The organism is Martelella limonii (genome assembly GCF_013344475.1).
Classification (GTDB): Bacteria; Pseudomonadota; Alphaproteobacteria; order Rhizobiales; family Rhizobiaceae; genus Martelella; species Martelella limonii.
The window spans coordinates 1-230,686 of the sequence record NZ_JABUOU010000007.1; the positions used below are offsets into that span (position 1 = coordinate 1).

The following is a 230,686-nucleotide window of genomic DNA, read 5'->3' on the forward strand; positions in this document are numbered from 1 at the left end:
CATCGAGCACCAGTGCCAGCGGCAATTCGCGCTTCGGCAGGGTGTGGAGGTTGTCGGTTTCCGCGGCGCTGCCGCTCGCTTCTGTCTTTTCTCCAAAGCCGTATTCAGATTCAAATTGGGATTCTGGGTTTGAATTCTGTTTGTGGCGCGCAGAATGAGACTCATTGGCGTTCATATTTTCCGAATTGACGTGGAATTCCAATGTGTCGCGCACCTCTTCATGCAGAAGCGAAAGCGCATCGCAGATATCCTCTGCCGTCGTCAGGTCAGGCATCCTCGGAAGCCGGTCGATGATGGCGCGGTAAACCTGGCTCATCTTCGCCCAGTCGCCAGCAACCCCCTCGTCAAGCGCTGCCTCGATCATCTTGACGATGTCGCGGCGCAGAAGCGTCAGCCGCTCGCGCGCGCATTTGAGCGCCTGCCGTTCGGCAGCAATTGTCTCGGCGAGCGCCGCAAACTCTTGCGCCCGCGCGACAAGCGGCGACAGATCAAAACCATAGGCCTGCTCCACCTGCCCTCCCCTGCCCTTTCTGGCAAAGCGCTTGCCGTTCGGGCTGTCGCGGCGGATGATCAGCCCGCAATCGACCAGGACCGCCAGATGGCGCCTGAGCGTTGCCGGCGAAATGCCGTTGGCGCGCGCGATCAGCTGCTCGTTCGACGGCCAGACGACAAAGCCCGTCTCGGCCGAGAGCTCGTTTTCGGGATAGAAGGTCAAAAGCGCATTCAGGATCGCAAGGCCGCGATCGCTGGCGCCAAGCGCTGCCCGCGCCGCGCGCACATTGTGGAACAGTTTCCACTTGTTCGCCCGCGCGCCTTCCGGTACCGCCCGCGCCGCCTTCTGGGCAGAAAGCATCGCAAGCGTCATCGGCCGCCGCCCGAAGGGCGTCGTCGTCATCGCATGTTCCATGGGTTCACCTTTCAAAAAGGCAAAAGAATCCACCCCTCCCCCACACCAAATGCGAGGAAGCCTCTTGACGGATACGAACGGAAATGCGAATCAGTAGGTGCTAAGAACTTATCGGCTTCCGGACGCTTGTCGTTTGGGGGCCTTTTCTTTTGTCTGTTTCTCTCCTTTTGCTGCCTCGGTTTTCAGGTCGTTCCGATCTCAATTCTTGCGATCGGAGCCGGCCCTTGATGAAAAATACTCCGCAGCCAGATCATCCATCCGGTCGGTAAGCCAGGCGGCGAAATCCCGCTCTGCTCCCGCAATCGAAATGGTCGTCCCGGATGCGGATGTGGAAATACGGCCGAGCGCGCGGCCATTGCTGACGAGCTCGCGCACAGAAGCCTCCGCCCGCGTTTCTTCTCCGCCGCGCGCGATACGCGCTGCAAAATCGATACGCCTCGATGGATCCGCTGCCTTGAAAGCCGGACTTTCGAGACCGCCACGGATCCGCGCCACGGTTTCATCCCCACCCTTGAGGCAGAGATCGGCAAGCGTCATCCACTTCGGCCGACCGACGCCCTTGGCGCGCCCGATGGCAAAGATGATATCGTGCGGGATGGCATTCGCCACCTTCAGCATCAGCGAGATCGGCGTCTTGGACAGCCCAAGCACGGGCTCGATGGCAACGCTGGAGAAGCCGGCTTGCCTGAGCTGTGCGGCCCACAAGGCCTGCTCGATCCATGTCAGGTTCTCGCGCACGCCATTTTCGAGAGACTGCTCGACAAGCAGCTCCCGGTCGTCGAGCGGTCGCACGAAGGCACGGATCGTGACCTCGGCCGGCGTCTTGCTTTCTGCGGCAAGAAGGCGGACAGCGGCAAGCCTGCGATGGCCATAGGCCAGCTGATAGCGGCCCTCGGCCTTCGGATGGGGCCGCACCAGGACCGGCATCTTCTGCCCTTCGGCCCGGATCGATGCGGCAAGGTTTTCGATTTCCTCGGTGGTTTCGCCGTCACCGGCAAAGCGATCCTGGTAGGGCGAGGCATCGATTTTTGACGGATCGAGCACGATACTGCTTGATTCCGACAGTGAATTCAGTGCCTTGCCGACATTGTTGACCACGGATGAACCACGCCTCGCGCGCGAAAGCGGCGAGACCGGCGGCTGCTCGGACGGTTTCTCGTCGGCGCTCGCCTCTGCCATCATCTTCAGAATGTTCTTTTTCATGGCGCCCTCCCCCACACGGTCTGCAGCAGAGCCAGAATTTCACCATTCACATTGTCGGCGCTTTCGATCGCCCGTTTCAGGGTTTCCCGGCCGACCTCGCCGCTTTCAAGCTCGTAAAGCGACTTCTTGGCAACGCCGGCGCCGGCGATGGCCGTCGATTCGATCGCCTCGTAGACCAGCACGTCATTCTCGAACAGGCGGCGCATCACGCTTGCCATGTATTTCTGCGGACCGTCATTCGGATTGACCCGGGTCATCAGGAATTTCAGGAAATCATGGTCGAACCGCGCGCCGAACTGGGCCAGCGTGTCGGCAAGATCCGAAATCATGATGAGAAACTGGTTGCAGGAGGCAACATCAAGCATCGCCGGATGAACGGTGACGATGAGGCCGGTGGCCGCATAAAGGGCGGCAAGCGTGGAATAGCCGAGCGAGGGCGGCGTATCGAGCACGACGAAATCATACTGATCTTCAACGGATGCGATCGCATTCTTCAGCCGCTCGAAGAACAGGCCAAGCGCATCACGTTCGCGCTGGGAGAGGTAGGCTGGCGTATCGAACTCGAAATCCATCAGCTCCAGGTTGCCGGGAACGAGATCGATGCCGGGGAAATAGCTTTCGCGGATCACCTCGGAAAGCGGCCGGCGCTCATTGTCATAGCGCAGGGCTGCATAAACGGTTTCGTTCTCGCCGACATCGAATTCCGGCTGCAAGCCGAAGATCGACGTCATCGAGGCCTGGGGATCAAGATCGATGCAGAGCACGCGATAGCCCTGAAGTGCCAGATAATGCGACAGATGGATCGACGTGGTGGTCTTGGAACTGCCGCCCTTGAAATTCGCGGTGGCAACGACCTGCAGCTTCTCCCCTGCCCGACGCCGCGGCCAGAGACGGATCGCGTCGTCCGGGCGCCGGTCGGCCAGAAACTGGCGCAGCTCGCCGAGCTGTTCGACCTGATAGATGCGGCGGTTGTTGTCCGCGCGTGTCGGCTGAGGGCCCTTGCCATCAATCGTCATTGCCCGCAATGTGCTTTCCGGCACATCGAGCAGCTTGACCAGATCGAGCGTCGAAAAGGTGCGCGTGAACTGCTTGCGCGCCTCCGGCGGATAGATGCGATGGCGCATTGACTGCAGCTCCGCCGACAGCCTTTCGGTGTAATCCTCGATCTTTGCCGCGGTGTCGCCGATCGGGCTATATGCGGCTGTTTCGTTCATCTGACGGTTTCCTGTCCGAAATCACTTCATTTGCGTCAACGCTGCATGACTCGTTCCGATTCTGCAAGGTATTTTTCGTTAATGAAAGGTTAATGTCAGATGCTCACAGAGATGAAAAGGCCCGTATTTGCAGTATTTCCGCGCGACCGGGTCGCACTTTGTTTCGGCACGAGCCGCAGCAATGGGCTTCTGCATACTATACTGTCTCACGCTTCTGACGGAGCCGGCACTGCCAGAAGATAGCCTACGATGCGCGTTGGTCCGTGCATACGCCCATCGCGGCGCGGGCCTGAAGCGGTCCTACGGCGGGTGTTTCACGTTCAGGCCCCTATCAAGGATACAGGCGGCCGCGCAAGCCGGGCAAAGCAAGTGTGTAAAAGTAGGCCCCTCGCCCCGCGCGAACGCAATCATGAAAGAGGCGATTGTGCGCCTTGCGGACCGCGACGCCTGCTGAAGCGGATGAAAGCTGCCACGGTGAAAAAGTTTTCAATTGAAAACACGCCGATTGCCGTTGGGTCACCTTCGCTCGGTGTCGAAAGCCGAACGCTTGAATATTTGTCGCGGGTGACCGCTACCCATCCGCCTCTACCGACCTCCGCAGTACGTTGCACGCCACCGTCTTTCGCTTTCCTCTGCGGGAGTTTTCAATTGAAAACTTTTGCGCGTTTTCACACTGGGCACACGCCGTTCAAGCGGGCTTCTTGCCACGCATGCTCGCGGCCCGGAAAAAGGAAAGGGGCCGATGCAGATGTTCATCCACAAGCTGGCGAAGGGCGTCTCGATCTTCGGCAGCGATCGCTTTGATCATCGCATCATGCTGTGCCGTCTCTGCCTCCCGAAGACCGCTGTCGTTGAAAGCAGCGCGATGGACGGCGTGACCCGGTCGGGCGTATCGAAGGATGGCATCAACCAGTTGGCGGCTGCCTGCGGCACGATAGAGCGTCTCATGAAACAGCATGTCGAGCCGAAAGGCCGCCACCGAATCCAGGTCGCGCGACGCCCCCCGATGGCGGCCGGCAATCTGTCTGAGGGTCGCTAGCTTGCCGGCGCTCACTGGGAAGGGGAGCCGAGCGATTGCCTGCCGCTCGAGACACAAGCGGATCTCGACGATCTCGGAAAGCGCATCCGGCTGCAGGCTGAACACCCGCATGCCCTTGCGGGGCTCGAGATTGGTGAGGCCGTCACGCTCCAGCGCAGCAAAGGCGCGGCGGACGGCATGCCGGGTTGATGCTGTCTGCGCCATGACATCGTCTTCCACGAGACGAGCACCAGGGAGCCGATGCCCCGACAATATGTCCGCCTCCAGAACATCATAGACATGCTGCCAGTTTGGCGACCTCGTCATTGCATCTCGCCTTTTTGGCTTCGAACCGGAGTTGGCTGGGTCCGCATAGATCGTTGAACCCGATTATCGATAATATGAAGCTCAAGAAAAAGCAATTTTAATCAATGCCGTGCGTGGGGCGAAGCGTTACCGGGCAGCGGATTTCGATAGAGAAGGCGACTGCGCCAACTGAAGGGGGAGGGGAGGGGACAATTCGCGGCCTGATGCCCAGCACGTTCAAGCTTGCGCGATGCATCCCAAAAGAAACAATGCCTTTCGGCCGAAGCTCTGCAATTGAGCTTGGGGGAGGGGAGGGGCGGACAGGATGGCGATTTCGCGGCATGACGCCTCGGGATTTCTTCGGACGAGTATAGCTGAAGGCTCATTCCCGGGAGGAGAACCCTGCTTGCCAACATTCCAGGGCAAACCCTCCTTTCGTTCTACCAGCAATTCCCTCGCGCAATTTCCGCCGGCGCCAAGTCGGCGCTCTCGCCAGCGGCCCGCCAACGAAACCGGCCCCGAGAAGATTGCGAATGGATTTTCCCTCCACTTTATGCTTAAATCAATTCCAGACGGCCTTGAACGCCTTAGCCTCGATTGCGCAGCATGCGCTTGGCGAACATGGCCTCAATTCGACATCCGAGGGAAAACCGTCGATGATCGATGCGCCTGCAATACCCCTCAAGGATCACGGCCTGGTCGATACCCGCGCCGTCGATGAGGCGCGCGATGCGATCGGACGCATCTTCTGCCCGCATTTTCTCAGCGTTCAGGACCAGGACGGGGGCGCGTTTCATGCCGTCCATAACGCTGTCGAACAGCCTGGCTATTCCGTTAACTTCGTTTCCTACGGCGCCAAGGTCGAGATCGATCCAGGCGAGCTTTCCAACTTTTTCCTGCTGCAGCTTCCGACGGCCGGGAAGGCCAATGTCCGCTGCGGCAGCAGGATTGCGGAAGTAGAGGCGGGGAGGGGCGGCTCGCTGCTCTCCCCCACGCTTGCCTCGCGGATGGTCTGGGGCGAGGGCTGCGAAAAGCTGATCGTGCTGATGCGCCGCCGCGCCGTGGAGGACTTCTTCGAGAGCATGACCCACCGCGTTACCGCACCCATCGAGTTCGTCCCCGCAGTCGATCTCACCACCCCGATCGGCAAAAGCATCCTGTCGCATGTCAGGCTGATGTTCGAAGCGGCCGAAGGCGGCGGGGCCGTGCCGGATCCCTACCGGGTGATGCTGCGCGATGGCCTGATATCGCTGATGCTGACCGGGCTATCGAGCAACCGTTCCGCCTTGCTGCAGGGCCCTGTCGCAGCCGCCGGCCCGCTTTCGGTGCAGAAGGCGGAGGAGTTCATCAACGCGCATGCCGCAGACAATATTGCGATGGCCGATGTCGCGGCTGCGGCCGGAACACCCCTGCGCACGCTGCAGGAAGCCTATCGCAAGGCGCTCGGCCACACCCTCTCCGAGGGCGTCCAGAAGGCAAGGCTTGCTCTGCTGCGCTCGCTCCTGACAAAGCCGTCATCGTCTCTCACGGTTGCAGATGCCGTGCTGGCATCGGGTTTCGGCCATCTGGGTCGCGCGGCCTCTGCCTATCGCACCGCCTACGGCGAAACGCCTTCAGAAACGCTCCGCAGGGTGCGTTGAGGCTGATAGCCTTGCCTTTTGGCGGAATAACTCCTATATGTCGCCATATGACAGACGGAGCGAGATATGCCGCACCTTCAGATGATCGAAAAAACCGCCTTTCGTTCAGCCGCGCCCGAAATCACGGATGCGGAGGGCGAAGCCATGGCGCGGGCGGTGGTCAATCTCTTCTCCCGATGGGGGGTGAGCGATCACGAGGCTTGCATTCTGCTCGGGGGCCTTTCGGCCCGTACCTTTGCACGCTGGAAGACCGGAGAAATCGGCCGCGTTCCGCGTGACCTGAAGGCCCGGCTTTCGAACCTGATGGGCATCCACAAGGCGCTGAGGATCATCTTCACCCAGCCACAGCGGGCTTATGACTGGGTGCGCCGACCGAACGAGGCCTTTGGCGGCTCCTCGGCGCTTGCTGTCATGCTTGCCGGGGAACTGACCGACATCATGCGCATCAGGCGTTATCTTGACAGTGTTCGGGGCGGCTAGGCTTGGCGCATCCAGAAAAACGCAAGGTAAGGTGGGCGAAGGCCCACCGGATCGTCCGGTCGCGCTTCCCGCCCATCGATCTGTTCGAGGATATCGCCGACCCGGCCGACTGGGATGCGATCCTTTCCGCCGAGGCGAAGACCAATCCGCGCATCAGCGAAAGCGTCGGCATGCTTGATCTGGTGCCGCCGGCACGGCGGGTCGCGGGCGAGGGCGCCTCGTGGGCCATGGCGCCCTTCGTGCACACCTCGCCGGATCGCCCGAGCCGTTTCAGCGATGGCACGTTCGGCGTCTACTATGCAGGCGACCGGATCGAGGTCGCACTGTTCGAGACCATGCATCACCATGCCGTTTTCATGGCCGCAACCCGCGAGCCGCCCGGCTGGACATCCGATTTCCGCGAGCTTGTCGGAACGCTCGATGCCGATCTTCACGATGTCAGCAATGCCGAGCGTTTTGCCGATCTCTACCATCCCGATGACTACGCCGCGCCGCAGGCGCTCGGCGCAGCCCTTCACGCGCAATCGGCAGACGGCATTCTCTACCGCAGTGTCCGTTATCCCGAGGGACTTGCCGTTGCGCTGTTCTTTCCGGATGTGGCCGGCATTCCGGTCCAGGGCCAGCATTTTTCCTATTACTGGGATGGCCAGACGGTAAGCCAGGTCCGGAACCTGAACTCGCGCGACGTCTTTTCGGTTGTGCTTTGAACGACGGACGCCTTCTCAACGCGCCGCGTTGATTTCCGCCCAGAGCTTGTCCTGAACAGCCGTGTGCGCGCCTGCAAGCCGCACTGCCGCCACCGCCAGCGTGGTATGCGGCAGCACCTCGCTGAGATTGAAGATCAGACCCGCACGGATCGCATCCGTGGCAATGCTTTCAGGCACCCAGGCAACCCCGACACCCCTGATTGCAAACTGGAGTGCGGCAAGCGTCAACGCGGTCTCGACCTTGCGATGCACGAATTCGCCGCTCTTGATCTGCGGCATCACCTCTTCATTGAAGATCCTGCCGAGAAAGGCGTCGCCCGGATAGGCGATCACCGGCAACTCGCCGCGGGCATAGCTGTCGTTCAAGAGCCCCAGGCCATGGGTGGCAAACACCGGGATGAAGGCCTCGGGGCCAAGATTGACCCGCTCGAGATAGTCTTCCGTTTCTTCCGCGGCTTCGGCCTGCGACTGGTAATTCAGCAGAAGATCGGCCTGCTTGGTCATCAGCAGCGCCAGGCATTCATCGCGGTTGGCCGAGCGCAGGCGCACGCTGACATCGAGATTGCTTGAAAACCCCTCGATGATCTTCGGCGCGCGCGAGGTGGTGATGGCGTGCTGGCTGGCGATGATGATGCGGTTGCTGGCCTCGCGTCCCTGCCGCCGCAGTTCGTAGAGCAGATCCTTCATGCCGTTGACGAGCCGCTTGATCTCATCCTGCTGCGCGGAGATCGACGGCTTCAGCCCAACCGGCTTGCGCTCGCGGTCGAACAGTTCCGCGCCGACGAAATCCTCGATCGCGCGGATCCGGCGCGAGAAGGCCGGCTGGGTGACATTGCGGCGGGTCGCGGCGGCATTGAAGGAACCTGTCTCCACCACCGCCAGAATATCCTCAAGCCATTCCAGACGCATCGCGAAACCTCTTAACATGCAGTTTGTGCATATTATCCCGCGTAATCGGCATTTGATCAAGCAAAAGAAATGCGCAAGATTTGATAACAGGCAATTTTATCAAGGTTGGTTTTCCATGCATCTCGCTCGTTTCCCTCGCGTTCACCTCGCCCACCTTCCGACGCCGCTGGAGCGGCTCGATCGTCTGACGGCGGAGCTTGGCGGCCCGGAAATCTGGATCAAGCGCGATGATTGCACCGGGCTTTCGACCGGCGGCAACAAGACCCGGAAGCTGGAATTCCTGATGGCCGAGGCGCAGGCGATGAAGGCAGACGTCGTGATGACGCAGGGCGCCACCCAGTCCAACCACGCGCGCCAGACGGCTGCTGCTGCTGCACGGCTCGGGATGGAGTGCCACGTTCTTCTGGAAGACCGTACCGGATCGAACGACCCGAATTATAACGCAAATGGCAATGTCTTCCTCGATTACCTCCATGGCGCGACGGCCGAAAAGCGCCATGGCGGTATGGACATGAATGCCGAAATGGAAACCGTTGCCGACGCGATGCGCAAAACCGGCAAGACCGTCTACACCATTCCGGGCGGCGGCTCGAATGCCACCGGGGCGCTCGGCTATGCGAATTGTGCACTGGAACTCGTCTACCAGGCCAATGAGCGTGATCTCGTCATCGACCACCTCATCCACGCCACCGGCAGCGCCGGCACCCAGGCCGGGCTGATCGTCGGCCTCAAGGCGATCAATGCGCAGATCCCGCTGCTTGGCATCGGCGTGCGCGCGCCGAAGCCGAAGCAGGAGGAAAACGTCTACAAGCTTGCGCTCGCCACCGCAGAAAAGCTCGGCTGCCCCGGCGTCGTCAGCCGCGAGGATGTGGTCGCCAATACCGATTATGTCGGCGACGGTTACGGCATCCCGGCGCCCTCGACCATCGAGGCGATCGAAATTTTCGCGCAGCTCGAGGGCATTCTTCTTGATCCGGTCTATTCGGGCAAGGGCGCCGCCGGCCTGATCGATCTTTGCCGCAAGGGCACATTCCGGAAGGGTGAAAAAATCGTTTTTCTCCACACCGGCGGCTCGGCAGGATTGTTTGGCTATACAAGCGCTTTTACCTTTGATCATACTGCCGCCGTAGCCTGAGAACAGAAAGCTTTCATCTCCATGGCACCGAAACCATTTGCAGGCGCATTTACCCAGCAGGAGCCGATCGCCCCCGAAGCGATCGCCGCTGCCCTGCGGGTGCTCGAAAGCGGGCGGCTGCATCGCTACAACACGGTTGCGGGCGAGACTTCGGAAGCCGCCCTGCTGGAAGCCGAATATGCCGCCTTTCAGGGCGCCGATTACTGTCTGGCCTGTGCCTCCGGCGGCTATGCCATGGATATTGCGCTGATGGCGGCGGGCTTGAAGCATGGCGAGCCCGTGCTGACCAACGCCTTCACGCTCTCGCCCGTGCCGGGTGCGATCGTGAATGCCGGCGGAAGGCCGGTGCTGGTCGAATGCACCCGCGATCTGGTGATCGATCTTAACGATCTCGCGCGCAAGGCCGATGGCGCCCGCTTCCTGCTCATATCCCACATGCGCGGCCATCTTGCCGACATGGATGCGGTGATGGCGATTGCCGAAAGACATGGACTGACGGTCATCGAGGATTGCGCCCACACGATGGGAGCAAGCTGGAATGGCACGAAAAGCGGCAATTTCGGGCACGCAGCCTGCTTCAGCACGCAGACTTACAAGCACATGAACGCAGGCGAGGGCGGTCTCCTGACCTCGAACGATCCGGATTTCATGGCGCGCGCCATCATTCTTTCCGGCTCCTACATGCTCTACGAACGCCACGGCGCAGCGCCGGAAAAGCACTATTTCGAAGCGGCACGGCTTGAGACGCCCAACTGCTCGGGCCGGATGGACAATCTGCGCGCCGCGATCCTCAGGCCGCAGCTCGCGGTCCTTGGCCGCAACATCGCCCGCTGGAACGACCGATACAGGACCATCGAGACGGCGCTGAAGGCGTCCGGCCTGTTCCATCTGCCCGAACGCCCCGCCGCCGAAGACCCGGTCGGAAGCTCCATCCAGTTTCTTGCCGAGGGCATCACCGCGGACGAGGCCTGCGCCTTCATGGCCGAGGCGAAGGCGCTCGGCGTCGAGCTGAAATGGTTCGGCGATGCCGACCCCGTGGCGTTTACCAGCAATCATCACAGCTGGCGCTTCATCGCGGATCAGGCGCTGCCGGAGACTGACCGGGTTCTGTCCGGCCTGTTCGACATGCGCATTCCGCTGACCTTCAGCATCGAGGACTGCGCGCACATAGCCGAGATCATCATTCACTGCGGAACGTCGCTTCGTCTGAAAGGGGCGGCCTGAGATGCGGCGGATCGGGATTATCGGCGGCATGGGGCCAGAGGCAACAGTGCTTCTGATGCGCCGCATCATCGCCGCAACGCCGGTGGAGGACGATGCAGGCCATGTGCCGATGTTCGTCGACAACAACCCGCAGGTTCCATCGCGGATCCGGGCGCTGATCGAGGGGCGGGGCGAAGACCCCGGCCCCGTGATTGCCGGCATGGCGCAAAAGCTGGAAGCTTTCGGCGCGGAAGCGCTTGCCATGCCCTGCAATACGGCACACCATTATGCCGATCAGGTGCGCGCAGCCGTGTCGATCCCCTTTATCGACATGGTGCAGCTATCGATCACGAGCGTCTCGTCCGAAACCCGGCCTGGTGCGCGCATCGGCATGCTTGCCTCGCCTGCGGTACGCCTTACCGGCGTGTTCGACAAGGCGTTCGCGGGCACGGCGCGCACGCCGCTTTATCTGTCGGATGATGCAGCGCTCCTGTCGCTGATCCGCCACATCAAGATGTACGGCGCGGATGAGACGGCGAGATGCCGGATGGCGGCGCTCTCGCGCGCACTTCTGGGCGAGGGCGCGGACTTGTTGCTGATCGCCTGTTCGGAATTGTCGCTGGTCTGCGAGGCTGTCGATCCGGACGCCGTCGCGATCGACACGATCGATCTTCTGGCTGAGGCCTGCGTCGCGTTTTCGGCCGGGCGGATGACTTGAGAGAATACAAGCTGAACACGCAATGCGGGGAGCAGTGTCAGCATCAAGAACAACAATAACCCCGCCTGAAACCAAATCTGGAGAGTGGAATGTTGAAGACCCTTATGACTGGTGCCATCGCAGGCACATTGACGATCCTGATGAGCGGAGCGGCTTTTGCCGAAACGATCATTATCGGCCATTTCGGCAACCCGACGCCGATGCAGCTTCTGGCCTCCTCGGATGCCGTTGAAAAGGCGACCGGCTGGGATGTGGAATGGCGCAAATTCGCCTCCGGCACGGATGTGATCGCCGCCATGGCCTCCGGCGACGTCGTGCTGTCGGAACTCGGCTCCTCGCCGCTTGCGATCGCGGCAAGCCAGGGCGTGGATCTGCAGATGATCGCCTTCTCCGATGTGATCGGCAAGGCGGAATCCCTGATCGTGTCCAATGATTCCGGCATCAAGACGCTCGCAGACCTGAAGGGCAAGCGGATCGCCGTGCCGGTGGGCTCCACCGCACATTTCTCGCTGATGGGTGCGTTGAAGCATGAAGGCATCGCCGAGGGCGACGTCACCATCATGAACATGCCGCCGGACCAGATCGCTGCCGCCTGGGAACAGAACGCCATTGATGCAGCCTGGATCTGGCAGCCCGTTCAGTCCGAAATCCTGAAGACCGGCACGCTCCTGATCGGTGCGGACGAAACGGCAGCCTGGGGCTACCCGACCTTCGACGCTTGGGTGGTCAACACCGAATTCGGCGAGGAGAACAAGGACAAGATGGTAGCCTTCCTGAAGGAAGTCGACAGCGTCAACAAGGCCTATCTTGCCGACCCTGCCAAGTGGACAGCCGACAGCGAAGAGGTCCAGACGCTGGCGAAGGCCACCGGCGCCGATCCGGAACAGGTGCCCGGCATTCTGGAAGGCTTCGCCTTCCTGCCGCTTTCCGAACAGGTCAGCGCAACCTGGCTCGGCGGCTCGGCAGAGACCGTGAAGGGCACGGCCGAGTTCCTGAAATCCGCCGGACGTATCGATTCCGTTGCCGACGATTATACGCCGTTCGTCAACGCCGATTACGCCGAAGCCGCCAAGTAAGCCCGGCACTTTCCACGCAACGCCCCCGGTTCTGCACAATCCGGGGGCAGATGGGATTACGATCATGGTGTTGGAAATCAACAGTGCGTCCGTCGTCTATCCATCCGCCAGCGGCAACGCGCCGGTGGAGGCGCTCCGAAAGGTCGAACTGTCGCTCGGCGAAGGCGATTTCGTCGTCGCCCTCGGCGCTTCGGGCTGCGGAAAATCGACGCTCCTCAACCTCATCGCCGGGTTTCTCTCGCCCACGAGCGGGGAAATACTGCTGGACGGCCACAAGGTCGAAGGCCCCGGCGCCGACCGCTCGGTGGTGTTTCAAAAACACGCGCTGATGCCCTGGCTGACAGTGCGGGAAAACGTCGCATTCGGTCTGAAGCTGCAGGGCCGCCCGAAGGCGGAACGCGACGCGATCGCCGAGAAGTTCATCGCGCTCCTTGGCCTCACGGGCTTCGAACAATCGCCGATCTATGCGCTGTCTGGCGGCATGCAGCAGCGCATCGGCATTGCGCGGGCGCTGACATGCGATCCACGGGTGCTCCTGATGGACGAACCGCTCGGCGCGCTCGACGCGCTGACGCGCGAGAAAGCCCAGGAACTCATTCTCAAGATCTGGGACAACACCAGAAAGACTGTGTTCTTCATTACCCACAGCGTCGAGGAAGCGCTCTTCATGGGCACGAAGCTGATCGTGATGTCGCCGCGTCCCGGCCGCATCACCCACCGCTTCGACCTGCCCTTTTCACGCCAGTTCATCGAGGGTGCAAAAGCGCGCGAGGTCAAGGCTTCGCCCGAGTTCATCAAACTGCGCGAGGAGGTGCTTTCCATCATCTTCGCCGATGAGGAAGACGCGGCATGACCGACATCACCAAAACCAAGTCTGAAGCGGGCGCCGCGGCCCGGCCCGCCAAGAAAAACACCAGCCTGTTCGCGCGCCTTTCCAAGGGAAGGGCGACACGGCCCGGCGAAACCTATGGCGTCCCGGGTTACGGCGACACCATGATCCTCAGCATCGTCACCATGGTGATCCTGATTGCAATCTGGTGGGCCGTCACCGCGCTCGGTCTGGTCAAGCCGCTGTTCGTGCCGTCGCCTGTCGCAATCGTCGGCAAGTTCTTCGACACCATGCAGAACGGGTTTACCGGCACGCCGCTCTACGTCCATATCCTCATTTCCGCAGCCCGCGTCTTCGGCGCGTTTCTGCTGGCCTGCCTGATCGGCATTCCGCTTGGTCTTGCCATGGGCATGAGCCCGATGATCCGGGGCATATTCGACCCGCCGATCGAGTTCTACCGCCCGATCCCGCCGCTCGCCTATCTCCCGCTGATGATCATCTGGTTCGGCATCGGCGAAACCTCGAAGGTGCTGCTGATCTTCCTGTCGGTGTTTGCGCCCGTGGCGCTCGGCGCCCGCTCCGGCGTGAAATCGGCCGCGATCGAACAGATCCACGCCGCCTATTCCTTCGGCGCCAGCCGCTGGAAGGTGATGCGCTACGTGATCCTGCCCGCAGCCCTGCCGGAAATCCTGACCGCCATGCGCATCGGCATCGGTTTCGGCTGGACCACGCTCGTCGCCGCAGAGATGGTCGCCGCCACCAAGGGCATCGGCTACATGGTGCTGTCGGCCTCGCAATTCCTGCAGACGCCGACCGTGATCATGGGCATCATCGTGATTGCCGCCATTGCCTACGGCTTCGACATGCTGATGCGCTTTCTCGAACGCAGGCTGGTGCCTTGGAAGGGCAAGGCCTGACAGCCCTGCCGCCATGCCATGCCATATTCCGCAATGAAGGGGGTCACCCGTGCCGCGTACCTATCTGAAGAAGGCTGACAAGACCGCTGAAAGCGACGCAGCCTCCGTCACCGGTCTTGTCCAGACCATTCTCAATGAGATCGAGGCGGGCGGCGAGACCGTTGCCGAAGCCTATGCAGCGAAATTCGACCGTTATGGCGGCAATATCGTCGTCACCCGCGACGAGATCGAGGCTGCGGCGGCAAGCCTGCCGCAGAAGCTGAAGGATGATATCCGCTTCGCCCATGACAATATCCGCCGCTTTGCCGAGGCCCAGAAGGCGACGCTGAGCGAAACGGAAATCGAGATCGCACCCGGCTTCTTCGCCGGCCAGAAGATCATCCCATGCCAGGCGGCCGGCTGCTATGTGCCCGGCGGGCGCTACAGCCATGTCGCCTCGGCGATCATGACGGTCACCACCGCCAAGGTCGCAGGCTGCGGCCATATCACTGTCGCCTCGCCCCCGCGTCCGGAAACAGGCGTTCATCCGGCCATTCTCTATACCGCCGATCTCTGCGGCGCAGACAGTATCCTCGCCATGGGCGGGGTGCAGGGGGTTGCTTCCATGGCCTTCGGCCTGTTCGGCCAGCCGAAAGCCGATATCCTCGTGGGCCCCGGCAACCAGTTCGTGGCCGAGGCCAAGCGCATCCTGTTCGGGCGTGTCGGCATCGACATGTTCGCGGGTCCCACCGACAGCCTGGTGATCGCCGATCAGAGCGCCGATCCGGAAATCGTCGCCGCCGATCTCGTGGGCCAGGCCGAGCATGGCTACAATTCCCCGGTCTGGCTCGTCACCGACAGCGCGGTGCTCGCCGAGCAGGTGATGGCGATCGTGCCGCGCCTGATCGACGCCCTGCCGGAGCCCAACCGGGCAAGCGCCGAGGCAGCTTGGCGCGACTATGCCGAAGTCATCGTCTGCGACACCCGCGAGGAGGTGGCAGCGACCGCCGACGACTACGCGCCCGAGCATCTGAGCGTCCAGGCAGAAGACCTCGACTGGTGGCTTTCGCGGCTCACCTGCTACGGCTCGCTGTTCCTCGGCGAGGAAACCACGGTGGCCTACGGCGACAAGGCCGCCGGCACCAATCACGTCCTGCCGACATCGGGAGCGGCGCGCTATACCGGCGGCCTTTCGGTTCACAAGTTCCTGAAGATCGTGACCTGGCAGCGCGCCAGCCGCGAGGGCGCAAAGCCGGTGGCACGCGCCACGGCCCGGATCTCCCGGCTTGAAGGCATGGAAGGCCATGCCCGCACCGCCGATATCCGGCTTGCGAAATATTTCCCCGGCGAGAATTTCGACCTCACGGCTGTCGAGTAGGCATCATGGATCCCCTTGTCTGTCGCACGGAGGGAGACGGCGCGCCTCTGGTGCTGGTTCACGGCTATCTCGGCGGGGCGGGAATGTGGGAGGGCCAGTTCTCGGCCCTTTCCGGCCACTTTCACTGCATCGCGCCAAACCTTGCCGGGTTCGGGGCAAGCGGCCATATCGAGGCGCCCGAGAGCATAGAAGGCCATGCCCGGATGGTGCTTGAAACGCTCAATGCGCTTCGCGTCGAGCATTTCCATCTGCTCGGCCACTCCATGGGCGGCATGGTGGTTCAACAGATGGCGACCATGGCGCCGGAGCGGATCGACAGGCTGATCCTCTACGGGACGGGTCCCGTCGGCGTTCTGCCCGATCGGTTCGAAACGATCGAGACCTCGCGCCGGCGTATCGCAAGCGATGGCCTAGACGCCACCGCCGCCCGCATCGCCGCGACGTGGTTCGTGAAGGGTTCGGCAGCCGAGGGCTATGCGGTCTGCCTTGCCGAAGGCCGCCGCGCCAGCCTGCAGGCAGCCCTTGCAAGCCTTACCGCCTGGGAAAACTGGGATGCAACGGCCGCGCTGCCGCAATTTCGCATGCCGACGCTGGTGCTCTGGGGCGACGGTGACCGCTCCTATAGCTGGCGCCAGCCGGAAATGCTGTGGCACAGCATTCCCGGATGCCGGCTCGCGGTGGTGCCGGGCTCAGCGCACAACGTGCACATGGAAAAGCCGGAAATCTTCAACCTCATTGTCAATGACTTCCTGAGGGCAGAGGACTGACCTGCCATCTGGATGGCGCCTGCCATCTTGCCATCACGCGCGTCCTTCCCTACATTGATCGCAAGAGAAATGCTCGTCCCTTTCAAAGGCGGCTTGATCAGGAAACCGCCGGATCGCAATCGCCTGGAGCCCCCCTCTCGGGTGTCATGCTCGGGCTTGACCCGAGCATCCAGGCGACACTGGAGGCGGCGGCCTGGACCCTCGGGTCAAGCCCCAGGGTGACGCGGGCGGAGGGGACTGAAGAAGACTAACCAGTTTGCTGGAGTTGGCTGTGAGCCGTGAGCGGGTGCCGAACGCCAATAGAACCGCCTTAAGCCAACGCCGAAGCATGGGCTTCCCACCTGCGCGCCCCAGGGCGCCGCATAAGCCTGCGCAACACCAAAGGAGAACGCCAATGGCAGAACCGCAACTCTCCGTCCGAAGCCGCCGCGCCCGCGATCTGGCGCATCATCTGGCGCAGCGGGAAAAGCGCTCGATCGCCGATATCGTCGAACGCGCGCTGGAAATCTATGCCGAGCGGGAAGCGGGGCGCGAGCCGGCGCGGCAGTTCTACACCCGCCTTGCCAGCGACCACGGCACGGATATCGATGTCGACGCGGTGATTGCAGAAAACCGCACGCCACATGACGGGCCGGCGCTGTGATCTTCGTCGACACCAATGTGGTTTCCGAGACGCTGCGGCGCGAACCCGACGCCCGCGTGCTCGACTGGCTCATCCGCCATGACGGAGAGTTGGCGCTACCGAGCGTGGTGATTGCCGAAATTGCCTATGGCATCGCCAAGATCCGCCCCGACCAGCGCGCAAACCGGCTGGAGGAGGGGCTTGCCGCATGGCGTCAGCGCTTTGCCGACCGCATTTTCGGACTCACCGAAACCGCGGCCCTTGCCTATGGCGAGATCATGGGCGCGGCGGCGCGCGCCCGGCGGCCGATGACGGCCCCGGATGGCATGATCGCGGCGATTGCCCGCGTCCATGGCGGCACGCTCGCGACCCGCAACATCAAGGATTTTCAAGAGACCGGCATCGACCTGATCTCGCCCTGGGAGTAGGCCCGTTCTACGATTGCGACAGTGCCACCGACGCGCACGGCGCATCCAGAAGCTCCGCGAGTTCGTCATCGAGATGCATCAGGGATACCGAAACCCCCGCCATGTCGAGCGAGGTGTAATAGCGCCCGACCAGCGAGCGGGTGACCGCGATGCCGTGGGCCTTCAGCCTGCGGCGGATCCGGCCATTGAGGATATAGAGCTCCATATCCGGCGTAGCGCCGAGCGAATTGACCAGCAGCGCCACGCGGTCGCCTTCCTTCGGCAGCATCTCGTCGAGCAGCCGGTCGACCAGGAGATCGGCGGCCTGATCGGCCGTACCGATCGCGGCGCGGGCAATCCCCGGCTCGCCATGGACGCCGACACCGATTTCCATCTCGTCCGGCCCGAGCAGGAAGGTCGGCCTGCGGGTCTCGATCGATGCGCCCGGCTCCAGCGCAAGCCCCATGGTAAAGGTGCGCTGGTTGGCGCGGCGCGTTACCGCCACGCAGGCCTCCAGCGGCAGCATCCGCTCGCAGGCAGCCCCCGCAACCTTGAAGATGAACACATTGCCCGCGACCCCGCGCCGGGTCGCGCGCATCTCGCGCGGGGCAGAGGCGATATCATCGGTCGTCACCACGGCATCGACATCGATGCCCTCGGCGGCGGCCATTTCGGCGGCGATCTCGAAATTCATCACATCGCCGGAGAAATTGCCGAAGATATGCATCACGCCCGCGCCGGCATTGACGGCCCGGGTGCAGGCCAGGATCGGATCGGGGGGAGGGGCGGCAAACACATTGCCGACCACGACGGCATCGGCAAGGCCGGGGCCGACATAGCCGAAAAATCCGGGTTCATGTCCCGCGCCGCCACCGATCACAAGGCCGACCTTGCCGGGGCGCGGGGCATTCACGGAGCGCAGCGCGCGCGGCGCGCCGGGAACCGGCGCCAGGATTTCCGGATGTGCCAGAAGCGCGCTTGAAAGCGTCTCGTCAACGGCATCCTGCGGACGGTTTATGAATTTCTTGGTGTGGACCCGCTCGGGCAGTTGAGGCGCCTTGGCACCCTCCATGCGCTGCGGGCGGATATCGACATTCTCCGAGCGCAATATGCCCCAGGCCGTGTCCACATCGGTCACCAGCACGCTGACATAGCCGCCGCGCAGCGCCGCCAGGATCGCCTGCACCTTGTCGATGCCGCCGGCAACCGCAATGCGCTGCGGAATGGCGCGAAGCGCCGAAAGCTCAATGCCCACCGTGCGGCCATCGAGCGGTCCCGCCACGGGCTCTCCACGGGCATTGATCAGCCGCCCGGCAATGCTGCCGACCGCGGCGTGATAGTGCTCGTTGACATCGACCTTGTCGAAGAAGCCGCTGGTATGGATCGTGCTCTCGGCCCGGAGCGAGGAAATGCCGAGAAGAATCCGGTTTGCCGCGGAGAGAACGGCGAGTTGCTCGGCCAGCACCGGCTCCTCGAACAGCACGTCGCGCACCGCCTGCGACGACAGGATGGCGGGGGAGGAGAGGGGGATGCAGCGCGCATCGAGCGCCTCGGCAAGCCTGGTGGCGCAAGCCTCGGGCGTCCATGGGATCTTTGCCGTGGTGCCGCCGGTTGCCTGCACCACGCGCATGTCCCTGAGATTGACCCGTTCGACCGCATTGGCGATCGACAGCATCGTCCGCCCCCAGGTGACCGCGATCGTATCGCCGGACTGGGCATGAAGCGCCAGCACCTGCGCGCCGGCAGCACCGAGCCGCTCCGTCAGCGTCCGTTCGCCGCCCGAAGAGGGGATCACCAGACAGTCGGCGAGGCCGAAATGTTCCTTGAGGCTCTGGGCAAGCGACAATTGCCGGAATTTTTCCGGCGCGATCTCGATCGACACGATGCCAAGGGTACGGGCATCCGCGAGATAGGCGTTGACTGTCGGCCGCGAAATGCCCATCGCAACCGCGATGTCACCCTGCGTCATGCCTTCTTCGTAATAGAGCCAGGCAGCCCACAACAGCGGATCGCCACCGAACCGCAAGGGAAGCTGGGAACCGGACTGCCTTTCGAGTGCGGTCGCGACGCGCGGTTTTCTGGCCATCAACGGTTCTCTCGCCCGGCTGCCGCAAGAACCCATTCGCGCATTGCATCAATGAGCGCTGCTGCCGAGACTGCACCGGGATCGAGATGGCCGATGGTGCGCGCGCCAAGCCGCGCAGCCCGGCCCTTGGCCGCAACCATGCCCCGGGTGGCTTCCGCGCCTTCCTGTGCTGCAGTCGCCGCACGCTCCATGACGGCGGCAAGCGGCTCGCCCGCCTGCCGCGCATCCCGGATGGCATGGGCCGCGGGAAGCCAGGCATCGAGCATGGTCTTGTCGCCGGGAGAAGCCTTGCCGCGTTCCTCGATCCCTTCGGAAATCCCGAGCAGGATATCGGCAATCCGGTCGAATTCCACGCGCGGCTCGTCGGGCATCGCAAGACCGGCGCGCGTCAGCCCGCTTGCGTAAAGCGGACCGGTGGTGGCACCGACGGCATTGAGGAAGGAGCGCGCCGCACCCGTCAGCGCAATACGCAGCGACGGATGGTCGGCCACATCATGGGTGAGGGCGACGGCTGCTGCGGAAAATCCCTCCGCCATCGCCGTTCCATGGTCGGCATCGCCGATCGCCCCATCGAGCTCTGCAAGGTAATCGCGCTCGTCATTCATGCGCCGCGCAAGGGCGCGAAAAAGGTCGGCGAGGGCATGGCAATCGAGATACATCATAACCGCCATTATGCGGTGAGCATGCGGGCGAGCACAAGCGATTCCTGTGCTCGCCCGCATGGTCCTCTCATCAATCCTGAAGCCGGCGGGAGAAACCGTTTCCAAGCTCGGAGAGGATCATGCAGCAGGAGGTGGCACCGGCGTCAAGCACGCCGCGCGAGCGCTCGCCGAGCCTGCTGGCCCGGCCGATCCGCGCAACGAGATCGACGGTCGAGTCGCGGCCTTTCTCGGCGGCTTCCGCCATCTTCGAAAGGGCAGGGGAGAACCCTTCCGCCTTTGCCGCATCGAAGGCTTCAACGGCCGGCACCAGGGTGTCGATCAGCGTCTTGTCGCCAACCTTCGCCGAACCGGTCGAGCGGACGCCTGCGAGCCCGGCATTCAGCATCACCGAAAACGCATCCGCGTCGATCGCCGTGCGGCCCTCGATCGAGGCCGCCATCTCCTGGAACATCAGACCGTAAAGCGGGCCCATCGAGCCGCCGATTTCGGACATCAGCACGTCGGACAGCACGTTCATCGCAGCATCGATCGTCATGTCAGCAGCGGCAATGCGCTCGGCGGCCCGGCCAAAGCCCTTGGCCATGTTGATGCCGTGGTCGCCATCGCCGATCTTGCCGTCGATTTCCGAAAGCCATGCCTTGTTCTCGACGATGACCGCGGCAACTTCCTCGATGATCGCGGCATTGCCGGCATTTTTCACCGAGGGGCCTTTGATGGTTTCGGCGGCACGCGGCATGGCGGTTTCCGTCTCGGTCACCTCTTCACGCACCGTTGCCGATGTCTTGACGGCGGCGGCCCTGTGCAGTTCTGGCGCGGCATCACCTGTCTGGCTGAAGCCTGGAGCTGTGGCTTCCATGTCGAGCAGCGCCTTCATCTCGTCATCAAGCACCATCACCGAGAGCGTGGCGCCGATCATTTCGAGCGAGGTGAAGTAATTGCCGACATAGGCGCGGTAGACATTGGCCCCGCGCGCTTCGATCTCCTGCTCCATACGATCATAGAGCACATAGAGTTCGTTGACCGGCGTCGCACCGAGACCGGAAACCAGCACTGCGACCTCGCTGCCCTCCGGCAGATCATGATCGTCCATCACGATCTTGACCATGTCGGCGGCAACGGCATTCGCCTGCTTCAGGGGTTCGACGCGGGTGCCCGGCTCGCCGTGATGGCCGATACCGACCTCCATTGTGCCAGCCTCGATCTGAAAATTCGGATGGCCGACGGCGGGCAGCGTGCAGGGGCCGAGACCGACGCCGACGGAGCGCACGCTGTCGATCGCCTTCTGGGCAGCGGCCTGCACCTCTTTCAACGAACCACCCTTGGCTGCAACCGCGCCGGCGATCTTCCACATGAAGATTTCGCCCGCAACGCCGCGGCGCTTTTCGCGCTCGGAAAGGGGCGCCGAGCAGACATCGTCATTGGCGACCACGGTCGCCACTTCGATCCCATCCTTTTCCACCATTGCGGCGGCCATTTTGACGTTCATGTTGTCGCCGGCATAATTGCCATAGAGCACCGCAACACCCGCGCCGCCATTGGCGGCCCGCATCGCATCGGCAAAGCTCTTGGCAGTCGGCGAGGAGAACAGTTCGCCCACGGCAACGGCATCGACCATGTTGCGGCCGGTATAACCGATGAAGGCCGGCTCATGGCCGGAGCCACCGCCGGTGACGATGCCGACCTTGCCGGAAACCGGCGCTGCCTGCGATACGATCACGCGCGGATTTTCGGGGTCGACGCGGACCAGATCACGATGGGCTTTGACGAAACCGGCAACGGTTTCATCGACCAGATCGTCCGGGTTGTTGATAAATCTCTGCATGGAAGCGACCCTATCGTTCATCATTCACCGCACGGTATATCCGCCGTCGACCAGAAGGTCGGCGCCGTTGATCATGGCTGCCTCATCGGAGGCGAGGAAGACGGCAGCGGCGGCAATTTCTTCCGGCTCGGCAAAACGCCCACTCGGGATCTGCGCCTTCATGGCCTCGCCCTTTTCGCCTTCCCAGGCCTTGCGGCCAAGATCGGTCATCACGACCGTGGGCGAAATCGAATTGGCGGTAATGCCGTGCTTGCCCCATTCAAGCGCCAGTGTCTTGGTGACGCCGATGACGGCAAACTTGGTGGCGCAATAGGCCACATGGCCTTCGATGGCGACGGAACCCGCCTGGCTTGCCAGGTTGACGATCCGTCCGCCTTTGCCTGCGGCGATCATCGCGCGGCCAACGCTCTGGCACATCAGATAGGTGCCGGTGAGATTGACGGCGATGGTGCGGTCCCAGGCAGCGCGCGAAAGATCCTCGGCCGGCGCCAGATCGACGATGCCGGCGGAATTCACCAGAATGTCGATGTCGCCAAGCTCAGCCTTCACATCGGCAATCGCCTTTTCGATGCTGTCGCTGTCGGTGACGTTGCACGCATAGGCCTTGGCGCCGGAAAGTTCCCCGGCCATGGCGCTCGCCGCATCGCGGTTCATGTCGAGAATGGCGACGCGCGCGCCCTTCGCGGCAAAGGCTGTGGCAATCGCCGCGCCGATGCCGGATGCCGCACCGGTGACGACGGCAACCTTGCCGGCAAGTGAAAATTCAGGGGAAGACGCCATGGACACGTCCTTTCTTATGGCTGCTGTGGCGGCCGGGCCGCGACGGGTGCGCCTGCGGCCGGCAAGGGCCGCAGGCAAGTCTCAATGCTTACTGACGCTCTTTCAGGAGTTCGTCGACATTGTCAGCCGTGACCGGCGTCCACGGAACGTTGTACTGCTTGGATTCGCCGTTGTTCCACTGCATCTGCGGATACTTTTCCCAGATACCGGAGGTCGGCTCGTAATCAGGATTGACGGCCTTGATGGCAACGTCGATCGCGCCGAGCGCCTGGGCCTGGCCGTCCTGCAGGATCGAGTGCATGTCGCCGCGCTTGACGGCTTCGAGCGCATCGGTCACGCCGTCGACGCCGGCAATCGAGAAGTCGCTGACATTGAGGCCGGCGGCCTTGATGGCTTCGATCGCGCCAAGGGCCATCTCATCGTTCTGGGCGATCACGCCCTTGATGTCGCTGCCATGGGCGGTCAGCCAGTTTTCCATCAGCGACTGAGCTTCGGCGCGGCTCCAGTTGGCGGTCTGCTGTTCCAGAACCTTCACGCCGTCGCCGCATTCGGCGAGCGCCTTCTCATTGCCTTCGCCGCGCTGGATCTGCGCGGACTGGCCGATCGGGCCTTCGATGACGACCACATCGCCCGAGCAGCTGATGTCGTCGAGAACGGCCTTGGCTTCGAGATAACCGGCTTCCACGTCGTCGGAGCCGACATAGGAGGTCAGCAGATCGGAGTTGACCTGGGTGTTGGAGCCAACGACCGGAATGCCTTCATCGGCGGCGGCCTGAACGGCGGTGGCACCGGCTTCGATGTCGATCGGGACGAAAACGATGGCGTCAAAACCCTGGGTGATCATGGTTTCGAACTGTTCCTGCTGGACCAGCGCATCGTAGCGGCCGTCGAAGATGGTGAGGTCGACCGTGCCGTCCTTTACCGACGGATGGTTCTCGGCGGCGTTCGCCCAGAGCTGCATGAACTCGGCATTGAGGCCGTAAACGGCCGCGCCGATCTTCAGCGGATCCTGCGCGCTTGCGGTGGTGGCGGCAAATGCCGCGCCGACGAGGGCGGTGGTTGCGAGGATATTACGCAGTTTCATGTCGGGTTTCCTCCCTTAGGTGACATGTGGATTGCCTATGCCGCGACTTTTCTAAGATCGGGGATGCGGCATCATTAACCGGCAAAGCCGGATCTCTTGGCGAGGCCTCAGGCCTCGCTCTTGCGGGAACGGTCCAGCATCACGGCGGCGACGATCAGCGCGCCCTTGATGACCTGCTGGTAGTAGGATTCGACGCCAAGCAGATCGAGACCATTGTTCATCACGCCGATCAGCAGCGCGCCAATGACCGTACCGCTGACGCGGCCGATACCGCCGGAGAGGCTGGTGCCGCCGATGACGACTGCTGCGATCGCATCCAGCTCATAGGCAACGCCTGCCTGCGGCAGCGCAGAACCGGTGCGGGCGGCGAGTACCATGCCGGCAAGGCCTGCAAGCGCGCCGGAAATGACATAGACCAGGAAGCGGATGCGGTTGACACTGAGGCCGGAGACCTTGGCAGCGTGCGGATTGCCGCCGACGGCATAGATATGGCGGCCGAACTTGGTGCTGGTCAGCACGAAATGGGCGATCAGGAAGACGGCAGCAAACAGGATGATCGGAACCGGAAGACCGAACACGTCGCCGGTACCGATCCAGCGATAGCCATCGGTCAGCGCCGGGATCGGCCGACCGCCGGAATAGATCAGGGTCAGCCCGCGCGCTGCCGAAAGCATGCCGAGCGTGGCAACGAAGGCGGGTACCGAAAACCGCGCAACGGCCGTACCCGAGATCGCGCCCATGGCAATGCCCGCGCCGAGACCGACGAGGATCGCGAGCGGCGCGATATAGGGCGTTCCGGGAATGAAGGCCGCCGATGATGTGGTGGCGAACGAGGCGGAGACCACGCCGGCAAGGGCGACCACCGAGCCGACCGACAGATCGATGCCGCGCGTCAGGATGACAAAGGTCATGCCGATGGCGAGAATGCCGTTGATCGAGGTCTGGCGCAGCACGTTGACGATATTGCGCGGGCTGAGGAAGTTCTCGCTGACAACGGAAAGCACGATGCAGACGAGGATCAGCGCAATCAGGATGCCGTAGCGCTGCGCGATGGGGCCCAGCCGCTCGGTAATCGTGCGCTGCTGTTCCGTTCCGGCGCCGGCCGGGGTTTTGGCATTCTGGGTCTCTGTCAACGTCTGGTCCTCCCCGCTTGACGGGTCATCCGCGGGTGCGAGGTCGGCACATCGAGCGCCGTCCCCGTCCCGCGACACTTTTTCTAGGCTGCGAGATGCAGCAGTTTCTCGGCGGAAAGTTCCGCCCTGTCGAGCGCGCCGGCAACCCGGCCATCACGCATCACGATCGCGCGATCGGCCATGCCGAGCACCTCGTCGGTTTCGGAAGAAATCATGATCACGGTTCCGCCGGCCTTGGCGAAATCGGACATGACGCGGTAGATTTCCCGCTTGGCGCCGACATCGACGCCGCGGGTGGGTTCATCGAGAAGCAGCACGCTCGGCTCCGTCAGGAACCATTTTCCGAGCACGACCTTCTGCTGGTTGCCGCCCGAAAGGCTCGACACGCCAAGCTTCAGCGATGCGGTCTTGATGTTGAGCGTATCGACCATGCGGTCGGCGGCTTCCGTTTCAGCCTTCGCCTTCATCATCAGCGGCGTCGACATCCGGTCGAGCGTGGCAAGGCACAGGTTTTCACGGACATCCCCGGTCAGAACCAGGCCCGAACCCTTGCGGTCTTCGGTCACGTAAGCGAGCCCTGCGGCAATCGCCTCGGACGGTCGCGTGATGGTCTTCTTCTCGCCATTAACCTCGATCGTGCCCTCGGTTTCATCGGAGAGACCGAAGAGCCGGTCGAAGATCTCGCTGCGCCCGGATCCCATCAGCCCGTAAAGCGCCAGGATCTCGCCGCGATGGGCCTTGAAGGAAACGTCGCGCACGCCATGGGCTGCTGACAGGCCCGTTACCGAAAGCGTCGCCTCGGCGCCCGGCGCGTTGTCCTTGACGAATTCTTCCGACAGCGGCCGTCCGACGATCAGGCTGATCAGCTTGTCCTTGTCGATATCGGCAAGCGCGCCATCCTCGATGAAGCGGCCATCGCGGAAAACGGTATAGCTGTCGCAGATGGTGAAGATTTCCGAGAGCCGGTGGCTGACATAGATAACGCCCTTGCCGCGCGCCTTCAGCGTCTTGACCGCCGCGAACAGCTGGTCGGCTTCGGCCTCGCCGAGCGCCGATGTCGGCTCGTCCATGATGATGACTTCGGCATCATAGGAAAGCGCCTTGGCGATTTCGACGAGCTGGGTCTGGGCGACCGTCAGATCCATCATCATGTCGGTGGCGCGGATGGTGAATTTCAGCCCGTCAAGCAGCTCCTGCGCACGGGCGTTCATGGTCTTGAAATCGATGCGCCCGAAGGCACCGCTCGGCTCGCGGCCGAGGAAAATGTTTTCAGCAACCGTCATTGCCGGAACCGGGCTCAGCTCCTGCTCGATGATGGAAATGCCATTGGCGAGCGCCTCGCCGGGGGATGAGAACTGGACGGGCTTGCCATTGCGCTTGATCGTGCCGCGATCGCGCGGCTGGATTCCCATGACGATTTTGAGGAAAGTGGACTTGCCGGCGCCGTTGCCGCCGCAAAGCGCATGCACCGATCCCGGCATCAGCCGGAATGCGCCATCGATGAGCGCGGGCACCCCGGAAAACGACTTTCCGAGACCATGCACCTCAAGCAAAGCCTGCACGACAATTCCTCCCATTCACGCCTGTCGAACTAATGTAAAACCAAGTTCGACAATTGTCTTTTAGCGGGAGTCGCAACCAGATGTCAAACGTCTTCTGACATTTTTAAAGCGGCCCTTTGCAATTGTTGTATTGCAAAGGGCCGCTGCCTGAGGGAGGCTAGTTCTGAGAACGAAAAAACCCCGGCAGGGCCGGGGTTTTCCATGGTCAAGACTGGCTTTTGCAAGCGGCTACTGACGGTCGGGCAGGGGCATCCAGTCCGGCGTGGCGACATCGGCATGGGCGAAGGCGGGCAGCTTTTCGCTGAGCTGCTGCATGTTCTCGATATCGCCATCGAGCAGCGCCTGCTGGGTAATCAGGGTCGGCGGCACGACCACGTTGTGGCCGGGATCCTCACCGGCAATCATCATGGCGAGCGCACGCACCGAGACCTCGCCGACGACGGCGGGATTGGTGGCAGCGGTCGCCATCCAGGCACTGCCCGGCTCGCGCATGGCGGCGATATCGGAGGTCGACACGTCGGCGGAATAGATCTTGATCGAATCCGACATGCCGGCCTCATCAACGGCGATCTTCACGCCCTTGGCGAATTCGTCATAGGGCGCGAACATGACGGTGATGGTCGGGTTTGCCGACAGAACCGACCGGGCCTGGTTGGCAACCGAGTTTGCAATCGGGTTGTCGAGCGTGCCAAAGGTCGCGACCTCGTCGATGCCCGGATATTTTTCCTTGAATTCCTGCCAGACCTCGTCGCGGCGGTCGAGCGGCGCGATGCCGGGAACATAGACATAGCCGGCCGTGAACGAATCGCCATTGTCCTTGATCGCCTGCTCGAGCGCGAGGCGAGCCAGATCGTGGTCCGACTGCTCGATCTGCGGGATCGCATCGTTTTCGACGTTCACGTCGAAGGCAACCACATCAATGCCGGCATCGACGGCGCGCTGGGCGGCTTCGCGCATGCTTTCCGTCAGCCCGTGCTGGATGATGATGCCGTCAACGCCAAGTGCGATCGCCTGATCGACCATATCCGCCTGAAGGGCAGCATCCTGACGGCTGTCGAGAACGCGCAGGTCGATGCCGAGCGCCTTCGACTGGGCCTCGACACCTGCCAGATAGGACTGGAAGAAGTCGCCCGTGGAGAGGTAGCGCACCAGCGCGATGGTGACATCCTCCGGCTTGTCGAAGGGTGCCGGCATGTCGGCGGCAAACGCTGCCGGTACAGCGGTGGCGGAGATAAGGGCGCCAGCCGCCATCATGTTGAACAGTCTGCGTGTGATTTTCATATTCTCATTCCTCCAAGTCTGAGATCCAGATCATGTGCGCCTCCTCCCGAGGGCCTGATACCGGCGCCAGTATCAGCTCCCGACGCGGGCGGTTGCCCGCGCTTATTCAATGCTTGTGCCGGGTCGACAGCGCGAAGGTGAAGACCAGCGCGATCACCAGCACCGCACCCTTGACGAAATCCTGCGTGTAATAGGGTGCATTCATCATCGTCAGCCCCTGCAACAGGATGCCGACGAACAGCGCGCCGATGGCCGTGCCGAAGGCATTCGGCTTGGCGGCGCCGAGAACTGCAAAGCCGATCAGCGCGGCGGCGACCGCATCGAGCAGGAGATTGTTGCCGGAAGCGATATCGCCGCGTCCGAGCCGGGCCGCCAGCAGAATGCCGCCGATCGAGGCAAACTCGGCCGAGATCACATAGGCGAGGATCTTGTACCCATTGACCGGGGCGCCAGCGAGAGCGGCAGCGCGCTCGTTGGAGCCGACCGCATACATCATCCGCCCGAACCGGGTGAACTCCAGGAAAAACCAGATCAGGATCGCAAGCACGATCAGGACAACCACCGAAACCGGCACCAGATTGGGCAGAATGAGGTCGAAGCGATGACGGCCGAGCGCCAGAAAGGCCGCGCTGAAAGCGCCTTCCGCCTGCGAACCGTCCGGCAGGGTCATGCCGGTCGCAATCGAGCGGCCTTCGGTCGGAATGCGCTGCAGCCCGAGCAGCAGGAACATCATGCCGAGCGTGGCCAACAGATCGGGCACGCGGCCATAGACGATGAGAATCCCGTTGATCAGGCCGATCAGGCCGCCGATCACCAGGCAGACGGCGACGGCCTCGAAGGCATTGCCGCCCATCACCACCATCACATAGGACGACGCCATCAGCGCCGTGGTCGCAACCGAGCCGATCGAGAGGTCAAATCCGCCGACGACGAGGGTGGCGGTGACGCCGAGCGCCAGAATGCCGGTGATGGAGACCGACTGCAGGATAAAGACCGCGCTCTGCGGCGAGGCAAAGCCCTTGGCGGAGATCGAGAACACGAGAATCAGCGCGAACAGAAGCGCCAGAAAGCCGTATTTGATGGCAAGCGCGCGTGCGCCGCCGCTGGTCTTTTTCGGCTTGGCCGCAGCGGCTGCAGGGGCGGTGTCGTTATGGGTCATTGGCTCACCATTTCCAGACGCCCGGCGATCTGGGCGAGAAGTGTATCGAGGTCGATTTCAAGGTTGCGATGCTCGCCGACGATCGTGTGTTCCGACATCACCAGAATGCGGTCGGCGATCTCGAAGGCTTCGTCGAGTTCGGTCAGGAAGACGATGGTTGCCCGGCCGGCCGCCGACTGACGCAGCGTCGAGGCGATATCGCGCCGGGCAGCAATGTCCACGCCCTGGAACGGCTCGTCGAGCACGAGCAGGCGGGCATCCTGGCTGAGCCAGCGCCCGACCATCACCTTCTGCTGGTTGCCGCCGGAAAGCGTCTGCATCTGGTCGCGCTCGGTGCGGCAGACGACATTCAGACCGGCAATCTGGTCGCGGGCTTGCGCCTTTTCGCGCGACCGGCTCATCACGCCGAACGATGACAGACGCTTCAGGAACGGCAGGCTGATATTCTCGTAAATGTTGAAGTCGGGCACGATACCGCTGACCGCGCGATCCTTGGCAACCAGGAAGACGCCATCGGCGATCGCGGCACCCGGATTCTTGGGCGCATAGGGACGCCCTTCGAGCGTCATGCTGCCGCCATGGGGGCGGCGCGCGCCGAACAGCGTTTCGGCAAGCACCGTCTTGCCGACGCCGACCAGACCGGTGACAGCCACCACCTCGCCCTCGAGGAGCGCCAGCGAGAACGGCTTGCGGTTGGGCGCGATCACGAGGTTTTCGGCCGAAAACACCTCCGGCCCGCCGTCGCGGACATCGACATGGCCCTGGCCGATGGTGCGGCCCAGCATGGCATCGACGGCGCCCTTGTAATCGAGCTCCGGCCCCTCGAACACGCCGGAAATCCGCCCGTCGCGCAGCGCGACGATGGTATCGGCGAGCCGGCGGATGTCGGACATGCGGTGGGAAATATAGAGGATCGCGACGCCATCGGCGCGCAGCCGGTCGAGCAGCGCAAACAGTCGGTCAGCCTCGGCACTCGACAGCGACGATGTCGGCTCGTCGAGAATCAGCACGCGCGGCTTGTGCGCCATGGCGCGGGCAATCGCGACCATCTGCCGGTCGGCAAGCGAGAGATCCGAGACCTTGGCGGAAAGATCGAGCGAGAGCCCCATGGCCTCGGCGACGCGACGCGCCTGCCGGCGTACCTTGTAGGGATTGAAGAACATCGAAGCGCCGCGACCCGACAGGCGGTCGAGCACGAGATTGGTCGCGACATCGAGATCGGCGGCCACGCCGTCATTGATGTTCTGGTGAACGGTGACGACACCGGCGGCAATCGCCTCGGCGGGTGTTGCCGGAGTAAAGGGCTTGCCTGCAAGCGAAATGGTGCCGCTGTCGGGCCGGTAAAGCCCGGTGACGGTGCGCACGAGCGTCGACTTGCCGGCGCCATTGGCGCCCATCAGCACGGTCACGGCGCCAGCGCAAAGGTCGAGATCGACCCCATCCAGCACCTGGATAGGCCCGAACGCCTTGCGCAGCCCGTTGATACGGAACACTGCGGTCATGAATTTCAACTCCTCCCGCCATCATCCTAGGAGCGGAAATCATCAAATGTCAACAGCAATGACATTTGACAGAAAAACGAAATAGCAAATGTCATTAGTGTTGACAAATGACAGCGTGCGACGCTAGCGTGATCGAAAGCCCTGCGGAAGCGCGACATCGCAAGGGCGCATTTGGGAGGATGTTCTATGGCGCTGGAAGAGGCCTTTGAGGCACTGGAACCCGCAACCCTGCCGTCGCGGTTGGGCGGGCTGAAGGTGTTGACCGAAAAGCTGGGAGAGCCGTCAGGCTGGCAGGTTCGCGAGGTCGGCGACGGCAATCTGAACCTCGTGTTCATCGTCGAGGGCGGCGGCAGCGCCATGATCGTCAAGCAGGCGCTGCCCTATGTGCGCCTTGTCGGCGAGGGCTGGCCGCTGCCGCTGAAGCGCTCCTTCTTCGAATATAATGCGCTGATCCGCCAGGCCGCGCGCGCGCCCGGTTCCGTGCCGGAGGTTTTTCACTTCGACGAGGCGCAGGCGATCATCGTTCAGGAATTCCTGACGCCCCATATCATCCTGCGCCGGGCGCTGATCGAAGGCGAGAACCTGCCGAAGATCGGCCCCGATCTCGGCCTGTTCATGGCCCGCACGCTGTTCAGGGGCTCGGACCTTTCGATGAAGGCGGTCGCGCGCAAGAAGGACATGGCGCTGTTTTCCGAGAATGACGCGCTCTGCGACATTACCGAATCCCTCGTGTTCACCGATCCCTATTACGATGCCGACATGAACAGCCACACCACGCCCGAACTTGACGGCGTCGTGGCAAGGCTGCGCGCCGACCGGGACCTGAAGGTGGCGGCACAGGACATGAAGCTTGCTTTCGTGACCCGCGCGGAAACCATGCTCCACGGCGACCTGCACACCGGCTCGATCATGGTGACGGCAGACGAGACAAGGGTGATCGATCCCGAATTCGCCTTCTACGGCCCCATGGCCTTCGATGTCGGCATGCTGCTTGCCAATTTCTGGATGAGCTATTTCTCCCAGCGTGGCCATGAGCAGGAAGGATCGCGCGACGCCATGCGCGCCTTCCTGCTCGACACGATCTCGACCACATGGGCCGTGTTCCGCGACGAGTTTGCCCGCCTGTGGCGCGAGGAGCGCACCGGCATTCTCTATCAGCGCAGCCTTTACGAGGACCAGGGCGACAGCCTGGGCGCGGAACAGGCGCTGGACGCCTTCCTGCATGCGCTGTTCGAAGACATGCTCGGCTTTGCCGGCGTCGAGATCCATCGCCGCATTCTGGGTCTTGCCCACAACGCCGACTTCGAAACCATCGCCGATCGCGCGCAGAAGGCCCGTTCGGAGACGGCGGCGCTCGAATTCGGCCGCCACATCGCCGTCAACCGCCGCCACATCAGCAGCCTTGACGCTTTGGAAAGACTGGCCATGCGGCTTGAAGAGGAGAGCGCCCGATGAAGGTTGGCGACAAGCATTACCGCACGATCTGGCTGAACGAGGATGGCCGCTCCGTTGATATCATCGACCAGCGCTGGTTGCCCCATGATTTCCGGATCGTTACGCTTTCAACGGTCGAGGCGGTCGCGACCGCGATTTCCGACATGTGGGTGCGCGGCGCCCCTCTGATCGGCGTCACCGCGGCCTATGGCGTGGCAATCGCCATGCTCGATGATCCGTCGGACGACAATCTCGACGCCACCTGGGACAGGCTGCACGAAACCCGGCCCACCGCCATCAACCTCAAATGGGCGCTGGACGAGATGCGCAAGACGCTCCGTCCTGTTGCGCCCGAAAAGCGCGCCGAGGCGGCTTACGCCCGCGCGGCCGAAATTGCGGACGAAGACGTGGCGCTCAACCGCGCCATCGGCGGTCACGGACTTGAGATTATCAAGAAGATCGCAGCCGGCAAGAAGCCCGGCGAGCCGGTGAACATCCTGACCCATTGCAATGCCGGCTGGCTTGCAACCGTCGACTACGGCACGGCGACCGCGCCGGTCTATCTCGCGATGGAAGCAGGCATTCCGGTCCATGTCTTCGTCGACGAAACCCGCCCGCGCAACCAGGGCGCCCAGCTGACCGCGTGGGAGATGAACGGCCACGGCGTGCCGCACGATCTGATCGTCGACAATGCCGGCGGCCATCTGATGCAGCATGGCGAGATCGACATGGTGATCGTCGGCACGGACCGCACCACCGCGTCGGGCGATGTCTGCAACAAGATCGGCACCTATCTGAAGGCGCTGGCGGCAAAGGACAACGGGGTGCCGTTCTACGTCGCCCTGCCGTCACCGACCATCGACTGGACCGTCAATGACGGCGTTTCCGAGATCCCGATCGAGGAGCGGAGCGGCGACGAGGTCAGCTTCGTTCAGGGTGAAAATGCCGAGGGCGCGATCATTTCCGTCCGGATTTCGCCCAAGGGCACGCCCGCGCGCAATCCGGCCTTCGACGTCACGCCTGCCAGGCTCGTGACCGGCCTGATCACCGAGCGCGGCGTTGCCGAGGCGTCTGCCGAAGGTCTTGCCCGGCTGTTTGAGAAAGAGAATTGAGACCCATGCCCCTGACCAACCAGAAATCGACCGAGGACGTCGCGCACGGTATCCGCAAGCGCGTGTTCCTGCACACGATGCGCAACAATGGCGGCTATCTGAGCCAGGCCTGTTCGGCCGCCGAAAGCCTTGCCTTTCTCTATAACGAGGCGCTCAATCTCGGAGCGCCGACGCTGCCGCCCGTGCCGAAGCCCTTTGCCGGCGTGCCTTCGGCCGATAATCCGGATGCCTTTACCGGCGCCGGTTATCACGGCCCCTTCGGCCCGGATTACGACCGCTTCTTCGTCTCGCCCGCCCATTATGCGCTGGTGATCTATTCCGCGCTGATCGAGATGGGGCGCATGGACGAGAACGCGCTCGACCATTTCAACAAGGATGGCGGCTCGGTGGAAATGATCGGGGCCGAGCACTCTCCCGGCATGGAAGTCACCACCGGCTCGCTGGCGCAGGGCCTTTCCATGGCCTCCGGTGTTGCCTTTGCCCGCAAGCGCGCGGGCGAAAAGGGCAAGGTCTGGGTCTACATGTCGGACGGCGAGTTCCAGGAGGGCCAGACCTGGGAGTGCATTTCCAACATGCGCCACCACGGCATCGACAACATCCGCGTCATCGTCGACGTCAACAACCAGCAATGCGACGGCGCCATGGCCTCGGTGCAGGAACTGGTCAATCTGCCGGAGCGCATCACGGCCTTCGGCGCCACCTGCCGCTCGATCAACGGTCATGATCTCGAGGCCATGCGAGACGCGGCGGCAAGCGCCGAGCCCGGCAAGCCGCTGATCATCCTTGCCAATACCTCGCCCTATCAGGGCATGGATTTTCTCAAGAAGCGCTTCCCGCGCCTTCATTACGTCCGCTTCAAGAGCGAGGCCGAGCGCGTCGAGATGCGCGATGCGCTGGCCGCCGAACTTGGCGTCGACATGCAAGAAATCGAAAAGGCCTGATCATGGTGGAAATCGTCAACCGACCGTATGCTGCGGCATTCGAAACCTTCGCTACAGCCCGGCCCGAAGTGATGTGCCTTTCGGCGGATCTCACCTCGTCCTGCGAGGTCGATGGCTTCCGCGACCGCCATCCCGACCAGTTCCTCTCGCTCGGCATGGCCGAGCAGAACATGCTGTCCTTTGCCGGCGGACTTGCGATGCAGGGCTACCGCCCCTTCATCCACACCTTCGCAGTGTTTCTGTACCGCAGGCCCTACGACCAGCTGATCAATTCGATCGCCTATTCCAACCGCAAGGTGCGGATGATGGGTTTCCTGCCCGGCATTACCACGCCCGGTGGCATCACCCATCAGGCGATCGAGGATATCGCCGTGATGCGCGCGATCCCCAACATGACGGTGCTGGAAACCGGTGACGCGACCGAGGTCGAGACCGTGCTCGAGGTTGCCGACAGCATTGACGGCCCGGTCTATGTGCGGGTGCTGCGCGGCCAGGTGCCGCGGCTGTTCTCGACGCCTTTCGAATTCAACAAGCTGAGGACGCTGAGCTCCGGCGACGACATTCTGGTGCTGACCTCGGGCGTCTGCACCGAAGAGGCCCTGCGCGCGACCGCAGCGCTTTCGGAAAAGGGCGTCGGCGTCCACCACCTCCACGCCTCGACGCTGAAACCCTTCGACCGCGCTACCTTCCTTGAAGCTGCGCGCGGCAAGAAGGGCGTGATCACGCTCGAAAACCACATCATCACCGGCGGGCTCGGCACGATTGCGGCTGAGATCATCGCGGAGGAGGGGCTTGGCGTGAAGCTTCGCCGTCTCGGCCTCAACGACACCTTCGCGCACGGCGCATCCAAGCCGTATCTGATGAAGAAATACGGTCTCGATGCCGGTGCGCTGGTGGCGGCCATCGAGGATGTGCTCGGCGCCAAGCTCGGCATCACCGACGATGCCCTGCAGGCCGTGCGTCTTGATGCCGTCCATTCGGCGGAAAAGGCGGAGGCGCTGTGATGGCGGAACGCTTCATCGCATCCTATCTGATCGGCGAGACCGATTACGAGACCGCCAAACAGCGCGCGCTCAACATCACCGTCGAACAGACCGTCGAGATCCCCCGCGACATCGTTCCGGCAGGCTATGTCGAGGATGAGATCCTCGGGAGGCTGGAGGGCCTTGAGGCGCGCGATGGCGGCCATGTCGCCGCGATCTCCTACAGCATGGACGATGCCGGCGGCGACTTCCTGCAATTCCTGAATGTGCTGTTCGGCAATTCCTCGATCCTGCAGCAGACGCGGCTGATCGGCTTGAAGCCGTCTCCGGCGCTCGCAGAGATCACGCCCGGTCCGCGTTTCGGGCGGGCAGGGCTCCTGGAGCTTGCCGGCGCCGCGGACGGACCGCTTCTGATGTCGGCGATCAAGCCGGTCGGGCTTTCTACGGCTGATCTTGCGCGCCTCGCCGGTGACTTCGCGCTCGGCGGCATGGATTTCGTCAAGGACGATCATGGCCTTGCCGACCAGAAGACCGCGCCCTTTTCCGAACGGCTTTCCGCTTGCGTTGCAGCAATCGAGGAGGCCAACGGCAAGACCGGCTTCAGGACGCGGTTCATCCCCAACATCACCGCGCATCGCGGCGGCACGATCGAGCGCGCCTATGAGGCGAAGGAGGAGGGGGCCGGCGGCGTGATGCTGGCACCGGCGCTTGCCGGTTACGATGTTGCCCGCCAGCTTGCGGCCGACCCCGATTTCGGTCTGCCGATCATCTCTCACCCGGCTTTCTCCGGCGCCAATGTGGTGGGCGCGGGCTGCGGCTTTTCGCATGCCTTCTATTACGGCACGCTGCAGCGATTGATGGGTGTCGATGCCGCCGTCTACCCGAATTTCGGTGGCCGCTTCAGCTTCTCGCGCGCCGAATGCCTGTCGATCGTCGATGCCTGCCTGGAAGAATTCGCTGGGCTCAAGCCGATCCTGCCGGCGCCGGGCGGCGGCATGACATTCGAGCGGGTCCCGGAGATGCAGGACGCTTACGGCAAGGACGTGATCTACCTCATCGGCGGCGCGCTGATCCGCGAACGCGAAACGCTGGTGGCTGCATGCCGCAGGCTATGTGAAACGGTGCGGGCAGGGTAGGGCAGATGCTTGCGGGCGGGTGGCGAAAGGGGCAAGTTCACTTTTTTCACCCGACCTGGATAATGTCCATTGCACAACGAGAGCACGATGCTGATCCGACCGAGCGACCGCATTCTTCATAAAGCTGCCTGGCTTTACTACACCCACGGGCTGCGCCAGGACGAGGTTGCCAGACAGCTCGACATTTCGCGGGCCTCGGTCGCGATGTATCTGCGCCGCGCCCGCGAGATGGGCATCGTCACGATCTCCACCTCGACTGAGCTCTTTGCCGACGACGTGCTGGCCCGCGAGATGGAAGACCTGATCGGGCTCGAGGCGGTCTGGATCGTGCCCGAGGATCGCCAGGCGCTCGACCCCGACACCGAAATGCCGGTGGTGGCCGCCGCCGTGTTCCAGGGCCTGATCAACAAGGGCGACAAGGTCGGCGTCGCCTGGGGGCGGACGGTCTATCACATCGCCGATGCCATGCCCTTTGCAGACCTGCAGGGCGTGACCGTGATCCAGCTCTGCGGCAATCTCGGCGCGCCCTATAATTATCGCCCCGACCAGTGCACCACGGAAATCGCGCGGCGGCTGAATGCCGAGGGCATCAATTTCTATGCGCCACTTGTGCTGAGCACGGAGGCGCTCTGCACCGCGCTGCGCAACGAGGACATCATCCACCAGCAGATGGCTATGATCGGCGAATGCGATTTGGTGCTCTATTCCGTCGGCGGCATCGCACCCGACAGCCACCTCGTCACCTGCGGCGCGCTGTCGGCGGAGGCGATCGAGGCGCTCGGCGAAGAGGGCGCGGCCGGCGTGATCGCCGGCCAGGTGATCGATGAAAGCGGCGCGATCATGGACTGCGAACACAATCGCCGCTGCATTTCCGCCGATCTCGACACGCTGCGCAACATCCCGAAGCGGCTGATGGTGGTGCAGGAGCGTGAGAAGTTCGAGGCGTTGAAAGCGGCGCTCAGAGGCGGCTTCGTGTCCCATCTGGTGGTGACCCGCAGCATGGCCGAACAGCTCATGGAAGCCTGGAAGGCCTGAGCCGGGCCTTGCGGAACTGAAGGTTTTGAAAGACCGGGACCCGAGGGTCTCAGGGAGGATGATCGATGGAAAATCTCTGGAACGATGCCGCGGCAAAGGCGGCTGTCGAGCGCTACGGCAAGGACGGCGTCAACGCGGATCTCGCGCTTTGCACCTACACCACCCGCCTTCTGGGCGGCGAGCCGCGCCTGGTGCTCCATGGCGGCGGAAACACATCGGTCAAGACGAGCGCCCGTGACCTCGTCGGTGAAGACTTCGACGTGCTCTGCGTCAAGGGCAGCGGCTGGGACATGGCAACGATCGAGCCTGCGGGCCTTCCGGCGGTCAAGCTGAAGCCGCTGTTGAAGGCGCGCGCCTTCGATGCGCTTTCGGATGAGGACATGGTAACGCTGCAGCGCGCCAATCTGATCGACCCTTCGTCACCCAACCCCTCGGTCGAAACGCTGCTCCACGCTTTCCTGCCGCAGAAATTCGTCAACCACACCCATTCGACCGCGGTGCTGGCGATCGTCGATCAGGCCGAGAGCCTGAGGCTCTCCGAAGCCGCGTTCGGCGACCGCTTCGCCTTCGTCCCCTATATCATGCCGGGTTTCGCGCTCGCCAAGGCCGCCGCCGAAGCCTACGACGCCAAACCCGATGCCGAGGCGCTGATCCTCGACAAGCACGGCATCTTCACCTTCGCGGAAACCGCGAAGGACGCCTATGACCTGATGATCGACTATGTCAGCCGCGCGGAAGACTATGTCCGGCGCGAGGGCCGTCCGGCCTTCCACGCCGTCAGCCTGCCCGAAGGTCTTGCAGGGCCGGAAGCGATCGCACCGATCCTGCGCGGCGCAGTCGCGATCCGCCGCGAGGGCAAGCGCTTCGGGCGCATGGTCAATGATTTCCGCGCCTCGCCTGAGATCATGGACTTCGTCAATGCCGCCGAGCTTTCCGACATGGCCGAGCGCGGCGTCTCGACGCCCGACCTTTCGATCCGGATCAAGACCGGCCCGATGGTACTGCCGGCGCCGGTTGCGACCGATCTCGCAGGCTTCGCGGAGGCGACCGCCGATGCCGTTTCGCGCTACAGCGCCGCCTACACGGACTATTTCAATGAGAACAATAATCGCGACGACGTCCAGCGGACCATGCTCGACACCATGCCCCGGCTGACGCTGGTGCCGGGCGTCGGCCTGTTCGGTCATGGCCGCACGGCAAAGGAAGCCAAGATCGCCGCCGATCTCGGCGAGATGTGGATCGAGGCGGCGCGCGATGCCGAAATGGTCGGACGGTTCGAGCCTGTCAGCCGCCCGGACCTGTTCGATCTCGAATACTGGTCGCTGGAGCAGGCGAAGCTTGCCGGCAACAAGGAAAAGCCGCTGACCGGCCAGGTGGCGCTCGTCACCGGCGGCGGCGGCGCGATCGGGGCGGCCGTTGCCCGCCTGTTTGCGACAGAAGGGGCGCATGTCGTCGTCGCTGACCTTGATGGTGACCGTGCGAAAGAGGTCGCGAAAGAAGCCGGCAATGGCGCGATCGGCGTCGCGATGGATGTCACCGATCCGGTTTCGGTCAGGGCCGGGTTCGACGCAGCGGTCAAGCGCTTCGGTGGCGTCGATGTCGTGGTGTCCAACGCAGGCGCGGCCTTCCAGGGGCCGATTGCGACGCTCGATGACGCCTTGCTGCGCAAGAGTTTCGAACTGAACTTCTTCGCTCATCAGAGCGTGGCGCAGCAGGCGGTCCGGATCATGAAGGCGCAGGCGACCGGCGGCGCGCTTCTGTTCAATGCCAGCAAGCAGGCGGTCAATCCCGGCGCCGATTTCGGCGCCTACGGTCTTCCCAAGGCCGCAACCCTGTTCCTGTCGCGCCAATATGCGCTGGAGCACGGCAAGGACGGGATCCGCTCCAACGCCGTCAATGCCGATCGCATCCGCTCCGGCCTTCTCGACGATCAGATGATCGCTAGCCGCGCGGCCGCTCGCGGTCTGACCGTTGCCGAATATATGGGTGGCAATCTGCTCAACCGCGAGGTCACCGCCGACGATGTCGCCCACGCCTTTCTCGATCTCGCGCTCGCCGAAAGCACCACGGCAAGCGTCACCACAGTCGATGGCGGCAATATCGCCGCAGCGTTGAGATAGGATTGAATTCCTGCACGCCATAGACAGGACGCGGCCTCCATTACAGGGAACCGTGTGATAAGGTCAGAGGGTGTCGGAGACCCTCCCCGCCACAACCGTTTTTGTGAAAGGAACTGCCATGCTGAAAGGGATCGATCCGCTTCTGGGGCCCGACCTCCTGCACGTGCTTGCCATGATGGGCCACGGCGACGAGATCGTGATTGTCGACGCCAATTTCCCGGCCGCGTCGGTCGGCGAGCAGACCGTTTACGGTTCGCCGCTTGCCATTGGATGCGATGCGATCAAGGCGCTCGCCGCGATCCTGACCGTCCTGCCTCTCGACGCATTCGAGCCCGACCCTGTCGTCACCATGCAGGTCGTCGGCGAGCCGGATACCGTGCCGCCCGCCATTGCCGATGCGCTGCCGATCATCAAGGCCGAAGGCTATGAGCCGGCCTCGCTCGAACGTTTCGACTTCTATCAGCGCGCCAGTGAAGCCTTCGCCATCGTCGCCACCAGCGAGATGCGCCCCTATGGCAATTTCATCCTGCGCAAGGGCGTGATCTTCAGCTGAGGTGCCGCGCCGGGATCGCGCTCAATAGCCGAGCGCGATCCCGTCCTTGCGGTGGTCGGAGGCACCCCACAGCACGCCGCGTGCGTGGTCGATCATGATCGCCTGGCATCCGCCAAGCGGCTCGTCGGCGATCCGGGTCTTGTGCCCGCGCCGCTCCAGCTCGCGCCGCACATCTTCCGGGATTGTCGGCTCCAGGCTGATTGCGCCTTCGGTGAAGAAACTGCGCGGCTGGTCGGAGGCCATCTGCACATCGAAACCGCGATCGACGACCTGCGAGATGAAATGGGCATGGCCGTTTGCCTGGTACTGCCCGCCCATGACGCCGAACGAGATCACCGGCTTTTCGTCCTGAAACAGCATCGCCGGGATAATGGTGTGGAACGGCCGTTTCGAGGGACCGATGACGTTTGCATGGCCTTCCTGAAGCGAGAAGCCGCTTCCGCGGTTTTGCAGCAGAACGCCCGAGCCTTCCGCGTAGATGCCGCTTCCGAAGGCCGCGAAGATAGAGTTGATCAGCGAGATCGCATTGCCGTCGCGATCGACGACGCTGACATAGACCGTGTCCTTGTGAACCGGCATGTCGAGCGCGGTCGGATCGGATGCCCGATCAAGCGATATCTTCGATCGGATCGCGGCGATCCGGTGTTCGTCGAGAAGTTCTTCAACGGAAACGCACATCGTGTCGGGGTCGGATATATAGAGATCGCGCTGGCGGTAGGCCGACTTTGCGGCCTCGGCCAGAAGATGGATGCGATCGGCATCCGACAGACGGCCTTCGCCAAGATCGAAGCCTTCGAGGATGCGCGTCATGATCAGCGCGGCAAGCCCCTGACCGTTGGGCGGGCACTCCATCAGCTTGAAGCCGCGATAATCGGCGGCGATCGGCTCTGCCATGTCCGGGCGCGCATTTTCGAAATCTTCAAGCGTGTGAAGCCCGCCAAGCGCCTTGAGGGTGTTCACGATATCCTCGGCAACCTCTCCCTCGTAAAACGCCTTTCGGCCCTCGCGCGCTATCTTTTCAAGCGTTGCCGCAAGGGCCTCGTTGCCGAGCCGGTCGCCAACCGAAGGCGCGCGCCCTCCCGGCAGGAATTGCCGGACGGAGGCTTCATGCGCCTTCAGCCTGCCGGCATAACGCGACCAGTCGCGGGCAACGCGCGGGGCAACCGTAAAGCCCTCGCGCGCCGCACGGATCGCCGGCTGAAGAATGGCGTCGAGCCCAATGCGGCCATAGGTGCTGCTGAGATGGTCCCATGCGCCGACCGCACCCGGGACGGTGACCGAATGCACCGAGAGATCGGAAATCGCCGTCATGCCCTGACTTCGGAGCAGGGCGGCATCGGCGGCGGCTGGCGCGCGCCCCGAACCGTTGAGCGCAACCGGCTTGCCGCCTGCCGGCGTATAAAGCGCGAAACAATCACCGCCGATGCCGGTCATATGCGGATCGACCACGCCCTGCAGGGCGACCGCTGCAATCGCCGCATCCACCGCATTGCCGCCGGCACGCAGGATATCGAGCGCGGCGAGCGTTGCCTGCGGATGCGATGTCGCGGCCATCGCATTTTCGGCGATGGCAACGGACTTGCCGGGTTTCATGAAGTCGCGTTCCCGCATAAGTTCTCTCCCAAATGCGCCAGATGGAGCCGGCCAGAACCGTATATCGATGGTGCAATCTTCTCCAGACCGCTTTATAGCGTTCGCTGATACGGGATCAAAGGCCGATGCGACGGCTGGTGAAGATGAAAGAGGTGCCGGGATGGCCGAGATGCAGCAGGTTTTCCTCGATGCGGCGCTGGAAGCCGGCATCGCGATCATGGCGATCTACGACAAAGGAATCGAGGTTGCTTATAAAGCCGATTGCTCGCCGGTGACCGAGGCCGACAACCAGGCGGAAGTCATCATCCTCCGGCATCTGACGAATGCCTTTCCGGACATTCCCGTGATCGCCGAAGAAAGCGTTGCCGCGGGCCGGGTGCCTGATATCGCCGGCGGGCGCTTCTTTCTGGTCGATCCGGTGGACGGCACCAGAGAATTCATCAACCGCCGCGCGGATTTCACCGTCAATATCGCGCTCATCGAAGACGGCAAGCCGGTCGCCGGCATTGTCTATGCTCCTGCGCGCAATGTGGCCTATCGCACCAACGGAAATGGCGCCGAGAAGCTGACGATTGCAAACGGCGCGGTAGTCAAGGCAGAGCCGATCAGCTGCCGCTCCATGCCTGACGCGCCGGTCGCCGTTGCCAGCCGATCGCACAACACGCCGGAGACGGACGCGTTCATGCAGAAGATCGGCGTCGCCGGCATTGAATCGGTCGGATCATCGCTGAAATTCTGCCTCGTTGCCGAGGGGGTTGCCGATGTCTACCCGCGTTTCGGCAGGACGATGGAGTGGGATGTCGCAGCAGGCGACGCCATCGTGAGGGCTGCAGGCGGCATGACCGAATGCGCCACCAGAAAGACAGCCTTCGCCTATGGCAAGACCAACCAGAACACCGACAGCGATTTTGCCAATGGCAATTTCATTGTCTGGGGCCGGCGGGATTAGGCGCTCAATCAGAACGCCCTCCGGCAATAGTTGCGATCTGGACCGGGGGGTCGCCCACTCAGGCGGGGCTTGAAGGTGTTCGCGTCTTCAGCCAGCGCAATGCCCGGATTTCTTCTTCATCGAGCCATTCCAGCAGGCGCTCGCTTCTGGTTCTGAGTTTCAGCACATCGCTGAGCACGCCCGCCTCGAAATCCTCGAATACGGCCGGATGAATATAGGAAGAGCGGCAGACCGCGCGCGTATTGACGAGCCGTGCCGCCACGCTGTCGATCGCCTCGTTGAGCTGCAGCGCAAGACCGCGCCGGGTGTCAGCCACCTCGAGCGGAGCCAGCGCATCGAGCGCCATGCAGGTCGCGCCCCAGGTCCTGAACTGTTTCGAGCTGAACTGGTTGCCGGTCACTTCGCGGATATAGCTGTTGACGTCGTGTGAGGTGACCGGACGGCATCCCTCATCGTCGCAGACATATTGAAAGAGGTGCTGGCCGGGCAGTTCCTGCAGCTTGCGCACGACATTGGCGATGCGGCGGTCGCTGTGCTTCAGGTTCCATTCCTTGCCGGACTTGCCCTTGAAGCGGAACTTCACGCTTCCGCCCTCGACCTTGACATGGCGCGCGCGCAAAGTGGTCAATCCATAGGATTTGTTGGTTTCGGCATAGGTTGCGTTACCGACGCGGATATAGAGATTGTCGAGCATCCACACCACGGTTGCCAGCGCCTTCTCCATCCGCATGCCGCGGGTGCGCAGATCGCGCTCGACGCGTTCACGCAGATCTGGAAGCCGGTCGGCAAAATCCACCAGGCTTTCGAATTTCGCCTTGCCGCGCGCGGCATGCCAGTCCGGATGATATCGGTATTGCCTGCGTCCGCGCGCGTCCCGTCCGATCGCCTGGAGATGCGAAAACGGGTTGGTCGAGATCACCACGTCGGTATAGGCGGGCGGAATGGCAAGCGCATCGAGCCGGGCGATCTCCTCGCGATCCGTGATCCGCTTGCCGTCAGGCGCGTAATAGAGAAAGCCGCGCTTGCCGGTCCTGCGCGTGATACCGGTCTCAAGCCCCGGAATGTATACCAGTCCGGAGTTAAGCTTGGCTTCTGCTGCAACGCTGTCGAGTTCCGTAATACTCATTGTGCCATAACGCACACCCGGGAAAGCGGTTCCGAAAGCCCGGCGACCGGGCATCAGATTTCACGGCCCTCCCTCCAAAAGCCCTGCGCTAGGCCGGCACCCAGGCGCCATGAAGGCCCTGGGGCACGCGTTGGGGCATGCGCAGCCGCAGCACCGGTCCATCCTCGATGCCTTCGGAATCAAGCAGCACCAGTTCGCTCGTTTCGGTTTCGGGGTCGTAGAGATAGGTGGCGAGGAAACCGGCATTCGCGGGCTCTCCCTTCGGAATGAACACCGCTTCACCGGCAATGTGATTGCCGAAATCATGGTGGACGACATCGCCGGTTTCGGTGTCGACGCGCATGAGACAGTTGAAGGTTCCGGACGCGCCATGGGCGCTGACAAGCGTTTCCGTCAGCGTCGGGGCATAGACGTAGCGTGAGGCAAGCGCGGTCAGGCGGTCATCGATCCGCGGAAACTCCGCAACCCTGTCAAACCATGTCTGCGCCCTGACGCTGCCCGAATGGGTGTCGAGCACAAGCCGGCGCAGCATCGGGGGCTCGGTGTTGCGTGCGCCATAGCCGAGATAGAGTTTCTGGTGCTGGACATAGTCGATCACGATATCGCCGCCGCGCTCGAAGCCATTGGCGAAGTGATAGACGAAGAAGGCATCGGCCTCGAACCAGCGAACGGTTCCGCCATCAAGCGGCATCACGGCAATGCGGGTTCCAAGCTCCGGGCGCCATTGCAGGAAGGCTTGGCCCTGCATCATCGCCTCCATGTCAAACACGGCCGGTCCGATCAGGAGCACGATGTGGCGTTCGGTAAGGACGAAATCGTGGATCATGCTGGGCGCAGCGAGCGCAATGTCGAAAGAGCGGCGCAGCTTGCCGTCAGCGCCGATATGGTGGATCAGCACGGTCGGGCGTTCGATGTCATAGCTCAGCGCGAACATGTCGCCCGTCGCCGGATGCACCCGGTTATGGGCGCCGAGCATGATCGGCTGGTCCGTTCCGGCGGTCCAGGGACCGAGGGTTTCGAGGTTCGGGCCAATCTCCCAGGCAGGCTCGCCCTCGCCGAGCGCCAGCAAATGGTCGCCATGGTGCATCACGCTGATGAAGGCGGAAGCCTTGAACGGATTGTCCGGATCGTCATGAGGGCCAAGCAGGCCGGGTTCGATCGGCCGCGGCGCCATCAGGCCGCCGAAGACCCCGCGCCCGGCATTGTCCTCGATTTCGAAACTGCGGGTGCGCACATAGCGGTTGTGGTAGCTTGCCTTGCCGCTCGCAAACCGGACGGCATGCAGCATGCCGTCGCCTTCCAGCGGATAATTGTAGGAGACAGGCTCGTAGCGCGGGTTGGGGCCGTTGCGAATATAGGCGCCGTTCAGTTCCTCGGGGATCCGGCCTGAAATGACCTCCAGCCCGTCCCGGTCGATTTCACGGCCGATCGGTGCAAAATTTCCGCTGAGGTGCGGATTGTCCGAACGCCATGCGATAGTCTCATCAATGCGATCTCTCATGCGCACACCCTCCGATATCCGCGCCCTCCAGAGCGCGATATGAGCATGTTTGCGCATTTATGCCTTTTCTGGCAACTGCAAGCTTTTCCGGCGCATGGAAAGCGCGCCGGAAGCAAGGTCCAAGCGTTACTGTGCGCCGCCTTCGGCCAGGCGCCGACGCAAAACACCCTGCCTGAGGGTGCGGGCGAGCGCCATGCCTGCGACCATCGACAGCACGAAGGCCACCACGTCGACATCCATCAGCCCCAGCGCCGGTATGGCCCCGCCGGGGCAGAACCCGGCAATCCCCCAGCCCAGGCCGAACGTGGCCGCTCCAGCCACCAGGGCGACGTCGATCTTGCGGGTGCCCGGCAGATGAAACGCGCGATCGAAGAGCGGCGCCTTGCGCTTCAGCACGAACCGGTATCCGATCGCGGTCACGATCAGCGCGCCTCCCATCACGAAGGCGAGCGACGGATCGAAACTGCCCGCGAGATCGAAAAAGTTCAGGACCTTGGCCGGATTGATCATGCCCGAGACAGCAATGCCCGTGCCGAAGAGAAGACCGGAGAGAAAGACAAGAACCAATGCGGGCATCAGAAACCTCCAAGCACGTGGCGGATGACGAATACGGTCACAAAGGTCGTGGCCATGAAGACGAGCGTCGCCGCAAGTGAGCGTCTGGAGAAGCGGGCAAGGCCGCAAACGCCGTGACCCGAGGTGCATCCGGCGCCGAGATTGACGCCGATACCGACGATCAGCCCGCCAATGATCAGCCAGGGCAGCGGAACCGTGTTCTGGAACGGGATCGCGATGCCCGCAGCGTGGACCAGGATCGCCGGCGCCACGATCGCGCCGAGCAGAAAGGCGATCCGCCAGCTTCGATCGGTCGACCCGGGTAGGAGCGCGCCCGAGACAATGCCGGAGAGCCCTGCTACGCGGCCGCTGACCGCCATCAAAAGCACAGCGGCAACGCCGATCAGCGCGCCCCCGAACAGCGAGAGCCATGGTGTGAATTCGGTCATCTTGGACCTCCGGTGGGTTGCGGCTTGCAGAACAGCTGATGCATCGTGGTTATGAAGGTCTGGACGCGGGGATCGGCGAGACGGTAGAATACCTGCTTGCCTTCCTTGCGGCCTGAGATCAGACCGGCATCGCGCAGGCCGGCAATCTGCTGCGACAGGCCTGGCTGACGGATGCCGAGCGTATCCTCGAGCGCACGCACCGAGCGTTCGCCATCCACCAGCGCGCAGGCAATCAGCAAGCGGTCGGGATTGGACAGCGTCTTCAGGAAGGCGGAGGCATCACCGACCTTCGCCTTCATCTCAGCCATCTCGGAAGAAAGCGTCTCCATCCATCACCCCCACGCGGTTTCAGCAAACAGGTTGAGCGGTATCTTCAGATAGCGCGTGCCGTTTTCCTCCGGCTCGGGAAGCCTGCCACCATTGGTGTTGACCTGCAACGCATGCAGGATCAGCTTCGGCATGGGCAGCGTGCGGTCGCGGGCCTTGCGGGCTTCGACAAAGGCGCTTTCATCCTTGTAGACAGAGATGTGGGCGTTGCTGGCTCTCTGCTCGGCAACGGTGGATTCATAGCGCGGCTCTCGCCCGCCGGGCTGATAGTCATGGCCGGTAAAGATGCGGGTTTGATCCGGCAGGGATAGAATGTCCTGGATCGAATGCCACAGGGCGCTTGCGCTGCCGCCCGGAAAATCGGCCCGGGCGGTTCCCGAATCCGGCATGAACAGCGTGTCATGCACAAAGGCGGCGTCGCCGATCACATAGGTAATGGAGGCGAGCGTGTGGCCCGGTGAAAACATCACGCGTCCGGAGATCGTGCCGACCGTGAACGTTTCACCCTCTGCAAAGAGCTTGTCCCACTGCGAACCATCGGTGGGAAAGTCCGGCCAGTTGTAGAAATCCTTCCAGAGCTTTTGAACCTCGGTCACCTTCTCGCCGATCGCGGTCGGCGCGCCGGTCTTTTCCTTCAGGTAGCTGGCAGCCGAAAAATGATCGGCATGGGGATGGGTGTCGAGAATCCACTCGATGTCATAGCCCTTGTCGGCAATGAACCGCAAAATCGCGTCGGCATGGGTGGTCGCCGTCGAGCCGGACTTCTCGTCGTAATCGAGAACAGGGTCGATGATCGCGCATTTCTTCGCTGCCGTATCGGCAACGACATACTGGATGGAGCCGGTGCGCTTGTCGTAAAAGCCGGTGACTTCGGGTTGCGGCAACATGGAAGAACTCCTGTAAATCTGGTGTTGTTTATTACGTAATATCTATTGCATTTTATTGCAATCATTATTTCGCAAATTTTGATTTTCTGGCGCTGTAGCCGGGCGGACGATTTCGGCCCCTCACACTGCCGGAAGGCAGAACGAGAGGCCGGAGGTTGTCAGAGTGCTTGTGATTTCAGCGTCACGAAGCCGCAAGCGCTGCCGCGCCGGCGGAACGAACCCGAAGGCAGGTGGCCGTCAGGGGCAGGTATTGACCGGCGCTGCCTTGACGATCGGGAAGCATGCTTCCCATTCCTTTGTGCGCGCCGGCCACGGGGTCAGCGTTTCAGGGCTCTCGGTCAATTCCAGCACGCCGAGGCTCTGGAGATCCTTTACGCGCCCATCGAGATATTCCTTTATCACCGAAATCTTCCCATCGCTGACATGGGCGACCCAGACATCGTTGACCACCTGGCGGGCGCCGCGCTGAAAGGTGCGGAACTGGAGTTCGGCGGCAATCCTGCCGGTCTCGGTGTCGATGAAGAAGGCGTCTGCCGGAAGATAGATACTGGTATCCTTGGCCGCCTTGCAGAAGGCTTCGAGATCGCCCAGCATCGCCTCCTTGCCGGTGATCGCATTGGTCGGGTAGGAAAACGCAACATCATCCGTAACCACGCCGTCCATCAGGTCCGGGTTGCAGGATGCCCAGGCCGAGGCCAGATCGAAGATCAGGTTTTCCATAGCAGCCCGATCCGGATCTTCAGAGGGCGTGCCGGCATAGGTCACGCCGGGGCGGATTTCGTCTGCGGCATGAGCAGCCGGTAGCGCCGCGACCAGCGCAAGCGATGTCAACACAGTCATACGGACGGCATTCATCATGGTTTTTCCCTTTTCGATCATGGTCGAGCTTGCAGTGATTCCACGCCATGGAAAGGCAAAACCTGCTGCGATGCAATATGATTGATGCGCGCGCTCAACGCGCCGCTTCGACAATGTTGCGCATCATGCAGGCCGTGGTCACAGGGCCGACGCCATCCGGCACATGGGTGATGGTGATCGGCCTTTCAGAAATCGCCGAAAGATCGACATCGCCGACAAGGCCGTCTGCCCCGCGATTGATCGCGACATCGAGCACGATCGCCCCGTCGCGGAGATGATCAGCGCCCATCAATCCGGCAACGCCCGCAGCCGTGACGACGATGTCGGCCCGTAGCGTATGGGAAGCAAGGTCGCGGGTTGCGGCATGGGTCAGCGTCACGGTCGCCTCCGCATCGAGCAGCAGGTTTGCAAGAGGCCGGCCGACAATGCGGGAGGCGCCGACCAGCACGATGTCCCGGCCCCTGAGGTCGCCCGCAAGCGCTTCCGCCAAAAGCTTGCAGGCCAAGGCCGTGGCCGGTGGGCGGTTTGGCATGCCGAGGGCAAGCCTGCCGGCATTTTCGGGATGAAGTCCGTCGACATCATGACCTGCACCAAGCAGCACGGCCGCATCTTCTGCCGCAAGGCCCGGAGGCAGAGGATAAAGCGTGATCACCGCGTCGATATCGCGTGCAGCGCCGAGCCTTCGAAGCCGTTCCAGGGTATCGCCGGGATCGTCGGCGTAAGCCTCTGTTTGAAGTTCGATCCCGAGCGCGGCCGCCGCAGTGCCGAGACGCGCCGCATAGGCTGCCTGGCCCGGATTTTCCGGTTCGATCAGCACGTGACAGCGGGGCGCGCGGCCAAGGGCGGCTATCTGCGCGGCAGTCTCGCAATCGATGCGACGCGCAAGCTCGAACCCTTTTACGATCTCAACCATGCTCTCCCCCTCAGAATGCGGCTGCGATATGCGCCGCGCATGTGCGCAGCCGCAACGCCATCTCCGCAAGCTCCGCTTCGTTGTATCGGCCGCATTCGAAGATGATCGATGTCGCGCCGATCACCTCGCCACGGGCAGGATCGAGCACAGGTACGGCAATCGAGCCGACGCCGACGATGTATTCGCTGTCCGTAATGGCATATCCTGCGGCGCGAATGACCGCGAGCAACTCGGAGAAGGCCGACTGGTCCGTGCCGGCGGCATTGGCGTAAACGGCGAATTCCGGGGTTTTCAACAGCGGATCGCCGCGTTCGGCATTCAGAAAGGCAAGGATGGCACGGCCCGCTGCCGTCGGCCAGAGCGGTACGCGGGTGCCGACCGAAATCCGGTTCAGCGTGAATTTCGCCGGCAGGAAGGCATGGGCGACATAGACCGCGTCGGTATCATCCAGCATGGCGAAGGAGACCGCCTCGCCGATGTCATCTGCAGCCGCGCGCAACACCGGCTGGATCAGTTGCGGGATCCCCCTGCCCTCGATGAAGCCCTGGCTCAATCTCAGCACATGCGGCGTCAACGCATACCGGCCGCGATCGCTTGTGACATAACCAAGCTGTTCCAGCGTGCGCACCAGCCGGCGCGCCACTGCGCGGTTGAGGCCGACCTTCTGCGCGATCTCCGAGACCGTGATGGATCGGTCTCGGGCATCGAAGGCAAGCAGGACTGAAAGACCCTTGGCGAAGGTCAGTGAAATTTCCCGGTCCTGCTCATCCAGCATGGCGGCATCTCCTCAACGAAGGCAATGTTGCAGTGCGCAATTTTCGACTTGACCCGGGAGCACGTTCGTTTACGCTTTAACGAACATTTGCTCGATAAGCGAACAATACATGGCTTACTATCATTGGCAAGACCTGAAGACCACTGATTTCAGCGCCATCGATCCCGATCGTGCGCTGGCGCTGCTGCCGGTTGGCGCCACCGAGCAGCACGGCCCCCATTTGCCGCTTGCCACCGATAGCCTGCTCGCAGGCCACATGGCGCGGGAGGCTGCGCGGCGGGCTCTCAAGGCCGAGGTCTACATCCTGCCCACCGTGACCTACGCCAAGTCCGACGAACACCTTTCCTTTCCGGGCACGCTGACGCTTGACGGGCCGACGCTCTTCGCCACCCTGATGCAGATCGGACGAAGCGTCGCCCGCGCCGGATTTTCAAAACTCGTTTTCCTGAATGCCCATGGCGGAAACGTGCCGGTGCTGCAGATGGCGGCCCGCGCGCTGCGGGTGGAGCAGAACATGCTGGTCGTTTCGGCCGGATGGATGGCGATGGGATTTCCGGATGGTCTCATCAGCGCGCGCGAACAGCGCGACGGCATCCATGGCGGGCTCGTGGAAACGGCCGTGATGCTGCATGTCAGGCCGGACCTCGTTGACATGACAAGGGCGGAGAACTTTGTGCCCGCCTCGGCACAAATGGCAGAGGAAAACGCGGTGCTGCGCATGGCGGGGCCGGTCGGCATGGGGTGGGTTGCAGAGGACCTGCACCCCGCAGGCGTTGCCGGTGATGCCGCCTCGGCGACGGCGGCAACCGGCGCGGCAATCGCAGAACATGCAGCAGGCCGCTATGCGCGCCTGCTTGATGAAACCGCCGCTTGCGCCGGTCCCGGAGGGCGCGCATGAAGCCGTCAGTCGAGACCCGATCGCTGACGCTGCGCAATCTGAGCGCGCCTGCAACCCTGGTCTCCGGCTTCGATCATGGCGCGCCGGATCCGCAGACAGGCCTGGTGCGCCTCGACCTTGCGATCCGCAACGGCAAGCTCGCCATCGCCGACCCGGCTGAGCCCGGGCAGGATGCCGGCGGACGGATCATTCTGCCCGGCTTCGTCGATGCGCATGTCCATCTCGACAAGGCCTTCACCGTCCACCGCACCGGTTTTTCGACCGAAGGCCTCGGCAGCGCCGTCGCGCTTTCCATGGCCGATGCAGGCCACAGGACGGAAGAAGATATCGCAGGGCGAATGCAGCGAGCGCTGGCCGCCGCCGAGCGCAACAATACGGTAGCGATGCGCACCCATCTCGATACCTTCGATGCGCCGCTTTCAAGCCCCGCCTGGGCGGCCTTTCGTGCAATGCGCACGGAATGGAAAGACAGGATCAGGCTGCAGGCGGTGGCGCTGATGGCACTGTTCCGCGTCGAGGGCGAAGACTTCGACACACGCTGCCGTCAGCTTGCCGAGATCGGCGGCGTTCTAGGCGCCTTCATCGCCCCCGGCGCGACGTCAAAACCGCGGCTCGAACGGCTGCTGGCAGCCGCCGATGCCCATGGGCTCGATCTTGACCTTCATGTCGACGAAACGCTCGCTGCTGATGCCGACGGTCTTCGTCTGCTTGCCGATATCGCCCTGCAGCGCGGACACAAGGGGCGGATTACGGCCGGCCATTGCTGCGCACTTTCCGCGATGGAAGACAATTCCCGTCTCATCGATCGGGTCGCCGAGGCCGGGATCAGCGTGATCGCGCTTCCGCTGACCAATGGCTTCCTGCAGGATCGAAGAGCGGGCCACACGCCGCGCTGGCGCGGCATTGCCCCGGTGCACGAACTCGACGCCGCCGGCATCGCCACCTGTTTTGCCTCCGACAATGTCCGCGATGCGTTTTATCCCTATGGCGATTTCGACATGGTGGATGTTCTGCGTCAGGCCCATATCCTCGCCCACCTCGAAAACGCGCCCGCGCACTGGGCGCCATCGGTCCACTGGCGCGCCGCAAAGATCATCGGGCTCGCCGATTGCGGCTGGATCAGGCCCGGAGACGATGCCGATTGCGCAATCTTCGAGGCACGGGACTGGGCAGACCTGTTTACGCCATCCGGCATGCGGCGCACTGTGTTGCGCACGGGACGGCCGCTCTCGGGCGGCCTGTTCGACATCGCCATGCATGGGTCCGAGTGGAGGGCAAGCGCATGAAGGAGAACATCGAAGCCTGCCGCAAGGCGCTCTCCTGCTACGATCTGGACGACAATGCCCGAACGGTGCAGCAAAAAAGCCGGGACTTCTACTGGTACAGTCCGGTCCTGAAGGAACTGCTCGACGCAGTCTGCGGCGATTTTGTCGTCGCCCCGCGCAACGAGGCTGAGATTGTCGATATCCTCGCGACCTGCCATCGCCATGACGTGCCGGTCACGGTGCGCGGGGCGGGAACCGGCAATTACGGCCAGGCCATGCCGCTTGCAGGCGGCGCGGTCCTGCATATGAAACACATGAAAAACGTGATCGCGGTCGCCGACGATCATCTGATCGCAGAACCCGGCGCCGTGCTTGCCCGCGTGGAGGAAGCAGCGCGGGAGAAAGGCCGCGAAATCCGCCTGTTTCCCTCGACCGTCGCCACAGCCACCATTGGCGGCTTCATTGCCGGCGGCTCCAGCGGCATCGGCGCCGTGCGCTGGGGCGGGCTTCGCAATCCCGCCAACATCCGTCGCCTCCGCCTCGTCACGATGGAAGCCGAGCCGCGCATCCTCGAACTGACCGGAGACGATATCGCCAAGGCCGCCCATGCCTATGGCGTCAACGGCGTCATCACCGAAGTCGAAATCCCCATCGATCCGGCTGGCGATTGGGTCGATGTGCTGATCGGCGCGGAGGACTTCAACGCCGCGAACCGGCTCGCCTTCCTTCTCGGCGATCATCCGCAGATTGCGCTGCGGATGCTTTCCACCTTCCAGGCGCCGATCCCGGAGCGATATTTCGGCCGCTACCAGCATTTTACGCGGCCTGGCGATGCGGCGATCGCGCTGATCGTCGCGCGCGACTGCCTGCCGGCACTCGAAGAGATCGTTGCCGGGAGCGGCAATGCCGCGATCCGCTTTCCGGTCGACGGGCACGCGAAAGGCCAGCGCTTGCCGCCGATCCATGAGATCGCATGGAACCACACGACGCTGCGCGCGCTCAAGGTCGACGACGAGATCACCTATCTGCAGATGCTGCTGCCGCAGGACGATCTCGAAGGCAGCCTCCGGCGGATCGAGGAAACATTCGGCGAAGACCTGCTGATGCATTTTGAGTTCACGCGCTTTGCCGGCCGCCTGAGCGCGGTTGCCATGCCGCTTGTGCGCTACCAATCCACCGAACACATCGAACTGATCGTCGAAACGCTCGAAAACGGTCTCGGCCTGACCGTCTTCAACCCTCACCGCGTGACGCTCGAGGAGGGGGGCATGAAACGCACCGATGAGGCTCAGCTTCAGTTCAAGCGCGAAAACGATCCCAAGGGCCTGCTCAATCCGGGAAAGATGATTGCCTTCACCGACCCGGACTGGCGCTGGGAAAAGGATCGCATCTTTCTGTTCAACTCCGAGAAGAAATAGCCCTCCCATGAAGGTTCACGTCATATATGCCCATCCGCTGAAAGACAGCCTCGCCGCACGGTTGCACGAAACCGTGGTCGAAAGCCTGAAGACGGCCGGCCACGAGGTGGACGACCTCGACCTTTATGCGGAGGGTTTCGATCCGGTGCTTTCTGCTGAGGACCGCAGCGAGTACCACGACATTGCGATCAACCGCAGCCGGGTCCAGCCTTATGTCGAGCGCCTGATGGCCGCCGACGCGGTGGTGCTGTGCCACCCTGTCTGGAATTTCGGCTGGCCGGCGATCATGAAGGGCTATTTCGATCGCGTCTTCCTGCCGGACGTGTCCTTCAAGCTCCAGGATGGAAAATTGTCGCCGGGGCTTACCAACATCCGCAAGCTCGCGACCGTTACTACCTATGGGTCGAAACGCTGGCGGGCGATGATGCTGGGCGATCCGCCGCGCCGCAATGCCACGCGGTTTTTGCGCGTCGTTTGCCATCCGCGCGTCAAGGTGGAATATCATGCTCTTGACGACATCAACAATATGACGCAGAAACGCTCAGCCGCCTTCATCGAAGATGTGCGGCAAGCCATGCTGAACTTCTGAGCCGCTGAGGACATTGCGCCCGATGATCGAAAGCCAGATGAAACCGGCTCTGAAGAACGGCCCTGAAACCGACGCTGGATCGGGCCTGACCGGCAGCAATGCCATCGTGTTTTCCAACGTCTCGATGACGTTTCCCGATGGCACGGAAGCGTTGAAGGATATCGATCTTTCCGTCAGATCCGGTGAATTCGTCTCGATCGTCGGCCCTTCCGGCTGCGGAAAGTCGACGCTGTTGCGCATCGCGAGCGGCCTTTCCACGCATACCGCCGGCGACATCTGGGTTGACCGGCAGAGGCTCGGCTACACCTTTCAGGATCCCACCCTCCTGCCCTGGCGGCCGGTCAGCGAAAATGTCGAACTGCTGATGGAGCTGAGAGACTACCCCGTTAGCGCGCGAAAGCAGATCGCTGCGGAAAAGATCGCGCTGGTAGGCCTGACCGGTTTCGAGAACCATTATCCGAAGCGGCTTTCCGGCGGCATGCGCATGCGCGCCTCGCTTGCCCGGTCGCTCTCGCTCAATCCGAAGGTCTTCATGTTCGACGAGCCCTTTGGCGCGCTGGACGAGATTACCCGCGAACGCCTGAACGACGAGGTGCGCGCCCACTACCGGCGTGAAGGGTTCACCGGCCTGTTCGTGACCCATTCGATTGCGGAGGCCGTTTACATGTCGACGCGGGTTGTCGTGATGTCGCGCAGGCCGGGCCGCATCATCGAGACAGTCGACATCGATCTCGGCGATGAGCGCAGCGCCGAGCTGCGCTACGAGCCGGAATTCGCGCGCCTTTGCGGCCTGGTATCAAGGGCGCTTCGCCATGCGATCGAGGACTGAGCGATGGAAAAGCCCGTGACCGCCGAGATCGAGCGCTATCAGCCAAAACCGCTGAAACGGCCGCCGGGTTTTGCCCGAAGGCTCGCCCACAGCCTGATACCGCCGCTTGCAATGGGGATTGCGGTTGTCATCCTCTATGCGGCGGTGCGCAGCGGATTGCCCGAACACCGGCAATTCCTGCTGCCGGGTGCGAACGGCATGTGGCAAAACGCCATTTCCAACCGGGAATTCATGGCCGAACTCGGCCTCAGGGCGCTGACGACGGTCGCGATCGCGCTTTCGGGCCTCGCCATCTCGATCCCTGTCGGCATTCTGCTCGGCATCCTGATGTTTCGGTACTATGTCGCGGAAAAGGCGGTGTTCCCTTATCTGGTGGCGCTGCAGTCGATCCCGATCATGGCGATCATTCCGCTGATCCAGAGCGCGCTCGGCTTCGGTTTCCTGCCGAAAGTGCTGATCGTGGCGCTGTTCACCTTCTTCGCCATTCCCACGACGCTTTTGCTCGGGCTGAAGAGCGTCGACCGCAACATCATCGACCTGTTCCGTCTCCAGAACGCCGGCTGGTGGGTAATCCTGAAGAAGGCAGGCCTGCCATCGGCAACGCCGACCCTGTTTGCAGGACTGAGGATTGCCGGCAGCATGGCGGTGATCGCCGCGATCGTTTCCGAACTTTTCTTTCTCTCGGGAAAGGGCGGGCTCGGCCAATTGCTGATGAACGCGAAAATAGACTTCAAATACGAGCAGATGTATGCCGCGCTTCTGGCCGCCTCGGCCCTGTCGATCGGCGTCTATCTGGGCTTCAACTGGCTCGGCAACCGGCTCTTTGCCCACTGGCACGATTCGGGCGCGGGGCAGGAATGACATTTCCGTGGACGCCTAACTGAAGGGGAATACCATGAAGACCAAGACCGCAAACACGCTCTTGACCGCGCTTTTCGCCGGTTTTGCCGCCCTGCCCGCCCATGCCGAAGAACCCGGTTCCTTCGCCAAGGCGCATTACGCCACGCCGCTTGCCGATGTCTGCCCGAACCCGCTGATCATCCAGAAGGACTGGCTGATGCAGGCCGAGCAGGCACCGCTCTACCAGCTGATCGGCGGCGGCGGCGAGATGTCGCCGGGACAGTATACCGGACCGCTCGGCGCGACCGGCATCGACCTCACCATTCTCGAGGGCGGCGGCGGACTTGGCCTCGGCGATGGCGAAACCGCCTATTCCGCGCTCTACATGGGCAATTCGAAGGCCGGCGTCGTGCCGCATCTCGGCTATCAGGAACTCGACAACGCCTTCATCTTTTCCAAGCGCTTTCCCGTGGTCGGCGTGTTCGCGCCGCTCGATATCTCGCCGACCGTGCTGTTGTGGGACAAGGCAACCTACCCCGACGGCTTCCACTCGATCGATGATCTGAAGGCGTTTGCTGACAGCGATGAAGGCAAGATCTACGTCTCGACGATCAAGCGCACCTTCGGCCGCTATCTGGTCGAAGAGGGCGTGCCGGAAGAGGTGTTCATCGAGGGCTATCGCGGTGACGGCGAGAACTTCGTCACCCATAACGGCACTTGGCTGAACCAGGGCTTTCTGACGAGCGAGGCCTACAAGTTCGAGCATGGCAACAATTGGGGCAAGCCGATCGACTATCTGCTGATCGACGATCTCGGCTACCGCAATTACACGGGCATGGTTTCGGTTGCCAAGAGCCGGATGGACGAGCTTGCGCCCTGCCTCGAAAAATTGGTGCCGCTGCTGCAGCAGGCAACGGTCGACTATGCCGCCGACCCTGCCGAGATCAACGCGCTGATCGTCGCCTTCAACGAGGCCGGCAATGGCGTCGGCTGGTGGAAGACCGATGCAGACGTCACCGATTTCGCGGCAAAAACCATGGTGGCAAACGGCATTATCGGCAACGGCCCGAACGAGACGGTCGGCGACTTCGACATGGACCGCGTCGCCGAGATGCTGGCAATCACCAAGCCTCATCTGGACGAGCGTTCCGATCCGGATGTGAGCCCGGACGATGTTGTCACCAACCGCTTCATCGATCCCTCCATCGGTCTCAAATGACGGTCGCGGACCGGCAGCACGGGGCGGCAATATGCCTCGATGGCGAGGCGCTTGCCGCCAGGCTGCGCGCAGAAATTTCGCTTGAGGTTCGAGACCTTGCAGCACGCGGCATAACGCCCTTGCTCGCGACGGTTCTTGTCGGCGACGATCCGGCAAGCGCGTCCTATATTGCGCGCAAGCATCAGGACTGCGCCGAGACCGGCATTGCGGCGCGCGATATTCGCCTTGGCAGCGACATATCGACGGAGATGCTTTCGAAAACCATCGACACGCTGAACCGCGACCCCACCGTTCACGGCCTGATGGTTCAGCTGCCCCTGCCCGGCCACCTCGATGGCGATGACTCAATCGAGGCGGTTTTGCCGGTCAAGGATATCGACGGGCTGCATCCGTTCAATCTCGGACGCCTGGTCTCCGGCAAGCCGCGCCTACCGCCCTGCACGCCGGCGGGCATCCTGGCACTGCTCCAGCATCATCAGGTGCCGCTCACCGGCCGCCGTGTCGCCATTCTGGGACGCGGGGCCCTGGTCGGAAGGCCGCTTGCGATGCTGCTGTCGCAGCGAGGCATCGACGCCACCGTAACGCTTCTCCATTCGAAAAGCGTCGATGTCGCGGCCGAACTCAGGCGGGCGGATATCGTGATCGCAGCGCTTGGCGCCGCAGGCTTCGTCACTCCCGACATGGTGAAACCGGGTGCGGCCCTTGTCGGCGTCGGCATCAGCTACACTGAAGACGGACGGATGGTCTCGGATATCGACGAGGCATGCCGCACCATTGCGGGTTGGATGACCCCGCCCCACGGGTCCGTCGGTGCGCTGACACGGGCCATGCTTTTGAAGAACCTGGTGACATGCGCACGCGCTGGAGCGCGCTGAGGAATAAAGCATTTGGAAAAGGCACGGACGCCCCGCCCCTTTCACGTCACCCACAGGCAGGTGCTGACCATTGCACTGCCGATGATGGTGGCGCATTTCTCGACGCCGCTGGTCGGCCTTGCCGCAACCGGCGTGATCGGACAACTACGCAACGAGGTACTGATCGGCGGCGTGGCGCTTGCCGCGGTGATCTTCGATGTGCTGTTCGTCACTTTCAATTTTCTGCGCGGCGCGACCACCGGCTTTACCGCGCAGGCGGTTGGTGCGGGCGACCGGCGGCTTGAACAGCGCATGCTCTTGGGCGGCATCATGATTGCGCTTTTTTCCGGCCTCCTGATCGTGCTCCTGCATGTGCCGATCGGCAGGCTCGGACTTCTGGCGCTCGATGCCGACGGCCCCGTCGGCGAAGCGGCCTGGACCTATTATTCCTGGCGGGTCTGGTCGGCGCCGTTTGCGCTGTTCAACTTCGTCGTCTTCGGCTGGGTGATCGGGCGCGGCGAGGCCGTGACGGCGCTTCTCCTGCAGGTGGCGCTCAACGGGCTCACGCTGTTTTTCGCCTTCCTCTGGGTGCTCTGGTCTGACCATGGGCTTGCAGGCGCAGGCGCGGCCAGCCTTGTGGCCGAAGGGCTGACAGCCTTTGCCGGCGCGATCCTGATCCTCAGGCGGACCGACCTGAGGCTTTGGGAAAAGCCGGATCTTGCGACCATGAGGCGGATGTTTTCTGTCAACCGCGACATGATGATCCGCTCCTTCGCGCTTCTGATCGGCCTGTCCTTCTTCACCCGCCAGTCCGGCGTTCTGGGCACGGATATCCTCGCCGCCAACACCGTGCTGCTGCGCTACTATTTCTTCGGCGTGGCCTTTCTCGACGGATTTGCCACGGCCGCCGAGCAGCTTGCCGGTCGCGCCATCGGCGCCTTTTACCGTCCCTCCTTCGACCGTGTGATCCGGTTGACGACGCTCTGGGGGATCGTGATGGCGGTGATCGTTTCGGCGACCTTCTTTTTTACCGGACCGGCCGTGGTCGCGCTGATCGCTCCGATCCCCGAAACGCAGGCGCTCGCTCAGGCATACCTGCCCTATGCCGCGATCATGCCGCTTGTCGGCGTCATCGCCTTCCAGATGGACGGCGTCTTCATCGGGGCCACCTGGTCGCGCGAAATGCGCAATCTGATGCTGGTCTCGCTTGCCTGTTATTTTGCGATCTGGGCCGTGCTTCAGCCGCTCTTCGGCAATCACGGCCTGTGGATTGCGATGCTCGCCTTCCAGGGCGTGCGATCGATCGTCTTCCGCCTGATGCTGCCGAAACTTGCAGACCGCACCTTCGCCACCCAGGGATAGAACCTATCGCATGGCGGCGATCAGATCCGATCGCCGTTCACCCCGCCGGCGCCTCGATCCTCTTGCCATCCTTGTCGTATAGATGCAGCGCAGCTTCCGGCGCGCCGATGGTCACCGTGCTGCCGATCGGCATGCGGCTTCGGCCGGCCACGCGGAAGAGGACCGCCAGGCCATCGTCCGTTCTGGCGTAGACATAGCTTTCGGCGCCAACGAGTTCGATCGCCTCCACGGCCGCCTGCAGGCTGATGGCGGGCGTCAGGTCGCCCTCGTCGACCGGCACGAGATCCTCGGGTCGCACGCCCACCGTCGCAACCTCGCCCCGGTCCATCGCCGGACTGTTGTATACGATCGCGGCATCGCCGGGCACGGCGAACAGGTTCATCGAGGGCGAACCGATGAAGGTTGCAACAAAGGTCGTGGCCGGACGTTCATAGAGCTCGATCGGCGTACCCATCTGCTCGATCCGCCCGCCGTTCAGCACCACCAGCCGGTCGGCGAGCGTCATCGCCTCCATCTGGTCATGGGTGACATAGACGCTGGTGGTGGCGAGCGAGCGCTGCAGTCGCTTGATCTCGACCCGCATCTGGGTGCGCAATTTCGCATCGAGATTGGAGAGCGGCTCGTCGAACAGGAAGGCGGATGGTTCACGCACGATCGCGCGGCCCATGGCGACACGCTGGCGCTGGCCGCCGGAAAGCTGGCGGGGCTTGCGGTCCAGATATTGCGCGATCTCGAGCGCGGCTGCAGCCTTGCCGATCCGCTGCTCGATCTCGGCCTTGGGCATGCCGCGATTCTTCAGCCCATAGGCAAGGTTCTGGCGCACCGTCATGTGCGGGTAGAGCGCATAGTTCTGGAATACCATGGCGATATCGCGTTCCGCCGGCTCCAGCGTGTTGACCACGCGGTCGGCAATCACGATATCGCCTGACGTGATGCTCTCAAGCCCCGCGATCATGCGCAGCAGAGTCGACTTGCCGCAGCCGGAGGGCCCGACGAGAACCACGAGTTCGCCATCCGCAATGTCGAGCGTGACACCCTTGATGGCTTCGATATCGCCCGCATAGACCTTGCGGACATCCTTCAGATGAATTCCGGACATTATTTCTCTGTCTCCACAAGGCCCTTGACGAACCAGCGCTGCATCAGGACGACGACGACGATCGGCGGGATGATGGCGAGGATCGCGGTCACCATCACATAGTTCCACGGCGTCGAGGCATCGGTGAAATCGACCATTTTCCTGAGCCCGATGATGATCGTGGTCATCTGTGCGTCATTGGTGATCAGAAGCGGCCAAAGATATTGGGTCCAGCCATAGATGAACAGGATCACGAACAGGGCCGCGATATTGGTGCGCGACAGCGGCAGCAGGATGTCGCGCATGAACCGGAGCGGACCGGCATTGTCGATCCGCGCCGCCTCGACGAGCTCCCCCGGGATCGTCAGGAAGAACTGGCGAAACAGGAAAGTGGCGGTGGCAGACGCCATCAGCGGCAGCGTCAGCCCGGCATAGGTGTCGATCATGCCGAGTTCGACGATCACCCGGTAGGTCGGCAGGATGCGCACTTCGACGGGCAGCATCAGGGTGATGAAGATCATCCAGAAGAACACCATCCGGAAGGGAAAGCGGAAGAACACGATCGCGAAGGCCGACAGGAACGAGATCACGATCTTGCCGATGGCGATTGCCAGCGACACCAGCAAGGTATTGAGGAGCATCCGCCCGAGGCTGACGCCGACGACGCGTTCGACCCCGCCGGACAGCGCTTCCGCATAGTTCTCGACGAGATGCCCGCCCGGAAGCAGAGAGATTGGCGGGCGGATGATCTCGCTCGACGTCATGGTCGAGGCGACGAAGGTATAATAGATCGGAAAGGCGACAATGATGATGCCGAGCACCAGATAGAGGTGGCCAAGCGCTGTCGCGAAGGGACGTTTTTCAATCATCTGCCGGCCTCACGCATAATGCACCCGCTTTTCGATGAAACGGAACTGGAAGGCTGTGAGCGCGATGACGATGATCATCAGCACCACGGACTGCGCCGCGGACGAGCCGAGATTGAGGTTCACGAAGCCATCATTATAGACCTTGTAGACCAGGATCTCGGTCGCCCGCGCCGGCCCGCCGCCGGTTACAGCATGGATGATGCCGAACGTATCGAAGAAGGCGTAGACCGTGTTGACCACCAGCAGGAAGAAGGTGGTGGGCGCAAGCAGCGGAAACACAATGGTCCAGAACCGCCGTGCGCCACGGGCGCCATCGATCGCCGCAGCCTCGATCAGCGATTTCGGGATCGCCTGCAGGCCCGCGACGAAGAACAGGAAATTGTAGCTGATCTGCTTCCAGGCTGCCGCCACGATCACCATCGTCATCGCCTGGGAGCCATTGAGCAGCGGGTCCCAGTCGAACCCGTTGCGGCGCATGATGTAGGCAAGCGTGCCCATGGCCGGGTTGAACATGAACAGGAACAGCATGCCGGCAACGGCTGGCGCCACCGCATAGGGCCAGATCATCAGCGTGCGGTAGAAGGTCTTCCCCCGGACCACCTTGTCGGCAGCGGTCGCAAGCAGCAGCGCCACCGCCATCGACAAAAGCGCAGTCGCGACTGTGAAGATCACCGTCACCTTGACCGAGTGCAGATAGCCCGGATCCTCAAACAGCATGCGAAAATTGTCGAGGCCGACAAAGGTCGAGCGCAGCCCGAAGGCGTCTTCGCGCAGCGCGGACTGATAGAGCGCCTGGCTTGCAGGCAGGATGAAGAAGATCACCGTCAGGATGATCTGCGGCGCCACCAGGACGTAGGGCAGGACCTTGTTTGGAAACACGACGCGTTGCACGGCACTCTCCGCAAACAAAAAGGAACCGCCCGCCATCAGCGGCGGGCGGAGTGCGGCTGGCCTCTTTACCGGCCGTTCGCCTCTTTGATCGATGCGTTTGCGCGTTCGACGGCTGAATCAAGCGCTGCCTTCGCATCCTGTTCGCCGGCGAGCATCTTCTCGAACTCCTCGTTCAGGATATCGCGCACCTGCGGCAGGTTGACGAGGCGCACGCCCTTGGAGTTTTCGGTGGGCGCCTTGCCCATCATCTGCTGGATCGGCGTTTCGCGGCCCGGGTTCTTGTCGTAGAAACCGGATTCCTTGGTCGCCTCATAGGCCGCCATCGTCACCGGCAGATAACCGGAAACCTGGTGCAGGCGGGCCTGGATATCGGTCTGCGACAGGAAGTTGAAGAACTCGGCAATGCCCTTTTCCTCGTCGTCGCTCTTGCCTGCAAACACCCAGAGGCTGGCGCCGCCCGGGATCGTGTTCTGCGGTCCGTGACCTTCATAATAAGGCAGCTGGCCGATGCCGTAATTCATGCCGCTCTTGACGATATCGCCCAGCCCGCCGGAGGATTCCGTCAGGATGCCGCATTCGCCGGAAAGAAACAGCTGCTTGGCCTCCGAGGTGCGTCCGCCATAGCGGAACACGCCATCCTTGGCGAGGTCGGCGATCGCCTGAAAATGCTCGACATAGATCGGCGCATTGATTTCCAGCTCGACATCGGTGCCCGCAAGTCCGTTCTCATTGGTGCCATAGGGCACATTGTTCCACGCGGCGAAATTCTCGGTCTGGATCCAGGTGAGCCAGGTCGAGGTCAGGCCGCAATTGGCCGCACCGCTGGTCTTGATCTTGCGTGCGGCATCGAAGACTTCCGGCCAGGTCTTGGGCGGCGCGTTCGGATCGAGGCCGGCCTTTTCGAAGATATCCTTGTTGTAATAGAGGATCGGCGACGACGAGTTGTAGGGGAAGGACAGCATGGTGCCATCCGGCTTCGAATAATAGGCGACGATGCCCGGCAGATAGTTCGACTTGTCGAAGGTATAGCCGCCCTTTTCCAGCACCTCGGCAACCGGCACCACGGCACCTTCGGCAGACATCATCACGCCGGAGCCTGCATCGAAGACCTGGATGATCGCCGGCGGCTGGCGCGAGCGGAATGCGGCGATGCCGGCATTCAGCGTTTCGGGATAGGTGCCCTTGAACACCGGCACGATCTTGTAATCGTCCTGGCTGTCGTTGAATTCCTTCGCCAGTTGATCGACCACCTCGTTATTGGCGCCGGTCATGGCGTGCCACCATTGCAATTCGGTCTCTGCGAATGCCTGGCTGCCGATGGCAAAGGCCACGGCGAACAGAGCCGTCGATGCGGCTTTTAAACGAATAGACATGTTTCCTCCCAACCAATGACGGGCAGCCATCGGCCACCCTTGACACCGCCGCCAGCCCTCCCCGGCCGGAGGCGGAAACTTTACCTTCTCAGACTTCCACGAACTGCGCAATCTTTGCAAGCGCGTCCAAGCTTCCAGGACCGGCCGCCAGCACCGGCGCGCCGCCCGTCAGGCCTTTGCCCTCCACGGGAAAGGGCAGGTGCGATCCACCTGCTTCCACAACAAGACAATAGCCCGCCAGGCAGTCCCAGGCATGCATGGACGGCTCGATATAGCCTGCCAGACGGCCTGCCGCGACATAGGCGATCATCAGAGCGCCGGAACCGTTGCGGATGAAATTGCCGTTTTCCATGAGCAGACGCTCGACCATGGCGGCAACCGATTGCGGCGAGACCTCGCTGTTGGCGCCGATCCCGGTCAGGGCATTGCGGGGCGTGATTGCACCCGTGAGCAACAGCCTTTCGCCGTTCAGGAAGGCACCCTTTCCGGCCGCAGCGGCGTAATGCTCATCAAGGCAGGGCGCATTGATCACCCCGACCACCGCCTTGCCCTCATGAAGCAGCCCGATCGAAACGCACCATGTCGGCATGCCGGCCAGAAACGCGCTGGTGCCGTCGATCGGGTCGATGACCCAGGTGAAGCCGGATGTGCCGGCTTCCAGGCCATATTCCTCGCCCAGCACGCCGTCTTCCGGAAATTCTTTTGCAATCGCCTTGCGGATCAGCTGCTCGACGCCGCGATCGGCGATCGAGACGACATCCTGCGGATCGCGCTTGGTCTCGATCGCGAGACTTCCGCGGTCGCGGAAATATTGATGCGCCACCGCCCCACCCTCGCGGGCCATCCGTTCGGCAAGCGCGTATCGGTTTTCGAGGGCTGCTGCATTTTCAACGTCCATGACTATGCTCCCTCAGCTGTCTGCAATCAGCGCGACGCCGCGCCGGGCAAGCGACAGAACGACATCGCTGCCCGCCGGCAGGGGCTGGCTTTCCGCAGCGTCCACCACGAACAGGGAGCCGATCTCGCTGTCGATTTCATATTCGATGTGATCGCCGAGATAGGCCGCATGCAGGACCTTGCCCTTGATCCCGCCTTCTGTGCCGGGCCTGATGTTGATCGCATTGGGGCGGATGGCGAGCTTTGCCGCCCCTTCCCTGGCATTGCGCGCAGGCACGGAATGTTCGGTATCACCGAGGGTGACCTGCGCCATGTCGCCATTGATCGCCACGATTTCGCAGGCGACCACGTTCGCCTCGCCCATGAAGTCTGCGATGAAGGAGGAGGCGGGATTTTCGTAGAGCTCGCGCGGCGGCCCCTCCTGCGCGATCCGGCCCTGCTGCATCACGATAATGCGGTCCGACACGGCAAGCGCTTCGTCCTGATCATGGGTGACGTAGACCGCGGTGAAGCCCAGACGCTGCTGGAGATCGCGGATATCGGTGCGCACCTTGCGGCGCAGGCGCGCGTCGAGATTAGAGAGCGGTTCATCCAGCAACAGCACCTGCGGCTCCAGAACCAGCGCGCGGGCAACCGCCACACGTTGCTGCTGACCGCCGGAAAGCTCGGCCGGCAGGCGCGCGCCGTAATCATGAAGCCCGACCAGCGCCATGCCCTCCTCGGCCCGTTCGCGCGCCTCGCGCTTCTTGAGACCCGACGCTTCGAGCCCGTAGGCGACATTGTCGAGCACGCTCATATGCGGAAACAGGGCATAGGACTGGAACACCATCGACACGTCCCGCTCATTGGCGGGCAGCATGGTGACATCCTTGCCGCCGATCAGGATGCGCCCTTCGGTCGGGTGTTCGAGGCCCGCCAGCATCCGCAGCGTCGTTGTCTTGCCGCAGCCGGAGGGACCGAGCAGTGTCACCAGCGTTCCGGGCTCGATCTCGATCGAAAGATCGGGAATGGCTGTGAAGGATCCGAACATCTTCTTCACATTCTCGAAGACGACGGAGCCGGTCTTGTCGCGGTTCATGCTGTCTGCTCCTGATTGATTTTCGCGCGTCCGGCCTTGCCGCCGATACGGTTTTCCCGCCTGAGCTTCCGTTCGCCGACCAGAAGCTGGAACCCGCCGATAATGGTGACCATCACCACGATCAGGGCCGAGGAATAGGCGATTGCAATGCCATATTCGCCGTTTTCGACAAGCCCGACGATATAGGACGTCGCCATGTTGTATTCGGCACTGACGAGGAAGATGACGGCGCTGATCGAGGTAATGGCCCGCACGAAGGAATAGACCAGGGCCGCAGTGATTGCCGGCCGCAACAGCGGCAGGATGACCTTGCGGATGGTGCGGAAACTGCTGGACCTCAGCGTCAGGGACGCCTCGTCCAGGCTCTGGTCGAGCTGCGTCATCGCCGCCACGCCCCCGCGCACGCCAACCGGCATGTTGCGGAACACGAAGCAGGTGATCAGGATCAGCGCCGTGCCGGTCATTTCCAGCGGCGGCAGGTTGAAGGCCATGATGTAGCTGATGCCGATGACCGTGCCTGGAATGGCAAAGCTCATCATCAGCGCGAACTCGAAAAGTCCTCGCCCGGCAAATTTCTGACGCACGATGATATAGGCCGTCAGAAGCCCGACGGCGGCCGTCAGCGGCGCGGCGATCAGCGCAATCTCCATCGTGGTCCAGAAGGAATTCCAGGCAACGCCCGTCCAGGCGATCCCGCCATCGCGGAAGGAGATCGAAAAGGCGCGAATATAGTGTTCAAGCGTAAGGCTGTTATCGAGCCCCCAGATCTTCACGAACCCGCCGAACAGGATCATGGCGTAAACCACCAGCGTGAACACCGCCCAGGGGATCACGACCGCATGGACGGCGATCGAAAGCCCTTTCGGCAGCGCGATATGGGCCCCGGAATCGCCCTTGCCCGTGACGGTCGCGTAATTGCGGCCGGAAAGCCAGAGGCGCTGGATCAGGAAGGCGGAAAGGGTGAAACATAGCAGGATCATGGCGAGAACGGCGGCGCGCGAAGGATCGTTCTGGGCGCCGACCACGGCGAAGAAGATTTCGGTCGACAGCACCCCATGGCTGCCGCCAAGCACCAGCGGATTTCCGAAATCGGCCATGCTCTCGATGAAGCCGATCAGGAAGGCGTTGGCGAGGCCGGGCTTCATCAGCGGCAGCGATACCTTGAGGAAGGTGCGCCAGCGCCCGGCGCGCAGCGTCTGCGACGCCTCCTCCATCGACGGGCTGACGCCTTCGACGACGCCGATCAGAACGAGGAAGGAAATCGGGGTGAACGACAGCACCTGCGCAATCCAGATGCCGGTCAATCCGTAAAGCCAGCGTCCGGGCTCGACGCCGAACACGTCGGCCATCATCTGGGTCACGACGCCGGAGCGACCGAGCAGCAGCGTCAGCGCGAGGCCGACGACGAAGGGCGGGGTGATGATCGGCAGGATGGTGAGGAGCCGCAGCCCCTTCTTGAAGGGAAAGCGCGTCCTTGTCGCGACCAGCGCGAAGGCGAGGCCCAGCAGCGTGGACCCGGCGGCGGTCATGATCGCGAGAAACAGGGTGCGCCAGGCAACGCCGCAGCGGGCACCGCCGATCAGGCAGTCGAGGCTCCAGATCGAGGGATCCTGCATGTTGTTGATGAAGCCGTCCGGCTGGAACGAGCCATCAAAATCCTGGAACGCGCCGACGAACATCGACCCGATCGGATAGAACACGAAGATCGCGACCAGAAACACCAGCATGCTGATCGACGAGACGATGAAGGCATCGCCCTTCATCACGCCGCGCTCGGCAAGCCCCATCGAAAAGATCAGCACGAAGGCGATGCCCAGAACGATGGCGCCGCCGCCCATGGCAAGCTGGCCGTCCACCTCCGGCATCAGGCGTTCAAGGACGCTCCAGTTCCAGCCCATATAGCCGATCGAAAGCCCCTCGACGGCAAGATAGGCGACACCCACCGCCCCGCACCAGACGAGCAACCTCCCCCGGGCCTCGCCGAGCGGCATGAGCCGGGCGGAAAGGCTTGACAGAAGCAGCAGCATCGGTACGGCGAGCCAGATCCGGTCAAAGCCGAAGACCTGCACGATGCCGGGGGCGAGGTCGGCATCGCCGTAATAGCCGGTGAGCCATTCAAAGGCGAAGAAGCCGCCTTCCACCCGGTACCACGGCAGCAGCACGAAGCTTAGAACCGCGGCAGCCAGAATGATATCCAGTCTGCGATTTTGTGGGGTCATCATCCTGCCCGGAGCGTATGCGAAGACAATTCCGGCGCACCGCGCATGCGATGCGCCGAAGGCTCGTCAATTGGCGTTGGCGCCGATTTCCTTGTCCCAGCGCTCCAGCAGCGCCTTGCGCTTTTCCGGATCACCATAGATGACGAAGTCATAATCGATGAGCTTGATGTCCTCGAATTTGGGCGCTTCCTCCGGCACCTGGGCGTTCTTGTTGGAGGGAAGCTGGAAGGATTTGGCGTCCTTCATCGACGACTGAACGTCGGCCGTCAGCGCCCAGTCATACCATGTCTTGGCGCTGTCCATGTTGCGCGCGCCCTTGACGATCGACATCGAGCCGATCTCGTAGCCGGTGCCTTCGCATGGGGCCACGACCTTCACCGGGAAGCCTTCGACGGTCTGGGCAACAGCATCATGCATGAACACGATGCCGAGACCGGTCTCGCCGCGCGCTGCCGACTTCACCGGCGCAGAGCCTGACTTGGTATATTGCGAGACGTTCTTGTTGAGATTTGCGAGGTACGCGAAAGCCTCGTCCTCGCCCATCAGCTGCACCAGCGTGGCAAGGGCGGTATAGGCGGTGCCCGACGAGTTCGGGTTTGCGATCTGGATTTCGCCCTTGTAGCTTTCATCCGTCAGATCGGCCCAGCATTTGGGCTCGGAAAGCCCCTTCTTCGCGAAGATATCGGTGTTGTAACCCCAGCCGAGCGCGCCGGCATAGACGCCGACGGTGCGGTAGTCGGCGCTCTTGGCCTGCGCCACCGCCCAGTCATTGAGCTCCGGGAGCATCGGCGATTCATAGGCTTCGGTCAGACCTTCCGACGCGGCCTGCAGATGGGGATCGCCCGTGCCGGCCCACCAGATATCCGTCTTCGGATTGCGCGATTCTGCCCTGATCTTGGCATAGGCCTCGCCGGAAGACAGCCGCACCATGTTCACATCGATTCCGGTTTCCTTTTCAAACCGGTTTGTCATCATTTCGCAGATCACGACATCTGCCGAGCAGATCAGATTGAGGCTTTCCGCAGCCTGGGCCGAATATCCCATGCCGGTAACCGTCGCAGCCAGGGCGGCTGCGGCCAAACGTACTGAACCCATGATTTCCTCCTCTTTTGCCGGCGCCTCCACGCCGTTCGCTTTGCAAGCGTGTGCAGAGGGTGCATGACCGATATTGCACTGTCAACGATCTGTCACAAAAAATTCACGAACCGCCGGTTGCACAACAGTGCATTCCAAAGCAGAATGAGGAGGTTGAGGGGGAAATATGGCCGAAAAAGAATTTGTGAGCGCGCAGGAAGTCGCGCGTCGCGCCGGCGTTTCCCGCTCGGCCGTCTCCCGCACCTTCACCCCCGGCGCCAGCGTTTCTGCCGAAACCCGCCGTAAAGTCTTGGCTGCCGCCGAAGAGCTTGGCTACCATGTCAACCATCTGGCGCGCGGGCTGATGCGCAATGAGAGCGGCATCGTCTGCCTGATCGCCTCCGAGGTCGCCACGCCCTACCGTTCGGCGCTCGTCAGCGCCATGACCCAGAAATTGCAGGATGCGGGCAAGATCGCGATGCTGGTCAATACCGACCGCTCGGACGGCAGCGTGGACGCGGCACTGCGCCAGGCGATCAGCTATCGCGCCGATGCCTCGATCATCCTCTCGGGCCTGCCGGACAAGTCGATCGTCAAGCTCTGCCTGAAGAACGGATTGCGGCTGGTCCTCATCAACCGCGACGACGATCAGGAAGGGCCGTTCCGCATCAGTTTCGACAATGACGAGGCCGCCCGGCGGATCCTGACGGCGTTCCTGCGCGCAGGCTGCCGCCGGCTTGCCTTTGCCAATTCCGCTGCAATGACGCCGAGCCTGATGGCGCGCGAAACCGGCTTCATAAAGGCGGCCGAGGCGGAAGGCATCGAGGTGATCGTCGAGCGCTACGGCAACACGTCCTACAGCACCGGGCGCATGCTCGCCCAGCGGCTGCTTACCCGCGCAGACCGGCCCGACGGCGTGTTCTGCGCCAATGATCTGATTGCCTGCGGCTTCATGGACGCGGCGCGCCAGCAGTTCTCGCTCTCCATCCCGGACCAGCTCTCCGTCGCCGGCTTCGACAATATCGAGCAGGCCGGATGGGGGTCCTATGATCTCACCACTTTTTCCCAGCCCGTCGACGCGATCGCCGATTGCGCCGTCGACTGGCTCGGCGTGACGCAACAGGTGGCGCTTGCCGATCCGTCGGTCACCTTGCATGCCGATCTCGTCTGGCGCTCGTCGATCCGCGGCGGCTGACGAACGCTGCCGCCCGCAGGCGGGCGTTCAGCGCCGCCGGAAGCAGTCAGGACAGAAATCTTCACTCAGCCGCCGAAAGTCCGGCTCCCTGAAGCGCGTGCGATATGGCAGGTTTCCGTGCCTGCCGGGCGTAATGGCCGAGCATGGCGAAAAAGGTGTTGAGGAATGTCGCCTCGTCACTGATGGCGGCGGGGCTGAGCGTCAGCGCGTCGTAGAACGCAAGCCGTGTGGGCTCGATCTCCGCCCTGGCCATCGCGCCGCCATTGCGCAGCATGTACCAGTCGCAGACAATCTCGAAGAACGGGAGCGCCGCGAGAGCGGACGGGGGCGTAACGCCCGCCACGGCACAGGCTTCGCCGCATGTGATCCGTCCGGGAAGGTCAGCCATCTGTTCCGGCCAGTCGCGCGCGATGAACCGATCCGAAACGAGCCCGCGCATATGGGCTTTCAGGAAAGCGCCGTAGCTGCCGGCACTGAAGCAGGGGTGATCTTCGCCGCCACGGTTTTCCAGCCGATAGGCCGCCGCTATGCGCGGATCGCAGGCGATATCGCCGAGCGGCCGATCGCAAGGCACGATCTCTTCTGCGCCAAGCGACACCTCCTTCCAGGCCGCCGGAAAGGCGACCAGAGACGGCACTGCAATGTTGACGAGGCTGCTTTCGCCCTTGTCATGCGTGGTGGTGCTGTGGACGTGAAGATGACCGCTAAAATGAATGCCGCCGCCGGCCGAGAGAAGCCGCTCGCCTACATCCGGCTGCGGTATGCGGCGGGCGAAGCTCTTGGCGCCGAACAGGCGCGCCTCTCCGCGCCCATGATCGTCGAACGGGTCGAGCACGGGATAATGCGAAAACATCAGCAGTTTCTTGCCCGCCCGGCGCGCGCGCTCCTGAACATCCGCAATCCACGCGAAGATGAACGGCTTGTGCTGCATCATGCCGTTCCATCCGGCAGCCGTGCTGTCTTCAAAGGCATCCGCGCGGGAGGCGGGGTGATCGAGCGGGGCGAACACATTGGCATCGATCATCATGAACCAGACGCCGGGCACGGGCTCAACGAGATAGCTCGCATCCATCAGCCGATGACGCGTTTCTCCGTTCGGAGACACGACCTCATAAACGCGATCCTCCGCGCGGTCGGAAAGGCCGAACGGCGTTTCCCAGTGCAGATCGTCGGGACGCCGGAAATAGCCGAATTTGGCCATCGGCGTCAGGCCTTCAGGGTAGCCTGCGCAGTGCAGCCCCGCCACGTGGCGGGCGTGATCGGGATCGCTCGAGACCGTGACCCGGGCGCCGTCCGCGCCGATGAACTCCTTTGTCTGGTGCCTGCCCTCGAGTGCAAAGATGTCGTGATTGCCCGGCAGCGCCCAGAACCGAATGCCATGAACGCGCTCATAGCGAAGCAGGATCGTGCGCAGCCCTACCATGGTGATGCGCTGGCCATCATCGCTGTAATCGCCGAGCAGAACGACATGACGGATGCCGCGCGCCAAAACCTGATCCAGCGCGACATGCAGAGCGCGGTGGCTTTCGTTGAAGACGCGGGTCGAGATACGAGTTTCGGCAAAACTGCGCAGCGCAAGCCGGCCGCCATCGAGAACGAGACCGGCAAAGCCGTAATCGGCTTCGATATCGTGAAAATGGGCATCCGCGATCACCGCGAACCGAAACGCATCCATCGATAAACTCCCTGCGCCGTCGCCTCTGGCGCGACCGCGAGACATTGTTTTCAAGACCGGCGGACGAAAGCCACGCTTCAAAGAAGATCTGCGCGAAGCGGAATGCCGACAGCCTTGCTGATACCTTCAGCCAGTGCGGGCGTTGCTGCCAAAACCGGGCCGCCCGCGCGCAAATCGCCGAGCGCCAGATAAGGACAGACGGCCCCGCCCGCCTCGCTGACAATCAGCAGTCCCGGCACGCAGTCCCAGGAATTCATATGCAGCTCCACATACGCGTCCGACCGGCCATCGGCAACATGGGCAAGCGCCATGGCGCCGGAGCCGAGCCGGCGCACATTGCTGCCGATCCGCAGAAGCTCGGAAAGCGCATGCAGATAGCGCTCGTTGGAAATCCGGGGCGACCAGCCAAGCTCGATGGACGCGGCGCTGAATGCGGCGGTGTTCGAAACGCCGAGCTTGCGGCCGTTCAGCGTCGCCCCCTGCCCGCGCCGGGCGCAATAAAAAGCCTCCGTGACAGGATTGTAGATCGCGCCCATTTCCGGAACGCCGTCTGCAACAAAGCCGATGGAAATACAGAAATGATCGACGCCGCGGGTGAAATTGGCGGTTCCATCGATCGGGTCCACCACCCACACATTGCCCTCGACGCTGCCGCCGCCCTCCTCGCCGAAGAAGGAGTCGTCGGGAAACGCCTCGGCGATGGCGCTGCGGATATGCGCCTCCGAAGCGAGATCCGTTTCGGTGAGGAAATCCTGCGGGCCCTTCATTGCATGGGTGTTGGCGGTGCGCGCATCATATCCCTGCTTCACCAGACGGCCCGCAGAGCGTATGACTTTTTCCAGAAACGCAAAGCGCTGATCCATCAGGTCCGACACGCCAATCTCCTTTGTGCACGCGCGTGCAATATGCATAGACCGATGGGTGTCAGCAAGCCGATTTTTTTGGCCGTGGACCGGCGTCCTGAAGGATAGCGACGCCGTCGCGCTGGAACGCAAGCGACCGTCATCGGGCTAGGACCTTACGTCATGTCAGCGCGCAAAGCCCGGCCTGAACAGAGAGCCGATCGCCACGGTTCCGTCCTCGATCCTGAGGCCGATGCGGCCTTCTGTCTTGCGATAGATTTCGGGATGGGCGGCAAGGAGGCGCGCCTTTTCGAGATCGTCATAGCCCTGAAGGCCGCCGCCGAAATGGTGGCCGTTGCGCTCGATATCGCGGCAGCCAAGCGTTGCCGCCATCAGCGTATCCTGCTGCCAGCAGAGCCCCGGCTGGCAGGTGAGGTCTTCCGCGGAAATGAAGAGATTTTCCCCGCGCTCTCTGCCTGCGGATACACGGGCATAGTTGAGCAGCGCGCGCAGGACGCCCTTGCAGCTCTTGATCGAAGTGCCGGCCCAGCCATGCGCGCGCGCTGTCGCGAAGGCGCCGTCATGGTCGTCGCTCTCGTCGATGATCAGCGGCAGACGGGACAGTTCAGGCGCAATCTCCATGGTCAGCGCGGATTCGCGGGCAAAGGGCTGTTCGATGAAGGCGATGGCGGCGCGGAGGGAGGCAAGCTCACGTTCCGTATGCAATCGCTCGAGAAAGGTAGCGAACCTGTCTGGCTGGTACTGCTCGTTGGCGTCGAGCGTCACGCGGTAGCCTTCCATCGGCCGGATCAGACCGGCTATGCGGGACAGCCGTTCGATATCGGCGTCCGGATCGCCCTTCAGCTTGATCTTGAAGGCCGAAATGCCGGTGGCGTTGATGATTGCCTCAAGGCTCACCGGCTGACCGTCATCCGGCGTGCCGTCAGAGACGTCGCTGCGATAGAGCGGGGCATCGAAGCCGACGGTCTGACGCGGGGCGATGGCGGGTTGCGGTGCAAGCGCCGAAAGCGCCTTGGCAATGGCTTCGGGCGCGATATCGAAGGCTTCCAGTTCGCAGACGCCGAACAGATCCTGCCGGGCAGCCTGCGGAAAATTCAGGCCGCTTGCAAAGCAGAGCGCATCGATCAGCGCCATCTCGACAAGTGCCGGGCCGAAATGGGCGGCAAGACGCGGCGTTCCCTCCGGCATGGCGGCCTCGACCTCCCGGCGCATGCGGGTGGTGGCTGCCGCTATCGTCTCGCCGGAGATCGCCTGCGCCGACGCGAGCGCGCATTCCACGGAAAGCTTCAGATCGGCGACCGTTTCGGCATTGCTACGGCTTGCGCGCTTGTCGAACCAGCGCGGCACCAGAAGCTGCGCCGAGCGCCCCTCCACGCGCGCTCCATCCACAAGGATCGACAGCGTCACGAACGCCTGATCCGTTTGCGTGACCACCGTATTGCCGAAGTGGAACGGAAGACGGAATTGCACCGGGCTCAGGCGAAACGAGATCCTCTCCAGCGTGACGGGCATTGCTCTCACGGCGTCCCCCTTTCGAAGGTCTGCAGATGGGCCTTGACGGTGGCGGCGGCAATCGCAAGCGTCGTCTGCGCGTTCACGCATGTGGTGAACGGCTCGACAGAGAGATCGCCGTCATAGCCGGTCTCGACGATGGCGGCGATGATGGCCGAAAAATCATCATGCCCGGTGCCCGGCGCGCCGCGATTGCTGTCGTTGAGATGGACATGGGCGATGCGGCCGGTCGGCAGCCATCGCCGCGCAAGGTCCGGCACGCTGTCTTCTTCGGCAAGCGCGGCCGACGAGCAGTCCAGCATGGTGCGGAAATGATCGGAGCCGATCATGTCGACCAGTTCCTGAGCCTCATCGAGCGTGTTTATGAAGGGCGTCTGGTCTGACGAAAGCGGCTCAATGGCATAGACGAGACCGTGCCTTGCCGCAGCGTCCGCCACATTGCGGAACAGCGCTGCGACATGCACCAGGGTGTCCTGCGCGCTCATGCCGGCAAGCGGCGCTCTTTGTCTGGGCGAGCCATGCACCAGAACGCGCCCGCCAAGCTCGGCGCAGATCTCGACAAGCCGCAGCAAATAGACCTCGGTTTCACGGCTGCGGGACGGATCGGTGATTGAAAGCGACGGAGCATCGGAAAGCAGCCAGTGCAGACCTGCAATCTCGAGACCGTTCCAGCGCGCGATCTCGCGCAGCTTGTGGATCTCGGCCATCGACACCGTCATCGGGTTGCCGGGCAGGCATTCCACGGCCAGTTCGAGCGCCTGGTAGCCGACGGCCTTTGCAAACCGGCACTGATCCTCGAATGCAAAACCCTCGCGATGCAGAAGTTCGGTGCAACAGGTGAGGCGCATGTCGCCTATCCCTTTTGCTTGAGCCAACCGACGACGGCTTCCGTCGCGCGGCGGGCATGGGCGTTCAGCGCCTCTTCGGTCGCCTCGAAGCCGAAGACTTCGGCAAGCGTGTAGCGATTGGAAACCGGGAAATAGCAGAGCGATGCGATCAGGAGATAGACCTCGACCGGCTCCGCCCGGCGTTGAAATACGCCCTCCTCTGCACCGCGCTTCAAGACGTCGGAAAGCTTCACCAGAAGCTTGGACTGGATCTCGCGCCTGTCCCCGATCGCGCCGACAGAGGAGCCCTGACGGAGGTTTTCGGTGTTCAGCATGGTGATGAACCATGGTTTGGTGCGGAAGTGGGTCATGGTGAACATCACCAGCGCCGCAATCGCCTCTTCGGGCGTCAGCGCATCAAGCGCCAGCTCCTCCTCGCCCGCGCGGATCTGCACATAGGCCTCGCGCAGCGCGGCCTTGTACAGCTCGTCCTTGTCGCCGAAATAATCGTAGAGAAGCGGCTTCGAAAGCCCCGCCTGTTCGGCGATGCGATCCACCCGCGCACCGTCATAGCCGACGGAGGAGAACTCATCGAGAGCAGCCTGAAGGATGGCGGCGCGCGATGCTTCGGCATCGCGGATGCCCCGTCTCGGTTTCACTGCTGCCCCTTTCGCCATGTCTACTCCCCGTTTGTGGACGTGCCATCTCTGTTAGCATTCGGCCGTCTGAACTGGAATAGCCTGCGCACCGGCGGGATCGAAAACAGGATCACCAGGGCGATCACAACGGCAAAGGCTGCGGAAACCGGCCGTGTGAAGAAGGCGGAGACATCGCCGTTGGAAAGGATCAGACCACGACGCAGGCTCTTGTCGAGCAGGCTGCCGAGGATGATGCCCAGCACCAGCGGCGCCATCGGATAGTTGAGCCGGCGCAGCACATAGCCGACAACGCCGAAGGCGAACATGACCCAGATATCGAAGATGCGCTGCGACAACGCGTATGGGCCGATGACGCAGAGCGTGAACACCATCGGCATCAGGATCGTGCGCGGCACCTTCAGCACCCGCACGAACAGCGGCGTCAGCGCCATGCCGAACACGCCCATGGCAATGGTAGCCAGGATCAGCATCACGGCGATGGTATAGATCATCTCCGGCTGATCGAACATGATCATCGGGCCGGGGCGCACGCCGTGGAGGAAAAGGGCTGCAATCAGGACGGCGGCGGAAGCAGAGCCCGGAATGCCGAGCGTCAGCGTCGGGATCAGCGAGCCGGGAACGACGGCGGAGTTGCCGGTTTCTGCTGCAATCAACCCCTCCTGGCTGCCCTTGCCGAATTCATCACGCTCCTTGGAGTGACGCTTGGCCGCCGCATAGGAGCCCCAGGCGCCGATATCCTCGCCGACGCCCGGAATGATGCCCACCAGCGTCCCGATAATGCCGGATTCGAGCACGGTGCGCTTGTAGCGCCAGACCGAGGACAGCAGTTCCGAGACTGGCGCCTTGACCGATTTCTCGTTGGCCATCTGGGCGGCCGGCATGGTCATCGCAAACAGCACCTCTGCAAAGCCGAAGGCGCCGACCATGGCCGGGATAAGGTCGATCCCGCCATTCATCTGCTGGATGTCGAAGTTGAAGCGCACGTAGGAATGAATGCCTTCCGAGCCGATCATGGCGATCGAAAGCCCGATCAGGCCGGCCATGTAGCCCTTCAGCGGTTCGCCGCCATGAGTCAGCTGACCGGAAATGATGATGCCGAAGAGCGCCAGCCAGAAGAACTCGTAGGATCCGAAGCCGAAGGCCGCTTCCGCAAGCGGCGGGGCGATCAGGATCAGCATGGCGATCCCGACAAGCGTGCCGAGCATCGAGCCGAGCGTCGCGATCGCCATGGCGAGGCTGCCCTTGCCCTTGCGGACGAGAGGAAACCCGTCGAGCGCCGTTGCGGCGCTTGCGGGCGTTCCCGGGATGTTGAGCAGGATGGCGCTGCGCGACCCGCCATAGATTGCACCGACATACATGCAGATCAGCACCAGAATGGCGGCGTCGCGATCGAGCGAATAGGTCAGCGTGGTCAGAAGCGCCACGCCCATGGTGGCCGTCAGCCCCGGCAGCGCGCCGACGAAGATGCCGAGCAGCGTCGCCCATGCGACATTAAAGAGCATGACCGGCGTGGTGAGATTGGCAAAGGCGGAGCCGAGTGCATCGAGAACGGTGGTCATGGCAGGCGCACCAGAAACAGGTCTTCAAAGAGGTAGGATATCGCGCCGCCGAAAACGACGGCGATGATCACCGCGCGGGCGGTGGTAATCGCCATCGCGCGCCGCGTCATGTCCCGGTGAAGTTCGAAAATCATGATGAAGCAGGCGACGAACAGGCTGCTCGCCACCCAGAAATGGATACGCCCGACGAGGAACAGGGCATAGACCGCGCAGAGAGCGATCAGGCCGAGAAGGCGCCCGAGTTCCGTGCGATCGATCGCGCCCGAAGGCCGGTTGTCATCCGCGCCGAGACGCGCCTGATACAGACCGTAGAGCTGGAAGATTGCGACAAGCGTGATCGCAAAGCCCAGAAACATCGGCAGCAGACCGGGAATACTGGCCGGATGGATGTGACGAACCTCAAGACGGTCCATCGTGTAGCCGCCGACGAACTGGGCAATACCCACCGCCAGAAGGATCGTCGTGACCACAAGATCGAGAGATCGCAACTTCAACATGCTGCCTCCGAGGTGATTGGATGGGACGGCGACTATGCCGCCGCCCCGGTTTGGTGTGTCATGTCACGGCGCAGGAATGGCCTTGCCGCATTTTCAGGACGTGGTTCCGGCTCCCTTCCGAAGGAGCCGGAAACGCGCCGCACAGCCCCCCAAATTCTCGCCCCGGAGGGGAGAGAAAGTTGGGGGCAAGATCCACGGCAGCATTCATTCAGCACGCTTCGCCACGAAGAAAGCCGGCGGCCGGCACGCTTCAAAACGTGCCGGCCAGCCAGTCCCTTATTCCTTGCAGGTCAGGCCGACTTCGGACGGATCCTTGACGGCTTCGCCGCGCGCTTTCATGGCGCAGGCTTCGTTCGTTGCCACCGGAATGGCGCGGGCGCGGGCTTCGTCGCCGTAGCTCGGTGCAAAGCTTGCCCCGCGCTGGAGCGCATACGACTTCAGCTCCTCGGAGTTCATCACCTTGTCAGCCCAGACCTGGTCGACCGTGTCATAGACTTCCTGCGGCGCACCCTTCGGAATGAAGACGCCGAAATAATCAGGCGCGACCTCGATATCGAGCCATTCCGTTACCGGCGGAATCGGATCGATGCCTTCGATTTCGAGCGGCGTATCCGAAAGCACTGCCAGCGGGCGAAGCCTTCCGGCCTTGATCATTTCCGTCTGTTCGACGGCGAGCTGAGTGGTCATGTCGACCTCGCCGGAAGCGGCTGCGATGACGGCAGGATTGCCGCCGTCATAGGCCACCATGCGCGCGGTCATGTTGCCGCCGACCGCATCGTTCAGCGTTGCAAGCGCCGTGCCGCCGGAAGAGGTGACGCCTGCCGTGCCGACCGTGACATTGCCGGTCTTCATCGCTTCCAGAAGTTCACCGAAATCCTTGTAAGGCGAATCGGCGTTGACCGAGATCAGCGGCGCGTTGGCGACATGGAGATAGATGCGATAGTCGTCGATATTGCTCTCTTCGAGCAGGCCCGAAACCGCGTAGGTCGCGTTGTTGGCAATCGCGTTAGCGGTCCAGGTATAGCCGTCATGCGGCGCATCCATCGCCGCCTTGGTGCCGATCGAGCCGGAGGCGCCGGGCTGATTGACGACAACGACTTCGGTGTCGAGTGCCTCGGCCAGGATCGGCGCGACGACGCGGGTCACCTGGTCGGTCGAGCCGCCGGCAGACCACGGCACGATGATGTTGATCGGGCGATCCGGCTGCCAGGTTTCGGCCGATGCCGCGCCGGTGGCGATGATGGCGAATGTGGCCGCGGAAACGGCCAGTTTCGAAAACATGGACATGATAGTCTCCTCCCTTGACTACTAAATAGTAGGTTACGAGCACATGACCTCCTGTCAAGTGCTTGCGCTGCGCAGTTTCCGGCCGGATCAGAGAAACACTCCTCTCGCGTTTCTCCTCACCGCAGCCACCTGCCCGCGCCGCAGGCAATCTTCCATTCGTCCGGGCGAATGCCGCCCGGGTCTTTCAGCAGACGCTTCCCGCCCGCTCGATGATGACGCGCATCACCTCGTCCGGATCGCGCTTCCACCAGTTCTCCTGAGAGAATATCTCGACCTCGTTGAGCCCAGAAAAGCCCTCCGCTTCCACGGCGCCGCGCAGGCCGGCAATGTCGATGACGCCGTCGCCCATCATGCCGCGATCGTTCAGCATGTCGGTGGTCGGCACCAGCCAGTCGCAGAGGTGGAACGCCATCAGGCGTTTCTTTCCGGCGCGGGCAATTTGGTCCCTGACCTCCGGGTCCCACCAGATGTGATAGACGTCGGCTGCAACGCCGATGCCATCGCCGAGACGGTCGCAGATATCGAGCGCCTGGCGCATGGTGTTCACCGCCGCCCGGTCCGCCGCATACATCGGATGCAGCGGCTCGATGGCGATCTTCATGTCGACAGTGCGGGCATAGTCGAGGGTCTTCGCGAGACCTTCCTCGATCATTGCACGGGCGCTTTCGAGATCGCGCGAACCCGGCGCAAGGCCGCCAACGACCATGACGAGGCATTCAGCCCCGATGGTGACGGCCTCGTCAACGGCGCGGCGATTGTCGTCGAGCACATTCTGCGTCAGCGCGCCTTCCGCGGTGAACCAGCCGCCGCGGCAAAGGCCCGAGACGGCTAGCCCGGCTTCCCGGATCTGACGCGCTGCCTTTTCAGGACCAAGCGCCTGCAACTGATCGCGCCAGGGCGCGATCCCGCCGAAGCCGTGGCGGGCGCAGCCCTCGATCGCCTGATCCAGCTTCCACTGGGCGCGGGTGGTGGCCGTGTTGAGCGACAGCCTTTCGGGTGTGATCGCCGCCATGCCGCCTAGACCCCGATACCGTGTGTCGCCATCACGCGGGCCGTGCGGACAGCCGCCATTTCGGCATCGGCGAACAGACCGGCGGCATCGGCAAGGCGCACCACGTGAGCCAGATGCTGCGCCGAACGCGCGCTCTGCTGGCCGCCAAGCATGATGAAATGGTCCTGATGGCCCATCAGATAGGCGAGAAACACGACGCCGGTCTTGTAGTAGCGGGTCGGAGCCTTGAAGATGTGGCGCGACAGCGGAACGGTCGGCGCCATCACGGCGTTGAAACGCTCCATGTCGCCCTTGGCAAGGGCTGCAAGCCCGGTTGCGGCAACTGGCGCGATCGGGTCGAAGATGCCGAGAAGCGCGTGGCTGTAGCCCTGTTCATCGCCTTCAATCAGCTCCGGGTAGTTGAAGTCGTCGCCGGTATACATCTTGACGCCATCCGGCAAGCGGCGGCGCATGGCGATTTCCTTGTCCGCCGAGAGAAGCGAGATCTTGATGCCGTCGACCTTGGCGGCATTTGCCTCGATGATCTCGAGGCAGGTGTCCATCGCGGTCATGTGGTCGCTGCTTGCCCAGTAGCCCTCAAGTGCCGGGTCGAACATCTCGCCGAGCCAGTGCAGCACGGCCGGCTGTTTCAGGCCGGACAGAATGCGGCCATAGACGCGGGCGTAATCATCCGCGCTTTTCGCAACCTTGCAGAGCGCGCGCGAAGCCATCAGGATCACCTGACCGCCGGTCGCTTCCACCGCTTCGCACTGCATCTCGTAGGCCGCGATCACATCGTCGACCGTCTTCGCGTCGGCGGGATCGAGATGATCGGTGCCCGCGCCGCAAGCGATCGAATGACCGTCCGCCTTCGCTTCGGAAACCGAACGCTGGATCAGCTCCAGCGAGGTCGGCCAATCCATGCCCATGCCGCGCTGGGCGGTATCCATGGCCTCGGCAACGCCGAAGCCGAGCGACCACAGGTGGCGGCGGAATGCCATCGTCGTGTCCCAGTCGACATTGCAATCCTGCCAGGGATTGTTGTCGGCAAACGGATAGACAACCACATGGGCCGCCGCAAACACCTTGCGGTTCCAGGCACCGGTATCGACAGGCGCCGCATTGCCCGAAAAGGTGAAGGTTTCAGTGCCGCCGGAAGCGGCTGGAAGAATGACCTTGCTCATCATCAGATCCCCAGATCCCCGATATCGACCCAGCGCCGTTCGCGCGCGCTGGTGTAGCCGGCTTCGGCCAGCTGGACGCCCTTGGCGCCTTCCGCCAACGTATAGGCCCACGGACCATCCTCCAGGACGTGGCGCAGGAACTGCTCCCACTGCACCTTGAAGCCATTGTCGTAGACCGCATTGTCCGGCACTTCCTGCCAGTCTTCGAAGAAGTCCATCTTCTGCGGCTCATCCGGGTTCCAGACGGGCTTCGGCGTGTTGGCGCGATGCTGGCTCACGCATTTGTGCAGACCGGCGACGGCCGAGCCATGGGTTCCGTCGATCTGGAAGGTAACCAGGTCGTCGCGACGGACGCGGGTGCACCAGCTCGAATTGATATGGGCGATGATGTCGCCCTCGAGCTCGAAGGTCGCATAGGCGGCATCGTCGGCAGTCGCCTTGTATTCCTTGCCCTGTTCATCGAGGCGGGTCGGGATATGGGTTGCGGTGGTGCAGGAGACGGCTTTCACCGGTGCGACCACATTGTCGAGCACATAGCGCCAGTGGCACAGCATGTCGGACACCATGCCGCCGCCATCCTCGGCGCGATAGTTCCAGCTCGGCCGCTGCGCAGGCAGGTCCTCGCCGGTGAAGACCCAGTAGCCGAACTCGCCCTTGACGGAGAGGATCTTGCCGAAGAAGCCGGTGTCGCGCAGGCGCTTCAGCTTCAGAAGGCCGGGAAGATCGAGCTTGTCGTGCACGATGCCGTTCTTGACGCCCTTTTCCTTGGCGTAGCGGGCAATCGCCACCGCCTCTTCCAGGCCTTCGGAAACCGGCTTTTCGGAATAGACATGCTTGCCGGCATCGATCGCTTTTCTCAGAAGAGTCGGGCGCAGCTTGGTGGAGGCGGCATCGAAGAAGATGATGTTATGGGGATCGGCAAGGGCTGCATCGAGATCGGTGGTGTAGCGCTCGACGCCGTGGCGCCGGGCAAGCTCTTCGATCTTGGCGCCATTGCGCCCGACAATGATCGGGTCCGGCATCGCGATCGAACCGTCCTTCATGCGCAATCCGCCCTGATCGCGGATTGCAAGCACCGAACGGATCAGATGCTGGTTCATTCCCATGCGGCCCGTGACGCCGTGCATGATGATCCCGATACGATTGGTATCAGCCATTGGTATTCCTCCCATCAACGTGCACATTACCTACCAGTTAGTAATAAACCGGTCAAGTTCAGGAACCCCAAAAAATCGGCAATGCAAAAGAACGTGCGTGAGGCGGCAAAAATGCGGGAAAAAAGGCGAAAATCCGCCATGCGGCGGACCAGTCGTGTAAAGGGAAAGAGCAAGGGCGCTGGATGCTGGGGGCGCGCCTGACGATGACGGCTTGCGGGCCGCCTGCGCTTTGCCTTGAGGCTTGGGTCGTCAAAGGGCTTCGTGACCGCGCCGTGATGGCACGTCCATTTCTGCTGAATTCCGGGCGCGCCAGGATCAGGCGATGGCGCAGCGCGCCCTCGCCATCTGCAAAATGTCAGACGTCCTTCACGGCGACATCCGGCTTTTCGCTTCGGTCGATATGCTCAGTCTTCCACTCGCCGTCTGCGGTTTCATACATGATCTCCGCAGTCTCGCCTTCGACATGCTGGCGCAGCGCCACTTTCTTTGCCGTCGCAAGCGCCGTCGCGTGGTCGGGAAAGGGTTCGGACCAGACATCGCCAAGGCGGTAGGCCCAGCCGCCGTCATGCTGTCCGATGTGATAGGTATAATGCGCCATGGTTCATTCACTCCTTCAAGCAGCCCGCACGCGGGCCCAGGCAAGGCTAACACGCAAACACCCTGCCTTGTTCCGGCGGAAAGATGAAAGCCACCGTCCCTTTGGCGCAAGCTGGCCCCTGGCGGCGCTCAGGGCAGGAACCGGAAGATCGAGCAGACAAGACCCTAGCGCCGCCTCGGCGGGCGCGCGATTTCAGCTGTTGCGGCGAACGGCGATGGCGCGGGCGATGTCGGAAAGCGCTGCCAGCTTTTCCTCGCTCGAACCTTCCGCATAGACCTTTTCCAGCGTCTCGGCATATCCCTGCATTTCCCGGAGGCATTCCTCGCCCGCGCGGTGAAGCATCGGCGTTTCGTAATTGTCGTCGGCGAAGTCTGCGGCCACGATCCCGAGCAGCAGATAGCCCGCAGCCTTTTCCGGCTCTGCCTCTGCCTGACGGAATGCCTGATGCGCAGCCTTGCCGAAAGCCTTCACGGCAACCTTGTTTTCAATCACGAGTGCGGGAATATCCTTGAACACTGAGGCTTCCTCTTGTCTGTTTTCGATCTCTTCGGTCTTATCGAATTCTGCAGTCTTGCCAAGGTAATGACACAGCAATGCGACCGCGCATAGAAGGTCGCCAATCTCCATGGCTTCATCCGGATTGTGCGAGCCATGATCGTTTCGCACGAAAATCATGCCGCTGGGAATCCCCTTTCCGGCAAAAACCGCCGCATCATGCCCGCCGCCGGATACCATCAGCGGCGGATCGAGGCCGGCTTCCCTGCCGGCGTGTGCGAGCGCCTGCGCAAGCGGACCCGAGAGCGCGGCAGGCTCTGTTCTCAGCGGATCGCCCAGTTCGAACCTCACCTTGCGCGCCGCCTCGATGCGGGCGATTTCGCTGAGCAGCAGCGCGTGAAAGCGCTCGAGAACCTGCACATCGTCGGAGCGCACGTCGAGGCTGAAATGAACCGCATCGGGAATGCGCGACATGGCGTGGGTCGCGCCATTGGTGGACACGACGCCGCTGGTCACCACCAGATCGGAGCCCCCATCGAGCGCTTCCTGCCAGGCAGCGTCGAGATGGGCCATCAGGTCCGCCATCGCCAGCACCGGGTCGTGGCGGTAGGCCTTGGGAACGGCGCCGGAATGGCCGCTTTCGCCAAAGCAGGCGATCGACTTGTAGCGGAAATTCCCGCGAATGCCGGTCACGACCGCCACGGGCAGACCGCGCTCGACCAGAACCGGACCCTGTTCGATATGAACTTCGAGATATTGCAGGATCTCTTCCGCCCGCATCAGCGGCGTGCCGGCACGCACCTTTTCGATATCGATTCCGACTGATTGCATATGCTCGGCAAGCGGACGGCCATCGGCCTTGTGGGCGGCCGCAAGCTCTTCCGGCGTCAGCCGTCCGAGAAGCGCCTTCGAGCCGATATAGCATGGGCCGAACCAGGCACTCTCCTCGCCGCGCATCGCAATCACCCGCACCGGCTTGACGAACGGGCGGACGAGACCGCGCCGCGCCGCGATCAGGGAGAGAAGGCCCGCAACCACGCCCGCAAGGCCATCGAAATTGCCGCCCTGGTCAATGCTGTCGGCATGCGAGCCGATCAGGCAGTACTGTTCCGCGTCTTGATGTTCCGGCAGGCTGATCAGAAGGTTGCAGCCGGCATCATAGGCAGTTGAAAGCCCCTCGGCTTCGGCAACGCCCTTCAGATAGGCGAGCACCTCGGTTTCCCGTTCGGAAAAGGCCGGTCGGTTGACCCCAGCAGGTGCCGGGCTGAGCCGCGCCACCGCATCGAAAAGCGTCGCGGCCAGCGTTTCGAACTCCGCGCAAATGATTTCGGGCGCGAGCCGGCCCTGGTGATGTGTCATGCGATTTCCTCCACGCGGGCGATCTCCCTGTCGCCCGAAATTGCAGCGCCGACGAGATCTTCAGACCGCGCAATGCCTTCGGCGTCCAGCGCATCGGCGAGCGCGGTGACAAGCTTCGGCATGATCGACGGATCGATGAAGTTCGCGGTTCCAACCTGAACGGCCGTGGCGCCGGCGATCAGATACTCCATGATATCCGTCGCGCTCGAAATGCCGCCGCAGCCAATCACCGGGATCGAAACCGCCCGCGCGCACTGATAGGTCACCCGCAGCGCGATCGGCTTCAGCGCCGGGCCCGACAGGCCGCCCATGATATTGCCGAGCTTGAAGGCTCTGGTGCGCACATCAACGGCCATCCCCAGCATGGTGTTGGTGGTGACGAGCGCATCGGCGCCGGCATCTTCGGCGGCGCGCGCAATATCGGCAGGCGCTCCGACATTGGGCGATAGCTTCGCCCAGAGCGGCAGATGCGTGGCCCGGCGGATCGCCGAAATCACTTTGAAAGTCGCCTCAGCGCTCATGGCGAAGGCCTTGCCGTCATCCTCGATATTGGGGCAAGAGATATTGGCCTCGATGGCGTCGATATTTGTGGCCGAGAGGCTTTCGGCGAATTCCGCGAAAGCCTCGGCGCTGTCGGCCGAGATGCTGACAACCACGGGCGCGCTGTAGGGCGCAAATTTCGGCAGCGTGTTTTCGATCAGATACTGACCGCCCTTGGAGGGGATGCCGATCGAGTTCAGCATGCCGCCCTCAAGCTCGCAGACGCGCGGCACGGGGTTACCGCTGCGCAGATGCGGCGTCACCGTCTTCAGCACCAGTGCGCCGAGGCAATCGAGGTCGAACACCTCCGCCATTTCAAGCCCGAAGGTGCCGGATGCCGGCATGATCGGGTTTTTGAGCGTCATGGAGCCGACGCGTGTGGTGAGATCCGCCATCATACGACCTCCTGAAGGTTGAAGACAGGCCCGTCGCGGCAGACCCTCAAGTCTTCGCGCACGCCGTCGCGCTCGAACGGCAAAACGCAGGCCTGGCAGACGCCGACCCCGCAGGCCATGTGCTGTTCGAGCGCGACCTCGCCAAAGATCTCGTGGCGCGCGCAAAGCGCCTTGAGAAGCCGGGTGATGCGCTTCGAGCCACAGGTATAGACACCGTCAACGCCCTCCCCCGTCATCAGGCCTTCCACAACCTCACGCAGGTTTTCAACGCTGGAACTGCCCTCGTCATCGCTGATCGTGATCACCTCCAGACCCCAGGACCGGAACAGCGACACCGACATCAGGAATTCGGCAGACCGCGCACTGCAGATCGCCGTCGCCTTGAGGCCACGTTCGCGCAGGGCCAGCGCAAGCGGCGCGAGCGTTGCAAGGCCGACGCCGCGGGCCACCAGCAGCGGATGGCGCATGGTGTCCGGGATGGTGAAACCGATGCCGAGCGGCCCGACGACGCTGAGCGGATCGCCTGCAGCAAGCGTTGCGAGAACCCCGGTACCTTCGCCCGCCACCTTGTAGAGAAACGACAGCGTGCCCGCGCCGGCATCGAAGCCGTAAATGCTCATCGGACGGCGGAAGAACGGTCCGGGCGCGGACGGGCTGCGGCAGAGCAGATGGAAGAACTGGCCCGGCTGGCAATCCAGAATTTCCGCCGGCGCGTCGAGAACGAGATGGCGGTACTGGCTGTTCACGGGCGTATTTTCACGCACCGTGCAGATCGCCTCGCGGATCAGGGGAATGGGCTTATGTTCAGCGATTTCAACGATCTTAGACATGGCGTGCTCAAGAAACGGGAGACGACACCGCGGGAGGCAGTGTTCAGACAATCTGGTTTTAAGGCTTGGAGATCAGGCGCGGGCGGCTAATCAGCGCGGCGCGATCGGGTCGTTCGTGTCAGGTCTGCCATGACAGGCTCCTTTGCTACAGGAGTTAAAAAGAGAGGCTATGGCGAAGCGTCTCTTCTGTCAACAAAATTCTCATTTTTGAGACCACAGGCACAATATTATACTTATTGCGATCTGCCGCACCCGCTCAGCGATAGAGCAGGTTCGGCAGAAACAGCGAGATTTCAGGGATATAGGTCACGATCAGCAGCGCCACGAAATTGGCGATGATGAACGGCGTGATGCCGGAAATGATGGTCGTGACCGGTTTCGAAAGCGTAGAGGCCGCCACGAAAATGTCGAGACCGAAGGGCGGCGTGATCATGCCGAGGCTGATGTTGAGCGTCACGATCATGCCGAGATGGACGGGATCGATGCCGAGCGCCACGGCCGCCGGGAACAGCGGCGGGATCAGGATCAGCAGCGCCGAATTCGGATCGATGAACATGCCGGCAATCAGGAACAGGAGATTGACCGCGATCAGGAACATGATCGGCCCGGTATTGTTCTCGGCCAGAAAGGCGGTGATCGCGACCGGGACCTGCGCCAGCGTGATGAAATAGGCAAGCAGGCTGCCGACGGCGAGCAGGATGAAGATGATCGACGTCGAGATCGCGGCGCGCTCGACCAGGTTGAAGAAACCCGACCAGGACAGCGTGCGGAACACGATGCTTTCGACAAAAACGGCGTAAACGACGCTGGCGGCGGCCGCTTCCGTGGGCGTGAAGATCCCGCTATAGATGCCGCCGAGAATGATGACCGGCATGCCGACCGCCCAGCCGGACCTGCGGATCGCCTCGAAGCGCTCCGGCCAGGTGGCCCGGGCCCCGCGCGGCAGGCCCTTCCGCCGGCTTTCGATCGCGACCAGAACCGCAAAGGTCAGCGCCAGCACGATCCCGACGCTCAGCCCCCCGATGAACAGCTTGGCAATCGAGGTGCCGGTCATCCAGCCATAGACGATGAAGGTGATCGAGGGCGGAATGAGCAGTGCCGTCTCGGCGCTGGAGACGATCAGGCCGAGCGAGAAACGCTCGCTGAAACCGGCCTTGCGCATTTCCGGATAGGCCATGTTGGCCATGGCGGCGACGGTGGCGGGCGCCGAGCCGGAGACCGAGCCGAAGGCCATTGAACCACCGATCGTGGTATAGCCGAAGCCGCCCCGCAGGTGGCCGAGGAACACCTTGATGAGCCCCGTCAGGCGCCCGGCAATCTCGCCCTGCCCCATCAGTTCGGCGGCGAGGATGAAGAAGGGAATGGCCAGCAGCGTTTCATGGTCGATGCCGCCGACGACCTTCTGCACGATCACCGGATCCGGCAATTTTCCGTAGAACACGAGCTTGACCAGCAGCGCCGGCACGGCCAGCACCAGGAACATTTCGAAACCCGAGATCAGCAGAGCAAGGGTGAGAACGGCGATGAGAACGAGCCAGATCATGTCAGTGTTCTCCTACCGCGTTTTCAAACCGGTCATACATTCCAAAACCGCTCAACAGGAAGCGCAGGGCAAGCAGCCCGAAGCCGACCGTCGGCGCGAGATAAAGCCAGACCGTGGAGATCTCGAGCGTCGGGTTCTTCTGCCCCATGGCGAGAACGAAGCTGCAGAGTTTCCAGCCGAGCCAGACAAGGTAAACCGACACGAGGAACCCGGTCAGATCGATGATCCGGCGAAGCGGCAGGCCTGTCCGTGCCGCGATCCCATCCCGGAAGGAATTGATGCTGACCTGGCGGCCGCGCTCCAGCGCAAGGCCTGCGGTCAGGAAGACCAGATAGATATTGAGAAGCGAGACCACCTCTTCCAGCCAGCCGAAATCGGACGCTATGGTGCCGCCGAACTCCCGCATCAGCACGCTGGCGAAATAGAAGCAGACCATCAGAATGAAGATGGTCACGATCACGATGCGTTCAGCCAGGCGCAGCACGTTGACGGCGGTCATGGACAATCTCCAGAGAATGCAGGCCTTGCGGCGGCGGGAGAAGCGATGCGGGTTCAGAAACGACAGCACCGGCCCAGGGGCCGGTGCTTGCATGGTGATGAAAAGGCTTAGTTTCCGGTCACTTTCGCATATTCGGCTTCGTAAAGCTCGATCAGGTCTTCGCCCTGCTCGCCGGTCTGGGCGATATAGGCAGCCTTGGCGGCCGGATAGGTGATGTCGCGCAGCTCTGCTTTCTGGGCGTCGGTCGCAACCGTCACCTCGACGCCGTTTTCCTTGATGGTTTCAAGCGCTGCGTCGACGGCCGCCTTCTTGTGCGCCAAAAGGTCCGGCACAACTTCCTGGAAGGTCTCCGTAATCGTCGTCTGATACTCTTCCGGCAGGCTCGACCAGAAGGCCGGGTTGAACAGGATCACGTCTTCCATGGCGCCGTGATCGGAGACGAGGAGATATTTCTGCACCTCGTAGAACTTCATGTTCTTGATGGTGTCGAGCGGGTTCTCCTCGCCGTCAACCACGCCGGTCTGCAGCGAGGTATAAAGTTCGCCGAAGGGGATCGGGTTCGCCTGCGCACCAAGCGCCTTGAACTGTTCCACCAGGATCTTGGAATCCATCACGCGGAATTTCTGGCTGGCGAAATCGTCGATCGAGGCGATCGGCTTGTTGGAGGTAAAGCTCTTGCGGCCGTTCGGCCACAGACCGATGCAGGTCACGCCCTTCTCGTTGAAGCTGTCGCAGAGCGCTTCGCCGAAAGGACCGCTGGTCAGATCAACCGCTTCGGCATCGTCTGCCGGCAGCAGGTAGGGAATATCGAGGATAGAGATCGCGGGATCGAAACCGCCAAGGAAGGCTGCGGGCGCTACGGTCGCCTCGAGCGTGCCAAGCTGCACGCCTTCCGTCATTTCGCGCTGGGTGCCGAGCTGGCCGGCCGGGAAGATCTGGAACTCGACCTCGCCATTGGTGCGCTCGTTGACGAGCTCCGCCACCTTCTCAAGATAGACATTCCGGCTCTGGGCAGCAGATTCCAGATGACCGATCTTGGCAACGTATTCTGCGGCGTTTACGGAGCTGGCGAAAAGCACTCCGATGAGTGCTGTGGCTGCAAGCGACTGTGCGAAAAGTTTGAGCATGTGAAGCGTTCCCCTTATAGCTCATGGCGTGGCGAGAAGGGAGCATTTAAGGACCCCGCAATCTCCATGTCAAGAAAATTCTCATAATTGAGAATTCCCTTTCACCGCAATGAAATTCGTGTATCTTTATCATGATTTACCGATTTTCGCGGAGGGGACATGAGCGACACGGAACTTTCAATACGCGAAATCGGTCAGCGCCTCAAAGCCTTTCGCATCGGCGCTGGCCTCACCCCGGAAGACCTCGCCAATCAGATCGGCATCTCGCGCGCCGCAATCTATCGCTACGAGGCAGGCGCGACGCCGAAAGTCGACACGCTGGTGATGATCGCCGACCGCCTGGGCGTGACGTTGCCAAACCTCATGGGCATCGGCACGGAATATATCGCCAATGCCGTCGGCTTCTTCGAACGCATGCGCCAGCTGGAAGAAAAGGTCGAACAGATCCATGTCCTGTTCGGTCCCGTCTCCTACCTGCTGACGACCGACGAATACGACCAGTATCTTCAGCAGGTGCTCGAAGAAAGCGTTCCGGAAGACGCCCCGTTCAGAGAGAAATCGCTCGAAGAGATCAAGGTGCTGACGGGTATCCTGCGGCAGCGCAAGGAGGCCTTCCGCGAACACCGCCCGTCCATTCTCAGCCTCGTTTCTGCAGCCGAGCTTGAACAGTTCGCCCGCATCGGCCTGATCGGCGCCTACGGACTGAAGAATGTCGATGTGGCAGAGCGCAAGGATATCGCCCGTCACGAGATCGAAAACATCCTGCGGATGCTGCGCGATCAGCCGATCGGCGTGCAGGTCGGGCTGGTGGTCGATTCGATCCCGGGATCGAGCTTCCAGATCTTCCGCAACGGCACCCGCCGGACGCTGGCAACCAGCCCGTTCAGGCTCGGCGCACTCCCCAACATCCGCATCGGCGTCGCCTCGATCTCGGCTGCCCCGGAAGCGGTTTCGCTCCATGCCAGCATGACCGAACGGTTGTGGGCGCGCAGCCTGAAGGGCATGGAAGCGGTCGAATTCCTGAAGCAGATCATCCTCTAGAAAGGCATGCTCCGCCGTCCCTGTATCCACCTGCTTATGGCGTACGCGACGGGGGACGAGTGCGCTTGACAAAGCCTGCACCGCATCACCTAGTGCGTGCTCCGATTTCGCGCATAAGGCGAATGCCGCTCATCGGCTGTGCCTTAGAACCTGGAATATCCTTCTGATGAGCCGCATGAAAATTGTCTTCCTCGACCGGTCCACGCTGTCGCCTGAAACCGTTCTGCGCGCACCGGGCTTCGACGCCGATTTCGAAAGCTTCGACAAGACGCCGCCGGAGGCCGTGGCGGAGCGGATCACCGATGCCGATATCGTCATCACCAACAAGGTGCCGGTCCGTGCAGCCGCCATTGCCGGCGCAAAACGGCTCAAGATGATCGCGATTTCGGCAACGGGTTACGACATCGTCGACACCAAGGCTTGCGCAGAGGCCGGGATCACCGTCAGCAATATTCGCGGCTACGCGAAGAACACCGTGCCGGAACACACCTTCGCGCTGATCCTCGCCTTGCAGCGCAGCCTCATCCCCTATCGCCGTTCGGTGATCGCGGGCCGCTGGGAGGAAGCCGCCTCGTTCAGCTATTTCGACTATCCGATCGCCGACCTTGCCGGAAAGCGGCTGGGCATCATCGGCAGCGGCGCGCTCGGCCAGAGCGTTGCCGCCATCGCCCGCGGCTTCGGCATGGATATCGTCTTTTCGGGCCACAAGGGTGCAGAACACATCGGATCGCTCTACACGCCCTTCGAGACCGTGCTGCGCACCAGCGACATCATCACGCTGCACTGCCCGCTGACGCCTTCAACGCGCAACATGATTTCCGACGCCGAATTCGCGCAGATGGGCCAGACGCCATTGCTGATCAACACCGCGCGCGGCGGACTGGTGGACGAGGACGCGCTGGAGCGCGCATTGGAAGCGGGCCTGATCCGCGGCGCCGGCTTCGATGTCGCAACCGCCGAACCGCCCGGCGCAGACCATATCATCCACCGCATCGCAAGACGCGACAACGTGATCGTGACGCCCCACGTCGCCTGGGCCAGCCGCGAGGCAATCCAGGCCCTCGCCGACCAGCTGATGGACAACATCGACGCCTTCGCCGCCGGCAAACCGCGCAATGTGGTCGTGTAGCGCGCAATCAGAAGACGGACGCCCGTGAGAGGGTATGGCAGGCCTTGCCTGTCTCCGAGGCGCGTTTCAATCCGGTTGCGATCTCGCTTTTTTATCCGATACGGGTACCGTCCTCTCTGAAGGCGTGGACGCTCGACGGTTGGGCGCCAAGGGCGATGCGGGTGCCGGCGGCAAATGTGCTTCCTACCGGCTGCTCCAGTATCACCGGCGGGTGCCCGTCGATCTCGGCATGGACGAGCCGCGCGTTGCCGAGATACTCCGTCAGCCTGACCCTTGCCGACAGAACCCCCTCGCCCTCCGGCATGATCATCAGGCTGTCCGGACGAATGCCGCAATAGCGGGCGTCACGGTCGAGCTGAAGCGCAGCGCGCAAGGCCTCGAACGGGCCGGTGAGCTCGAAGATGTTCATTTTCGGCGCGCCGATGAACTGAGCGGCAAACAGGTTCTGCGGGCGTTCATAGAGATCCTGCGGCGTCCCGACCTGTTCAATCCGGCCATCGCGCAGCAGGACGATCTTGTCGGCAAGCGTCATCGCCTCGACCTGGTCGTGGGTCACGTAGATCATGGTGCGCTTCAAACGTTCGTGCAGCTCTGCGATCTGGGTGCGCATGTGCACCCTGAGTTCGGCATCGAGGTTCGACAGCGGCTCGTCGAACAGGAAGGTCTCCGGCTCGCCGACGATGGCGCGGCCGATCGCCACGCGCTGGCGCTGGCCGCCGGAGAGCTCGCGCGGGTAACGCCCGGTGAGCGTGTCTAGCTGCAGCATGCTGACGGCATTGCCGACAAGCGTCTCGATCCGCTCGGCCGGCACCTTTCTCACCCTCAGGCCGAAGGCAATGTTCTCCTTCACCGTCAGGTGCGGATAAAGCGCATAGGATTGGAACACCATGGCGACACCGCGCCTCGCGGGCGCGATATCATTCATCCTCTGGCCGCCGATTTCGAGCGTTCCGCCGGAGATGTCCTCAAGGCCGGCGATCATGCGCAAGAGCGTCGACTTGCCGCAACCGGAAGGACCGACGAAGACGCAAAACGTGCCGTCTTCGATCACGAGGTCGATGCCCTTGATGACCTCGGCGGCCCCGTAGGATTTGCGGATATCTTTAAGTTCGAGCCTGGCCATGCCTCTTACTCCACGCGCCCGAACAGTTCGAGCCTCGGCGTTTCACGGATATGCTGCGGCCATGCGAGCGGAACGTCAAAACGGCTGGTCAGGATCCCCTGGAAATCCGCAAGCCGTTCTGCCGTTTCGCGCACGCCGCGCGGGCTGATGTCGTTGTTGAGGCAGTAGGCCGCAAGCGCCCCGACGCTTTCGCCGATGTTCCATTCCACAGGATGCAGACGGTAGCAGCCATTGGTCAGATGGGTGGTGCCAATGTTCTTGCAGGCCGGAAGCATATTGGTGACCCGCTCGGGGATCAGGCTGCCAAGCGGGATCTGGAACGGCCAGTTGGCGATATCGACATAGTTGCGGGGTGCCGTGGAGGGGTGAAGGTCGATGCGGTAGGAACCGACACCGACCGAATCCGCAAACTGCTCGGCGCCCGTCAGGCCCTTGCGGGCATCGATGCCGACATGGTTTTCCGTGACCGTGAACAGCGCCTTGATCCGGCGGCTTTCGCGGATATAGGGCGCGATCGTGAGCCCATCGAGCGTACCCATCACCGCGCCCGCAGGCTTCAGACCTTGATAGCCATAGCCACCGTCATGGCGCGGCGCCTCGGTCTGCATCCAGTAAAGCATCGACAGCGACAATTGCCGCGCGCCCTCCAGATGCCGCTCTGCTTCTTCTGCCGGAACGCCGACAAGCGGCCCGCCGCAATAATCGATCTGCGGCCAGTTGACGAGGCAGACGTCAGAGGCATAGCGGTTGCCGACATGGTGCCGGCGGTAGAAGATCCGGCGGTAGTGCCAGTTATCGGCGGCAAATTTCTGATCGCTGTCGCCGGCAAAGAGCGGGCGGTTGTCCGGTTCCAGCGTCACCGGGTTGGGGCCGACGAAGGACAGCTGCCGATCAGGCCAGAAGTCGAGCTTGAAATCGCGCCAGATGTCGTAGTCGCGCGGTCGCTCGATCGTATGGTCTTCATCCGGATGATAGCTCATCGCGAAGCACCAGCTGACCGCCTGCTGGTCAAGCGGGTTGGCGCCCCCCGCCAGCGCGGCAGGCTCTCCCGTCTCGGCCTGGCTTTCCGCGCCGATGACATGCTCGACATTGCCGAGTTCCAGCAGATCGCCAAGCTCCGTCGCGTCGATGAAATAGCGGCCCGTCAGGACAACATCGCCATATTCGAAGGATCGCACTGTGACCGAGGTAAAGCGGTCGCCATCGGTTTCGGCGGCAATTGGCTTTGCCGACATCAGGATGGTGAGCCGGTCGGTCGCAAACCACGGAGCGAGGAGCGCGTCGATGGCAGCAACGCCCGCGCGCGGCTCTGCACAGATCGGCGAAACATTGCCGCTTCCCGGATTGAGGTTGTCGTCGGCGCGCGCCTCGTCTGTCAGCGGATAATTGCGGCGGTAATAATCGCGGATTTCGGCCCGCAGCTGGCGGTAGCTTGCGGTTGATCCGTCGCTTTCGATCCACGGGTTTTCGTCCGGCGGAACGGCCTGCGTCGTCAACTGGCCACCCAGCCACTTGAATTCCTCTGTCAGGATGACGCTGCGCCCGAGCTTGAGGGCCGCAAGGGCCGCAGCAACGCCGCCGAGACCGCCACCGATGATGACGATATCGCTGGTCAGTTCTTTCATTTTCTTATCCTTTCACGCCTGACAAGGCAAAACTTTCGACGATCTGGCGCTGGGCCAGAATGTAGACGATGAGCATGGGAATGACGGCAACCGCCGTGGCTGCAAGCTGCAGGTGCCAGAGCGGCAAACCGTAGGTGTCGGTAAAGTTGGCGAGTGCGAGCGGCAGGGTGAACAGCTTGATGTCGTTCACGAAGACCAGCGGCTCGAGAAAGAGGTTCCAGGAGAACAGGAACGTGATGATGCCGACCGCGGAAAGCGCGGGCTTTGACAAAGGCAGCGCCACCTTGAAATAGACGCCGAAACGCGTGAGCCCATCCATGCGGCCGGCCTCTTCCAGCTCCTTCGGCAAGGCCATGAAATACTGGCGCATGAGGAAGGTTGCCATCACGCCCTGCGAGCCGAAAACCGGCAGCAGGATCAGCGGCATATGGGTGTTCATCAGACCCAGATACTTCATCAGGAAGAAGTTCGGAACGATGGTGACTTCCTCGGGCATCATCAGCGCCGAAATCAGCAGAAGCAGGACAAGGGCGCTTCCGGCAAAGCGCAGCCTTGCCAGCGCATAGCCGGCGAGCGACGAGATGAACAGCGTCAGCCCGGTCACGAGCACGGCGATATAAAGCGAGTTGAAATATTGCCGGGCAAACGGCTGATAGGCGAAGACCTCAGAAAAGTTCGACCAGTGGGCCGTCGCCGGGATCAGCGATGCCGAGGAAAACACGTCCGCCTGCCCCTTGAGCGCTCCGGACACCATCCAGATGAACGGAAACACAAAGGGAATGGCCAGAGCCGAAAGGCCCACGATCCAGCAGATCCGGCTGATCTTCTGTTGAAGTCGATAATTCATTTGCGCACCGCCTTCAAAAGCATCTGCAGGATGGTCAGCGCCAGGATCAGCACGAACAGCACGACGGCGAGCGCCGAGGCATAGCCGGTATTGAAGAACTTGAAGCCCTGCTCGTAGATGTAGAAGGCGAGCACCAGAGTGGCATTCTGCGGGCCGCCCCCGGTCATCAGATAGATATGGTCGAACACCTTCAGCGACCCGACCACCGTGATGACCATGATGACGAGCGTGGTCGGGGCAAGCAGCGGCCAGGTGATGCGGCGGAAAATGTCCCAGCTGGTGGCGCCCTCGAGCCTCGCCGCTTCCTCATAGTCGCGCGGTATCGATTGCAGCGCCGCGATATAGAGGATCATGTTGAGGCCGACTGTCTTCAGAACACGGGTCACGATCACCGATGCCATCGCCCATCGCGGCTCATGCAGCCAGTTCGGCCCGTCGATGCCGATCACTGAGAGCGCCTGGTTGACGGCGCCGCTTTCGTGCTGCAGCAGAAACGTCCATATGATCGCCCAGGCCACGGCCGAGGTGATGACGGGGGCAAAGAACATCGTGCGGAAGATGACGACGCCCCTGAAGGGACGCGACAGCGCGATCGCCAGCCCGAGCGCCAGCGCCATGTTGAGCGGGACGAGCCCGGCCGCAAACACCAGCGAGTTGCCGAGCACGTGCCAGAACGTGTCGTTCCGCGTCAGCGCATCGACATAGTTTTCCATGCCCACGAAACGGGATTGCTGGGACAGCAGGTTCCACTCCGTGGTGGAATAATAAAAGACGGCGATCAGCGGGCCGACGAAGAAGATCAGGAACCCGGTCAGGATCGGGCTGACAAACAGCCAGCCGGCGATCGCTTCGCGGGTCCTGAGCGTCAGTCCCGGACGGAGAGCGGACATCATCGCTTCCTTTATGCGCGCGAGATACGAATGGGGTGGTGACCGGCGGCCTTGCACCAGACCGCCGGGGCACCGGTCTTACTTCAGCAACGGATCGATATCGTCGCAGAGCTTGGCGAGCACTGCCGGGACATCCGCATCCGCGGCCCAGAGCGCATCAAAATCGGGCCGCGACGCCGCCTCGATCTGCGGGTAGCGCTCATGGCTCGGCAGAACTGATCCGCTCTCGATCCCGGCCGCGACGATCTCCATCTGCTCCGGCGTCACCGCCGGATTGCTCGAAAGGAAGGCCTCGCTTTCCAGTACCGACTTGCGCGCAGGCGGGAAGAACTCGGCCATTCTGGCGACATTGTCGGCATTGGTCATGTAGGCGAGGAATTCCGCCGCCAGTTCCTTGTTCTTGCCCTGCGCGAAGGCAACAACGGCGGCCTGTCCGACCGTCGAGGCGTCACCGGCAGGACCGGAGGGCAAGGGCGCGAAGCCCCAGTCGAAATCGACGTCCGCAAGCTTGGAAACGCGCGAGATCTGCGTCATCGTCAGGGCAGCATTGCCGGAGAAGAAGTCGCCCTGCTCGCCAGGCGGCACGGTCGATTTGTCGGCATAGACCATATCGTGGAAGAGCTTGACGGCTGCAACGGATTCCGGGCTGTCGAGCATGCACGATCCGTCCGTCCAGGCATCACCGCCATAAGAACGCACGATCGGCATCAGGTTGTGCATCACGCGCGCACCGTATCCCTGGCCATCGACCGTTTCATACCCCCAAATTCCGGCATCGGCATCCTTGAGGGCGGCGGCGTCAGCCTTCAGCTGTTCCCACGTCCAGGTGCCGTCTGCAGCGCGTTCGGCCGGAGTTTCAAGGCCCGCAGCCTCGTAGAGCGATGCGTTGAAGTAGATCAGGAAGGGCGAGGTCGAGAACGGAACGCCGTAAACCGCATCACCCTTGGTCCAAAGCCCCATCGCCGGCTCGGAAAAGTCGGCATAATTATAGTCGTCCGCCGCGGCAAGCGTATCGGAAACGTCTTCCAGAACGCCCGCATTGACGAAGGCAGGCGCCGAGCTTTCGAGCAGCCAGCCGAGATCCGGCGGATTGCCGCCGGCGAGCTGAAGCGTCAGCTTCTGCACATAATCGCCGAACGGGATGGTATCGAACTGTACCGTGACGTCCGGATGGGTCTCGGCAAAGCCTTCGGCGATGCCGTTCAGCATGGCAAGATGCGCCTCGCTTCCGGTCCACACCGTGAACCGCAAATCTTCGGCACAGGCTGCCGAAGCGAATGACCCTGTGAGGGCCGATGCGATGATTAACCGCTTAATCAGTTGTGTTGACATGATCTTTCATTACCTCCCGTTTCAGATCGGATTCAGATTGCTTTCAGCGTCTCGCCCGGGACATAGCCCAGTGGCTGCATGATATTGTCAGGCATCTTTCCCGGCTCGCGCACAATCGCGATCAAGGTCTCTACCGCCCGCTCGCCCATTTCCTCTCTGGGAATGGAAATGCGGGTCCAGCGCTCCCCCTCGGCCTCGTCAAACAGGGGCGCGGCGAGTGCGACGACGGAAATGTCATCAGGAATTGAAAGTCCGAGCGCTGCCAGTTCACGCTCAAGCGCCACCGCATGCGCGAAGGTCTCGGCAAGAACCACCGTCACCCCGTTTTCAAAGAGCGCGCGGATCCATGCCGGATTGATCCTTTCAGGCGCTATCCTGTCGACGAACAGGTTCAGGTCGCCATGCTCCCGGTCGACGAAGCCGCGCTCGCGGTCCTGGTTCTGCTCCCGAACATCCTCTTCGCCGATCAGCATCATCGCCCGATGCCCCATTGTGCGGCATCGGGCGACGACGTCGCTCACGGCGTTTTCATAGTCCGGCGCGACCCAGCTGATCTGGCCGCCCTCGATTTCACGCCGTCCGATCGTGACGAAGGGAAAGCCGGTGTCGCAAAGCCGCTTGAGATCATCCTTGTCCTGCGAAGCCCCGAGAAGGATCGCGCCATCGGCGATGCCCATGCGATTGGTGCCTTTCGGGAAGATGCTGCGCCGGCCCTTTTCAAGGGTCGATGAGGTGAACAGCAGCAGATCCTGACCAAGCTTCATCGCTCCCCGCTCAATGCCGAGAAGGAAGGGATAAAAGAAGTTCCGCCGATCGGAAGGAAACACGGCCTCATAGGTAAAGACGCCGATGATATTGCGCTGACCGCCCGCCAGCGACTGGGCGACGACATCAGGCGCATAGCCGAGCTCGACCATGGCGGCGCGGACCCGCTTTTCGGCGTCCTCGCCCACGCGAATGGTCTTGTTGGGCTTCGGCGAGATGACGGCAGACACCACGGCGGTCGAAACGCCGGCCATGGCCGCGACATCGCTCTGGGTCACACGTCTTGAGCGCCTATGCCTGATGGTCAACGGTCATCCTCCAGAAACACGTCTGATTAAGCGTATAATCTAGATGATAAGCTTCGTCAAGTCCATGGGGTCAAGGACGCCATCCGGACGAACGCAAACATCTGCGCTTCGCCCTTAGAGGACGCGGCGCAGATGTTCGAGGCCTTGAGAGGGCGGGCTTCGTCAGTGCCGGATTATGAGGCTTCCGCAAGCTCCGGCGGTTCCTTGGCGCCGGTCATGAAGGCGACGGCATCCGACATCGTGTAATCCTTCGGATTGACGACGCAGAGGCGCCGCCCAAGGCGATGGACGTGAATGCGATCGGCCACCTCGAAGACATGCGGCATATTGTGCGAGATCAGGATGATCGGAATGCCGCGCGCCTTGACGTCGAGGATCAGTTCAAGCACCCGGCGCGATTCCTTGACGCCGAGCGCGGCGGTCGGTTCGTCGAGAATGATGACCTTGGAGCCAAAGGCCGCCGCCCGCGCCACCGCAACCCCCTGCCGCTGTCCGCCGGACAAGGTCTCCACCGCCTGATTGATGTTCTGGATGGTCATCAGGCCGAGATCGCTGAGCTTCTGCCGGGCAATGCGCTCCATCTCCGGCCGGTCGAGCTGGCGAAACAACTTGCCCATGATGCCTGGCTTGCGCAGCTCGCGCCCCATGAACATGTTGTCGGCGATCGACAGTGCCGGCGACATCGCAAGCGTCTGGTAGACCGTCTCGATGCCGGCTTCGCGGGCATCATTGGGAGAGGTGAAGTTGAGGCGTTTGCCCTCCATGTGGATTTCGCCGGAGTCCGGCAGAACGGCGCCGGATATCGCCTTGATCAGCGTCGACTTGCCGGCGCCATTGTCGCCGATGACCGCCAGGATCTCTCCGGGCATCAGGTCGAAATCGCAGTGATCGAGCGCCGTCACCTTGCCGTAGCGCTTGACGAGGTTGCGGGCCTTCAGGAGCGGTTCGGTCATAGTGATACCTTTCTGATCCACTGGTCGAGAGCAACGGCGGCGATGATCAGCAGGCCGATCAACAGGTAGGTCCATTGGGCATCCGCGCCCATGAGCCGCAGACCCAGCGTAAAGACGCCGACGATCAGGGCGCCGAACAGCGTGCCGAGCACGGAGCCGCGCCCGCCGAAGAGTGAGATGCCGCCGATCACGACGGCGGTGATGGATTCGATATTGCTCAACTGGCCGGATGTGGGCGACACCGAGCCGATGCGGCCGATCAGGGCCCAGCCGGCAAAGCCGCAGATCAGGCCGGAGAGTACATAGACCGAGATCAGCGTGCGCTTGACATTGACGCCGGCGAGTTCGGCCGCTTCTGGATCATCCCCGACCGCATAGACATGCCGGCCCCAGGCGGTCTGACGCAGGACATAGGCAAGCAGCAGCACCAGCGCGATCATGAAGATAACGCCATAGGTGAAGACCGCGCCGCCGAGCGAGAACTTGTTGCCGAAAAATTGGAGCAGCGGCGCCGCAGCCTCGATATCCTGGGCGCGGATCGTTTCATTGGCAGAATAAAGGAAGTTGGTCGCCAGCGCGATCTGCCACATGCCGAGGGTAACGATGAAGGGCGGCAGCTTGACGCGGGCGACCAGAAACCCGTTGATGAAGCCTACCAACGCGCCGCAGGCAAGGCCGCAGACGATCGACAGGGCGGGCGGAAACCCATAGCGAAACGTGAACTGCCCCATGATCACGGAACTCAGAACCATGATCGCGCCGACCGAGAGATCAATGCCCGCCGTCAGGATGACCAGGCTTTGTGCCGCCGCGACGATGCCCACGATCTGAACCTGCTGCAGGATCAGGGTGAGGGCAAAGGGCGAGAAGAACTTGGATCCCAGCAGCGCGCCGAAAACCGCGATCGACATCATGAGAACAATCAGCGGCACCAGTGCCGGCGTCTGATGCAAGGCATGCTGGACCTTGTCCATCATCCGGTCAGGCTCGCGCTCGAATTCCGCGAGTTTTGCCGGGCTCTGCCCGAGTACGGATTCGTAATCATCCCGCTTCGCGGTCGGTTCCTGCATCACGCTCACTCCTGAATAGGTCCCGGAAATAAAATCGGCGCATCCGGCCCGCGCCTGACTGTCGGGATCAGGGAGAGGCCGGTTTCCGGCCTCTCCGAAACGATCAGGTCAATGGCATCAGCCCCAGCAGAGCTTCATGCCCTCTTCGGCGGTGATCGACTCCACGCCGTCAACCGGATGATCGGTCACCAGAGCGACACCGGTATCGAAGAAGTTCTTGCCTTCCGTCAGCGCAGGCTTGGTGCCGTCGGCGGCAAACTGGGCAATCGCCTCGATGCCTTTCGAAGCCATCAGCAGCGGATATTGCTGCGACGTGGCGCCGATGATGCCATCCGCGACATTCTGGACGCCGGGGCATCCGCCATCGACGGAGACGATCAGAACGTCGCTTTCACGGCCAATCGCCTTCAGCGCCTGGTAGGCGCCAGCCGCGGCCGGCTCGTTGATTGTATAGACGACGTTGATCATCGGATCCTTGGCGAGAAGGTTTTCCATGGCGCGCTGGCCGCCTTCTTCATTGCCGGCCGTCACATCATTGCCAACGATCCGCTCGTCAGTCTCGTCGCCCCAGCGGTTTGGATCAGCAAGATCGATCCCGAAACCCTGCAGGAAGCCCTGGTCGCGCATAACGTCGACGGAGGGCTGGCTGACGCCGAGATCGAGCATGGCGATGCGGGCATTGGCGGCTTCGTCGCCAAGCCTTGCCGCAGCCCAGGCGCCGATCAGTTCGCCTGCGCGGAAATTGTCGGTGGCAAATGTGGCGTCGGCCGCATCAATCGGCTCCAGCGACGTATCGAGTGCGATCACGAGAATGCCGGCATTGCGGGCCTGCTCGACCACAGGAACGATTGCGGAGCTGTCGGACGGGGTGATCAAGATGCCCTTGGCGCCGTCGGCGATGCAGGTTTCGACCGCCTGAACCTGGGTTTCGTGATCGCCGTCGATCTTGCCCGCAAAGGTCTTGAGATCGATACCAAGTTCCTGCGCCTTGGCGACTGCACCCTCCTTCATCTTGACGAAGAAGGGATTGGTATCCGTCTTGGTGATCAGGCAGGCCGAGGTGTCTGCGGCGTTGGCATTTGCCGCCAGAACCGCAACGCCGAGCGCCGTCGCGCAAAACAGGGCCTTCGAACCCATTTTATTGAGCTTCATGAGATTTTTCCTCCGTTGACCAGCGGGCTCTCCCAAGCCCGCTCAAACCGCGGCAAACACCGCAATGAACACAGGAAGCACGATAAGGCAGCCGCTTGTCAAGATATTAAATCACTCCGAGTTATTTATTGTAGCCAATTTACAAATCGCGGCTTATCCTGCACCTAGAGCTGAAGAGGGAGCTTTAAACGTGACGACGCATTTTGCCGGCCAGGGAAAGAGTTTCAGGAAGCTCACGACGTCGAGAGGATCGAACCAGTCGGGCGTACGCGCCCATAACGAGCGGCTGGTGCTCTCCACGATCCGCAGCAACGGACCGTTGGCCAAGGCGGAGATTGCCCGCGTCACCGGGCTCTCGATCCAGACAAGCGCCGTGATCGTTCGCTCGCTGGAACAGGAAGGGCTGCTGAAGCGCGGAGAGCCGGTGCGCGGCAGGATCGGCCAGCCATCCGTTCCGATGGGACTTGCACCGGATGGCGCCTTTTTCTTCGGCCTCAAGATCGGTCGCCGTTCGGCCGACATTGTTCTTCTTAATTTCATCGGCGATGTGCTGGAGAGCGCCCACCTCGTTTATGATTATCCGCGACTCGATGACATGCTGGCGTTCGTCCTGCCGGCGGTTGCCAGAATGCGGGCGACGGTTCCGCAGGACCGGCTGGCCGGGCTTGGCATCGCGATCCCTTTCCGCATCTGGGACTGGGCGCGCATTGCAGGCGCCCCGGATGGCCAGATGGACGAGTGGCGTGCCCGTGACATTCGCGCGGAGCTCGAAGCCAGTCTCGGCCTCCCAGTTTACCTGCAGAACGATGCCTCGGCTGCCTGCGGCGCGGAGCTCGCTTTCGGCAAGGGCGAGCGGCCGCAGGATTTCCTGCATTTCTTCATCGGCTATTTCATCGGCGGCGGCCTTGTCATCGACAACCGGCTCTACACCGGGCGCTCCGGCAATGCCGCCGCGCTCGGCTCGCTCCCGATCGCGCACACGGATGGCGGGTACCGGCAACTCGCGGACACGGCCTCGCTCTGGCTGCTGGAACGGGCGCTTGCCGAAGCCGGAAAATCCACCGAAAGCCTGTGGGGCAAGCCGGATGGCTGGGCGATCGACGCAGCGATCATGGAGGCCTGGATCGAAGAGACCTGCAGCAGCCTTGCGATCGCGATCGTCGCTGCATGTTCGGTCGTCGATGTCGGAACCGTGCTGATCGACGGCTGGCTGCCCGGCGACATTCGCGCGGAGATCGTCAGAAGAACGGCCGCATATCTGAGCGAAATCGATGCCCCGGGCATCGAGAAACCCGAGCTTCGCGAAGGCACGATCGGACCGAACGGGCGCTCGCTCGGCGCGGCCAGCCTTCCCCTCTCCGACCGCTATCTCGTCGACCTCAACGCCGTTCTCGTCGCGGGATAGGCCTGCCTTCGGGGCACATCATCCGGCCTGGCACAGCGCTGATTTGCGGCGCAATGATAATACCAGTATAAATCCAGAGATTTTTTTCGATCTTCAGGTTTGCAGATGACCACGCCCGACATTGTCGAAGACTTGCGGCGGGAGCTCGCCGGGCTTTCCGCCAACATGCCGCTTTACAAGCGGCTGAAAACCGCGATCGAACACATCATCCTTTCGAACGCCCTCCACGCCGGCGAAAGACTGCCGGGAGAGCGCATCCTGGCCGAAGCGCTGGGCCTTTCGCGCGTGACCGTGCGCAAGAGCTTTGCACTGCTTGAGGAGGACGGACTGCTGGCAAGGCGCCACGGCGCCAGGACGGAAGTCGCCTCGAAGGTTGAAAAGACGATGGCAACGCTTACCAGCTTTTCCGAAGACATCCGTGCGCGCGGCATGGAACCCGGATGCAGATGGATCTCGAAGGCGATGAGTCGCCCATCGCCGTCGGAAATGATGGCGCTGGGCGTTGGCGGCGGCGATCCCGTTTTGCGGATGAAGCGCGTCCGCACCGCGGACGGAAAGCCGATTGCGATCGAGACGTCCAGCGTGCCGCAGCGCTACCTTCCCGCGCCCGAGCTGGTGGGGGATTCGCTCTACGAGGCGCTGCAATCGCGCGGCTTTCTGCCGCAAAGGGCCATTCAACGCCTGCGCGCCAGACCCGCTTCGCAGGAAGACTGCCGGCATCTCGACTGCCCTCCTGCAACGCCCCTTCTCGTCACGGAGCGCAGGTGCTTTCTGTCTGATGGTGAGGTTGTCGAATATTGCGAGACACGCTATCGCGGCGACGTCTATGATTTCGTGTTCGAGTTACAAAGATAATACCAGTTGTTAACTGGTTGCATTCCGGTTGCTTTTCGGCTGCAATATTGAAAAAATGCAGCGAGAGTTACCGTGCAGCCAGATATCCTGAAGAACAGCCTGATCGTATCCTGCCAGCCCATCCCCGGCGGCCCGATGGATGCGCCATCCTTCGTGACGGGCCTTGCCCGGGCGGCCGTTGCAGCAGGTGCGGCGGCCATCCGCATCGAATCCGCGCGGTACGTCCGGGCCGTGCGCCCTGCCGTCGATGTTCCGATCATCGGCATCGTCAAGCGCGATCTTCAAGACAGTCCGGTGCGCATCACGCCGTTTCTGTCCGATGTGGACGATCTGGTCGAAGCCGGGGCGGATATCATTGCCTTCGATGCGACAAGCCGCCCCCGTCCGGTTGCGCTCGCAGAGCTTGCAGAAGCGGCCCGCACGCATGGAAAGCTTACCATGGCGGACTGTTCATCGGTCGCAGATGCCCGCCACGCCCTTGCCTGCGGTATCGGTTTCATCGGCACCACGCTTTCGGGCTATGTCGGCGGCCCTGAGCCGGTTGACCCCGATATCGACCTCATTGCGGCGATCGCCGCCCTCACCCCGTACGTGATCGCAGAAGGCCGCATTCGCACGCCGGAACAGGCTGCGGAAGCTGCGCGCGCAGGCGCCTACGCCGTTACCGTCGGCTCTGCGATCACCCGCACCGAACATGTCACCTCCTGGTTCAGCGAGGCGCTGGCCGAGGCCTATCGGACGGAGGCAGAGCCGGTTCTTGCCATCGATATCGGAGGCACCAAGTCCATGGCGGCTCTGGTTTCGGGAATGGGGGTGATCGAGAAGGTCAGGATTGCGACAGATGCCGGCGGCACGCCCGATCGCTGGCTTGAAGCGATCGCTTCAGCCGCGCAGGATTGGAGCGGTCGGTATGCCCGCGTCGGCATCGCAGCCACAGGCCTGGTGGAAGACGGATACTGGCAGGCCTTGAACCCGAAGACGCTTCCCATTCCCGGCCGCTATCCTCTGGCTGAGAAGGCAGAAGGCCTCTTCGGGGGGCCGGTTTTCGCCGTAAACGATGCCCAGGCGGCGGCATGGGGCGAATATATGGCGGCCGGCAAGTCGCCGCAATCGATCGTCTTCCTGACGATATCGACCGGGATCGGCGGTGGCGTGATCGCAGGGGGCAGGCTGATGACCGGTCTTGCCGGTCATTTCGGCCTGACCGGAAGCACCCGCAGCGGCCTCGCGCCGCTCGAGGACCGGGTTTCCGGCAAATTCATTGCGGCAGAGGCCGCCCGGCGCGGCCATGATGCCGATGCGCCATCCGTATTCGCCGCTGCCGCCCAGGGCGCCGACTGGGCGCGCGACATCGTCAATGGCTCGGCGGAGAGGGTTGCAGCGCTCTGCGCAGATATCAAGGTGATGCTCGATCCCGACGCCATCATCATCGGTGGAGGAATTGGCCTTGCAAACGGCTTCCTCGATCACGTTTCGAGCAAGCTTGCGACCCTGCCGGAACGGCTGAGACCAACGTTGAGAGCGGCAAGGACGGGCGCGGACGCCGGCCTGATCGGTGTCGCGGCGCTTGCTGCCAAGGCGCAACCCTGACCCGCCAAGCGGTTCCGCCCGACTGCGCAATATGTCAGAGGCGAACGACCGTTTCAGCCCTCAGCCCTTCGCCACCACGATCCGGAAGCCGTTGCCGCGCCAGGAGCCGGCGGGTTCGAGCGAGCCGCGATAGACGCCGTTTGCCTTCCATGCAGGGCTGGAGAAGCAGCCGCCGCGCAGCACCCGGCGGATATCGGCGGGGGCATCGAGCGCCTCGCGGCCATCCGCCTGCCAAGGGAAGGCGAAGGAGGGCGTGGCCATGTCCGGGCCCCAGAGCGTCGTGCACCATTCCCAGACCTGCCCCGCCATGTCGAGCGTGCCCGACGGCGCGCGGCCTTCGGGAAACAGGCCGACGGTGCAAATGTCGTTGAAGCCGGTTTCCTCGCCATCGGCGTGCTCCGCGGCCCACGTCTCGCCCCACGGATAGATAAGGCCGGAGGGCCCGCGTGCGGCCGCCTCCCATTCACGCTCAAAGGGCAGGCGGGCGATCTCTTCCGCTCCGATGCGGCCCTCGGCGCGCCATTTCTCCGTCACCCAGACGCAATAGGCGCGGGCATCATGCCAGGTGAGATCGGTTGCCGGATGGGAGGCGCGCTCCGGGTCGCGGCCATTGACGCTCTTCCAGGACCGGCCGGTTTCTGTGACGAAGCGGAGATAGGCGGCGTTGACGACCGGGTAGACGCCGATCCTGAAATCGCCGACCGGTGCGTGGTGCGGCGGCGCGGAGTTCGGGTGGATGTCGCCGCCCATCGGGTAAAGGCCGGCAGCAACGCTTGCCAGCTCTTCGAGGTCGCGCGGATCGCCGAGCCTTGCGAGAACCTCGCCCGCGCGCCGTCTGAGGCCGGCCGGCGCACCGCCTGTCGCGATCGCGTCCACCAGCGCGGCGGTCAGCGCTTCGGCTTCGGGCGTGCCGGTCGCGACCAGTTTTCCGGCGCAGAGCAGCACGGGCAGATCGGCTTCAGAACGCGCAAGGCCACGCGCCAATGCTGCCGCCCTTGGCGCATCGGGACCGATCCAGTCGCAGAGAAGGTCGAGCGGGCCGGCCCACCGGTCCGGCCGGGCGGTGACGGCTTCCAGCAGCGCCGCGTCGCTCATCGCCTCAAGCGCCGTGGCATCGCGGAAGGTTTCGGCCCAGTCGGCATCGGCCGGGGCGAGCGCGGCAGCGTCGCGGGGTGCCACCGGCCGGCCGCGTTCGAGCGAGAGCCGCCAGAGGCCGGGGAGCAAGAACGCCCGATCGTCATGGGCAGCGGACAGCCCGTTCCCGGTCTCGAAGACGGCACGTTCCGGCAGCGCTAGGCCGAGAAGCCCGTATTCCGGGATGCTCGCCGGGCGGCGGATGCCTTCGAGCGCGCGGCTTTCGCAGAGGATGAGAAGCCGGAGCGAGGGCCGCTCGGTGATGGCGACCGCACAGCGGGCGAGCAGCGCTTCGGGATCGGCACGGGTTTCCAACGCGTCGATGATCAGGAGAACCGGCGCGTCGTCACCGGCAAGGATTGCGGAAAGCATGGCATCGACATCATCGTCGCGGCCGCAGAGAACGGCCTGAGGCAGCACCTCGGGCAGGTCCTGCGCCAGAAGGTCGCCCTCGGCGTTGCGATAGGCCGGGCGGAAGCAAGTGTCGCGGGCACGCCCGTCCCCGTTCAGCGCTTCGGACAACAGCCGACCGAAGGTGGTCTTGCCGCCGCCATCGGGGGCGTGGAGCAGCAGCGCCGGGAACATGAACACCATTTCGGCGGCGGTGAAATGCACCGGCCGGCGCGGCCCGGCCGCCTCGCCGCTGAAGGCGCGCAGCCCCTTGGCTTCCTTGTCCTCATGGGTGAAGCGGGCGAGCAGCGGCAGGATCGTCGCATCGTGAGGCCCACCCTCGGTGGCTGTCTTCTCGGTGGTCATTTGAACAGCTTGGCGACCTCGGGATTGTGAAAGCGCTGGATCTCGATCGCGTAGCCCGCCGGATCCTCGAAGAAGAAGTGTTCGCAGTAATTGCCGCGCAGCATCCCGGAAAGGCCCGTGACGCCGGCCTTAGAAAGCTTCTCGTGCCAGGCTTCGACGTCCTCGGAGACGACGGTCAGCAGTGCGGCGCTCTTCGGCTGGTGCTTCAGATGGCCCTTGTTGCCGTCGACGATGCCGAAATAGGCGTTGCCGGCGATCCGGTAGATCCGGGCGAGACCCTGGTCGAGCACGAGTTCGAAGCCGAGCACATCCTCATAGAACGGGGCAACCGCGTGGATGTCCTCGTAATAATAGAAGGTGATCGCGCATTCTTTCAGGCCTTCGGTGATCATGATGGTCCTCTTTTTATTCAGGCGACGCGAAGATAGCCCTTGGGATCGAGGCTGAAGCCGTCGAGCCCTGCGGCATGCGCCATGCAGTCGATGGGGTGGAACAGATAGAGCCAGTGCGGGTGCGCGCCGAGATGGGCAAGCACGCGGGCATAGGCCTTTGCGCGGGCTTCGGTCGCGACCGTGCGACGTGCGGTTTCGAACAGCTGATCGGCCTCTTGATCCTCGACGCCCTGCCACCAGACGGCGCGGGAGCGCGACGAAATCTTGTCGTCCAACACCCGGAACGTGCTGTGGGGCGAGGAATCGAAGATCGCGAGATCGCCGGTCTTCTTGGCGCCGAGTTCGCGAGCATAGCCGGGACGGTCATGGGCCGTATCGATGGTGACCGCAAACCCGACGGCCTGAAGGCTTTTTGCGATGAAGGCAGCAATCTCCGGCGCGCGCTCGGGCATGTAGAGCGGGGTGCGCAGGGTAAGCGTCTTCGGCGCGGCGGAGGCGGCGACGAGGGCTGCGGCCCTTTCCGGGTCGAAGGGGATATCGGGCATTTGATCGGCCATGCCGTTGTGGAACGGGCTGACGATGGTTTTTGCCGGCACGCCAAGCCCGCCCATGACTTCGGACACCAGCTTCTCTCGGTCGAGCGCGAGATTTGCGGCGAGGCGAAGGCTGGGATCGGCAAAGGCCCCTTCCCTACCGTTCATATAGGCGATCACCGAAAGCGTGGTCGGCTGTTCATGCCAGACATGGCCGTCGAGGCTCCGCCGCGGCGTGTCAAGCCGCTCCAGATGGGTGGCGACGTCGATCTCGCCGGCGCTCAGCGCCTGAAGCCGCGCTTCGGCCTCCGGCATCGCGATCAGCCGCAGTTCCCGCCCGTCGCTGTGACGGACGGTCACGGATGCGCCGCGCTCGAAGGCAACGACCTGCCACGGCCCCGTGCCGATCGTCGCGGTTCCGTCGGGGGCGATCTTCGGCAGGTAGAATTCGGAAAGAATGTCCGGCAGGTCGGGAAAGGCGTCCGGCGTCGCGATCGAAAGCACGGCGCCTTCTGCGGTGATCTCGGCACCTTCCAGATAGCGGGCATAGGACCAGGGCATGCCGAACATGTCGCGGGCATCGCAGATCGCCACGATGAACCGCCTGGCGTCATCGGCCGTTACCGGCGCTCCGTCGTGATAGGCAGCGCCGTCACGCAGCGTCAGGGTCCAGCGGCATCCGTCGTCGGAGAGATGCCAGCGGTCGAACAGGCCCGGCCGGGCCGCGCCGTTTTCCCAGCGCAACATCGGCTCCAGCACCAGGTTCTTCAGCGTCAGGATGCTGGCATCGTCGGTGACGCGGTCGGGCGGCAGGAAATCGATCTTTTCGAGCGCGATCGTGATCATGCAGCACTCCTGCGGCGCGGATTGAACCAGTCGGCGAGGCTATCACCGATCAGGTTGAAGGAAAGCACCGTGATCAGGATCGCAAAGCCGGGCCCGAGCGCCGTCCAAGGGCTGGAGCGCACGAAGCTCAGATTGGCAGACACGTCAGCCCCCCATTCGGGCAGCGGCGGCTGGGCGCCGAGGCCGAGGAAGCCGAGCGCCGAGGTCTGCAGGATGGCGCTGCCGAAGGCGAGCGAGGCCTGCACCAGCAGCGGGCCGATCGAATTGACAAGAATGTAGCGGTTGAGGATGCGACCACGCGGAAGCCCCAGCGCATAAGCGGCCTCGACATAGAGCCTCGATGACACGCCGAGCGACTGCGCGCGGGCAACGCGGGCAAATTGCGGGGCGAGCGTGATCGCGACCGCGATCATGGCGTTCTGCAGGCTCGGGCCGAAGGCGGCGGCAAGCGCAATCGCCAGCACGAGGGCCGGAAACGACAGGATCGCGTCGACGATGCGCATGATCACGGTGTCGACGATGCCGCCGGCAAAACCGGCGACGAGGCCGAAGAACACGCCAACCATGAAGGCGGCGGCCACCACGAACACGCCGATCGCCAGCGTGTAACGCCCGCCATTCAAGACGCGGGACAGCATGTCGCGGCCGAAATTGTCGGTCCCGAGCCAATGGCTGAGCGATGGCGGCTGCAGTTTGTCGGCCATGTTGATGGCGAGCGGCGACGGCAGGAAGAAGGGGCCGATCAGGACGGCGAGCAGCAGGATGGCAAGCACGATCGTGCCGACGAGGGCGAGCGTGTTGTTGGCAAGGAAGCGTTTCAGGTCGCGCATCAGTGTCTCCTCAGCTCATCTTGCGGCGGACGCGCGGGTCGAGCACGGCATAGAGAATGTCGACGATCAGCGAGGTCAGCATGAACATCAGCGCGAACACCAGGGTTGCGCCCTGGATGACGGGGTAATCGCGGTTGCGGATCGCCTCGTACATGTAGCGCCCGATCCCCGGCCAGGAGAAGATCGTCTCGGTCAGGATCGCGCCGCCCAGCATTTCCGCGAATTTGAGGCCGACCACGGTGATCGCCGGCAGCAGCGAATTGCGCAGCGCGTGGTTATAGACGACATCATGGCGGCTCAGGCCCTTGGCGCGGGCGGTGCGCACGAAGTCCTCATCCATCACCTCCAGCATGGTCGAGCGCACAAAGCGGCCAAGCGTCGCCGCCAGGAACACCGCGAGGACGGTGGTCGGCAGCACCATGTGGGCGATGGCGCTTGCCACCGCGCCGGGCTCGCCCGACAGCCAGGCGTCGATGATCGAAAAGCCGGTGACCCGGTCGACGAAGAAATAGGGCGAGATGCGGCCAGACACCGGCAGCCAGCCAAGCCAGGTGGCAAATACCAGCTGCAGCAGCAGCGCCAGCAGGAAGGCCGGCATCGAAACGCCCGTCAGCGAAATGACGCGCACGGTGTGGTCGAAACCGGAATTGGCGCGGGTTGCGGTGACGACGCCGATCGGAATGCCGATCAGAATGGCGATCAGAACCGCGGTGATCGAGATTTCGAGCGTGGCCGGCAGGCGGATCAGGATCTCGCTCAGTACCGGCTGGCCGCTCTTCAGCGAATTGCCCATGTCGCCATGCAGGAGCCCGGTGAAATAGCTCCAGAATTGCACCAGCGCCGGCTGGTCGAGATCGAGCTGGGCGCGCAGCGCGGCGATCTGGCTTTCAGTGGCGCCAGGGCCGAGCAGGGTGACGGCCGGATCGCCCGGAATGAGGCGTACCAGCGAAAACACGATCACCAGGACCAGCAGCAGCACCGGTATCAGCGCCAGCAACCGCCGCACAAGAAATGCAAACATTCAATCACCTTGCGAAAGGAGACGGCCCGGCTGGGAGGGCACCGAGCCGTCCTGTGCTTTCGGGGCGACTGATGTCGCCGCCAAAAGCACATCTGGTAGAGTTTCGCCCCGGCCCGCCGCCCCTTTCGGGGAAGCGGGCCGGGGCCTGTCGCGAAAGCCCTTGAACGGGGCGCTTACTGCTTCGAGACGCCGAAATATTCGGTCAGCGGCGGAGCCGAGTTGATGACCAGGCCATCGACGTTCGAACGGGTGAACACGATCAGCTTCGGGCTGAACAGATAGGCCGCCGGAACCTCCTTCACGAGCTCTTCCTGGATTTCGCCATAAAGCGCCTTGCGGGCATCCATGTCGGGGTCCTGCTGCGCCTTGACGATCAGAGCGTCGAGCTCTTCATTCTCGGGCATGCGGAAGGTCATGGCCGAATTCTTCAGGCCGGAGAGATAGCCGATCGTGATGTGCGCATCCGGGTCGTTGTACCACGGCTGGCGGCCATCGAGCGCGATGTCCCAGTCACCGGCAACATGCAGTGCCCGGTAGGACGGGAATTCCGTCTGGGCGATCTCCGTATTGATGCCGACATCTGCGAGATTGGCCTGGACGAAGGTCGCGACATCGCCCCAGAGCGAGCCCTGGAAGGAGTAGAGCTTGAGGTTCAGGTCGCCTGGCTTGTAGCCGGCTTCCGCGAGCAGCTGTTTGGCAAGCTCGGGATCATAGCGAGGCGCAAGTTCCTCGACCTTGGGATCGAAGGCCCAGCTGTTGGAGGTGAGCGGACCGTAGACGCGCTCGGCCGTGCCGTCGAAGACGCCGGAGAGCAGACCGTCATAGTCGATCGCATGGGCGATCGCTTCGCGCACCTTGATATCGGCAACCGGCGAATCCGTCTTCGAGTTGTTGAACTCGAGCTGGCGGATGATCTGCGAGGGCTTCTCGATGATCGTGATGTCGGCGTTGTCGGCGAAAGCCTTCATCTCTTCGGAGGGAACGGCGGAAAGCTGGCTCTGCTGCTGGATGACGTCGATGCCGCCATTTTCCAGCTCCAGCCTGCGGGTCGAGGCCTCGGGAATGATCCGGTAGATCAGGCGCTTCAGCTTCGGCGCGCCACGGAAATAGTCCGGGTTGGCGTCGAGCACCACGCGGGTGTCCGGCTCATAGGCGCGGAATGCGAACGGGCCCGTGCCGACCGGATGGTTGGCAAAGTCGTCGCCGTATTTCTCGACTGCGGCGGGCGAGACGATCGCTGCCTGCGGCTGGGCGAGGATCGACATGAAGGCCGGATAGGGCTCGCTCAGCTGGATTACCACCTCGCTGTCGCTCGGCGTCTCGATGCTGTCGATCATGCCGAGGGAGGCTTCGACGTAAGGGTTCATTTCCTTGGTGCGTTCAAGCGAGAACTTCACCGACTCCGCGTTGAACGGCGTGCCATCCTGGAATGCCACGCCTTCCTGCAGGTCGAAGGTGAAGGTCTTGCCATCGTCGGAGATCGACCAGTCGTTGGCAAGCCGGCCTTCAAGCTCGGCAAAATCCGGTGCCTTCCAGGCAACCAGCGTGTCGAACACGTTGAGGATGATCTCGCTGCCGACCGGTTCGGCCTTGTTGATGCCGGGCTCAAGGCCGGCCGGATCGGATGGGACCGCAATCACGAGCGTTTCGCTCTCTTGCGCGGTGGCGGTAGTGGCGAAGCTGGCGACAGCACCGGCGGACACGATGGCGGCAAAGCCCATGGCCAATGCAGCACCTGACATCGCCCCGAAGGATCTGCGGGTCAGGTTCATACTGAACTCCTCTTGTTTTCGACCTGCCGGATTTTTCCGGTCGTCGCTATTTCAATACCCGTGATATTTCTTTTGCAATATCAAAAATCGATTCATGTGAAATGAAGCATCCAATTTCGTCAGAAAACATGTCACATGATTACCGTTTGTGCATCTGCACAAGGGCGCTGCACACACCTTGATCATCGCGGAAACGGTCCACGCTTCACCGGCCGGTCGCCTCGGCTGACATAGTGCGACCATGACCCCGGATACATCGCCGCCTCGACGCCGATGGCGGCAAGCGCCAGCACCTCGTGGGCTGCCGACATGCCCGCCCCGCAATAGACCCCGACCGGTTTTACGCCGTCGATGCCAAGGCCGGAGAACAGTTCCTTCAGCGTGGCGCTATCGGCAAACGGGCCGGGGTCGGTCAGCGTATCGAGCGTCGGCGCGCTGAGGGCGCCCGGTATATGTCCGCGCGCCGGATCGCCGCCGACCTCGGGGCCGCCGATATAGTTCGGCCGGATGCGGGCGTCGAGCAGGACGCCCTCTTCCGCAAGTCCCGCCGCCTGTTCGGCGTCGAACTGCGGCATATGGCCAGGTGAGAGCGAAATATCTGATTTTTCGGGAATAAACGGTTCATCCTCGGTCGGAAGTCCGGCGGAAATCCAGGCCGGCAGGCCGCCATCCAGCACGCGCACATCCGGCAGATCCGCCCATTTCAGCACCCACCACGCCCGCGCCGCAGTCATCGCCCGGTCGGCGTCGTAGATGATGATCGGGCGCTCGCATGTCAGCCCCCATGCCCTTGCCGCGACCTCCAGATCGGCGATTGCGGGGAGCGGACGATTGCCCGCCTCCGGGCTCGCCGGACCCTGGAAATCGCGATAGGCCTCTGCTTCCACCGCGCCCGGAATATAGACGCCGTTGCGCGAGTCGGCGCCGGTATAGGGGTTGGTGGACTGCACCACGATGATGTGCGGCGCGGCACCACTCTCTATCATCTCGAAAAGCGCCTGCGGCGTTACCAGCACCTTGCCGCGCGTCTCACTATCGATCCTCAATATCCGACCTCCATAATTTCGTTTTATAGATATATCACGAAGAACTTTATATTTGACAGAATGATTGCAATGCGGTGTAAATCGATGCAACAAAAAAGTCTCTCGCACTCCTCCATGGAAAATCGTCGCCATGACCGTTCTGTCCGTCCGCAACCTGACCACCGCCTTTTCGACCGCCGATGGCTGGCGCAATGTCGTGGACGGCGTGAGTTTTGACGTGGACGCGGGCGAAACCGTGGCCGTTGTCGGAGAATCAGGCTCGGGCAAGAGCGTCACCGCGCTCTCGGTGATGGGGCTGCTGCCCAAGCGCAAGGCGCGCGTTACCGGCGAAATTCACTTCAGGGGCCGTGATCTTCTCAAGCTTTCCGAAGAAGAGATGCAAAATGTGCGCGGCAATGAAGTCGCGATGATCTTCCAGGAACCGATGACGTCACTGAACCCGGTAATGTCTGTCGGCGCTCAGATTGCCGAGCCGCTGCGGCGGCATCGCGGCCTGCCGAAAGCGGAGGCGCGGAGGGAAGCGATCCGGCTGATGGACCGGGTGCGCATTCCGGCTGCCGCAAAGCGGGCCTCGGAATATCCGCATGAAATGTCGGGCGGCATGCTTCAGCGCGTGATGATCGCGACGGCACTTGCCTGCGCGCCGAAGCTGCTGATCGCCGACGAGCCGACCACAGCGCTCGACGTCACGATCCAGGCGCAGATCCTCGAGCTGATCAAGGAATTGCAGGACGAAGACCATATGGCGGTGATGTTCATCACCCACGACATGGGCGTCGTCGCCGAGATCGCGGAAAAGACGGTCGTCATGTACCGCTCCAAAATGCTGGAGACCGGCGCGACCGAAGACGTCTTCGCCCGACCGAAAACCGATTACACCCGCGACCTTCTGGCGGCAGCTCCCCGTCTCGGTGATCTCGGCGACAGTCCCGTCCCCCGCCCCTATCCGGGGCGAGACGGCATTCTGGCCGAACCGGTCGACACCGTCGACCACGCGGGTGCGCCGGTGCTTGAGGTCAAGAACCTCTGCGCGCGCTTCGACCTGCGAAAGGGCGTCCTCGGGCGGGTTCATGCCCGTGTCCACGCGGTGGAGAATGTCTCGTTCTCGCTGAAGAAGGGCGAGACGCTGGCGCTTGTCGGGGAATCGGGCTGCGGCAAGTCGACCACGGGTCGCGCCATTTTGCGGCTGACCAAGCCCGTCTCCGGAACGGTGACGCTTCACGGCCAGGATGTTTCGCACCTTTCGCGCAAGGGCCTGCTGAAGCTTCGCCAATCGATGCAGATGATCTTTCAGGACCCGTTCTCCAGCCTCAATCCGCGCATGCGGATCGGAGAGGCGATCGCGGAGCCGATGCTGGCCCATGGTCTCACCACGCCCGCCGAGGCGCGCACGAAGGTTGCCTCCCTTCTCGAGCAGGTCGGGTTGTCGCCGGATATGGCCACGCGCTGGCCGCATGAATTTTCCGGCGGACAGCGCCAGCGCATCGCGATCGCCCGCGCGCTCGGGCTCGATCCGAAGCTGATCATCGCGGACGAGTCCGTTTCCGCCCTCGATGTCACCATCAAGGCCCAGGTCGTGAACCTGATGATGCGGCTGCAGCAGGAGCTCGGGCTTTCCTATCTGTTCATCAGCCATGACATGGCCGTGGTCGAGCGCATCAGCCACCGGGTCGCCGTCATGCTGCTCGGCGAGATCGTCGAGATCGGCCCGCGCGCCGAGATCTTCGCCAATCCCGCCCACCCCTATACGCGCCGTCTGCTCTCCGCCGTGCCGGAACCCGATCCCGCGCGCCGGCTGATGCGGCGCAACATTCCGCTTCAGGAGCTGAAAAGCCCGATCTTCCCCGCCGACTTCATGCCGCCGCACCGCACCTATGACGCAGTCGGCCCCGATCATTTTGTCATGCGCCAAGAGGCCGCGTGAGCCGATAGAGTAACACCATCATGGCGCGTATTCTCGTTCTGAACCCCAACAGTTCCGAAAAGGTGACGGAGTCCATCCGTCGCTCCGTTGCAGGCCTTGCCGCGACCACCAACCACCAGCTCGTGTTCGAGCGCCTGCCGGAGGCACCGCTCGGCATCGAGAGCGATGCCGATGTCGCAGCCGTCGGCCCGATGGTGCGGGCGCGGGCGCTCATCGGCGATGCCGACGCCGTGGTCGTCGCCTGCTTTTCCGATCCGGGCGTCGATGCTACCCGCGCGGCGGTGACGGAAATCCCGGTGATCGGCGTTGCCGAGGCCGGTTATTACGCCGCACTCCAGTTCGGCCGGCGCTTCGGCGTCGTCTCGCTCGGCCCGTCTTCGATTGCCCGCCACGCGGTGCGGATCGAGGGGCTCGGCATCACCGCCCGGCTCGCCGGTGACCGTTCGGCGGATCTCACGGTCGAAGAATCAGGCGACGAGGGACTGTCGCGCGAAAAGGTCATCGAAACCGGCAAGGCGCTCGCGGGAAAGGATGGCGCCGATGTCATCGTGCTCGGCTGTGCCGGCATGGGCAACCAGCGCCCGTTCCTGCAGCAGGCGATCGGCGTACCGGTCATCGATCCGGTGCAGGCGGGCGTTGCCGCCGCCATCTCCGCTCTCAATCTCGAATATCTTGCAAAGGCTTAATTATGGACCTGCTACTGCGCGGAACCGTCATCACCCCGCTCGCCGCCATCGAGGGCGGCTGGATCGCCGTTCGTGACGGCAAGATCGCGGCGATCGGCGACAGCACGACGACCCCGCCGGAGGCGGCGGAAACCGTCGACTACGGTGACCGGCTGATCATGCCCGGCGTAATCGACGGCCAGACCCATGCCACCAGCGCCAAGGGCCTTGAGGGCATCGGCGATACCACCCGCTCGGCGATTGCCGGCGGCGTCACCACGCTGGTCGACATGCCGTTCGACAACCCAACCCCTCTGGACCGCCCCGAACGGCTCAAGGCCAAGGTCGACGCGATCGCCACCCACAGCCATGCCGATGTCGCGCTTTATGGAACGATTACCGCCGAGACCGGCACGGATCAGATCGATGCGCTGATCGACGGCGGCGTCGTTGCCTTCAAGATCTCCTCGTTCGAAAGCTCGCCGACGCGCTTTCCCCGCATCGATGCCGCGCTGATGCTCGACATCATGGAAAAGCTTGCGCCCACCAATCTTCCCATCGGCCTTCACAACGAGGATCAGGAGATCGTGCTGGAGCGGATGGCGCGCGCCCGCGCTGCCGGCGAAAACGGCATCAACGCCCACTCCACCGCCCGGCCCGTGGCGGCCGAGCTTGCAGCAACCGCCCAGTTCCTGGCGCTCGCGCAGGCAACCGGGGCGCATGCCCATCCGGTGCATCTGTCGAGCGGCGACGGGTTCTCGCAGGTCGGCGCCTTTGCCGATCTCGGCGTGCGCGCGACGGGGGAAACCTGCGTGCACTATCTCTGGTTCGATGCCGCCCGCGATGGCGAAAGGCTCGGCCCGCGCATGAAGGTCAACCCGCCGATCCGCCCCGGCGAGGTCGACAATCTCTGGGATGCGATCGTCGACGGGCTTGTCGCCTTCACCTCGTCGGACCATTCGAGCTGGCCGATCGACGGCAAGCTGACGGACTCGATCTTCGACGCCGGCGCCGGCGTGCCGGGGCTTGAAACCCTGCTGCCCGCCTTCTTCACCGCCGCGGAAGCGCGCGGGCTCGATGCCGCCATGCTCGCCGCCGAGCAGCTCTCGGAGCGTCCGGCCACCTTCTTCGGCCTTTCCGACCGCAAGGGCTCGATCCGGGTCGGCATGGATGCGGATTTCGCCATTCTGGAACAAGGCGCCTTCATCTGGGATGAGGCCAAGGCCCATGACGGGCTGAACTGGTCGCCCTTCCATGGCGACACCTTCACGGTCAAGGTCGCGGCCACGTATCTGCGCGGCGAACGGGGCTTTGACGGCAACACCATCACCGGCCGGCAGGGCTCGGGGCGCTATCTCGCCCGCGGCGCCGATTGCTGGTTCGGCAACTGAGGATAGGGAAAATGAGCCTTCTGACCAATGACGCCAAGGGCGTCTACGTGATCTCGGTCACGCCGTTTCACGAAAACGGCGCCGTCGATTTCGACAGCCTCGACCGCGTTACCGACTTCTACATTGAAAAGGGCGCGACCGGCATCACCGTGCTCGGCATGATGGGCGAGGCGCCGAAGCTGACGCAGGCGGAAGCCCGCGAAATCGTCGCGCGCGTGATCAAGCGTGCTGGCGATACGCCGGTTGTCGCCGGCGTCTCGGCCCCGGGCCTTGCCGCGATCTCCGAGCTTTCCGGGGCCGTGATGGATATGGGTGCTGCCGGCGTGATGATCGCCCCGCCCGGAAGCCTCCGGACCGACGAGCAGATCGCGACCTATTACAGCCAGGCCTGCGCCGCCGCAGGCGATGGCGTGCCTGTCGTGCTGCAGGATTTCCCGCTGTCGACGGGCGTGCAGATCTCCGTGCCGCTGATGGGCCGGATCATCGAGGAAAACGAGCAGATCGTCATGCTGAAGCATGAGGACTGGCCGGGCCTTGCCAAGATCTCGGCGCTGCGCGATGCCGAAGGCAAGGGCCGCCGCCGGATCTCGATCCTCTGCGGCAATGGCGGCGTGTTCCTGCCGGAAGAGATGGCGCGCGGCGCCAATGGCGCGATGACCGGCTTCGGCTATCCCGAAATGATGGCGGATGTGGTCGCGCTTGCCGACGCCGGCGACATGGACCGGGCACAGGATATCTTCGACGCCTATCTGCCGCTGGTGCGCTACGAGCAGCAGCCGGGCCTCGGCCTTGCCGTGCGCAAATATGCGCTCGCAAAGCGCGGCGCGATTGCCTCCGCCGCCCTGCGCAAGCCGGGCGCCGGACTGGCGCCGGCCGCGATTGCCGAGGTTGAACGCCTCATCGAAAGACAGACAAAAAGACTGAAGGAACTTGGCTGATGGACTTCAAACTTTCCGGAAAACGCGCGCTGGTGATCGGCGCAAGCCGTGGTCTTGGGGCCGCCTCCGCCGCCCTTCTCGCCGAAGAAGGTGCGACCGTGATCGCCGCCTCCCGCTCCGGCGCCCTGCCTCAGGGCCTTTCGCCCGAAATCGCCGCGCGGATCACCGCTGTTGCGCTCGATCTCGAAGACCCGCAGTCGGTTGCGGCTATGAAGGACCTGCTTGCCAAGGAGCCGGTCGATGTTCTCGTCAACAATTGCGGCGGTCCGAAAGCCGGACCCGCGCGCGGCCAGTCGGCTGCTGCCTGGCAGGCGGCCTTCGCCGCCATGGCAACGCCCGTGTTCGAACTCACGGATGCTGCCCTTGCCGGCATGAGCGACAAGGGCTGGGGCCGCGTCATCACCATCGGTTCATCGGGCATCGAGGTGCCGATCCCCAATCTGGCGCTGTCGAACGGCGTGCGTGGCGCCATGGCCGGCTGGTCGAAGACGCTTGCGGGCGAAGTCGCCGACAAGGGCATCACCGTCAACATGGTGCTGCCCGGCCGGATCGCGACCGACCGCGTGGCCGAACTCGACGCCGGCAAGGCCGCGAAGTCCGGCGAGAGCGTGGATGCCGTGCGCGAGGCCTCCCGCAAGACCATCCCTGCGGGCCGCTACGGCCGGCCGGAGGAGTTCGCCGCGATCGTCGCCTTCCTCGCCTCCGAACAGGCAAGCTTCATCACCGGTTCGATGATCCGTGCCGATGGCGGCATGATCCGGAGCCTTTGATGACCGCGATCGTCTCCGTCGACCGGCGCGGCAGCGATGCCAACAAATGGCGGGCCTTCGGGCCCGACGTCATCCCGCTGCCGGTCGCCGACATGGATTTCGCGGTCGCGCCCGAAATCATAGCCGCTATCGAAAAGCGCCTTGCCCATCCGGTGCTCGGTTATGGAGCCGCGACCGACAGCCTGCGCGAAACCCTGGTTTCAGCACTTGCGGCCGAATATGGCTGGCACATCGAGCCCGAATGGCTGGTGTTCCTGCCGGGCGTGGAGCCGGGCTTCAACATGGCGCTCAACGCCTTCACCGCGCCCGGCGACACGGTGATGCAGGAGTTTCCCGTCTACAAGCCTCTGCGCACGGCACCCGCGACGTGGGGGTTGAAGACCGCCGCCGTCTGGCAGAGCCCGTCCGATGACGGACGCTGGACGTCGGATCAAGCGGCCCTTGAAGAGGCGGCCGCGCGCTCGAAGCTCATGCTGCTCTGCAATCCGCAGAACCCGACCGGACGCGTTTATACACGTGACGAGCTGGCGTTCCGGGCCGAACTCTGCATCCGCAACGACATGGTGCTGGTGTCGGACGAGATCCATTGCGGCCTCACGCTTGATGGCCGGACGCATGTTCCGGTCGCATCGCTTTCGAAGGCGATCGAGGCGCGGACGATCACGCTGATGGCCGCGAGCAAGACCTGGAACATCGCCGGTCTGAAGGCAGCCTTTGCCGTGATTGCCGATGAGAAGCTCCGGACCGCGTTCATGGCTGCGAAAAAGGGCCTCGTCGACAGCGTCAACATTCTCGGGCTCGCCGCCATGGAGGCGGCTTACCGCGACGCCGGCGCATGGCGGAATGCCGTTCGCGCTGTGATTGCGGAGAACCGCGATCTTTTGCAGTCCTTCATGGCTGACAGGCTTCCGAAGGCGAAACTGTTGCCGGCGGAAGCGAGCTTTCTCGCTTGGATCGATCTTTCGGGTTATGAACTCGACAAACCAGCTCATGACTGGCTTCTGGAGCATGCCCGCATCGGCCTCAGCAGCGGGACGGATTTCGGCCCGGGCCTTGAGAACTGGGTCCGCCTGAATTTCGCATGTGCAAAAGAGACCCTTGCCGAAGCGCTTGCGCGTATGGCAAAGGCGCTGGAAGAGAGGTAATGGGGGTGGCAATGGCGCGCGGCAAGAGCGAGACGAAGGCGAGCGTTCGCAAGAACGGCACGCAGCAGGACAAATCGAGGTCGCTCACGGCGCAGGCCTATGAGCTTTTGCGCGCCGAAATCATCACCTGCCGGTTGCAACCGGGGGCGGAAATCGGCGAACAGGAGCTGGCCGAAAGGCTGGCGATGAGCAAGACGCCGGTGCGCGAGGCGTTGGCGCGTCTGACGCTCGAGGGTCTGGTCGAGGCCTTTCCCCGGCGCGGCTATCGGGTGACAGCGGTTACCGTGAAAAGCGTCAACGACGTGTTCACGGTGCGCAAGGCGCTTGAGGGCGTTGCCGGAGAGCTCGCCGCTGCCCGCCTCACCGAAGAGGAACTCGACCGGATCGAGGCGCTTTCGGACGCGCAGTATGTGCCGGACGAGGAGCCGACGATTGCGGCCTTCATCAAGGCCAACAATGATTTCCATGCCGCGATTGCCGAGGGGGCCCGGGTACCCCGGCTCGCCACGCTGATCGGCTCCTATCTCGAGGAATCCACGCGGCTCTTCCACATGGGCGCCACGATCCGCGACGTGAACCCGGAAACCTCCGCCGACCATGCCCGCATCGTCGCCGGGCTTCGCGCCCGTGACGGCGAGGCCACCCGCGAGGCGATCATCCAGCACACCGACAACACCCGAAAGGGCCTGCTCCGCGCCCTGATCGCGGATGATGAATCGCTGCTAGTTCTTTAAGGCCTGAGAAGCTCAAGAAGTCGTCGCGGCAACCTGGAAATCGGCGAGCGCCTGTTTCATTTCCGAGATGAAGGCATGCAGCAGCCGCGAGCGCGGCACGCCCTTGCGCGTGATCATCACGGCTGTGATCTCGATCGGCGGCAGGAAGGCGCGCACCGCAATATCAGGCTTGGCATGGAAGGCGGCGCTGAAGGGATCGATCACGGCAGCCCCGATCCCGGCGCCGACAAGAACGGCGGCGGTGGCGCAATAGCGCACTTCCACGCGGGGCTGATAGGGTGCGCCGTCGCGCTCGAAGGCCGCCCGGACCATCTGCCCCAGACGGGAATCGATTTCGAGACCGATGAAGCGATGGCCGGAAAGCGCTGCGGCGCTGACGGTCTGCCCGGGCGCTGACGCCTCCGGCAGGACTGCGACCATATGGGTCTTCGCAATCACCGAAACATTGACGGCAGGATGATCGTTGAGCGCGAGCGCCAGCCCGATATCGGCCGCCCCGGTCTGGACGGCGGCAATGACATGTTCCAGCCTGCGCACATCATAGGCGACCGAGACGCCCTCGCGATCCTTCAGAAACCGCTGCATGGCAAGCGGCGCCACCGTATGACCGAGCGGCGGCGTTGAAATGATCCGAAGGCGGCCCGACACACCCTGACGGATATCGCGCGCCCGCGCGCTGAAGCCCTTGACCAGACCGAAGACCGGCTTGATCTCCTCATGGAGGGTCATCGCCTCCTCGGTCGGCTGGAGCCTGCGATGAAGACGTTCGAAAAGGGTGACGCCGATATGGGTTTCAAGCTGGCGCAATCCGCTGGAAACGGCCGGCTGCGAAATTCCGAGCTCTTCCGCCGCTTCCACCGTCGAGCCGCAGCGCATCACCGCATCGAAGATCTCGAGCAGGCGGAGCGAGATATCGGGGGTCGCCTCCGTCATGCGTTTTCCGTCACCGCATAACCAAAGGCCATGGCGACGGCGGCCTGGGTGGGATCGATGACGGGCAGGCTTAGTTCGCCCTGGAGCCGCTTGCGATGACCCGACATGCCGGCGCAGCCGAGCACGATCGCGCCTGCCCCCATTGCCTTGAGCTTGGAGCCCGCCTTCTGGAGAAGGCCATAGCTTTCCTCCCCGTGTCCACTGTCTGCGACGCTGACGCTGCCTTCAAGCGCGACCTCGCCGGCAAGCCGGCCCTCGACGCCGAGACGGCGGAGCTGACGCAGATGCCGGGGGATCGAAAGCTCGCTCACCGCCACCACGCCGAAACTGTCTGCGACCGCAAGCGCCGAAAGCACGCCCGCATCCTGAATGCCGTAGACCGGCCGCTTCGTCAGGGATCGCGCGATATCGACGCCGGGCTGAGAATAGCAGGCGATCACGTAGGCCATGGCATCGGTGCGCTCCTCGATGACGCGGCCGACATTCAGCGCCGCCTCGTCCACCTCGCGCTGTGTTACCACGCCCGGCGGACCATGAGCAATCGTGAGGCATTCGACGGTCGGAGCGTCCGGGTGCATGAAGCCGGCAAGGGCCGCGCGCAGGCCCTCGGTCACGCGCTCGGAACTGTTGGGGTTGATCACGAGGATCGGGCCTGGCGATGTCATCGGCGTGGTTCCTCAGACCTCGACCTTCACGCCGGTCTGCGACGTGATCCGGCCGTAATGCTCGATGCGGCGGTGGCGGGCGAAGTCGAAGATCGTCGATTTGCCGAAGGCGCATTTTGAAAAGTCGCAGTCTGCGGTGATCAGCTCGTCGTCCTCGGTCTCGGCGCGCGCCAGGATGAAACCGTCCGGATCGACGATGATCGAACCGCCCATCAGCGGATGGCCATCCTCCATACCGGCCTTGGCGATGCCGGCGACGAAGGTCGCGTTCTGATAGGCCCCGGCCTGCAGCGACAACTCGGAATGGAACAGGCGCTTTTCCTTGCCCTCGGCGCTCATCTCCGCGTTCACGGCAGGCGTGTTGTAGCCAATCGTCACCAGTTCCACGCCCTGCAGGCCGAGGCAGCGATAGGTCTCCGGCCAGCGGCGGTCGTTGCAGATCGCCATGCCCATGATCACGCCCTCGTTGCGCCAGACATTGAAGCCGAGATCGCCGGGCTCGAAATAGCGCTTCTCGAGATGCTGGAAGCCGCGGTTCGGATCGTATTCGTCATGGCCCGGCAGGTGGATCTTGCGGTATTTGCCGACGATTTCGCCCTTGCGGTTGGTCAGGATCGAGGTGTTGAAATGGTGCCCGTCCGGCGTCAGCTCGGCATAGCCAAAGGTGATCGCGACGCCGAGATCGCGAGCGCGCTCGAACAGCGGCATGGTCGCGCCATTCGGCATTTCGCGCTCGAACCAGGTGTCGACCTCGTTCCAGTCGGGCATGTACCAGCGCGGGAAAAAGGTCGTCAGCGCGAGCTCGGGATAAACGACCAGCGTCGCGCCCTTCGAAGCCGCTTGTTCGAGAAGCGCAATCATGCGGGCGACAACCTGCTCGCGGCTGTCGGCTTTCTGGGTGGGACCGAGCTGGGCGCCGGCAATCGTCATCGTGGTCATGGGCATTTCCTTTGAGGCAAAAACGCTTACGTCGCCAGTTGTCGCTGGAAGCGGCTGACGAGCCGCACCAGCGGCCAGAGCAGGAGAAGGTAGATGAAGGCGGCAAGCACCAGCGGTGAGGCATTGTAGGTGATCGAGCGCGCCATGTTGGCGGCATAGAGAAGTTCCGCAAGCGAGACGACGGAGGCAAGCGACGTCAGCTTGATGACCTCGACAGTGTTCGACAGCAGCTCCGGCAGCACGTTGCGGACGGCCTGCGGCAGGATGACATAGGCGAGCGCCTGCGGCATGCCGAGCCCGGTGGAGGCCGCCGCCTCCCATTGGCCGCGCCCGATCGACAGGATGCCGGCGCGGTAGACCTCGCCGTAATAGGCCGAGTTGTTGAGCAGGAAGGCGACCGCGACGGCCGCAAACGGGCTGATCCGGATGCCGGCGAAGGGCAGTCCGGAATAGATGAAGATCAGCAGCACCAGCGGCGGCATGGCCCGGAAGATGTCGACGAACACCATGGTCGGGTATCTGAGCCAGCGGCGCGGGCTGGTAGCGCCGAGCGCGACGGCAAGTCCGCCGGCAAGGCCGAAGATCACCACGACGACGCAGAGCTTCAGCGTCATCACAAGCCCGGTCAGCAGCATCGGCAGCGCCTGCCGCATGATCTCGAAATTGAAGAACTGGTCGATGATTGCCTGCATCTCAGTTCGCCTTCCAATCCTGCAGGCCTTCCAGCCAGCGTGCGATGAAAACGACCGGCAGGAAGATCACCAGATAGGCAATCGCCGCAAGCGACAGGGGCGTGGCGCTGCCGGAAAAGGCCTGCGCCGATTGTGCCGCCGACAGGATTTCCGAAACGCCAATCACCGAGCCGAGCGCGGTCATCTTTGTGATCGCCAGCACCCGGTTGACGAGCGGCGGGGTTGCCAGACGCACGGCCTGCGGCAGCGCCACATGGATCAGCGTCTGGGTGAAGCCGAGGCCGGTCGCGGTTCCGGCTTCCCACTGGCCTTTGCCGATCGAGGCAAAGCCCGCCCAGAAAAGCTCCTCGGCGAAGGCGGCCAGCGTGAGCGCCAGCACGATGAACAGCACCATCGGGCCGGAGAGCCGTATCCCCGCAGACGGCAGACCGAAATACATCAGCAGGATGACGACGAGCGGCGGGAGCGCCCGGAAGATATCGGCAAAGCAGATGATCGCGACATTGAGCGGCCGGTGTCCATAGGTCCTGAGGCAGGCAAGCAGGAGACCGCCGAGGACGCCGGCGACGATGACGGCGCCTGCCACCGTGAGCGTGACCCAGACGCCGGCAATGACATCCGGCGCATAGGTCCGCATCATGTCCGGATTGAAGAAGGTGTTCAGAAACCTGTCCATGGCGGGCCTAATGCGATACGCGCGAAAGGAAGGCCTTGGTGCGCTCCATCTTGGGCGCGCCGAAGATTTCCTCGGGCGTTCCCTCCTCGACGATCACCCCGCCATCCATGAACACCACCCTGTCGGCTGTCTCGCGAGCAAAGCCCATCTCGTGGCTGACGACCAGCATGGTCATGCCCTTGGATTTCAGGTCCTTCATCACGGCGAGCACCGAGCCGACAAGCTCGGGATCGAGGGCTGAGGTAGGCTCGTCGAACAGCATCACCTTGGGATCGAGCGCCAGCGCACGGGCAATCGCCACGCGCTGCTGCTGGCCGCCGGAAAGCTCGGCCGGATAGGCATCGGCCTTGTGGGCAAGGCCCACCTGATCCAGCATTTCGAGCGCGCGGGCCCGCGCTTCCTCATCCGTGCGCTTCAGCGCCTTTCTCTGCGCCAGCGTGACGTTTCGGATCACCGACATGTGCGGATAGAGGTGGAACCCCTGAAACACCATGCCCACCTGCAGGCGCATGCGTTTCAGGTCGTTGCGGGTGCCGGACATGATGTTGCGGCCGGCAATGATGATGTCGCCGCCGGTCGGCTCCTCGAGCCGGTTGCAGCATCTAAGCATCGTGCTCTTGCCGGACCCGGACGGCCCGATCACGAACACCAACTCGCCCTTTTCGACCTTGAGGTCAATCTTGCGCAGAACCTCTGTTTCGGCAAAGCGCTTCTCGAGCGCGACGATTTCCAGCATGTCGTGACCAGTCTCTTGCAGCGCAGCCGGGAAGCGGGCCATGCGGCCCTCCCCGGCGGCATTCACATCAGAAATCGCAGGAGGGCGTGTGGTCGTCGTCCACATAGCCGTCGAAGCCCGGAACGCCGTAGCCCTTGGTCGGGGTCACGATCGTGGTGCCTTCCTTCGGGGTGACGCCGAACCACTTTTCCGAAAGCGCCGCCATCGAGCCGTCGATCTTCAGGCATTCGATCGCCTTGTCGACGGTGTTTCTGCCCTCGACATCATCCTTGCGGAAGGCAAGCCCCCAGACCAGACCGGTCGGATATTCATAGGAAATCTTGACCTGCGGGTTCTTCTTGGCCGCCCAGGCGACGACGGTCGCGCCGGCAAGATTGGCATCGGCGCGCCCGGCAACGACGGCTGCAACGGCATCGGTATTGGTGCCGTAGCTCTCCACCGTCCAGCCATATTCGTCCGCACGATCCTTCAGGAAGCTCTCATAGTTGGAGCCCTTGTTGACCGCGATCGTCTTACCCTTGAAATCTTCGAGGCTGGTGTAGTCGGGGGCGCCTTCAGGGACCAGGAAACCGAAATTGGTGTCCATGAAGCCTTCGGTGAAGAGCATGTTGGCAGAACGCTCCTCGGTGACGGTAATCGGCGCCGCGAGGAAATCATATGTACCGGCCTGAAGCGCCGGGATAAGTCCGGAAAACTGTGCAGCCGTCAGCTCCACAGGCTTGCCCAGCCGCTCGCCGATCAGACTTGCGAGATCGACGTTGAAACCCTCGACCTTGCCGTCGAGCGTCGGCATGGCGTGTGGCGCGAAGGTGCCGTCGAGAGCTGTATTGATGGTGTCCTGTGCCTGCGCTGCCGAAACGGCAAGCAGCATCGACAATCCGGCAAGGCCGGACCTGGCGTGAAATCTCATAGTGTTCTCCTACTGGAAGTGCCGTTTTCGGCTTGTTGTCAGGAGATGATTTCATGCGCTTGGTTGCGCCGCAACATAAATTGTAATTCTGTATCGAATTGAATTATTCGTTTTTCTTATACGAAACCTGCGGCGAGCGCGGCTTTCTGACCGGACTTGCGAGGCGGCTTTCAGTAGTGCCGTTCGATCGAACAGCCATCAAGTTTCCAGACACCATCTCGAAAAGTGGTGCACTCTCGCTGCGCTGCGACAACCTGTCATGTTGAAGCGCTGCGGGTCTCATAGGCGCCAAGAAGCTCCGCAACCAGCGGGTTGGGGAAACGCCGATGCAGGGTGATGGCGAAGAACTCCTCCTTGAGCCCGGCAAGGGTGCCCAGCTCGATAAGGCGGCCCGAGGCGAGTTCGTCTCTCACCACAATCGGCGGGATGACCGCAAGACCGGCATTGGCGCGCGCCAGCAGGCGCAGCATCGCCATGTCGTCGGCTTCCGCTGCAATTCTCGGGGAAATGCCGAGTTGCACCACCATCGCATCGAAGGACGCCCGAAGCGCCGATTCCGGCGTCGGCAGGATCAGGGGCTCGGCAGACAGAAGCTCCGGCAGCGGCCGCCCGACCAGTCCGGCGGCTGCCGGAGGGCCGATCAGACTGACCGGCTGCTCCGACAAGGCATGCACCAGATAGGGGCTGGAGGCATCGCGCGCGGGCACAAGGTTGGTCAGCACCACATCGATCGACAGCGCCTCAAGGGCCCGCAGCAGTTCAGGCTGGGCCCCGGATCTGAGCACCGCCTCCACATCGGCGCGTCCGATCAGGGGTTCGATGAAACCGATCTGGAAGTTTCGGGACAAGGTCGCGAGCGCGCCGACGCGCAGGGCCCTGCGCGCCGTGCCCGCATTCCTGAGCGTTGCCGCCAGATCGTCCGCCGTTCGGAAGATCGCTTCGGCATGATCAAGCGCGATACGGCCGGCTTCGGTCAGCACCAGGCCCCGGCCGCGCCGCTCGAACAGGTCATGCCCGAGAGATGCTTCGAGCGTCTTGATCTGGGATGAAAGCGCGGATTGCGAGAGGTTGAGCGCGCGGGCAGCGCCGGTGAGCGTGCCATCCCGTGCAACGGCCCTGAACAGACGCAGATGGTGGAGGTTCAATCGGCTTCACTTCCATAAAACAGAACGATTTCTAATTATATATGTAATTTTTTCAATGAAAGCGAGGCGCTATATCCACGGCACATTCAATCGACCGTGAGGTTTCCATGTCGCATCTCGTTCCCTCGCCACTGCTGGCCCCGATCGTGCTGCTTGCCGCTGCCGCCCTCTCGATCGCGCGTCCCGGCCGCCGCCCGGGCCGATATCCTGTGATCGCCGAGGCAAGTGCGCTTGCTGCGATCGCGGTCGCCCTGGCTGGCCTGGGACAATTGCTGGTCCTCGGCCCGTCGACGGCAAGCCTCTTGAAAGGCCCTTTCATGCTCGCAATCCGGCTCGACCCGGTCAGCATCACGATGACCCTGCTCGTGGCATTCATCGGCTGGGTCGTCATGCGCTACGCCCGCTCCTACCTCGACGGCGAAGCGCGGGAAGGCAGGTTTCACGGTTTGATGCTGGCGGCTCTCGCCGCCGTCCAGATCGTCGTCCAGTCGGGCAGCCTGACGCTCCTTCTGCTCGGCTTCATCGCGATCGGCATATGCCTGCGGCAGCTCCTGCTGTTTTATCCGGAACGTCCGGCTGCAAGGCGGGCTGCAACGAAATTCATGCTCGTCTGGCATGCCGGCGACATTGCGCTGTTTGGCGCGACCGGCCTGTTCTTCGCAAGCACCGGCACGGTCGAACTCGGCGCATTGTTTCAGACCGTCGGGCCGCACCTCTCCCTCGTCCAGCATCTGGCCGTCGGCCTGCTGGTGCTGGCGGCAGCCCTGAAGGCGGCAACCTTCCCGCTGCATGGCTGGCTGACGGAGGTGATGGAAGCGCCGACGCCGGTTTCCGCACTGCTGCACGCCGGCATCATCAATGCGGGCGGCTTCCTGCTGATCCGGACGGCAGACCTCGTGCAGGCAAGCCCTGGCGCAATGGGCGTGCTCGTTGCCCTTGGCGGGCTGACCGCGCTCTTCGGCGCTGTGGTGATGCTGACGCAAAGCGCGGTCAAGACGGCGCTCGCCTGGTCCACGATCGCGCAGATGGGTTTCATGCTGCTGCAATGCGGTCTCGGCCTGTGGCCGCTGGCCCTTCTCCATATCGTTGCCCATTCGCTCTACAAGGCGCATGCCTTTCTGTCTTCGGGCGGTGCTGTGGCGGCGGTCGTCAATCTTCGCCGTCCGGGTCCGATCGCCATTCCAAGCGTTGCAAACGTCCTGCGTTCCTTCGCAATCGCGCTCGTTCTCTACGCTGTCGTATCGGTAGTATTCTCGCTGGCGGCAGGTCCGAAATCGCCGCAGGCGCTCGCCATCGGCGCAATGCTGATCTTCGGCGTCGCCTATCTGGTGGCGCAGGGGCTCGCCGATGCCGCCCCCGCCGAACTGACCAGACGGACATCGGTCTCGGCGCTCTTCGTCGCGCTCGCCTATTTCACCTTCCAGCAGGTCGCCAAGCTGCTGTGGGGCGCGAGCCTGCCGCACACGCCCGTTGCGGGTCCGCTCGAATGGGCGCTGATCGTGCTCGCAGTGGCGTCCTTCGGCCTCGTCGCCTTTGCGCAGGCGCTGTTCCCGCTGTGGGCCCATCACCCGTCCACTGCGGGGCTCCGCGTCCATATCGCAAACGGTCTCTATCTCAATGCACTGCTCGACCGGGCCATCGGCGGCTACCGGCTGGCGAAATCCAGATCATGAGAGGAATTCAGATGTTCATCGATGAAGGTCACTTCGCGACGCTCGAGGCCCCCGATATCCTCGATGCGGCCCGGAAAGCGATCAGAGCCGTGCCGCCTGCCTTTCCGCTCGACGCCACGGTTGCCGTCAATCCGTTCCTGGGCCAGACGGGCGAGGATTTCGCTTCTGCTTCCGCGCGCCTTTCGAGGTGCGCAGGCGTACGTCTCTCCCGTTCGCGGCATCATTACCAGTCCGCCATCGCCAGCGGTCAGATCACCGAGCGAGACCTCGCAGCAGCCCTTTCGGCAAGCCCTGCCGCAAGCAGGCCCGCCAGTGTCGCGCATCTGAAGGCGATCGCCGGCCAGGAGCGGCCGCTCTGCGAACCCGTTCCGACGATCGCCGATCTTGCCGCCGGATTCTCCGGCATAGACTGGCCTTCGATCATCGAAAAGACGATCGGTCTTTGGGCGGCCGGCTATTTCGACCGCGGACAGGCGCTGTGGTCGCCTGCGCCCGATCAGGCTGCTTTCGCCGCCTGGCGGGTATGGGCAAGTCGCGATCTGACGCCGGAAATTGCGGGGCTCTCCGGCTTCTGCTCCAATGTGTCCTCCGCGCCGGACCGGCCGGAAAAGGCCATCCTGAAGGCAGCCGACCGGCTTGGGATCACCGCAGAGGCGGCCCCGTCCCTGTTTCACAGGCTTGTCATGGATCTTGGCGGCTGGGCACAGCATGCCCGCTGGATGCTGTGGCGCGCCGAGCAGAATGGCGCATCGGACGACACGCTCGGCGACCTTCTCGCCATTCGGCTGATCTGGGAAGAAGCGCTGCTCAACCGGTATCCGGACCTCACGGAAACATGGCAGGAAACGCTTTCGCTTCATGCCGCCCCGGTGGCCCCCTCATCAGATGACGTGGCAGACGAGATCCTGCAGGACGCAGGCGAGCGCGCTTACCTTCGGGCGCTCTCCGAAAGCCTCGCCGGTGCGGAACATGAAGGCGAACACCGTCCCTCCCTGCAGGCCGCCTTCTGCATAGACGTGCGCTCGGAAGTGTTCCGGCGCGCGCTGGAAAACCAGAGCCCGGACATCGAGACGCTCGGCTTTGCGGGCTTCTTCGGTCTGCCTGTGGCGCACCGGGAGCATGGCTCGGATATGACCGAAAACCATCTGCCTGTCCTGCTGAAGCCTGCGCTCCACTCGAACGGCCTCGGCACACCCGAAAGCGAAAACAAGACCCGCATCAAGGCGCGGTCGATCAGGGCGCTCGGACGGTTCCGTCAGGCGGCCGTCTCATCCTTTGCCTATGTGGAGGCAGCCGGACTGTTTTATGCCGTCAAGCTGATGAAGGACACGCTCGGCCTTGGCCGCACATGCGCGACATGCCATTCGGCGCCGAAGCTCGACCCGGCGCTTGGCGCGGAAGCAAAAGCCGCAACGGCCGCCCAGGTCCTGAAGGCGATGAGCCTGACGCACGGCCACGCAAGGGCGGTCCTGCTCGTCGGCCATGGCGCCAATATCACCAACAATCCGCATCAGAGCGCCTATCATTGCGGGGCCTGCGGCGGCTATTCGGGAGAGGTCTCAGCACGACTGCTGGCAAGCCTGCTGAATGACGGGCAAGCCCGCGCCGGCCTTGCCGGGCACGGCATCGATCTGGCCGAAGACACCCGATTCATCGCCGCCCTGCACGATACCACAACCGACGAGGTCACGCTGTTTGACGAGGATTTCCCGCACGACAAGGCTGAGATCGATCGCATACGGCAATGGCTGAAGAGGGCGGGTGCCCAAGCGCGCGCCGAAAGGGCTATCCGGCTGCCGGGTGTGCGCGCGCAATCGATCGCGGCGCGGGCCGCCAGCTGGTCGGAAATCCGGCCCGAATGGGGGCTTGCCGGATGCGCGACATTCATTGCCGCGCCCCGCACCCTGACGGCCGGGGCGAGCCTTGACGGCCGCGCCTTTCTGCACAGCTATGACTGGCGGGCGGATGACGGCTTCAGGACGCTGGAGCTGATATTGACGGCCCCGGTCGTCGTCGCGAGCTGGATCAGCCTGCAATATTTCGGTTCGACGGTTGCACCGGAGGTCTTCGGCGGCGGCAACAAGCTCATCCACAACGTGGTCGGCGGCATCGGCGTTGTCGAGGGCAATGGCGGCCGCCTGCGCCCCGGCCTGCCCTGGCAGTCGGTCAATGACGGCGAGACCCTGGCGCACACGCCGCTCAGGCTGTCGGTGCTGATCGAAGCGCCCGAGGACGCGATCTCCCGCGTCCTCGATGCCCACCCTGACGTCAGGGCGCTGTTCGACAATCGCTGGCTCCATCTGCTGGCGCTGGAGAACGGTCAGATCGCAGGTCGCTATCAGAAAGGTGGGATCTGGAGGCGGGAAGGGCCTGCCGCACTGGCGGCCTGAACTCTGCCGCCCCGATCATGCATTCCGGTTGAGACAGGGGGTTCGATCCTGTTCCGTGCGGTCTGTTTCCGCCTGGTCCACCGCCCAGGCGCTGGCGGCCTCGACGGCAACCGGCGTCGCGGTCGGCGTCACGCCGAGATAGCTGTCCGTCTGGCTTGCCGGAATGCCGGGGCGCTGCGTCATGCGATAAAGCGCGTAAAGGGCGATGAGCGCGAATGTCGTGCCGAGCACCAGCCAGAAGAAAAACGGCCCTCCCCATTGCATGGCCCAGCCAGTCACCAGCGGGCCGGCGATCGCGCCAAGCCCAAAGGTAAAGACCAGACCGCCCGACGCCGCCGGCATGTCTTCCGGCGACAGGAAATCATTGGTGTAGGCAAGAAACAAAGCATAAAGCGGCGTCGTCATGCCGCCGGCAACAAAGGCCGCGGCCATCAGCGCCCACAATCCGCCCCCGGCCAGAAAGCCGCAAATACATGCCACAGCCCCGACCAGCGAGGCTGCGAAGATCAGCTTGCGCCGGTCGATGCGATCCGAGATCCAGCCGATCGGATACTGAAAGGCAAGCGCACCGGCAAACAGCATCGCCACCAGCAGGGAGATCTGATCCGCCGTCATGCCGATGAGCGTGCCGAACACGGCCCCCATGCCGGATTGCGTCGCATAGGCACTGCCGAGGAAGAAGATGCCGATCGTGCCGAGCGGCGACTGGCGATAGAGTTCCCGCAAGGCCATTGGCCGCGTAACCTCGGTCCGCGGCGCCTGGCCGACGGTCAGGAGCACCGGCGCGAACGAAATCGAGACGAGGATCGACGCGCCAATGAACAGCACCGAGGTCTGCGCATCGTCAAGCGTCAGCAGCCCCTGTGCCCCGATAATGCCGAGTGTCTGGGCGATCATGTAAGCGGACAGCACCTTGCCGCGCGTCTCGTTGGTCGAGGCGTCGTTGAGCCAGCTTTCCGCCGTGACATAGATGCCCGACATGCAGAAGCCGATGAGAACGCGCAAAAGCGTCCATGCCCATGGCTCTACGATCAGGGGAAGTGTGATCAGGGCCGCCGACATGAAGCTGCCAAGGGCCGCAAACACGCGCACATGGCCGACATTGCGGATCAGAACCGGGGTGTAGCGGGCACCGGACAGGAAGCCGACGAAATAGCCGGATGTCACGATTGCAAGCGAGGCGGCCGAAAACCCCTCGAGACCGCCCCGCAGGCCGATCAGGGTAAACTGCATGCCGTTGCCGAGCATGATCAGCACGATGCCGACCAGCAGAGCCCAGATGCCGGAAAAGACCTTGAACATGGGCGCCCCCGATAGTCGACCCGCCACATGCGCCCGACTTCGTCGATCTTTGCATATCGGCGCCATGGCGGGTGTTCTGATTGCGCAAGACAATGGCGGAAAAGCGCTCTTTGCGCTTTCGGGTCCACCCATTCCAGGTCAGCCGCGCCATGGCAAAACGCGCCGGATGACGGGCCTTTCCTCGGCATTTTAATTGTCGACAAACTGAATTATAGGTGTTAGTTGGGCTTCAAACGACAGGCTCGGGCAGCGCCTTAAACACGTGGCAGGAATGGGCCCGCCGACCTCAATTCCTTGTTCATGCGAAAGGACCCCAGATGAGCGACACGATCTTCACCGGCTGTATTCCGGCCCTGATGACCCCCTGCAAGGCCGATCGCACGCCGGATTTTGAAGCCCTTGCCCGGAAGGGACAGGCGCTCGTCGAGGCCGGCATGTCGGCCGTCGTCTATTGCGGTTCGATGGGCGACTGGCCGCTTCTGACGGATGAGGAACGGATGCAGGGCGTCGAGGCGCTGGTCGAGGCAGGCGTTCCCGTCATTGTGGGGACCGGCGCGATCAATACGAAATCGGCTGTGGCGATCACCGCACATGCAGCCCGTGTCGGCGCTGCGGGCCTGATGGTCATTCCGCGCGTTCTGTCGCGGGGAACCTCGGTCCCGGCCCAGAAGGCGCATTTCTCGGCGATCCTCGAAGCGGCGAACGGTCTGCCCGCCGTGATCTACAACAGCCCCCATTACGGCTTTGAAACCCGCGCCGACCTGTTCTTCGCCCTGCGCACGGACTATCCCAACCTGATCGGCTTCAAGGAATTCGGCGGCGCAGCCTCGCTTTCCTACGCCGCCGAACACATCACCTCAGGCAATGAAGACCTGACGCTGATGGTGGGCGTCGATACCCAGGTTTTCCATGGCTTTGTCAAATGCGGCGCCACCGGCGCGATTACCGGTATCGGCAACGCGCTCCCGAAGGAGGTCCTGCATCTCGTTTCGCTCTGCAGGTCTGCCGCCGAGGGCGACAGCAAGGCCCGCGTCAAGGCACGCGAGCTTGAGGAGGCACTGATGGTGCTTTCGACATTCGACGAAGGCGTCGATCTGGTACTGTTCTACAAATATCTGATGGTGCTGAATGGCGATGAAGAATATACCCTGCATTTCAACGAAACCGATGCGTTGACCGCACCGCAGAAGGCCTTCGTCGAGGAACAATACAGTCAGTTCAAGTCCTGGTATGCCGACTGGGCGGCCTGAAGCCAGTCGCGGATCATGGTGATGGAGCGCGCATGCATGTGATCGACAGCCACACCGCCGGCGAACCGACGCGGGTCATCCTCGACGGTTTTCCCGATCTCGGCTCCGGCCCGCTTTCCGAGCGCGCGGCCCTGCTCGCGACCCGCTATTACGATGCCTATCGCGCGGTGGTGCTTGAGCCGAGAGGCCAGGTGGCCATGGTCGGGGCGCTGCTGGTGCCGCCGGTCGATCCGTCCTGCGTGACCGGCGTCATCTATTTCGATGTCGGGGCCGTTCTGGGCATGTGCGGCCATGGCACGATCGGCCTGGCGGTCACGCTTTATCACCTGGGCCGGATCGGCAAGGGACTTCACCGGATCGAAACGCCGGTCGGCATCGTCACGGTCGATGTTCGGGATGAAAGCACCGTCACCGTCACCAACATCGAAAGCCGGCGGATCGCGTCAGGGATAACGGTCGAAGTATCGGATTTCGGCCCCAGCCCCATAGCAGGTCCCATAACGGGGGATGTGGCCTATGGCGGCAACTGGTTCTTTCTGGTCGACCCGAGCCCTGTTCCTGTGACGCCGGCCAATATCCGCGCGCTGACCGATCTCGCCATCGCCACCCGGACCCAGCTCAACGCGCAGAAGATCGGCGGTGAAAATGGCGAACCGGTCGACCATGTCATCTTTTACGGGCCTTCCGGCAACGATGCCGCGCATAGCCGCAACTTCGTGCTTTGCCCTGACGATGCCTATGACCGTTCTCCCTGTGGCACCGGTTCCTCGGCGCGGCTGGCATGCCTTGCCGCTGCGGGCCAGCTGGCTGAAGGCCAGGAAATCATTCAGGAAAGCATCATCGGCTCCACATACAGGCTTTTCTACAAGGCCGGACAGCATGGCGGCGTGATCCCGTCGATCACCGGTCAGGCCTATGTCATGTCAGTCGCCGAACTGCTGTTCCACCCGCAAGACCTGTTCCGCAACGGCATCGCCATCTGAGCGGCTTGGAGCCCGAGGATCACCAGCGCGCCGGAACGACAGTGCCGCTTTCGTTCGACCCGAAACGCATGCGCCTGTTCGATCTCAAGACCGAACAGGCGCTCGCCATGACTTGAACCGCGATGGGTTCAACCCGTGTGGAGGGCGGGGCCGTTTCCCTGCCGGTCAGTCCCGGTCGCGCAAGCCTTCGGGAAGCAGGTCCGCCGGCATGTCCTGATAGGCCACCGGGCGCAGGAAGCGATCGATCGCCATTGTGCCGACCGAGGTGGAGCGCACATCGGACGTTGCCGGATAGGGGCCGCCATGAACCATGGCCGGCGATACCTCGACGCCGGTGCCAAATCCATTGACGAGCAGCCGGCCGGCCAGCATTTCGAGCTTCGGCATAAGTCTTGCCGCCGTCTTGTGGTCGCCCTCGTCAATGTGAAGCGCCACGGTGAGCTGGCCTTCGAGATCGTCGATGACCGCCTCAACTTCCGCAAGATCGCGGCACTTGACGATGAGGCCCGCGGCGCCGAAAACTTCGTCGTGCAGGCTCTTGTCCTTCATGAAGGAAGCCGCCGTCGTTTCGAATAGGGCGGCCTGACCGCGCCGGTCATCGCCTTCCTGTCCCTCTGCAAGCTGCGTTACATCGCTGTGGCCGACCAGTTTTGCGATGCCCTCGCGATAGGCCTGGCCTATACCCGCTGTCAGCATCGTCTGCGCCGGCAGCGCCTTCAGAGCCTCCACCGCGCCTGCCTTGAAAGCTTCAAGCCCCTCGCCTTCGACCGCCAGCACCAGCCCGGGATTGGTGCAGAACTGGCCGGCGCCGAGCGTCAGCGATGCGGCAAAAGCCCCGCCAATCTTGCCACCACGCGCCTTCAGCGCTTCCGGAAACAAGAGGACCGGATTGATCGCGCTCATCTCGGCATAAACCGGGATCGGTATCCTTCGCTTTGCGGCGATATCGACCAGCGCCAACCCGCCCCGGCGCGAGCCGGTGAAGCCAACGGCGCGGATCAGCGGATGAGCCACCAGTGCGCCGCCAATCTCATGGCCGCTATCGTGCAGCATGGAGAACGTGCCCTCCGGCATGCCGCAGTCGATCACGGCCTGCTGCAGCGCGCGGGCGACAAGTTCCGAGGTGCCGGGATGAGCCGGATGGGCCTTGACTATGACCGGGCAACCGGCGGCGAGCGCGGACGCGGTATCACCGCCGGCGACCGAGAAGGCGAGCGGGAAGTTCGATGCCCCGAAGACGGCAACCGGGCCGAGGCCCACCTTGCGCAGCCTCAGATCCGGCTTGGGCGGCGTACGCGCCGCATCAGCCGCGTCGAAGCGCAGATCCTGAAACGCACCTTCGCGCACGACGCCTGCGAAGAGACGCAGTTGGGTGACGGTGCGCATGCGTTCGCCCTCGAGGCGCGGTCGCGGCAGACCGCTTTCGGCCATGGCGCGCTCGATCAGCAGTTCGCCGATGGAGAGGATGTTTTCGGCCGCCTTTTCCAGAAAAGCCGCCCGGTTTTCGAGCGCGGTGTCGCGATAGGCCGGGAAAGCCTGCCAGGCCAACTGCGCCGCCGCGTCGAGATCGGCCGCGCTTGCGCCGCCGAAGACGCCTTCCAGCGCCTGTCCGGTCGCAGCTTCGATAGCCGTCAGCGTTCCGTTTTGGCCCATGCGGGTCCGGTTGCCGATCAGCAACTCGCCGGTAATCGTCATTGGTGCATCCTCTGTCTGGTTCTCAACGCGTCTTGATTTCAAGGGTCGCCGCGCGCACGCGCAATTCATCAAGCACATTCCTGCGCACCGGCATGGCGCCGGCCTTTTCGCTGCGGGCTCTCGCACGGTAGCGCCTCGCGGCTGGAAGACGCGCGCCCTGGCCTTCGACAGCCTCGAACAAAGCCTCGCCGCGCTTCAGATTGTCGGAGGCTGCCTGTCCCAGAAAGGAGGCCGGGTCGAGCGCGATGATCAACTCGCCATGAAACGGCACAACCTTCGCGCCGTCATCGAACGCGATCGATTCGGCGCTGGTGAAATCGCCGATCAGCGGCCCGGCCAGCAATTCGATCATTGCGGAAAGCGCCGATCCCTTGTGGCCGCCGAAGGTCAGCATGGCACCTTCAACGGCTTTGTCCGGATCTGTCGTCGGTTCGCCATCCGCATCGATCGCGGTTCCTTCCGGCAAGGGCAGCTTCATGCGCCGGTGCAGTTCGATATCGCCACGGGCGATCGCCGAGGTGGCGAAGTCGAACACGAAGGGATGCTTGCCCGGGCGGGGCCAGCCGAACGAGAACGGATTGGTGCCGAACACCGGCCTGCTGCCGCCGGCGGGCGCGACCCAGGCATGGCTGACGGTGACGGCGATGGCGACAAGGCCTTCATCCGCGATCCTTTCCACTTCCGGCCAGAGCGCAGAAAAGTGAAAGCAGTTGTTGATCGCCAGCGCCGCGATACCGCTCTGCCGGGCCTTTTCGGTGAGCACCGGAAGCCCGGCCTCGAAGGCTGCAAGCGAAACACCGCGGCGCGCATCAACGCGGACAATGGCCGGCGCGCGGTCTTCGACAACCGGCGTCGCGGCCGGATCGACCTTGCCGCGCTCTATCAGATCGAGGCAGCTGATCAGCCGGTAGAGACCGTGCGAATGGCATTCATCCATCTGTGCCCGCACGACGCAATCGGTGATCGTGCGCGCATGATCTTCCGAGTAGCCGGCGGCCAGCAGCAGGCTTTCGCCCAGCGCCCGCGCCTCATCGGTGGCAATCATTTCAAAGTCGTCGCTCATGCCATCTCCCTTCAGGCGTAATGCCGCGATCGCGCTATCCGGAAAGCGCCCGGAAGCAATCTGCCCCATGGATCAAGGTGGTGTGAAGCCCGGCGTTCAGGCGAAGGGCTCGGTCGGGCCTTTGCCTGGCTCCGTGAACCAGATCGGCCCCGCCTCGCCCATGTGAATGATGTCCTCTAGCCGGACCCCGAACCTATCGGGCACCACGATCATCGGCTCGTTGGAAAAGCACATGCCGGGCGAGAGCGGCGTGGTATTGCCGCGCACGATATAGGGCGCTTCATGGATGTCCATGCCAAGGCCGTGTCCCGCCCTGTGCGGCAGGCCGGGCAGACGATAATCGGGTCCAAGGCCATGGGCGGTGATCACGCGGCGCGCCGCTTCGTCGAGGGTTTCAGCCGGAACTCCAGGCCTGGCGGCATCGAAAACGGCCTGCTGCGCCTCCCGCTCGATCCCCCATATCCGGGCGAATTCGGCAGAAGGCTCCGCCTTCACATAGGTCCGCGTCATGTCCGACTGGTAGCCGCCGACAATGGTGCCGGTGTCGACCAGAATGACATCGCCCTCCGCATAGGTCTGGTCGTGATCGACGCCATGCGGCAGCGCGGTCGCAACACCGAAGGAGCAGATCGCGAAGCTGCTGCCCGAACCGCAGAGCGCACGGTGGGACTGGTCGATGAAGCGCACCACCTCGGAGGCGCGAATCCCCGGCTGGATCATCGCATGGACACGGCGGTGCACTTCGTGTGTCACACCCATGGCATATTGCATCAGCGCGATCTCGGCCGGCGATTTCACCGCTCTCAGCTCTGAAATCATGTGGCCGCCGTCGCTGAGCCGCTCCGGCGCGATCCGGCGGGCAAGCGCCGAATGGACAAACAGCGGCAGCACGTCGTCCAATGCCAGCGTCCGACCCTCGCCGAGAAGCTTCGCCACCAGGGCTGCAACATCTTCATGCTCCTGCCATGGCGCAATATCGCCGTCGAGACGCTCGAGCGTCTCGATCTTTGAAACCTCGAAGGCAGGGGCGATATAGGTGAGGCTTTCGGCAGTGATGAGCGCCCCGACCAGGCGTTCGCTTGGATGCCAGGCAAGGCCCGTGAAATAGGTAAGGCTCGTGGTCGAGCCGAGCAGCAGCGCGTCGGCGCCATGCGCCTGCATGGCCGCGCGCAGCCGCGAAATCCTGCCCTTCCGTTCGTCTTCGCTGATTGCTGAGGGGCGCGTGTCGGCGGTCATGGCTGCGGTTTCTCCATCTTCACCCGATCGCGGACCGGGCGTTTGCGTTCATGCCACTCGCCTAGCATATTTGTCGCCAGTTTGTCGACAATCGCGTTGAGACGCCATCCGCCCAGTTCCGTCATCGACCGGAAAACCGGTCGAAGCGCAGGTTTTCGAGATTGATCGAAGGCTTGTTCTGCATGGCCAGTTCGGCGATCAGACGCCCCGTGGCCGCCGACTGGGTCAAGCCCAGATGTCCGTGGCCAAAGGCATAGAGCACGTTCGGCGCGGCCTTGGAGCGATCGATCACCGGCAGGCAATCGGGCATGGACGGACGAAAGCCCATCCACTGCCTGCCGCCTTCCGTCTCAAGCCCCGGCATGAACCGCTTGGCGAGTTTCAGCAGCATATCGGCCCGTTTGAAATTGGCCGGCAGATCAAGTCCGCCAAATTCCACCGCGCCGCCGACCCGGATGCCGTCTCTCAGCGGCGTTGCGACAAAGGAATGATCGTTGAAATAGAGCTGGCGTTGCAGCGGGAAGGCTGATGCCGGCAAGGTAGTGTTGTAGCCGCGCTCGGTATCGAGCAGGACCGTTTCGCCGAGACTTCCGGCAAGCCGTTTCGACCAGGCGCCGCAGGCGACAATGACGGTGCGTGCCGCAATCGACCGGCCATCGGCAAGCCGAATGCGGGCCCCCGCCTCGGTTGGCTCGATGGCCGAGGCTTCGCCAATCCTAAGCGTGGCACCGTCTTGCATCAGGCTGTCGGCCACCGCACGGGTAAAATCTGCCGGATCGGACACCTGCAGACCGTCCTCGCTGTAGATTGCATGTTCGAAACACGGGGCCAGACCGGGCTGCAGCGCTTCAATCTCGCTGCGTCCGACGCGGTGGAAGTCGAAACCCGCCTCGCGCTTCTTCACCCAGCCGGGCGCTGCAGCGCGGAAGCTCTGTTCAGTATCGTAGAGGTCCAGCGTGCCGGTATTGACGATAAAGGACGTCAGCCGGGCGTCCTTCCGGATCATTGCGTATTCGGCTTCGGCAAGTCGCATGAGCTCGGCCTGGACCTGATGGCCGCGCTCGAAATTTACGCGCGCGCTCGCCCGCCAGAAATGCCAGAACCAGGGCGCCAGCCTCGGCGCATAGGACGGGCGGATGCTGAGCGGCCCCAGCGGGTCGAGCAGCCATCCGGGCGCCTTCCAGATGATCCCCGGCGACGGGATCGGCACGATCTCCGGGAAGGCGAGAATGCCGGCATTGCCCGCGCTGCTTCCGGCGGCAATCGCGCTGCGCTCGAGGATCGTGACCGTTCGCCCGGCCGCGAGCAGATAGCGCCCGGCCATGCATCCGATAATGCCGCCGCCAATGACAACGGCGTCCAAAGCTGGTTCGTCTTTCATCGGGACCTCACATTTTTCGAGCGAAAGCTGTCTCGACCTCGTAGCCTCTTCGACCCGTTTCATCCTGCAACACCGGGACTGGCCGAAACGGAACCGCCAAGGTCTTGTTTTGACGAATGTATCAGAGCCGCATCTTGCTGTTGTTTCACGGTTCAATCCAGCGGCAGCGTGCGCGCCTGCCCGGTTTCCCGCGACAGATACTGCTGTATCTGGCGCACGATCTGGTCCGCATGCGCGATCGCCAGCTGGTCGGCCCTTGCGGTATCGCCGGCCTCGATAGCCGCGATGATATCCTCGTGTTCATTGACATACTGGCGCGGCAGCTGATCGTCGAAGGTCGAATAATAGAGCCGCAGGATGCGGCGCCCCTCATCCAGCAGGCGCGAGAAGAAACCGGTGTAGTAAGCGTTGCCCGCCAGTTGGGCGATGGCGACGTGAAACTCGCGGTTCGCCTCGATCATGGCGAACGCATCCTGCGCCTCCACTGCGGCAACGAACTGGTCCTGACGGTCGCGGATATCCTTCATCATGGCCCGGTCGTGCGGCGCGCGCGCGGCAGCCCCCCTGGTGCTGGTCCGGTACATCAGCGTCAGCGCCTCGAAATAATGCGGCATGTCGGCAAAGTTGATGGCGGAAACGATGGTGTTGCGGTTGGGCAGCGTGGTCACGAGCGTGTCGCTTGCAAGCCTGAGCAGGGCCTCGCGCACCGGCGTGCGCGACATGCCGAAGCGTTCGGAGAGCCTGACCTCGTCCAGCGGACTGCACGGCTTCAGCTCCATCGCCAGAATTTCCCGGCGCAGTGTCTCATAAACCTTCTGGGTTCCCGATCCGCGCGTTTTCGTTTTCGCCGCCTCTGCCGCCATTCCTGCCTCTTTTCTGGTTCCGGGCCTTCCACGCATTCCTGCGGGTGACTTATACTAAACTGTCAGCCGGTTTGACACGATGCTTGCGACATAAATGCCTCCACATCCGCACAACACCTGCGCGAACTGTGCCCGTTGGCGTGATAGCGATACCATTGGGATTAACTAGATAGACCTGGCCATTGCCGCTCATCGCACCCGCAATCGAGGATGGCGTGCTGCCGGTGATCCGGTTGAGGATCGCCGCGTTGACGCCCGGCTGAACGAAGTTGACGCTGTTGATTTCCGGGCCTTTGTGAACACGGTCGCGCCGGAAAATCCTGAGCCGGTCCAGATACACGCCAAACCGCCACCTGGAGGCTGATCCTTCTTCAGCCTTTTACGATATAGGCTGCTTCGAAATCGGCAGCGGGCATTGGCCGGCCGAACAGGTAGCCCTGGACTTCAGGACAGTTGAATTTCCGGAGGAGGTCCATCTGGGCTTCGGTCTCGACACCTTCAGCAATGACCTTCATTCCGAACGCCTTGCCGAGCTCGAGGATGACACGGACGATCGCTTCGTCTTCGGGATCCGTGTCGATGTCGCGGATGAATGTGCGGTCAATCTTCAGCCGGCTCACCGGAAATTTCTTGAGGAGGCTGAGCGACGCGAAGCCGGTGCCATAATCGTCAAAGGCGAGCTCCACGCCAAGGTTGCGCAGATCCTTCAGCATCTGGAGCGTTGCGAAATCATCGTGAAGGCGCGTGTTCTCGACGATTTCAAGTTCGAGAGCGTTGGCATTCAGGGCATATTGCGCAAGTGCTTTCTCGACAACCGTGACAAGCTTCCCGGTTCTGAACTGGCTTTCGAAGAGATTGACGCCTACGCGGAAATGCGGCACCAGCTTTCGCCATGCCGCAGCCTGCCTCAGCGCGCTGCGCAATATCCACTCGCCCGTCTCCGCCGATGACGGCTTGGTGCTGAGGACATCGATAAAGGACGCAGGCGACAACAGGCCACGCTGCGGATGGTTCCACCGCAACAGCGCCTCGGCCCCCGTCAACTGCATGGTTTCCAATCCGAACTGCGGTTGAAAGAAGAGCACGAACTCATTTTCCAGAAACGCCCGCTCCAGCTCATTTTCGAAGCTGCGTCGCGCGACCGCGACCTCGCGCAGTGCTGGCACAAACATTTCGGCGCGGCCCTTGCCATTCTTTTTCGCGCGATAGAGTGCAAGATCGGCTGCGCCGAGCAATTCTTCGGGCCGCCGGCTATGTTGAGGGGCAAGCGCTATGCCGACGCTGATGCCGATCTCGGCACGCAACCCGGCAAATTCGTAATGCTCCGATACGGTTCTTACAATTTCCAGCGCCTTGAGGAGCGCTGCACGTTCGTCATTTCCCTCCAGCAGGGCAACAAACTCATCGCCGCCCAAACGGGCAATCATCAGCGCATCGGGGCAGACGCGCTGGAGACGACGAGCCACATCCTTGAGCACGGCATCCCCCGCAGAATGCCCGTGCGTATCGTTGACCTCCTTGAAGCCGTCAAGATCCATCAACAGGACGGTCAGGGGCTTGAGGCTCGCCATTTCTTTCTTCAGGCACTCCCGCCAGGCACCGCGGTTCGGCAGATCCGTCAACGGGTCAAGGGAGGCAAGCCGGAAAAGACGTTCTTCATTGTGACGTCGCTCGCTGATATCCCGGACAATCGCGCCGGCACAAACCTCATCGCCTTCGTACCATGTTGACAGCGAGAACTCCGAGGGGAATTCGGATCCATCCTTTCTCAGGCCAGGCAACTCCACAATCCGGTCGGCAAGCTCAAGCGGAGCGCCAGACCTCAGCCTTTCCATTTCCGCTTCGAATATCGTGAGCCAGCTGTCGGGCACCAGCATCTCGCACGAGCGATGCAGGATCTCTGCTTCCCGATATCCGAAAATGGTCTCGGCGGCCTTGTTCCAGAAGGTGACCCTCCCTTCGCTGTCCGTGAAGATGATGGCATCGGGTGCGCTTCGCGCAACGCTCTCGAAGCGCCGATGGCTGACCGATCGCATGAACTCAAGCCGCCGCAACTCGAAGCGATCCATGACCAGCTCCGCAACATCGGCCAGAAGCTTGCGATCGGCGTCCGAAAAGGAACCCCTGGGCTTGTTGTCGATCAGGCAGGTCGTTCCAAGCTTGTGTCCGGTCCGTGTAACGAGAGGTTTCCCCGCATAGAAACGAATGAAGGGATGCCCTAGAACCAGTGGATTTGTCGCAAAGCGCGGATCATTCAGCGCATCGGGTATGAACAGGACTTCGTCCTGGATGAGGGCGTGCGCACAAAACGAAACATCGCGGCTTGTCTCGCAAACATCGAGCCCGACGCGCGATTTGAAGAACTGCCTGTCCCTGCCGACAATCGAGATGAGAACGATCGGGACATCGAAAAGCAGGGCCGCAAGGCGCGTCAATCGATCGAAGTTCTCTTCCGGGGGCGTATCCATGATCTGGAACTGGCGCAAAGCTTCAAGGCGCTCCCCCTCGTCTCCCGGCATGGGATAAAGTCCGGAATCAGACATAGAGCTACGGTTCAAGTCAGGCTCCCTCCTCCCCTGCAAAAGGCGCCTTTTATCGTAGCTATTTCTTCGAGCATATCAAACGGCAGATTCGCAACATCCGCGCCGCCTCGAAACAAGGCCACGAAGCGACCCTGCCGATTGCGCCATCAGCCGTGCAAGTGAACCTCGGCGTGATGAAAAAGGAAGCGCGGCGCACGCGCAGGATGTGTGGCCGCAAGCTGAAGCCTCACCTTTTCCAGATGGCCGCGGCGACAATATCTGTTTTGCAAGCGCCGAACCTGTGCCATGGATAGTCAAAAAACGGAGTCGGTCATGACCGAACACAACAACGAAGCTGGTCACGCAATTCTGTTCGGGCTGGGATCTATGGGCTACGGAATGGCAAGATCGCTGTTGCGCAGCGGGCTCTCCGTTGCCGGCTTCGATGTCAATCCGGACGCGGTCGCGCGCTTCCGGGCGGATGGCGGCGCGACGGGCGATATGGCGAGCGAAGCCAGGCGCGCATCGATCGTCATGGTTGTTGTCCTGAATGCGGCGCAAACGGAAGAGGTCCTTTTCGGCGATACCGGCGTGGTGCCCCTGATGACACCAGGCTCGGTGGTCATCGCCTGCGCGACCGTCCCGCCCGCCTTTGCGCGGCAGATGGAAGCGGCCTGTGAGAAATACGAGATCCACTATCTCGACGCGCCGATTTCCGGAGGGGCCGCCAAGGCCGCCGAAGGCCGCCTTTCAATCATGGCGTCCGGCACGCCGGAGGCCTTTGCGGCCGCACGGCCGGCGCTCGATGCCACCGCCGAGACCGTTTTCGAACTGGGCAATGAAGCGGGAGCCGGATCGGCGATGAAGGCCGTGAACCAGCTTCTTGCAGGCGTCCATATTGCCGCGATGGCCGAGGCGCTGACCTTCGGCATGACGCAGGGCGTATCGCCGGAGAATTTTGTCGCGGTCATTTCCAAATGCGCCGGCACGAGCTGGATGCTGGAAAATCGCGCGCCGCATGTGGTGAAGGGCGACTATACGCCTCTCAGCTCCGTCAACATCTGGCCGAAGGATCTCGGCATCGTGCTCGACATTGCCCGCGAGGCGAAGTTCAGCGCGCCGATCACCGCGGCGGCCCTCCAGCAGTTTCTGGCCGCAGCCGGCATGGGCCTCGGATCAGAGGACGATGCCGCGGTCGCCAAGGTCTATGCCCGCAATGCAGGGCTCACCCTGCCAGGGGAGGCCTGACATCATGGCAACGATCCTTGGCTGCATCGCCGATGACTTCACCGGCGCGACCGATCTCGCAGGCCTTCTGGCGAGAAGCGGCGTTCCAGTGTCGCTGCGCATCGGCGTGCCAGACGCAGCGCCCGCCTCAACAGCCCCCTGCGAGGTGATCGCGCTGAAATCGCGCACCGCGCCCGTCTTGGAAGCGGTGGAGGATGCCCTTGCCGCCTTGCAATGGCTGCGGGAGGCCGGCGCGACCCGTTTCTTCTGGAAATATTGTTCGACCTTCGATTCGACGCCCAAGGGCAATATCGGCCCTGTCGCCGAAGCCTTGATGGCAGCAATCGGGGTTGAGCAGACCATTTATTGCCCCGCCTTTCCCGAAAATGGCCGTTCCATCTTCATGGGCAATCTGTTCGTCGGCCGTCAGCCGCTGGCGGAAAGCTCGATGCGGGACCATCCGCTGACGCCGATGCGCGATTCCAACCTGATGCGGCTGCTTGAACCGCAGGTCACGAAGCCGGTCGGCCTTGTCGACAGGCTGACCGTCGCCAGGGGCGCGTATGCGGTCCGGGCTGAGCTCGAAACCCTGCGCCTGAAGGGCGTTTCGCATGTCGTGGTAGACGCCGTTGCCAACGACGATCTGCATGTGATCGCCAATGCATGCCGTGACATGCCGCTTCTGACAGGCGGCAGCGCGGTGGCGATGCCCTTGCCCGGCCTCTATCTCGCCGATGGCGTGCTGGCGGACGAGGCCCACAGGACAGAGAAAACGCCCCTGCCCGCCGGAGCGATCGTGCTTTCCGGCAGTTGCTCGGCAGCGACCAACGGTCAGGTGGCGGCCTATATCGCAAGGGGCGTACCTCATTACCGCCTCGATCCGCTGGTTCTGGCCGATGAAGGCGTCAAAGGCGCGCGCGACTGGCTCGCCGCGCAGGACCTCGATCGCGCACCGCTGATCTACGCAACCGCAGACCCGCAATCCGTGCGGCTTGCCCAGGAACGGCTCGGCCCGGCCAGATCCGGGCAGATTGTTGAGGATGCCTTGGCTGAACTGGCCGTCGCCGCCCGCGACATGGGCGCAAGGCGTTTCGTGATCGCAGGCGGCGAGACATCCGGCGCGGTGACCAGGGCGCTCGGCGTGAAACAGCTCGATGTCGGCGCCGAAATTGCGCCGGGCGTGCCCTGGTGCTTTTCTAGCGCCGGCGAGCATCCGATCGCGATCACCCTGAAATCCGGAAATTTTGGTGCGGAGGGCTTCTTTACCGAGGCGCTTGCAGAACTGGAGCAACCATGAGCGCGGAAGCCGTTCTCAGAGAACAGATATGCATGCTGGCGAAGTCGATGTTCGATCGCGGACTGACGGGCGGCTCGACGGGGAATATTTCGGCCCGCACCGATGATGGCGGGCTGCTGGTAAGCCCGACGGGTCACTCGTTCGGCCGGCTGGATCCGGCGCGGCTGTCGCGCTTCGACGACAAGGGCAGGCTGATCGACGGCGATAAGCCGACCAAGGAAATGCCGCTCCACAGCGCCTTTTACGAAACCCGGAAATCGGCGGGCGCCGTGGTCCACCTCCACAGCTGTCATTCCGTCGCCTGGTCGCTGATGCCCGACGCGAACGAGGATAATTTCCTGCCGCCGCTCACACCCTACGCCATCATGAAACTCGGCAAGGTCAAGCTGCTGCCGTTCTTCCTTCCGGGCGATAGCGCCATAGGCGAGGCCATTCGCGGGCTTGCGGGCAAGCGCACGGCGGTGATGCTGGCCAATCATGGCCCGGTCGTCGCCGGCAAGGATGTCGAGGCCGCCTGCAACGCCATCGAAGAGCTTGAGGACACCGCGCGGCTGGCAATCATGATGCGCGGTTTTCAGCCGCGCATGCTGAGCGAGAACCAGATCGCGTCGATCGTCGACAGGTTCGAGGTGGAGTGGGAGAAATGAAGTTTTCCGCCAATCTCGGCTTTCTGTGGAACGACCGCCCCTTGCCGGAAGCGATCCGCTGCGCGAAGACCGCCGGCTTCGATGCCGTGGAATGTCACTGGCCCTACGATGTTCCGGCCGAGGACGTCAGATCCGCCCTCGATGAAACCGGCCTGAAAATGCTTGGCCTCAACACCCGGCGCGGCAAGGCCGGCGAAAACGGACTGTCGGCCCTTCCCGGACGCGAGGCCGACGCAAGAGCCGCGATCGATGAGGCCGCCGACTATGCCGGCGCGATCGATGCGGGCGCCATCCATGTCATGGCGGGGTTTGCAAGCGGGGCGGAGGCGCATCGGACCTTCGTTTCCAATCTCGCCTATGCCTGCAAAAGGGCGCCGGACAGAACGATCCTGATCGAGCCGCTCAACGCCTATGACGCGCCGGGCTATTTCCTGTCGGGCACAGCGCTTGCGCTCTCGATCATCGAGGAGGTGGGGGCCGGAAACCTCAAGCTGATGTTCGACTGCTATCACATCCAGCTTCTGGAGGGCGACCTGACCAACCGCTTTCTGAAACTGCTTCCGCATATCGGACACGTTCAGTTTGCCTCCGTCCCCGACCGGGGCACTCCGGACCATGGCGAAGTCGCCTATGACCATATCTTCAAGGTGATCGAAGACAGCGCCTATTCGGCGCCGCTCGGCGCGGAGTACAAGCCCAATGTCAAGACCGAGGACACCCTCGGCTGGCTCGATCGTTTCAGATGAACCTCATCCGTCCACTCCCAGAGGTTCCATGCGCCTGGACCTGTCGGAACGAGGGGAAGGACAGACAACGAAGCCGCGGAGGACCTTGGGAATTGCTCGGTCGACGTAGGCAAGGGCTTTCATAGCCTAGGGTTCACCGACCGTCTTGAATATGTCGGCGATGACGCTGCGCAGCCATTTCTGGCCGGGTTCGCGTTCGGTCCGGAGGTCCCAGCACAGATCGAAGGAGAACACGACTTCCTCGAGCGGAAGCGGCGCCGATATGAGATGTTCGAGCCGTGGGTCGAGCGAAAGCAGGCGGCGGGGCGCGATCGCGATAAGATCGGAATTGGCGACGATATCGGGGATGTCGAACCAGCTCGCGACCGTCATCGGCAGATGCCGCCGCAGGCCGCGCGCCAACAGCGCGTCCTCGATGACCGTGGTGCCGGTTGCCGATTGCGACAGCTTGACGTGGGGGAGCTCGGCGTAGAGCTCCGCCGTCATCGGCGCGCCGGCGCGGGGATGATCGGGGCGCATCAGAACCACCACCTCTTCCGCGAGAAGACGCTGGCTTCGCACCGTTTGCGGCTGCAGGCGGCCGGGCGTCAGGCGCACCTGCATGTCGACCCGGTCCCAGACGCCCTCCTGCGAGATCGAAAATGGCAGGATATCGATCGAGACACGCGGCGCCTCGGCCTGGAGACGGCGCACCAGCCGCGGCAGAAGGAATCCGGAGACATAATCCGCCACCTGGATCGTGAACACCCGCTCGGCATCGGCGGGCACGAACAGATGCTGCTGCGAGATCGCGGTCGAGATGAAGCCGAGGCCGCGCTCGATGTCGGCATTGAGGTCGACAGCGCGTTTGGTCGGCTCGACGCCGTCGGCCGTGCGGAAGAACAGCTCGTCATTGAGCATCACGCGCAGCCGCCCGAGCGCATGGCTCACGGCCGAGGGCGAGAGGCCAACCTCGTCCGCGGCGCCTGCAATCGAGCCCCGGCTCATGATCGCGCGGAAGATCACCAGCAGATTGAGATCGAAATTGCGCAGGTTCACCATCACCTTGTCCTCATTGCAGCAGACCGGAGATGGCGAGCGTCACCGGCGGCACGAAGGCGACCAGCAACAGCACGGCGATCATCACCGCCAGCATGGGCATCAGCGGCCGCGCGATCTGCCCGATCCGCAATCCGCTGATCGCGGCCCCCACGAACAGGGTATAGCCGAAGGGCGGCGTGGCCATGCCGATGGTGAAGTTGATCGAAACCATTGCGCCGAACTGGACCGGATCCATGCCCAGTTGCTTGCCGATGGGAACGAGGAAGGACGCCAGCACGATCATCGCCGCGAGATTGTCCATGACGCAACCGATCACGAGAAGCGATAGATTGAGCATCAGCACATAGAGCACCGGCATGCCCGAAAGAGGGGCGAGGCTTTCCGTCAACCGCCCCGGGATCTCCTCGAACGCCATGATCCAGCCGAAGCCGTTCGCAAGCGCGATGATGAACATCACAATGGTCATCGTCTTGAGAGAGCCGCGGGTAACCGCACCGATGCGCGAGATTGACAGTTCGCGGTAGACGCCGATGCCCAGGATCAGGGCAAAAACGCTGGCGACGATCGCCGCTTCCGTCGGCGTGACGATGCCGCCATAGATGCCGCCGAGCACGACGATTGGACCGCACAGCGCCCATTTCGCATCGTTGAAGGCGCGCCAGATTTCCGTGCGGCTGGCCTTTGGCTCGGGCGTGATGCCGTTACGGCGCGCATGCCACCAGCAGACCGCCATCAGGCCGATCGCCAGCAGTAGGCCGGGCACGATGCCGGCGAGAAACAGGTCGCTGATCGAGGTCTCCGACATCACACCCCAGACCACCATGGGAATGGAGGGCGGCAGCATCGGGCCGATGATCCCGCCGGCAACGGCAAGCGCGGTTGCAAAGGCGCGGGAATAGCCGCGCTTTTCCATTTCGGGGATCATGATCGCGCCGATGGCCGCGGTTGTCGCCGGGGCCGAACCTGAGAGTGCTGCAAAGAAGGCGGCGGCCAACACGGCGACCATGCCGAGACCGCCGGTGCGGTGGCGCACCAGCACATCGGCAAAGCCAACGAGCCGGCGCGAAATACCGCCCGCCGTCATCAGATCGCCAGCGAGGATGAAAAAGGGAATGGCCAGAAGACTGAACGATTGTGTACCGGAGACCATGCGCTGGGCGAAGATCATCAGGTCGATATCGGCCGTCCACAGCGCGGCGATGGTTGCAAGCCCGATGGCAAGCGCGAGCGGCACGCGCATCAGCAGCATGGCGGGCAGACCGATGGCGAGCGAAAGGATCGTCAGGCTCATTCGATAATCTCCCCGGCGTCCCCGCCCCGCGAGCCGCCCACACCGATCGCCGTGTCCGGCGTCTGTGCCGGGGCCTGTCCAGGGGCTATGAGACGGGCGGCCGCGTGCAGCATGAACAGGGCACCGCAGACCGGTACCGCGAGATAAAGCACCTCGATCGGCAATTGCAGCGCGGCGGTCCTCTGGCCTCCGGTGCGGATGACATAGGCGATACCCGCCGTCAGCGTTATCCACCCGAAGAACAGAGCGAGGGCTGCCACCAGCCGATCCGACCAGAGCCTGAGACGCGGGCGGTGCGCCGGTATGGTCTCGATTGCCACATGAAAACCTTCACGCAGGCCGACGGTCGCATAAAGCAGCACCAGCCACGTGAAGAGGATGATGGCCGCCTCCTCGGTCCAGCTGGGCGGCTTTCCGAGGAAGTAGCGCATCAGAACCTGCGTCACCAGCAGGGCGAGCATCACGTAGATGATCCCGACGCAAAGCGTGGCGACGAGCCGCGCGGTAACGCGGCTCGTGGTCTCGATGAGGGCGGCAAGGCGGCGCATGGGGCTCAATTGCCGACGGCTTGCAGCGCGCCGTTCAGGAGGTCCGGGCCGATCGTCGGTTCAAACTGCTTGTAGACCGGGCCGACTTTCTCGCGAAACGCTGTGACATCGTCGATTTCGTTGATCTCCATGCCCTTTTCCTTCAACGCCGCGACCACCTGGTCTTCAGCCGCAGAGACGGCGGCGCGTTCGGTCTCGATGGCGGATTTTCCCGCCGCGATCACCGCCTGCTGCACATCCTCAGGCAGCTTGTTGAAGGTGCGCTCGGCCATCAGCAGCTGGATTGCCGAATAGGTATGGCGCGTGAAGCTCAGGTATTTGGTGACATCGGCATAATTGTTGGAATTGACGACCGAAGTCGGGATCTCGAGCCCGTCAATGGTGCCCTGCTGCATGGCGGTGAAAACCTCGCCCCAGGCCATCGGCACGGGGCTTCCGCCGAGCGCCGAAAACATCTCGATGAAGACGGGGTTCTGCATTGTGCGGTACTTGACGCCTTCGACATCTGCGGGCGTTCGCACTGGCCTGGTGTTGTTGATCATGTTGCGAAATCCGCCTTCGGCCGCCCCGAGAGACACGATCCCGTGCTTGCCCAGGTTCTCAGCCAGCTGCTGGCCCACCGATCCGTCGAGCACCGTGTGCGCCTGTTCGGCGTTGCCAAAGAGGAAGGGCAGATCGAGGAGCTGATAGGTCGGCTCCAGATTGGCGACCACCGCATTTGTGATGATGCCCATGTCGATCGTGCCGAATTGCAGCCCTTCGAGGATCTCCTTGTCGTCCCCGAGCTGCCGGTTGGGAAACAGCGATACCTCGACACGGCCCGGCATGGCGGTCTCGATCGCGTCCTTGAAGGCATGCGCCGTGATGGCATATGGGTCCGTTGGACTGTCGGCGGTCAGCCAGGCGAGCTTCAGGTTGAATTCCGCCGCGTGGGCAATGCCGACAGGCATGATGGTTGCCGCAGCCAGAGCCGCAGCAGCCACGGTGACGCATAAGGCCCGTCGTGTAATGGTCTTGATCATGTCTTCCTCCCTTGATCTCGCCGGTCCCGTGCCGGGAAACTATCAGAACACTACACGAGGGAGACGGACTGCACGAAATGCATAATCGGCAGTGCCGCATGCACGAAGTTCACCCTACCATTCTGCATGCGGTGCATGTCGCCGTGCAAGGATTGAAGTTCCCGCATATGCGGGCGGCGGTTAAACCTTGAGGCGCAACACGCCAGGAACATCCGCCATGACCGATACCGAAGACAGATACGAGACGATCGCGCTTCCCGCCGATCTGCTTTGGCCCAAGGGACGGAGGATCGCGGTCGTGTTCAACGTGGCATGGGAGATATGGCGCGACGGCAGGACCTCCGGCGTCGGGCCGATGGGCAATGTGCTGCCGGGCGGTCTCTTTGATCCCAACGCCGATTCCTACGGTCGCTACAATGCGGCGTCCGGAAGTCGGCGATTGCTCGATATCCTCGAGCGAAACGGGGTGCGGGCGAGCATTCTGGCCTCGGGACTGGTCGCCGAGCGTCAACCCGAAGCCCTGTCGCGGGCCGCGCGGGCGGGTCACGATATCGTCGGTCACGGGCTGTCGCAGGACATGCTGTCTCCCATGCTGAGCGCGGAGGACGATCGCGCATCGATCGAGCGCAGCACCGCGGCGATCACGGCGGCGACCGGCGCGCGCCCGTCGGGCTGGGTCAGTCCGCGTGTCACTTCAGGTCCTTCGGCTCAACGAAGGCTGATGCGGGCCGGATATCGCTGGCATGGCGACGCGCTCGATGCCGACCGGCCTTATCTGCAGCGGTTCGCCGAGGGCGAAATCCTCGCGATCCCGATGTCGGTCGAATTCAATGACCTGCCCCATGCCATGCGCTTCGGGCGGACGCCGGGTCAGTTCGTGGATCTCTTCGTGGAAGCCCTTAACGGCATCAAGTCGCAGCCCCCGGAAACGATCATTCTCGACATCTTCGCCCACGGCCATTGCTTCGGCCGGCCTGCCGCCGCCTGGGCGATCAACGACATCGCAGCCCATTGCTTCGCGGACCCATCTCTCTGGCTGACGACAAGGGCGGAGATTGCAGACCATTGTTATGCGGCGATGAACGCAAGGCCGACCCAGGCCAGGCACCATATCCACCCATGATGCTTGCTCTCATGGACATCAGAGCCCGCAAAACTTGAAGTACCTCATGAAGGTCACAACCGGCTAAGCAATTCCAGCACCGACGTCAGGAACATGCGGGCGCCTGCGATGCTGTCTTCCGGCCTGACGAACTCAGCCTCGTTGTGGCTCAGGCCGTCGCGGCAGGGAACGAAGATCATGGCAGATGGCGCATGGCCTGCGAGAAACAACGCATCGTGAAAGGCGCCGGAGATCATGGCTCTGGTCCTGAAACCGCCCTTCTGCGCGGCAATCTGCAATGCGGAGACGACGTCATCGGCAAAGGTGACGGGCGCCATGTCGACGGTCTTGCTGATGGCAACGGTCACGACTTCCGCTTCGGCCGCTTCCGCCAGCCGTTTGCGGATGCGCGCTTCAAGCCGGTCGAGAACATCGGCTTGCGGGTGGCGAAGGTCGATCGAGCAGCCGGCCGTCGCCGGAATCGCATTGACGCTGCCCGGCGTCACGGCAATCCGTCCGACCGTGAAGCGGGCCTCGGCGTTTTCGGGCATGATCGTTGCATAAAGTTCCGCAAGCGCCGCCGTGAGCGCCTTCAGTGGATCGCGCCGGTATTGAAGCGCCGTGGTGCCGGCATGCGCCGTCTGCCCTTCGAAGAGAACCTCCAGCCAGCGGGTCCCCTGCACGCCGGTGACAATGCCCACGGGGATCTCTTCGCGCTCAAGCGAGGGGCCCTGCTCGATATGGAGCTCGAGATAGGCGGCGACCGGACATCCGAGCGCGCGATGACCGACATCAGGCGCAAGCGCCGCAATCGTTGCAAGGCGCTCGTCATCGAACAGAGCGCCGTCATCGACCGCGCGCAGCGCTTCCCATCCGTCCGGGATGCTGCCCTCGACGAAGGCACGCGATCCCATGCAGCCCGGTGCGAAACGGCAGCCTTCCTCGTTGGTCCAGACGACCACTTCGACCGGCCTCTGCGGCACGACACCGGCATCCGCGAGGCTTTCCAGAACCTCGAAGGCGGTCAGTGTGCCAAGCGCGCCATCGAAACGGCCGCCCGCAGGCTGGCTGTCGAGATGCGAGCCGATCAGCAAGGGCGGCAGGCTCGGATCGCGACCCTCCATGCGGATGAACAGGTTGGCCATATCGTCCTGAAAGACGGAAAAGCCGCGCGCTTTGGAAAGCGCCGTCAAAAACGCGCGGGCTTCACGATCGCGGCGTGTCAAGGCCTGCCTGTTCACCCCGCCGCCAGGCGTGGCACCGATCGCGGCGAAGGCGTCGAGGCGCGCAAGGAGACGGTCTGCACTGACCTGAGGCGACGTCATGCCGCCGGTTCCTGTTGATAGGCGGCAGTGTGGAAGTCGATCTCGAGCCGCATCGCCTTGCCGAAGACGGCGCTGAGATGCGCCCTCTGGCCTTCACTGAGCGTTTCGCCCGCCTCGTCGAGCCGAACCTTCAGCCATGTGGCCTGGGCGGCAAAGGCGTCATCGGTGTGAAGCCCCACCCATTCCGCCAGAAGCGGATCGGAAATGCTCTGCTGCGCCGCGTCCTTCGACCACGTCCAATACATCCATTCGGCGGCAAACATCGCCGCGACGGTGTCTATGAAACCACCGTCGCGCGCGATTGCGAGCATGCCCTCGCGAAACCGCGCAACGGCCGGAACGTTCACGTCGAAGTCCGCCGCATCAATACCGCGAGCGGCAAATGTCCGCTCGAAATAGGTGATCTGGTGGTTTGCGAGGGCATCGAGCACGCCGATCAGAAAGCGCCGGTCAGCCATGGTCTCGGCCCTTGCCAATGCATAGGCAAAGATCGAGATCGCCGTCTCGACAAAGGCGCCCTCGAATACAAGATAGCGTTCGAACGCAGCCTTCGGCAGAGTATCGGCCTTGATGTCCTCGACGAAACGGTGCGTGACCATTTCGTCGAACACGGATCTGTTCTCGCGCAGAATGAAGTCGGAGAGCTTTTCCATCCGGGCGGCCCCTCAATCCCGGCCGAGTGCGGGGCGCGCTGCGTCCATGAAGGTCCTGACCCGTTCCGGATCGACCGGGTTCCACCACACACCGCCTTCCTTGAGGGAAGAGGCGACGATCACGCCATTGGTGCGGGCTAGGATGTCGCCGATATTGTCCTTGTTGACACCCGAACCGACCATCAACGGCAGGTCCGTTGCCGAGCGGACTTCGTCGATCTCCTCGATCGTTGCCGCGTTGCCGGTGCGCTGGCCGGTGGCGATCACCACATCGGCATCGAAGAAGGCGAGATCGCGGGTCTGTTCGGGAATGGTGCGGTCGGCGGTGATCGCATGGGCACCATGTTTCACATGGCTGTCGGCAAAGACCTTGATGTGTTCGGCGCGCAACAGCGCACGATAGCGCAGAGCCTCACCGGCGCGGCCTTCCATGAAGCCTTCATTGGCGACATAGGCATTGGCCCACTGGTTGACGCGGATGAAGTGCGCACCGCCGGCAAGCGCGATCGCAAGCGCCGGGATCGGCGCATTCGCCAGCACATTGATGCCAAGCGGAACGCCGGTTGCCGTCTTGATCCGATCGGTTACCACAGACATGAAGGCCGCGGTTTCATGGCCGATGTCCTCCGGCTTGGAAAACGGGATATCGCCGTGATTTTCAATCACCAGTCCGTCGAGGCCACCGCCGATCAGGGCGTCGGCATCCCGCATGCACGCATCATAGATGCTATCGACCGATGCGCCTCTGTAACGCGGGGAGCCGGGAAAGGACGGGCAATGGATCATGCCAAGCAGAACCTTGTCAGCCTGAAATATTTCCCGTATGGCGCTTGAAGTTCCATCTGATATTTTCTGCATAAAACTCTCCAGGAAGCTAAAAAATGCGTGCGTTCGTGATTGGTAATGCCGCTATTGACGAAACCATTTCAGTCGACGGGCTACCGGAGCCCGGCGTCTCGATCTTGGGCCGGATCGTAAGCCGCGATCTGGGCGGCAAAGGCACCAACCAGGCCGTTGTCATGGCCCGTGGCGGCCTTGAAACCACCCTCGTTTCGGCCACCGGCGACGATTTCCGTTCGGCAACGATCTGCGAGCAGCTTGCCCAAGAACCGCTTGATGCAAGGCTTTCGCGGCTTTCCGGCATATCGACCGATTTCTCGATGGTGCTGACCACGCCTGACGGCGAGAACGCGAACGTGACCACCACCGAAGCCGCCGAAGCGCTGCCGCTTGACGTCGCAATGAAGGCGCTTGGCGAAGCAGAGCCCGGCGATTTTCTCGTCATGCAGGGCAATCTCAACGCCGCAACGACCGAGGCGCTTTTGAAGAGCGGCCGCGAACGCGGCATGGTGACAGTTTTCAACCCGTCGCCCCTTCGCCCGTATTTCGATCGCCTCTGGCGTTTCATCGACATTGTCTTTCTTAACGAGAGCGAAAGTCTGAGCCTTGCCGGCAGCACCGGACAGACGGCCGCCGAAACCCTTCATGGCCTCGGCATTCGCCAGGTCGTGCTGACCGCGGGCACCAACGGCGCCATTTTGAGCACGAGCGGCGGCGACTTCGTCCACGTCCCCGCCGTCAAGGCAACGGCCATCGACACCACCGGCGCCGGCGACACTTTCATGGGCGCGGCACTGGCATCGGCCGCCCATCGTGGCGGTGTGCTCGACGCGCGCGCCATTTCCCACGCAAGCGCTGCATCTGCACTGACCGTTGCCCGACGCGGAACGCGCCGGGCCTTTCCCAGTCGGGACGAACTTGCGATGATTTTCGCCGGCTAAGGGGGTCGCCGGCGCGTTGGGAATGCAAGTCCGTCCCGGTCTCGTCATTCCGTTTCGGCAAGCCAGCCGAGGATGTTCTTCCAAAGCGTGCCATAACCGTCCCATTCGCAGAAGGCGGGCGAAAGCCAGTGCGGGCCGATATCCGAGGTCCAGACGGCGCTTCTGCCCTTGCCGGCCCGGCCTGTCACCAGCAGCGGATGACCGCCCTGTTCTTCCGGCAGACGGGCAACCACTTCGATATCGTCGCGTTCGCGCAACTCGACCTCGTTGACGCCGAGCATGACCGGCCAATCACCTGAAATACCCGCAAGCGTCGGATGATCGGCCAGCAGGATGTCGGGCGTCGTGCCTTCCGGTATTTCCACGCGGTCATCCCACGGTAGGCAGGTCACCGGCAGCACATCCTCGACGGCGGTCCGCCGCCAGCGCGCCTTGCCGTCTATGCCCTGGAACGAGAAGTAGCCCCCGCACATCAACAGGCCACCGCCCTTTTCTACCCAGGCCTTGATCAGCTTCAGGCGATTGGGAACAGTCTTCGACTGCTGCCATACGGCGGGCGGCAGAAGCAGCGTGTTGGCGCCGATGTCAGACAGGATGATCACGTCATATGTGTCGAGCCCTTCCATCTCGAAGGGAAAGCCGTCCGCAGCCTCGTGGGCGGTCATGTAGGTCAGTTCGAATTCGCTGCCCTTCAGCGCATCGACCAGCGGCTTGGCACCAAGGTGGAAGTGGACGCTGCCGAACTGGTCGAACCCCTTGTAATGGGTTTCGGAGGTGACCCAGCTTTCACCGACCAGAAGTACTTTCTTTGTCATTTCAGTCCCGTTTCTGTTCGAATTTCAGAGCAGTTCCGCATTTCACGGAAACCGCGAAACAGCTCCATCTCTTTGTCTTGGCGCATTTTCGCGATCGTCAGGTGTTTCCACCTGGCCGCGATATGCTCTATCGCACGGCGCTGTCGAAAACCGCGCGCGGATTGTCAGTCATGAACCGCACAAGCATTGCCTGATCAAGCCCGTGGCGGGCGAGGCGCGGCAGAAAGTGGCGCAGCACATAGGCATAGCCGTTGCCGCCATAATGCGTGAGCATCATCTTCAGGAAGACGTCATGCGACAGGAGAAGACGTCCGCCATGGCCCGCCTCGACCAGCCTGACGATCGCACGGGCACACTCCTCGTCGCTCGGGCACTGCACCTGCTGGTCGGCATAGAAGAAATCCATGCCGATCATGTCGTACTCGATAAAGGCACCGCGCGATGCGAGTTCGCTCTGATAGGTGAAATCGTCATGGGAAGGGTTCATGTGGCAGAGCACGGTATGATTCAGGTCCGCGCCCTCGCCCGCAACCGTATCCAGCACCTCATGGCCGAGGCGGAACCAGCCCGGCAGATGCACCATCAGCGGCAGGCCGGTGCGGCGCTGAGCCTGGGCTGCGCCGCGCAGAGACTTGCGCTCTGCTTCAGTAAAATCGGCGGAAACGCCGATCTCGCCGATCAGCCCGATCTTTACGCCCGTGCCGTCAATGCCGGCCGTCGCCTCGTCAACGATCTCGTCGGCAATATCCTTCTCCGACATCGATGCGAGCTTTTCGGGGTGGGAATCCTGCAGATAATATCCCGCGCCGATGACGATGTTGAGGCCCGTGGCCGCCGAAATGCGCTGCATGGCTTCGGGATTGCGCCCGATGCCCTGGCAGGTGGGTTCGACCAGCGTGCGCCCGCCGGCATCGACGAACGGCTTCAGTTCTGAAATCGCGAGCTTCTCATCATCAAGCGTGATGTTGTGCTTGTTGACGAAGGGATCCTGACGCAACTCGCTCAGGATCTCCATGCAGACGAAACCGCCAGCGAGGTACTGCCGCTCCGGCGTCCTAGGCGGGTTCCACCAGCATGTGCAGTCATTCAGCACATGCTCGTGCATCAATGTCACACCGATATCGGCAGCACTGACCGGCCCGTTGACCGTCATGACCTTGCCGGAGCCCGTATGGGCTTCGGAAAGTTCGGTTGCAGACATCATTTCCCTCCCCTGCTCCGGCGGAAGCTGAAATTCGCGCCGAATATCCGGGTGTTAAGCCAGATCGCCAGAAGAATGATCGCCCCGGTAACGATCTGGGTGAAGAACGGCGAGATATGCATCAGGATCAGACCATTTCCGATGACGGCAATGGTCATGGTGCCAAGCACGGTCCCGAGGATGGTGCCGCGACCGCCCATCAGCGATGTCCCGCCAAGAACCACGGCGGCGATTGCCTGCAGTTCAAACCCGACGGCTGCGTTGGATGAGCCGGAACCGAGGCGCGCTGCCATCAACAGGCCGGCCAGTCCGCAGGCAAGGCCAGAAAGCACGTAGACCGACATCAGCACGAATCTGGCAGGCATGCCGACGCGGCGTGCCGCCTCCAGATTGGAACCGATGGCGACAACCTGGCGACCATAGCGCGTCTTCGAGATTACGATATAGCCGATGATCGCGACGATGACCGCGATGATGGCCGGGAACGGCACGCCGAACACTTCACCACGGCCGAGGAACAGAAAACCCTCAACATCGCGGATCGGGATCGAATAGCCTTTGGTGAGATAAAGCGCGAGGCCACGGAAGATCGAGAGGCCGGCGAGCGTGACGATGAAGGCGGGAATGCCCTGATAGGAGACGAACCAGCCCTGGAACAGTCCTATGAAGGCTCCGAGCGCCAGCATGGCGACGATGGCAAGCGGCCAGGGCATGCCGGCGGCGATGATCATCGCGACCACCGCATTGATGACCGCGATGATCGAGCCCACGGAGAGGTCGATACCGCCGGTGATGATCACGAAGGTCATGGCGATGGCGACGATCAGGATCGGCGCTGCCTGCCGGATGACATTGAGCAGGTTGCCGGTCGTCAGGAACGTATCGGTGCTGACCGAGAAGAAGATGAAGCAGACGGCGAAGAAGAAGGCGATGGAGAGCACCTGGGCGTTTTCACCGAGAAAGTCGATGATCGGCGAGCCCTTGGCGCGTTCGGTATAGGCGCTCAATGTCTTTGTCCCCCGACAATGAGTTGGACGAGGTCTTCGAGGCTGGTGTCGCCGATCATGCGTTCGGCAACCTTGGTGCCTTCATACATGACGGCAATACGGTCGCAGACACGGAACAGGTCCTGCAGGCGGTGGGTGATCAGGACGACCGAAACACCCTTGGCCTTGACCCGGTTGATCAGGTTCAGCACGGCTTCCACCTCCGCCACGGCCAGCGCCGAGGTCGGTTCATCCATGATCAGGACTTTCGGCTGGAAGGATGCAGCGCGCGCGATCGCGATCGCCTGACGCTGACCGCCCGAGAGCTTCTCCACCTTGGCGGAAAGACGCGGAATGCGGATCTCGAGCGCCTCGAGCATGCGCTCGGCCTCAACCGTCATCTTCTTGCGATCAAGAAACAGGCCACTGGAGATTTCGCGGCCGAGAAACAGATTGCCCACGACATCGATATGGTCACACAGGCTCAGATCCTGGAACACCATTTCGATGTTGCGATTGCGGGCATCGGCCGGTCCCGACAGCGCGACGGCTTCGCCGCCAATCCTGATCGTGCCGCCGTCTGGAATGTAGGTACCGGAAATGATCTTGGTGAGGGTCGATTTCCCTGCGGCATTGTCGCCGACGAGGCCGAGGCACTCGCCGGGATAAAGGTCGAGGTCGACCCCGCGCAGCGCCTGATGCGAGCCGAAGGTCTTGGTTATGCCGCGAAGGGAAATGGCCGGTTCTTTCGAGGGCCTCTCCGGCGAGCGGAGGGGGGCATCCCCTCCACTGCCGGCGGCACCCATTTGCTGGATATCCGACATCATTTAAAGATAGCGCGGTAAGGTTCGACATTGGTGTTGTCGACGATCGTGACAGGCACCGAGATCGAAGCTTCGACGGTCTCGCCGCTGGAGAGATCGTTGAGCGCCTCGACGGCGGCAGCCCCCATCAGCGCCGGATCCTGCTGGATCACGGCGACGACGAAGCCGTCATCGATGCCGTTGATCGCCTGGGCCGTCAGGTCCCAGCCGAAGATCTTGATGTCGTCCTGCTTGCCCTGGCTTTCGACAGCGGCGATCGCACCCATCAGGGCCGGCTCGCCAGTGGCGTAAATGGCGGTCAGGTCGGGGTTGGCGGTAATCAGGTTTTCCGCCGCTGCAAGCGCTGTATCCTGCACATTCTGGCCATCCACGACGCCGGCAAGCTCGATGCCGTCAACACCTTCGATTGCGCCCTGGAAGCCTTCCTGACGCACGTTCTGAATGTAGGAGTTCAAGGCGCCGACGACGCCGACCTTGGCCTTGCCGCCCATATCCGCCTTCACATAGTCGAGGAAATAGGCGCCGATGTCTGCGCCAGCCTTGGCGTTGTCGACACCGATCTGGGCTTTCTGCGGGCCTTCAGGCAGGATCGCGTCGATCGCGACAACCGGAATTCCGGCCGCATCGGCCTGCTCGACGGCGGGCATGATACCGTTGACGTCGATCGCAACGACAGCAAGGCCGTCCACGCCTTCCTGAATGTAGGTTTCGACAGCGTTGTTCTGCATCGCCGGGTCGTTATTGGCATTGTAGATCTGCAGTCCAACGCCGAGTTCCTTCGCCTTTTCTTCCGCACCGCGATTGATGTCGTTGAAGAACAGGGCCTGCTGGTTGATCTGCACAAGCGCGAACGTCTTGTCAGCGGCGACTGCGCCGGTCGAAAGGCCGCCTGCCAAAACACCGGCGGCAAGCGCTGTCGAAAGGAGTGTCCTGCGGGAAAATCTGAAAGTCATGCGTTCATCCTCTGGCTTGGTTATGAGCGTCGCTTTTTTTCGATCGCCGGCGGCGCGACGGAACTCCGCACGACGATTTCCACGGGCAGCAGTTCTTCCCGTTCGAGGGAGCCGGACTGCTGCCAATCGGTTTCAAGAAGAAGAGACAGGGCGCGCGCGCCGATCGAGCGGACCGGCTGGCGCACCGCCGTCAAGGGCGGCGAAAACAGGTGGAGCGGGCCGACATCGTCGAAACCTATGACCGATACCCGGTCGGGAACGCTGACGCCCTCGGAATAGAGGACCTCGATCATGCCGATCGCGATTTCGTCGGAACTGGCAAAGATCGCGGTGGCCGGAAGCTTCTCGTCGAGAAAACGCCGCGCCGCATGACGACCGGCCGAAACGGTGTATTCGCCGCAGTAGCGGGTGATCTCGACGTTTTCGCCAAAACGCTCGCGAAGCCCCTGCTCGAGCCCTGCGTGGCGGCGGGTGGTGGAAATCATCGCTTCGGGTCCACCGACAAAGACCACCTTGTTATGGCCGAACTCGGCCAGATGCCGTCCCGCAAGATAGCCGCCCTGGTGATTGTCGCAGAACAGCTTGGGGACCATGGCGCCCGGTACGTCCTCGTCGACGATGACAACCTTTCCGGTGCGGTTGATCAGGGCTGCAAGCTCGCCATCATCCGGATGGTTGGTGACGAAGATCAGCCCGTCGACGTGGTGATGCTCGATGAGACCGAGATATTTCTTCTCGCGTCCAGGCCGGTTGAGCGTGGCATTGAGCGAGACGGCAAGACCAAGCTTGTCCGCCTCCTCCTCGATCGCGGCGACGAGCATTGCGAAGAACGGGTTCGAGATATCGGGAATGACGAGTCCGATCATGTCGGAGCGGCCGCGGCTGAGGCGCTGTGCATGCGGGTTCGGAACATAGCCCAGATCGTGGATGGCGGTTTCGATGCGCATCCGCGTTTCATCCGGCAGGACCAGTGAGCCGTTCAGGAGACGCGAAATCGTCGCCACGGAAACGCCCGCAGCCTTCGCCACATCTTTCAGGCCTGGTGCCTTTGCCATCTCGTTCGCCCTCGGAAGGCCTTTGCGACCTTCTCAGTTTCATTTTGTAAAGCGATTTACTAAACCGCTTTACAAGAAAAGTTCAAATCCCGCCTTTTGTCAACTCCATTGTGCTCGCCTCGAAGGTTCCGGATGTCGCCCGCCGGTTCATGGACACGCTCTACATGTTCAGGATTGGGTTCAGCTGGGTGGCTATGAAAGCCTTGTTCTGCCCGTCCATCCGCGATCGCGCAGCCTTCGGCTGTGGAAGGAAAGAGGCCCGATCATTCGCCTTCAGATCGGCCTTGAGGACGCCGCTGATCTGGAAGCCGACCGCGCCCCGTGCGCTGGCGTCTGCAGAATTGACCTGATCTGCCGGGTGAAGAAAACCGGGATGTCTGGTCAACGTCTAAGCCCTCTGACCCGTACCCGAGGAGACGCGTCGGCTGAGCAATTTGAAAATGAGGGTAAAGAGATGGTGCGGGAACGCGCCTTTCATTTCCCGACGCGCGCCGCGAGCTGGAGCGGGCCATGACGGCAATCCGACATGCCCCAATGCAACATGGCCCAATGCGACATGGTCCAATGCGACATGGCCCGCCCCTCTATCAGTCGCGCTTCGCCGTCCAGCCCTTGTAGCTGTTGATGTTGTCAGCCGTGATGAGTTCGGGCTCGAGCAGAACGGTGGTCTCCGCTATCTCCTCGCCGTTGAAGAACTTGTAGCCGAGTTCGAGTGCCTCACCGGCCATCAGATAAGGGTCCTGCGATGCGGAAGCCTTGACCAGCGAATTCGGGTCCTTCAGCGATTTTTCGGTGTCCGGCGCCCCGTCTACACCGGTAATGATGACATCGCGGCCAAGCTGCCTTGCAGCAAGCTGTGCGCCAAGCGCCATCGGGTCATTCGCGCCGAAGACGGCGTCGAGATCGGAATAGCGGGTCAGCAGGCCCTGCATCACGTTCATGCCGCCTTCGCGCGCCGCGCCGCCATTCTGATCGTTAGAAACGACATTGATGCCGTCATTGGCCTTGAACACATCCATGCAGCCGGAGAACCGGTCGTTCAGCGACGAAGAGGACGGGCCCTTGATGATGGCGACATTGCCTTTGCTGTCGAGCGCATCGACAATGTACTGGCAGGCTTTCTTGCCGGCGGCGATATTGTCGGTCATGACCGTGACATCGGCGCCGGGTGCCGACACGTCGAAGGCCGCAACGGTGATGCCCGCCTTCTTCGCACGCTGTACCGCAGGCGCAATCGCGGTGTCGTCAACCGCATTCAGCATGATGATGTCGACGCCCTTCGCGATGAAGCTGTCGATCTGGCTGACCTGCTTGTTGAGGTCGTAGTCGGCGGAGACCGACGTGATTTCAACATCCGGGTTGATCTCGCGGGCGCGATCCTCAATACCCTTGATGGTCGCGACGAAGAAGGGGTTCCCCAGAAGACCGACGGAAATGCCGATGCTGTTCAAGGGCTTGTCCTCGGCCTGGGCAGCAAGGCTGCCGGTCGTCAGGGCAAGCGCCGCCGCCCCGGCAAAAAGGATCTTTTTCGAAATACGCATGTAGTCTTCCTCCACTTTGGTTTTCTTCGGGTTTTCGGGCACGGGTCAGGTCGTGCCGGAACTCCTGCCGCGGAACCGGTCAAGCGTCACGGCGGCAATGATTACGAGGCCTTTGATGATGAACTGCCAGATATCGGACGTACCTGTCAGAATGAGGCCGTTTGAAAGAACAGCGATGATCAGCGCACCGATCAGCGTGCCCCAGATGGAGCCGACGCCGCCGATGAAACTGGTTCCTCCAAGAATGACGGCGGCAATGGCATCAAGTTCGTAGGATTGACCGAGCTGCAGGCCATTGGCGGCATAGAGGCGCGCGGCGGACATGACCCCGCCGAGACCGGCCATCAGGCCTGAGAAGCCGTAGACGAACAACAGGACGACCGGCACCTTGATCCCCGTCAACCGGGCAGCCTCCTGGTTTCCGCCCACTGCATAAATCCAGGTGCCCAGAACGGTGCGGCGAAGAATGAACCAGGCGACGAGAATGACGGCCAGCGCCAGAATGGCGAGAATCGGCACCCCCAGAATGTCTCCGTTACCGATGATCGCAAACGGCAGATCGCCATTGAAGACCGTCGTATCTTGGCCCATCAGACGCGCCACACCGCGCACCGCCGTCAATGATCCAAGGGTCACGATGAAGGGCGGCAGCTGCAACAAGGCCACCAGCGAGCCGTTGGCGAGCCCGAAAAACAGCCCCAGCCCCAGCCCTGCCGGCACGCCGAGCCATCCAAGCTCCGGCATGAGCGAAAAGATCACCGCTGCCATGGCCGAAGCCGCAAGAATGGAGCCAACCGAAAGGTCGATGCCGCCGGTCAGGATGACGAAGGTCATGCCCGCCGCCAGCACGATGTTGATCGAGGCCTGCTGCAGAACGATCGAAAGATTGTTGACCGCAAGAAACTTGCCCGTCAGCAGCTGAAATCCGATTGCAAGCAGGATCAGCACCGGCAGCATGCCCACCGTCTTTGCCAACGCGCTGAAATTCAGGGACCTGCTTCCCGACGATCCGCTCCCGGCTTCACTCATACTCGTCTCCCTGGCCCTACGGCCTTCCCTCTTCAGGCGGCGGACCGTGTACCGGTCGACAACCGCATAATTGCTTCCTGCTCGATCGGCTTGCCGGCAGCTGACCTGACCTCACCCGCAATCCTGCCCTCGCGCATGACGATTGCGCGGTCTGCCACGTTGATGATCTCCGGCAGCTCGCTTGAGATCATGATGATGGCAAGTCCCTGCCGCGCCAGCTCATCGATGATCCTGTAGATCTCCGATTTCGCCCCGACATCGACCCCGCGCGTCGGCTCATCAAGAATGATGACCTTGGGATGCACCTCCAGCAGCCGGCCAAGCAGCACCTTTTGCTGATTGCCGCCCGACAGCGATCCGACATTGGCGAAAGGCGAATGCGCGCGGATGGAGAGCGCCTCGAACTGACGCCTTGCACGATCGCGTGCTGCACGGAAATTACGCATGCCGCCCGGTCCGGCATCTTTTCCCATCACGCAGACATTGATGTTGTCGGCAATCGTCATATCCAGAAAAAGACCAAGCTGCTTGCGGTCTTCGGTCAGGTATACGATGCCTTCGGAAAGGGCAGCGCCGGGGCTGTGCGGGGTGACCTCGGTGCCATTCAGAAAAACCTTGCCGGCGCTTGCCCTGTCAGCACCGTAGATCAACCGCGCAAGCTCCGTGCGGCCGGAACCCACGAGCCCCGCAATACCCAAAACCTCGCCCCTGCACACACGGAAGGAGCAGTCTTTTACCTTGGTGCCAGCGCTCATGTTCTGCACCTCGAGGACGACTTCGCTGTCTTCGCCGTGGTCCACATGCTCCTTGGTATAAAAGGATGAAAGCTCGCGGCCCACCATCATCGAGATCAGGCGCTCCGCGCTCAGCTGGTCACGGGTGAGCGTTCCGATATAGCGCCCGTCGCGCAGCACCGAGCAGCGGTCGGCAAGGCGGTAGATTTCATCCATGCGGTGGCTGATATAGATGATCGCGATGCCATCTGCCTTCAGCGCTGCAATCACCTCGAAAAGGCGTTCCGTCTCCCGGCTCGAAAGCGAGGTGGTCGGCTCGTCCATGACAATGATCCGGGCATTGGTGGACATGGCGCGCGCGATCTCCACCAATTGCCGCTCCCCGAGCGACAGGCTTCCAACAATCGTCGACGGTGAAAAATTGACACCAAGCCGCTTCAGAATTGGCCTGGTCGCGTCCCGCATTTCAGCGCGATTGACGATGCCGGCCCGCGCACGCTCCGCTCCCAGAAAGATGTTCTCGGCAACCGTCAGATTGGGAGCGAGCGAAAGTTCCTGATAGATCACCGCGACGCCGCGCGCCTTGGCCGCTTTCGGATTGCCGGTCGGCATCGCTTCTCCGCCAACGAGGATGGAGCCGCCCTTGTCCGGGACATAGGCGCCGGAAAGGATCTTCATCAAAGTGGATTTGCCGGCGCCGTTCTCGCCCATGAGCGCATGCACCTCACCGCCATAGGCCGTGATCGCGACATCGGAAAGCGCCTTCACCGGACCAAAGGTCTTCGAGATGGCTTCCATTTCAAGAAGCGGGGAAGAGCTCATGAAAGCACCTCTGCGCATGCTGCTGCAAGATTGTTGCAAGGAGAACATGGGAGGCGCGGAAAGAAAGGATAATTTTTCGATCGGGGCATCATTTGAAGTCCGTCCTCCCCTACGGATACTTCCGATGTCATTCTGGCTCACGAGCGTTACCGCAGATCGCCTGAAAATTCAAATCGAAGCATTGGCCTTGGCCCTGAAAGCCGCGACGGCGCGCGGGCACCATGCGACTTGGTGCCCAGAATTTCCGAAAGCATGGAGTTGGTTGGCAGATCCGGCGTGTGTCCCTCTCCAACCCGTCGAACTCCAAAACACTCTGGAGCGACACCCGGTTGGTGCCGGGATGCCGCTCCGAGGCGGTTTCGTCCCGCATTGCAAAAACGCGTCTCCGGCCCGGCGTCGTGCGCCCCGTCTAGTCGACGCGGATATTCGGGCGCACCGATGCCGCGACCATGGCGGACAGCCACAGCAATGCAGCGCGCCACGCTCCATGCAACTCCACCTGATGCAGCCGGTAAAGCGCGGCGTGGCTCAGCCGGGCGAACTGGCCTTGAATGAAGCCGCCTTTGTAGAACCCCTGACGTCCGAGCGTGCCGAAGGCATTGTATTTGCCAAGCGACACCAGCGAACCCAGATCGCGGAACCTGAAAGGCGGAATCGGTCGGCCCTGGAGCGAAGCCGGCAGGTGCCTGGCAAGATGAAGGGCCTGCTGGCGGGCCACCTGGGCGGTCGGGGGCAGAGGCCGGTCCGATGGCGCGACCGTCAGGCTCGCACAATCCCCGATCGCGAAGACGTTATCGGTGCCTTTGACGCGCAGATCTGGTCCAACGACGATCTGCCCCGATCGGGCATGCTCGAATTCGCCGATGCCAGCAAAGGGGCCGGGCGCCCTGATCCCCGCCGCCCAGACCCGAAGCCTCGAATCGATGCGACGGCCATCGGCCAAGACAAAGCCATTCTCATCCGCCGTGACAACGCGCGTCGAGGTGAGCACCCGGACGCCGAGCTCGGACAGCTGCTTGTGCGCTCCGGCGGCGACGCTTTCGGGAAAGGCGGCGAGGATGCGGGGACCGCTCTCGATCAGCGTGATCCCGAGCTTTGGATCCAGACCGCTGCCGTAGCCCTTGGCGATCGCGACAAGCTGGTGAACCTCCGCGGCGAGCTCGACGCCGGTCGCGCCGCCGCCGACGATGGCGATGTTCAATGGCGTGCCCATTTCGGCGGCGCGCAGGAGATCGTCGTAGAAGAGCCGGTTGAAGTTCTGCGCCTCATGCAGATCATCGATGAACTGGCACCACTCGGCAACGCCCGGTGTGCCGAAGTCATTCGCGCGGCTGCCCCCGGCTAGAACCAGGAAATCGTAAGGTAAGGACCGCTCGGCCAGCACCTCCGCTCCCTCCTCGGACAGGATCGGCGCGAGCACGATCCGCCTTTGACGCACATCGACATCCGTCATCGTTCCCGGGATGAAACCGAAGCCGTGCGTTGCCGCATGGGCCAGATAGGAAATCTTCTCCTGATAGGCGTTGGCCGTGCCGGCGGCGAATGTGTGCAGCATCGGCTTCCAGACATGCCATAGGTTGCGGTCTACGAGCGAGATCTACGCCTCGCCCCGCAAGCCCAGTCGATGGCCAAGTCTTGTCGCGAGGGCCAGCCCCGCGATGCCTCCGCCTACGATGACGACATGTGTCCTGCCATTCTGCTTTGGCTGCATGATCATTCTTCCTGATGGCGCGCTTTCGCGCGGATTTCGCTCCCGGCCGTTCAGAAGCGCGTGACGACCAGGCCGTTCCATCCGAGATCGACATGGGCCAGAATGTAGAAGGGAATATCGACGGCGCGGGGCCTCCCGAAAATGAGCGTCTCCCCCATCATGACGATGAGCGGCGAGACCTCGAACGAGGCGAGAGCCGACAGGCATCCCGGAATTCACCTGCCTCCGCTCCGACATTCGCATCGGCCAACGCGAACAAGGGCTTTATCCGCTCTTCGCGGTAAGCAGCTGCCAATGACGGAGAGTGCGACCTCGCCTCCAAAATTTCATTGCCTAACAAGTCATTCAAAATTAGCACATCCGGATCAGCGCGCAAGTGGCTCCATGCGACGCGCACCGACAGCCCGAATGTCCCCGCTCCTTCTTCGGGAACAGGCTGGAGGCGGGATACTCTGACCATAAAATACGGGCTTTCCCGTCATTTCACGCTGACGATGATTAAGGGTCGCAAACTGATGCGGTGGATGCCCGACGGAGGTCGCTGATGGCTGGGTGCTGCCCGCACTCTGTCCGACGCCATGTCATTGCGAGCATGACGCAAAGCATCATCGCCAATGCCCTCAACGCTGTTGTCGCACGAAACCCACTTGGCGCGCTCGGGCGGCCGCCAATTGCCCGTGAGGTCGCGCTCATCTGATGACGATTACGCCCTTTGGAGGCGCTTTCCAGCTTTGCCGGATGGCTCTATAAGCGCGACGCTCGGGAAGATTTTTCGTGTCAGGCTCGCGCAGGCTGTTCGAGCGCGGCAAGAACGGCGTCGCCGCCCGAATAGAGGGTCTGGCTGTCGATGATCCGTGCCCCGTGCCGATCGGTAACGACGAGCTGCGGGACGCCATGGACGCCGAGCTTCGCCATCAATGCGAGCGCGTCGGAAATGCGGCGGTCGGTCGCCTCTTTCAGCGCCGCGTCGCCTTCGATCGCTGCCTGAATCGCCACTGAGTCGCGTTCGATCCCGAAGCGGCCGGCAACCGTCTCAGCAATGGCGGCCACCACATCGGCACGGGCCGTGTCCAGACCGTCGACGTAACGGGCCTTTTGCGCCGCATGCAGGAACAGCGGTTCGAGGGCGGGGTCGATCTGGCCCAGCGCGACGAGGCCGAGGGTCAGCGCCTGAGATGAAAACACGCCGCCCGGCGCACGCATCACACCTTGATGATAGGCCTCGCTGAAGGGTTGGCCGGTCAGCGCCTGGATGCGGCCGTCATTGGCGCGGGCATGGTCCGCGATCGCGGAGACGGGGCGGGGCGGCACAAAAAGGCCAGTCGGCATCAGCGTCAGCCGCTCGCCATAGGTCTCGGCGACGCGCTTCAGCTGAGGCGCAGCCGCATAGCACCAGCCGCAGAGCGGATCGAAAAGGTAGGTAAGATGAAACATCTCAGGCATCCTTATGCTTGTGCGTAATTGACGCCCTTATATTTTTTCCTGTTTTGAAGATATATGGGCTATTATTGCCAACACTGTTGCATGATATGAGCGAATAGATGCTGGATCGGATCATCGCCGCGGAAGTCTTCATCGAAACGGTCGAACGTGGCAGCGCCACGGCCGCCGCCGAGGCGCTTGGAATGTCGCGCGCCATGGCGTCCCGCTATCTCGCCGCGATGGAAGACTGGGCCGGAACACGCCTTCTGCACCGCTCGACCCGTCACATGTCGCTATCAACCGCCGGAGAGCGGGCGCTTGTCCGCTGCCGGAAGCTGGTAGAAATCGCAAACGGCATATCCGGCCAGGCGTCTGATGACGGGACGCCCCAGGGACAGTTGCGCGTTGCCATGCCCGGAATGCTGGCCGACGTGATCTTCCTGCCCATGGCGCCCGATTTCGCCAGTCGTTATCCGAAGGTATCGATCGATCTGCAGGTCACTGACCGGCTGGTCGATCTCGTCCAGGATCGGATCGACGTATCCCTGCGGATCAGCGGGTCGCTGGACAGCGCCGTGATCGCGCGTCGGCTCGGCGGCGTCAAGTCGGTGCTTTGCGCCGCCCCTGCCCTCATCTCGCGGATCGGCCTGCCGGAAGCCCCTGAGGCGCTTGCCGCCTGCCCTTGCGTGACCTTTGCGCAATTCGGCGGCGGCAGTTGGACCCTTTCTGGTCCTGGGCGCACCGCCCGGATCGAGGTCGATGGCCCGTTGCAGACCAACGAGACCCTGATCCTTGCCCGTGCGGCACTGGAGGGGCTGGGCGTTGTCATGCTGCCGGTCTTCGCCGCCCGCCCCTATATCGCCAGCGGAGAGCTGGTCCATGTATTGCCCGAATGGGAACCTCTCGCGCTATCGCTCTACGCGATCTATGCGTCGCGGCGGCACCTGCCAGCCGCCACACGCGCCTTCATCGACTTCATCGCCGAAAAGATCGCGCACGAAGCTCCCTTTCAAGGACACTAACGCCTGGGTGCCACGCTGACTGGATGCCGCCTTTCCAGACCCTAAAACAGCCGCTCTTGCGGCGACTGAAGCCGGTGCCTCGAAGGGGCGCTTTCCGCTCAGGCAGGGGTCACCTCCAAACCATGATCTCTCTCTCACGATACACTTCCCTTCCTCGGCTTTCTCGAGGACAGGAAGGCATGCTCGACCCAAGCGCCGCCATCGAACACCGAGTATGCGCAGCGGAAGCAGATCGATAAGAGGGTCGGTCCGGCCGCCAGTTCGGCGCGGTCGAGCGCGCAGGCGTCAGGCAACCCGGCGGGTCGCGCCGAGCCAGCCAAGCACCTGCCCGGCCTTAAAGAGCGCATCATGCGGCCAAGCGTGCCGCCGCAGCCAGATTGGAAATCCAGCCTGATGTGAAGGTTAACACGCGCTCCTTGCCTTGCAGGCCGGCCAGTTCGCCCTCCGTGTTGTCAACCGCCGACCTTCAAGTCGGGCGCTGAGGGATCAACGGTGTGCTCGACCTTTTCCCGCTGCCTTTTGGCTTCTCTCTCTCTTGCTTGCTCCCTTTCTCCATCACGGTGTGACTTCAGTGAGTAGAAGATGGTCGCGGCGAGTACGCCAAACTTGAATATTATAAGGACTATGGGAATCCAGTTCATCGTTTTGACTCTGTCACTTTGTGTTGTTTTATGCGTTCGATCGCGAAATTGTACGGCCTCAGGCGACGTGACGGGCCTTGCCGAGCCAGTCGAGCGCCTGCCCGGCTTCGGAGAGCGCTTGCGTCAAAGCGAGCATGTGATCTTGGGTGTGAAACGGCGTCGGCGTGATCCTCAGGCGCTCCTGCCCCCGGGCTACCGTGGGATAGTTGATCGGCTGGACATAGATGTCGTGCTGATCGAGAAGACGCGCGCAGATCTCGCGACAGAGATGCGCATCGCCCACGATCACGGGCAGGATGTGGCTTGGCGTATCGAGTACCGGGATCCCGGCGGCCTGGAGCATGGCCTTCAGTGCGGCAGCATTTTCCGCCTGTCGGGTGCGCTCCTCCGGATGGGTCCGGACATGGCGCACCGCCGCAAGGGCGCCGGCGGCGAGATGCGGACAGAGGGAGGTGGTGAAGATGAAGCTGTCCGCCATCGAGCGGATCACATCGACCAGCAGCGCCGGGCCCGCGACATAGCCGCCCATCACCCCGAAGGCCTTGGCAAGCGTGCCTTCGATGATCGTCAGCCGGTCGGCGAGGCCTTCGCGGTCGGCGATGCCGCCGCCCTCGGGTCCGTAGAGACCGACGGCATGGACCTCGTCGAGATAGGTGATCGCGCCGTAACGGTCGGCGACGTCGCAGATCGCCGCGATCGGCGCGATATCGCCGTCCATGCTGTAGACGCTCTCGAAGGCGACGATTTTCGGCCGGGCAGGATCAATTCCCGCCATCAGTTCCTCAAGGTGGGCAACATCATTGTGGCGGAAGATGAAACGCTCGGCGCCGGAGCGCCTGATGCCCTCGATCATCGAATTGTGATTGAGCGCGTCGGAGAAGATCGCGCAATCCGGCAGGATGCGGCCAAGCGTGCCGAGCGCGGCCAGATTTGAAATCCAGCCTGACGTGAAGATCAGCGCCGCCTCCTTGCCATGCAGGTCGGCAAGCTCGCTTTCCAGCGCGACATGCTGATGATTGGTGCCGGAAATATTGCGCGTGCCGCCTGTTCCCGCGCCGGAAAGATCGATCGCACGATGCATTGCGTCGAGAATATCGGGGTGCTGGCCCATGCCGAGATAATCATTGCTGCACCAGACGGTCACCCGCTGCGTGGTGCCATCCGGCCTGTGCCGCAGCGCCGCCGGGAAAGCGCCTGCGATACGTTCAAGCTCCGCGAATGTCCTGTAGCGTCCATCAAGTTTCAGCTCCGAAAGCAGAGCCTGAAACCTGTCATCGTAATTCGTCATGATATTGCCACCTGCAATGTGCGGTCCTGCGTTGGCCGGATCAGGAGACTCCGAATAGCCATACACTTCCCCGAAAATAGCTATTGTATGCCTCTAATGCAACGACTTTCGCCCATACACCCATCGCGCGCGGTTTTAAAGCTTTTCGGAAAGCAATTTTATGCTATCTTATCAGCTGTATAGTTGGCGAGCACGATCACCGGAACACAGTCGCCTTTACAAATTTAACCATACAATATATCATCTTTGTATGGACGGTAGAGGCGCCAAGAGATGCGGAAAAAGCGACTGATCGGGAACGACGTCCCGCCGGGCCGGGCTGCGCGCTGTGAGCGGCTGCCCGCGCAGAGCGAGATTGCAGTGGCTTCGGTCGTCGATGCGGAAATCGTGACACGCGCCAGCGCGATCCGCTCCGAGACCAGTTCGGGCGTTTCGATCTTCCCCGCCGCGGCGTTCGCAACCCTCGCCCATCCCGTCGAGGCAGTGAGACCTTCGCCTGGCGTCGCGCCCGATCGCGACGGGCCGGAGGCAGGGCTTTGCCTTCTTGCCGACCGCATTGACCACCCCTTGGCCGCAACCCGAGCCATTTTCCAGGCTTCAGAAGGAGCACTTTCATGTTCGGCCTGACCGCCCTTGAACTCGCGCGCATCCAGTTCGGCTTTACCGTGTCGTTCCACATCATCTTTCCGGCCATCACCATCGGGCTCGCCAGCTTCCTGGCGGTGCTGGAGGGGCTCTGGCTGTGGAAGAAGGATACGGTCTATCGCGATCTCTACCATTTCTGGACCAAGGTCTTTGCCGTCAATTTTGCGATGGGCGTCGTCTCCGGCCTCGTCATGGCCTACCAGTTCGGCACGAACTGGAGTTACTTCTCTGCTTTTGCCGGGTCGGTCACCGGACCGCTTCTGGCCTATGAGGTGCTGACGGCGTTCTTCCTGGAGGCCGGCTTTCTCGGCGTCATGCTGTTCGGCTGGAACAGGGTCGGCCCGGGGCTGCACTTCTTTTCCACCATCATGGTCGCGATCGGCACGCTGATTTCGGCAACCTGGATTCTCGCCTCCAACAGCTGGATGCAGACGCCGCAGGGCTACGACATCGTCAATGGCGTGATCGTGCCGACGGACTGGCTGAAGGTGATCTTCAACCCATCCTTCCCCTACCGCCTGCTGCATATGACCATTGCCGCCTTTCTGGCAACCGCGCTGTTCGTGGGCGCCTCCGGTGCATGGCATCTCCTGCGCGGACGCAACGATGCACATGTGCGCAAGATGTTCTCCATGGCGATGTGGATGCTGATCGTCGTGACTCCGATCCAGATCGCCGTCGGCGATCAGCACGGCTTGAATACGCTGGAGTACCAGCCCGCCAAGATCGCGGCGATCGAAGGCCACTGGCGCAACGAACCCGGCGAGAAGGGCGTGCCGCTGACCCTGTTCGGCTGGCCGGACATGCAAGCCGAGGAAACCAAATATGCTGTCCAGATCCCCCATCTGGGCAGCATCATCCTCACCCATACCCTTGACGGCCAGTTTCCCGGCCTCAGCGAATACCCGCCGGAGGACCGCCCCAATTCCACCGTCGTATTCTGGTCGTTCCGGATCATGGTCGGTCTCGGCTTTCTGATGCTCGCTCTTGGCGCCTGGGCGCTGTGGCTGCGCCGTGGCGGGAGGCTATATGAAAACCGCTTGTTCCTGCGCTTTGCCACCGTCATGGGGCCGAGCGGCCTGATCGCCATTCTCGCAGGCTGGTTCACCACCGAAATCGGCCGACAGCCCTGGGTCGTCTATGGCGTGATGCGAACCTCGGATGCGGTCTCGAACCACTCGGCGCTCGCCTTGTCGGTCACGCTGCTGATGTTCATCGTCATGTATTTCTGCGTCTTCGGCGTCGGCGTCGGCTACATGCTGAAGCTTGTCGCCAAGGGGCCCGGCGTCAGCAGGAACGATAACCCTCCGCAGACGCCCGGACAAAGTCAACGCCCATCGCGGCCGCTGTCGGCGGCGCCCGACAACACCGATCCGTCGATCAACTGAGAGGATATGAACATGGGTATCGACCTGCCTCTTCTATGGGCGATCATCATCGGCTTCGGGTTGATGATGTATGTGATCATGGACGGTTTTGACCTCGGCATCGGCATTCTCTTTCCCTTCGTAAAGGGAAAGGAGGATCGGGACGTCATGGTCAACAGTGTCGCGCCGGTCTGGGATGGCAACGAGACCTGGCTGGTGCTTGGCGGCGCCGGACTGCTGGCCGCCTTTCCGCTGGCCTATGCCACGATCCTGAGCGCGCTCTATTTCCCCTTGATCCTGATGCTGGCCGGGCTGATCTGGCGCGGCGTCGCATTCGAGTTCCGCTTCAAGGCAGATGAGGCGCACCGGCCATTCTGGGACAAGGCCTTCGCCTGGGGCTCCTATATCGCGACCTTCTTCCAGGGGGTCGCGATTGGCGCCTTCATCAACGGTTTTGCGATGGAGAACGGGGTCTATGCCGGCGGTGCGCTGGCCTTCCTGACGCCGTTCAGCCTGTTCACCGGGGCCGCCCTTCTGGTCGCCTATGCGCTTTTGGGAACGACCTGGCTGGTGATGAAGACAGAGGGGGCGCTGCAGGATCGAATGCGGCAGCTCGGCAGGCCGATCACGCTAGCCCTGCTCGGCGCGATCGCGCTCGTCAGCCTGTGGACGCCGCTTGCCCATCCCGACGTCGCCGAGCGCTGGTTCACGCTGCCCGACCTGATCTTCTTCCTGCCTGTTCCCCTGCTGGTTCTGCTGGCGGTCTTTCTTCTGCTGAAGACGCTTGCCGGCAAAAGCCATGCAGCGCCCTTCATCCTCTCCCTTTTTCTGCTGTTCGTGGGCTATTCGGGGCTCGCCATCAGCCTGTGGCCGAACATCATCCCGCCGGGCGTCTCGATCTGGCAGGCGGCAGCGCCACCCGAGAGCCTGGGATTTGCGCTTGTCGGGGCGCTGTTCATCATCCCCTTCATCCTCGCCTACACCGCATGGTCCTATTACGTGTTCCGCGGCAAGGTTCGCGCCGGAGAAGGATATCACTGATGCGCGACCTTCCTGAGACCCGCAACAAATGGCTGAGCCGGATCGGCTGGCTGATCGCCATCTGGGCCGGGAGCGTTCTCGCTCTGGCTGTCTTCGCCTATGGAATGAGGCTGTTGATGAGCTTCGCCGGGATGACGACCTGAAGAAATAGGGCGAGCGCGTCGCCTCAGGCACGACCTCCCCCGCGAACGGCGGCATGGCCTGATTGTCCGGCCCCTTCTCTTCAAACGGGCCGGCACACATGCGGCATGCCGGGAGTTTTGCGGGTAAGAGAGAGAGGACATTCTTGCCGCTCTCCAGCTTCTCCTAAAAGGCCCGCTTCATCAAAACCGGTAGCCGAAGCGTACGGAGCCGACATGCGACTGATAGTCGTCGGCAAACGCACCGTCGTACTGGAATTTCAGCTCCATGCCCTGGCGCTTTGCAAGATCGAGCCCGAGCGAGACATGCCCGACGGTATCGGCAATCGGCGTGAAGGTCGAGAAACTGTCCATTGAGGACAGGCCTGCAAAACGCGCGGTGGTCTCCCAGGCGTCCGACGACAGGAACGTAACGCCGAGATCGCCGTAAAGCCGCGCCGGCCAGTCCTCCTTGAACGGGATTCGCACGCCGAACTCGATCCCCGGCGTCACGCCGAAGGCGGTATCGGAATTGCCGTCGACCATCAGGTTCAACGCACCGGCGCCGGTTTCAGTATAGCCGAACTGCTGCATGTTGATGACATCGAAATCGACCCTCGGGCGCATGTAATACTGATCGCCGAAAGCCACTTCATAGGATGCGCGGAACCGGGCAAAGAGCATCGCGGAATCCGGCTCGCCCCGCGCCGTGGCGGAGAGTGTGTCGAGATTGATGTAACGCTTGGAATCGCCGGAATTGTAACCCGCGCCCGCGACCAGGCCGAGGAGCCAGGGCCCCATTTCCCGCTTCAGCGCAACCGCGCCGGTAAAGGACTGCTGGTCCATCTTTTCCGAGCCGCTGTCATCGCGGAACCAGCTATTCTCATAGGAAAGCGCTGAGCCCAGGAACCAGCCATCGCTGATTTCCGTCTGGCCGCCGAACTGCAAGCCGCCGACCGATTGCGTGTAGCCGCGCGCATCGCCGTGCGCCTCCTGCGTCGTCTCGCCGCCAAGCGCGCGGCTCCAAACGCAAGACCCCTCATCCATCATCACACCGGTCGTCTCGAAGGCCGGGCAAGACAGCACGCTGCTGGCGGCTGCGATTGCGGCAGAGGGCGAAGCCGCCAATGGCGCGGCCGCCGTCTGCGAGTCGAGCTCCAGCAGCATGTCGGAGAAGGTTTCCGGCTCGGACTGATGGAACGCACCGAACGCCTGTCCGAGCGAGATCTCGTCCGTGTCAAATTTCAGTTCACTCGCGCTGCCGTCGGAGATTTTGTCCCAGGACTGCTGCATCGCCTTCGAGACTTCGCCGGCATTCTTGCCGAGCGAAACGCCATTGCCGGTGAAATGCGCATCGTCAACGGAGAAACCTTGCCAGCCCTCGGACGATTTGGTGACCTCGGTGAAATCGAAGACCAGCGAGGACAGCGCCGTGATCGCCGACATATCTGCCCCTTCAGCCTTCAGAAACTCGGTGCGTGTCTTCGGAAGCAGCGCATTGGCGTTGACATCAACGCCCCAGGTACCGGCGAAATCGCCCTCGATCAGCACTCTATCAGCAGTGCCGTTTTCCATGTCGACATCGACATCTGTCAAAAGCCCGCCGCTGCTGGACGTATCCGTCCGCCAGTCGAACCTGTCGCTGCGCTTGAAGTAGCTGAAGGGCGAAAACGTGGTCGAAAGGCCGAGATCGGCGACATCATAGGCGCTGCCATCGGCTTTGGTACCGACACCCAGAAGATCGCCGGTAAAGGTCGTGGAAATCGTGTTCCACGCGCCGCCGGGATTGATGCTGCCGGCGTTGAGAACGCCATCGACATCAGCGATCGCACCGGTCACGAACGTGCCCGTGCCCTGGTTGAGCAACAGGCTGGTACCACCCAAAGCCGCCATCTTTACCGCGCCGTCAGCCGCAGACGAAGACGGCGTCGCGAATGTGTGGTGCAGCAGATTGCCGCTCAGCGTGCCGTAATTGTTATGGGTGATGCTGGTCGTCGCCGCACCTGACGCATAGACCGCACCGCCCAGGAAATCGCCATTCGTCGCCGAAGCGCCCGATCCCGTCACCGACCCGCCCTTGTTGATCGTCAGCGTCATGGTCGGGCTGGTCGTCTGCGCCCATACGCCCCACGCCGTCGGATCCTTCGCCGTGACCGAGCCGTCGACCGTCACGGCCAGCGAGCCGGTCATCGTGTTGCCGTCCGCACGATCGCCTTCGGTATTGTTGAAGCGGCCGAGTGTTCCCGCATAGGTCTTGCCGTTCTGGGTGAAGATGCCGCCCGATCCGCCAATGGCCTGCGCCACGATCCCGTGGGCATATTTGCCGGTGGTATAGACGGATGCCCCTGATGCGACCGAAACGTCGACGGTTCCTGCGCTTTCGGCGTTGCCGCTATCGGTATAGTAGAAATTCGATCCGCTCGAGAGGCCGCCGTAATAGCCGTAGGTGGCATTGAGCTTCTGCGCCAGATCGCCCGCCACCCCACCGCCGCCGGAAACCGTTTGCGCCAGAACGCCGAAAGCGCCGTCGCCGGAGGTGACGATAGAGGCGTCGCCTTCGACGGTGACGCTCACCTTGTCTGCGCTGTTGGGCGCCTGTTCCTTGATGAACGTCATCTTGTCGGTGACCGTCGAAGCGGCCGTCAGGAAGCCGCCGCCGCCACTGATCGACTGGCCGACAATACCGACAGAGCGTGTGCCATATGTTCTGATCTTGCCGGAATGCGAGATACTGACCGCGCCGCCATGGGCGTCACCCGATCCGTCGTCGGACCCTAAGGTCGCGCTCAACACGTTGGATATGGTGTCGTCATTGACCGCGTTGGCTGTGCCAAGCGCCACACTGACGAGACCGCCGCCGCCGCCGATGGACTGGGCAATGATGCCCTGCGAGCCATCGCCCTTGGTCACGATCTGGGTATCCGAGAGCGTCTTGACGGTTACAGTGCCGGCCGTTCCGGCGCTGCCAACCGACGTTCCGCCGAGGCCGATCTTGACCTTGGAAATGGCAAGTCCCGACGAAAACCCGATGCCGCCGCCGCCGGCAATCGACTGGGCAACCACGCCGTGGGATGCGAATCCGCCGGTATAGATGCTGCCGGCGTAAACCGAGACATCGCCGCCATCGCCGCCGCTTCCCCCTGCCGAGCCGATGGTGAGCGTGGCGCAGCTATCCTTGTCGTCGGAGTCGCTATCCGAACTGCTCGCGCTGGACGCGCTATCGCAACTGCTGCTGTCGGAGCTGCCCGACGCACTGGAAGAACTGCTGTCGTCGGAATCGTCGCTGCCGGACGAAATCGCGACCGCGCCGCCGCCGCCGCCGATCGACTGCGCGACAATGCCGGACGACATCGTGCCATAGGTATGGATTGTGCCGGTCCCGACAATCGTTCCGGAACCATCCTCGCCGATGGTCACGGTTCCACCGGCTCCGCCCGCTCCACCGGTCGAACCGACGGTTACGCCGAATGTCAGCGTTTTGTCGTCGCTGTCGTCGTCGCTGTCATCATCACCACCGTCATCGTCGTCGTCGTCATCCGACGATGCAACCGCGGCCATGGACAGTTGCGTCGCTTCCGCCGCGTCGTCGCTGTCGTCATCATCATCATCGTCGTCGTCATCCTCGTCCTCCTTGATCGAAAGAGAACTCTTCCCGGAACCGGCCGCACCGCCGCCGCCGCCGATCGACTGGGCGAGAATGGCATCCGACCAGTCTCCCTTTGTGGTGATCGTGCCTTCGCTTGAAATGCTCACCGCGCCGCCATCGCCGCCTGCCGACCCCTTCGCGCCAAGGCCGATCGTGAGGGCCCAGTCGGCATCGCCGCTCCCGCCGCCGCCGGAAGACGAACCGCCGCCGCCGCCGATCGACTGGGCGAATATCCCGCGTGACACATGACCGCCGGTGTAGAGTGAGGCCCCGGCATCATCCATGTGGACATCGACACTGCCGCCATCATTGCCTGAACCACCATCGGCTCCCAGACCGATATTCAGCGCCGCCGACTTGATGCCATTCGCGGCCTTCGTCGAGCCGGAGCCCGTTCCGGCATTGCCGCCGCCGCCGCCGATCGAATGCGCCAGGATGGCATCAGCATAGCTGCCCGTCGTGCTGATCGCGCCATAATGGCTGACGCTGACCGTGCCGCCGACCCCGCCGATGCCGCCGGAACCGCCTACATAGGAATTCACCGAGACCGCAAAATCCGTGCCGGCATCCACGGCCTCCTCGTCTTCAGCCAGCCAGGAGGTGATCGATTTAGCGACAGAGCTGGCGGTCGCATCGCCGCCATTGCCGCCGCCGCCGCCGATCGATTGGACGACGAGGCCGCCCGCTCCGTCGCCGGTGGTGACAACCCTTGAGGTCTTGTAGATATGCGCGTTTGCCGTGCCGCCATCGCCACCGGCACCAGCATTGCCGCCATGGGCAACGGATACAGAAAGCGAAACCGTGTTGCCCTCTTCATCGAAGGGAACGCCCGCGGAAATCGCTTTTGAGGACGCCTGGCCACCCGAACCGCCGCCACCGCCGATCGACTGGACGACGATGCCCTGGGCATCGGTCCCGGACGTCGAAACCACGCCGTTGGTATAGACCTTTGCCTCGCCGCCATCACCGCCATAAGCGCCCGTGCCGCCATGCGCAATCGAAATGGCAATGCCGAGACCGGCAGCGGTCGATTTGCCATTGCCGCCAACGCCGCCGCCGCCGCCGATCGACTGCACCAGCATGCCGGTTCCGTGATCGCCCTTGGTCGACACGATGCTGTAGCCGGACGCACCTTTGGTCCCGGAACCATATTGCGTGACCTGCGCGGAACCGCCCTCTCCTCCCGCACCGCCGCTTCCACCGGTGGCGCTTGAAAAGCCGATGCCCCAGGCCGTGGCCTGACCACCGGCACCACCACCACCGCCAACGGAGTGGGCAATCATCCCCATCGCATAGTCGCCGGCAACAGAGATGGACGTGCCGCTCTCGGTTATGATCAGAGCGCTTCCGCCATCACCCCCGGGACCGCCGGCGCCGCCGACCGTGTGAAACAGGCCCTTCTTGTTGCGCCCCTGACCGCCGCCGCCGCCGATCGATTGGGCGACGATGCCGTGCGCTTCCGAGCCCACCGTGCTCAGATTGCCATAATTGTGGACGTCGACCGTGCCGCCATTGCTGCCCGACGTGGCACTGTCGCTGCTGCTCTTGACGGCCGAACTTGAGCTCGTGCCCGCTCCGATCGCGCCCGTCGAGCCGGTGCCACTGTTGGTGCCGCCGCCGCCGCCGATCGACTGCGCGAGAATGGCGATCCCGCCGCCCAGTTCCGTCTGGTCGGAGCTGCTGGCCGCAGTTTTTGCCCCGGCATAACCGCCATACGTCGAAATATTGCCCTTGTTGGTGACCGTCACCGTGCCAGGCACCGAACCGGAATTCTGCCCGCCGACCGTCTGGCCGTCATAGGGGCTTGCTACGGCAGTGCCATACGTCAGGCTCGTCGTGGGCACGCTTCCGGCAGATTCAAGCAACCCGCCACCGCCGCCGATCGATTGCGCCACTATGCCGTGGGAATCGATGCCATGAACCGTGATGTTGCCCGTATTGGTCACAGTAACGTCATCGCTGGTCGAACCGTTTGCGCTCGTATCGCCCCAGGTGAGCGTCCCACCATCCGAATTCGTATAGATCCCATCGCCATCTGCCGCAGATGCCGATTGCGCAATGATGCCGTGCGAATGATCGCCGTATGTGGTGAGACCGAAATCATTGGCTACGGTCACGATCTGGGCGAGACCGCCCCACCCGTTTTCACCCTTGTAGGTCGATGATCCACCGCCGCCCAGAGATTGGGCGATAATGGCGCTTGAAGTATCGCCGTGGGTTATGATCTGCCCGCCGCCGGTGAGCTTGACATTGACGTTAGCACCACCGCCGCCTGGCGCTTCCCGTCCATCCTTGGTGCTTTCATACGAGGTGCCGCCCTGGCTGACGGCGAGAATGCCGGGAGAGTAGTCGCCTTGGGAATCAAGCAGGGTCGATGACGCCCCGTAGACCGTCACGGCAACCGGCGATGCGTTGAACCCCTCCATCGCCTTCTTGCCGCCACCCGGCAGGCCATCGCCCGATCGCGAGATCGCCATGATCGCCGCACCGGTTTTACGGGTGAGCTGAACGCTCTGATAGACGGTTCCAAGGTAAACCGCACCGGCAGACTGTGTGGTGATCTTGCCCGCCATCGGCGTTTGCGCTGAACCGACCTGAACCTCGGCAGCCGTTGCATTCGGATTTTCTACATCGACGGAACTGCTCCCGCCGCCATCGCCACCGGGGCCTGTCTCGAAGCTATTGGTGTTATAGGGTGTATTGCCGCCATATGAAGCGGCCAGAATGGCCGGCCCGCTCTTGGTGGCGTAGACGGATTTCGATGTGTAGACCGAAACGGGCAAGGCATATCCGCTCGAGGTGTAATCGCCCGAACCCGAATAGGTGGCCGGACCGCCAAGGCTCAGCGCGGCAATGCCGAAGGTGGCGCCGGACACCGTTCCGGTTGAATGCACGGAGACGGCACCCCCCTGACCTGCATTGGCATCCTTGTCATGGGAATCGCGCGTGGCCCCTCCTTGTGAGAGCGCGAAAATGCCGCCGCCCACCAAGCTTGAGACATCCCCGGAGCTTATGATGGAAACATTGCCGCCATCCCCGGCCCCGGTCTCCTTGTTCGTGTCGGTCCCGCTCCAGTTGAGCGCGCCGAGCGACACCGCATTCAGCCCGTTGGACTGGGTTCTGCCGATACGCAGATTGCTGTAGGGAATCTCATCTCCAGGGGCAAAAAGCAGATCGGTGTCGCCAGCCTCGCTCACCGTGACCGTCGCGCTATTGGTGACCTTCACACCAAAGCCCGACCACGCCCAGTTGGAATGCACGCCATAGGTCTGACCGCGGTAGGTATCGCTCCCGCCGCCATCGCCTGGATTGATGAGCGCCATATAGGCACCGCCATAGGCATATTGCGTCGTTGTCAAAGTCCCGGAAGAAATCGTGCAGCTGATTGTCTGCGAAGCAATGTCGCTGTTTCTGCTCTCAAACTGATCCTTGTCTATGTTTGAAGCCGTTTCGGTCGTCACCCAGGACGGTTCGCACGTCACCGACGCATAGGCGCGGGTGTAGCCACGGGAATAAAACGGCATGGGAACACCGGCAAGCGTTCCGGCAAGAGCCGTGGAATGAAACAGAAGTGACGATGCAATCCATCGCCTCTTGCCGGCCACGTGTTTGCGAACCTGTTTCGGATCAACCTGGCTGACCGATATATAGTGCCGCTTCTTATCCACGTTTCGCACCCTAATATATTTATTAGCAATGTGAGAAAGATGGCAGACCGACCTCAATCGCGCCACATTATATTTCTTCGGTACCAGGAAAGGTCTCCGAAAAGACTGAATCGTCAATTCAATTCCGTTTGGCGGATTTGATGATTTTGAATGCAGAAACGATCAGGACGACTGCTGAAAAGTCGCGTTTGATTTTCTCCACAGACAGTGCACCCTGATGAAGCGCTCGCTTTTTGCGACAGCCATTTCCACGCGGGCAAGGTCTGCCCATCCTGACTGCAGGACACGGTCGACAAAGATGCCGGCTTCATGACAGCCGGCATCGCGCAGCGCGTTTCGAAGCACTCCCGCCCGCAACGCATGACTTTCAGTCTGCGATCCGGATCCAGGCTCCGTCTCGGTCGATCCGGCATCCCTGCGGCCCTACTCCAAGCATGGCGGCAGCGATCGCGGGCAGCTTGATGACGATGCTGGTGGACAGGTCGATGCGGTCAGGGTTCGTGACCTGCATGAACAGCGTCACATCGCTGCTCGCGCCTTCTGCCTGTTCCATCGGTGGAACGAAATTGGTGATCCACCCCTTTCCCGAAGTCTTCCACTTGAGCCCCGCCGCCTCTGACATTTCCAGCTGCGAGGGATGGAATGGCGGCGAAAACTGCAGCGTTCTCTCCCCCTGGTTCATCGCATCCAGAATACCTGCGCGGCTGGCGATCATATCCTGAAACTGGGCCGGGCAGCCTTCAATGCTGGCAGGCCCCACTTCGGCACGCCATCTGCCGCTTTTCGGTTGCGGGCCCTCCACCGGAACGCCTGCCTTGAAGACCTTGCTCTTCGGTCGGCAAAGGGTTGGCCCTTCGTAGCGGATGTCATCCGTTGCAGCCATCACCGCGAGCTCATCCGGGCGGGTATCGGGTGGTGCCCATTGCGCGGGTTTGCCCTTGCTTATCACGAACATGGTCGAGCCCTCCGGCCGCAAGGCGGCCTCGGTATCAAGAGCAGCCAGCATTGCCGGATCGGCACTGACGAAATCGACCCTGACGCCCTCTTCGATCAGCACCACCATTGGCGGGCAGCCGATCTGAGCAGAAGACGTTGATCCAAGACAGGCGGCGATCAGCATTGCGATCAATACGCGCATATCAATTCCCCGTCAGCTGGCGGCGGAGCGCCTCGAAGGCATCGGCATCAACGCCCTGCCCCGGTTTTGGAAGGACAAGCGCGCGACCTGACCCCGCCTGGGCACTGCCGGTGAGGCTGCCTCTGATCAGGTCGAACTCGCCGGTGGAAATGTAGGCACTGAAATAGCAGAGCGAACCGAGCGCCGTGACTTCGCAATCACTTCCGCCGGGCTGGTTCAGGCCAAGCCGCTTCCGGTTTCCCGCCGGGTCCTGATCGGTGAACCATGTCGAAATCCGCCCGTCGCTCCCGCGTGCCGCAACCTCGACCGACCACCCTGCAGGCAGGGCCCCTGATATCCCCAGATCGGGCTGCTGAAACGTACAGTCGGCCTCTATCGGGCAGCGACGCAGAACGGTGCCTCGCGATGTCGGTGCGGGCGTCGCTTGCTGCGCCTCTATCGCGCCGAGCAGCACGCCCAGAACGGCAGATGGATCGCCGGAACTGCTGCCATCCTTTCCCATCGCGGCCATCGCGGTCATTGCGGAGGCCAGAGCCTCGGCGCTTGCCGCTGCCGCCGGGTCCTGACCTTTCAATTGCTCCGCCAGCTTGGAAACGGCTGCGGCCGGATCCGGCAGAGTGTTGGTGTCTGCTGCGGCGTCTTGCGGCCTTGTCAACCGGATCTTGTCGGTTACCAGATCGAATGCAGCCCGGTTTGCAGGATCGCCCGCACCGGTCATGCAGGCGATGCCATAGCGAAACGACGCACAAGGGCCTGCCTGCTCATCCCAGCCGTCCGGATTGAGCGCAATAATGTCAGGGACTTCCATCGGGCTGTAGAATATCATATGCGGCCGATCACTGATGCCACCCGCAGGGGCCGGTTCCAGCCATGGGATGTCGGTGAACCAGCGCGGCGGCAGCGGAAAGGCTATGCCGGTTGCCTGATCGACGAAAACACAGGGCAAGCCATCCTGTTCGCACCGGTAGCCGATCTTTTCCGCCGGCAACACCTCATCCGGCCCATGGGTCGGGTCCATATCGCCGGTCATGCCGGCAGGCGGCGCAAAGTTCAGCGTCTGCGCAATAAAGGCAGCAATCGCCGCGATCGTCGGGTCATTGCTTTCGAAATAGCAAAGCTGCCCCATCGAGACCTCCTGGCATGGTCCGTTGCTGGCGATCCACTGGTGCGGATTGAGCACGATCGTCTCAATCGTATCTCCGGCACTCTTCATGAAATTCATGCGCGGCAGACCCGGCTCGCCACCGGTTGTCCAAGCCTCGGTCGTCGGGAAATCTGTAATCCAGCCATCCGGCAGCATGAATGACAGACCGGTTTGCCGGTCCGTAAACGGGCAGAAGGCGGCCCCCTTGCAGACATAGGCGACATCGTCGCCGAGGCCGATATCCTGCATCGAATCCGGCTCCAGACGTCCTGCGTCCAGCTCCCCGGATTCCAGGGTCATCTGGTCGGACGGCATCGCGTCGGCATCTTCGGCTGGCGGCAAGGCAAGGCGGGCAGGCGCGGATGGGCTGACCTCAAGCGGCCGGCGCGCCAGCACAGCCCGGCCATCATGGCCTTCGACGATATACCGCAGTTCGTAACGTCCCGGTGCATCCGGCGCGGTCAGCGTATTTTCATTGCCACGCGTGTCGCGGGTGTAAAAATAGGTGAGTTCACCACTGAACGCATCAAAGCCCGGCGTCACTAGATCGACCCAGTCGCCGGAGCTGTTTGGCCCGCTGAAGCGAACAGGAAATTCTGCGCCCGGCTGGACCTGATCGGGTGCGATCAGACGCGCTGTTGTCGGCATGACCGTAAGAGGCACCGCAAGGCCGATCGCGCGCGCCTCCGTTCCTTGCACGATGTAGCGCAGATCATATTGTCCAATGCTGATCGGCACCTGGATCTCAAGCGGATTTCCGGCGCTGGCATAGGTGTAGGACAGCTCGGAACTGGTGCGCTCAGCACCGGCTTCGACCACATCGATATAGTCGCCCTCATTGCCGGGTCCCTGCCAATGGACGGTGATCACCGCGCCCTGTTCGGCGGAGACCGGTGCATCGAGGGCGAATTCGGCCTCCGTCACGGCAATCGGCAGGGTTGCCACCACCTCATCCCCCTGAGCGCTCGCCCAGACATAGCGCAACAGATAGTCTCCGGGGCTCGCTGGCATTCTCACCACGGAAGGTTGCCCATCGCGTGTATAGGCCCAGTTCAGCGACCGGGTTGCCGGCTGGTTTGCCGGAACGATATCGACATAGTCGTCCGGGCCGGCCGGCCCTTGCCAGACGACCGTGATGGTGGTGGTGATCGGCGCGGATGCAGGCGCCTCAAGGCTTGCCTTCGGCAGTGCAGCCACGGGTTTTGGTGCAGGCGGCTTTTCCTCGAGAACGGTTTGCGCGAGTGCCGCCGAAAGGGCGTCCGCATTGCCCGCCTGGATATATCGGCCACCGGTATTCTCCGCCAGACAGGCAACCTTGGCACCGTCATCCTTGGAAAGCCCGAAGCCAACGACATGGGCGGTGAAATCGATCCCCGCCGCTTCCAGTTCGTTGCCGAGCGCGCATGGATCCGCACCGCAGGTTTCAAGGCCATCCGTCACCAGCACGAGTGTCGCCGGGTTCTCGGTAATGCGGAGCGCCTCCGCGCCCTGACGCACCGCATCGCTCAAGGGCGTGCGCCCCTGGAAACGCATGGCATTGACCGCAGCGACGATATCGCCACCCGCGCCGGGCGCCGGCTGCACCATGACTTCGATGTCGGAGCAATCGCCCCTGGTGCGATGACCGTAGGCAACAAGCCCGACTTCGCGCTCCGGCCCGATCTCGCCGACGAGATCGGCGACCGCCTTGCGCGCGATTTCAAGCTTGGGAACCCCGTCGATCTGCCCCCACATCGAGCCCGATCCGTCCATGACGATGATGGTGCGGCCCGCGTCTTCTGCTGCAGCGTTCAGCGAAGTCGCACAAAGTGTCGCAATGCCAAGCAGAATAGAAACCAGCGTTTTCAAGATGTGTCCTCCGGATATGATGTTCATCGGGCCGCTTGCCCGCGCGGTCTGGAGCCAAAGCCCGCGCCGACCCATGTCGTCGCGCGCTCACCCAACCTCCTGAATTTCCCCGATGCCTGATCAAGCTGGTGTTGCCATGCCGGATCGGGCTTCTGTCCGTCCGTGACCTTGAAGAAGGCCTGCAACAGGCAGGCAATGGCAAAGGGCTCGATCAGCGCGGCCTTGACCGCCCAGGCAAACAGCAGGGCGAACACGAAACCACCCGCCGACCAGGCTCCGGGAATGAGGTAGACCACGGCTGCAGCAGGCGCGAGCATGAGCAGGAACACGATGAACGAGAGCCCATAGACAAACAGCGCCACCCAGGACGCATTGATCATCATCGGCTTTGCATTCTGGCCATAAAGCACCAGCGCCTCTTGCGCCGAAGCCCAGGGATTGTCGGAGCGATGGCGGAAATTATGCGCCAGGATGACTTCATCGAGAAGCCCGACGGCAATCTTCAGATAGGCCCGCAAAAGTCCCGCCAGACCGTTCAGCCCTGGGATCGGAATAAGGGATACAATGCCTTCTACAAGCCCGGTCACGACGCTGATGACGCCCTTGACGAGCTGGTCCAGGCCAAACAGGACGGAAGACTGGCCGAAATGGTTCGCGACAATCCTGCGGGCATAGGCAATCTGCCCCTGTCCCGCCGGAATGTCGCGTCCATCCAGCAGCTCGACCATCACCGCGATATGTCCGGCCTTGACCATGTAGAGGAGATATTCGCGCAGCATGTAGATGACGCCAGCGGTTAACGCCAGGCCAATGCCGCCACCCCAGAGGGCGCCGGTCGCGCGCTGCTCCGCATCGCCGAAACTTGCGACAGAATAGCCAATCCCGGCACCCGTGCCGGTGACCGCCACAAAAAGTGCGGCAATGGCGAAATAGACAACAACCCGCATCAGCACGAAAGGTGCAGTGCGGCCCATCAGCGCCATGCTTCTAGCGAATGAAAAATCCCACATGCGCGCGCCACATCCCCTGGCATTTTCAAAGGCAAGACGGGATTAAAGCGTCGTTTGGGAATTGATGCCCCCTCTATCTGGAGGGGGAAAGCGCACAAAGTGAGAGAATGAACACAACAAGATCGCTTTGCCTGTTGGTCTGCGTCTTGGCGAACAGGTTCTTGAGGTGATACGAAACCGTCGTCGACGATACACCCATGACATCGGCTATTTCCTCGCTGCGCAGTCCCTTGGCGAGAAGCGCTGCGAGCTCGGCCTCCTTTGGGGTCAGGTTCAGGGCTGCTTGCAACAAGTCGGGCTCCGGTATCGACCGGGTTCCGGGGTCGGCAATCACAACGAGCGCTGCCCGTTGGACGCCTTCCACGGCCGCAATCCGGCCGATCAGCAAGATCATCTCGCGATCGCGCTCCGGCGCTGTCACGATGACCGATCTCACCATGCCTGTTTCATCCGCCATCACTTCGGCAAGCGCATCGATGAACAGCGCGTTGTTTTTTGACAGCGAGAGCGCCCGATCGAGCTGCAGCCCGGCGCCGATGCAGGCTAAGCTTCTGGCCTTGGGATTGGCGTATAGGACATGTGCCTCGCGATCGACAATGACCAGCGCCTGCGCCAGACATTCAAGGGCAGAATAGTGGCCGTTTTCGGCTGAACCCAGAGCCTCTCGCGTTTGTGCCAGACGATCGTTGACGGCGATTTCTACCCGGCTGACAAGCCGCAAATGCGCGGAAACGGTCGCCAGCAGCATTTCATAGTCGACCGGCTTGACCAGATAGTCATCCGCCCCGCCGAGCTTTCCCGCGATGATGTCCTGCCGATCGCTGAAAGCTGTCAGAAACAGGAACGGGACTGTCGAGAGGTCGGGCCTATCGTCCCGGATACGGTCAAGCAGTCCGCGCCCGTCGAGAACCGGCATGGCAATATCGCAGAGGATCAGATCAGGGCGACCTTCCGCCAGAAAGGCAAGAGCGTCATTCCCATCGCGAACCCCGACTGCTTCATAGCCGGCCTCGACAAGTTCCGCACAAATATCATTGCGCAGCGCAGGCTCGTCTTCACAAACCAGAATTCTCGCCTTGTTGTTCAACGCCACCCCCGTCACCAAGATATTCCGGCAGCCACAATGTGAAAGCCGCTCCTTCTCCCTTCCTGCTCTCCACAGAGATGCGACCATCCATCAGTTCTGCCAACCGATAGGCCGTCCACAACCCGATGCCTGTCCCGTCACCGGAAAGCCGGCCGGCGCCGCGCCGGAAACGTTCAAACAGCATTTCGACATCGGCCTCGGCAATGCCATCGCCGTGATCCCTGACAACGCAGCCGATTTCACCCAGGCCTGCTTTCAGCGAAATCTCAACAGGCGTATCGGAAGGCGAATATTGCGACGCATTGTCGACAAGGTTGATCAGGATATGCGCGACCAGCCGGCGATCGCAAAGAGCTACCATCGCGTCGCGCTCGCTTTCAAAGGTGATGATGCGCGGCTGCAGCCGCATCTGCAAGTCTTCCACCAGATCGCCAACGGCCTGCACCAGATCCGTGGCGGCCACATCGATCGCGCGCAGGCCATGATCGAGCTGCCCGATCAGGAGGGCGGCGTCCACCAGCCGGTCAAGCGAGGCAACCATATCGCGGATGGTTTTCTGCTTCTCGGCCAGCGCCTCCTGTTCCAGACTGCGGCCGCGCCGCAAAAGGCGTTGCGCGGCGCTGTCGATAACGGCAAGGGGTGTGCGAAACTGATGCGAGACAACAGCGGCGAAATCGCGCCAATAGGCCACTGTCGCACGTTCACGGTCAAGTTCCTGGCGCAGCCGCTGGTCCGCCACCACCCGCCAGGCAAGATAAAGAGCGGCAACCACACCGCCCACAAGCGAATACACAACCTGCGCGACCGCGCTGCGATAAAGCTCGAGCCGCTGCGAAAGCGCCTCCCACTCGACCACCATGGTGCGATTGGCAGCGCGGTTCAGCGTACGCTCAAGGCTATCCAGGACATTCGCAAGTGCCGTCGGATTTGCGGAGTCCGGACTGGTACGCGCAGGATCGAGCCGCGCAATCTCTGCGGTTTTCGATCGCACTTCTTCCAAAAGACTGCGTTCCTCCAGATAACGCAGCTGCGGCCCCTGTAACAGCAGATCGAGACGGCTTGAGAGAAGATCGAACTGCCGGAGAACCCTTTCCTGCGATACCGGCGTTTCCAGCAGCACCGCCTTCATCCGCAACGCTTCGATCTCGGTTTGCGTGAGCACCCAGAGCATGTTGGTCGCATTGTCGATCCGCATGGTCTTTTCAATGGCAACCAGTCGCGTGATGCCGAAGATCACCAGCCCGACAAACACCAGCAGCACCGCGAGCGGCAGGCCGGAATGCCAGAGCCAGCGCCTGGTCATGGCGCCTCGAGCCTCGTGAGCTGCCAGACCCAGCGATAATCGTACCGTATGTCCTGCAAAACCGCGTCATCATCACGCGGATAGACAATCCACACCGGCCCCTTGTCGCGCGGGGTCAGGTCGTGTCCATTCATCGAGAGCGCAGCAATCACATCGAACCGCTCGAAATCCGAAAGCGGTATGACAACTTCATAGTCATTGAGGGCCAAGGCGCGCACCTCGGCGGATTGAAAGCCCGCATCTGCCAGAAGGTCCCGCATCAGGGGGCCGGTGAATTGCTGCAGGCCGTCCGTAACACTGGTATGGGTGCGGATCCGCGATTGCGGCAAGGCCTCAAGTGCGGCGCGGTCGTAAAGCTTCTCACCGTCGGCGGTCACGATCGTCAGAACCGGTTCGTCCGCGAACGCTGCCATCTCGCCCGATGTCAGGAAGAACAAAAGCAGCAACGCTGAAACAGGCCGACCGATCATATCCCCTCCGGCTTTCTGGCAGCGCGCCACGCCGATGCACCTCTCGCCTGCAGTTTGCGTAGATTCCGGCCGTCAATCAAGCACGTTCGGCAAGCGCGTGCGGCATTGGCCGCATCGCGGAGGTCTCGGGCGAGCGGATGCTCTCGCGCTTTACACCGGGAAACATGGCAATCTGCACTATGCACTTGTATTTCTGAATTGACAGATGTATTCGGTACTAGGCTATGGGGGATCTAGGCCCCTGCCAGGAGGGCCGCTTAAACGAGCGGCGAACATGAACGGGAGGAAATCTCATGAAGAAACTTACCGCTTTGCTGGCCGGATTGGTCATTGCGATGCCGATGGCCGCTGCTGCTCAGGATGCAGCCGGTACTGCCAAAAAGGACAGCTATCGCTTTCTCGTCGTGCCGAAGGTCGTCCATCCGTGGTTCGACAAGGTCAATGACGGCGCGCAGATGGCTGCCGAAGCCCTGAAGGCCCAGACCGGCGCGAATATCGAAATCGTCTACTCCGCGCCCCAGACGGCGGACGTCGTCCAGCAGGTGCAGATCGTGGAGAGCGCGATCTCTACGCGCCCAGACGGCATCGCGATCGATTTGCTCGACCCGTCGGGCAATCGCGGGTCGCTTGAAGCCGCGCAGAGCCAGGACATTCCGCTGGTGATCTTCGACTCGATTCCGCCGGAAGGCATGGCGATCCCCTATATCGGCTCTGATTTCTGCGAGCAGGCCAAGATCGCCGCGCGGCGGCTGGTCGAAGTCCTCGATGGCGAAGGCGAAGTCGCGATCATGATGGGCGTACCGACCGCACCAAACCACGCCATCCGCGCAGAATGCCATCGTGAGGTGTTTGCCGAGCATGAAGGCATCACCGTCGTTGCCGAAGGCATCGACAATGACAGCATCGAGACGGCTCAGCAGCAGGCTGCCGCCATCATGCAGGCTCATCCGAACCTGAAGGGTTGGGTCGCTTCCGATGCCGCCGGTCCGATCGGCATCGGTCAGGCAATCATCGAAGCTGGCAAGCAGGGCCAGGTCACGCTCGTCGGCCTCGACAACCTGCCGGAGATGCTCGACATGATCCGTTCGGGCGTCGCCGACAGCTCGTCCGCGTCGCAGCCGGAACTCCAGGGCTACTGGTCGGTCATGCTGCTCTGGGCCCAGGCCACCGGCGCGCCGGTTCCGCAGTATCTCGACACCGGCAATGCATTCCTGACCAAGGACAACGTGGACGGCTAAGCCGTCTGCCGCGGCCGGCATTGCGCCGGCCGCGTTGTCAGGGCGGCACCTGCGGGTGCACGCCCCAGCGTCTTTCAATGCTTCTCAATTGACTGATCTGCAAGCTGCTCCAAGGAGGACACATGACCTACCTCAAGGCACGCGGCCTCAGCAGGGTTTTCCCCGGCGTGACCGCGCTTGACGATGTTGATCTCGACGTGGAACTGGGCCGAACCCACATTCTTGCCGGCGAAAACGGCGCCGGAAAATCCACGCTGGTGAAAATCCTCACCGGCTCCGACCGGGCGACGACCGGAACCATTGAGATCGACGGAAAGAACCCCGTCGACCACCCGGAACTCTTCCGGAAAATCGCCTATGTTCCGCAGGAACTGTCGCTTTTCGCCGATGTCAGCGTGGCGGAAAACCTGTTCATGCCGTTCGATCGCACAGGACACGGCCCGTTCGTGAACCGGCGCCGGATGGAAGCCGAGGCACAGACCTATCTCGACAGGTTCGGCATCGAGGCAAGGCCGTCCGACCTTGTCCGGCACATATCGGTGCCCGACCAGCAGCTTCTGCAGATTGCCCGTGCTTCGACGAACAAGGACATGAAGGTTCTGATCCTGGACGAGCCTACCTCGGCTCTGACCGCGCGCGAAGTGGCGCGCATCTTCAAGGTGATCCGCGGCTTTCTGGACAGGGACCACGCCATCGTCTTCATTTCCCACAAGATGGAAGAAGTCTTCGAGATCGGCGATGACTACACCGTGTTGCGCAACGGCCAGAAGGTGGATGCGGGCAAGGTGGCCGATATCGACGAAGCCGTCCTGATCCGGGCGATGTCGGGCCGCGAGGTGGCGATCGATGAACATTTCCGCCCGAACTGCGCCGTAACCGACACGATCATGACCGTAGAACACCTGTCGGGACACATGTTCAACGACATCAGCTTTCGCCTGAACCGGGGAGAGGTCCTGGGTTTTGCCGGACTGGTGGGGGCTGGACGATCGGAACTGATGCAGACCATTTTCGGCTTCCGCAAGGCATCCTCGGGCAAGGTCGAGGTGGAAGGCCGCACGTGGCGTCTCAATGACACGGCAGCCTCGGTGAGCGCCGGCATGCTGTATCTGTCCGAGGAACGCAAGCATCACGGAATTTTTCCGCTGCTATCGCTCAGGGAAAATATCGGAATTTCCGCATTGTCGCTGACCTCGGGCGCCGCCGGAATCGATTTCGGCAAGGAACGCACACTGGTGCGCAAGGTCATCGATGATTACGACATCAAGGCCGCGAGCCCTGGCCAGCGGATTTCCAATCTCTCCGGCGGCAACCAGCAAAAGGCGATCATCGGCCGTGCCATGGCGACAACGCCGCGCATCCTGATCTTCGACGAGCCGACAAAGGGCATCGACATCCGCACGAAAGCGGAAATCTACCGGATCATGAAAGAGCTCGCCGAGCAAGGCGTCGGCATCATCCTGATCTCATCGGAGATGACGGAACTCAGACGTTGCGCAAGCAGGATCGTCACCATGCATGGTGGGCGCATCACCGGCGATTTCGATGCCGCCACCACCGATACTGAAACATTGGTTGGCGCAATCTTTGCGACCGGAACCGGGTCTGACGCACAGGCCACCAACAAGGCAGAGGCATTTCATGTCCATTGACCCGACAACTCAAAAACGCACATCGTCCCCCCTCGCAATCCTGGTCCGCAATCCGCTTGCCGGCGTCTTCGTGGCACTCGTCGTGATCTTTGCCGTTTCGGCTTTGATCTCGCCCTATTTCCTGTCGGGCTACAACATGTCGGTGATTGCGCGGGGGCTCGCCTTCGTCGGGCTGGTGACGATCGCGCAGTCGTCGCTGATGATATTGGGCGAGCTTGACCTGTCGCTTGGAACCATAGGCGGTCTGTGTGGCGTGGTCTCCGGCATGCTGATGGTCCAGGCGGGGCTCCCCTGGGGCGTGGCGCTCGTTCTCGCGCTGGCGCTTGGCATGGCGCTAGGCTTCCTGAACGGCTTCCTGGTCACCGCCCTCGGCCTGCATTCGCTCGTCCTGACCATCGGTACGGCAGGCATCTATGGCGGCGCGATCCTGGTCCTGACCAAGGGCGTTGCCATCACCAACATTCCGCAGGGCATCCAGTTTCTTGGCCGGGGAGACGTCTTCGGGCTTCCGGTTCCGTTTCTGATCATGCTCGTCGTCCTCGTGGCTGCTCTGTTCCTCACCATGAAAACCGCCATGGGCCGGTACATGTACGCCATTGGCAACAATGCGGCAGCCGCCCGCATGCTGGGCATTCGCGTTGACCGCATCCGGATCCTGGTCTTTACCTTCGCCGGCATGCTGTCCGCTCTCGCGGGTCTGCTGATGGTCGCGCGGCTCGGAACCGCTCAGCCCTCCATTGGACAGGCCTGGGTCCTCGCACCCATCGCCGCAGCCGTTATCGGCGGGGTTGCCACGACCGGCGGCGTCGGATCGCCGCTGGGCGCGATCTTTGGCGCCTGCATAATCGCGATCATCGAGAACATCATCGTCCTGTTCGGCGTTTCGCCCTATTGGCAAGGGGTCGTATCCGGCGCCATCGTGGTCATCGCGATCTCCTTCGACGCGATCTCCCGCCGCTATCTTCGCCGCGACGGCGCATGATCTGATAAAGTGGAATTCAAATGACAAAGACCAAGAAACTCATCAACGCGCCCGAAGACATCATTCCTCAGCTGGTCTCGGGCATGGTGGCGGCGCATCCTGACATGCTGATGCGTGAAGGAAAGACCGGGCGCGCCATTGTCGCCGTGGACGGTCCGAGAGACGGAAAGGTAGGAATCGTCGTTGGCGGCGGTTCGGGCCATGAGCCAGCCTTTGCCGGTTATGTGGGGCGCGGCCTTGCCGATGCGGCCGCCGTTGGAAACATCTTTGCCTCACCCTCTCCGGAACAGATTCTCGACGCTGCCCGCGCGGTCGATGGCGGAGCCGGCGTTGTCTTTCTCTACGGCAACTACACCGGCGACGTCATGAACTTCACGATGGCGGCAGAGGAGCTGGAAGCAGAAGGCACGCAGGTGCGCCAGATACAGGTTGCAGATGACGTCGCCTCCGCGCCAAGGGAACTGCGTTCGGAGCGCCGCGGCATTGCCGGCGATTTCTTCGTCTTCAAGATCGCGGGCGCTGCGGCCGATTTGGGCGAGCCGCTTGCCCGCGTAGCGTCATTGGCGCAGAAGGCCAATGACGCTACGCTTTCGATGGGGGTTGCGCTGGGACCATGCTCCCTGCCCCAGACCGGAAAGCCGAATTTCGAGATCAGCGACGAAGACATGGAAATCGGCATGGGCCTTCACGGAGAGCCCGGCGTCCGGCGCGAGAAACTGGCCTCGGCCGACACGGTGACGGATGAACTGCTGGATTCGATCCTGAGCGAAATGGCTCCCGTGAAAGGCGACCGCGTCGCCGTGCTGGTCAACGGGCTCGGATCGACATCGTTGATAGAACTCTACATCATCTTCAATCGGCTCAAGTCCGTCCTGGACGAAAGAGGCATCGGCATCCATCATTCCTGGGTCGGGGAATATGCCACGTCTCTGGAAATGGCGGGCGCATCCATTACCCTCCTGAAGCTGGACGACGAACTGACGCGCCTTCTTGACCATCCCTGCAGAACGCCGGCTCTGACGGTCGGCACCACCGAAGGGGCGGTCGCAGGCAGCGCTCACTCGCTCAGGCGGGCAGCGAAAGCAAGCGACAGCGCCGTCAAGACAAAGGCCGCCGCCAAGCTGAAGAGCGATGGCGCCATTACCCCCGCGATCTTCCGCGCCATGATGCAGCGCGCCGGCGACGAGATCATCGCCGAGCGCGATTGGCTTTCCGAGCTCGACGGCGTCATCGGCGACGGCGATCACGGCATCACGATGGAAATCGGCTGGAAGGCCGTGCAGGGCGCGCTCGCCAATGCAGAGCAAGACGAGACCATCGAGGGCAGCTGCAAACGGATGGCGAAGGCCTTCCTCGATGCCGTCGGCGCCTCCTCCGGCCCCCTTTACGCGACGGCATTCCTGCGCGCGGGCGCAGCAGTCAGCGACCGGCTGAACCTTGATGCAGAGGCGCTGTCTGCATGGCTTGCAGCCGCACTCCAGGGCGTGCGCGACCGGGGACGCGCCGAACCGGGCGACAAGACAATGATCGACGCCTGGGTGCCGGCGGTGGAGCGCGCCGAGCGCGCCGCCGCGTCCGGATCGGAAGTCGACGTCATGAATGCGGCAAGGGACGGAGCCGAAGAAGGCATGAATGCAACGGCCAACCTGGAATCGCGCCGCGGCCGGTCCGCCAAACTCGGCGCGCGCTCCAAGGGCCATATCGACCCCGGTGCGGCATCGACATGGATCACGCTGCGCGCCATGGCCGCCACTCTCGCGGAAGCCTCCACCGCCGCCTGAAATCTACCGTGGCCCGGCCATCAGCGCGCGGGCCACGGATTCATTTGTCGCAAGCCGGTTGACGTAGCCGCCGCGCAGGATGGCGCGGATGATCTGCACCTTCTCGATTCCGCCCGAAACCAGCATCGACATCGGCTTGAGCTTCATCTTCTCGGGGCTGAGCGCCATGATCGAGTCGTTCAGGAAATGATCGACCGGTTGCCCCTGTGCATTGAGGAAACAGCCCAGAAATTCGCCGACGGCGCCTCTTTTCAGAATCTCGTCGAGATTGTCCTTCACGACCCTGATCTGCGTCAGCGTCGTGTCCTCGGCCAGCCAACCGCAGGAGGCGATCCCGAGATCGGCAATCTCGGTGCGCGCCAGCACATCCGTCAGCTCGTCGATCAGAAGCAGCGCCTCGCGGCTCTCCGGTGAGGCGCAGTAGAGCGGCGCCGTCAGGTAGTGGCACTCGATACCCAGCTTGCGCGCAAAACTCGTCGCCACCTCGAAAGTGTTGGTCCCGGACGAGCGCGTAGCGCCGCCGGTCAGACCGACCACCCAGCTGTCTGCATGGGGGCGCGCGTTGAGACGGCGCACGGCGAAGCTGAGCGTACGGCCCGTTGCAATACCGATACCGAGATCACGCCGCTCGATCAGGCTGCCGGCCATGGCCCCGGCGGCCTCGCCGATCACGCGTTTCTGTTCGAGAAAATCCTGTACGTCGGGCACCACGACGGCTTCGGCGAGGCCGTATCGTTCGGCAACGGCCTCGGCCAGAGCGATGCAGTCGATGAGCGGCAGCTTGACGTCGATCTGGACTTCGCCATCCTCACGCACCTGGCCGATGATCTTGTTCACCCGCAGCCTGGTCATGTCCATCCGGGCCGCGATCTCCTGCTGGGTGAGACCGCCCACGAAATAGAACCACGCCACACGCGCGCGCTCCAGCTGCTCGGGAAGGCTGTCGTTTTGGTCGTCCACGGCCATTTCATCCATCATCCTGATCGGCCCTCCGGTCAATGAACCAGCCTGCGCCGAGACCTGGCCCATATAGGCGGACCCGTGCCGAAAGAACAACAGAAGATCCTAGGATGCAAGTTGGAGGTTCGGCGTACACCCCAGAATGAGGGTCGGGCGTGCGAGCGCGATGCCAGTGCTGATGAAAAGCACCGTAAAGGCGAGCGTCGGGATATTGGATGCAAAGCCCGCAGCACTGTAACCGATCGCCGGAACGCCAAAGACCAATCGGATCACGTTCGCTGAAGTGCCCGCTGATGGGTTTGCAAGCGCCTTACGGGGCTGCCGTGCCGCCAAGAAGAGGCGCTACGGCATTGAAAATGCGCATGGCGGGCGAGGAGCACACAATACCCTGCGGGCTCGAGAGCAAAGCGGCAGCATCACCGCAATCATCTGAAGGAATGTCGCTGTTGGTCTGTATGGCCACGGTCGTATCGGTTGTGGAATTGTAATAGACAATCGTCGTGTATCCCGGCATCTCTCCCGTATGACCGACCCAGCCGTCGGTGCAATGTAGCGCCAGACCATAACCTTCGGGACCCTGGAAAGAACGCAGCCGCTGTTCCTGCGACCTTACGTCAAGAAGGCCGTGGCCGGTTGCCAGAGCCCTGCCATAGGCGAGCAGGTCATCGACATCGGAAATGATCTCGCCAGCGGTCCAGAGCGATGCCGGGTTCCAGTTGGTGGCGTCCAGCGGGGCTTCGGGGGTCGCATCATGACCTTGCAGCGAGATACCGCGGGCGTAAGGTGCGGGGATTGCGGTCTGCCTGCCTGGCCAGCTCGTATTTTCCAGACCGAGCGGTTCGAAGATCATTGTTCTCAAGGCCGTCTCGACCGGTCGACCGGTGACCTTCTCGATCACCATCCCAAGCAGGATCGTGTTGGTGTTGGAATAGTCATATTCAGAACCGGGCTCGAACAGCGGAGAGTTCTCGACAGCGTAGGCTACCAGGTCCTCCGGTGAGAAAAACATGTTCGGGTCTTCAAGGTACAAGTTCACAAACCGCTCCGAGGCGGTGTAGCTGGCAATACCGCTCGTCATGTTTGCCAGCTGTCGCAGCGTGATTTTATCGCCGTTCGGAATGCCCGCGACATAGGCGCCGATCGTGTCGTCCAGCGAAAGAAGGCCGTCTTCAGCCAGTCGCAGAAGAACGGTTCCCGTGAAGGTCTTTGTGACCGAACCGATGCGTGTATGCATGCCTGGCGACATCTGCGCGCCTGTACCGGGATCAGCGATGCCAACACCCTCTACCCATGAACCCTCGGGCGTGCGCACGCCGACAATCGCGCCGGGCGCTGCAGTCTGGTGCAGCGCCTTTGTCACAGCGGCGTCGAGCCTTGACGCAAGCGCTTCAGAAAGACGCTTCGAGCTTGCCGCCTGTGCAGCCGGCATCGACAGGACGCGGTCGACATCCTGAACGCACGCTTCGGCCGCGACGGCGGTTTCGATACCACCTGAGGTCAGCACAAGCAGCGCCAGGAGCGGCAGGCTTCTTCGTTTCAGAAGATCGCACGAGACGGATGCTGTCATTTCAAGAACCCCTTTGATGATGTTGCGCGCGATTGTGCATGACCGGCCCATGCTGCTTTGACGATCTAGAAGCGAAGGTCGAAGCGCATGCTGAAATTATGATCTTGCACCCCTTCGGCAAGCTGCCCTTCATAGCCAAGGGACAGGCTGGCTTCGTTTGAAAGGTCGAAGGACAGGCCGACCCCGAGCAGGGCTGCGTCACGGGCTGTTGGAACACCGGAGATCCCGAAATCGCTGCCGCCATTGAAAGCCATCATCGAGGTCCCGTTGAGATCGCCATAGGCATGCTGCCAACCGGCGTGTCCGGAAAGGCGCGCCGCCGTTTCGCCGAGCATTATGTCACGGCTGGCGCGCAGGCCAAGCGTCGTGGTCCACAGATCCTGCATCTGCGACGCCGCGTGGAGCGCCGCCATGCCGCCGGTCTCGGAAAACCCGTCTGTCTTCAGGTTGACATAGGATGCCGCCGCGAACGGCTGCAGGTATCCGGCCTCGTCTCCGAACCGCCAGCCCGTTTCGGCAAAGGCCTGCAGCGTCCGCGCATCATAGTCGGCGTCCAGTTGTTCGCTCAGCCCGACAAAGGACACGCTCCGCTTGGTGGAGATTGCGTGATGGCCGTAGGAGCCGCCGAAGCTGAAGCTGAACGGACCTGTCTGCGTGCTGCCATACCCGCCGACATAGTAGCTGTCGGTATCCGCGGAGGCCGTGAACCCCTTCTCTTCAATCGAGGCATTCATGTAGCCTGCGGCAAGGCCGAACAGCCAGTCCTGGTCGACACGGACATCGCCGCCGAACAGGGCTCCGCCGCCGGAGGTGTCCACGGTATGGGCATTGCCATCGCCCTGATAGCGCCCGCGCCCGCCCAGAGCATCGAACCAGACCGACACCCCTTCAGCTGCCAGGGTTTCGCCGGTTTGCGCAGCGCCCTCAGCACCGTCCGTGGCAAAGGCGGCATCGATGCGCGAGAGAATTGCCCTTTCGACCTGCTTCGGCTGATCGCGCAAAACGGTATTGGCAGAGGCATGGATTTCGCCGGACAGCGCATCGAATATTTCAGGGGCCTCATTTTCATAAAGCCCGAGGATCGCCCGATAGAGCGCCGTATCTGGTGACAGGCTTTCCAGACCTTCCGCCGTTGCCTTCTGGTTTGGCGTTATTGCACCATCGACGAAATCGGCATCGTTTCTCTGAAGCGTCAGATAGACGTTTGTGGCGTCATAGCCGAGATAGGAGTCGAGAAAGGCGAAATTGTCGCTCACGCTGCCAAAGCCACCCGTGACACCGCCTTCAGCAGTCACCACGGTATAAACATTGACCGGATCATAGCCGGCGCCGGTATCGCCGGACCGATCCGCCAGGACGACGAGATTTGCGCCCTTGTCTATCGATGCCGCGCCCGCGACCGTGATCAGGTCGTTGTTGATGCCTGCGTCCGTGCCAGCGTCATTGACCTCGACCTGGTAGACTGCGCCGGCGCCAAGACCAAGATCGCCGGCGACATGCATTGTCCCGATGGAATTGCCCGGCGCAACCATGCCGGAAACCACCGTATCCCCGACCGTCCCGGAGCCGGCAAGCATGGCAGCGGCGGACACATTGACCGCGCCGGTAATGCCATTGACCACCAGCTTGCCGCCGAAAACATCCGTGCCGCCGGTATAGCTGCTTTTGCCCGTCAGTATGGTCGTGCCGGAATAGACTTCGACGCCACCCGCGCCGGTAATATCAGGCGCAAAAGTGTAATCCGGGTTGGTATGGTTGAAGACGATCTTGCCGCTCCCCGTGCCGAAGTCGATCAGCGATGTATCGACAACGCCTGCAGCGACCGCAGTCTCGCCCGCTGCTGCACCGATATTCAGAACGCCCTGTGTCCCGATGGCAAAGGCGTTCGCGGCTCGAACCGTGCCGCCATCGGCAACCGTCAGCGTTCCGGCGCCCATGCCGCCGACATTCATCGTACCGGTGGTCCAGAGCGAGCCGGTTCCGCTGACCGTGGCGCTGCCTCTCGCCCATCCGGCCTGGCCCAGCGTGGCTGTTGCGCTGTCAACGGCGCCGCCCTCTTCGATTGCCAGCGTGCTGCCGGCAAGCGCCCCGATGATGAGCGACCCGCCAGCCCCGGTGGAAAGCCGCGATCCGCTTCCGGCAACGGTGACCTGGCCGGTTGCGAATGACGGCGCCGTGGTGCCGACGGCAATATTGCCCGACGCGTTGACGCCGCCGCCATCACTGATCGCCAGCGCGCCGGAACCATTACGCCCGACATTGAGGTCGCCGTTCAGCAACCACGCAGCGGCCGGGCCGGTTACGTCGACCTGACCGATATCGCCGGCGCCCGCACCGATGACCCCTGCCTCGCTCGCAAACATGTTGTTGATCTCGAGCGTGCCCGAGACAACGCGCACATTGCCGCTATAGGCACTGGTCGGACCCGTCAACCGGAGACGGCCGGTTCCCGAAAGCGTCAGCATGCCGGAGCCGGTAAACTTGCCCGCGAAAAGCGTATCGACGTCCTGGCTGACCGTCAGCCTACCCGTTCCCAGACCAACCGTGCCGCCGGTTCCCGAAAGCGCGGACATGGTGAGATCATGGCCATCAAGGTCCAGCATGCCGCCATTGACCGTGTAGGCGGTATCTTGCGCGAACGCGCTGGCTGCGCCAGCCCGCAGGATGCCGCCTTCAACCGTGGTGCCACCGCTATAGCTGTTATTGCCGGCGAGAATGGTCATGCCTGAATAGACCTCGACGCTGCCAGCACCGGCGATGGCGGGGGCAAAGGCGTAATCGGTATCGGTATGATTGAAGACGATCTTGCCGCTGCGCGTGCCGAAGTCGATCAGCCCGGTGTCGACAACGCCCGCTGCGACAGCCGTCTCGCCTGCCGCAGCACCGATGTTCAGCCTTCCCTGTGTCCCGATTGAAAACGCGTCCGTGGCGCGAACCGTGCCGCCCTCGGCAACCGTCATCACCCCGGTGGCGCCCGCGCTTCCGACCTTCATCGAACCAGTGGTCCAGAGCGAGCCGGTCCCACTGACCGTCGCCGTGCCTCTCGTCCACGCGGACTGTCCGAGCGTCGCCGTTCCACTGGTCACAGCGCCGCCATTGTCGACCGCAAGCGTGCTGCCCGTAATCGACCCGATGACCAGTGATCCGCCAGTCCCGGTGGAAAGCCGCGATCCTGTTCCGGTAACCGTGATGCTGCCGCTGGGCAATGCAAACGATGCACTGCCGACAGCTATCTTGCCGGACGCGTTGACGCCGCCACCGTCGCTGATCACAACCGTGCCGGAACCCGTGCGTCCGACATAGAGATCACCGTTCAGCTTCCACAGGGCCGAAGGACCGGTCACGTCGACGCGGCCAGCTTCATCAGCGACGGTTCCAATATATCCGGACCCGCTTGCAAACGCATTGTTGATCTCGAGCGTGCCTGAGGCAACCCGAATATCGCCACTATAGGCGCTGGTCGCCCCCGTCAGCCGGAGGCGTCCGGGGCCGAAGAACGCCAGCGTGCCGGAGCCTGTGAAGCTGCCGCCATACTCGGTATCGGCATCCTGGCTGAGCGACAGCCTGGCTGTTCCGAGGCCGACCGTACCGCCGGTTCCCGAAAGCCTGGACATCATCAGATCATTGCCGTTGAGATCGAGCACGCCGCCATTGACCGTATAGGTCCCGCCCTGCGCGAAGGCGAGCAGCGAGCCGGCCCGCAGAATGCCGCCCTCGACCCTGGTTTCGCCAGTATAGATGTTGTTGCCGAACAGCGTGGTCGTGCCGGAATAGGCTTCGATGCTGCCCGCGCCCTTTATATCCGGGAAGAACGTGTAATCCGTGTCGGTGTGGTTGAAGACGATCTTGCCGCTGCCCGTGCCGAAATCGATCAGCAATGTGTCGACATTGCCTGCCGCGACAGCCGTATCGCCGGCTGCAGCACCGATGTTCAACGTTCCGTTTGACCCGATCGAAAACGTGTCGGTGGCGCGAACCTTGCCGCCATCGGCAACCGTCAGCACACCGGTGGCGCCCGCGCTGCCAATTTTCATCGAACCCGTGGTCCAGAGCGAGCCGGTCCCGCTGACCGTCGCGGTGCCTCTCGTCCATGCGGACTGTCCGAGCGTCGCCGTTCCACTGGTAACAGCACCGCCATCTTCGACCGCAAGCGTGCTGCCCGCAATCGACCCGATGGTCAGTGCCCCGCCAGTCCCGGTGGAAAGACGCGATCCTTCTCCGGTAACCGTGATGCTGCCCTTGGGCAGGGAAAGCGATGCACTGCCGACAGCGATCTTTCCGGACGCTTCGACGCCGCCGCCGCCGCTGATCACGAGCGCGCCGGAACCAGTGCGCCCGACATCAAGATCACCGTTCAGCGTCCACAACGCCGCCGGACCGGTGACGTCGACACGGCCATCCTCACCGGCGACGGTTCCAATGAAGCCTGACCCGCTTGAAAATGCATTGTTGATCTCGAGCGTGCCGGAGGCAACCCGCACATCGCCGCTATAGGCGCTGGTCGTTCCCGTCAGTTCGAGGCGTCCCGGCCCATCGAGCGCCAGCGTGCCGGAGCCACTGAAGCTGCCAGCAAACGTCGTGTCGGCATCCTGGCTGACCGTCAGCGTGGCCGTTCCAAGCCCCACCGTTCCGCCGGTCCCTGAAAGCTTCGACATGGTGAGATCATGGCCATTGAGATCGAGCATGCCGCCATTGACCGTGTAGGCCGTATTGTCCGCAAACCCAAAGGGTGCGCCCGCCCGCAGGGTGCCGCCTTCGATCCGTGTGCCGCCGGTATAGGTGTTGGTGCCTGTCAGGATGGTCGTGCCGGAATAGACGTCGACGCCACCCGCGCCGCTGATATCGGGCGCAAAGGAATAGGCGCTTTCTGTATGATTGAAGACGATGCTGCCATCGCCCGCGCCGAAGACGATCGCACCGGTCTGAAGCGTGCCGGCGGCCGCGGCTGTCTCGCCCGCCGCAGCACCGATAATGAGCGTGCCGGTGGAGCCGCTTTCCCTGGCGATGTCAACACGATCATCCGCAACGACGTTTGCGCTATCAGCCAATGTCAAAACGCCGTCCCCGCGGTCGCCGACCGCCAGCACGCCGCCGGTGCTTGTCCACGTCGTACCGACTCCCGAAACAATGGCCTTGCCCGAGCTGCCAGCCGCTGCGCCGATGACGCCGCTGACGGCCTCTACCGTTCCGCCGCCTGACAGGTTCAGAATCCCGGTGCCTTCGCCACCCACGGTCAATGCACCAGTGAGCGCCAGTTTGGAGCCGGAACCGGACAGATTGATGGTCCCCTGCGCAATATCGTTTGCGCCGAGAACCATGTCCTTTCCGCTCATCGCACCACTGTCCGTGATGGTCAGCACGCCTTCGGCGTTCCAGCCGACGCGCGAAATAACGAAGTCATACCAACGCGATCCTGCGCCGGTGATCGTTGCCGTGCCGCGCTCATTGGTGCCGATATTGGCGATGGGAGCGGTTACGGTCCCGCCTCTGGAAATCGTCAGCGAAGCGGGGTTCTTCACCCCCACAGAAACAAAATCAGGTTCTGAAATAGCTTTCCCGTATGGACCGCCGTCGATGCCGTCGACGGTAACATCTTTATCGATCCAAAGCCCGGCAAGCGCCGGTCCCGAAAGGGCAGTAAACGCGGTCGAGGCCAACAATGCCAATCTGGGAGCAGATTGGAGCGCACGTTTGGTCACGCCTTTTGGGCGCTTTCGGGAACCCACGGATGAATGAACTGGTCTTCTGGTCGGTTGGCCTTGCCGCATGGTTGCTCCCCTGAAATCATCTTCTGGAACCATGCTATCGAAGCGGCTTCGGCAATCGGGAAACCGTGCCGACTTGCTTACGAAGTAAAGCTCCGCCGGCGCTTATTGGTCAGCAACCCAATGATTGGAATCCCCTGATCAGGGGTTTTGAAGCGTACAGAGTTTGTCGGAGACCGTCTGGCCTAAGTTATGCGGCCATAGCTGGCGCGCCCAGCATGGCGTAGTATTGTTCTTCCGCCTCCGCTTCGATCATGTCTCAGGACGTGGTGTAGCCTGGACGACCACGAACAGCCCAACATGGGTATTGGCGGCACAACACCCGCTCGGAAACTGAAAATAGCCGGGTGAATTCTACCGCTGAACCCCGTTAAAAGGGGGAGGATTACCCAAGGCGTTTCGCAGGATACAAAGCCTGCTGCGACACGAACGCGGCCTGCAGTGAGAGCGAATGGCTTTTATAGCTCTGCCGCCGATCCGCGCGAGAAGCCTTTGGTTCAAGCTTTGCGAGGCTGCGCCCTACGTCACCGGCCGTTTTACGCGAGATAAATCAGAGCGTAAGACTCTTCTGTACACTACTGATCGAAAGGAGGCAGGCATCAGGAAGATGGACGCCCGAACAAAACCATCAATTATCGCAATATAATTAGGCTTTACGTTACATTTCGCAAGATGCTTCTGAAGTTTGACCTCGGCAATCGCATATTTCAAACCGCCACGACGCTTGTACATCTCCCTACCGGTCATTGCGTCTACCGTAATGTCTGACAAATTCTCGCAGCGCGCGCCAGCCTGTATCATGCTGGCCCAAAGCCCATAGTCTTCCTTCAAGAAAATATCAGGATATCCGCCAACTTTCTGCGCAAAGGCAGCACGGTACCAAACCGTCATGTGATTGAAAGGACTTCGCCGGGTGGCATAACTGATAATTGCATCGTGACCGGAAACGGTGCGACGCACGGCCAGTTGCGTACCATCCTGGTCAATTTCTCGAATGGCACTGCCGATGATATCCAGCTCCTCTCCGGCAGCCAGCAATGCAGCAGCCTGCTTTGCAAAGCGATCTTCATGGTTGCGGTCATCCGAATCCGCCCGCGCCACCCATTCGGTTTCGACGTGTTTAAGCCCCTCGTTTAACGCATTTGCCAGACCGAGGTTTGCCGGCAGCCGCACAACGCCAAGTGTAGGCTCCCGAGACCCGAAATCGGATAAAACGTCATCGAGCTGAGGGGTCAGCGGTCCGTCAGCAACCACCAGAACAGCGTTGGGCGCCAGGCTGTTCAGAAAAACACTCTCCAATGCGTTTCGAAAAAGCTCCGGTGAATCCTTGTGGTATACCGCCATGAGAACCGTGAATCCTCCGGCGGGCCTGATCTCTTGACCGCGCTCGATGTTGTTGTCCATCCTACGTCCTCATCCACGTATCCGGCACGATCGCCGAGCCATCCAGGCGCGGGTCTGCGAACCATTGTTTGGGCGCGATTATGATTTTCTCCGGCCGCGCGTTGAGCCAGGCGGCCCACCAGCTGAATGAGCTGTTCGAAATCACCAGGGCGTCGCAGCGGGCCATAAGCTGCATGTCTCGAAAGCTATTCTCGCCGGTATTGTGTGAGACGCATTCACAATTGCCAACCTGCTCCACGAGGTTCGCCTTCACCCATGCAGGATCATCAGAAAACGCAAAGACGCGCGCGCCGGGCATGGTGGCGCGCAACTGCCTGACCGTGTCGATAAAGAAGGCGCCGGGCAGCGCGCCATGCGCCGCCGAAGCCGCCGGGTTTGAAACATAGTCTCCCCGTCGAATATGGATGCCGATCGCGGGTCCGTCAGCGATCCGGGATATAACGGCCTGGTTGGAAGGATCGAGCTTTCCCTGGAACGTGAAAGATTGAGCGATCTGGCTCGCTCGCTCCTCGAAATATCTGGCGCTTTGCCAATAGCCGTGCAGATAGGCCCCTGCAGCAGCTCGTGCCTTCAGATCCGGGATAAAGGCAAATCGCTGCTCTGCGATAAACCGCTTCCCGCGAAACAACCGCGCCTCCGGTCGCGCGAGCGCGCGCCGCACCGTCGGCGCAGCACGCCAGCGCCCGAGAATGCCCTCGAGATCGCGCGTGCCGGCAACCGGCAGATCAATCCCGAACGCCCGTTCGAGTTCCAGGGACCGCGCCGTCGCAAACGCGCCGATGGTGTCAACGGCGTAGCGCACCTCGTGTCCGGTCTGTGCCGCAATCGCCTGTCCGCAGGCGTATTGGAACATCTGGTTGCCGAGCCCGCCCATTATGTTGACCACGATCATCCGCGCACTCCTTGCTCACGAGACATTCATTCGGGACATAAGGCGCATGCCGGTTCTCAGAACGCCCCAGGCCAGTGTTTCCATCCAGCGGATCGGCGCCCCCATAGGCGCGCCCAACCAGAGACGTGCTTTCGGATAGCGGCCTGCCAGCATCCTTCGTTCCGCCGCGTCGATCTGACCAAGGCGGCCCGACAGGCTTGCGGTAATGCTGCCCTCGCTACGTTGCACGGAGCCGATTCGGATATCGGGCTCGAACATCCAGTCAATGTTCTGCTGGAAAAGCTGCACGTAGAAGTCGACATCGATCAACCAGCGCAGGGTCGGATCGAAACGGGGCAAAACGCTGCGCCGGATCACCATGGTACCGGTGGGACCGATGACGTTGCGCCGGAACAGATAGGTCGGCGTCCGCCCGGGCACAAAACGCCGCATCCAACGCGGTGTATGACGGCGGATCGGCCGCAGCTCTTCGTCGACAAGCATGAGATCAAGCATATAAGCATCCGATGCATCTGGCCGGGACAGGCGCTCGCGCAGGAGATCGAGAAAATCGCGGTCCAACGGCACCTCGTCATGATGCATCAGGAGCACATACTCCCCCGATGACGCCTCAAGCAACGCGTTCCAGTTTGCCCCCGCGCCAAGCGATGCGCCGGAATGCGTCGGGTTGTGACGATAGCTGAGGCGCGGCATCTTCTTGGCGAATCGCGCAATGATGGCTTGCAGGTCCGGCTCGGGCGAGTCGTCAAATACAAGAACCTCGACATCATCCGGCAAGGGCGCAAGGACTGACAATATGCGCTCCAACCCCGCCGCGTATCTGTACGTCGGTATCAGAATGCTGAGGCGTGCTCGCCTAACATTAAAGGGCTCATTCATTGTGAAAATACTTACCTAAAAATACAGGGTATTAAGAAAGAAGAGTGAGTTGCTCGAGATCAGATACACGGCCATCGCATTCTTGATGTTCGTGCCCCAGCCAGATATGCAGATTGCTGCGCCGACAGATGATAGCGTAACAACGCGAACGATTGCCTCTCCATCGTCCGCGCCTGCGCCCGAAAAATAAAAGAGAACAATAGCAATTGCGCAAGCGACGTAGTTCAAGGCGTAGAGGTACGGGAAATAATCAGCTCGATCGACACGCCTGACCTTCTTTCGATACCACAACCATACAGGTATCCATATCAGGATCGGGAAAAAGGAAATTGAAAAAAATCGGACTGGATTCAGTTCAGAAATAAGATGCTCTCCTCTGAATGAAGTCGATCCACTCACTCCTTTCCAGTATAAAACAATCCACATTACTACGCATATTATGAAATACGCAGAAGCACCTGAGAAATTCCGCAAAAGAAAGCGTTTTTTCCACAATAACGGCGGGAAAAGAAACGCAAATAGAACCATAAATGTTTGAGTGTGAACAAAGGCACTTACAAAAAAACAGATTAGAACGTACGCACTTGCCAACCAATTTCGAACTCGAAATTTATGCCCGTTCAATAGAGTGATATAACCGAGACATAAAAATAGAATTGAAATTCCTGCGCGAAGTCGAACAAGATAAAACTCCAGAACGAATACGAACATAAGCGCTAAAAGAAATAAGCTACTTTTACTGAAATAACTTGAATATATTTTTTCATTTTCTGAACGCGAAGGATTAAATCGCAACAGAATAACACATAGAATGATGCCTAGAGAAAATACAATAAATCTAAAAGCTTCATATGAAACTCCAATATATTGCAAGAATTCTAATAGGAATGCAAAGCCTGTGTATCTACCTCCAAGCTCATAGCTTGAATTGTATAGAAAAAGATACGATTCGTAATCAGGCAATCTTTCATTCGTAAGAAGAATCAAAAAGTAAGTAAAAATTACAATAAACACTAATCGGACCAAAATAATTAGCCCGTCAAGAGCCGGATCTCTCAATCTTGCCCTCGTACGACGCGACGATGCATCTAATTTTGCGGGACCGCGAATATTTGTTCTTTTATCGACAGCAGACATCTTGTGTTGGTCACCCTATCCGTGTCGGGGCGATCCGCGCGGCCATTTTTTTCAGGGGCCGTTTCAGCCATTGCGGCAAATGCCGCGTCTTTGGGAGACCGATCCCCATATCGGCAGGCACGCGAACACTGTATTCGACTTCATAGGTTTGCGCATCCAGTTCCGCGGCGTTTCGGCATGCGTCCGGATCGCAGGGGCGACCATCGGTTCCGATGTATAGCCAGCCCTCGTAGAAATTGGACGGCATCGCCCAGCGTTTTGCCGCGTGACCGTAGCGCGCCCAGTGTTCGGGGGCGATGACCAATGGCACGTCACGGCGCGTCTTGATCGGGAAATAGGAAAAGCTGGAATTCGACACGACAAGCGCTTTCGCCCCCATCAGAGCGGCATAACACTCGGCCACTCCCCCCTCCAGAACCTCGAACTCCGGCAGGAATGCGCGCGCATAGGGCCGGTCGTCGGTCACCACGAGAATGTTGTCCGCCCGCACGCGCTCGCGCAGGCAGGCGATGGCGTGATCCCAGTAAGAGCGCGGCAGGATCAGGGACTTGTGTCGCTTATATTCGCCTCCCCGCAAATTGAGGACGCATGTGTCCGCGTATTTTTCTGAAAGCCGCTGCAGCTGCTCGGTCGGACGAACCCAGTCCGCGAGATCGCCGGTGCGGCCGTAAAAATACTTTTCGCTCTGAAACAACCCGTCGATCTGCGCGCGCGGCGGCAATTTCTCCACACGACTGTCATATGTCGCGGAGAAATATTTAAGCGCCGGATCATAGAACAGCGCTTCGTTGAACGGCGTGACCGGCGCACCGGGATCGGGATCGTCTGCGCTGTCGATTTCCAGAAACCCGGCACCCTTGAACAGTTCGAGACCGGTGACGACATGCGGCCGCCGCAGATGCGCGGCAATGCCCCGGCCCGCGGCATAGACCCAAAGCTGGTTGCCAAGCCCCTGGCCAGCGAGGAAATTCGTGCGAACGATGCCAGCCGCGTCTTTCATCATGCCGCCCCCGCATTCACGGGCTCGGACGTCGAGCGGGCGTATTTCTCGATGAAGCCCCTGATTTGAAAGATCTCGGCCGGGAAACTATCGTCAATGGCAACCGTGCGCAGCGTCCTGTTTTGCAGCAGGATGTCGGCGTTTCCGTCGATGCTTTTTTGCCAGGCGCCGCGGCGGAAGCGGCTCAGCACTTTCGCGAGCTCCGCCCGCATCCCCTGATAGGGCAGCGCCCTGAGCTTATCCTGAATGGCATCGCTGCCGCCGAGATAGCTGAAATGCCATCCCGCATCCGCAATCGGAGGACCAGGCAGTCCTGCAGGGTTGCTGGAGGCATAGCGAAGCAGATCGAGGGACTGACCTTCAAGCATGTCGTAGGTGAATGCGACGGTTCCGAACCACGGCGCATCGACCAGGTTGTTGATGTAGTACAGCGACCAACGCATCTGAAAATAGGACGGCCGCTCTACGGCCTGATCGCGCAGCCGGCCAATCACCCGCGCATCGGGCAGTTCATCGACATCGCTCAACAGGATGAGGTCATCCGGTCTGGCCACGCTGGCCAGTCCCTTCACGGCAGCATCGCGATGCGTGATTTCGCGTTTCAACGACGCACGCAGCTGCCTTGGCGGACGCATGTTGTGCTTATGCGCACGTACGGCATCCGGCGAGGTAACATACTTCTGCCAATCCGCACCCTGAAGTTCGGAAAGAGTATCCTTGTCAACCGCGTTGTAGATGATCTTGTCTTCGAAAGCGGCGAAGCGATCCCGGTTCTCCGCAAAATACATCGGCTTCGGTTTGCCGGAAAATGTCTCTTCGCATTCCGTCACCACGAAGAAATCGACATGATCGTAAAGTGCGCGAAACCGCAGTTCCAGAAGATCCAGTTCTTTGTAAAACAGGAAAACGTCGATCACGCGCCGGGCGTGGGAAGGTTGCGTATCTGCTACAGCATCAATCACGACGCGCCTCCCGGCAATTTGTTCATGCGTCTCGAAACAGCATATCCGAGACGCGTCACGGCACGTTTCAAACGGGTCTGGGCGCGATAGGTCTCCTGGCAACGTTTTGCCAAGTCAGCGAGGCCGGCGCTATCGAGGCTGACACTCATGGCAGGGTTCTCCTCGAACGGGGCGCAGAAAATGGCGTCCAGCGCTCTCTCGACGAAAAACGATTCAACAGCCAGGGGTTCATAACCGATGAAACTGCGCAGATTGCGGTAGAATGCGCGGCTGCGCAGCAAAATGTGTGCTCGCGGAACGACGACATTGGCGCCCGGCCCAAAACGCACATATGTGGGCTCCCGCGTATCAGGAAACAGGAACCGGAAAAAACTCTGGAAGTCGTTGAAATAGCGGCCGCGCTTCTTTCGCGAGTACCAGCTGTCGTTGATTTCCAGGAAGTCGCCCGCAGTCGACATCACAGCGACAGGAAAGTTCATGCCTTCCCAACTCTCGGGGTCGACGATCGGAGTATAGACGTCGCGCATGCACAATCGGCTAAAACAGTCTTCGGATACGTGACGTGGATAAGTACTGTTCTTGCAAAAAACCACGATTTCCGGGAGATCGTCATAATGATCGTCGATGAACCGCAAATAGGCCGATAGATTGTATCCCGTATTCTCGATCCAGACTTTGTTCGGCCCGGAAAAAGCTTCATAGCTTTCTCGGTTTTCCTCACCCTTGAAATAGACAAGGTAGTCCTCGCCCGCATATTTCAGCAGGTCGAGATTTCCCTCGTAATAAGATACACAGAAAAAACGGCGCGCTGACATCACGAGAAGGCCAATTGCGAATGAGCATGAAGCGACTTTGCGAGGGGCTCATTCAACCGGTCGGCATGGCTCTCTGCAAATTTGCTCAGCTCTTGATCCCTGCGGTGCGCCAAGGCTCGCTCGGGCTTCAGTTTCGCGATCGCATCCTGCTTCACCTGCTTGGCATCGCCCAGCTCAAGGAGCTCGAGAAGTTTGCCGACGGTGTCGCGCGGCGTCGCGCACAAATCCTCGAAATTCACGGATGCCACGCGAGCCGGCCCCAGGCGCGCGACATGGGCACGGCCTTCGGCGACATATTCTTCCCATATCCCAAAGGCATGCTCCATCGTCGAGCTTCGCATCGAGTCCGAAAAGCCGCCCCGTTTCATGCGCATTCCGTAAATGAACGGGTACTGGTCGAATTTTCTCCGATAGCCATCCATCTCACGATGGCGTCGCGTCACAAGACTGTGCGCCACGTCGACGCCATGGCGTTCGACATAGATGTAGCGTGCATTGGGATAGATGTTTTCCCAGATCGGCAGAGTGAATGTATTTCTGGGGTCTTTCCAGCCCCAAGTCCGATACGCCTTGCGCAAGCCGGACCTCTGTCCCATCAGCGCGCTCCAGCCGAGGTAGCGGCCCCGCAGCGGGCCGGACAGAATACGACGCAGATAGGCGTCCGTAAGCTCCAAGCAATCCGTGTCCCTAAGCAGATTGATCATGGCGGCGGGGTTGTCCCAACTTGCCCCGCTGGTCGTAAACATCCACGCGTTCAGCGCCTGAAACAGTACCGCTTCTCCGTTTACGTCCTGCTGCGCTCCAGAGAATACGCCGTGCGCCTGAAGGATATCGCCGACAATCGTTGTCCCCGACCGGTGCATCCCGAAGATAACCACTGGTGCATCATTCTGAAAGCCGATCATTTCACGTTCTCACTTTTTTGCGGCGCAACGTTGGCGCGCGCCAGTCCGAAATATCCAAGCGGTCCGGGCCTGATCCCCAATTCCCGCCAGACCATCACAGCCATTATGACCTTGGACAAGACCATAGCCACGGATGTTGCAATAGCCGCACCCTCAAGCCCCGCCAATGGTATGAGCAGAAAATTCAAGGCAATGTTCAAGACAACCGCGCCGCCGACAGCATAAAGCGTCATTCTTTCCTTGCCAACCATACTGAGGAAAGTGCCAGTCGGACCTATCAACGCCCCAATAGCGAAGCCCAGTGCGATGATCAAAAGCGGGTGATAAGAATTTATGTAAGTTGGACCGAACAAATGAGTCAGAAGCAGCGGGCCCGCTAACCATAGTCCGGCGCAAACTGCAATCACGGATACGCCGGTGAGTACCGACAGGTCGGCGTAGAGCTTTCTCATCTGGCCATACTCATTGCGTGCATGGGCCGCCGCGATCTGTGGCTCGATCGTCGAGTTCACGATCATGATCGGCATTTGGGCCAAAAAGCCCAACTGTGCTGCAACCGCGTAAACGCCGATGTCCTCAGGCGGATAGTAAATGCCGAGGATCAGAATGTCACTTCGCTGCATCAGAAGGGCAATACCACCCAGCAAGAAGAACGGCAGCAGGCTGCGCCACCAAACCGAGAGACTATAGGAGGGAACAATCTTCTTCTGGCTTCCCTGCACAGCGAGGGCGCGCCTGATGAAGAAGGCCATGAAGATTGAAGCCACCAGGTTTCCGACAACCATATAGATCAGCAGTTCGAGCGCCGTTCCCTCCCAATCCAGGAGTTTTGACGCGACCACAAGCCCCAGCATGGTCAGCGGCTGCAGCAGCATCATCGGCCAAGCGGCGACCATGACACGCTGCAGACCACGAAGAATCGCCTGCTGCAAGCTGGTCAGGGTCAATGTGGTGAACAGAAGTATCGCGATCCATGCCGCGTAGTCGTAAATCTCGGCAACCGGCGAGCAGTAGGACCAGCATGCCAATGCTCCCACAATCGCAACAATCAACGTGCCAACCGCAACGAAGGCGGACGAAAACCGCAAAATTCCGCGAAGCTGGTGATCTTGACCTGAGGCGTGATAATAAGCAATTTCCCGCGTCAAGAGCTGAGGAAAGCCGAATACGACGACCATCGCGACAAGATTGGTGATGTTGAGCAAGTATATATAAGCGCCGAATTCGGTTTCACCGGCAAACGCGATGATTTGAATCTGCAACACCAAAGCAATAAGCTTCTGCGCCACAGATATAGCCCCGAAGGACATGAATTTGTTGAGCAGGAGCCTCATCTTGACGATATGCCTTGCTCTTGTCCAAGCCGCGAGCCCAAGCGGAGACACGTCTTGAAACCAACCCATCGTTGATGACTACTCGGGAGATGCACCACCGCTTGACTCAAAGTGCCCCTGTTACACGCCATATTAGCATCGCTCGTGATTGTTGAAACGCTCAAGATAAGCGCACCGTTTCGCGTTTTTCCAAGCTTGCCGCGCACGCAAGCCAAGCTGTTCTTTGGCAATCCGACCCTTCTCAAAAGGCACTCCGTCAGGTTCCCGCTTTGCGATTTTCAAGCAAGCGCGCGAAAAATACCAGGCTTGCAAAAAGCTGGCATCGAAACGACATCAGCTCGCTTCACCTTTTTCAACGACCGAGAACCCATTCGTGGCGTCACCGGAAGGCGCTGATCAGCTTTGCTTCAAACTGCTGGTTGCGATGCAACAAATAGCACCAATTGAACAGGAAACCACTTAAGGAAGAAAAGCAGGTTGTCAAAAAATATTAGCCGCGAAGCGCAAGCGCTCAGCGCCCCATCAACTAGCAACAAAATGTCATAGGTGTGAAAGTCATGTAAATTCTTCCATAATTATTGGATATATCCCGTATGACATAGTCAATCCGATCTACCGGGGACCCTAATTGATTAATCATTTTCAGCCCTCATCGAGGCTCTAAGCTGAAATAGAGACAAAATTACACATAATAAATCGACTAAATCTTCAAGAAATTAAAAGCCGCGATAGCCAGTCATTCCACATGGAGAAGAGAATAGTCGATGAATTGCAACAATCAAATATTGAACACATTAAAATAATTCAAATGGATAGCCACGAGAGAATGTACCCCTCGAAAACCGTATCCACGGTACGTCTCCCAAGCGACATGCTGGATCATGCAACATCGGCTCAAACCCTGCGAGGCGCATATTTGGCCTTAATGCCTTTATAAGCAAGGTCATATCATCTACACAACCCATAGATAACCTTTTGAAGGCAACCTATCAATAGCGGGGGTAGTCAAATGCATAGCGCTGCCATCCGCGGAGTTATATCCCAATGAAAAGATTTTCAAAAATTACGATTGTTGGGGGGGCGGGCTTTGTCGGCACCAACCTCTGCCAGAGGTTGGCAGATTGCCAGATTCCTTTTGAAATCATCGACATAAAGCCGAGCAAACGCTTTCCAGACAAGTGCAAGTTTGGCGATGTGCGTGAACTCGAAAGCCTCAGAAGCACCATTACAGGCGACGTCGTTGTAAATCTCGCAGCGGTCCATCGTGACGATATCCGCGACAAGTCGGAATACACGCGCACTAACGTCGAAGGGGCAATGAATATTGCGCAGGTTTGCACGGAGAAGGACATTAGAAAGATCGTTTTTACAAGCTCTGTAGCGGTTTACGGCTTTGCGAAACCCGGAACAGATGAGACTGGCGCGATCAACCCATTCAATGAATACGGCAAAACCAAGCATCAAGCGGAAGAAAAGCTTCGCTCATGGCAACGCAGAGGCGATAACGAGCTGATCATTGTTCGTCCGACAGTAATTTTCGGCGAGGGAAATAGAGGCAACGTCTACAATCTCTTGAGACAGATATCGTCTGGCAATTTTCTCATGGTGGGAGCAGGAAGAAATCGCAAATCCATGGCGTACATCGGCAATATTGTCGCATTTCTTGAGCGGTGCATTGAAGCAGACCAGAAATACGCTGTTTTCAATTACGTCGATACGCCGGATATGGATATGAATTCACTTGTCCGCCAAGTTCGCACCGTCCTCAAAGGAAAGGATAACGTGGGAATACGCCTTCCGTATTGGATTGGTATAATCCTGGGTTACGCTGCGGATGGGTTCACACGAATTACAGGAAAGCGGCTTCCGATAAGTTCGATTAGGATAAAGAAGTTTTGTTCTTCTACCGCGTTCAATTCGGCCAAATCGGAGTTAGATGGCTTTGTACCGCCATTCACCCTTCAACAGGGTATCGAGCGCACACTCCAAAGCGAATTTATATCGCCGAATCCTGATAATGAGGTATTCTACACTGAATGACGGCCTAGGTATTGCGCCCCACGAAGATCGACACGTTAGAAACCAGCCCGACCGTGCCTGCGACTATGCAGCCCCAGGACATCCAATGACGGAGGCTGCGCAGATCGCACGCCTTCATCGTGGTGAGCGTTCCGGCCAACAGGCCGAAGGATGAGAAGACCGCCAGAAAGTTATCATTGGCCCCACACCCTCGAACAGCAAAAGGTCCTATGCATGTCCGAGACGATCAGACATCTCGGACACAAGATTGAGTAAAACGCGCAAGACCCGCCGCCTTGCAACAGCCGACCGCTCGGCGTCACATTCAGAACGAAAGGGATAGGGCTGCATAGGCGGCATTTACCGTGGCGCCGCTGCCGGCCCGTCCGTTATAGCCGAACTGCAACGCGGTGCGCTCCGTGAATGAGAAGTTTAGGCCTAGCGCGACCACGGCGGCATCTTCGGCGATCGGGGCGCCCACAACGCTAAAACCCGCCCCGCCCTTGGCGAAGGCAAGCGATGCGCTCGGATCGACATCGCCAAAGGCATGTTGCCAACCGATCATCGCATTGGCTCTGACGGCACCTCCACCGAGGGGCAAGGTCTTGCCAAACCTGAAGCCGACCGTCGATAGCGTATTGGCCTGGGTCTCCCCGCCCCCGACAAGTGCGGTCAGGCCATTCCCTTCCGAAAACCCGTCCGTCGCGGTCGCGACATAGGCAAGGCCGCCGAAAGCTTCGATGTCCAGAGGGTCGAGACCAAGATCAAAGGCCGCCTCGCCGAAAACCTGGCCCGTGGTCGCTGAATAATCCGCGCCCTCATTGGCAAAATAGCCGGGGAAGCTGATGGTGCGGGCGACGCTGACATCATGCCACGCGAAACTGCCGCCAAGGTGCGCGCTGAAGGCCCCTATGCCGCCTCCGCCATAAGCCGCGAGCGTAAATGTGGCGGCGCTGCCTGAGGCAAGCTCGCGCGAAATTTTAAAACTGTCCGACCCGTAGCCGGCGGCGATGCCCGCCCGTCCCCAGTCGGACACGGCAATATCCACACCCGCGAGCATGCCGCCTGTCCTGCTGGTCAGTTCGCCAGTGTTGACGGTCCTGTCTGTGGTCGACCAGTTGCCATACCCCGAAATCCAGGCTTCCGCGCCCAGTCCGGGCAGCGGGGCAGCGGTGATCGCAACCTGATTGCCGGAAAGGCGCGCCCCAAGAGTGTCGCGCACCTCATAGGCGCCATTTTGAAGGCTGGTCTGCGCCGATGCGTAGATCTCGCCGGAAAGCGCTGCGGCAGCGCTCTGGTATTCGCCGATCGTCAAATGGGTCAAAGGCATGTCGAGCGCGCTTGCCGGCACGAAACTGTCGAGCGCGCGCCCTACCGCCACCTCGTTCGGCGTCATGCCCGCATCGGCGAACGTCAGGCCGCTGCGGGCGACCACCAGCGCGGCATCATTGACACCATAGGCGATCCCAGTGGTTAGGAACGGATAGAGGCTGTCATCGAATAGGCCGCCTTCCAGAACATCATGCTGCCCGAAAATACCGCCATCGGCATGGAGGAAGACATAGGCCGCGCCGAGGGAAGGCACGAAGCCGGTCTCTCCGAGAGCGATCACCGTGCCGCCATCGAGCGCAGCCTTGCCGCCAACCTGCAGAAGATCAATCGCGCCGTCGGCGCTGATCTCGACCTCGCGTGTGGCCTCCGGACCGAAGTCATAATCGCCAAGGACCGTCATCGTGCCGACCGAGTTGCCGGTCGCAAGCGTACCGTTTTCGCCCACCTTCAGGTCGCCGATCGTTCCGGTTCCCGAAATTCTGCCGCTGGCGATCACCGTGCCGCTGACCGAGCCGTTATGGATGAAGGTGCCCGACGTGTTCACGTCGCCGTTTACCGAGCCCGTGGCGGCGATACTGGTGATGCCGCTATTGTTGATATTGCCCGCCAACACGCCAGAAAGCGCGAATGTGCCGGGGGCCAGAACAGTGACAGGGCTCGCCGAGGAGTGCGTGATGGCCAAGGTGCCCGATTGCACCGTGGTCGCGCCGGTATAGACGTTGGCGCCGTTGAGCACGACCGTGCCCGGGCCGTTCAGGATCAGGTCGCCGGGCCCGGAAAGGCTGTTGTTGAAGGTTGCGGTCACGCCATAAGCCGCGGCGATCGAAGGCGTGGCATTGGCGGCCGGGTTCGCGCTGTTCGTCGCGCGCAGGTAGACCGGCAAGGCGGTGGTCATGTCGGATGAGAAACTGATCTGTCCGATTGCCGAAATCACCGGCGTGAACGCGACGCCGGAAGCTGCATCTAGATTGTTCGGCTTCAGCCCCAGATAACCGTTTTCCGGATCGAACATGTAGGTGAACTGCCGGTAGAAATTCAGCCCGGTATTGAGGAAGCCATTGCCATCATGCGGCTCGACCCATTTCAGCGGGTTGGGCGTTGCCTGACTGCAGCCGGCGGGCGGCGGCGACCCTGCGCATACGGCCTCATAAACATAGGAGAGTGTGACATGGTCGCCCGCGTCGAGAAGCTGGATATAGACCGATGTCCCGTCCCTCACCACATCTCCGGCTGGGCCGGTGTTGTAGAAAGCGGACGGTTGGTCGGTCGCGGCGTTGATGAAGCTGTCTGAAACGCCGGTATCGGCGAGGAAAATGCCCGTTTGCGGACCCGCAACATTTCCGCCATTCGTCAGTTGCACGCCCGCAGCCGCCATGGTCCAGGAGGACTGCCCTTCCGAATCCTGGATCGGCGCGAGCTGGCCAAAGGCGAAGCCACCGGTATTGGCGGGCGTCAGCCCTACCTTCACCGTTACCTGCGCATCGGGACCACCGACATTGCCCGATCCCCCGGTATTCCAGTCGATGATATAGCCCGGCAGAAAGTCCGCGCCGGTATTGTCGATATGCAGCAGCGGATTGAGGTCTTGCGACGTCTGGCCAGCATTGTCGAGAAGCCCGGCGAGATAGGCATATTGCGCGGGTTCCTTGATCAGCGATGAGACCGGCATCGCGGCATTGTCCTCGCCCAGCGTGTTGCGTCCGAAGCCGACGCCCATCATCGTGATCGGCTCGTTCCTGGCCTTGTCGCAGCCGGCCGAATTGGCGCCGTTGCCGACGCATTCCTTGTTGTCCACGGCAAGGATCGGCACGGTCGCCGTTACCGTCGCGCCGACGGCATCGACGAACTGGACCTTTGCCTCGACGATATAGCCGACCGCCAAAAGTCCGGTGGAGTTGTAATAAACCCAGCCGCGCTGATCCGTCCGCACCAGGTTCTCATCGTCGGTCAGAAGCTTGGAATCGACCGCAATTCCCGTCGACCCCGTATCCATCAGAAAGTCGATCGTTTTGCTGGTCAGCTCCTCCGCGGTTCCGGGCTTGGTCGTGAGCTGAAGATCGAATTGGAGAACCGAGGCCGAACTTCCGCTGCTCGCATTGATCGTGTAGCTCGTTCCCCCCGCACTATAATCCGGCCAGTACTCCGCCATCGCTGGCGCGGGGGCCATCGCTGCGAGGCTAAAAACGCGACAGAGAACACGCCGCGCCTGAACAGCGGTTTGGCCGGGCAGAGACCGGCTCAGCCTGTAGCGTATCATGAAAACGCCCCCTTAAACGCCTGGCCCCTGCGATGACGCGCGCTATTCCAGGTTTGACGGCGCGCAATATGTGTCGTGGATGTTGCAACCCTCCGCTCCGCCCTCTGCGCATTTGGCCAAGGCCTCGTCCTGCGAGGACTGCCGGCTGGAGCCTGCACCGATGCCAAAGGCGGGCTTGCTGGTAGCGCGCGCCAGCGAAACGCACATATCGCTGCCCGAAAAGGCGATGGAGCAGTCGCTCGCGCCGCCCTTGCCGCATTCGGCCATCGCCTTGTCGCTCGCTGCGCTTTCCGAATCTTCCTCCGCAAAACCAACATCCTGCGTGGAGTCGCTATAGGCAACGGCGACATTGGACTGGGCAAAAGCGAGCGCGGGAACTGACCCGGCTGTGATCGCGAAAACAACAATCAAAATCTGCCTCATCAGATCCCTCCACTTGAAAAGGTCATGACCATCGGGCACGGCCGGGCCCTGCGCTGATGCTAAAATGATTAACTAATTTCAGCAAATATAAAGTGACAGAGACAGCGTGCAGATCAATGAAATAGGGCAATGAAACGGAAAGAGACCTCGACCCTGTTGGAAGGTCTCACAGCAAAATCGACCGCGACATGGCCCTTCTGGGCATCGTATCGCCGCAAAACCTGCGCAGAGCCCCTGACTGACCGGCGCTGCGACGCTGATGATCTTGCCATACCCGAGCCGAGGGCGGGCAGCGGCATCGGACACCGGGCAAAACACGAACGTCGGCTGTGAGGGGCAATGACAAAAATGCGCGTCCGATTCGCGCTGACATTCGCTCGCCAGCCGGATCTGCACGCTCTTGTGCCAATAACAACAACAAGGTGATAAGCTTACGCACCGATGGCGGGCGCGGCCCGTCATCGCGTGATGCAGAAGACGGCTGAACTTCAGCCTTCGAGAAGAAAGAGCAGCAGCAATGGCCCAGTTCATAAACGCCAAGACAGATATCATCCAGGATGCGATCAACGGGCTTGTCGCCGCGTCCGGCGGCCGTCTCGCCCGCCTCGATGGCTATCCCTTCACCCGCGTCGTCGTCCGGAGCGACTGGGACAAGGAGAAGGTCGCGATCATTTCCGGGGGCGGATCGGGGCATGAGCCGGCGCATGCCGGTTACGTCGGCGAAGGGATGCTGACCGCCGCAATCTGCGGCGACGTCTTTGCTTCCCCTTCCGTCGATGCAGTCCTTGCCGGCATCCGGGCCGTGACCGGTGCAGCGGGCTGCCTTCTGATCGTCAAGAACTATACCGGCGACCGGCTGAACTTCGGTCTTGCTGCCGCGCGCGCCCGCGAAAGCGGCCTGAAGGTGAATATGGTCATCGTCGGCGACGACATTGCCATTCCCGACCTAAAGCAGCCGCGCGGCGTGGCAGGCACCTTGTTCGTCCACAAGATTGCAGGCGCCACCGCAGAATCCGGCCGCGATCTTGACGTCGTGACCGCGGCCGCGCAGCGCGCTGCGGACCAGGTCTTCAGCATCGGCATGTCGCTCAGCACCTGCACCATGCCGGGCGGTGCGCGCGAGGACCGGCTGGCCGAGGGCGAGATCGAGCTGGGGCTGGGGATCCACGGTGAACCGGGCGCCGAGACGCTCCCGTTCGAGACGGCAAGCAAAGCCCTTTCGTCCGCGATCGAACGGCTCACCCCCCATCTGGAGGCACCCCATTATGTGGCGATGCTCAACAATCTCGGTGGCACCACTGCGCTTGAAATGTCGATCCTCGTCGAAACGCTCAGAACGTCCCGGATCGGAGACAGGGTTTCGCATATCATCGGACCGGCTGCGATGATGACCGCGCTCGACATGCACGGCTTCTCGATTTCACTCTATCCTGCAGACCGCGAAGATCTGGAACGGCTTTCAGCTCCGACGCGGATCAGCGCCTGGCCAGGGCTGAACAGTTTTTCCGCCCCCGGCGTGGTCGCCATGCCGGCCGCAGAGGTTGGCGAACATGTTTCCCCGTCCTTGGACTCAAGGACGGAAGCGCTGCTCAAATCCTGCTGCACGGCGCTCATCGAAGCGGAGCCGGATCTCAATGCGCTCGATGCCAAATCGGGCGATGGCGATACCGGCTCAACGCTCGCCACGGCCGCGCGTGCGATACTCGATGGCATGGATCGGCTGCCTCTGAACGACAGCACGCTTCTGCTTCGCGCCCTCGGCCGGATCTTGAGCGAGACGATGGGCGGATCCTCGGGCGTTCTGCTCGCCGTGTTCTTCTCGGCAGCTGCGGAGGCAAGCGCTAAGCAGAAAGATCTAATCGCGGCGCTTTCGGACGGTCTTTCCCGGATGGAGGACGTCGGCGGCGCAAAACCCGGCGACAGAACCATGATAGACGCCCTTGCCCCAGCGCTCGAAGCCCTCGGAAATGGCTTCGCGGCCGCGGCCTCCGCTGCCAGGGAGGGCGCGAACGCCACCGCCGCAATGACCAAGGCAAATGCCGGTCGCGCCAGCTATGTCAGTGCGACAAAGCTTGACGGTCATACCGACCCCGGCGCGGAAGCGGTTGCCCGCCTGTTCGAGCGTATCGCAGCGCAATGAAAGAGTGACAATTCCGCTGCGCCGGACCGGTCCCCAACGGGTCAGGTTGATCGCCGAAGCATTCCGAAGAGATCGCGCGGTCCGTCGGGATAGACGACCATGTCGAGATTTTCATAGCGGTCGGTGCCCAGGACCAGCTCCGCGAGATAGCGGAGCGCGGTGCAGCTGGTGACGATCTGGGCTCCCTCCAACGCCTCCTCTGACGGGCGGCAGGCGGCCACCGACAGCCCGCTGCCTTCAAGATTGCGGTACGTCTTTCCGGTCGCGGCCGGGTCGATGTCTTGGAGCCGGGTGTTCTCCGGATGGCGTTTGACATATTTGAAGCCGTATTGCCTGCCATCGAAGGTGGGCATAAGCTCAATCACCCCATCGGCGCAATGGGCGGCAACGCACGGCGTCTTGTCAAACTGCTCCCAACGCCGGAAATGCTCCTCCAGCGCTTCGGCGAGTTCTCGCATCCTCGTCTCAGACGAAGCCCTGACGCCCTTGCCAAATATGTCCCCAACCAACCGGATCGGGAGATCATCGCGTAGCTTCGCAACGATGGCCGCGCCGCGCCTTCCAGTCTCTCTGAGACGCTGGGGATTGCCCGAGGCACGCAGCAGAAGCGGCTCGACAGGCTGATCGAGGGCGTTTCCGACAGCGAGACAAGCCTGATCTCAAGCAGCATGTGATGCGGCGAAACTCTAGAGGTTGATCGCGACGCTCTTGGTCTTGCATCAGGACAGCAGACCCTCCAGCCCCTTCTCACGGCCGAATTTCAGAAAGCGCGCAGGCTCGGTCTTCCAACCCGTTGGCATCTGCCGCATGGGCCCGGACCCGACCCGCGACGTTGTGGATGCACAACTGAAGGTCTACGGCGTGGACGCCCTGAGGGTGGTGGACGCCTCGATCTTCCCGACCCCGACCCCGGGAAACACGAATGCCCCCACGATCATGGTAGGCGAGAAGGCGGCCGACCTGATCCTCGACGCGCATCGCTGAGCCGGCACAGACAGGTCCTCCCTCGCGTCGCGACCAGATGATGTTTCCCTGTCGGATGGCAGGTCAGCGAGGCCGCGATCAGATAATCCGCTGGATGCTGGCAGCGCGTTCATAGGGCTCGAACACCTTTTTCCAGCCGTCGCGCATCAGCGCCGGCTTGCCGAGTTCGATCGCCTTGTTGCAGGCGTCGGAGATATTGCCCTGCACCTCGCCGAAGATCACCGCACCGAGAATTTTCATGTGGCCGACGGTTTCCGAAAAACCGGGCTCCAAGAGTACCATCTGTTCCACGCTGACCGATAGGTGCGGGCGACAGGCGCCTCAGCTGTCAGCGCCAGATTGAAGAGAGCGCGCAGCGGATGAAGATAGCTGCCTTCGGCCTTAAGCTCATAGATATCGGTTCCGCGCCATCGCACGCTATCGAGAGTGCCGCAGTCTGCTGACAGGTGCGGAGACCATCGGTACCGAGCGACAGCGTCACCGAACTCGGTTGGCACTTCAGAAATATGGCGAAAGCCGCGTCAACTGTTCATCTGCCAGCTAAGCCGTTATCAGAGTAATGAACGGCCGCTTAAGATTAAAGTTACGGTTCGAGTAGCCGCTCGGCGGTAAACCTGTCTGTGATCAGAAGGTCGATAACGCCGGTCCTGAGCGCGCCGCGAATGGCCTCCGTCTTGGAGCGACCGCCGGCAAGCGCGATGACACGGTCGACCTTCGACAGTTCCTCCAGTGTCATGCCGATGACCCGGTCATGCAGCGGCGTCTTGACGAAACCGCCCTCTGCATCAAAGAAGCGCAGGCTGATATCACCGACGCCGCCCGCTTCGGCGACTTCGGCAAGCTCGCGCGAGGAAAACACATTGCCGCTCCGCGCCAGCATGCCGGATGGCTCCATGGCGCCGATACCGACAATGGCGAGCGTAATCCTGGGGAAAAGCTCCATGGTCTGGCGCACATAGGTATCGCCGAGCAGCACAAGCTTTGCTTCCCGCGACTGAGCCACGCCCGGTGCACTGAGAAGATGCGCCTCAGCGCCTGTCAGCCGCGCAAGCCGCGTGGTGAGCTGGTTGGCGTGGATCTGAACAGTCGGGTCGCCCATACCGCCAAGCGTCTGCACCACATAGCGCGCCTTGCCGGATTTCATCGGATGAATATTGTCCACCATCCGCAGAATAGTTTCCGACCAACTCGAAACACCGATTATCTCGCCGGCCTGCAGCGTCGCTTCGAGAAAATGTGCCGCCGCCTCGCCGATCCGCGCCATGATCGCGCCGTCTCGGTCCTCCGAACATTCTACTACGATCGCTTCGGAAAGGCCGAACCGGCTCCTGAGGCCGGCTTCAAGCTCGGCATAAGTGCCCGACGGTGCAACCACGGTGGTGCGAACGATCTCCTCTTCCTGCGCGCGCTTCAGCATGCGCGACACCGTCGCCTGCGAAATCCGGAGATGCTTGGCGATTTCCGACTGGCGCTGTCCCTCGATATGATACATCTGTGCCACACGGGCAATCATCCGTAGTTCATTGAGGCGGGACATGGTGTCTGTTGGCTCGTCGTGGCTGGTGTGAATATTTATTCCCTACACGGCGAATGTGGCCCGGGCAATCGCTTTTGTCCATTCTCCAATAGAACGATTTCGCCCTTCCGCGGGCATGGAAGGCGTGATTTCAGGTTCGCGCTGGGCAAGGGCCGAAAGCGCCTCCAGATCGGGCCAGAAGCCGGTAGCAAGCCCTGCAAGATGCGCCGCGCCGATCGCGGACGCCTCTGCATTGCGGCAGGGTGTGACCGGGCGGTCGAGATAATCTGCCACGAGTTGCATGAGGAAGCGGTTGCGGCTCGGCCCGCCATCGACGGAAATCCGACCGGCAGCGCCCGCGGCTTCGGCCATGATCGCGTACACATCCCGCACCTGTAAGGCGAGGCTTTCGGCCGCAGCCCGGGCAATATGCGCCGGCTTCGTGGAGAATGAGAGGCCGCAGGCGAGACCCCGCGCATCGGCGTCCCAGTGCGGCGAGCCGAGGCCGACATGGGCAGGCACCAGCGAGACGCCGCCGGCATCATCGACCGTTTGAGCAAGCGCAAGCAACGCCTCGACACTGTCAAGGCCGAGCAGCTCCGCAGTCCAGGGGAAAACCGAGGCGCTCACCAGAATATTGCCTTCGAAGGCGAAGGTCGGACGGCCGGCAATCGACCAGGCGATTGTGGTGGTGATGCCGTCCGGCGGCACGATGTAGTCGGCAAGCGTCGTCATCACTGATGAGCCGGTCCCGAATGTCATCTTGCCATCGCCGGGGGCAAAGGCGGCATGGCTGAACAGCGCCGCATGGCTGTCGCCGATGGCCGCAGCGATGGGAAGACCGTCGGGGAGTACGCCGACATTCTTCGTTGTACCAAATACATGGGCGCTGTCGAAGACGGCAGGCAGCATGGCCGGGTCGACTCCGAAAAGCCGGCAGAGATCATCGTCCCAAGAACCTTCGGCAAGGTTGAAAAGCTGGGTGCGCGCAGCATTTGACCGGTCTGTGGCATGGACGCTGCCGCCGGACAGTTTCCAGATCAACCAGCTATCGACAGTGCCGATACAGACATCGCTCCCTTCGCGCCCATGATGGTCGAGCAACCAGGCGACTTTGGTTGCCGGAAACATGGGGTCGAGCGGCAGGCCGGTGCGGGCGATGACATCGGCCTCGTGACCGGCCTCGCGCAAAGCCCTGCAGGCGTCAGCCGTGCGGCGGCACTGCCAGCTAATGACGGGCCCAAGGGGGCGGCCGCTCTTGCGATCCCAGATCAGGATCGATTCACGTTGATTGGAAATGCCGAGCGCGACGATCTCGACACGAGGCGTTTTCTTCAGGCATTCGGCAATCGCCACCGCGGTCGCTTGCCAGATTGCTTCTGCATCCTGTTCCACCCAGCCAGATTTCGGATGACTGATGGGTACGGGAGCCGAAGCGCTGGCGATAATATTGCCAGCATCAGACAACAGCACCGCCTTGGAATTGGTGGTGCCCTCGTCGATCGCCAGGATCGCCTTGCCTTTCATGTCATCCCTTCCGCGCGATCAGCGCCGCAGCGCTTTCGGCGATCGCGTCAGGCGCCATGCCGAAATCGTCAAGCAGCGTGTTGGCTGAACCGGTATGGGCGAAAACGCCCGGCACGCCAAGCCGCTTCATCGGCACTGGCGCGGCATCAACCACCACTTCGGCAACAGCGCTGCCGAGCCCGCCGAAGATCGTATGCTCCTCGCAGGTCAGAATCGCGCCGGTCTGACGGGCCGCCGCGATGATTGCGTCCTCGTCGATCGGGCGCACGCTTGCCATGTTGAGAACGCGGGCGGCAATACCACGCTTTTCAAGAATGGCGGCGGCCAGCACGGCACGGTGGGTCAGAACCCCGTTGGCGATAATGGTGAGGGCGTCGCCGTCACGCAGCATATCGGCCTTGCCGAGCTTGAAGACGTGCCCTTCCGGCAGGAGGTCCGGCACGCCGACGCGGCTCAACCGCAGGAAACAGCCGCCCTTGTGCTCGGCTGCCCAGCGAATGACGGCCGAGGTTTCGGTACGGTCGGCGGGCGCAATCACCGGCACGTTGGGAAGCGCGCGGATCCAGGCGAAATCCTCTATCGAATGGTGAGTCGGCCCGAGTTCGCCATAGGCCATGCCGGAGGAAATACCGACAAGCTTCACGTTTGTCTCGGAATAGGCGACATCGGCCTTGATCTGCTCCAGCGCGCGCCCCGTCAGGAATGGCGCGGCAGCGCAGACGAACGGAATCTTGCCGCCATTGGCGAGCCCCGCCCCGACGCCCACCATGTTCTGCTCGGCAATGCCGACATTGATCAGCCGCTCGGGAAACTTCTCGCCGAAGCCGCCAAGCTTGGAAGAGCCGACGGAGTCATTGCAGACCGCAACGATGTTGCTGTCCTGCGCTGCCAGCTGTTCCAGCGTCTCGGTAAAGGCGTTGCGGCAGTCGTGCAGTTTCGCGGTTTCGAACGGCATATTCATCGAACGGCCTCCTCGAGTTCGGCCATGGCCTGGCGGTATTGCTCTTCATTCGGCACCTTGTGGTGCCAGGCGACATTGTCGGACATGAAGGAGATGCCGTGCCCCTTGTTGGTATGAGCAACGATGCATTTCGGTTTACCGGGGGTGATGGCGTCCGCCGAAAGTGCACGGCAGATCGCCCCCATGTCATGGCCATCAATCTCTTCAACAGCCCAGCCGAATGCTTCAAGCTTTGGCGCAAGCGGCGCGATATTGTTTGTGTCTGCCAGACGTGCGCCCTGCTGCAGACGATTGTGGTCGATAATCAGCGTCAGATTGTCGAGCCCAAAATGCGCGCCGGCCATGATTGCTTCCCAGTTGGAGCCCTCCTGCATTTCGCCATCGCCGGTGATGACGAAGGTGCGCCAGCCGGCCTTGTCGAGTTTTGCAGCCTTCGCCATGCCGACCGCGACCGGAAGGCCATGTCCGAGCGGGCCGGTATTGGTTTCCACGCCAGGAACCTTGACCCGGTTGGGATGCCCGTTGAGCCGCGAGCGATGCTTCAGGAAGGTTGAAATCTCATCTTGTGGGATAAACCCCTTTTCAGACAGCACAATGTAGAGCGCAAGCGCGGTATGGCCTTTTGAAAGAACAAGGCGGTCGCGCGCGGGGGCAAGCGGGTTCGCCGGGTCTACCTTCATTGTGTGGAAATAGAGTGCGGTGAGAAGATCGGTGACGGACATCTCGCCGCCGATATGGCCGGCGCCAGCTTCAAAGACGGCTGTAACATCGCGGCGCCGGATGCGATTTGCGATAACGCGCAGTTCCTGGGGGTCCATATGTCACCTATGCATAATTATTCTCAACCTATTAAACATGCGCGATAAGCTTTTGTCAAGATGGGTTGGCCGCTGCGAAGCCATGCTATCCGCTCCAAAGAAAAGACGCGAGTAATGGCGCAAGGCCTTCCGTAGGTGATCGGCGTCGCAACCGCTGCTTGACAGGCTTAACTGCATCCATTATGGATTTTCTATCAGGTGTGAATACATATGCGCATGAGGAGGAAAACATGGCAGTGACACAGGAGGCCCCTGCGCAGAAGCCGCGCCTTTCAGAGATGGTATCGCTGTCGGGCGCAACGGGGCCGCTGATCGGTCTGGTGCTGCTCTGCATTTTCCTGACCTTTGCGACCGACGCTTTTCTGTCCTTCCGAAACTTTCTAAACATTCTCGATCAGATCACCGTGCTCGGCATCATGGCCGTGGGCATGACCTTCGTCATTCTGATCGGCGGCATCGACCTCTCGGTTGGTTCTGTGCTGGCGCTGGCGATGATGGTGCTCGGCTATCTCAACGTCGAAGCCGGCATGCCGATGATTGTCGCCATTGGCGGCGCGCTGGCTGCCGCAGCAGTCTGCGGCGTTGCCTCCGGGCTCATGATCACCGAATTCAAGGTGCCCGCTTTCATTGCCACGCTTGCCATGATGTCGATCGCGCGCGGACTTGCCAACATGATTACCAACGGCTCGCAGATCATCGGTTTTGCGCCCTGGTTCAATATGAGTGCGATCATCCGCTATGGCGGGTTCCTGACCATGACTGTCGCCGTCATGCTGGTTGTGTTCGCGGCCGCGATCCTGTTCCTGCGCTATCGCCAGGGCGGCCGTATTCTCTACGCGATTGGCGGCAACCCTGAAGTCGCACGCCTTGCCGGCATCAATGTCCGCAAAACGACGATACTGGTCTATACGAGCTGCGCAGCTCTTGCAGGCCTTGCAGGCGTGCTTCTGGCTGCAAGACTCGATTCCGTGCAGCCGAGCTCCGGCGTTTCCTACGAACTTGATGCGATCGCGGCCGTTGTCATCGGCGGCACAAGCCTTTCGGGTGGATCGGGCGGTGTCGTCGGCACGATCATCGGCGTGCTGATCATCGGCGTCCTGCGCAATGGCCTCAATCTACTGTCTGTTTCCCCGTTTCTGCAGGCTGTCATCATCGGCGCGGTCATCGTGCTCGCCGTCGCCGCAGAAACCTTCAAGCACAGGAGCAGATAAATTTCGGCCGGTTCAGACCGGCCAGATAACGGGGCCCGAAACCGGGCTTCAAACGGGGTTGAGAACCCAAACACTAGGAGGAGAATATCATGAAAATCTGCAAGAAAATCATCGCGGCTGCGCTCGCATCCGTTGCTCTGGCCGGACCGGCACTTGCTGACGAAGTCAACAAGATTGGCCTTGCTGTGCCGAACCTTCAGGCCGACTTCTTCAACCAGATCAAGCTTGGCGTTGAAAACTACGGCAAGGAAAAAGGCATCGAGGTCATCGTCGTTGATGCCAAGAATGACACCGCGACCCAGGTCAGCCAGGTTCAGGATCTGATGACCCAGGGCATCGACGCCTTCATCTACATCCCAGCAGGCGCCGCCGCCGCCGCCGTTCCGACCCGCCTAGCCCGCGCTGAAGGCATTCCAGTGATCAATGTCGACCGTACGCCCGAAGGCGCGCCGGGCGATACCTTCATTGCCGGCGAAAGCGTTGAATCCGCCTATCAGGTCTGCAAGCACATCATCGATCTTGCCGGCGGCGAGGGCAAGATGGCGATGATCCACGGCCAGAAGGGCACCACGCCTGAAGTCGACCGCACCAAGGGCTGCATGCGCGCCATCGAGGAAAACCCGAATGTCGAGCTGGTCACCGAACAGTGGAGCCAGATGTGGTCACCGGATGAAGGCTTCTCGATTGCCCAGAACATGCTG

The 230,686-nt window shown here is 62.1% G+C and carries 194 protein-coding genes and 3 pseudogenes (1 of these 197 cut by a window edge); 68 read left to right on the top strand and 129 right to left on the bottom strand.

Annotated elements, in window-relative coordinates; genetic code table 11:
• The 4 genes from repC to HPQ62_RS14460 form a co-directional block, all read right to left on the bottom strand.
• A partial coding sequence (repC, locus tag HPQ62_RS14445) for a plasmid replication protein RepC (protein ID WP_174803281.1) occupies positions 1 to 907 on the bottom strand: 907 nt, incomplete at its 3' end.
• Positions 908 to 1,105: 198 nt separating this feature from the next.
• Positions 1,106 to 2,110 (bottom strand): plasmid partitioning protein RepB, encoded by a 1,005-nt coding sequence (gene repB, locus HPQ62_RS14450; protein WP_174803282.1) that lies wholly within the window; start codon positions 2,108 to 2,110, stop codon positions 1,106 to 1,108.
• Positions 2,107 to 3,324 carry a plasmid partitioning protein RepA gene (repA, locus tag HPQ62_RS14455; protein ID WP_174803283.1) on the bottom strand — a complete coding sequence of 406 codons (1,218 nt, stop codon included), beginning with the start codon at positions 3,322 to 3,324 and terminating at the stop codon, positions 2,107 to 2,109. Before repA ends, repB begins: the two co-directional genes overlap by 4 nt.
• Before the next feature lie 688 nt (positions 3,325 to 4,012).
• Positions 4,013 to 4,669: a GntR family transcriptional regulator gene (locus HPQ62_RS14460; RefSeq protein WP_174803284.1), complete on the bottom strand. Its 657-nt coding sequence runs from the start codon at positions 4,667 to 4,669 to the stop codon at positions 4,013 to 4,015.
• A 635-nt stretch (positions 4,670 to 5,304) separates the two neighbouring features.
• On the opposite strand from HPQ62_RS14460, the gene HPQ62_RS14465 reads away from it, so the two are divergent.
• The 3 genes from HPQ62_RS14465 to HPQ62_RS14475 all read left to right on the top strand — a co-directional run bounded on the left by HPQ62_RS14465 (position 5,305) and on the right by HPQ62_RS14475 (position 7,475).
• Positions 5,305 to 6,288 (top strand): AraC family transcriptional regulator, encoded by a 984-nt coding sequence (locus HPQ62_RS14465; protein WP_174803285.1) that lies wholly within the window; start codon positions 5,305 to 5,307, stop codon positions 6,286 to 6,288.
• Between the two features lie 66 nt (positions 6,289 to 6,354).
• On the top strand, positions 6,355 to 6,768 hold the full coding sequence (locus HPQ62_RS14470) for an MbcA/ParS/Xre antitoxin family protein (protein ID WP_174803286.1): 414 nt from the start codon (positions 6,355 to 6,357) through the stop codon (positions 6,766 to 6,768).
• Between the two features lie 2 nt (positions 6,769 to 6,770).
• The gene (locus HPQ62_RS14475; RefSeq protein WP_174803287.1) at positions 6,771 to 7,475 is read left to right on the top strand and encodes an RES family NAD+ phosphorylase; all 705 of its coding nucleotides are present in this window, start codon (positions 6,771 to 6,773) and stop codon (positions 7,473 to 7,475) included.
• Positions 7,476 to 7,490: 15 nt separating this feature from the next.
• Here HPQ62_RS14475 and HPQ62_RS14480 read toward each other — a convergent pair whose 3' ends face one another.
• Positions 7,491 to 8,384: a LysR family transcriptional regulator gene (locus HPQ62_RS14480; RefSeq protein ID WP_174803288.1), complete on the bottom strand. Its 894-nt coding sequence runs from the start codon at positions 8,382 to 8,384 to the stop codon at positions 7,491 to 7,493.
• A gap of 115 nt (positions 8,385 to 8,499) precedes the next feature.
• Here HPQ62_RS14480 and cuyA point away from each other — a divergent pair, with 115 nt between their 5' ends.
• From cuyA to HPQ62_RS14530, 10 genes are all read left to right on the top strand, one after another.
• Positions 8,500 to 9,519, top strand: a complete 1,020-nt coding sequence (gene cuyA / locus HPQ62_RS14485; protein WP_174803289.1) for a D-cysteate sulfo-lyase — start codon at positions 8,500 to 8,502, stop codon at positions 9,517 to 9,519.
• 21 nt (positions 9,520 to 9,540) lie between these two features.
• Positions 9,541 to 10,743 (top strand): DegT/DnrJ/EryC1/StrS family aminotransferase, encoded by a 1,203-nt coding sequence (locus HPQ62_RS14490; protein WP_174803290.1) that lies wholly within the window; start codon positions 9,541 to 9,543, stop codon positions 10,741 to 10,743.
• 1 nt (position 10,744) lies between these two features.
• Entirely contained in the window at positions 10,745 to 11,440 is a 696-nt protein-coding gene (cuyB, locus tag HPQ62_RS14495) for a cysteate racemase (protein WP_174803291.1), read from the top strand.
• 89 nt (positions 11,441 to 11,529) lie between these two features.
• The gene (gene tauA, locus HPQ62_RS14500) at positions 11,530 to 12,516 is read left to right on the top strand and encodes a taurine ABC transporter substrate-binding protein (protein ID WP_174803292.1); all 987 of its coding nucleotides are present in this window, start codon (positions 11,530 to 11,532) and stop codon (positions 12,514 to 12,516) included.
• A gap of 64 nt (positions 12,517 to 12,580) precedes the next feature.
• A complete protein-coding gene (locus tag HPQ62_RS14505; protein WP_174803293.1) occupies positions 12,581 to 13,369 on the top strand; it encodes a taurine ABC transporter ATP-binding protein in 789 nt (262 codons plus the stop codon).
• Between the two features lie 65 nt (positions 13,370 to 13,434).
• Complete coding sequence (locus HPQ62_RS14510; RefSeq protein WP_206678093.1) at positions 13,435 to 14,262, top strand: ABC transporter permease subunit; 828 nt, start codon at positions 13,435 to 13,437, stop codon at positions 14,260 to 14,262.
• A gap of 49 nt (positions 14,263 to 14,311) precedes the next feature.
• Entirely contained in the window at positions 14,312 to 15,619 is a 1,308-nt protein-coding gene (hisD, locus tag HPQ62_RS14515) for a histidinol dehydrogenase (protein WP_174803295.1), read from the top strand.
• A 5-nt stretch (positions 15,620 to 15,624) separates the two neighbouring features.
• Entirely contained in the window at positions 15,625 to 16,386 is a 762-nt protein-coding gene (locus HPQ62_RS14520; protein WP_174803296.1) for an alpha/beta fold hydrolase, read from the top strand.
• A 394-nt stretch (positions 16,387 to 16,780) separates the two neighbouring features.
• On the top strand, positions 16,781 to 17,029 hold the full coding sequence (locus HPQ62_RS14525) for a type II toxin-antitoxin system VapB family antitoxin (RefSeq protein ID WP_174803297.1): 249 nt from the start codon (positions 16,781 to 16,783) through the stop codon (positions 17,027 to 17,029).
• Entirely contained in the window at positions 17,026 to 17,436 is a 411-nt protein-coding gene (locus tag HPQ62_RS14530) for a PIN domain-containing protein (protein ID WP_174803298.1), read from the top strand. The genes HPQ62_RS14525 and HPQ62_RS14530 overlap by 4 nt, the downstream gene beginning before the upstream one ends.
• Positions 17,437 to 17,443: 7 nt before the next feature.
• Here HPQ62_RS14530 and HPQ62_RS14535 read toward each other — a convergent pair whose 3' ends face one another.
• From HPQ62_RS14535 to HPQ62_RS14580, 10 genes are all read right to left on the bottom strand, one after another.
• Positions 17,444 to 19,501 carry a bifunctional sugar-binding transcriptional regulator/dihydroxyacetone kinase subunit DhaK gene (locus HPQ62_RS14535; RefSeq protein ID WP_174803299.1) on the bottom strand — a complete coding sequence of 686 codons (2,058 nt, stop codon included), beginning with the start codon at positions 19,499 to 19,501 and terminating at the stop codon, positions 17,444 to 17,446.
• Positions 19,501 to 20,160 carry a dihydroxyacetone kinase subunit DhaL gene (gene dhaL, locus HPQ62_RS14540; protein WP_174803460.1) on the bottom strand — a complete coding sequence of 220 codons (660 nt, stop codon included), beginning with the start codon at positions 20,158 to 20,160 and terminating at the stop codon, positions 19,501 to 19,503. The genes HPQ62_RS14535 and dhaL (HPQ62_RS14540) overlap by 1 nt, the downstream gene beginning before the upstream one ends.
• A 73-nt stretch (positions 20,161 to 20,233) precedes the next feature.
• Positions 20,234 to 21,985, bottom strand: coding sequence for a dihydroxyacetone kinase subunit DhaL (dhaL, locus tag HPQ62_RS14545; protein WP_206678083.1), 1,752 nt, complete (start codon positions 21,983 to 21,985; stop codon positions 20,234 to 20,236).
• A gap of 24 nt (positions 21,986 to 22,009) precedes the next feature.
• Positions 22,010 to 22,765, bottom strand: coding sequence for a GolD/DthD family dehydrogenase (locus HPQ62_RS14550; RefSeq protein ID WP_174803301.1), 756 nt, complete (start codon positions 22,763 to 22,765; stop codon positions 22,010 to 22,012).
• An 88-nt stretch (positions 22,766 to 22,853) separates the two neighbouring features.
• Positions 22,854 to 23,849, bottom strand: coding sequence for a substrate-binding domain-containing protein (locus HPQ62_RS14555; RefSeq protein WP_174803302.1), 996 nt, complete (start codon positions 23,847 to 23,849; stop codon positions 22,854 to 22,856).
• Between the two features lie 107 nt (positions 23,850 to 23,956).
• Entirely contained in the window at positions 23,957 to 24,982 is a 1,026-nt protein-coding gene (locus tag HPQ62_RS14560) for an ABC transporter permease (protein ID WP_425312631.1), read from the bottom strand.
• 83 nt (positions 24,983 to 25,065) lie between these two features.
• Positions 25,066 to 26,544, bottom strand: a complete 1,479-nt coding sequence (locus HPQ62_RS14565) for an ATP-binding cassette domain-containing protein (RefSeq protein ID WP_174803303.1) — start codon at positions 26,542 to 26,544, stop codon at positions 25,066 to 25,068.
• A gap of 228 nt (positions 26,545 to 26,772) precedes the next feature.
• A complete protein-coding gene (locus tag HPQ62_RS14570; RefSeq protein ID WP_174803304.1) occupies positions 26,773 to 27,825 on the bottom strand; it encodes a substrate-binding domain-containing protein in 1,053 nt (350 codons plus the stop codon).
• 106 nt (positions 27,826 to 27,931) lie between these two features.
• Entirely contained in the window at positions 27,932 to 28,984 is a 1,053-nt protein-coding gene (locus tag HPQ62_RS14575; protein ID WP_174803305.1) for an ABC transporter permease, read from the bottom strand.
• Positions 28,981 to 30,486 carry a sugar ABC transporter ATP-binding protein gene (locus tag HPQ62_RS14580; protein WP_174803306.1) on the bottom strand — a complete coding sequence of 502 codons (1,506 nt, stop codon included), beginning with the start codon at positions 30,484 to 30,486 and terminating at the stop codon, positions 28,981 to 28,983. The genes HPQ62_RS14575 and HPQ62_RS14580 overlap by 4 nt, the downstream gene beginning before the upstream one ends.
• A 186-nt stretch (positions 30,487 to 30,672) precedes the next feature.
• On the opposite strand from HPQ62_RS14580, the gene mtnK reads away from it, so the two are divergent.
• From mtnK to HPQ62_RS14620, 8 genes are all read left to right on the top strand, one after another.
• Positions 30,673 to 31,941 (top strand): S-methyl-5-thioribose kinase, encoded by a 1,269-nt coding sequence (gene mtnK, locus HPQ62_RS14585; RefSeq protein WP_174803307.1) that lies wholly within the window; start codon positions 30,673 to 30,675, stop codon positions 31,939 to 31,941.
• A complete protein-coding gene (gene mtnA, locus HPQ62_RS14590; RefSeq protein ID WP_174803308.1) occupies positions 31,938 to 33,032 on the top strand; it encodes an S-methyl-5-thioribose-1-phosphate isomerase in 1,095 nt (364 codons plus the stop codon). The genes mtnK and mtnA overlap by 4 nt, the downstream gene beginning before the upstream one ends.
• A 5-nt stretch (positions 33,033 to 33,037) precedes the next feature.
• On the top strand, positions 33,038 to 33,973 hold the full coding sequence (locus HPQ62_RS14595; RefSeq protein ID WP_174803309.1) for a transketolase: 936 nt from the start codon (positions 33,038 to 33,040) through the stop codon (positions 33,971 to 33,973).
• A gap of 2 nt (positions 33,974 to 33,975) precedes the next feature.
• Positions 33,976 to 34,977: a transketolase family protein gene (locus HPQ62_RS14600; RefSeq protein ID WP_174803310.1), complete on the top strand. Its 1,002-nt coding sequence runs from the start codon at positions 33,976 to 33,978 to the stop codon at positions 34,975 to 34,977.
• Positions 34,977 to 36,092: a RuBisCO large subunit C-terminal-like domain-containing protein gene (locus HPQ62_RS14605; RefSeq protein WP_174803311.1), complete on the top strand. Its 1,116-nt coding sequence runs from the start codon at positions 34,977 to 34,979 to the stop codon at positions 36,090 to 36,092. Before HPQ62_RS14600 ends, HPQ62_RS14605 begins: the two co-directional genes overlap by 1 nt.
• Before the next feature lie 87 nt (positions 36,093 to 36,179).
• Entirely contained in the window at positions 36,180 to 37,127 is a 948-nt protein-coding gene (locus HPQ62_RS14610; RefSeq protein ID WP_174803312.1) for a sugar-binding transcriptional regulator, read from the top strand.
• Positions 37,128 to 37,192: 65 nt separating this feature from the next.
• Positions 37,193 to 39,247, top strand: a complete 2,055-nt coding sequence (locus HPQ62_RS14615; RefSeq protein ID WP_174803313.1) for a bifunctional aldolase/short-chain dehydrogenase — start codon at positions 37,193 to 37,195, stop codon at positions 39,245 to 39,247.
• Between the two features lie 118 nt (positions 39,248 to 39,365).
• On the top strand, positions 39,366 to 39,800 hold the full coding sequence (locus HPQ62_RS14620; RefSeq protein WP_174803314.1) for an RbsD/FucU family protein: 435 nt from the start codon (positions 39,366 to 39,368) through the stop codon (positions 39,798 to 39,800).
• Positions 39,801 to 39,821: 21 nt separating this feature from the next.
• Here the strand turns inward: HPQ62_RS14620 and ggt are convergent, their stop codons facing one another.
• On the bottom strand, positions 39,822 to 41,411 hold the full coding sequence (ggt, locus tag HPQ62_RS14625; protein WP_174803315.1) for a gamma-glutamyltransferase: 1,590 nt from the start codon (positions 41,409 to 41,411) through the stop codon (positions 39,822 to 39,824).
• Positions 41,412 to 41,553: 142 nt separating this feature from the next.
• Here ggt and cysQ point away from each other — a divergent pair, with 142 nt between their 5' ends.
• Positions 41,554 to 42,342, top strand: coding sequence for a 3'(2'),5'-bisphosphate nucleotidase CysQ (gene cysQ / locus HPQ62_RS14630; protein WP_174803316.1), 789 nt, complete (start codon positions 41,554 to 41,556; stop codon positions 42,340 to 42,342).
• A 58-nt stretch (positions 42,343 to 42,400) separates the two neighbouring features.
• Here cysQ and HPQ62_RS14635 read toward each other — a convergent pair whose 3' ends face one another.
• The 9 genes from HPQ62_RS14635 to HPQ62_RS14675 all read right to left on the bottom strand — a co-directional run bounded on the left by HPQ62_RS14635 (position 42,401) and on the right by HPQ62_RS14675 (position 49,733).
• Positions 42,401 to 43,468, bottom strand: a complete 1,068-nt coding sequence (locus HPQ62_RS14635; protein WP_174803317.1) for a DNA topoisomerase IB — start codon at positions 43,466 to 43,468, stop codon at positions 42,401 to 42,403.
• Between the two features lie 88 nt (positions 43,469 to 43,556).
• A complete protein-coding gene (locus tag HPQ62_RS14640; protein WP_174803318.1) occupies positions 43,557 to 44,969 on the bottom strand; it encodes a carotenoid oxygenase family protein in 1,413 nt (470 codons plus the stop codon).
• 126 nt (positions 44,970 to 45,095) lie between these two features.
• Positions 45,096 to 45,545: a DUF6691 family protein gene (locus tag HPQ62_RS14645; protein ID WP_174803319.1), complete on the bottom strand. Its 450-nt coding sequence runs from the start codon at positions 45,543 to 45,545 to the stop codon at positions 45,096 to 45,098.
• Positions 45,545 to 45,973 carry a YeeE/YedE family protein gene (locus HPQ62_RS14650; RefSeq protein WP_174803320.1) on the bottom strand — a complete coding sequence of 143 codons (429 nt, stop codon included), beginning with the start codon at positions 45,971 to 45,973 and terminating at the stop codon, positions 45,545 to 45,547. Before HPQ62_RS14650 ends, HPQ62_RS14645 begins: the two co-directional genes overlap by 1 nt.
• Complete coding sequence (locus HPQ62_RS14655) at positions 45,970 to 46,302, bottom strand: ArsR/SmtB family transcription factor (RefSeq protein WP_244629704.1); 333 nt, start codon at positions 46,300 to 46,302, stop codon at positions 45,970 to 45,972. The genes HPQ62_RS14650 and HPQ62_RS14655 overlap by 4 nt, the downstream gene beginning before the upstream one ends.
• Positions 46,303 to 46,305: 3 nt before the next feature.
• Complete coding sequence (locus tag HPQ62_RS14660; protein WP_174803321.1) at positions 46,306 to 47,187, bottom strand: MBL fold metallo-hydrolase; 882 nt, start codon at positions 47,185 to 47,187, stop codon at positions 46,306 to 46,308.
• A gap of 237 nt (positions 47,188 to 47,424) precedes the next feature.
• Entirely contained in the window at positions 47,425 to 48,042 is a 618-nt protein-coding gene (locus HPQ62_RS14665) for a nuclear transport factor 2 family protein (protein ID WP_206678084.1), read from the bottom strand.
• A 97-nt stretch (positions 48,043 to 48,139) separates the two neighbouring features.
• Positions 48,140 to 48,958 (bottom strand): bifunctional 5,10-methylenetetrahydrofolate dehydrogenase/5,10-methenyltetrahydrofolate cyclohydrolase, encoded by an 819-nt coding sequence (locus tag HPQ62_RS14670; protein ID WP_174803322.1) that lies wholly within the window; start codon positions 48,956 to 48,958, stop codon positions 48,140 to 48,142.
• Positions 48,959 to 48,968: 10 nt separating this feature from the next.
• Positions 48,969 to 49,733 carry an IclR family transcriptional regulator gene (locus HPQ62_RS14675; protein WP_174803323.1) on the bottom strand — a complete coding sequence of 255 codons (765 nt, stop codon included), beginning with the start codon at positions 49,731 to 49,733 and terminating at the stop codon, positions 48,969 to 48,971.
• 109 nt (positions 49,734 to 49,842) lie between these two features.
• On the opposite strand from HPQ62_RS14675, the gene HPQ62_RS14680 reads away from it, so the two are divergent.
• The 9 genes from HPQ62_RS14680 to HPQ62_RS14720 are packed head-to-tail and all read left to right on the top strand — an operon-like array spanning position 49,843 to position 59,007.
• A complete protein-coding gene (locus tag HPQ62_RS14680) occupies positions 49,843 to 50,631 on the top strand; it encodes a creatininase family protein (protein WP_174803324.1) in 789 nt (262 codons plus the stop codon).
• Entirely contained in the window at positions 50,628 to 51,917 is a 1,290-nt protein-coding gene (locus tag HPQ62_RS14685) for an amidohydrolase family protein (RefSeq protein WP_174803325.1), read from the top strand. Before HPQ62_RS14680 ends, HPQ62_RS14685 begins: the two co-directional genes overlap by 4 nt.
• On the top strand, positions 51,914 to 53,314 hold the full coding sequence (locus HPQ62_RS14690; protein ID WP_174803326.1) for an FAD-binding oxidoreductase: 1,401 nt from the start codon (positions 51,914 to 51,916) through the stop codon (positions 53,312 to 53,314). The genes HPQ62_RS14685 and HPQ62_RS14690 overlap by 4 nt, the downstream gene beginning before the upstream one ends.
• Positions 53,315 to 53,321: 7 nt before the next feature.
• Positions 53,322 to 53,903 (top strand): NAD(P)H-dependent oxidoreductase, encoded by a 582-nt coding sequence (locus tag HPQ62_RS14695; RefSeq protein WP_174803327.1) that lies wholly within the window; start codon positions 53,322 to 53,324, stop codon positions 53,901 to 53,903.
• A 22-nt stretch (positions 53,904 to 53,925) separates the two neighbouring features.
• Positions 53,926 to 54,732 carry an ABC transporter ATP-binding protein gene (locus HPQ62_RS14700; RefSeq protein ID WP_206678085.1) on the top strand — a complete coding sequence of 269 codons (807 nt, stop codon included), beginning with the start codon at positions 53,926 to 53,928 and terminating at the stop codon, positions 54,730 to 54,732.
• A 3-nt stretch (positions 54,733 to 54,735) separates the two neighbouring features.
• Positions 54,736 to 55,593 (top strand): ABC transporter permease, encoded by an 858-nt coding sequence (locus HPQ62_RS14705; protein ID WP_174803328.1) that lies wholly within the window; start codon positions 54,736 to 54,738, stop codon positions 55,591 to 55,593.
• A gap of 34 nt (positions 55,594 to 55,627) precedes the next feature.
• Positions 55,628 to 56,791, top strand: coding sequence for a hypothetical protein (locus tag HPQ62_RS14710; RefSeq protein WP_174803329.1), 1,164 nt, complete (start codon positions 55,628 to 55,630; stop codon positions 56,789 to 56,791).
• Positions 56,788 to 57,666 (top strand): bifunctional 5,10-methylenetetrahydrofolate dehydrogenase/5,10-methenyltetrahydrofolate cyclohydrolase, encoded by an 879-nt coding sequence (locus HPQ62_RS14715; protein ID WP_174803330.1) that lies wholly within the window; start codon positions 56,788 to 56,790, stop codon positions 57,664 to 57,666. The genes HPQ62_RS14710 and HPQ62_RS14715 overlap by 4 nt, the downstream gene beginning before the upstream one ends.
• Positions 57,667 to 57,678: 12 nt before the next feature.
• Entirely contained in the window at positions 57,679 to 59,007 is a 1,329-nt protein-coding gene (locus tag HPQ62_RS14720) for an MATE family efflux transporter (protein WP_244629705.1), read from the top strand.
• Positions 59,008 to 59,044: 37 nt separating this feature from the next.
• On the opposite strand, the gene HPQ62_RS14725 is transcribed toward HPQ62_RS14720, so the two are convergent.
• From HPQ62_RS14725 to HPQ62_RS14760, 8 genes are all read right to left on the bottom strand, one after another.
• Complete coding sequence (locus HPQ62_RS14725) at positions 59,045 to 60,106, bottom strand: sn-glycerol-3-phosphate import ATP-binding protein UgpC (RefSeq protein WP_174803331.1); 1,062 nt, start codon at positions 60,104 to 60,106, stop codon at positions 59,045 to 59,047.
• Positions 60,106 to 60,954 (bottom strand): sn-glycerol-3-phosphate ABC transporter permease UgpE, encoded by an 849-nt coding sequence (ugpE, locus tag HPQ62_RS14730; RefSeq protein ID WP_174803332.1) that lies wholly within the window; start codon positions 60,952 to 60,954, stop codon positions 60,106 to 60,108. Before ugpE ends, HPQ62_RS14725 begins: the two co-directional genes overlap by 1 nt.
• A 9-nt stretch (positions 60,955 to 60,963) precedes the next feature.
• Positions 60,964 to 61,845 carry a sn-glycerol-3-phosphate ABC transporter permease UgpA gene (ugpA, locus tag HPQ62_RS14735; protein WP_174803333.1) on the bottom strand — a complete coding sequence of 294 codons (882 nt, stop codon included), beginning with the start codon at positions 61,843 to 61,845 and terminating at the stop codon, positions 60,964 to 60,966.
• Positions 61,846 to 61,910: 65 nt separating this feature from the next.
• Positions 61,911 to 63,218, bottom strand: a complete 1,308-nt coding sequence (gene ugpB / locus HPQ62_RS14740) for a sn-glycerol-3-phosphate ABC transporter substrate-binding protein UgpB (protein WP_244629706.1) — start codon at positions 63,216 to 63,218, stop codon at positions 61,911 to 61,913.
• A gap of 88 nt (positions 63,219 to 63,306) precedes the next feature.
• Complete coding sequence (locus HPQ62_RS14745) at positions 63,307 to 64,116, bottom strand: inositol monophosphatase family protein (protein ID WP_174803335.1); 810 nt, start codon at positions 64,114 to 64,116, stop codon at positions 63,307 to 63,309.
• 12 nt (positions 64,117 to 64,128) lie between these two features.
• Positions 64,129 to 65,193 carry an ABC transporter ATP-binding protein gene (locus HPQ62_RS14750; RefSeq protein ID WP_174803336.1) on the bottom strand — a complete coding sequence of 355 codons (1,065 nt, stop codon included), beginning with the start codon at positions 65,191 to 65,193 and terminating at the stop codon, positions 64,129 to 64,131.
• Positions 65,190 to 67,412 (bottom strand): ABC transporter permease, encoded by a 2,223-nt coding sequence (locus HPQ62_RS14755; RefSeq protein WP_174803337.1) that lies wholly within the window; start codon positions 67,410 to 67,412, stop codon positions 65,190 to 65,192. The genes HPQ62_RS14750 and HPQ62_RS14755 overlap by 4 nt, the downstream gene beginning before the upstream one ends.
• Before the next feature lie 66 nt (positions 67,413 to 67,478).
• Entirely contained in the window at positions 67,479 to 68,507 is a 1,029-nt protein-coding gene (locus HPQ62_RS14760; protein WP_174803338.1) for an ABC transporter substrate-binding protein, read from the bottom strand.
• 166 nt (positions 68,508 to 68,673) lie between these two features.
• Here HPQ62_RS14760 and HPQ62_RS14765 point away from each other — a divergent pair, with 166 nt between their 5' ends.
• Positions 68,674 to 69,681, top strand: coding sequence for a LacI family DNA-binding transcriptional regulator (locus tag HPQ62_RS14765; RefSeq protein WP_174803339.1), 1,008 nt, complete (start codon positions 68,674 to 68,676; stop codon positions 69,679 to 69,681).
• A gap of 61 nt (positions 69,682 to 69,742) precedes the next feature.
• Here the strand turns inward: HPQ62_RS14765 and HPQ62_RS14770 are convergent, their stop codons facing one another.
• The 18 genes from HPQ62_RS14770 to HPQ62_RS14855 all read right to left on the bottom strand — a co-directional run bounded on the left by HPQ62_RS14770 (position 69,743) and on the right by HPQ62_RS14855 (position 89,278).
• The gene (locus HPQ62_RS14770; protein ID WP_174803340.1) at positions 69,743 to 71,356 is read right to left on the bottom strand and encodes a metallophosphoesterase family protein; all 1,614 of its coding nucleotides are present in this window, start codon (positions 71,354 to 71,356) and stop codon (positions 69,743 to 69,745) included.
• Positions 71,357 to 71,433: 77 nt separating this feature from the next.
• Complete coding sequence (locus HPQ62_RS14775; RefSeq protein ID WP_425312632.1) at positions 71,434 to 72,267, bottom strand: inositol monophosphatase family protein; 834 nt, start codon at positions 72,265 to 72,267, stop codon at positions 71,434 to 71,436.
• A 117-nt stretch (positions 72,268 to 72,384) separates the two neighbouring features.
• Complete coding sequence (locus tag HPQ62_RS14780) at positions 72,385 to 73,740, bottom strand: enolase-like domain-containing protein (RefSeq protein WP_174803341.1); 1,356 nt, start codon at positions 73,738 to 73,740, stop codon at positions 72,385 to 72,387.
• On the bottom strand, positions 73,737 to 74,579 hold the full coding sequence (locus tag HPQ62_RS14785; RefSeq protein ID WP_174803342.1) for a sugar phosphate isomerase/epimerase family protein: 843 nt from the start codon (positions 74,577 to 74,579) through the stop codon (positions 73,737 to 73,739). The genes HPQ62_RS14780 and HPQ62_RS14785 overlap by 4 nt, the downstream gene beginning before the upstream one ends.
• Before the next feature lie 5 nt (positions 74,580 to 74,584).
• Positions 74,585 to 75,235, bottom strand: coding sequence for a TetR/AcrR family transcriptional regulator (locus HPQ62_RS14790; RefSeq protein WP_174803343.1), 651 nt, complete (start codon positions 75,233 to 75,235; stop codon positions 74,585 to 74,587).
• Between the two features lie 2 nt (positions 75,236 to 75,237).
• Positions 75,238 to 76,776: a tripartite tricarboxylate transporter permease gene (locus HPQ62_RS14795; RefSeq protein ID WP_174803344.1), complete on the bottom strand. Its 1,539-nt coding sequence runs from the start codon at positions 76,774 to 76,776 to the stop codon at positions 75,238 to 75,240.
• Positions 76,773 to 77,273, bottom strand: coding sequence for a tripartite tricarboxylate transporter TctB family protein (locus HPQ62_RS14800; protein WP_174803345.1), 501 nt, complete (start codon positions 77,271 to 77,273; stop codon positions 76,773 to 76,775). Before HPQ62_RS14800 ends, HPQ62_RS14795 begins: the two co-directional genes overlap by 4 nt.
• A gap of 276 nt (positions 77,274 to 77,549) precedes the next feature.
• The gene (locus tag HPQ62_RS14805) at positions 77,550 to 78,560 is read right to left on the bottom strand and encodes a Bug family tripartite tricarboxylate transporter substrate binding protein (RefSeq protein WP_174803346.1); all 1,011 of its coding nucleotides are present in this window, start codon (positions 78,558 to 78,560) and stop codon (positions 77,550 to 77,552) included.
• Between the two features lie 184 nt (positions 78,561 to 78,744).
• Complete coding sequence (locus tag HPQ62_RS14810; protein ID WP_425312636.1) at positions 78,745 to 79,563, bottom strand: sugar phosphate isomerase/epimerase family protein; 819 nt, start codon at positions 79,561 to 79,563, stop codon at positions 78,745 to 78,747.
• Between the two features lie 14 nt (positions 79,564 to 79,577).
• Positions 79,578 to 80,735 carry a dihydrodipicolinate synthase family protein gene (locus tag HPQ62_RS14815; RefSeq protein WP_174803348.1) on the bottom strand — a complete coding sequence of 386 codons (1,158 nt, stop codon included), beginning with the start codon at positions 80,733 to 80,735 and terminating at the stop codon, positions 79,578 to 79,580.
• 2 nt (positions 80,736 to 80,737) lie between these two features.
• The gene (locus HPQ62_RS14820; protein ID WP_174803349.1) at positions 80,738 to 81,892 is read right to left on the bottom strand and encodes a Gfo/Idh/MocA family protein; all 1,155 of its coding nucleotides are present in this window, start codon (positions 81,890 to 81,892) and stop codon (positions 80,738 to 80,740) included.
• Between the two features lie 355 nt (positions 81,893 to 82,247).
• Entirely contained in the window at positions 82,248 to 82,490 is a 243-nt protein-coding gene (locus HPQ62_RS14825; RefSeq protein ID WP_174803350.1) for a DUF2188 domain-containing protein, read from the bottom strand.
• A gap of 192 nt (positions 82,491 to 82,682) precedes the next feature.
• Positions 82,683 to 84,344 carry a Zn-dependent hydrolase gene (locus HPQ62_RS14830; protein ID WP_174803351.1) on the bottom strand — a complete coding sequence of 554 codons (1,662 nt, stop codon included), beginning with the start codon at positions 84,342 to 84,344 and terminating at the stop codon, positions 82,683 to 82,685.
• The gene (locus HPQ62_RS14835) at positions 84,341 to 85,279 is read right to left on the bottom strand and encodes a dihydroorotate dehydrogenase (protein WP_174803352.1); all 939 of its coding nucleotides are present in this window, start codon (positions 85,277 to 85,279) and stop codon (positions 84,341 to 84,343) included. Before HPQ62_RS14835 ends, HPQ62_RS14830 begins: the two co-directional genes overlap by 4 nt.
• Positions 85,279 to 86,109: a dihydroorotate dehydrogenase electron transfer subunit gene (locus HPQ62_RS14840; protein ID WP_174803353.1), complete on the bottom strand. Its 831-nt coding sequence runs from the start codon at positions 86,107 to 86,109 to the stop codon at positions 85,279 to 85,281. The genes HPQ62_RS14835 and HPQ62_RS14840 overlap by 1 nt, the downstream gene beginning before the upstream one ends.
• Before the next feature lie 256 nt (positions 86,110 to 86,365).
• A complete protein-coding gene (locus tag HPQ62_RS14845) occupies positions 86,366 to 87,652 on the bottom strand; it encodes a TRAP transporter large permease (protein WP_174803354.1) in 1,287 nt (428 codons plus the stop codon).
• A 1-nt stretch (position 87,653) separates the two neighbouring features.
• On the bottom strand, positions 87,654 to 88,151 hold the full coding sequence (locus HPQ62_RS14850) for a TRAP transporter small permease (RefSeq protein ID WP_174803355.1): 498 nt from the start codon (positions 88,149 to 88,151) through the stop codon (positions 87,654 to 87,656).
• Between the two features lie 107 nt (positions 88,152 to 88,258).
• The gene (locus HPQ62_RS14855) at positions 88,259 to 89,278 is read right to left on the bottom strand and encodes a TRAP transporter substrate-binding protein (protein ID WP_174803356.1); all 1,020 of its coding nucleotides are present in this window, start codon (positions 89,276 to 89,278) and stop codon (positions 88,259 to 88,261) included.
• A 159-nt stretch (positions 89,279 to 89,437) separates the two neighbouring features.
• Between HPQ62_RS14855 and HPQ62_RS14860 the strand changes: the two genes are divergently transcribed.
• Both HPQ62_RS14860 and HPQ62_RS14865 read left to right on the top strand, forming a co-directional pair.
• On the top strand, positions 89,438 to 90,319 hold the full coding sequence (locus HPQ62_RS14860; RefSeq protein ID WP_174803357.1) for a helix-turn-helix domain-containing protein: 882 nt from the start codon (positions 89,438 to 89,440) through the stop codon (positions 90,317 to 90,319).
• Between the two features lie 175 nt (positions 90,320 to 90,494).
• On the top strand, positions 90,495 to 91,448 hold the full coding sequence (locus HPQ62_RS14865) for a D-2-hydroxyacid dehydrogenase (RefSeq protein ID WP_174803467.1): 954 nt from the start codon (positions 90,495 to 90,497) through the stop codon (positions 91,446 to 91,448).
• A 91-nt stretch (positions 91,449 to 91,539) separates the two neighbouring features.
• On the opposite strand, the gene HPQ62_RS14870 is transcribed toward HPQ62_RS14865, so the two are convergent.
• The 9 genes from HPQ62_RS14870 to HPQ62_RS14910 form a co-directional block, all read right to left on the bottom strand.
• Positions 91,540 to 92,571: an ABC transporter ATP-binding protein gene (locus HPQ62_RS14870; protein WP_174803358.1), complete on the bottom strand. Its 1,032-nt coding sequence runs from the start codon at positions 92,569 to 92,571 to the stop codon at positions 91,540 to 91,542.
• 5 nt (positions 92,572 to 92,576) lie between these two features.
• On the bottom strand, positions 92,577 to 94,196 hold the full coding sequence (locus HPQ62_RS14875) for an FAD-dependent oxidoreductase (protein ID WP_174803359.1): 1,620 nt from the start codon (positions 94,194 to 94,196) through the stop codon (positions 92,577 to 92,579).
• Positions 94,197 to 94,200: 4 nt separating this feature from the next.
• Complete coding sequence (locus HPQ62_RS14880; RefSeq protein WP_174803360.1) at positions 94,201 to 95,043, bottom strand: carbohydrate ABC transporter permease; 843 nt, start codon at positions 95,041 to 95,043, stop codon at positions 94,201 to 94,203.
• On the bottom strand, positions 95,040 to 95,936 hold the full coding sequence (locus HPQ62_RS14885) for a carbohydrate ABC transporter permease (RefSeq protein WP_194246356.1): 897 nt from the start codon (positions 95,934 to 95,936) through the stop codon (positions 95,040 to 95,042). The genes HPQ62_RS14880 and HPQ62_RS14885 overlap by 4 nt, the downstream gene beginning before the upstream one ends.
• 75 nt (positions 95,937 to 96,011) lie before the next feature.
• Positions 96,012 to 97,142 (bottom strand): ABC transporter substrate-binding protein, encoded by a 1,131-nt coding sequence (locus HPQ62_RS14890; RefSeq protein WP_244629708.1) that lies wholly within the window; start codon positions 97,140 to 97,142, stop codon positions 96,012 to 96,014.
• Positions 97,143 to 97,297: 155 nt separating this feature from the next.
• Positions 97,298 to 98,338 carry a LacI family DNA-binding transcriptional regulator gene (locus tag HPQ62_RS14895; protein WP_174803362.1) on the bottom strand — a complete coding sequence of 347 codons (1,041 nt, stop codon included), beginning with the start codon at positions 98,336 to 98,338 and terminating at the stop codon, positions 97,298 to 97,300.
• 173 nt (positions 98,339 to 98,511) lie between these two features.
• Positions 98,512 to 99,291, bottom strand: a complete 780-nt coding sequence (locus tag HPQ62_RS14900; RefSeq protein WP_174803363.1) for an ATP-binding cassette domain-containing protein — start codon at positions 99,289 to 99,291, stop codon at positions 98,512 to 98,514.
• Entirely contained in the window at positions 99,288 to 100,361 is a 1,074-nt protein-coding gene (locus HPQ62_RS14905; protein WP_174803364.1) for an ABC transporter permease, read from the bottom strand. The genes HPQ62_RS14900 and HPQ62_RS14905 overlap by 4 nt, the downstream gene beginning before the upstream one ends.
• Before the next feature lie 117 nt (positions 100,362 to 100,478).
• Positions 100,479 to 101,513, bottom strand: coding sequence for a sugar ABC transporter substrate-binding protein (locus HPQ62_RS14910; protein ID WP_244629709.1), 1,035 nt, complete (start codon positions 101,511 to 101,513; stop codon positions 100,479 to 100,481).
• A 190-nt stretch (positions 101,514 to 101,703) separates the two neighbouring features.
• Between HPQ62_RS14910 and HPQ62_RS14915 the strand changes: the two genes are divergently transcribed.
• The 3 genes from HPQ62_RS14915 to HPQ62_RS14925 all read left to right on the top strand — a co-directional run bounded on the left by HPQ62_RS14915 (position 101,704) and on the right by HPQ62_RS14925 (position 105,363).
• Complete coding sequence (locus HPQ62_RS14915; protein WP_342343717.1) at positions 101,704 to 102,918, top strand: ROK family transcriptional regulator; 1,215 nt, start codon at positions 101,704 to 101,706, stop codon at positions 102,916 to 102,918.
• A 105-nt stretch (positions 102,919 to 103,023) separates the two neighbouring features.
• Positions 103,024 to 103,773 carry a GntR family transcriptional regulator gene (locus HPQ62_RS14920; RefSeq protein ID WP_174803366.1) on the top strand — a complete coding sequence of 250 codons (750 nt, stop codon included), beginning with the start codon at positions 103,024 to 103,026 and terminating at the stop codon, positions 103,771 to 103,773.
• Positions 103,774 to 103,845: 72 nt separating this feature from the next.
• Positions 103,846 to 105,363: a putative N-acetylmannosamine-6-phosphate 2-epimerase gene (locus HPQ62_RS14925; RefSeq protein ID WP_174803367.1), complete on the top strand. Its 1,518-nt coding sequence runs from the start codon at positions 103,846 to 103,848 to the stop codon at positions 105,361 to 105,363.
• Positions 105,364 to 105,423: 60 nt separating this feature from the next.
• On the opposite strand, the gene HPQ62_RS14930 is transcribed toward HPQ62_RS14925, so the two are convergent.
• The 7 genes from HPQ62_RS14930 to HPQ62_RS14960 all read right to left on the bottom strand — a co-directional run bounded on the left by HPQ62_RS14930 (position 105,424) and on the right by HPQ62_RS14960 (position 113,693).
• Positions 105,424 to 107,253 carry a formylglycine-generating enzyme family protein gene (locus HPQ62_RS14930; RefSeq protein ID WP_174803368.1) on the bottom strand — a complete coding sequence of 610 codons (1,830 nt, stop codon included), beginning with the start codon at positions 107,251 to 107,253 and terminating at the stop codon, positions 105,424 to 105,426.
• On the bottom strand, positions 107,250 to 107,645 hold the full coding sequence (locus HPQ62_RS14935) for a VOC family protein (RefSeq protein ID WP_244629710.1): 396 nt from the start codon (positions 107,643 to 107,645) through the stop codon (positions 107,250 to 107,252). Before HPQ62_RS14935 ends, HPQ62_RS14930 begins: the two co-directional genes overlap by 4 nt.
• A 17-nt stretch (positions 107,646 to 107,662) precedes the next feature.
• On the bottom strand, positions 107,663 to 109,024 hold the full coding sequence (locus tag HPQ62_RS14940; protein WP_174803369.1) for an ABC transporter substrate-binding protein: 1,362 nt from the start codon (positions 109,022 to 109,024) through the stop codon (positions 107,663 to 107,665).
• Positions 109,021 to 109,854, bottom strand: a complete 834-nt coding sequence (locus tag HPQ62_RS14945; protein WP_174803370.1) for an ABC transporter permease — start codon at positions 109,852 to 109,854, stop codon at positions 109,021 to 109,023. Before HPQ62_RS14945 ends, HPQ62_RS14940 begins: the two co-directional genes overlap by 4 nt.
• A 10-nt stretch (positions 109,855 to 109,864) precedes the next feature.
• Positions 109,865 to 110,875, bottom strand: a complete 1,011-nt coding sequence (locus tag HPQ62_RS14950; RefSeq protein ID WP_174803371.1) for an ABC transporter permease — start codon at positions 110,873 to 110,875, stop codon at positions 109,865 to 109,867.
• Positions 110,876 to 111,048: 173 nt separating this feature from the next.
• Complete coding sequence (locus HPQ62_RS14955; RefSeq protein WP_244629711.1) at positions 111,049 to 112,647, bottom strand: ABC transporter substrate-binding protein; 1,599 nt, start codon at positions 112,645 to 112,647, stop codon at positions 111,049 to 111,051.
• 182 nt (positions 112,648 to 112,829) lie between these two features.
• Entirely contained in the window at positions 112,830 to 113,693 is an 864-nt protein-coding gene (locus HPQ62_RS14960) for a sulfurtransferase (protein WP_174803372.1), read from the bottom strand.
• Between the two features lie 130 nt (positions 113,694 to 113,823).
• Here HPQ62_RS14960 and HPQ62_RS14965 point away from each other — a divergent pair, with 130 nt between their 5' ends.
• Genes HPQ62_RS14965 through HPQ62_RS14995 form a run of 7 tightly spaced genes read left to right on the top strand, consistent with a single transcriptional unit; the run spans position 113,824 to position 121,260 of the window.
• Positions 113,824 to 115,617, top strand: coding sequence for an ABC transporter ATP-binding protein (locus HPQ62_RS14965; RefSeq protein ID WP_174803373.1), 1,794 nt, complete (start codon positions 113,824 to 113,826; stop codon positions 115,615 to 115,617).
• Positions 115,618 to 115,637: 20 nt separating this feature from the next.
• Complete coding sequence (locus HPQ62_RS14970; protein WP_174803374.1) at positions 115,638 to 116,303, top strand: aspartate/glutamate racemase family protein; 666 nt, start codon at positions 115,638 to 115,640, stop codon at positions 116,301 to 116,303.
• Positions 116,304 to 116,305: 2 nt separating this feature from the next.
• Entirely contained in the window at positions 116,306 to 117,673 is a 1,368-nt protein-coding gene (locus HPQ62_RS14975) for a dihydroorotase (protein ID WP_174803375.1), read from the top strand.
• An 11-nt stretch (positions 117,674 to 117,684) separates the two neighbouring features.
• The gene (locus HPQ62_RS14980) at positions 117,685 to 118,611 is read left to right on the top strand and encodes a dihydrodipicolinate synthase family protein (protein ID WP_174803376.1); all 927 of its coding nucleotides are present in this window, start codon (positions 117,685 to 117,687) and stop codon (positions 118,609 to 118,611) included.
• Entirely contained in the window at positions 118,611 to 119,381 is a 771-nt protein-coding gene (locus HPQ62_RS14985; protein ID WP_174803377.1) for an SDR family oxidoreductase, read from the top strand. The genes HPQ62_RS14980 and HPQ62_RS14985 overlap by 1 nt, the downstream gene beginning before the upstream one ends.
• Positions 119,381 to 120,526 (top strand): MalY/PatB family protein, encoded by a 1,146-nt coding sequence (locus HPQ62_RS14990; RefSeq protein ID WP_174803378.1) that lies wholly within the window; start codon positions 119,381 to 119,383, stop codon positions 120,524 to 120,526. Before HPQ62_RS14985 ends, HPQ62_RS14990 begins: the two co-directional genes overlap by 1 nt.
• Complete coding sequence (locus tag HPQ62_RS14995; protein ID WP_244629712.1) at positions 120,526 to 121,260, top strand: GntR family transcriptional regulator; 735 nt, start codon at positions 120,526 to 120,528, stop codon at positions 121,258 to 121,260. Before HPQ62_RS14990 ends, HPQ62_RS14995 begins: the two co-directional genes overlap by 1 nt.
• A gap of 12 nt (positions 121,261 to 121,272) precedes the next feature.
• On the opposite strand, the gene HPQ62_RS15000 is transcribed toward HPQ62_RS14995, so the two are convergent.
• The 8 genes from HPQ62_RS15000 to HPQ62_RS15035 form a co-directional block, all read right to left on the bottom strand.
• Positions 121,273 to 122,193: a LysR family transcriptional regulator gene (locus HPQ62_RS15000; protein WP_174803379.1), complete on the bottom strand. Its 921-nt coding sequence runs from the start codon at positions 122,191 to 122,193 to the stop codon at positions 121,273 to 121,275.
• Positions 122,190 to 122,858: an aspartate/glutamate racemase family protein gene (locus HPQ62_RS15005; RefSeq protein ID WP_174803380.1), complete on the bottom strand. Its 669-nt coding sequence runs from the start codon at positions 122,856 to 122,858 to the stop codon at positions 122,190 to 122,192. Before HPQ62_RS15005 ends, HPQ62_RS15000 begins: the two co-directional genes overlap by 4 nt.
• Positions 122,859 to 122,870: 12 nt before the next feature.
• Positions 122,871 to 123,797: an N-carbamoyl-D-amino-acid hydrolase gene (locus HPQ62_RS15010; protein ID WP_174803381.1), complete on the bottom strand. Its 927-nt coding sequence runs from the start codon at positions 123,795 to 123,797 to the stop codon at positions 122,871 to 122,873.
• Positions 123,798 to 123,823: 26 nt separating this feature from the next.
• Entirely contained in the window at positions 123,824 to 124,489 is a 666-nt protein-coding gene (locus tag HPQ62_RS15015; protein WP_174803382.1) for an amino acid ABC transporter permease, read from the bottom strand.
• A gap of 1 nt (position 124,490) precedes the next feature.
• A complete protein-coding gene (locus HPQ62_RS15020; protein ID WP_174803383.1) occupies positions 124,491 to 125,165 on the bottom strand; it encodes an amino acid ABC transporter permease in 675 nt (224 codons plus the stop codon).
• Positions 125,166 to 125,172: 7 nt separating this feature from the next.
• Positions 125,173 to 125,943 carry an amino acid ABC transporter ATP-binding protein gene (locus tag HPQ62_RS15025; RefSeq protein WP_342343718.1) on the bottom strand — a complete coding sequence of 257 codons (771 nt, stop codon included), beginning with the start codon at positions 125,941 to 125,943 and terminating at the stop codon, positions 125,173 to 125,175.
• 25 nt (positions 125,944 to 125,968) lie between these two features.
• Positions 125,969 to 126,811: a transporter substrate-binding domain-containing protein gene (locus HPQ62_RS15030; protein WP_174803384.1), complete on the bottom strand. Its 843-nt coding sequence runs from the start codon at positions 126,809 to 126,811 to the stop codon at positions 125,969 to 125,971.
• A 257-nt stretch (positions 126,812 to 127,068) separates the two neighbouring features.
• Complete coding sequence (locus HPQ62_RS15035) at positions 127,069 to 127,956, bottom strand: LysR family transcriptional regulator (protein WP_174803385.1); 888 nt, start codon at positions 127,954 to 127,956, stop codon at positions 127,069 to 127,071.
• Positions 127,957 to 128,063: 107 nt separating this feature from the next.
• Between HPQ62_RS15035 and HPQ62_RS15040 the strand changes: the two genes are divergently transcribed.
• Together HPQ62_RS15040 and HPQ62_RS15045 are read left to right on the top strand one after the other, a co-directional pair.
• Positions 128,064 to 129,629, top strand: a complete 1,566-nt coding sequence (locus HPQ62_RS15040) for a proton-conducting transporter transmembrane domain-containing protein (RefSeq protein ID WP_174803386.1) — start codon at positions 128,064 to 128,066, stop codon at positions 129,627 to 129,629.
• Positions 129,630 to 129,640: 11 nt separating this feature from the next.
• A complete protein-coding gene (locus HPQ62_RS15045; RefSeq protein ID WP_174803387.1) occupies positions 129,641 to 132,019 on the top strand; it encodes a YbcC family protein in 2,379 nt (792 codons plus the stop codon).
• A gap of 15 nt (positions 132,020 to 132,034) precedes the next feature.
• On the opposite strand, the gene HPQ62_RS15050 is transcribed toward HPQ62_RS15045, so the two are convergent.
• Complete coding sequence (locus HPQ62_RS15050) at positions 132,035 to 133,321, bottom strand: MFS transporter (protein ID WP_174803388.1); 1,287 nt, start codon at positions 133,319 to 133,321, stop codon at positions 132,035 to 132,037.
• A 317-nt stretch (positions 133,322 to 133,638) separates the two neighbouring features.
• Between HPQ62_RS15050 and HPQ62_RS15055 the strand changes: the two genes are divergently transcribed.
• The gene (locus HPQ62_RS15055) at positions 133,639 to 134,571 is read left to right on the top strand and encodes a dihydrodipicolinate synthase family protein (RefSeq protein WP_174803389.1); all 933 of its coding nucleotides are present in this window, start codon (positions 133,639 to 133,641) and stop codon (positions 134,569 to 134,571) included.
• A gap of 32 nt (positions 134,572 to 134,603) precedes the next feature.
• Complete coding sequence (locus HPQ62_RS15060) at positions 134,604 to 135,554, top strand: 4-hydroxyproline epimerase (protein ID WP_174803390.1); 951 nt, start codon at positions 134,604 to 134,606, stop codon at positions 135,552 to 135,554.
• 165 nt (positions 135,555 to 135,719) lie between these two features.
• Here the strand turns inward: HPQ62_RS15060 and HPQ62_RS15065 are convergent, their stop codons facing one another.
• The 7 genes from HPQ62_RS15065 to HPQ62_RS15095 all read right to left on the bottom strand — a co-directional run bounded on the left by HPQ62_RS15065 (position 135,720) and on the right by HPQ62_RS15095 (position 144,350).
• Entirely contained in the window at positions 135,720 to 137,249 is a 1,530-nt protein-coding gene (locus tag HPQ62_RS15065; protein ID WP_174803391.1) for an aldehyde dehydrogenase (NADP(+)), read from the bottom strand.
• A gap of 22 nt (positions 137,250 to 137,271) precedes the next feature.
• Positions 137,272 to 138,312 carry an Ldh family oxidoreductase gene (locus HPQ62_RS15070; protein ID WP_174803392.1) on the bottom strand — a complete coding sequence of 347 codons (1,041 nt, stop codon included), beginning with the start codon at positions 138,310 to 138,312 and terminating at the stop codon, positions 137,272 to 137,274.
• Positions 138,313 to 138,408: 96 nt separating this feature from the next.
• Entirely contained in the window at positions 138,409 to 139,548 is a 1,140-nt protein-coding gene (locus tag HPQ62_RS15075; RefSeq protein ID WP_174803393.1) for a M24 family metallopeptidase, read from the bottom strand.
• 121 nt (positions 139,549 to 139,669) lie between these two features.
• Positions 139,670 to 140,929, bottom strand: a complete 1,260-nt coding sequence (locus HPQ62_RS15080; protein ID WP_174803394.1) for an NAD(P)/FAD-dependent oxidoreductase — start codon at positions 140,927 to 140,929, stop codon at positions 139,670 to 139,672.
• A 152-nt stretch (positions 140,930 to 141,081) separates the two neighbouring features.
• Entirely contained in the window at positions 141,082 to 141,792 is a 711-nt protein-coding gene (locus HPQ62_RS15085) for a GntR family transcriptional regulator (RefSeq protein WP_174803395.1), read from the bottom strand.
• Positions 141,793 to 141,841: 49 nt separating this feature from the next.
• Positions 141,842 to 142,132, bottom strand: coding sequence for a filamentous hemagglutinin N-terminal domain-containing protein (locus tag HPQ62_RS15090; RefSeq protein ID WP_174803396.1), 291 nt, complete (start codon positions 142,130 to 142,132; stop codon positions 141,842 to 141,844).
• A 31-nt stretch (positions 142,133 to 142,163) separates the two neighbouring features.
• The gene (locus HPQ62_RS15095) at positions 142,164 to 144,350 is read right to left on the bottom strand and encodes a putative bifunctional diguanylate cyclase/phosphodiesterase (RefSeq protein ID WP_206678088.1); all 2,187 of its coding nucleotides are present in this window, start codon (positions 144,348 to 144,350) and stop codon (positions 142,164 to 142,166) included.
• A gap of 297 nt (positions 144,351 to 144,647) precedes the next feature.
• Between HPQ62_RS15095 and ltnD the strand changes: the two genes are divergently transcribed.
• The 4 genes from ltnD to HPQ62_RS15115 are packed head-to-tail and all read left to right on the top strand — an operon-like array spanning position 144,648 to position 148,231.
• On the top strand, positions 144,648 to 145,562 hold the full coding sequence (gene ltnD, locus HPQ62_RS15100) for an L-threonate dehydrogenase (RefSeq protein ID WP_174803397.1): 915 nt from the start codon (positions 144,648 to 144,650) through the stop codon (positions 145,560 to 145,562).
• 4 nt (positions 145,563 to 145,566) lie between these two features.
• Positions 145,567 to 146,838 carry a 3-oxo-tetronate kinase gene (gene otnK / locus HPQ62_RS15105; RefSeq protein ID WP_174803398.1) on the top strand — a complete coding sequence of 424 codons (1,272 nt, stop codon included), beginning with the start codon at positions 145,567 to 145,569 and terminating at the stop codon, positions 146,836 to 146,838.
• Positions 146,835 to 147,485, top strand: a complete 651-nt coding sequence (gene otnC, locus HPQ62_RS15110; RefSeq protein WP_174803399.1) for a 3-oxo-tetronate 4-phosphate decarboxylase — start codon at positions 146,835 to 146,837, stop codon at positions 147,483 to 147,485. Before otnK ends, otnC begins: the two co-directional genes overlap by 4 nt.
• Positions 147,482 to 148,231: a hydroxypyruvate isomerase family protein gene (locus tag HPQ62_RS15115; protein WP_174803400.1), complete on the top strand. Its 750-nt coding sequence runs from the start codon at positions 147,482 to 147,484 to the stop codon at positions 148,229 to 148,231. The genes otnC and HPQ62_RS15115 overlap by 4 nt, the downstream gene beginning before the upstream one ends.
• A 126-nt stretch (positions 148,232 to 148,357) precedes the next feature.
• Here HPQ62_RS15115 and HPQ62_RS15120 read toward each other — a convergent pair whose 3' ends face one another.
• Genes HPQ62_RS15120 through HPQ62_RS15135 form a run of 4 tightly spaced genes read right to left on the bottom strand, consistent with a single transcriptional unit; the run spans position 148,358 to position 152,133 of the window.
• On the bottom strand, positions 148,358 to 149,272 hold the full coding sequence (locus HPQ62_RS15120; RefSeq protein WP_174803401.1) for a LysR family transcriptional regulator: 915 nt from the start codon (positions 149,270 to 149,272) through the stop codon (positions 148,358 to 148,360).
• A 10-nt stretch (positions 149,273 to 149,282) separates the two neighbouring features.
• A complete protein-coding gene (locus tag HPQ62_RS15125; protein WP_174803402.1) occupies positions 149,283 to 150,563 on the bottom strand; it encodes a TRAP transporter large permease in 1,281 nt (426 codons plus the stop codon).
• The gene (locus tag HPQ62_RS15130; protein WP_174803403.1) at positions 150,560 to 151,111 is read right to left on the bottom strand and encodes a TRAP transporter small permease; all 552 of its coding nucleotides are present in this window, start codon (positions 151,109 to 151,111) and stop codon (positions 150,560 to 150,562) included. The genes HPQ62_RS15125 and HPQ62_RS15130 overlap by 4 nt, the downstream gene beginning before the upstream one ends.
• 5 nt (positions 151,112 to 151,116) lie before the next feature.
• Positions 151,117 to 152,133, bottom strand: a complete 1,017-nt coding sequence (locus HPQ62_RS15135; RefSeq protein ID WP_206678089.1) for a TRAP transporter substrate-binding protein — start codon at positions 152,131 to 152,133, stop codon at positions 151,117 to 151,119.
• A 217-nt stretch (positions 152,134 to 152,350) separates the two neighbouring features.
• Here HPQ62_RS15135 and HPQ62_RS15140 point away from each other — a divergent pair, with 217 nt between their 5' ends.
• On the top strand, positions 152,351 to 153,256 hold the full coding sequence (locus HPQ62_RS15140) for a polysaccharide deacetylase family protein (RefSeq protein ID WP_174803404.1): 906 nt from the start codon (positions 152,351 to 152,353) through the stop codon (positions 153,254 to 153,256).
• 53 nt (positions 153,257 to 153,309) lie between these two features.
• On the opposite strand, the gene HPQ62_RS15145 is transcribed toward HPQ62_RS15140, so the two are convergent.
• The 3 genes from HPQ62_RS15145 to HPQ62_RS15155 are packed head-to-tail and all read right to left on the bottom strand — an operon-like array spanning position 153,310 to position 156,071.
• On the bottom strand, positions 153,310 to 154,560 hold the full coding sequence (locus HPQ62_RS15145; RefSeq protein ID WP_174803405.1) for a Zn-dependent hydrolase: 1,251 nt from the start codon (positions 154,558 to 154,560) through the stop codon (positions 153,310 to 153,312).
• Positions 154,557 to 155,213 (bottom strand): TenA family protein, encoded by a 657-nt coding sequence (locus HPQ62_RS15150; RefSeq protein ID WP_174803406.1) that lies wholly within the window; start codon positions 155,211 to 155,213, stop codon positions 154,557 to 154,559. Before HPQ62_RS15150 ends, HPQ62_RS15145 begins: the two co-directional genes overlap by 4 nt.
• Positions 155,214 to 155,225: 12 nt before the next feature.
• Positions 155,226 to 156,071: a BtpA/SgcQ family protein gene (locus HPQ62_RS15155; protein WP_174803407.1), complete on the bottom strand. Its 846-nt coding sequence runs from the start codon at positions 156,069 to 156,071 to the stop codon at positions 155,226 to 155,228.
• A 23-nt stretch (positions 156,072 to 156,094) separates the two neighbouring features.
• Between HPQ62_RS15155 and HPQ62_RS15160 the strand changes: the two genes are divergently transcribed.
• Positions 156,095 to 156,994 (top strand): PfkB family carbohydrate kinase, encoded by a 900-nt coding sequence (locus HPQ62_RS15160; protein ID WP_174803408.1) that lies wholly within the window; start codon positions 156,095 to 156,097, stop codon positions 156,992 to 156,994.
• A gap of 44 nt (positions 156,995 to 157,038) precedes the next feature.
• Here the strand turns inward: HPQ62_RS15160 and HPQ62_RS15165 are convergent, their stop codons facing one another.
• From HPQ62_RS15165 to HPQ62_RS15215, 11 genes are all read right to left on the bottom strand, one after another.
• On the bottom strand, positions 157,039 to 157,809 hold the full coding sequence (locus tag HPQ62_RS15165; protein ID WP_174803409.1) for a glutamine amidotransferase: 771 nt from the start codon (positions 157,807 to 157,809) through the stop codon (positions 157,039 to 157,041).
• A gap of 127 nt (positions 157,810 to 157,936) precedes the next feature.
• On the bottom strand, positions 157,937 to 159,010 hold the full coding sequence (locus HPQ62_RS15170; RefSeq protein ID WP_174803410.1) for a phosphotriesterase family protein: 1,074 nt from the start codon (positions 159,008 to 159,010) through the stop codon (positions 157,937 to 157,939).
• A complete protein-coding gene (locus HPQ62_RS15175; RefSeq protein ID WP_174803411.1) occupies positions 159,010 to 160,017 on the bottom strand; it encodes an ABC transporter permease in 1,008 nt (335 codons plus the stop codon). Before HPQ62_RS15175 ends, HPQ62_RS15170 begins: the two co-directional genes overlap by 1 nt.
• Positions 160,014 to 160,823: an ATP-binding cassette domain-containing protein gene (locus tag HPQ62_RS15180; RefSeq protein WP_174803412.1), complete on the bottom strand. Its 810-nt coding sequence runs from the start codon at positions 160,821 to 160,823 to the stop codon at positions 160,014 to 160,016. The genes HPQ62_RS15175 and HPQ62_RS15180 overlap by 4 nt, the downstream gene beginning before the upstream one ends.
• Positions 160,820 to 161,773, bottom strand: a complete 954-nt coding sequence (locus HPQ62_RS15185; RefSeq protein ID WP_174803413.1) for an ABC transporter substrate-binding protein — start codon at positions 161,771 to 161,773, stop codon at positions 160,820 to 160,822. Before HPQ62_RS15185 ends, HPQ62_RS15180 begins: the two co-directional genes overlap by 4 nt.
• 20 nt (positions 161,774 to 161,793) lie before the next feature.
• On the bottom strand, positions 161,794 to 162,828 hold the full coding sequence (locus HPQ62_RS15190; RefSeq protein WP_174803414.1) for a LacI family DNA-binding transcriptional regulator: 1,035 nt from the start codon (positions 162,826 to 162,828) through the stop codon (positions 161,794 to 161,796).
• Positions 162,829 to 163,415: 587 nt separating this feature from the next.
• Entirely contained in the window at positions 163,416 to 164,369 is a 954-nt protein-coding gene (locus tag HPQ62_RS15195) for an ABC transporter substrate-binding protein (RefSeq protein WP_174803415.1), read from the bottom strand.
• A 45-nt stretch (positions 164,370 to 164,414) separates the two neighbouring features.
• Positions 164,415 to 165,398, bottom strand: coding sequence for an ABC transporter permease subunit (locus tag HPQ62_RS15200; protein ID WP_174803416.1), 984 nt, complete (start codon positions 165,396 to 165,398; stop codon positions 164,415 to 164,417).
• A 32-nt stretch (positions 165,399 to 165,430) separates the two neighbouring features.
• Positions 165,431 to 166,954, bottom strand: coding sequence for a sugar ABC transporter ATP-binding protein (locus tag HPQ62_RS15205; RefSeq protein WP_244629713.1), 1,524 nt, complete (start codon positions 166,952 to 166,954; stop codon positions 165,431 to 165,433).
• Between the two features lie 409 nt (positions 166,955 to 167,363).
• The gene (locus tag HPQ62_RS15210) at positions 167,364 to 168,551 is read right to left on the bottom strand and encodes an NAD(P)/FAD-dependent oxidoreductase (RefSeq protein WP_342343720.1); all 1,188 of its coding nucleotides are present in this window, start codon (positions 168,549 to 168,551) and stop codon (positions 167,364 to 167,366) included.
• A gap of 891 nt (positions 168,552 to 169,442) precedes the next feature.
• Positions 169,443 to 170,099 carry a DsbA family protein gene (locus HPQ62_RS15215; RefSeq protein WP_244629714.1) on the bottom strand — a complete coding sequence of 219 codons (657 nt, stop codon included), beginning with the start codon at positions 170,097 to 170,099 and terminating at the stop codon, positions 169,443 to 169,445.
• Positions 170,100 to 170,206: 107 nt separating this feature from the next.
• Here HPQ62_RS15215 and HPQ62_RS15220 point away from each other — a divergent pair, with 107 nt between their 5' ends.
• Positions 170,207 to 171,109, top strand: a complete 903-nt coding sequence (locus tag HPQ62_RS15220) for a LysR family transcriptional regulator (protein WP_244629715.1) — start codon at positions 170,207 to 170,209, stop codon at positions 171,107 to 171,109.
• Between the two features lie 699 nt (positions 171,110 to 171,808).
• On the opposite strand, the gene hemA is transcribed toward HPQ62_RS15220, so the two are convergent.
• On the bottom strand, positions 171,809 to 173,038 hold the full coding sequence (gene hemA, locus HPQ62_RS15225) for a 5-aminolevulinate synthase (RefSeq protein ID WP_174803419.1): 1,230 nt from the start codon (positions 173,036 to 173,038) through the stop codon (positions 171,809 to 171,811).
• A 273-nt stretch (positions 173,039 to 173,311) separates the two neighbouring features.
• On the opposite strand from hemA, the gene HPQ62_RS15230 reads away from it, so the two are divergent.
• The 4 genes from HPQ62_RS15230 to HPQ62_RS15245 are packed head-to-tail and all read left to right on the top strand — an operon-like array spanning position 173,312 to position 176,234.
• A complete protein-coding gene (locus HPQ62_RS15230) occupies positions 173,312 to 173,665 on the top strand; it encodes a hypothetical protein (RefSeq protein WP_174803420.1) in 354 nt (117 codons plus the stop codon).
• A complete protein-coding gene (locus tag HPQ62_RS15235) occupies positions 173,653 to 175,071 on the top strand; it encodes a cytochrome ubiquinol oxidase subunit I (protein WP_174803421.1) in 1,419 nt (472 codons plus the stop codon). Before HPQ62_RS15230 ends, HPQ62_RS15235 begins: the two co-directional genes overlap by 13 nt.
• Before the next feature lie 12 nt (positions 175,072 to 175,083).
• A complete protein-coding gene (cydB, locus tag HPQ62_RS15240) occupies positions 175,084 to 176,091 on the top strand; it encodes a cytochrome d ubiquinol oxidase subunit II (protein WP_174803422.1) in 1,008 nt (335 codons plus the stop codon).
• Complete coding sequence (locus HPQ62_RS15245; RefSeq protein WP_174803423.1) at positions 176,091 to 176,234, top strand: DUF2474 domain-containing protein; 144 nt, start codon at positions 176,091 to 176,093, stop codon at positions 176,232 to 176,234. The genes cydB and HPQ62_RS15245 overlap by 1 nt, the downstream gene beginning before the upstream one ends.
• Before the next feature lie 180 nt (positions 176,235 to 176,414).
• Here the strand turns inward: HPQ62_RS15245 and HPQ62_RS15250 are convergent, their stop codons facing one another.
• The 7 genes from HPQ62_RS15250 to HPQ62_RS15280 form a co-directional block, all read right to left on the bottom strand.
• Positions 176,415 to 183,380 carry an autotransporter outer membrane beta-barrel domain-containing protein gene (locus HPQ62_RS15250; protein WP_244629716.1) on the bottom strand — a complete coding sequence of 2,322 codons (6,966 nt, stop codon included), beginning with the start codon at positions 183,378 to 183,380 and terminating at the stop codon, positions 176,415 to 176,417.
• Positions 183,381 to 183,891: 511 nt separating this feature from the next.
• On the bottom strand, positions 183,892 to 184,587 hold the full coding sequence (locus HPQ62_RS15255; RefSeq protein WP_174803424.1) for a hypothetical protein: 696 nt from the start codon (positions 184,585 to 184,587) through the stop codon (positions 183,892 to 183,894).
• Between the two features lie 76 nt (positions 184,588 to 184,663).
• Positions 184,664 to 187,654, bottom strand: coding sequence for a vWA domain-containing protein (locus HPQ62_RS15260; protein ID WP_244629717.1), 2,991 nt, complete (start codon positions 187,652 to 187,654; stop codon positions 184,664 to 184,666).
• A gap of 23 nt (positions 187,655 to 187,677) precedes the next feature.
• Positions 187,678 to 188,664, bottom strand: a complete 987-nt coding sequence (locus tag HPQ62_RS15265; RefSeq protein WP_174803426.1) for a hypothetical protein — start codon at positions 188,662 to 188,664, stop codon at positions 187,678 to 187,680.
• Positions 188,665 to 188,737: 73 nt separating this feature from the next.
• Complete coding sequence (locus HPQ62_RS15270; RefSeq protein ID WP_174803427.1) at positions 188,738 to 189,751, bottom strand: response regulator; 1,014 nt, start codon at positions 189,749 to 189,751, stop codon at positions 188,738 to 188,740.
• Complete coding sequence (locus tag HPQ62_RS15275) at positions 189,720 to 190,880, bottom strand: sensor histidine kinase (protein WP_174803428.1); 1,161 nt, start codon at positions 190,878 to 190,880, stop codon at positions 189,720 to 189,722. The genes HPQ62_RS15270 and HPQ62_RS15275 overlap by 32 nt, the downstream gene beginning before the upstream one ends.
• Positions 190,881 to 191,050: 170 nt before the next feature.
• Positions 191,051 to 191,524, bottom strand: a complete 474-nt coding sequence (locus tag HPQ62_RS15280) for a putative pterin-binding protein (RefSeq protein ID WP_174803429.1) — start codon at positions 191,522 to 191,524, stop codon at positions 191,051 to 191,053.
• Between the two features lie 293 nt (positions 191,525 to 191,817).
• On the opposite strand from HPQ62_RS15280, the gene HPQ62_RS15285 reads away from it, so the two are divergent.
• The 4 genes from HPQ62_RS15285 to dhaL (HPQ62_RS15300) all read left to right on the top strand — a co-directional run bounded on the left by HPQ62_RS15285 (position 191,818) and on the right by dhaL (HPQ62_RS15300) (position 197,177).
• Complete coding sequence (locus HPQ62_RS15285; RefSeq protein WP_174803430.1) at positions 191,818 to 192,762, top strand: substrate-binding domain-containing protein; 945 nt, start codon at positions 191,818 to 191,820, stop codon at positions 192,760 to 192,762.
• A gap of 122 nt (positions 192,763 to 192,884) precedes the next feature.
• Positions 192,885 to 194,414 (top strand): sugar ABC transporter ATP-binding protein, encoded by a 1,530-nt coding sequence (locus HPQ62_RS15290; RefSeq protein WP_174803431.1) that lies wholly within the window; start codon positions 192,885 to 192,887, stop codon positions 194,412 to 194,414.
• Complete coding sequence (locus HPQ62_RS15295) at positions 194,404 to 195,396, top strand: ABC transporter permease (protein WP_174803432.1); 993 nt, start codon at positions 194,404 to 194,406, stop codon at positions 195,394 to 195,396. The genes HPQ62_RS15290 and HPQ62_RS15295 overlap by 11 nt, the downstream gene beginning before the upstream one ends.
• Before the next feature lie 20 nt (positions 195,397 to 195,416).
• Positions 195,417 to 197,177 carry a dihydroxyacetone kinase subunit DhaL gene (gene dhaL / locus HPQ62_RS15300; protein ID WP_174803433.1) on the top strand — a complete coding sequence of 587 codons (1,761 nt, stop codon included), beginning with the start codon at positions 195,417 to 195,419 and terminating at the stop codon, positions 197,175 to 197,177.
• 3 nt (positions 197,178 to 197,180) lie between these two features.
• On the opposite strand, the gene HPQ62_RS15305 is transcribed toward dhaL (HPQ62_RS15300), so the two are convergent.
• The 12 genes from HPQ62_RS15305 to HPQ62_RS15360 form a co-directional block, all read right to left on the bottom strand.
• Entirely contained in the window at positions 197,181 to 198,143 is a 963-nt protein-coding gene (locus HPQ62_RS15305) for a sugar-binding transcriptional regulator (protein ID WP_194246362.1), read from the bottom strand.
• 304 nt (positions 198,144 to 198,447) lie between these two features.
• Positions 198,448 to 199,704: a serine hydrolase domain-containing protein gene (locus tag HPQ62_RS15310; RefSeq protein WP_206678091.1), complete on the bottom strand. Its 1,257-nt coding sequence runs from the start codon at positions 199,702 to 199,704 to the stop codon at positions 198,448 to 198,450.
• A 65-nt stretch (positions 199,705 to 199,769) separates the two neighbouring features.
• Positions 199,770 to 205,229 (bottom strand): autotransporter domain-containing protein, encoded by a 5,460-nt coding sequence (locus HPQ62_RS15315; protein WP_174803435.1) that lies wholly within the window; start codon positions 205,227 to 205,229, stop codon positions 199,770 to 199,772.
• Between the two features lie 759 nt (positions 205,230 to 205,988).
• Complete coding sequence (locus HPQ62_RS15320) at positions 205,989 to 206,873, bottom strand: glycosyltransferase (protein ID WP_174803436.1); 885 nt, start codon at positions 206,871 to 206,873, stop codon at positions 205,989 to 205,991.
• Position 206,874: 1 nt separating this feature from the next.
• The gene (locus tag HPQ62_RS15325) at positions 206,875 to 207,765 is read right to left on the bottom strand and encodes an alpha-1,2-fucosyltransferase (RefSeq protein ID WP_174803437.1); all 891 of its coding nucleotides are present in this window, start codon (positions 207,763 to 207,765) and stop codon (positions 206,875 to 206,877) included.
• 15 nt (positions 207,766 to 207,780) lie between these two features.
• Positions 207,781 to 208,644, bottom strand: coding sequence for a glycosyltransferase family 2 protein (locus HPQ62_RS15330; RefSeq protein ID WP_206678092.1), 864 nt, complete (start codon positions 208,642 to 208,644; stop codon positions 207,781 to 207,783).
• Between the two features lie 15 nt (positions 208,645 to 208,659).
• The gene (locus tag HPQ62_RS15335; RefSeq protein WP_174803439.1) at positions 208,660 to 209,781 is read right to left on the bottom strand and encodes a hypothetical protein; all 1,122 of its coding nucleotides are present in this window, start codon (positions 209,779 to 209,781) and stop codon (positions 208,660 to 208,662) included.
• A gap of 10 nt (positions 209,782 to 209,791) precedes the next feature.
• Positions 209,792 to 210,781 (bottom strand): O-fucosyltransferase family protein, encoded by a 990-nt coding sequence (locus tag HPQ62_RS15340; RefSeq protein WP_174803440.1) that lies wholly within the window; start codon positions 210,779 to 210,781, stop codon positions 209,792 to 209,794.
• A complete protein-coding gene (locus HPQ62_RS15345; protein WP_174803441.1) occupies positions 210,781 to 211,743 on the bottom strand; it encodes a glycosyltransferase family 17 protein in 963 nt (320 codons plus the stop codon). Before HPQ62_RS15345 ends, HPQ62_RS15340 begins: the two co-directional genes overlap by 1 nt.
• Positions 211,740 to 212,558, bottom strand: coding sequence for a DUF3431 domain-containing protein (locus HPQ62_RS15350; protein WP_174803442.1), 819 nt, complete (start codon positions 212,556 to 212,558; stop codon positions 211,740 to 211,742). Before HPQ62_RS15350 ends, HPQ62_RS15345 begins: the two co-directional genes overlap by 4 nt.
• Complete coding sequence (locus HPQ62_RS15355) at positions 212,558 to 213,463, bottom strand: sulfotransferase (protein ID WP_174803443.1); 906 nt, start codon at positions 213,461 to 213,463, stop codon at positions 212,558 to 212,560. Before HPQ62_RS15355 ends, HPQ62_RS15350 begins: the two co-directional genes overlap by 1 nt.
• A complete protein-coding gene (locus HPQ62_RS15360) occupies positions 213,460 to 214,866 on the bottom strand; it encodes a flippase (protein WP_342343719.1) in 1,407 nt (468 codons plus the stop codon). Before HPQ62_RS15360 ends, HPQ62_RS15355 begins: the two co-directional genes overlap by 4 nt.
• 975 nt (positions 214,867 to 215,841) lie before the next feature.
• Between HPQ62_RS15360 and HPQ62_RS15365 the strand changes: the two genes are divergently transcribed.
• The gene (locus HPQ62_RS15365; protein WP_174803445.1) at positions 215,842 to 216,837 is read left to right on the top strand and encodes an NAD-dependent epimerase/dehydratase family protein; all 996 of its coding nucleotides are present in this window, start codon (positions 215,842 to 215,844) and stop codon (positions 216,835 to 216,837) included.
• A gap of 304 nt (positions 216,838 to 217,141) precedes the next feature.
• Here HPQ62_RS15365 and HPQ62_RS15370 read toward each other — a convergent pair whose 3' ends face one another.
• Complete coding sequence (locus HPQ62_RS15370) at positions 217,142 to 220,315, bottom strand: autotransporter outer membrane beta-barrel domain-containing protein (protein WP_174803446.1); 3,174 nt, start codon at positions 220,313 to 220,315, stop codon at positions 217,142 to 217,144.
• Between the two features lie 132 nt (positions 220,316 to 220,447).
• Positions 220,448 to 220,828, bottom strand: coding sequence for a DUF4189 domain-containing protein (locus HPQ62_RS15375; RefSeq protein ID WP_244629721.1), 381 nt, complete (start codon positions 220,826 to 220,828; stop codon positions 220,448 to 220,450).
• A 517-nt stretch (positions 220,829 to 221,345) separates the two neighbouring features.
• On the opposite strand from HPQ62_RS15375, the gene HPQ62_RS15380 reads away from it, so the two are divergent.
• Entirely contained in the window at positions 221,346 to 222,968 is a 1,623-nt protein-coding gene (locus tag HPQ62_RS15380; protein ID WP_174803447.1) for a dihydroxyacetone kinase subunit DhaK, read from the top strand.
• 131 nt (positions 222,969 to 223,099) lie between these two features.
• Here HPQ62_RS15380 and HPQ62_RS15385 read toward each other — a convergent pair.
• Positions 223,100 to 223,477 (bottom strand): annotated as a pseudogene (locus HPQ62_RS15385) (hypothetical protein); the annotation flags it as partial.
• A 247-nt stretch (positions 223,478 to 223,724) separates the two neighbouring features.
• Here HPQ62_RS15385 and HPQ62_RS15390 point away from each other — a divergent pair.
• A pseudogene (locus HPQ62_RS15390) lies at positions 223,725 to 223,952 on the top strand (GMC oxidoreductase); the annotation flags it as partial.
• A 78-nt stretch (positions 223,953 to 224,030) separates the two neighbouring features.
• Here the strand turns inward: HPQ62_RS15390 and HPQ62_RS15395 are convergent.
• The 5 genes and pseudogenes from HPQ62_RS15395 to HPQ62_RS15415 form a co-directional block, all read right to left on the bottom strand.
• A pseudogene (locus HPQ62_RS15395) lies at positions 224,031 to 224,249 on the bottom strand (phosphogluconate dehydrogenase C-terminal domain-containing protein); the annotation flags it as partial.
• A 286-nt stretch (positions 224,250 to 224,535) separates the two neighbouring features.
• Positions 224,536 to 225,489, bottom strand: a complete 954-nt coding sequence (locus HPQ62_RS15400; RefSeq protein WP_174803450.1) for a sugar-binding transcriptional regulator — start codon at positions 225,487 to 225,489, stop codon at positions 224,536 to 224,538.
• 42 nt (positions 225,490 to 225,531) lie between these two features.
• Positions 225,532 to 226,995, bottom strand: a complete 1,464-nt coding sequence (locus tag HPQ62_RS15405; RefSeq protein ID WP_174803451.1) for an FGGY family carbohydrate kinase — start codon at positions 226,993 to 226,995, stop codon at positions 225,532 to 225,534.
• Between the two features lies 1 nt (position 226,996).
• The gene (locus tag HPQ62_RS15410; RefSeq protein ID WP_174803452.1) at positions 226,997 to 227,956 is read right to left on the bottom strand and encodes a transketolase family protein; all 960 of its coding nucleotides are present in this window, start codon (positions 227,954 to 227,956) and stop codon (positions 226,997 to 226,999) included.
• Entirely contained in the window at positions 227,953 to 228,774 is an 822-nt protein-coding gene (locus HPQ62_RS15415) for a transketolase (protein WP_174803453.1), read from the bottom strand. The genes HPQ62_RS15410 and HPQ62_RS15415 overlap by 4 nt, the downstream gene beginning before the upstream one ends.
• Before the next feature lie 230 nt (positions 228,775 to 229,004).
• On the opposite strand from HPQ62_RS15415, the gene HPQ62_RS15420 reads away from it, so the two are divergent.
• Positions 229,005 to 229,985 carry an ABC transporter permease gene (locus tag HPQ62_RS15420; protein ID WP_174803454.1) on the top strand — a complete coding sequence of 327 codons (981 nt, stop codon included), beginning with the start codon at positions 229,005 to 229,007 and terminating at the stop codon, positions 229,983 to 229,985.
• Positions 229,986 to 230,074: 89 nt separating this feature from the next.
• Positions 230,075 to 230,686: the 5' portion of a substrate-binding domain-containing protein gene (locus HPQ62_RS15425; RefSeq protein WP_174803455.1), read on the top strand. The gene runs 324 nt beyond the window's last position; the window shows 612 of its 936 coding nt (coding positions 1-612); its start codon is at positions 230,075 to 230,077; the stop codon falls past the right edge of the window.

What these genes read in the sequence shown, in the direction of transcription:
- repB (WP_174803282.1), bottom strand. Translation starts at nt 2,110, where the DNA reads ATGAAAAAGAACATTCTGAAGATGATGGCAGAGGCGAGCGCCGACGAG.
- repA (WP_174803283.1), bottom strand. Translation starts at nt 3,324, where the DNA reads ATGAACGAAACAGCCGCATATAGCCCGATCGGCGACACCGCGGCAAAG.
- HPQ62_RS14460 (WP_174803284.1), bottom strand. Translation starts at nt 4,669, where the DNA reads ATGACGAGGTCGCCAAACTGGCAGCATGTCTATGATGTTCTGGAGGCG.
- HPQ62_RS14465 (WP_174803285.1), top strand. Translation starts at nt 5,305, where the DNA reads ATGATCGATGCGCCTGCAATACCCCTCAAGGATCACGGCCTGGTCGAT.
- HPQ62_RS14470 (WP_174803286.1), top strand. Translation starts at nt 6,355, where the DNA reads ATGCCGCACCTTCAGATGATCGAAAAAACCGCCTTTCGTTCAGCCGCG.
- HPQ62_RS14480 (WP_174803288.1), bottom strand. Translation starts at nt 8,384, where the DNA reads ATGCGTCTGGAATGGCTTGAGGATATTCTGGCGGTGGTGGAGACAGGT.
- cuyA (WP_174803289.1), top strand. Translation starts at nt 8,500, where the DNA reads ATGCATCTCGCTCGTTTCCCTCGCGTTCACCTCGCCCACCTTCCGACG.
- HPQ62_RS14490 (WP_174803290.1), top strand. Translation starts at nt 9,541, where the DNA reads ATGGCACCGAAACCATTTGCAGGCGCATTTACCCAGCAGGAGCCGATC.
- cuyB (WP_174803291.1), top strand. Translation starts at nt 10,745, where the DNA reads ATGCGGCGGATCGGGATTATCGGCGGCATGGGGCCAGAGGCAACAGTG.
- tauA (WP_174803292.1), top strand. Translation starts at nt 11,530, where the DNA reads ATGTTGAAGACCCTTATGACTGGTGCCATCGCAGGCACATTGACGATC.
- HPQ62_RS14505 (WP_174803293.1), top strand. Translation starts at nt 12,581, where the DNA reads ATGGTGTTGGAAATCAACAGTGCGTCCGTCGTCTATCCATCCGCCAGC.
- HPQ62_RS14520 (WP_174803296.1), top strand. Translation starts at nt 15,625, where the DNA reads ATGGATCCCCTTGTCTGTCGCACGGAGGGAGACGGCGCGCCTCTGGTG.
- HPQ62_RS14525 (WP_174803297.1), top strand. Translation starts at nt 16,781, where the DNA reads ATGGCAGAACCGCAACTCTCCGTCCGAAGCCGCCGCGCCCGCGATCTG.
- HPQ62_RS14535 (WP_174803299.1), bottom strand. Translation starts at nt 19,501, where the DNA reads ATGGCCAGAAAACCGCGCGTCGCGACCGCACTCGAAAGGCAGTCCGGT.
- dhaL (WP_174803460.1), bottom strand. Translation starts at nt 20,160, where the DNA reads ATGTATCTCGATTGCCATGCCCTCGCCGACCTTTTTCGCGCCCTTGCG.
- dhaL (WP_206678083.1), bottom strand. Translation starts at nt 21,985, where the DNA reads ATGCAGAGATTTATCAACAACCCGGACGATCTGGTCGATGAAACCGTT.
- HPQ62_RS14550 (WP_174803301.1), bottom strand. Translation starts at nt 22,765, where the DNA reads ATGGCGTCTTCCCCTGAATTTTCACTTGCCGGCAAGGTTGCCGTCGTC.
- HPQ62_RS14555 (WP_174803302.1), bottom strand. Translation starts at nt 23,849, where the DNA reads ATGAAACTGCGTAATATCCTCGCAACCACCGCCCTCGTCGGCGCGGCA.
- HPQ62_RS14570 (WP_174803304.1), bottom strand. Translation starts at nt 27,825, where the DNA reads ATGAAAATCACACGCAGACTGTTCAACATGATGGCGGCTGGCGCCCTT.
- HPQ62_RS14575 (WP_174803305.1), bottom strand. Translation starts at nt 28,984, where the DNA reads ATGACCCATAACGACACCGCCCCTGCAGCCGCTGCGGCCAAGCCGAAA.
- HPQ62_RS14580 (WP_174803306.1), bottom strand. Translation starts at nt 30,486, where the DNA reads ATGACCGCAGTGTTCCGTATCAACGGGCTGCGCAAGGCGTTCGGGCCT.
- mtnK (WP_174803307.1), top strand. Translation starts at nt 30,673, where the DNA reads ATGGCGCTGGAAGAGGCCTTTGAGGCACTGGAACCCGCAACCCTGCCG.
- mtnA (WP_174803308.1), top strand. Translation starts at nt 31,938, where the DNA reads ATGAAGGTTGGCGACAAGCATTACCGCACGATCTGGCTGAACGAGGAT.
- HPQ62_RS14595 (WP_174803309.1), top strand. Translation starts at nt 33,038, where the DNA reads ATGCCCCTGACCAACCAGAAATCGACCGAGGACGTCGCGCACGGTATC.
- HPQ62_RS14600 (WP_174803310.1), top strand. Translation starts at nt 33,976, where the DNA reads ATGGTGGAAATCGTCAACCGACCGTATGCTGCGGCATTCGAAACCTTC.
- HPQ62_RS14605 (WP_174803311.1), top strand. Translation starts at nt 34,977, where the DNA reads ATGGCGGAACGCTTCATCGCATCCTATCTGATCGGCGAGACCGATTAC.
- HPQ62_RS14610 (WP_174803312.1), top strand. Translation starts at nt 36,180, where the DNA reads ATGCTGATCCGACCGAGCGACCGCATTCTTCATAAAGCTGCCTGGCTT.
- HPQ62_RS14615 (WP_174803313.1), top strand. Translation starts at nt 37,193, where the DNA reads ATGGAAAATCTCTGGAACGATGCCGCGGCAAAGGCGGCTGTCGAGCGC.
- HPQ62_RS14620 (WP_174803314.1), top strand. Translation starts at nt 39,366, where the DNA reads ATGCTGAAAGGGATCGATCCGCTTCTGGGGCCCGACCTCCTGCACGTG.
- ggt (WP_174803315.1), bottom strand. Translation starts at nt 41,411, where the DNA reads ATGCGGGAACGCGACTTCATGAAACCCGGCAAGTCCGTTGCCATCGCC.
- cysQ (WP_174803316.1), top strand. Translation starts at nt 41,554, where the DNA reads ATGGCCGAGATGCAGCAGGTTTTCCTCGATGCGGCGCTGGAAGCCGGC.
- HPQ62_RS14635 (WP_174803317.1), bottom strand. Translation starts at nt 43,468, where the DNA reads ATGAGTATTACGGAACTCGACAGCGTTGCAGCAGAAGCCAAGCTTAAC.
- HPQ62_RS14640 (WP_174803318.1), bottom strand. Translation starts at nt 44,969, where the DNA reads ATGAGAGATCGCATTGATGAGACTATCGCATGGCGTTCGGACAATCCG.
- HPQ62_RS14645 (WP_174803319.1), bottom strand. Translation starts at nt 45,545, where the DNA reads ATGCCCGCATTGGTTCTTGTCTTTCTCTCCGGTCTTCTCTTCGGCACG.
- HPQ62_RS14650 (WP_174803320.1), bottom strand. Translation starts at nt 45,973, where the DNA reads ATGACCGAATTCACACCATGGCTCTCGCTGTTCGGGGGCGCGCTGATC.
- HPQ62_RS14655 (WP_244629704.1), bottom strand. Translation starts at nt 46,302, where the DNA reads ATGGAGACGCTTTCTTCCGAGATGGCTGAGATGAAGGCGAAGGTCGGT.
- HPQ62_RS14660 (WP_174803321.1), bottom strand. Translation starts at nt 47,187, where the DNA reads ATGTTGCCGCAACCCGAAGTCACCGGCTTTTACGACAAGCGCACCGGC.
- HPQ62_RS14665 (WP_206678084.1), bottom strand. Translation starts at nt 48,042, where the DNA reads ATGAATGCCGTCCGTATGACTGTGTTGACATCGCTTGCGCTGGTCGCG.
- HPQ62_RS14670 (WP_174803322.1), bottom strand. Translation starts at nt 48,958, where the DNA reads ATGGTTGAGATCGTAAAAGGGTTCGAGCTTGCGCGTCGCATCGATTGC.
- HPQ62_RS14675 (WP_174803323.1), bottom strand. Translation starts at nt 49,733, where the DNA reads ATGCTGGATGAGCAGGACCGGGAAATTTCACTGACCTTCGCCAAGGGT.
- HPQ62_RS14680 (WP_174803324.1), top strand. Translation starts at nt 49,843, where the DNA reads ATGGCTTACTATCATTGGCAAGACCTGAAGACCACTGATTTCAGCGCC.
- HPQ62_RS14685 (WP_174803325.1), top strand. Translation starts at nt 50,628, where the DNA reads ATGAAGCCGTCAGTCGAGACCCGATCGCTGACGCTGCGCAATCTGAGC.
- HPQ62_RS14690 (WP_174803326.1), top strand. Translation starts at nt 51,914, where the DNA reads ATGAAGGAGAACATCGAAGCCTGCCGCAAGGCGCTCTCCTGCTACGAT.
- HPQ62_RS14695 (WP_174803327.1), top strand. Translation starts at nt 53,322, where the DNA reads ATGAAGGTTCACGTCATATATGCCCATCCGCTGAAAGACAGCCTCGCC.
- HPQ62_RS14700 (WP_206678085.1), top strand. Translation starts at nt 53,926, where the DNA reads ATGATCGAAAGCCAGATGAAACCGGCTCTGAAGAACGGCCCTGAAACC.
- HPQ62_RS14705 (WP_174803328.1), top strand. Translation starts at nt 54,736, where the DNA reads ATGGAAAAGCCCGTGACCGCCGAGATCGAGCGCTATCAGCCAAAACCG.
- HPQ62_RS14710 (WP_174803329.1), top strand. Translation starts at nt 55,628, where the DNA reads ATGAAGACCAAGACCGCAAACACGCTCTTGACCGCGCTTTTCGCCGGT.
- HPQ62_RS14715 (WP_174803330.1), top strand. Translation starts at nt 56,788, where the DNA reads ATGACGGTCGCGGACCGGCAGCACGGGGCGGCAATATGCCTCGATGGC.
- HPQ62_RS14725 (WP_174803331.1), bottom strand. Translation starts at nt 60,106, where the DNA reads ATGTCCGGAATTCATCTGAAGGATGTCCGCAAGGTCTATGCGGGCGAT.
- ugpE (WP_174803332.1), bottom strand. Translation starts at nt 60,954, where the DNA reads ATGATTGAAAAACGTCCCTTCGCGACAGCGCTTGGCCACCTCTATCTG.
- ugpB (WP_244629706.1), bottom strand. Translation starts at nt 63,218, where the DNA reads ATGTCTATTCGTTTAAAAGCCGCATCGACGGCTCTGTTCGCCGTGGCC.
- HPQ62_RS14745 (WP_174803335.1), bottom strand. Translation starts at nt 64,116, where the DNA reads ATGGACGTTGAAAATGCAGCAGCCCTCGAAAACCGATACGCGCTTGCC.
- HPQ62_RS14750 (WP_174803336.1), bottom strand. Translation starts at nt 65,193, where the DNA reads ATGAACCGCGACAAGACCGGCTCCGTCGTCTTCGAGAATGTGAAGAAG.
- HPQ62_RS14755 (WP_174803337.1), bottom strand. Translation starts at nt 67,412, where the DNA reads ATGACCCCACAAAATCGCAGACTGGATATCATTCTGGCTGCCGCGGTT.
- HPQ62_RS14760 (WP_174803338.1), bottom strand. Translation starts at nt 68,507, where the DNA reads ATGGGTTCAGTACGTTTGGCCGCAGCCGCCCTGGCTGCGACGGTTACC.
- HPQ62_RS14765 (WP_174803339.1), top strand. Translation starts at nt 68,674, where the DNA reads ATGGCCGAAAAAGAATTTGTGAGCGCGCAGGAAGTCGCGCGTCGCGCC.
- HPQ62_RS14770 (WP_174803340.1), bottom strand. Translation starts at nt 71,356, where the DNA reads ATGGATGCGTTTCGGTTCGCGGTGATCGCGGATGCCCATTTTCACGAT.
- HPQ62_RS14775 (WP_425312632.1), bottom strand. Translation starts at nt 72,267, where the DNA reads ATGCATATTGCACGCGCGTGCACAAAGGAGATTGGCGTGTCGGACCTG.
- HPQ62_RS14785 (WP_174803342.1), bottom strand. Translation starts at nt 74,579, where the DNA reads ATGCGCCTCACCTGTTGCACCGAACTTCTGCATCGCGAGGGTTTTGCA.
- HPQ62_RS14790 (WP_174803343.1), bottom strand. Translation starts at nt 75,235, where the DNA reads ATGGCGAAAGGGGCAGCAGTGAAACCGAGACGGGGCATCCGCGATGCC.
- HPQ62_RS14795 (WP_174803344.1), bottom strand. Translation starts at nt 76,776, where the DNA reads ATGACCACCGTTCTCGATGCACTCGGCTCCGCCTTTGCCAATCTCACC.
- HPQ62_RS14800 (WP_174803345.1), bottom strand. Translation starts at nt 77,273, where the DNA reads ATGTTGAAGTTGCGATCTCTCGATCTTGTGGTCACGACGATCCTTCTG.
- HPQ62_RS14805 (WP_174803346.1), bottom strand. Translation starts at nt 78,560, where the DNA reads ATGTCCATGTTTTCGAAACTGGCCGTTTCCGCGGCCACATTCGCCATC.
- HPQ62_RS14815 (WP_174803348.1), bottom strand. Translation starts at nt 80,735, where the DNA reads ATGAGCAAGGTCATTCTTCCAGCCGCTTCCGGCGGCACTGAAACCTTC.
- HPQ62_RS14820 (WP_174803349.1), bottom strand. Translation starts at nt 81,892, where the DNA reads ATGGCTGATACCAATCGTATCGGGATCATCATGCACGGCGTCACGGGC.
- HPQ62_RS14825 (WP_174803350.1), bottom strand. Translation starts at nt 82,490, where the DNA reads ATGGCGCATTATACCTATCACATCGGACAGCATGACGGCGGCTGGGCC.
- HPQ62_RS14830 (WP_174803351.1), bottom strand. Translation starts at nt 84,344, where the DNA reads ATGACACATCACCAGGGCCGGCTCGCGCCCGAAATCATTTGCGCGGAG.
- HPQ62_RS14835 (WP_174803352.1), bottom strand. Translation starts at nt 85,279, where the DNA reads ATGGCGGATCTCACCACACGCGTCGGCTCCATGACGCTCAAAAACCCG.
- HPQ62_RS14840 (WP_174803353.1), bottom strand. Translation starts at nt 86,109, where the DNA reads ATGTCTAAGATCGTTGAAATCGCTGAACATAAGCCCATTCCCCTGATC.
- HPQ62_RS14845 (WP_174803354.1), bottom strand. Translation starts at nt 87,652, where the DNA reads ATGATCTGGCTCGTTCTCATCGCCGTTCTCACCCTTGCTCTGCTGATC.
- HPQ62_RS14850 (WP_174803355.1), bottom strand. Translation starts at nt 88,151, where the DNA reads ATGACCGCCGTCAACGTGCTGCGCCTGGCTGAACGCATCGTGATCGTG.
- HPQ62_RS14855 (WP_174803356.1), bottom strand. Translation starts at nt 89,278, where the DNA reads ATGCTCAAACTTTTCGCACAGTCGCTTGCAGCCACAGCACTCATCGGA.
- HPQ62_RS14860 (WP_174803357.1), top strand. Translation starts at nt 89,438, where the DNA reads ATGAGCGACACGGAACTTTCAATACGCGAAATCGGTCAGCGCCTCAAA.
- HPQ62_RS14865 (WP_174803467.1), top strand. Translation starts at nt 90,495, where the DNA reads ATGAAAATTGTCTTCCTCGACCGGTCCACGCTGTCGCCTGAAACCGTT.
- HPQ62_RS14870 (WP_174803358.1), bottom strand. Translation starts at nt 92,571, where the DNA reads ATGGCCAGGCTCGAACTTAAAGATATCCGCAAATCCTACGGGGCCGCC.
- HPQ62_RS14875 (WP_174803359.1), bottom strand. Translation starts at nt 94,196, where the DNA reads ATGAAAGAACTGACCAGCGATATCGTCATCATCGGTGGCGGTCTCGGC.
- HPQ62_RS14880 (WP_174803360.1), bottom strand. Translation starts at nt 95,043, where the DNA reads ATGAATTATCGACTTCAACAGAAGATCAGCCGGATCTGCTGGATCGTG.
- HPQ62_RS14885 (WP_194246356.1), bottom strand. Translation starts at nt 95,936, where the DNA reads ATGATGTCCGCTCTCCGTCCGGGACTGACGCTCAGGACCCGCGAAGCG.
- HPQ62_RS14890 (WP_244629708.1), bottom strand. Translation starts at nt 97,142, where the DNA reads ATGCTGAACGGCATCGCCGAAGGCTTTGCCGAGACCCATCCGGACGTC.
- HPQ62_RS14900 (WP_174803363.1), bottom strand. Translation starts at nt 99,291, where the DNA reads ATGACCGAACCGCTCCTGAAGGCCCGCAACCTCGTCAAGCGCTACGGC.
- HPQ62_RS14905 (WP_174803364.1), bottom strand. Translation starts at nt 100,361, where the DNA reads ATGCAGGAACCGACCGCGAAGCGGGATGATTACGAATCCGTACTCGGG.
- HPQ62_RS14910 (WP_244629709.1), bottom strand. Translation starts at nt 101,513, where the DNA reads ATGAAGCTCAATAAAATGGGTTCGAAGGCCCTGTTTTGCGCGACGGCG.
- HPQ62_RS14920 (WP_174803366.1), top strand. Translation starts at nt 103,024, where the DNA reads ATGACCACGCCCGACATTGTCGAAGACTTGCGGCGGGAGCTCGCCGGG.
- HPQ62_RS14930 (WP_174803368.1), bottom strand. Translation starts at nt 107,253, where the DNA reads ATGACCACCGAGAAGACAGCCACCGAGGGTGGGCCTCACGATGCGACG.
- HPQ62_RS14935 (WP_244629710.1), bottom strand. Translation starts at nt 107,645, where the DNA reads ATGATCACCGAAGGCCTGAAAGAATGCGCGATCACCTTCTATTATTAC.
- HPQ62_RS14940 (WP_174803369.1), bottom strand. Translation starts at nt 109,024, where the DNA reads ATGATCACGATCGCGCTCGAAAAGATCGATTTCCTGCCGCCCGACCGC.
- HPQ62_RS14945 (WP_174803370.1), bottom strand. Translation starts at nt 109,854, where the DNA reads ATGCGCGACCTGAAACGCTTCCTTGCCAACAACACGCTCGCCCTCGTC.
- HPQ62_RS14950 (WP_174803371.1), bottom strand. Translation starts at nt 110,875, where the DNA reads ATGTTTGCATTTCTTGTGCGGCGGTTGCTGGCGCTGATACCGGTGCTG.
- HPQ62_RS14955 (WP_244629711.1), bottom strand. Translation starts at nt 112,647, where the DNA reads ATGAACCTGACCCGCAGATCCTTCGGGGCGATGTCAGGTGCTGCATTG.
- HPQ62_RS14965 (WP_174803373.1), top strand. Translation starts at nt 113,824, where the DNA reads ATGACCGTTCTGTCCGTCCGCAACCTGACCACCGCCTTTTCGACCGCC.
- HPQ62_RS14970 (WP_174803374.1), top strand. Translation starts at nt 115,638, where the DNA reads ATGGCGCGTATTCTCGTTCTGAACCCCAACAGTTCCGAAAAGGTGACG.
- HPQ62_RS14975 (WP_174803375.1), top strand. Translation starts at nt 116,306, where the DNA reads ATGGACCTGCTACTGCGCGGAACCGTCATCACCCCGCTCGCCGCCATC.
- HPQ62_RS14980 (WP_174803376.1), top strand. Translation starts at nt 117,685, where the DNA reads ATGAGCCTTCTGACCAATGACGCCAAGGGCGTCTACGTGATCTCGGTC.
- HPQ62_RS14985 (WP_174803377.1), top strand. Translation starts at nt 118,611, where the DNA reads ATGGACTTCAAACTTTCCGGAAAACGCGCGCTGGTGATCGGCGCAAGC.
- HPQ62_RS14990 (WP_174803378.1), top strand. Translation starts at nt 119,381, where the DNA reads ATGACCGCGATCGTCTCCGTCGACCGGCGCGGCAGCGATGCCAACAAA.
- HPQ62_RS14995 (WP_244629712.1), top strand. Translation starts at nt 120,526, where the DNA reads ATGGGGGTGGCAATGGCGCGCGGCAAGAGCGAGACGAAGGCGAGCGTT.
- HPQ62_RS15000 (WP_174803379.1), bottom strand. Translation starts at nt 122,193, where the DNA reads ATGACGGAGGCGACCCCCGATATCTCGCTCCGCCTGCTCGAGATCTTC.
- HPQ62_RS15005 (WP_174803380.1), bottom strand. Translation starts at nt 122,858, where the DNA reads ATGACATCGCCAGGCCCGATCCTCGTGATCAACCCCAACAGTTCCGAG.
- HPQ62_RS15010 (WP_174803381.1), bottom strand. Translation starts at nt 123,797, where the DNA reads ATGACCACGATGACGATTGCCGGCGCCCAGCTCGGTCCCACCCAGAAA.
- HPQ62_RS15015 (WP_174803382.1), bottom strand. Translation starts at nt 124,489, where the DNA reads ATGCAGGCAATCATCGACCAGTTCTTCAATTTCGAGATCATGCGGCAG.
- HPQ62_RS15020 (WP_174803383.1), bottom strand. Translation starts at nt 125,165, where the DNA reads ATGGACAGGTTTCTGAACACCTTCTTCAATCCGGACATGATGCGGACC.
- HPQ62_RS15025 (WP_342343718.1), bottom strand. Translation starts at nt 125,943, where the DNA reads ATGGCCCGCTTCCCGGCTGCGCTGCAAGAGACTGGTCACGACATGCTG.
- HPQ62_RS15030 (WP_174803384.1), bottom strand. Translation starts at nt 126,811, where the DNA reads ATGAGATTTCACGCCAGGTCCGGCCTTGCCGGATTGTCGATGCTGCTT.
- HPQ62_RS15040 (WP_174803386.1), top strand. Translation starts at nt 128,064, where the DNA reads ATGTCGCATCTCGTTCCCTCGCCACTGCTGGCCCCGATCGTGCTGCTT.
- HPQ62_RS15045 (WP_174803387.1), top strand. Translation starts at nt 129,641, where the DNA reads ATGTTCATCGATGAAGGTCACTTCGCGACGCTCGAGGCCCCCGATATC.
- HPQ62_RS15050 (WP_174803388.1), bottom strand. Translation starts at nt 133,321, where the DNA reads ATGTTCAAGGTCTTTTCCGGCATCTGGGCTCTGCTGGTCGGCATCGTG.
- HPQ62_RS15055 (WP_174803389.1), top strand. Translation starts at nt 133,639, where the DNA reads ATGAGCGACACGATCTTCACCGGCTGTATTCCGGCCCTGATGACCCCC.
- HPQ62_RS15060 (WP_174803390.1), top strand. Translation starts at nt 134,604, where the DNA reads ATGCATGTGATCGACAGCCACACCGCCGGCGAACCGACGCGGGTCATC.
- HPQ62_RS15065 (WP_174803391.1), bottom strand. Translation starts at nt 137,249, where the DNA reads ATGACGATTACCGGCGAGTTGCTGATCGGCAACCGGACCCGCATGGGC.
- HPQ62_RS15070 (WP_174803392.1), bottom strand. Translation starts at nt 138,312, where the DNA reads ATGAGCGACGACTTTGAAATGATTGCCACCGATGAGGCGCGGGCGCTG.
- HPQ62_RS15075 (WP_174803393.1), bottom strand. Translation starts at nt 139,548, where the DNA reads ATGACCGCCGACACGCGCCCCTCAGCAATCAGCGAAGACGAACGGAAG.
- HPQ62_RS15080 (WP_174803394.1), bottom strand. Translation starts at nt 140,929, where the DNA reads ATGAAAGACGAACCAGCTTTGGACGCCGTTGTCATTGGCGGCGGCATT.
- HPQ62_RS15085 (WP_174803395.1), bottom strand. Translation starts at nt 141,792, where the DNA reads ATGGCGGCAGAGGCGGCGAAAACGAAAACGCGCGGATCGGGAACCCAG.
- ltnD (WP_174803397.1), top strand. Translation starts at nt 144,648, where the DNA reads ATGACCGAACACAACAACGAAGCTGGTCACGCAATTCTGTTCGGGCTG.
- otnK (WP_174803398.1), top strand. Translation starts at nt 145,567, where the DNA reads ATGGCAACGATCCTTGGCTGCATCGCCGATGACTTCACCGGCGCGACC.
- otnC (WP_174803399.1), top strand. Translation starts at nt 146,835, where the DNA reads ATGAGCGCGGAAGCCGTTCTCAGAGAACAGATATGCATGCTGGCGAAG.
- HPQ62_RS15115 (WP_174803400.1), top strand. Translation starts at nt 147,482, where the DNA reads ATGAAGTTTTCCGCCAATCTCGGCTTTCTGTGGAACGACCGCCCCTTG.
- HPQ62_RS15120 (WP_174803401.1), bottom strand. Translation starts at nt 149,272, where the DNA reads ATGGTGAACCTGCGCAATTTCGATCTCAATCTGCTGGTGATCTTCCGC.
- HPQ62_RS15125 (WP_174803402.1), bottom strand. Translation starts at nt 150,563, where the DNA reads ATGAGCCTGACGATCCTTTCGCTCGCCATCGGTCTGCCCGCCATGCTG.
- HPQ62_RS15130 (WP_174803403.1), bottom strand. Translation starts at nt 151,111, where the DNA reads ATGCGCCGCCTTGCCGCCCTCATCGAGACCACGAGCCGCGTTACCGCG.
- HPQ62_RS15135 (WP_206678089.1), bottom strand. Translation starts at nt 152,133, where the DNA reads ATGATCAAGACCATTACACGACGGGCCTTATGCGTCACCGTGGCTGCT.
- HPQ62_RS15140 (WP_174803404.1), top strand. Translation starts at nt 152,351, where the DNA reads ATGACCGATACCGAAGACAGATACGAGACGATCGCGCTTCCCGCCGAT.
- HPQ62_RS15145 (WP_174803405.1), bottom strand. Translation starts at nt 154,560, where the DNA reads ATGACGTCGCCTCAGGTCAGTGCAGACCGTCTCCTTGCGCGCCTCGAC.
- HPQ62_RS15150 (WP_174803406.1), bottom strand. Translation starts at nt 155,213, where the DNA reads ATGGAAAAGCTCTCCGACTTCATTCTGCGCGAGAACAGATCCGTGTTC.
- HPQ62_RS15155 (WP_174803407.1), bottom strand. Translation starts at nt 156,071, where the DNA reads ATGCAGAAAATATCAGATGGAACTTCAAGCGCCATACGGGAAATATTT.
- HPQ62_RS15160 (WP_174803408.1), top strand. Translation starts at nt 156,095, where the DNA reads ATGCGTGCGTTCGTGATTGGTAATGCCGCTATTGACGAAACCATTTCA.
- HPQ62_RS15165 (WP_174803409.1), bottom strand. Translation starts at nt 157,809, where the DNA reads ATGACAAAGAAAGTACTTCTGGTCGGTGAAAGCTGGGTCACCTCCGAA.
- HPQ62_RS15170 (WP_174803410.1), bottom strand. Translation starts at nt 159,010, where the DNA reads ATGTCTGCAACCGAACTTTCCGAAGCCCATACGGGCTCCGGCAAGGTC.
- HPQ62_RS15180 (WP_174803412.1), bottom strand. Translation starts at nt 160,823, where the DNA reads ATGATGTCGGATATCCAGCAAATGGGTGCCGCCGGCAGTGGAGGGGAT.
- HPQ62_RS15185 (WP_174803413.1), bottom strand. Translation starts at nt 161,773, where the DNA reads ATGACTTTCAGATTTTCCCGCAGGACACTCCTTTCGACAGCGCTTGCC.
- HPQ62_RS15190 (WP_174803414.1), bottom strand. Translation starts at nt 162,828, where the DNA reads ATGGCAAAGGCACCAGGCCTGAAAGATGTGGCGAAGGCTGCGGGCGTT.
- HPQ62_RS15195 (WP_174803415.1), bottom strand. Translation starts at nt 164,369, where the DNA reads ATGCGTATTTCGAAAAAGATCCTTTTTGCCGGGGCGGCGGCGCTTGCC.
- HPQ62_RS15200 (WP_174803416.1), bottom strand. Translation starts at nt 165,398, where the DNA reads ATGAGTGAAGCCGGGAGCGGATCGTCGGGAAGCAGGTCCCTGAATTTC.
- HPQ62_RS15205 (WP_244629713.1), bottom strand. Translation starts at nt 166,954, where the DNA reads ATGAGCTCTTCCCCGCTTCTTGAAATGGAAGCCATCTCGAAGACCTTT.
- HPQ62_RS15215 (WP_244629714.1), bottom strand. Translation starts at nt 170,099, where the DNA reads ATGTTTCATCTTACCTACCTTTTCGATCCGCTCTGCGGCTGGTGCTAT.
- HPQ62_RS15220 (WP_244629715.1), top strand. Translation starts at nt 170,207, where the DNA reads ATGCTGGATCGGATCATCGCCGCGGAAGTCTTCATCGAAACGGTCGAA.
- hemA (WP_174803419.1), bottom strand. Translation starts at nt 173,038, where the DNA reads ATGACGAATTACGATGACAGGTTTCAGGCTCTGCTTTCGGAGCTGAAA.
- HPQ62_RS15230 (WP_174803420.1), top strand. Translation starts at nt 173,312, where the DNA reads ATGCGGAAAAAGCGACTGATCGGGAACGACGTCCCGCCGGGCCGGGCT.
- HPQ62_RS15235 (WP_174803421.1), top strand. Translation starts at nt 173,653, where the DNA reads ATGTTCGGCCTGACCGCCCTTGAACTCGCGCGCATCCAGTTCGGCTTT.
- cydB (WP_174803422.1), top strand. Translation starts at nt 175,084, where the DNA reads ATGGGTATCGACCTGCCTCTTCTATGGGCGATCATCATCGGCTTCGGG.
- HPQ62_RS15245 (WP_174803423.1), top strand. Translation starts at nt 176,091, where the DNA reads ATGCGCGACCTTCCTGAGACCCGCAACAAATGGCTGAGCCGGATCGGC.
- HPQ62_RS15250 (WP_244629716.1), bottom strand. Translation starts at nt 183,380, where the DNA reads ATGCCGTTTTATTCCCGTGGCTACACCCGCGCCTATGCGTCGGTGACG.
- HPQ62_RS15255 (WP_174803424.1), bottom strand. Translation starts at nt 184,587, where the DNA reads ATGGTGGTGCTGATCGAAGAGGGCGTCAGGGTCGATTTCGTCAGTGCC.
- HPQ62_RS15265 (WP_174803426.1), bottom strand. Translation starts at nt 188,664, where the DNA reads ATGTGGGATTTTTCATTCGCTAGAAGCATGGCGCTGATGGGCCGCACT.
- HPQ62_RS15275 (WP_174803428.1), bottom strand. Translation starts at nt 190,880, where the DNA reads ATGAAGGCGGTGCTGCTGGAAACGCCGGTATCGCAGGAAAGGGTTCTC.
- HPQ62_RS15280 (WP_174803429.1), bottom strand. Translation starts at nt 191,524, where the DNA reads ATGATCGGTCGGCCTGTTTCAGCGTTGCTGCTTTTGTTCTTCCTGACA.
- HPQ62_RS15285 (WP_174803430.1), top strand. Translation starts at nt 191,818, where the DNA reads ATGAAGAAACTTACCGCTTTGCTGGCCGGATTGGTCATTGCGATGCCG.
- HPQ62_RS15290 (WP_174803431.1), top strand. Translation starts at nt 192,885, where the DNA reads ATGACCTACCTCAAGGCACGCGGCCTCAGCAGGGTTTTCCCCGGCGTG.
- HPQ62_RS15295 (WP_174803432.1), top strand. Translation starts at nt 194,404, where the DNA reads ATGTCCATTGACCCGACAACTCAAAAACGCACATCGTCCCCCCTCGCA.
- dhaL (WP_174803433.1), top strand. Translation starts at nt 195,417, where the DNA reads ATGACAAAGACCAAGAAACTCATCAACGCGCCCGAAGACATCATTCCT.
- HPQ62_RS15305 (WP_194246362.1), bottom strand. Translation starts at nt 198,143, where the DNA reads ATGGCCGTGGACGACCAAAACGACAGCCTTCCCGAGCAGCTGGAGCGC.
- HPQ62_RS15310 (WP_206678091.1), bottom strand. Translation starts at nt 199,704, where the DNA reads ATGACAGCATCCGTCTCGTGCGATCTTCTGAAACGAAGAAGCCTGCCG.
- HPQ62_RS15320 (WP_174803436.1), bottom strand. Translation starts at nt 206,873, where the DNA reads ATGGACAACAACATCGAGCGCGGTCAAGAGATCAGGCCCGCCGGAGGA.
- HPQ62_RS15325 (WP_174803437.1), bottom strand. Translation starts at nt 207,765, where the DNA reads ATGATCGTGGTCAACATAATGGGCGGGCTCGGCAACCAGATGTTCCAA.
- HPQ62_RS15330 (WP_206678092.1), bottom strand. Translation starts at nt 208,644, where the DNA reads ATGAATGAGCCCTTTAATGTTAGGCGAGCACGCCTCAGCATTCTGATA.
- HPQ62_RS15335 (WP_174803439.1), bottom strand. Translation starts at nt 209,781, where the DNA reads ATGTCTGCTGTCGATAAAAGAACAAATATTCGCGGTCCCGCAAAATTA.
- HPQ62_RS15340 (WP_174803440.1), bottom strand. Translation starts at nt 210,781, where the DNA reads ATGAAAGACGCGGCTGGCATCGTTCGCACGAATTTCCTCGCTGGCCAG.
- HPQ62_RS15350 (WP_174803442.1), bottom strand. Translation starts at nt 212,558, where the DNA reads ATGTCAGCGCGCCGTTTTTTCTGTGTATCTTATTACGAGGGAAATCTC.
- HPQ62_RS15355 (WP_174803443.1), bottom strand. Translation starts at nt 213,463, where the DNA reads ATGATCGGCTTTCAGAATGATGCACCAGTGGTTATCTTCGGGATGCAC.
- HPQ62_RS15360 (WP_342343719.1), bottom strand. Translation starts at nt 214,866, where the DNA reads ATGGGTTGGTTTCAAGACGTGTCTCCGCTTGGGCTCGCGGCTTGGACA.
- HPQ62_RS15365 (WP_174803445.1), top strand. Translation starts at nt 215,842, where the DNA reads ATGAAAAGATTTTCAAAAATTACGATTGTTGGGGGGGCGGGCTTTGTC.
- HPQ62_RS15370 (WP_174803446.1), bottom strand. Translation starts at nt 220,315, where the DNA reads ATGGCCCCCGCGCCAGCGATGGCGGAGTACTGGCCGGATTATAGTGCG.
- HPQ62_RS15375 (WP_244629721.1), bottom strand. Translation starts at nt 220,828, where the DNA reads ATGAGGCAGATTTTGATTGTTGTTTTCGCGATCACAGCCGGGTCAGTT.
- HPQ62_RS15380 (WP_174803447.1), top strand. Translation starts at nt 221,346, where the DNA reads ATGGCCCAGTTCATAAACGCCAAGACAGATATCATCCAGGATGCGATC.
- HPQ62_RS15400 (WP_174803450.1), bottom strand. Translation starts at nt 225,489, where the DNA reads ATGTCCCGCCTCAATGAACTACGGATGATTGCCCGTGTGGCACAGATG.
- HPQ62_RS15405 (WP_174803451.1), bottom strand. Translation starts at nt 226,995, where the DNA reads ATGAAAGGCAAGGCGATCCTGGCGATCGACGAGGGCACCACCAATTCC.
- HPQ62_RS15410 (WP_174803452.1), bottom strand. Translation starts at nt 227,956, where the DNA reads ATGAATATGCCGTTCGAAACCGCGAAACTGCACGACTGCCGCAACGCC.
- HPQ62_RS15415 (WP_174803453.1), bottom strand. Translation starts at nt 228,774, where the DNA reads ATGGACCCCCAGGAACTGCGCGTTATCGCAAATCGCATCCGGCGCCGC.
- HPQ62_RS15420 (WP_174803454.1), top strand. Translation starts at nt 229,005, where the DNA reads ATGGCAGTGACACAGGAGGCCCCTGCGCAGAAGCCGCGCCTTTCAGAG.